183 protein-coding genes and 1 tRNA gene (2 of these 184 cut by a window edge) are annotated in these 230,686 nt (G+C 39.9%); 94 read left to right on the top strand and 90 right to left on the bottom strand.

Annotation, left to right across the window (positions count from 1 at the left end):
• Nucleotides 1-642, bottom strand: partial view of a glycoside hydrolase family 2 TIM barrel-domain containing protein gene (locus tag AC6CH7_RS01415; protein ID WP_498260972.1) — the start only. Its footprint begins 723 nt before the window's first position; the window shows 642 of its 1,365 coding nt (coding positions 1-642); the start codon lies at nt 640-642; the stop codon falls past the left edge of the window.
• Nucleotides 643-922: 280 nt separating this feature from the next.
• Between AC6CH7_RS01415 and AC6CH7_RS01410 the strand changes: the two genes are divergently transcribed.
• Nucleotides 923-1,288 carry a hypothetical protein gene (locus tag AC6CH7_RS01410; protein ID WP_498260971.1) on the top strand — a complete coding sequence of 122 codons (366 nt, stop codon included), beginning with the start codon at nt 923-925 and terminating at the stop codon, nt 1,286-1,288.
• 114 nt (nt 1,289-1,402) lie between these two features.
• Here the strand turns inward: AC6CH7_RS01410 and AC6CH7_RS01405 are convergent, their stop codons facing one another.
• Nucleotides 1,403-1,654 carry a hypothetical protein gene (locus AC6CH7_RS01405; protein ID WP_498261563.1) on the bottom strand — a complete coding sequence of 84 codons (252 nt, stop codon included), beginning with the start codon at nt 1,652-1,654 and terminating at the stop codon, nt 1,403-1,405.
• Between AC6CH7_RS01405 and AC6CH7_RS01400 the strand changes: the two genes are divergently transcribed.
• Both AC6CH7_RS01400 and AC6CH7_RS01395 read left to right on the top strand, forming a co-directional pair.
• Complete coding sequence (locus tag AC6CH7_RS01400) at nt 1,602-1,751, top strand: hypothetical protein (RefSeq protein ID WP_498260970.1); 150 nt, start codon at nt 1,602-1,604, stop codon at nt 1,749-1,751. The two genes, AC6CH7_RS01405 and AC6CH7_RS01400, sit on opposite strands and share 53 nt — an antisense overlap.
• 53 nt (nt 1,752-1,804) lie before the next feature.
• On the top strand, nt 1,805-2,098 hold the full coding sequence (locus AC6CH7_RS01395; RefSeq protein WP_498260969.1) for a hypothetical protein: 294 nt from the start codon (nt 1,805-1,807) through the stop codon (nt 2,096-2,098).
• A gap of 485 nt (nt 2,099-2,583) precedes the next feature.
• Here AC6CH7_RS01395 and AC6CH7_RS01390 read toward each other — a convergent pair whose 3' ends face one another.
• From AC6CH7_RS01390 to AC6CH7_RS01375, 4 genes are all read right to left on the bottom strand, one after another.
• The gene (locus tag AC6CH7_RS01390; protein ID WP_498260968.1) at nt 2,584-3,054 is read right to left on the bottom strand and encodes a hypothetical protein; all 471 of its coding nucleotides are present in this window, start codon (nt 3,052-3,054) and stop codon (nt 2,584-2,586) included.
• A gap of 127 nt (nt 3,055-3,181) precedes the next feature.
• Nucleotides 3,182-3,610, bottom strand: coding sequence for a hypothetical protein (locus tag AC6CH7_RS01385; protein WP_498260967.1), 429 nt, complete (start codon nt 3,608-3,610; stop codon nt 3,182-3,184).
• 337 nt (nt 3,611-3,947) lie between these two features.
• Nucleotides 3,948-4,430: a nucleotidyltransferase gene (locus tag AC6CH7_RS01380; RefSeq protein ID WP_498260966.1), complete on the bottom strand. Its 483-nt coding sequence runs from the start codon at nt 4,428-4,430 to the stop codon at nt 3,948-3,950.
• Nucleotides 4,427-4,621: a hypothetical protein gene (locus AC6CH7_RS01375; protein WP_498260965.1), complete on the bottom strand. Its 195-nt coding sequence runs from the start codon at nt 4,619-4,621 to the stop codon at nt 4,427-4,429. The genes AC6CH7_RS01380 and AC6CH7_RS01375 overlap by 4 nt, the downstream gene beginning before the upstream one ends.
• 956 nt (nt 4,622-5,577) lie before the next feature.
• Between AC6CH7_RS01375 and AC6CH7_RS01370 the strand changes: the two genes are divergently transcribed.
• The 6 genes from AC6CH7_RS01370 to AC6CH7_RS01345 all read left to right on the top strand — a co-directional run bounded on the left by AC6CH7_RS01370 (nt 5,578) and on the right by AC6CH7_RS01345 (nt 13,526).
• Nucleotides 5,578-6,186 (top strand): TetR/AcrR family transcriptional regulator, encoded by a 609-nt coding sequence (locus tag AC6CH7_RS01370; RefSeq protein ID WP_498260964.1) that lies wholly within the window; start codon nt 5,578-5,580, stop codon nt 6,184-6,186.
• Between the two features lie 44 nt (nt 6,187-6,230).
• Complete coding sequence (locus AC6CH7_RS01365) at nt 6,231-7,604, top strand: TolC family protein (protein ID WP_498260963.1); 1,374 nt, start codon at nt 6,231-6,233, stop codon at nt 7,602-7,604.
• Nucleotides 7,605-7,609: 5 nt separating this feature from the next.
• Nucleotides 7,610-8,656, top strand: a complete 1,047-nt coding sequence (locus tag AC6CH7_RS01360; RefSeq protein WP_498260962.1) for an efflux RND transporter periplasmic adaptor subunit — start codon at nt 7,610-7,612, stop codon at nt 8,654-8,656.
• Between the two features lie 10 nt (nt 8,657-8,666).
• Entirely contained in the window at nt 8,667-11,720 is a 3,054-nt protein-coding gene (locus tag AC6CH7_RS01355; RefSeq protein ID WP_498260961.1) for an efflux RND transporter permease subunit, read from the top strand.
• 79 nt (nt 11,721-11,799) lie between these two features.
• Entirely contained in the window at nt 11,800-12,696 is an 897-nt protein-coding gene (locus AC6CH7_RS01350; protein WP_498260960.1) for a 3-hydroxyacyl-CoA dehydrogenase, read from the top strand.
• Nucleotides 12,697-12,749: 53 nt separating this feature from the next.
• Nucleotides 12,750-13,526, top strand: a complete 777-nt coding sequence (locus tag AC6CH7_RS01345) for an SDR family NAD(P)-dependent oxidoreductase (protein WP_498260959.1) — start codon at nt 12,750-12,752, stop codon at nt 13,524-13,526.
• 485 nt (nt 13,527-14,011) lie between these two features.
• Here the strand turns inward: AC6CH7_RS01345 and AC6CH7_RS01340 are convergent, their stop codons facing one another.
• From AC6CH7_RS01340 to AC6CH7_RS01320, 5 genes are all read right to left on the bottom strand, one after another.
• Nucleotides 14,012-14,893 carry a helix-turn-helix domain-containing protein gene (locus AC6CH7_RS01340; protein ID WP_448103528.1) on the bottom strand — a complete coding sequence of 294 codons (882 nt, stop codon included), beginning with the start codon at nt 14,891-14,893 and terminating at the stop codon, nt 14,012-14,014.
• A 5-nt stretch (nt 14,894-14,898) separates the two neighbouring features.
• Nucleotides 14,899-15,366 carry a nucleoside deaminase gene (locus AC6CH7_RS01335; RefSeq protein WP_498260958.1) on the bottom strand — a complete coding sequence of 156 codons (468 nt, stop codon included), beginning with the start codon at nt 15,364-15,366 and terminating at the stop codon, nt 14,899-14,901.
• A 102-nt stretch (nt 15,367-15,468) separates the two neighbouring features.
• Nucleotides 15,469-15,834 (bottom strand): hypothetical protein, encoded by a 366-nt coding sequence (locus AC6CH7_RS01330; protein WP_498260957.1) that lies wholly within the window; start codon nt 15,832-15,834, stop codon nt 15,469-15,471.
• Between the two features lie 100 nt (nt 15,835-15,934).
• Entirely contained in the window at nt 15,935-17,023 is a 1,089-nt protein-coding gene (locus AC6CH7_RS01325) for an NADH:flavin oxidoreductase (RefSeq protein WP_498260956.1), read from the bottom strand.
• 146 nt (nt 17,024-17,169) lie between these two features.
• Nucleotides 17,170-18,051: an AraC family transcriptional regulator gene (locus tag AC6CH7_RS01320; protein ID WP_498260955.1), complete on the bottom strand. Its 882-nt coding sequence runs from the start codon at nt 18,049-18,051 to the stop codon at nt 17,170-17,172.
• A 239-nt stretch (nt 18,052-18,290) separates the two neighbouring features.
• Here AC6CH7_RS01320 and AC6CH7_RS01315 point away from each other — a divergent pair, with 239 nt between their 5' ends.
• The 11 genes from AC6CH7_RS01315 to AC6CH7_RS01265 all read left to right on the top strand — a co-directional run bounded on the left by AC6CH7_RS01315 (nt 18,291) and on the right by AC6CH7_RS01265 (nt 30,962).
• Nucleotides 18,291-18,962 carry a DsbA family protein gene (locus AC6CH7_RS01315; RefSeq protein ID WP_498260954.1) on the top strand — a complete coding sequence of 224 codons (672 nt, stop codon included), beginning with the start codon at nt 18,291-18,293 and terminating at the stop codon, nt 18,960-18,962.
• Nucleotides 18,963-19,044: 82 nt separating this feature from the next.
• The gene (locus tag AC6CH7_RS01310; protein ID WP_498260953.1) at nt 19,045-19,686 is read left to right on the top strand and encodes an NUDIX hydrolase; all 642 of its coding nucleotides are present in this window, start codon (nt 19,045-19,047) and stop codon (nt 19,684-19,686) included.
• A 117-nt stretch (nt 19,687-19,803) separates the two neighbouring features.
• Complete coding sequence (locus AC6CH7_RS01305; RefSeq protein WP_498260952.1) at nt 19,804-20,892, top strand: NADH:flavin oxidoreductase; 1,089 nt, start codon at nt 19,804-19,806, stop codon at nt 20,890-20,892.
• Between the two features lie 152 nt (nt 20,893-21,044).
• Nucleotides 21,045-21,650, top strand: a complete 606-nt coding sequence (locus AC6CH7_RS01300; protein WP_498260951.1) for a TetR/AcrR family transcriptional regulator — start codon at nt 21,045-21,047, stop codon at nt 21,648-21,650.
• Nucleotides 21,651-21,729: 79 nt separating this feature from the next.
• A complete protein-coding gene (locus AC6CH7_RS01295) occupies nt 21,730-22,929 on the top strand; it encodes an efflux RND transporter periplasmic adaptor subunit (protein ID WP_498260950.1) in 1,200 nt (399 codons plus the stop codon).
• Nucleotides 22,930-22,940: 11 nt separating this feature from the next.
• A complete protein-coding gene (locus tag AC6CH7_RS01290) occupies nt 22,941-26,147 on the top strand; it encodes an efflux RND transporter permease subunit (RefSeq protein WP_498260949.1) in 3,207 nt (1,068 codons plus the stop codon).
• Nucleotides 26,148-26,218: 71 nt separating this feature from the next.
• Entirely contained in the window at nt 26,219-27,625 is a 1,407-nt protein-coding gene (locus AC6CH7_RS01285) for an efflux transporter outer membrane subunit (RefSeq protein WP_498260948.1), read from the top strand.
• A gap of 72 nt (nt 27,626-27,697) precedes the next feature.
• Nucleotides 27,698-28,264 carry an NAD(P)H-dependent oxidoreductase gene (locus AC6CH7_RS01280; RefSeq protein ID WP_498260947.1) on the top strand — a complete coding sequence of 189 codons (567 nt, stop codon included), beginning with the start codon at nt 27,698-27,700 and terminating at the stop codon, nt 28,262-28,264.
• Nucleotides 28,265-28,323: 59 nt separating this feature from the next.
• The gene (locus AC6CH7_RS01275) at nt 28,324-28,884 is read left to right on the top strand and encodes an NAD(P)H-dependent oxidoreductase (protein WP_498260946.1); all 561 of its coding nucleotides are present in this window, start codon (nt 28,324-28,326) and stop codon (nt 28,882-28,884) included.
• Between the two features lie 934 nt (nt 28,885-29,818).
• Entirely contained in the window at nt 29,819-30,319 is a 501-nt protein-coding gene (locus AC6CH7_RS01270; protein ID WP_172660916.1) for a helix-turn-helix transcriptional regulator, read from the top strand.
• A 1-nt stretch (nt 30,320) separates the two neighbouring features.
• Nucleotides 30,321-30,962, top strand: coding sequence for a nucleotidyl transferase AbiEii/AbiGii toxin family protein (locus tag AC6CH7_RS01265; RefSeq protein WP_498260945.1), 642 nt, complete (start codon nt 30,321-30,323; stop codon nt 30,960-30,962).
• A 408-nt stretch (nt 30,963-31,370) separates the two neighbouring features.
• On the opposite strand, the gene AC6CH7_RS01260 is transcribed toward AC6CH7_RS01265, so the two are convergent.
• The 4 genes from AC6CH7_RS01260 to AC6CH7_RS01245 all read right to left on the bottom strand — a co-directional run bounded on the left by AC6CH7_RS01260 (nt 31,371) and on the right by AC6CH7_RS01245 (nt 34,996).
• Nucleotides 31,371-32,945 carry a hypothetical protein gene (locus AC6CH7_RS01260; RefSeq protein WP_498260944.1) on the bottom strand — a complete coding sequence of 525 codons (1,575 nt, stop codon included), beginning with the start codon at nt 32,943-32,945 and terminating at the stop codon, nt 31,371-31,373.
• Nucleotides 32,946-33,351: 406 nt separating this feature from the next.
• A tRNA-Arg gene (locus tag AC6CH7_RS01255) sits at nt 33,352-33,425 on the bottom strand.
• Nucleotides 33,426-33,537: 112 nt separating this feature from the next.
• Complete coding sequence (locus tag AC6CH7_RS01250) at nt 33,538-34,002, bottom strand: redoxin domain-containing protein (protein ID WP_498260943.1); 465 nt, start codon at nt 34,000-34,002, stop codon at nt 33,538-33,540.
• Nucleotides 34,003-34,093: 91 nt separating this feature from the next.
• Nucleotides 34,094-34,996, bottom strand: a complete 903-nt coding sequence (locus tag AC6CH7_RS01245; RefSeq protein ID WP_498260942.1) for an SDR family oxidoreductase — start codon at nt 34,994-34,996, stop codon at nt 34,094-34,096.
• A gap of 238 nt (nt 34,997-35,234) precedes the next feature.
• Here AC6CH7_RS01245 and atpD point away from each other — a divergent pair, with 238 nt between their 5' ends.
• The 20 genes from atpD to AC6CH7_RS01145 all read left to right on the top strand — a co-directional run bounded on the left by atpD (nt 35,235) and on the right by AC6CH7_RS01145 (nt 58,742).
• Complete coding sequence (gene atpD, locus AC6CH7_RS01240) at nt 35,235-36,740, top strand: F0F1 ATP synthase subunit beta (RefSeq protein WP_048903946.1); 1,506 nt, start codon at nt 35,235-35,237, stop codon at nt 36,738-36,740.
• Nucleotides 36,741-36,765: 25 nt separating this feature from the next.
• A complete protein-coding gene (atpC, locus tag AC6CH7_RS01235; RefSeq protein ID WP_498260941.1) occupies nt 36,766-37,008 on the top strand; it encodes an ATP synthase F1 subunit epsilon in 243 nt (80 codons plus the stop codon).
• Between the two features lie 585 nt (nt 37,009-37,593).
• On the top strand, nt 37,594-38,484 hold the full coding sequence (locus tag AC6CH7_RS01230) for a branched-chain amino acid transaminase (protein WP_498260940.1): 891 nt from the start codon (nt 37,594-37,596) through the stop codon (nt 38,482-38,484).
• A gap of 50 nt (nt 38,485-38,534) precedes the next feature.
• Complete coding sequence (ilvD, locus tag AC6CH7_RS01225; RefSeq protein WP_498260939.1) at nt 38,535-40,232, top strand: dihydroxy-acid dehydratase; 1,698 nt, start codon at nt 38,535-38,537, stop codon at nt 40,230-40,232.
• A 34-nt stretch (nt 40,233-40,266) separates the two neighbouring features.
• Nucleotides 40,267-42,006: a biosynthetic-type acetolactate synthase large subunit gene (ilvB, locus tag AC6CH7_RS01220; RefSeq protein WP_498260938.1), complete on the top strand. Its 1,740-nt coding sequence runs from the start codon at nt 40,267-40,269 to the stop codon at nt 42,004-42,006.
• Between the two features lie 9 nt (nt 42,007-42,015).
• On the top strand, nt 42,016-42,633 hold the full coding sequence (gene ilvN / locus AC6CH7_RS01215) for an acetolactate synthase small subunit (protein ID WP_172660946.1): 618 nt from the start codon (nt 42,016-42,018) through the stop codon (nt 42,631-42,633).
• A 38-nt stretch (nt 42,634-42,671) separates the two neighbouring features.
• The gene (locus AC6CH7_RS01210; RefSeq protein WP_498260937.1) at nt 42,672-43,139 is read left to right on the top strand and encodes a DinB family protein; all 468 of its coding nucleotides are present in this window, start codon (nt 42,672-42,674) and stop codon (nt 43,137-43,139) included.
• A 33-nt stretch (nt 43,140-43,172) separates the two neighbouring features.
• Nucleotides 43,173-44,654, top strand: coding sequence for a ketol-acid reductoisomerase (ilvC, locus tag AC6CH7_RS01205; protein ID WP_498260936.1), 1,482 nt, complete (start codon nt 43,173-43,175; stop codon nt 44,652-44,654).
• Between the two features lie 9 nt (nt 44,655-44,663).
• Nucleotides 44,664-46,133, top strand: coding sequence for an ATP-binding cassette domain-containing protein (locus AC6CH7_RS01200; protein WP_498260935.1), 1,470 nt, complete (start codon nt 44,664-44,666; stop codon nt 46,131-46,133).
• Nucleotides 46,130-47,221 carry a 3-isopropylmalate dehydrogenase gene (gene leuB, locus AC6CH7_RS01195; RefSeq protein WP_498260934.1) on the top strand — a complete coding sequence of 364 codons (1,092 nt, stop codon included), beginning with the start codon at nt 46,130-46,132 and terminating at the stop codon, nt 47,219-47,221. The genes AC6CH7_RS01200 and leuB (AC6CH7_RS01195) overlap by 4 nt, the downstream gene beginning before the upstream one ends.
• 12 nt (nt 47,222-47,233) lie before the next feature.
• Nucleotides 47,234-48,397: a 2-isopropylmalate synthase gene (locus tag AC6CH7_RS01190; RefSeq protein WP_498260933.1), complete on the top strand. Its 1,164-nt coding sequence runs from the start codon at nt 47,234-47,236 to the stop codon at nt 48,395-48,397.
• A 42-nt stretch (nt 48,398-48,439) separates the two neighbouring features.
• Entirely contained in the window at nt 48,440-49,846 is a 1,407-nt protein-coding gene (gene leuC / locus AC6CH7_RS01185) for a 3-isopropylmalate dehydratase large subunit (RefSeq protein WP_498260932.1), read from the top strand.
• Between the two features lie 19 nt (nt 49,847-49,865).
• Nucleotides 49,866-50,462, top strand: coding sequence for a 3-isopropylmalate dehydratase small subunit (leuD, locus tag AC6CH7_RS01180; RefSeq protein WP_498260931.1), 597 nt, complete (start codon nt 49,866-49,868; stop codon nt 50,460-50,462).
• A 251-nt stretch (nt 50,463-50,713) separates the two neighbouring features.
• Nucleotides 50,714-52,231 (top strand): hydroxymethylglutaryl-CoA lyase-like TIM-barrel protein, encoded by a 1,518-nt coding sequence (locus AC6CH7_RS01175; protein WP_498260930.1) that lies wholly within the window; start codon nt 50,714-50,716, stop codon nt 52,229-52,231.
• Nucleotides 52,232-52,301: 70 nt separating this feature from the next.
• A complete protein-coding gene (leuB, locus tag AC6CH7_RS01170; RefSeq protein ID WP_498260929.1) occupies nt 52,302-53,360 on the top strand; it encodes a 3-isopropylmalate dehydrogenase in 1,059 nt (352 codons plus the stop codon).
• Between the two features lie 90 nt (nt 53,361-53,450).
• A complete protein-coding gene (gene ilvA, locus AC6CH7_RS01165) occupies nt 53,451-54,698 on the top strand; it encodes a threonine ammonia-lyase IlvA (RefSeq protein WP_498260928.1) in 1,248 nt (415 codons plus the stop codon).
• Between the two features lie 116 nt (nt 54,699-54,814).
• Nucleotides 54,815-55,231 (top strand): hypothetical protein, encoded by a 417-nt coding sequence (locus AC6CH7_RS01160; RefSeq protein WP_498260927.1) that lies wholly within the window; start codon nt 54,815-54,817, stop codon nt 55,229-55,231.
• 433 nt (nt 55,232-55,664) lie between these two features.
• On the top strand, nt 55,665-57,008 hold the full coding sequence (locus AC6CH7_RS01155; RefSeq protein WP_498260926.1) for a glycosyltransferase family protein: 1,344 nt from the start codon (nt 55,665-55,667) through the stop codon (nt 57,006-57,008).
• 160 nt (nt 57,009-57,168) lie between these two features.
• Complete coding sequence (locus tag AC6CH7_RS01150; RefSeq protein WP_498260925.1) at nt 57,169-57,537, top strand: hypothetical protein; 369 nt, start codon at nt 57,169-57,171, stop codon at nt 57,535-57,537.
• A gap of 68 nt (nt 57,538-57,605) precedes the next feature.
• Nucleotides 57,606-58,742, top strand: a complete 1,137-nt coding sequence (locus AC6CH7_RS01145) for a DUF4934 domain-containing protein (RefSeq protein ID WP_498260924.1) — start codon at nt 57,606-57,608, stop codon at nt 58,740-58,742.
• A gap of 18 nt (nt 58,743-58,760) precedes the next feature.
• Here AC6CH7_RS01145 and AC6CH7_RS01140 read toward each other — a convergent pair whose 3' ends face one another.
• From AC6CH7_RS01140 to hemA, 13 genes are all read right to left on the bottom strand, one after another.
• Nucleotides 58,761-59,759: an ABC transporter ATP-binding protein gene (locus AC6CH7_RS01140; protein ID WP_498260923.1), complete on the bottom strand. Its 999-nt coding sequence runs from the start codon at nt 59,757-59,759 to the stop codon at nt 58,761-58,763.
• A 162-nt stretch (nt 59,760-59,921) separates the two neighbouring features.
• The gene (locus AC6CH7_RS01135) at nt 59,922-60,731 is read right to left on the bottom strand and encodes an outer membrane beta-barrel protein (protein ID WP_498260922.1); all 810 of its coding nucleotides are present in this window, start codon (nt 60,729-60,731) and stop codon (nt 59,922-59,924) included.
• 29 nt (nt 60,732-60,760) lie between these two features.
• Nucleotides 60,761-61,480, bottom strand: a complete 720-nt coding sequence (locus AC6CH7_RS01130) for a hypothetical protein (RefSeq protein WP_498260921.1) — start codon at nt 61,478-61,480, stop codon at nt 60,761-60,763.
• Nucleotides 61,470-62,036, bottom strand: coding sequence for an RNA polymerase sigma factor (locus AC6CH7_RS01125; protein WP_498260920.1), 567 nt, complete (start codon nt 62,034-62,036; stop codon nt 61,470-61,472). The genes AC6CH7_RS01130 and AC6CH7_RS01125 overlap by 11 nt, the downstream gene beginning before the upstream one ends.
• Before the next feature lie 75 nt (nt 62,037-62,111).
• Nucleotides 62,112-62,660 (bottom strand): protoporphyrinogen oxidase HemJ, encoded by a 549-nt coding sequence (gene hemJ / locus AC6CH7_RS01120; protein WP_498260919.1) that lies wholly within the window; start codon nt 62,658-62,660, stop codon nt 62,112-62,114.
• A gap of 7 nt (nt 62,661-62,667) precedes the next feature.
• Nucleotides 62,668-63,690 carry a uroporphyrinogen decarboxylase gene (hemE, locus tag AC6CH7_RS01115; protein WP_498260918.1) on the bottom strand — a complete coding sequence of 341 codons (1,023 nt, stop codon included), beginning with the start codon at nt 63,688-63,690 and terminating at the stop codon, nt 62,668-62,670.
• Nucleotides 63,691-63,705: 15 nt separating this feature from the next.
• Nucleotides 63,706-64,221: a hypothetical protein gene (locus AC6CH7_RS01110; protein WP_498260917.1), complete on the bottom strand. Its 516-nt coding sequence runs from the start codon at nt 64,219-64,221 to the stop codon at nt 63,706-63,708.
• Nucleotides 64,221-64,925 (bottom strand): response regulator transcription factor, encoded by a 705-nt coding sequence (locus AC6CH7_RS01105; protein ID WP_048903901.1) that lies wholly within the window; start codon nt 64,923-64,925, stop codon nt 64,221-64,223. The genes AC6CH7_RS01110 and AC6CH7_RS01105 overlap by 1 nt, the downstream gene beginning before the upstream one ends.
• 2 nt (nt 64,926-64,927) lie before the next feature.
• Complete coding sequence (locus AC6CH7_RS01100; RefSeq protein WP_498260916.1) at nt 64,928-65,794, bottom strand: sensor histidine kinase; 867 nt, start codon at nt 65,792-65,794, stop codon at nt 64,928-64,930.
• Between the two features lie 37 nt (nt 65,795-65,831).
• Nucleotides 65,832-67,205, bottom strand: a complete 1,374-nt coding sequence (hemL, locus tag AC6CH7_RS01095) for a glutamate-1-semialdehyde 2,1-aminomutase (protein ID WP_294870408.1) — start codon at nt 67,203-67,205, stop codon at nt 65,832-65,834.
• Between the two features lies 1 nt (nt 67,206).
• The gene (gene hemB, locus AC6CH7_RS01090; protein WP_498260915.1) at nt 67,207-68,175 is read right to left on the bottom strand and encodes a porphobilinogen synthase; all 969 of its coding nucleotides are present in this window, start codon (nt 68,173-68,175) and stop codon (nt 67,207-67,209) included.
• A gap of 19 nt (nt 68,176-68,194) precedes the next feature.
• Nucleotides 68,195-69,775, bottom strand: a complete 1,581-nt coding sequence (hemC, locus tag AC6CH7_RS01085) for a hydroxymethylbilane synthase (protein WP_498260914.1) — start codon at nt 69,773-69,775, stop codon at nt 68,195-68,197.
• A gap of 24 nt (nt 69,776-69,799) precedes the next feature.
• Nucleotides 69,800-71,026: a glutamyl-tRNA reductase gene (gene hemA, locus AC6CH7_RS01080; RefSeq protein ID WP_498260913.1), complete on the bottom strand. Its 1,227-nt coding sequence runs from the start codon at nt 71,024-71,026 to the stop codon at nt 69,800-69,802.
• A gap of 160 nt (nt 71,027-71,186) precedes the next feature.
• On the opposite strand from hemA, the gene AC6CH7_RS01075 reads away from it, so the two are divergent.
• Nucleotides 71,187-72,020, top strand: a complete 834-nt coding sequence (locus AC6CH7_RS01075) for an alpha/beta hydrolase family protein (protein ID WP_498260912.1) — start codon at nt 71,187-71,189, stop codon at nt 72,018-72,020.
• 58 nt (nt 72,021-72,078) lie between these two features.
• Here the strand turns inward: AC6CH7_RS01075 and AC6CH7_RS01070 are convergent, their stop codons facing one another.
• From AC6CH7_RS01070 to AC6CH7_RS01010, 13 genes are all read right to left on the bottom strand, one after another.
• Nucleotides 72,079-72,594 (bottom strand): DUF2911 domain-containing protein, encoded by a 516-nt coding sequence (locus AC6CH7_RS01070; RefSeq protein ID WP_498260911.1) that lies wholly within the window; start codon nt 72,592-72,594, stop codon nt 72,079-72,081.
• A 91-nt stretch (nt 72,595-72,685) separates the two neighbouring features.
• Entirely contained in the window at nt 72,686-74,098 is a 1,413-nt protein-coding gene (locus tag AC6CH7_RS01065) for a hypothetical protein (RefSeq protein ID WP_498260910.1), read from the bottom strand.
• A gap of 28 nt (nt 74,099-74,126) precedes the next feature.
• The gene (locus AC6CH7_RS01060) at nt 74,127-75,719 is read right to left on the bottom strand and encodes a RagB/SusD family nutrient uptake outer membrane protein (protein ID WP_498260909.1); all 1,593 of its coding nucleotides are present in this window, start codon (nt 75,717-75,719) and stop codon (nt 74,127-74,129) included.
• Between the two features lie 18 nt (nt 75,720-75,737).
• Nucleotides 75,738-78,839 (bottom strand): SusC/RagA family TonB-linked outer membrane protein, encoded by a 3,102-nt coding sequence (locus AC6CH7_RS01055; protein ID WP_498260908.1) that lies wholly within the window; start codon nt 78,837-78,839, stop codon nt 75,738-75,740.
• Between the two features lie 56 nt (nt 78,840-78,895).
• A complete protein-coding gene (locus tag AC6CH7_RS01050) occupies nt 78,896-81,745 on the bottom strand; it encodes a glycoside hydrolase family 31 protein (protein WP_498260907.1) in 2,850 nt (949 codons plus the stop codon).
• 124 nt (nt 81,746-81,869) lie between these two features.
• On the bottom strand, nt 81,870-86,003 hold the full coding sequence (locus AC6CH7_RS01045; RefSeq protein ID WP_498260906.1) for a hybrid sensor histidine kinase/response regulator transcription factor: 4,134 nt from the start codon (nt 86,001-86,003) through the stop codon (nt 81,870-81,872).
• On the bottom strand, nt 86,003-87,460 hold the full coding sequence (locus AC6CH7_RS01040; protein ID WP_498260905.1) for a gluconokinase: 1,458 nt from the start codon (nt 87,458-87,460) through the stop codon (nt 86,003-86,005). The genes AC6CH7_RS01045 and AC6CH7_RS01040 overlap by 1 nt, the downstream gene beginning before the upstream one ends.
• A 40-nt stretch (nt 87,461-87,500) precedes the next feature.
• On the bottom strand, nt 87,501-88,865 hold the full coding sequence (locus tag AC6CH7_RS01035; RefSeq protein ID WP_498260904.1) for a putative oxidoreductase C-terminal domain-containing protein: 1,365 nt from the start codon (nt 88,863-88,865) through the stop codon (nt 87,501-87,503).
• Nucleotides 88,866-88,868: 3 nt separating this feature from the next.
• Complete coding sequence (locus AC6CH7_RS01030; protein WP_498260903.1) at nt 88,869-90,305, bottom strand: Gfo/Idh/MocA family protein; 1,437 nt, start codon at nt 90,303-90,305, stop codon at nt 88,869-88,871.
• Nucleotides 90,306-90,335: 30 nt separating this feature from the next.
• Nucleotides 90,336-91,202, bottom strand: coding sequence for a ThuA domain-containing protein (locus AC6CH7_RS01025; RefSeq protein ID WP_498260902.1), 867 nt, complete (start codon nt 91,200-91,202; stop codon nt 90,336-90,338).
• On the bottom strand, nt 91,202-92,467 hold the full coding sequence (locus AC6CH7_RS01020) for a DUF6807 domain-containing protein (RefSeq protein WP_498260901.1): 1,266 nt from the start codon (nt 92,465-92,467) through the stop codon (nt 91,202-91,204). Before AC6CH7_RS01020 ends, AC6CH7_RS01025 begins: the two co-directional genes overlap by 1 nt.
• Nucleotides 92,468-92,529: 62 nt before the next feature.
• Nucleotides 92,530-94,344 carry a RagB/SusD family nutrient uptake outer membrane protein gene (locus tag AC6CH7_RS01015; RefSeq protein ID WP_498260900.1) on the bottom strand — a complete coding sequence of 605 codons (1,815 nt, stop codon included), beginning with the start codon at nt 94,342-94,344 and terminating at the stop codon, nt 92,530-92,532.
• Between the two features lie 20 nt (nt 94,345-94,364).
• The gene (locus AC6CH7_RS01010) at nt 94,365-97,583 is read right to left on the bottom strand and encodes a SusC/RagA family TonB-linked outer membrane protein (RefSeq protein ID WP_498260899.1); all 3,219 of its coding nucleotides are present in this window, start codon (nt 97,581-97,583) and stop codon (nt 94,365-94,367) included.
• A 415-nt stretch (nt 97,584-97,998) separates the two neighbouring features.
• On the opposite strand from AC6CH7_RS01010, the gene AC6CH7_RS01005 reads away from it, so the two are divergent.
• The 8 genes from AC6CH7_RS01005 (at nt 97,999) to arsB (ending at nt 104,118) form a co-directional block, all read left to right on the top strand.
• Nucleotides 97,999-99,027, top strand: coding sequence for a LacI family DNA-binding transcriptional regulator (locus AC6CH7_RS01005; RefSeq protein WP_498260898.1), 1,029 nt, complete (start codon nt 97,999-98,001; stop codon nt 99,025-99,027).
• Nucleotides 99,028-99,138: 111 nt separating this feature from the next.
• The gene (locus AC6CH7_RS01000; RefSeq protein WP_498260897.1) at nt 99,139-99,891 is read left to right on the top strand and encodes an SDR family NAD(P)-dependent oxidoreductase; all 753 of its coding nucleotides are present in this window, start codon (nt 99,139-99,141) and stop codon (nt 99,889-99,891) included.
• 28 nt (nt 99,892-99,919) lie between these two features.
• The gene (gene uxuA, locus AC6CH7_RS00995) at nt 99,920-101,083 is read left to right on the top strand and encodes a mannonate dehydratase (RefSeq protein ID WP_498260896.1); all 1,164 of its coding nucleotides are present in this window, start codon (nt 99,920-99,922) and stop codon (nt 101,081-101,083) included.
• Between the two features lie 63 nt (nt 101,084-101,146).
• Nucleotides 101,147-101,332, top strand: a complete 186-nt coding sequence (locus AC6CH7_RS00990) for a hypothetical protein (RefSeq protein ID WP_048904100.1) — start codon at nt 101,147-101,149, stop codon at nt 101,330-101,332.
• A gap of 449 nt (nt 101,333-101,781) precedes the next feature.
• On the top strand, nt 101,782-102,111 hold the full coding sequence (locus tag AC6CH7_RS00985) for an ArsR/SmtB family transcription factor (protein ID WP_498260895.1): 330 nt from the start codon (nt 101,782-101,784) through the stop codon (nt 102,109-102,111).
• Between the two features lie 55 nt (nt 102,112-102,166).
• A complete protein-coding gene (locus AC6CH7_RS00980) occupies nt 102,167-102,661 on the top strand; it encodes a DUF6428 family protein (protein WP_498260894.1) in 495 nt (164 codons plus the stop codon).
• A 9-nt stretch (nt 102,662-102,670) separates the two neighbouring features.
• The gene (locus AC6CH7_RS00975) at nt 102,671-103,084 is read left to right on the top strand and encodes an arsenate reductase ArsC (RefSeq protein ID WP_498260893.1); all 414 of its coding nucleotides are present in this window, start codon (nt 102,671-102,673) and stop codon (nt 103,082-103,084) included.
• Complete coding sequence (gene arsB, locus AC6CH7_RS00970) at nt 103,084-104,118, top strand: ACR3 family arsenite efflux transporter (RefSeq protein WP_498260892.1); 1,035 nt, start codon at nt 103,084-103,086, stop codon at nt 104,116-104,118. Before AC6CH7_RS00975 ends, arsB begins: the two co-directional genes overlap by 1 nt.
• A gap of 1 nt (nt 104,119) precedes the next feature.
• On the opposite strand, the gene AC6CH7_RS00965 is transcribed toward arsB, so the two are convergent.
• Nucleotides 104,120-104,875 (bottom strand): DeoR/GlpR family DNA-binding transcription regulator, encoded by a 756-nt coding sequence (locus AC6CH7_RS00965; protein WP_498260891.1) that lies wholly within the window; start codon nt 104,873-104,875, stop codon nt 104,120-104,122.
• A 51-nt stretch (nt 104,876-104,926) separates the two neighbouring features.
• Here AC6CH7_RS00965 and nudK point away from each other — a divergent pair, with 51 nt between their 5' ends.
• Nucleotides 104,927-105,502, top strand: coding sequence for a GDP-mannose pyrophosphatase NudK (gene nudK, locus AC6CH7_RS00960; protein WP_498260890.1), 576 nt, complete (start codon nt 104,927-104,929; stop codon nt 105,500-105,502).
• Nucleotides 105,503-105,521: 19 nt separating this feature from the next.
• Here nudK and AC6CH7_RS00955 read toward each other — a convergent pair whose 3' ends face one another.
• The gene (locus AC6CH7_RS00955) at nt 105,522-106,634 is read right to left on the bottom strand and encodes a Gfo/Idh/MocA family protein (protein WP_498260889.1); all 1,113 of its coding nucleotides are present in this window, start codon (nt 106,632-106,634) and stop codon (nt 105,522-105,524) included.
• Between the two features lie 144 nt (nt 106,635-106,778).
• Here AC6CH7_RS00955 and AC6CH7_RS00950 point away from each other — a divergent pair, with 144 nt between their 5' ends.
• Nucleotides 106,779-108,767: a sensor histidine kinase gene (locus AC6CH7_RS00950; RefSeq protein ID WP_498260888.1), complete on the top strand. Its 1,989-nt coding sequence runs from the start codon at nt 106,779-106,781 to the stop codon at nt 108,765-108,767.
• Here the strand turns inward: AC6CH7_RS00950 and ispG are convergent.
• Genes ispG through AC6CH7_RS00925 form a run of 5 tightly spaced genes read right to left on the bottom strand, consistent with a single transcriptional unit; the run spans nt 108,727 to nt 113,780 of the window.
• Entirely contained in the window at nt 108,727-110,718 is a 1,992-nt protein-coding gene (gene ispG / locus AC6CH7_RS00945; protein ID WP_498260887.1) for a (E)-4-hydroxy-3-methylbut-2-enyl-diphosphate synthase, read from the bottom strand. The genes AC6CH7_RS00950 and ispG overlap by 41 nt on opposite strands.
• A 48-nt stretch (nt 110,719-110,766) precedes the next feature.
• Nucleotides 110,767-111,387, bottom strand: a complete 621-nt coding sequence (locus AC6CH7_RS00940; protein WP_498260886.1) for an RDD family protein — start codon at nt 111,385-111,387, stop codon at nt 110,767-110,769.
• A gap of 41 nt (nt 111,388-111,428) precedes the next feature.
• Complete coding sequence (locus tag AC6CH7_RS00935; protein WP_498260885.1) at nt 111,429-112,361, bottom strand: toast rack family protein; 933 nt, start codon at nt 112,359-112,361, stop codon at nt 111,429-111,431.
• A 1-nt stretch (nt 112,362) separates the two neighbouring features.
• A complete protein-coding gene (locus AC6CH7_RS00930; protein ID WP_172661002.1) occupies nt 112,363-113,070 on the bottom strand; it encodes a PspC domain-containing protein in 708 nt (235 codons plus the stop codon).
• A gap of 20 nt (nt 113,071-113,090) precedes the next feature.
• Nucleotides 113,091-113,780, bottom strand: a complete 690-nt coding sequence (locus AC6CH7_RS00925; protein ID WP_498260884.1) for an SDR family oxidoreductase — start codon at nt 113,778-113,780, stop codon at nt 113,091-113,093.
• A 160-nt stretch (nt 113,781-113,940) separates the two neighbouring features.
• On the opposite strand from AC6CH7_RS00925, the gene AC6CH7_RS00920 reads away from it, so the two are divergent.
• From AC6CH7_RS00920 to AC6CH7_RS00910, 3 genes are read left to right on the top strand one after another with little or no spacing between them, the layout of a single operon-like run.
• Nucleotides 113,941-114,675, top strand: coding sequence for an MlaE family ABC transporter permease (locus AC6CH7_RS00920; protein ID WP_172661004.1), 735 nt, complete (start codon nt 113,941-113,943; stop codon nt 114,673-114,675).
• Nucleotides 114,672-115,424, top strand: coding sequence for an ABC transporter ATP-binding protein (locus tag AC6CH7_RS00915; protein WP_498260883.1), 753 nt, complete (start codon nt 114,672-114,674; stop codon nt 115,422-115,424). Before AC6CH7_RS00920 ends, AC6CH7_RS00915 begins: the two co-directional genes overlap by 4 nt.
• 9 nt (nt 115,425-115,433) lie before the next feature.
• Complete coding sequence (locus AC6CH7_RS00910) at nt 115,434-116,318, top strand: RsmD family RNA methyltransferase (protein WP_498260882.1); 885 nt, start codon at nt 115,434-115,436, stop codon at nt 116,316-116,318.
• Between the two features lie 94 nt (nt 116,319-116,412).
• On the opposite strand, the gene AC6CH7_RS00905 is transcribed toward AC6CH7_RS00910, so the two are convergent.
• The 6 genes from AC6CH7_RS00905 to AC6CH7_RS00880 form a co-directional block, all read right to left on the bottom strand.
• Entirely contained in the window at nt 116,413-117,441 is a 1,029-nt protein-coding gene (locus AC6CH7_RS00905) for a hemin-degrading factor (RefSeq protein ID WP_498260881.1), read from the bottom strand.
• A gap of 61 nt (nt 117,442-117,502) precedes the next feature.
• On the bottom strand, nt 117,503-118,285 hold the full coding sequence (locus AC6CH7_RS00900) for a heme ABC transporter ATP-binding protein (RefSeq protein ID WP_498260880.1): 783 nt from the start codon (nt 118,283-118,285) through the stop codon (nt 117,503-117,505).
• Entirely contained in the window at nt 118,286-119,332 is a 1,047-nt protein-coding gene (locus AC6CH7_RS00895) for a FecCD family ABC transporter permease (RefSeq protein ID WP_498260879.1), read from the bottom strand.
• A gap of 11 nt (nt 119,333-119,343) precedes the next feature.
• Nucleotides 119,344-120,213 (bottom strand): heme/hemin ABC transporter substrate-binding protein, encoded by an 870-nt coding sequence (locus AC6CH7_RS00890; RefSeq protein ID WP_498260878.1) that lies wholly within the window; start codon nt 120,211-120,213, stop codon nt 119,344-119,346.
• Nucleotides 120,214-120,284: 71 nt separating this feature from the next.
• Nucleotides 120,285-121,367 (bottom strand): HmuY family protein, encoded by a 1,083-nt coding sequence (locus AC6CH7_RS00885; RefSeq protein ID WP_498260877.1) that lies wholly within the window; start codon nt 121,365-121,367, stop codon nt 120,285-120,287.
• A 30-nt stretch (nt 121,368-121,397) separates the two neighbouring features.
• Nucleotides 121,398-123,491, bottom strand: a complete 2,094-nt coding sequence (locus tag AC6CH7_RS00880; protein WP_498260876.1) for a TonB-dependent receptor plug domain-containing protein — start codon at nt 123,489-123,491, stop codon at nt 121,398-121,400.
• 209 nt (nt 123,492-123,700) lie between these two features.
• Between AC6CH7_RS00880 and AC6CH7_RS00875 the strand changes: the two genes are divergently transcribed.
• The gene (locus tag AC6CH7_RS00875; RefSeq protein ID WP_498260875.1) at nt 123,701-124,744 is read left to right on the top strand and encodes a hypothetical protein; all 1,044 of its coding nucleotides are present in this window, start codon (nt 123,701-123,703) and stop codon (nt 124,742-124,744) included.
• A 237-nt stretch (nt 124,745-124,981) separates the two neighbouring features.
• Here the strand turns inward: AC6CH7_RS00875 and AC6CH7_RS00870 are convergent, their stop codons facing one another.
• Nucleotides 124,982-125,458, bottom strand: coding sequence for a DUF6702 family protein (locus AC6CH7_RS00870; RefSeq protein WP_498260874.1), 477 nt, complete (start codon nt 125,456-125,458; stop codon nt 124,982-124,984).
• Between the two features lie 70 nt (nt 125,459-125,528).
• On the opposite strand from AC6CH7_RS00870, the gene AC6CH7_RS00865 reads away from it, so the two are divergent.
• Both AC6CH7_RS00865 and AC6CH7_RS00860 read left to right on the top strand, forming a co-directional pair.
• Nucleotides 125,529-126,116 carry a HupE/UreJ family protein gene (locus AC6CH7_RS00865; protein WP_498260873.1) on the top strand — a complete coding sequence of 196 codons (588 nt, stop codon included), beginning with the start codon at nt 125,529-125,531 and terminating at the stop codon, nt 126,114-126,116.
• A gap of 4 nt (nt 126,117-126,120) precedes the next feature.
• Entirely contained in the window at nt 126,121-128,436 is a 2,316-nt protein-coding gene (locus tag AC6CH7_RS00860) for a M1 family metallopeptidase (RefSeq protein ID WP_498260872.1), read from the top strand.
• Between the two features lie 54 nt (nt 128,437-128,490).
• On the opposite strand, the gene AC6CH7_RS00855 is transcribed toward AC6CH7_RS00860, so the two are convergent.
• From AC6CH7_RS00855 to AC6CH7_RS00840, 4 genes are all read right to left on the bottom strand, one after another.
• Nucleotides 128,491-128,928 (bottom strand): tail fiber domain-containing protein, encoded by a 438-nt coding sequence (locus AC6CH7_RS00855; protein ID WP_498260871.1) that lies wholly within the window; start codon nt 128,926-128,928, stop codon nt 128,491-128,493.
• A 50-nt stretch (nt 128,929-128,978) separates the two neighbouring features.
• Complete coding sequence (locus AC6CH7_RS00850; protein ID WP_498260870.1) at nt 128,979-129,278, bottom strand: hypothetical protein; 300 nt, start codon at nt 129,276-129,278, stop codon at nt 128,979-128,981.
• A 137-nt stretch (nt 129,279-129,415) separates the two neighbouring features.
• Nucleotides 129,416-132,469, bottom strand: a complete 3,054-nt coding sequence (locus AC6CH7_RS00845; protein ID WP_498260869.1) for a DNA gyrase/topoisomerase IV subunit A — start codon at nt 132,467-132,469, stop codon at nt 129,416-129,418.
• 149 nt (nt 132,470-132,618) lie between these two features.
• Entirely contained in the window at nt 132,619-133,107 is a 489-nt protein-coding gene (locus AC6CH7_RS00840) for a cytidine deaminase (RefSeq protein WP_498260868.1), read from the bottom strand.
• A gap of 170 nt (nt 133,108-133,277) precedes the next feature.
• On the opposite strand from AC6CH7_RS00840, the gene AC6CH7_RS00835 reads away from it, so the two are divergent.
• Genes AC6CH7_RS00835 through AC6CH7_RS00825 form a run of 3 tightly spaced genes read left to right on the top strand, consistent with a single transcriptional unit; the run spans nt 133,278 to nt 141,719 of the window.
• Nucleotides 133,278-138,389 (top strand): translocation/assembly module TamB domain-containing protein, encoded by a 5,112-nt coding sequence (locus tag AC6CH7_RS00835; protein ID WP_498260867.1) that lies wholly within the window; start codon nt 133,278-133,280, stop codon nt 138,387-138,389.
• On the top strand, nt 138,373-140,673 hold the full coding sequence (gene tamL / locus AC6CH7_RS00830) for a translocation and assembly module lipoprotein TamL (RefSeq protein ID WP_498260866.1): 2,301 nt from the start codon (nt 138,373-138,375) through the stop codon (nt 140,671-140,673). The genes AC6CH7_RS00835 and tamL overlap by 17 nt, the downstream gene beginning before the upstream one ends.
• A gap of 8 nt (nt 140,674-140,681) precedes the next feature.
• Entirely contained in the window at nt 140,682-141,719 is a 1,038-nt protein-coding gene (locus tag AC6CH7_RS00825; protein ID WP_498260865.1) for a YihY/virulence factor BrkB family protein, read from the top strand.
• On the opposite strand, the gene AC6CH7_RS00820 is transcribed toward AC6CH7_RS00825, so the two are convergent.
• Both AC6CH7_RS00820 and AC6CH7_RS00815 read right to left on the bottom strand, forming a co-directional pair.
• Nucleotides 141,716-143,836: an ATP-binding protein gene (locus tag AC6CH7_RS00820; RefSeq protein ID WP_498260864.1), complete on the bottom strand. Its 2,121-nt coding sequence runs from the start codon at nt 143,834-143,836 to the stop codon at nt 141,716-141,718. The genes AC6CH7_RS00825 and AC6CH7_RS00820 overlap by 4 nt on opposite strands.
• Before the next feature lie 122 nt (nt 143,837-143,958).
• Nucleotides 143,959-145,860 carry a DNA topoisomerase IV subunit B gene (locus AC6CH7_RS00815; protein ID WP_498260863.1) on the bottom strand — a complete coding sequence of 634 codons (1,902 nt, stop codon included), beginning with the start codon at nt 145,858-145,860 and terminating at the stop codon, nt 143,959-143,961.
• 130 nt (nt 145,861-145,990) lie between these two features.
• Here AC6CH7_RS00815 and AC6CH7_RS00810 point away from each other — a divergent pair, with 130 nt between their 5' ends.
• The 3 genes from AC6CH7_RS00810 (at nt 145,991) to AC6CH7_RS00800 (ending at nt 150,153) form a co-directional block, all read left to right on the top strand.
• A complete protein-coding gene (locus AC6CH7_RS00810) occupies nt 145,991-147,334 on the top strand; it encodes an APC family permease (RefSeq protein WP_498260862.1) in 1,344 nt (447 codons plus the stop codon).
• A 52-nt stretch (nt 147,335-147,386) separates the two neighbouring features.
• Nucleotides 147,387-148,736: an MFS transporter gene (locus tag AC6CH7_RS00805; RefSeq protein ID WP_498260861.1), complete on the top strand. Its 1,350-nt coding sequence runs from the start codon at nt 147,387-147,389 to the stop codon at nt 148,734-148,736.
• A gap of 106 nt (nt 148,737-148,842) precedes the next feature.
• The gene (locus AC6CH7_RS00800; RefSeq protein WP_498260860.1) at nt 148,843-150,153 is read left to right on the top strand and encodes a DEAD/DEAH box helicase; all 1,311 of its coding nucleotides are present in this window, start codon (nt 148,843-148,845) and stop codon (nt 150,151-150,153) included.
• Nucleotides 150,154-150,463: 310 nt separating this feature from the next.
• On the opposite strand, the gene AC6CH7_RS00795 is transcribed toward AC6CH7_RS00800, so the two are convergent.
• The 3 genes from AC6CH7_RS00795 to AC6CH7_RS00785 form a co-directional block, all read right to left on the bottom strand.
• On the bottom strand, nt 150,464-151,195 hold the full coding sequence (locus AC6CH7_RS00795; protein WP_498260859.1) for an acyl-CoA desaturase: 732 nt from the start codon (nt 151,193-151,195) through the stop codon (nt 150,464-150,466).
• A gap of 66 nt (nt 151,196-151,261) precedes the next feature.
• On the bottom strand, nt 151,262-151,759 hold the full coding sequence (locus AC6CH7_RS00790) for a cupin domain-containing protein (protein WP_048903851.1): 498 nt from the start codon (nt 151,757-151,759) through the stop codon (nt 151,262-151,264).
• A gap of 94 nt (nt 151,760-151,853) precedes the next feature.
• Nucleotides 151,854-152,444: a hypothetical protein gene (locus AC6CH7_RS00785; protein WP_498260858.1), complete on the bottom strand. Its 591-nt coding sequence runs from the start codon at nt 152,442-152,444 to the stop codon at nt 151,854-151,856.
• A gap of 133 nt (nt 152,445-152,577) precedes the next feature.
• Here AC6CH7_RS00785 and AC6CH7_RS00780 point away from each other — a divergent pair, with 133 nt between their 5' ends.
• Entirely contained in the window at nt 152,578-152,886 is a 309-nt protein-coding gene (locus AC6CH7_RS00780; RefSeq protein ID WP_498260857.1) for a hypothetical protein, read from the top strand.
• A gap of 109 nt (nt 152,887-152,995) precedes the next feature.
• On the top strand, nt 152,996-153,496 hold the full coding sequence (locus AC6CH7_RS00775; RefSeq protein ID WP_498260856.1) for a DinB family protein: 501 nt from the start codon (nt 152,996-152,998) through the stop codon (nt 153,494-153,496).
• A 65-nt stretch (nt 153,497-153,561) separates the two neighbouring features.
• On the opposite strand, the gene AC6CH7_RS00770 is transcribed toward AC6CH7_RS00775, so the two are convergent.
• Together AC6CH7_RS00770 and AC6CH7_RS00765 are read right to left on the bottom strand one after the other, a co-directional pair.
• The gene (locus AC6CH7_RS00770) at nt 153,562-153,921 is read right to left on the bottom strand and encodes a response regulator transcription factor (protein ID WP_172661028.1); all 360 of its coding nucleotides are present in this window, start codon (nt 153,919-153,921) and stop codon (nt 153,562-153,564) included.
• 100 nt (nt 153,922-154,021) lie between these two features.
• A complete protein-coding gene (locus AC6CH7_RS00765) occupies nt 154,022-155,341 on the bottom strand; it encodes an alpha/beta fold hydrolase (RefSeq protein ID WP_498260855.1) in 1,320 nt (439 codons plus the stop codon).
• Nucleotides 155,342-155,498: 157 nt separating this feature from the next.
• Between AC6CH7_RS00765 and AC6CH7_RS00760 the strand changes: the two genes are divergently transcribed.
• From AC6CH7_RS00760 to AC6CH7_RS00740, 5 genes are all read left to right on the top strand, one after another.
• Entirely contained in the window at nt 155,499-156,179 is a 681-nt protein-coding gene (locus AC6CH7_RS00760; protein ID WP_498260854.1) for a response regulator transcription factor, read from the top strand.
• A gap of 17 nt (nt 156,180-156,196) precedes the next feature.
• A complete protein-coding gene (locus tag AC6CH7_RS00755; RefSeq protein ID WP_498260853.1) occupies nt 156,197-156,409 on the top strand; it encodes a hypothetical protein in 213 nt (70 codons plus the stop codon).
• Nucleotides 156,410-156,661, top strand: coding sequence for a sensor histidine kinase (locus tag AC6CH7_RS00750; RefSeq protein ID WP_498261551.1), 252 nt, complete (start codon nt 156,410-156,412; stop codon nt 156,659-156,661).
• A 178-nt stretch (nt 156,662-156,839) separates the two neighbouring features.
• Nucleotides 156,840-157,334: a hypothetical protein gene (locus tag AC6CH7_RS00745; RefSeq protein ID WP_498260852.1), complete on the top strand. Its 495-nt coding sequence runs from the start codon at nt 156,840-156,842 to the stop codon at nt 157,332-157,334.
• 35 nt (nt 157,335-157,369) lie between these two features.
• Nucleotides 157,370-158,299 (top strand): bestrophin family protein, encoded by a 930-nt coding sequence (locus AC6CH7_RS00740; RefSeq protein WP_498260851.1) that lies wholly within the window; start codon nt 157,370-157,372, stop codon nt 158,297-158,299.
• A 184-nt stretch (nt 158,300-158,483) separates the two neighbouring features.
• Here the strand turns inward: AC6CH7_RS00740 and AC6CH7_RS00735 are convergent, their stop codons facing one another.
• The 15 genes from AC6CH7_RS00735 to AC6CH7_RS00665 all read right to left on the bottom strand — a co-directional run bounded on the left by AC6CH7_RS00735 (nt 158,484) and on the right by AC6CH7_RS00665 (nt 192,252).
• On the bottom strand, nt 158,484-160,238 hold the full coding sequence (locus tag AC6CH7_RS00735) for an alpha-L-rhamnosidase-related protein (protein WP_498260850.1): 1,755 nt from the start codon (nt 160,236-160,238) through the stop codon (nt 158,484-158,486).
• Nucleotides 160,239-160,261: 23 nt separating this feature from the next.
• Nucleotides 160,262-163,081 carry a family 78 glycoside hydrolase catalytic domain gene (locus AC6CH7_RS00730; RefSeq protein ID WP_498260849.1) on the bottom strand — a complete coding sequence of 940 codons (2,820 nt, stop codon included), beginning with the start codon at nt 163,079-163,081 and terminating at the stop codon, nt 160,262-160,264.
• Between the two features lie 68 nt (nt 163,082-163,149).
• Nucleotides 163,150-165,189 carry a glycoside hydrolase family 71/99 protein gene (locus AC6CH7_RS00725; protein WP_498260848.1) on the bottom strand — a complete coding sequence of 680 codons (2,040 nt, stop codon included), beginning with the start codon at nt 165,187-165,189 and terminating at the stop codon, nt 163,150-163,152.
• 25 nt (nt 165,190-165,214) lie between these two features.
• Entirely contained in the window at nt 165,215-167,035 is a 1,821-nt protein-coding gene (locus tag AC6CH7_RS00720) for a hypothetical protein (protein WP_498260847.1), read from the bottom strand.
• Between the two features lie 28 nt (nt 167,036-167,063).
• Complete coding sequence (locus AC6CH7_RS00715) at nt 167,064-168,926, bottom strand: beta-L-arabinofuranosidase domain-containing protein (protein WP_498260846.1); 1,863 nt, start codon at nt 168,924-168,926, stop codon at nt 167,064-167,066.
• Nucleotides 168,926-170,644, bottom strand: coding sequence for a hypothetical protein (locus AC6CH7_RS00710; protein ID WP_498260845.1), 1,719 nt, complete (start codon nt 170,642-170,644; stop codon nt 168,926-168,928). Before AC6CH7_RS00710 ends, AC6CH7_RS00715 begins: the two co-directional genes overlap by 1 nt.
• 5 nt (nt 170,645-170,649) lie before the next feature.
• Nucleotides 170,650-171,843 (bottom strand): glycosyltransferase WbsX family protein, encoded by a 1,194-nt coding sequence (locus AC6CH7_RS00705; RefSeq protein ID WP_498260844.1) that lies wholly within the window; start codon nt 171,841-171,843, stop codon nt 170,650-170,652.
• Between the two features lie 14 nt (nt 171,844-171,857).
• On the bottom strand, nt 171,858-175,133 hold the full coding sequence (locus tag AC6CH7_RS00700; RefSeq protein WP_498260843.1) for a glycosyl hydrolase: 3,276 nt from the start codon (nt 175,131-175,133) through the stop codon (nt 171,858-171,860).
• 129 nt (nt 175,134-175,262) lie between these two features.
• Nucleotides 175,263-177,029, bottom strand: coding sequence for a RagB/SusD family nutrient uptake outer membrane protein (locus tag AC6CH7_RS00695; protein WP_498260842.1), 1,767 nt, complete (start codon nt 177,027-177,029; stop codon nt 175,263-175,265).
• 12 nt (nt 177,030-177,041) lie between these two features.
• Nucleotides 177,042-180,107, bottom strand: a complete 3,066-nt coding sequence (locus AC6CH7_RS00690) for a SusC/RagA family TonB-linked outer membrane protein (protein WP_498260841.1) — start codon at nt 180,105-180,107, stop codon at nt 177,042-177,044.
• Nucleotides 180,108-180,141: 34 nt separating this feature from the next.
• On the bottom strand, nt 180,142-182,037 hold the full coding sequence (locus AC6CH7_RS00685; RefSeq protein ID WP_498260840.1) for a RagB/SusD family nutrient uptake outer membrane protein: 1,896 nt from the start codon (nt 182,035-182,037) through the stop codon (nt 180,142-180,144).
• An 18-nt stretch (nt 182,038-182,055) separates the two neighbouring features.
• A complete protein-coding gene (locus tag AC6CH7_RS00680; RefSeq protein ID WP_498260839.1) occupies nt 182,056-185,223 on the bottom strand; it encodes a SusC/RagA family TonB-linked outer membrane protein in 3,168 nt (1,055 codons plus the stop codon).
• 67 nt (nt 185,224-185,290) lie between these two features.
• Complete coding sequence (locus tag AC6CH7_RS00675; protein WP_498260838.1) at nt 185,291-187,057, bottom strand: hypothetical protein; 1,767 nt, start codon at nt 187,055-187,057, stop codon at nt 185,291-185,293.
• 324 nt (nt 187,058-187,381) lie between these two features.
• Nucleotides 187,382-189,040 (bottom strand): RagB/SusD family nutrient uptake outer membrane protein, encoded by a 1,659-nt coding sequence (locus AC6CH7_RS00670; protein WP_498260837.1) that lies wholly within the window; start codon nt 189,038-189,040, stop codon nt 187,382-187,384.
• Nucleotides 189,041-189,060: 20 nt separating this feature from the next.
• The gene (locus AC6CH7_RS00665) at nt 189,061-192,252 is read right to left on the bottom strand and encodes a SusC/RagA family TonB-linked outer membrane protein (RefSeq protein ID WP_498260836.1); all 3,192 of its coding nucleotides are present in this window, start codon (nt 192,250-192,252) and stop codon (nt 189,061-189,063) included.
• 881 nt (nt 192,253-193,133) lie between these two features.
• On the opposite strand from AC6CH7_RS00665, the gene AC6CH7_RS00660 reads away from it, so the two are divergent.
• The 5 genes from AC6CH7_RS00660 to AC6CH7_RS00640 all read left to right on the top strand — a co-directional run bounded on the left by AC6CH7_RS00660 (nt 193,134) and on the right by AC6CH7_RS00640 (nt 200,377).
• Nucleotides 193,134-194,021: a FimB/Mfa2 family fimbrial subunit gene (locus AC6CH7_RS00660; protein ID WP_498260835.1), complete on the top strand. Its 888-nt coding sequence runs from the start codon at nt 193,134-193,136 to the stop codon at nt 194,019-194,021.
• Nucleotides 194,022-194,122: 101 nt separating this feature from the next.
• Nucleotides 194,123-194,527, top strand: coding sequence for a hypothetical protein (locus AC6CH7_RS00655; protein WP_498260834.1), 405 nt, complete (start codon nt 194,123-194,125; stop codon nt 194,525-194,527).
• A gap of 146 nt (nt 194,528-194,673) precedes the next feature.
• Nucleotides 194,674-195,756, top strand: coding sequence for an efflux RND transporter periplasmic adaptor subunit (locus AC6CH7_RS00650; protein WP_498260833.1), 1,083 nt, complete (start codon nt 194,674-194,676; stop codon nt 195,754-195,756).
• A gap of 27 nt (nt 195,757-195,783) precedes the next feature.
• Nucleotides 195,784-198,951 (top strand): efflux RND transporter permease subunit, encoded by a 3,168-nt coding sequence (locus AC6CH7_RS00645; protein WP_498260832.1) that lies wholly within the window; start codon nt 195,784-195,786, stop codon nt 198,949-198,951.
• The gene (locus AC6CH7_RS00640; RefSeq protein WP_498260831.1) at nt 198,944-200,377 is read left to right on the top strand and encodes a TolC family protein; all 1,434 of its coding nucleotides are present in this window, start codon (nt 198,944-198,946) and stop codon (nt 200,375-200,377) included. The genes AC6CH7_RS00645 and AC6CH7_RS00640 overlap by 8 nt, the downstream gene beginning before the upstream one ends.
• A gap of 68 nt (nt 200,378-200,445) precedes the next feature.
• Here AC6CH7_RS00640 and AC6CH7_RS00635 read toward each other — a convergent pair whose 3' ends face one another.
• From AC6CH7_RS00635 to AC6CH7_RS00625, 3 genes are all read right to left on the bottom strand, one after another.
• Entirely contained in the window at nt 200,446-201,996 is a 1,551-nt protein-coding gene (locus AC6CH7_RS00635; RefSeq protein WP_498260830.1) for a sulfatase family protein, read from the bottom strand.
• A 215-nt stretch (nt 201,997-202,211) separates the two neighbouring features.
• Entirely contained in the window at nt 202,212-205,340 is a 3,129-nt protein-coding gene (locus AC6CH7_RS00630; RefSeq protein ID WP_498260829.1) for a beta-L-arabinofuranosidase domain-containing protein, read from the bottom strand.
• A gap of 291 nt (nt 205,341-205,631) precedes the next feature.
• The gene (locus tag AC6CH7_RS00625) at nt 205,632-206,861 is read right to left on the bottom strand and encodes an exo-beta-N-acetylmuramidase NamZ family protein (RefSeq protein ID WP_498260828.1); all 1,230 of its coding nucleotides are present in this window, start codon (nt 206,859-206,861) and stop codon (nt 205,632-205,634) included.
• 134 nt (nt 206,862-206,995) lie between these two features.
• On the opposite strand from AC6CH7_RS00625, the gene AC6CH7_RS00620 reads away from it, so the two are divergent.
• The 9 genes from AC6CH7_RS00620 to AC6CH7_RS00580 all read left to right on the top strand — a co-directional run bounded on the left by AC6CH7_RS00620 (nt 206,996) and on the right by AC6CH7_RS00580 (nt 213,601).
• Nucleotides 206,996-207,643 (top strand): hypothetical protein, encoded by a 648-nt coding sequence (locus tag AC6CH7_RS00620; RefSeq protein WP_498260827.1) that lies wholly within the window; start codon nt 206,996-206,998, stop codon nt 207,641-207,643.
• Nucleotides 207,644-207,696: 53 nt separating this feature from the next.
• On the top strand, nt 207,697-208,020 hold the full coding sequence (locus AC6CH7_RS00615) for a hypothetical protein (RefSeq protein ID WP_498260826.1): 324 nt from the start codon (nt 207,697-207,699) through the stop codon (nt 208,018-208,020).
• Between the two features lie 4 nt (nt 208,021-208,024).
• Nucleotides 208,025-208,867, top strand: a complete 843-nt coding sequence (locus AC6CH7_RS00610) for a hypothetical protein (protein ID WP_498260825.1) — start codon at nt 208,025-208,027, stop codon at nt 208,865-208,867.
• A gap of 21 nt (nt 208,868-208,888) precedes the next feature.
• Nucleotides 208,889-209,569, top strand: coding sequence for a response regulator transcription factor (locus tag AC6CH7_RS00605; RefSeq protein WP_498260824.1), 681 nt, complete (start codon nt 208,889-208,891; stop codon nt 209,567-209,569).
• Nucleotides 209,566-210,879, top strand: coding sequence for a sensor histidine kinase (locus tag AC6CH7_RS00600; protein WP_498260823.1), 1,314 nt, complete (start codon nt 209,566-209,568; stop codon nt 210,877-210,879). Before AC6CH7_RS00605 ends, AC6CH7_RS00600 begins: the two co-directional genes overlap by 4 nt.
• 138 nt (nt 210,880-211,017) lie before the next feature.
• Complete coding sequence (locus AC6CH7_RS00595) at nt 211,018-212,271, top strand: gliding motility protein GldB-related protein (protein ID WP_498260822.1); 1,254 nt, start codon at nt 211,018-211,020, stop codon at nt 212,269-212,271.
• 184 nt (nt 212,272-212,455) lie between these two features.
• Nucleotides 212,456-212,917 (top strand): hypothetical protein, encoded by a 462-nt coding sequence (locus tag AC6CH7_RS00590; protein ID WP_498260821.1) that lies wholly within the window; start codon nt 212,456-212,458, stop codon nt 212,915-212,917.
• The gene (locus AC6CH7_RS00585; protein WP_498260820.1) at nt 212,902-213,462 is read left to right on the top strand and encodes a type IV toxin-antitoxin system AbiEi family antitoxin; all 561 of its coding nucleotides are present in this window, start codon (nt 212,902-212,904) and stop codon (nt 213,460-213,462) included. The genes AC6CH7_RS00590 and AC6CH7_RS00585 overlap by 16 nt, the downstream gene beginning before the upstream one ends.
• Nucleotides 213,437-213,601: a hypothetical protein gene (locus tag AC6CH7_RS00580; RefSeq protein WP_498260819.1), complete on the top strand. Its 165-nt coding sequence runs from the start codon at nt 213,437-213,439 to the stop codon at nt 213,599-213,601. The genes AC6CH7_RS00585 and AC6CH7_RS00580 overlap by 26 nt, the downstream gene beginning before the upstream one ends.
• Before the next feature lie 129 nt (nt 213,602-213,730).
• Here the strand turns inward: AC6CH7_RS00580 and AC6CH7_RS00575 are convergent, their stop codons facing one another.
• Nucleotides 213,731-214,858 carry a FecR family protein gene (locus AC6CH7_RS00575; RefSeq protein ID WP_498260818.1) on the bottom strand — a complete coding sequence of 376 codons (1,128 nt, stop codon included), beginning with the start codon at nt 214,856-214,858 and terminating at the stop codon, nt 213,731-213,733.
• Nucleotides 214,859-214,940: 82 nt separating this feature from the next.
• Nucleotides 214,941-215,528: an RNA polymerase sigma factor gene (locus AC6CH7_RS00570; protein ID WP_498260817.1), complete on the bottom strand. Its 588-nt coding sequence runs from the start codon at nt 215,526-215,528 to the stop codon at nt 214,941-214,943.
• A gap of 589 nt (nt 215,529-216,117) precedes the next feature.
• Here AC6CH7_RS00570 and AC6CH7_RS00565 point away from each other — a divergent pair.
• The 3 genes from AC6CH7_RS00565 (at nt 216,118) to AC6CH7_RS00555 (ending at nt 218,281) form a co-directional block, all read left to right on the top strand.
• Nucleotides 216,118-217,101, top strand: coding sequence for a type I glyceraldehyde-3-phosphate dehydrogenase (locus tag AC6CH7_RS00565; RefSeq protein ID WP_498260816.1), 984 nt, complete (start codon nt 216,118-216,120; stop codon nt 217,099-217,101).
• A 31-nt stretch (nt 217,102-217,132) separates the two neighbouring features.
• Nucleotides 217,133-217,741: a pyridoxamine 5'-phosphate oxidase family protein gene (locus tag AC6CH7_RS00560; protein ID WP_498260815.1), complete on the top strand. Its 609-nt coding sequence runs from the start codon at nt 217,133-217,135 to the stop codon at nt 217,739-217,741.
• A 105-nt stretch (nt 217,742-217,846) separates the two neighbouring features.
• Complete coding sequence (locus AC6CH7_RS00555) at nt 217,847-218,281, top strand: Rid family hydrolase (protein WP_498260814.1); 435 nt, start codon at nt 217,847-217,849, stop codon at nt 218,279-218,281.
• Between the two features lie 111 nt (nt 218,282-218,392).
• On the opposite strand, the gene AC6CH7_RS00550 is transcribed toward AC6CH7_RS00555, so the two are convergent.
• Nucleotides 218,393-219,172, bottom strand: a complete 780-nt coding sequence (locus AC6CH7_RS00550; protein WP_498260813.1) for an alpha/beta hydrolase — start codon at nt 219,170-219,172, stop codon at nt 218,393-218,395.
• Nucleotides 219,173-219,656: 484 nt separating this feature from the next.
• On the opposite strand from AC6CH7_RS00550, the gene AC6CH7_RS00545 reads away from it, so the two are divergent.
• The gene (locus AC6CH7_RS00545) at nt 219,657-220,583 is read left to right on the top strand and encodes a LysR family transcriptional regulator (RefSeq protein ID WP_498260812.1); all 927 of its coding nucleotides are present in this window, start codon (nt 219,657-219,659) and stop codon (nt 220,581-220,583) included.
• Nucleotides 220,584-220,850: 267 nt separating this feature from the next.
• Here AC6CH7_RS00545 and AC6CH7_RS00540 read toward each other — a convergent pair whose 3' ends face one another.
• From AC6CH7_RS00540 to AC6CH7_RS00530, 3 genes are all read right to left on the bottom strand, one after another.
• Complete coding sequence (locus tag AC6CH7_RS00540) at nt 220,851-222,800, bottom strand: sigma 54-interacting transcriptional regulator (protein ID WP_498260811.1); 1,950 nt, start codon at nt 222,798-222,800, stop codon at nt 220,851-220,853.
• A gap of 11 nt (nt 222,801-222,811) precedes the next feature.
• Nucleotides 222,812-223,930, bottom strand: a complete 1,119-nt coding sequence (locus AC6CH7_RS00535; RefSeq protein WP_498260810.1) for a sensor histidine kinase — start codon at nt 223,928-223,930, stop codon at nt 222,812-222,814.
• Between the two features lie 517 nt (nt 223,931-224,447).
• Complete coding sequence (locus AC6CH7_RS00530; protein ID WP_498260809.1) at nt 224,448-226,751, bottom strand: tetratricopeptide repeat-containing sensor histidine kinase; 2,304 nt, start codon at nt 226,749-226,751, stop codon at nt 224,448-224,450.
• Nucleotides 226,752-227,282: 531 nt separating this feature from the next.
• Between AC6CH7_RS00530 and AC6CH7_RS00525 the strand changes: the two genes are divergently transcribed.
• From AC6CH7_RS00525 to AC6CH7_RS00500, 6 genes are all read left to right on the top strand, one after another.
• Entirely contained in the window at nt 227,283-227,579 is a 297-nt protein-coding gene (locus AC6CH7_RS00525; RefSeq protein ID WP_498260808.1) for a hypothetical protein, read from the top strand.
• On the top strand, nt 227,569-227,865 hold the full coding sequence (locus AC6CH7_RS00520) for a putative quinol monooxygenase (RefSeq protein ID WP_498260807.1): 297 nt from the start codon (nt 227,569-227,571) through the stop codon (nt 227,863-227,865). The genes AC6CH7_RS00525 and AC6CH7_RS00520 overlap by 11 nt, the downstream gene beginning before the upstream one ends.
• 12 nt (nt 227,866-227,877) lie before the next feature.
• Nucleotides 227,878-228,612 carry a YoaK family protein gene (locus AC6CH7_RS00515; RefSeq protein WP_498260806.1) on the top strand — a complete coding sequence of 245 codons (735 nt, stop codon included), beginning with the start codon at nt 227,878-227,880 and terminating at the stop codon, nt 228,610-228,612.
• Complete coding sequence (locus tag AC6CH7_RS00510; protein ID WP_498260805.1) at nt 228,609-229,400, top strand: MBL fold metallo-hydrolase; 792 nt, start codon at nt 228,609-228,611, stop codon at nt 229,398-229,400. Before AC6CH7_RS00515 ends, AC6CH7_RS00510 begins: the two co-directional genes overlap by 4 nt.
• A 21-nt stretch (nt 229,401-229,421) precedes the next feature.
• Complete coding sequence (locus AC6CH7_RS00505; RefSeq protein ID WP_498260804.1) at nt 229,422-229,832, top strand: nuclear transport factor 2 family protein; 411 nt, start codon at nt 229,422-229,424, stop codon at nt 229,830-229,832.
• Nucleotides 229,833-229,898: 66 nt separating this feature from the next.
• Nucleotides 229,899-230,686: the 5' portion of an alpha/beta fold hydrolase gene (locus AC6CH7_RS00500; RefSeq protein WP_498260803.1), read on the top strand. It continues 178 nt past the right edge of the window; 788 of the gene's 966 nt are visible here — the first part of the coding sequence; it begins with the start codon at nt 229,899-229,901; the stop codon falls past the right edge of the window.

Here is a 230,686-nt window from a genome sequence, read left to right as displayed (position 1 = left end):
GATGTGGTCTATTTCTCTTTGATTGATGCCGGCAAGCATGGTAGTGGCAGGGTGGTTCGGATCTTCCTGATGGATCATTTTTGCAATGTCATTCACTGCATTCCAGACATTCGGATTTTTATAATCCAGGTTCAGTTCGTTTCCGATGCCCCAGGCGAGTAAAGCCGGGTGGTTCTTATACTTCTGCACTTCTTTACGCAGATGGTCCAGTTGTTTTTTTACCGCAGCTGCGTCGTTGTAGTCAAAACCATGACGTTCACGTGCTACATTCAGCCCCATCGTAACAGTTAAACCAAGTTTTTCTGCCTGTTCCAGATTTGCCGCTCCGGCTCCGGTATCCCAGGTACGGAAAGAATTTCCTCCTGCGATTTTTATGGCTTCGGTTTCTGAAGTCCCGCCTGCCCCTTTTACAAAATAAGGCTGTCCGTTTCTGATGAACGTATAACCCACCTCTGTTTTCTTAATTTCAACCTTTAGTGCTTTGCGGTTTTGCGGGCTTGCATAAGTCGTCAATCCAGAACGAATCAATTTTGCAGTATCTGTTTCAATTTTGTATGCAGGCTTGACATTTACTGGCGCTGAGGATGAAGCGCTGAAACCTGCAATTAGCAAACAACTTATGCCTAAAACAAGGAGATTCATACACATGATTTCTTTCTTTAAAATGCAATATAATGAATCCGTTTCTGATTTTGACCTTGATAAAATGGAACGGGAATATCTGATAACTGATCAAATGGAAAATGCTCCTTATGCATTAATTAAATTATATGTAAATTTGCGGGAACCAGAACATTTAGAACCAATATTGAGGTTGAACCCACCAAAAAACGTGATCATATTTTTCCATGAGCAAAAGGCAGTGTTTATACCAAATGTTTTAAATGTGGGGTCAAACTGTAATAACAAACTGTAATAAATTATGGAAAAAAATGTATTAAGAATTGGTAACTACATCATGAATCCTCAGGTAGTCGTTACAGTTACTGGAATAGATGAACAATATGTAAAACATACTGAAATTGATGGTAGTACAAAATGCTTGTTAAAACAGGCCGATTCAATTTTATTAACAGAAGAATGGTTATTAAAATTCGGATTCAAAAAGATTCCTATGGAAAACACTGGTCCTTATTCACAGGATAAGGATAAGTACTGTAAATCTTTCGTTGAAATTACACAAGGAAATACCGGAATGTGGAACTACCAAAATAACACTGATTTCTTTTGGGTCCACAATTTGCAAAACCTTTACTTTGCTTTAACAGGGGAAGAATTAACCATCTGATTATTCACCCACGTCTCACGTTGCCAATTGATTTTCTTCTTTGCAAATGCACAGCAGTTAATCGTTATTAACTTGAATTGATCTTCCAGATCAGCACATACTTTTTTTCCACAACTAACGATCAGCAAAATCGTTGATAAAACTAATATCCAAAATCACATTATAGGACCGGACAGTATTTTCATTTCGTAATCCAATCCAAGTAATTCTCCTGATCCAATATGGCAAATGAAGCATCAGGATAAGCTTTCCCAAAAGCAATTGGTTTCTTAGCATTGATCCGTAATACTGGTCGCTTGTCTTCCCTGCGGGCATGTACACCGTTGCTACTTTTAATTTTCCCAAAGCGCTTGAACTTCCTTTCATTCTTCCTATAGCTAATGTTTTTATTTATTTTTCAATTACTGCCTGGGTGATTGTTTTTATCGGAATGTTATGGCAGGTCTGTATATTTCGGAGATAGTGGTTCTTTCCCACTTTTTGGTGGTCAACAATTTTATGGTACAAAAACACTATATGAAAACAAACACTACTTTTGAAAAAATATTTTTTACACTATCCCTAACCGCTTCAATAACAAGTTGTGGATCGTCAGATGGAAATACCGGGGACACAGTTGCAACCACTGCAGCCACAACTGCGGATCAGCCCAGTGTAAGTACAGAGACTTTTAAAGATTTTGACTGGAACACGGCTCCGCAATCCGCCGCGGAAATCGGTGTTTTCCCCTACCTCACTGCTCCGGATGGCTTCTACGTACAGGACAAAGACAGTAATACCGAATCTAAGAACGGCTATTCGCATTGGTAATTGCTTAATTGTTTCTCCATCTTCACTGTTTTGATCCTATTAGCTGACAAGATATAACTTATCCCTGTATTGACTTAAAGACAACCGGTATAGCAGACGTTCGTATAGGTATCGGATCATCAGTTGTTGAAATTCTACTTTTTTGGGGAGAGAATTCCAAATGAACTCTATTAAGCAAATACCCTTTTGATCTAATGAAGCTGTGATTAAAACAACATCAATTTAATCTTCGCTAATCGCTAAAAAATGCAGATGTCTCAAAAAAACACTCGCCCCCTCAAAATCGAAATATTTTTCCTTTAGCAGTTTGCATTTCAACCGCGCAGGCAAATGATCTTATTTTAACCCCATACTAGCACTTTGTTAAACTCTGTGCCCGACGATATACTCCGAACACAACAATTTCTGGAGGGTTTGAAGGTAGTTTCAGGCATAAAGAAGAATACGTTACGAAATAAAACTAAATTCGAAATGATAAACAAAGGCTATTTTTCGAGAAATAAATCAAATCCAGATTTCGTTTTTCTCAATCTTAATCTATCGCAGTCTCTTTTATTTAATAAAACAACACTTTTAAGAAGCTTCAATTGAGAAAAATCTATAGGTGCCCTACTAATTATGCTATATGCAATAGCTCTCTTTTCTTTCAAAAACAACAATGAACATTTACTGTCATTTACATTCTCCAAATCATCAAAGATCTGATTATAGTCTATGATACCGGCGTCTTCAAGTTCTTTTTTCATTATATAAGGTGACAGTATCGCTACTTCATCCCAATCGCGACTTGGAGTTAAATCGCAAATAGAGAATCTAGATATTTCTATCGAATCCATTTTTGCATCATTTGCAATTTTTTGAAATTTTGAGTCTAACTCTATCCTCTCAATTTTTGGATTTGAGCATCCAAAAATTAAAAAAAACACACTCGATAACAAATATTTAACTTCTTTCATTATGGGTTAGCATTTTCTAGCTGACCATTACTGTTTATACGTTTCATTCCACCATTATTGATTCTTTCTTTGATCACCCTCAGCATCATAAAATCGGTGAACATAATATAAGGTTTATTTTACTTTGCTAAATCGTACTTTCCTCAACGTCGATAACTTTATGATTTCTATCTACGGTTACTTCAAAAAGATGCCCTGTTGTTCTAAAAACTATTTGGACATGCATTTGACCGTTAACAACATCAAACTTTAAAACCTCAACCAACGGCGTAGGCTTTAAAACATTTAACCTTGAAACAATCTGACTTACCTTAACATCCTTAGGCAGCAATAAAAATGTATGTTTTTGAATCTGTAGACTTGAATCAATAGCCACAACCGTGGAAGGAACGATCTGGAGCGAGCTGGACGAAAATTCATCGGGTAATTCCGTATGCTCTAAAATATAACTTAACGAATTACCCAATATATGTAATGAATCTTGATGACTTAAAACATTATTTTCCATTTCCTTGTTAACGCATGAATGCATCAATAAAGAAATGGAAACTCCCATTAACATTAATATTATATGCCTCACTTTTTAGTTATGAGTGGTAATTTGATGGCACTAAGATAAACTAATCTCTGTTTTAATTTCGTTAAATCATAATCACTCCGATAAAAAAATGAAAGCTTATAGTTACTTGTCCTCACAAAATAGATTTTCATATTAGTGAGAAAGCAAAAAAGGGTTGCAAATATTAATTGCAACCCTTTCAACAATTTTCTGTAAATATTTTAACACCATGTTAAACTCTGTATTCGATGATATATTCCGAACGAGCCAGTTTTTAGAAGATTTGAAGGTAGTTGCTGGCATAAAGAAGTACATTGATGATATGAGAAATATATTATCTCGATCTGCCTCCCTTTCCGCTATGGATTTTTTGTAATTCTTCCACATCCGCCTTATCCTTCAATCTACCAGTATTAAATTTAGACAACACTAAGTCATTAAGGTGAAGAAATGGAATTTTTATATCATCAATATCTGCGATAATTTTTCTCCTATCAGCATCCTCAAATTCTATCATGCTAATTCTGGTCAAAAAATCCACTTTTTCTGGTTCATCCCACATCGAGAAGACAATATATTTTGTAAAATCAAGCTCAGCTATATGCTGTATATCCTCTTCGTCAAAGTCCATTTGCTTTAGAACACCCAACAACTTCAACTTATTTACATTATCAGGTCTTAGCCATAAGTCCACATCTCCAGTGCTTCTTGCATAGCCATGAAATATTACAGAGTAACCACCAATTACAATAAAATCAACTTTGTTTAATAAAAGTTCCTTTAATAAGTCCTGGTGTTTTTCTATAAACAGATTCATCCAGTTGTAATTATTCTGATTTTGCGTGTAGCAGTTCTGTTTTTTAGGTCTTCTCTACTTACATGATACACACGTAAAATAAGTTCGACAGTCTGCCTCAAACGGTCAACAGGTGATTGTTTAATAATATCCTGTATCTCCTTTTCTTTCGCAGCTTCAAGTGAATTGAAAATATGTATCCTATTCTTCATTTTATTGGATGATCAGTTACTACAAATGTAAATATATCTTTCTAAACATGAAACACAGGTATCTTATTCGCCTAAAAGTGTTTGATCCTAGCAATTAAATACAAATTGCTCAGATGTGAAGGTATATATAAATAAGACCTTCTGTTCATGGAACACAATACTATTCCCAAAACCAAAGCTAGAAATTTAGCCCATGCTCTAAAAATTTATGCCTTGGCCCGAATGATACCTGAAAATAAAAAAGCCCTTAGGATATGACTAAAGGCTTCTATTAAAAGAATTTTTAAGAATCTTTCCCATATGGGAAACTTGTTTTGTGCCCTCAGATATACTCCGAACAAACCAATTTCTTGAAGATTTAAAGGTAGTTGCGGATATGAAGAAGTATATTGATAATATGAGAAATACGCGTTTAGCCTTCCCTAAAGCTGATTTCCGTTTAATCAATTGGAAGTAACTAACGTAAAAAATGGCATCTCATGTGGGAAATCGCTAAGGTCGCTCATTCCCATATGGGATAACCAAATATAGATATAAATAGATGCTGATCCATGCTTTGTAGCCCAACGTTAAGGTCTCATCCGCCTATATATTGTTATATTGCAACGCTGACTATTATATATACACAGAACTGGGGGACTAAGCCATGGAAAAAAGTCGCCGACAGATAAAATTTCCAGATGGTTAATAACTGAACATTAGAATTGTCTAAATTTTGTAAGTAAATCCGATACTTAAAAAAGATTCTTGTTTTATTGAACAGTGTTCAATAAATTTGCTTCCGAAATAAACTTACAATTTAATCAATGAAAAAAGTATCAATTACGGAAGCAGGTGGTTGCATTGGATTAGTGTTATAGATAAGCTCAGTCCCCGGGCTGGCATGCACAGTATAGAAAATGTCTAAACTACATTATTAGTATCCAATTTATATCTTTACATCAATTTTTAAAATCATGGGCATAACCGAACGTAAGCGAAGAGAGAAATTAAACATGCACCAGCGTATCCTGAACGGTGCACGCAAGGTATTCCTCCAAAAAGGCTACGAGCTAACCAGTATTCGAAATATCGCTACTGAAATAAATTATAGTCCTGGGGTTATCTATTTCCATTTCAAGGATAAGAGCGAAATCTTCTGTGAACTTCACAGAGAGGGCTTTTTGCTGCTAATGAAAGAAATCCGGATTTTGGACTCTGTCACAGATCCGTTCGAACGGCTAAAAGCTGTAGGACGCGTATTTATCCAGTTTGCACAGCAAAATAAAGACTATTATAATTTGATGTTCATCGTGGAGGAGTTATCCAAGAGCGCTGAAGATGGTGGTTTTACAATCGCTAAGGAAGCCATCAGCCACCTCCAGAACTTAGTAGAAGAATGCCAACAGCATGGCCGGTTTAAAGGGATGGATTCCGAATATTTCACCTTCATGCTATTGTCTGCACTTCACGGCATCTGCGCCCTGTTTTGTAAAGACCGAACCACAAGCTTTATCAATAAGACAAATGATGAGCTGATGGTCAATGGCTATGCATGTTTCGTTACCTTGCTGGAAAAAGGATAACCTTTTTTTTGGCTTATTATTGAACACTGTTTAAATTTATTACAATGATTAAAAAAAATCAAATTCCCAGAACTATTCACTGGCTAATTGTCCTGCAAGCACTGACAATTTCTTTTCCGATTGCCCTGAATGCCCAGGATCGTCTCGGCCAGTATATACAGCGGGGCCTGGAATCTAACCAAAGCATCAAGCAGCAAGCCTTCCTGTTACAACGAAACATAGCCGCACTTAAAGAGGCGAAAAGCATGTTTCTTCCTACCGTCAGTTTTTCTACCACCTATACCAAAGCGGACGGCGGTCGTACTATCGATTTTCCTACAGGAGATTTATTCAATGCCGCCTACGCGACACTCAACCAGCTAACGGGAAGTAATTCCTTCCCCCAGCTGCAAAATCAAAGCATATTACTCAACCCGGATAACTTTTATGATGCAAAATTCCGTACGAGTCTGCCTATTTTAAATGCCGAACTGATTTATAATAAAAGGATCAAATCACAACAGGTCGATTTACAGAAAGCAGAGGTGACGCTCTACAAACGTGAACTGGTCAAAGAAATTAAGACCGCCTATTACAACTACCTTAAATCCACCAATGCTATTCATATCTACCAGTCCTATCTCCAGCTCTTAGAAGAAGGAGAAAGGGTCAACAGAAAACTTTTTGAAAACAATAAGATCAACCGTACAGCGCTGATACGCAGTCAAAATGAAGTTTCAAAAATCAATGCTTTGCTGGTATCGGCTAAAAAAACAGAAGAATCAGCACGCTATTATTTCAATTTCCTGTTAAACAGGCCTCTGACGGACAGTATCCTTACCGAAGACACCCCACATGAGCCCGCACAGGATCTTTTACAGCTTAATGAAGTGAGCAGCCGTGAGGAGTTGACAAAATTGGAGATTTCCAAAGAGATCAACAAAAATCTAACTGGCCTTGCCAAGTCTTACCTGATACCCAAGATTGGTACCTCGCTTGATTTGGGTTCGCAGGCTTTTGACTGGAAGTTCAATAAAAACAGTCGCTATTATCTACTGGGTGTCTCCCTGGAATGGAACCTGTTCTCCTCTGGAAGAAATTCCTATAAAATAAAACAGTCCATTGCTTCCCAATATGCTACAGACGCTCAAAGTAGTTATGTACGTCAGCAACTCCTCACTGAACTTCAAGTACGAAAAGCAAACTTGGAAAGTGCCATCGCCCAATACAAGGCGGCGCAATCCCAACTTAAAACCAGCCAGACCTATTATAATGACATGGCCAAGCTCTATAAAGAGGGAATGGCCATTTATATAGAGCTGCTCGACGCCCAGAACCAATGGGTAGACGCCCAGCTCCAATCCAACATTGCCCTATTCGACACCTGGATATCTCTTACCGCTATCGAACGCGCCAACGCCAGTTTCAACATACAATAAATATCATGAACAAGACACAACTCACACTTATTGCGCTTACATCACTATTGTTCGCCTGCAAAGAAAAACCGAAAAATACAAACCCCCTTGGCCAGCCAGATATCATCTCGGTGAAGGTTGCTCCCGTTTCCTCATTTGGCGTTACCAGTATCATTCAAGCCACAGGGCTGGTAAGCACCGAAAATGAAGCCAATTATTCATTTAAGATTGGCGGGGTAATCAGTAAGATACTGGTAGAAGAGGGACAATTTTTTAAAAAGAGGCAATTGCTTGCCACCTTGAACACCACCGAGATTGCGGCCGGATTGGCCCAGGCAGACCTTGGTGTAGATAAGGCCACACGGGACTATACCAGGGCCGTAAACCTTTACAAAGACAGCGTATTTACGCTGGAACAGCTACAGAATACCAAGACGGCATTGGATGTTGCAAAAAAAACAAGTGAGGCAACCGCCTTTAACCAGCATTATGCCAAAATCTATGCTGCTTCAGATGGCTTTGTAACTAAAAAGGTGGCCAGCGAGGGGGAAGTGATTGGTGGCGGAATGCCAGTGGTGATGACCAACTCTACTCAAAAGAGCGACAGCTATCTGCTAAAGGTGGGGGTAACTGACCAGGAATGGGCCGAGATCAAGGCAGGGCAACAGGCCATTGTTAATCTTGCCGGATATCCTGACCAGCCATTCCAGGCAACGGTACTGCGTAAACTTCAGGCAGCTGATGCAGCTAATGGATCTTTCCAAGTAGAGCTGAAGCTTCAACTGGACAATCTAAGGCCTGCAATTGGCATGTTCGGAAAAGCAGCAATCCAGACCAATGCCTCGCAAAATGCTACCGTAATTCCTTTTAGCGCCCTGGTAGAGGCAGATGGAGAGACAGGTTACATCTTCACCCCTAAAGGTGCGAATCGCGTTAAAAAAGTACCGGTAACCATCCTGAAGTTTGACAACAAAAATGTTTATCTAAAAGACAAACTGGAAGGAATTGAGCGCATAGTTATTTCTAATAGCGCTTATCTCAACGAGCAGTCCACAGTAAAAATTATCAAGTAAAAACGACGATATGAAAATTACAAATTTTGCCGTAAAGAACTATCAGTTTACCCTGATCATATTTGTACTGGTGGCAGTGGTGGGCCTGCTTACCCTCTTTACCATGCCCCGCTCAGAAGATCCCACAACCCATCCCCCACAATACCTGGTTACGGTAATCTACCCCGGCACCAGTCCGAAGGACATGGAAGAACAGGTGGTAAAACCCATTGAAAATAAGATCTATGGTCTGGAGAACATTGATAAGATCCTAACCACGGTTGAAGATGGGGTAGCAGCTATACAGATCAAGTTCAAGTATGGTGTTGATGTGGACAACAAGTACCAGGAAATATCAACCGAGATCAATGCCCTTAAAAATGGCGAACTTCCAAAGGACATCTATCTGATCAAGACCGAAAAAATTGCATCATCAGATGTAAAGATCATCCAGGTTGCACTGATCTCAAACACCGCCTCGTCCAAAATATTAAGGGATAATGCAGACAAATTGAAGACCCAGCTGGAAAAAATCACCAACCTAAGAGAGGTGAAATACACAGGGATGCCAGAGCAGGAAATCCGAATTGATATGCAACTGGATAAGCTCGCCCAGTTCAAAATACCATTGAACTTGGTAATGGGTAGTCTGCAAAGTGAGGCGGCTGACATTCCGGGTGGAAGTATCAATATGGACAGCAAGGTTTTTAATGTAAAGACCAGTGGCAAGTTCAAGAATGTAGAAGATGTGGCCAATACGGTCATCTACAACGCCAATGGAAAAATTATATACCTAAAGGATGTGGCTCAGGTGGGCTATAAGGACGGAACCATTAACCACATTACCAGGATCAATGGACAACGCTGTATATTGGTTACTTCTTCGATGAAGAACAATGTGGATATCAGCCAGGTCAAAAAAGAGTACACTCCCGTATTGGAACAATTTTCAGAAACATTGCCGGAGAACATCAAAATGATCAAAAACTTTGACCAGGCAGATATGGTGTCCAAACGATTGGGACACTTAGGCTTTGATTTTGGATTGGCCATCCTACTTGTGGTGGTTACCCTGTTACCTTTGGGCTTCAGGCCATCGCTGATCGTAATGATCTCTATTCCACTTTCACTGGCCCTTGGCCTGATTGCCATGAACCTGTTGGGCTTCTCGCTCAACCAGCTCAGTATTGTTGGGCTTGTGGTAGCATTGGGATTGTTGGTGGATGACAGTATCGTTGTTGTAGAGAATATCGAAAGGTGGCTCAGGGAAGGGCATACCAGAAAGGATGCCATTTTAAAAGGAACTAAACAGATCGGAGCAGCAGTTGTAGGCTGTACCGCAACACTCGTGATCGCATTTTTACCATTGGCCTTTCTTCCTGATATGGCCGGAGAATTCATCCGAAGCCTACCTATGGCCATTATTACCAGCGTATTGGCTTCTATGATCGTAGCCCTAACGCTCGTGCCTTTTATCGGCAGCAAGATCCTGAAAACCCATACCCATGGAGAGGGAAATTATTTCTTAAAAAAACTACAGGGCTTTTTGACCTGGTCATATCGTGGCATTATGCCACTTGCCCTGAAGTGGCCAAAGGTAACCATTGGCATATCCATCGCATTGAGTGTTCTGGCCTTTTTACTCTTCCCACTGGCAGGGTTCAAACTTTTCCCGACTTCGGAAAAACCAATGTTTCTGATCAACATTAAAATGCCGTTACAGGCAAATATCCCTGAAAGCAACAGGGCTACAAAGCTGGTAGAAACGGAACTGAAAAAACATAGCGAAATCATTTATTATACCTCTAACGTAGGAAAAGGCAATCCACAGATCTATTACAACGTGCACCAACAGGATATAAAACCAGATTTCGCACAGATTTTCGTGCAATTGGAAGAAGAAACAAGTCCAAACGAAAAGACTGAACTGATCAAAACGCTCAGAGGCAAGTTTAGTGATTTCCCCTATGCAAAAATAGAGGTGAAGGATTTTGAACAAGGTACGCCAATCGAGGCCAATATCGTGGTGAGGGTGTTTGGGGAGAACCAAGATACCCTCAGGTCGCTTTCGTTCAAAGTGGAAGAGTTGTTACGCAAGCATCCAGCTACTTTTTTCATCAATAACGAACTCAATGCCTATAAATCCGACATAAAAATCAAGATCGATAAGGAAAAGTCCCGGACGTTGGGCGTACTGACCAGCGACATCGACAAGGTGATCAGGATGGCCGTAGCCGGACTGAATGTTGGAGATTACATTGACGACAGAGGCGATTCGAGAAACGTGGTGATCACCATCCCGCGTGATAAGTTTTCAAATCTGGACGCATTGAAGAACCTTTACGTGAACAATATCCAGGGTTCACCGATACAGATCGATCAGATTGCAACCATTGGACTGGAAACCTCGCCCACCACCATCAACCATTTCAATAAATCGCGGTTTGCAAAGGTGACCTCACTTACTAAGGACGATGTACTGGCGAACGATATCCTGAAAGACATTGTACCAGAACTCAACAAACTAAAAATGCCCAAAGGCTATTATTATAAATTGTCGGGTGAGGCCGAGTCGGAAGGTGATGCGCTGGGCGGTAATTTCCTTTCGGTTATCATTTTAAGCACGTTCCTGTTTATTGCAGTCCTGCTGCTACAGTTCAAGACATTTAAGGGAATCATTATCGTTTTGTCGATTATCCCCCTGGGCGTTTTGGGCGGAGTGATATTTCTACTTATAACCGGAAACCCGATGTCACTGGTATCCATCATCGGTTTCATAGGCCTATCAGGCATACAGGTAAAAAATTCGCTGCTATTAGTTGATTTCACCAATCAGTTGCGCGAAGAGGGAAAAAGTATAGACGAGGCGATAAACATTGCAGGAGAAACCAGATTCTTACCTGTTGTACTTACTTCCATAACGGCCATCTGTGGTTTGATCCCGATTGCCATGAATCCCAATCCGCAGATCGCGCCACTTGCCATCGTACTGATTGGTGGACTGATCAGCTCGACGATATTGTCAAGAATCGTGACACCGGTAATGTACAAACTCATACCTCCACAATTGCACGAAAAGATATGATCTGTCAAAATAGATGGGAAGACCTGTTGCTAGAATTGAGACCGTTCTTGATTAACCGCATACTTAAAAATCAAATATTATGAATATTAAAAACGTTACCGTATTTGGATCTGGCGTACTGGGTGCGCAGATTGCCTTTCAGACAGCCTACCACGGCTATAATGTGACTTTATTCGATATCAACGAAGAACTGTTGGAGCTTGCCAAGCTGAAATTTGAACAATTTAAACAATCGTATCAGCAGGATTTAAACGCCAAACTTGCGGATTTGGATATTGCCGTGTCTACAATAAGTTTTACAACTGATTTAGCGGAATCGGTAAAGGATGCCGATCTCACTATTGAAGCGATTCCGGAAAACATTCAGATAAAAAAGAACTTTTATACCAGATTGGGTAGTTTGGCCCCGGAGAAAACAATTTTTTGCACCAATTCATCTACCCTGTTGCCAAGCCTGTTCGCTGCTAAAACAAGTCGGCCTGAACGATTTTTAGCTTTGCACTTCGCCACTAATCTGCTAAAGAATAACTTGGCTGAAATTATGGGACATCCAGGTACAGATCCTGAAATTTTTGATCAGATCGTTCAGTTTGCCAAAACGATCGGTATGGTATCCATTCCGATTTACAAAGAACAGCCTGGTTACATCACTAACTCCCTTCTATTGCCCTTATTGATGGCCGGGTTCGACTTGTATCGAAATGGTGTTGCAGATATAGCCTCTATTGACAAAACCTGGATGAAAAGTTTAGGAGTTGACTGGGGACCAATGGCCATGGTAGATTTTGTAGGAATGAATACTGCGTACAATGTAATCAATTCCTATGCAGAATCGACCGGAGAAGAGCTATGGAAGGAAAGACTGGACTTTTTGAAAGAAAACTTTATTGATCAAAACAAGCTGGGTATATCTACAGGAGAAGGTTTTTACAAGTATCCAAACCCGGCCTACCAAGATGCTGATTTCCTGAAATAGGGAATCAACTCAAAAGAAGAATTTAAATATTGCTCACTTAATTTTTACTAAAAATGAAAGAATATATTTTAATCACCGGAGCATCATCCGGCATTGGATACGAAATGGCGAACCAGTTAGCAGAGAAAGCATTTAATCTGATACTGGTTGCTCGTACGGAAAGTAAATTGCAACAGATGCAAGCTGATTTAACAAAAATGTATGGCATTCTGGTCCAATATTTTGCTACAGACCTCTCTGATGTGAATGCCGCTAAAGACCTGTACAAAAAGATCAAAGAGGAAAACTTATTTGTGAGCCATCTGGCAAACAATGCAGGTGTGGGCAACTATGGCAATTTTACTGAAACGCCACTGGAAGAAGAACTGAATATGATTCAATTAAATATTTCCAGTTTAGTAGTGCTCACCAAGCTTTTTGTACAGGATATGGTCAGCCGTAAATCCGGTAGGATCATGAATGTAGGCTCAGTACTTTCGTTTCTGCCATTCCCCTATTTTGCTGTTTATTCTGCGACCAAGGCGTTTGTATTGGCATTTAGCGATACGCTTGCCGCCGAATTGAAAGGGAGCGGCGTTATCGTTAATTCTCTTTACCCAGGAACGACAGAAACTGGTTTTACCACCGACAAAATGCAATCTACCAATCTTCACAAGACTAAGCCGATGCATCCAAAAGAGGTGGCGACTCAAGCTGTAAAACATCTACTGGAAGGAAATGGAAAAAAAGTAGTGGGCTTCCAAAACTGGTTCAATGCTAAACTGTCAAGCTTTGTACCTGATAGTATTATGATGAAGATTAAAAAGAATTTAGCAAGTCAAAAAAAATAGTTTAAAACTATATATAACGAAAACTGCCTGGTTCAGCTATTGCTTGTCACCAATTGTCAATCTAGAAGTAGGATGAAGCCCGAAAATAAAAAAGCCTCTAGGTATACTCCAAAGGCTTCTAATAAGAGAATTTTTAAGAATCTTTCCCATATGAGAAAGATTTTGTGCCCCTCGATATATTGCGTACGAACCAATTTCTTGATGATTTGAAGGTCGTTGCAAAGATGAGAAAGTATATTGCTGACATGAGGAATACGTGTCTAAGATTCCTGCCCCGATGATTTCTGTTTATTTGGCATGTTGTAAACAGTATAAAAAACGGCGTACCACGTGGGAAAACAGAATCAACTCTATTTCCCATATGGGATTATCTTCATATTTAGCTTTCAAAGTAGAAAAATGCTCTCCATTAGGACCTCAAAGCTAATAATATTTCATTTAAAGAAACCGAACAATTAATTGTGTTATAATTTCTACAGAATTAGTTATGATTTACCCCTGTTAAAACCTATCGTATCTCTGTAAAACTGAGGCGAGATCTCTGTTTTGACCTTAAATACCCTGCTGAAATAGTACTCGTCTTCGTAACCAAGCTCATAGGCAATTTCCTTAACTGTTTTATCTGTTAGATATAATTCCCTTTTTGCTTCAACGATAATCCGCTCGGTAATCAGATCCGAAAGTGTTTTGTTAAAATGATTTTTAGTAACCCTCGCAAGGGCAATCGGCGTTACGTGCAGCATATCGGCATAATCACTGGCAGAATGCATAATCCGAAAGTTTTCCTCAATGGCATTTCGTAGATTTTGTACAATAGCCAGTTGTTTGCCCATAAGCGGATTTGTCTCCTGGATAGACTGCTGCTGGATTTTTATCCTGGTAGCGAGTACCAAGAATATTTTCAGATAGGAAACAAGGACTTCGTCTTTTCTTAAAGCATCTGTCCTCAGCTCAGCTACAATTTCTCTGACGATAGTGAGCAGCTTGGTCTTTGCATTTTCGTCTAGGGTGATGAACGGCTGCTCATAAATATTATTGAATAATATGCCATTAGCAGCTATCTCCTTATGGTGCCTATATATGCAAAAGAAGTCATGATGGAACTGAATGGAAATGCCTACCAAAGTTCCTTCTGAAATCAGCATAAACGGCTGATAAGGATAAAAAGCAAATAGTGTATTCTCCTCGAACGGATACTCACAAAGATCCACTTTGGCCAATCCTTCCCCCGAGGTAATGATGATCAGAGTGAAATAATTATTCCGCTGGATATGATCAAAATAACTGCTGTTGTCAAATTCAAAAACTTTAAACGACAAGTTCCCATTCTGTTGATTGACAAGTGTGTAAACGGATTGTGATAACATCGTGTTTAGGTATTATTTAGCGTTCTTAAAAATTGCTCATTGAGTCCAATGCACTCCTCAAGACAGATACCACTGATCACTTTTGGTTTGTTTCCCCATCTCGGCACCTCTTCAGTTGCAAGAACACTAAACTGCGAGGTGAATCCACCAACATGAGGCACCGAAAGGCCATAGACGATTTCGGGTATTCGGTGGTGGCGGATCAAATAAGAACACATGATACAAGGCTCATGTGTGGTATACATTTGCGCCACCGGTAACTGTTCAGCATATCCATTTTTGATCGCTGAGCGGATCGCAAGGATTTCTGCATGATTGGTTATGTCCCCAGTTGACTTACCAGCCTCCTGCCCTTTGCCAATCACCTTGCCTTCAAAAACGAGAATAGCACCCACCGGAGGATTACCCGCTGTCAAAGCCGCATTAGCGATTTCCAAACACTGATCCATATAATATTGATATTCGTCCTGCATAACTTCCTTTAATTGATCCTGCTAATTTACTCAAAAAATCCCCCATGGTCTTAAATCGAAAACTGTCCCTCGCTTTGGGCGTAGGACAGTTCAGTCGCCTGTTTAAAAAATCAAAAGATCGTAACCTTCGTTTCTCAGATTCAGGAAACTCGGCAAGCCAGGAGTACCCGGTACTTCATTATCGTTTAACAGGTCATAACCGGAAATTTCAGTTCCAAACACTGCAACGCAGCCTTTAGATAGCCCATGAACATGGTCTTTTACCTCTGAATAAAGTCCATGAACCGGATGCTCAGATTTTTCCAAATGTTCAGGCCATCTTACACCTGCGCCCTGAAAAATAATCTTCACATCTTCCCCTGTCTGCTTGAATTCATATGCCGATGCCAAAGCGTTGAATACGCGTCCAAGTGCTTCTTCTGAACCAGCCTTGGGATCAGAAAGAATAATTATTGCTGTTTTTTTCATATTAAATATTTGTTATAGTACAAAGTTGTGGTAATTAGGATGCTTAGAGAATGGATGATTTTTACTATATCATGGAGACTTTTTACACCGGTGCGCGCAGTTACCGGGAACCCGGACGAACGAAAGTCTGCCATCCCCGCATGGTCTCAATGAAGCGCTCGCTCAATCCACCCTGGCGCAGGTATTCGGCTGTTACAGGCATTTTTGGGCTCTCATACATGGGATTCGATTTTACCTGGAGCGGAAAGTCCCGTTGCAATATGCCAGCCCTGGCGATGAGCACAAAGTCGCAACCTTCCTCCAGCAGCTCAGCAGCACGCTGTCCGCTGTAGATCTTTCCGGCTGCGCCTAAACGAACGCCTTTGCGGGGGAGTTCTGTAAAAACACTCAGCAAGGTCTTTCCCTGAAAGATTCCTTCCCTAACCACCTGAGCCGAATCCCACAGTGCCAGGTCCAGGTAGTCAATCAGTTCACGGTCAAAGATCTCAGCAGTAATCTCGCGCAGCTCCTCCAGGCGCAAACCATAGCGCTCAATCGATAAGCGCCAGCCGATCTGAAAATCAGGACCACAGGCCCGGCGAATACCTTCGATAACTTCCAGCGTGAAACGTGCGCGGTTCTCCACGCTCCCTCCATATTTGTCCGTCCGGTCGTTTAAATTCGGAGAAAGGAATTCTGAAAGAATCCACCCGAAAGCACCATGCACCGATATCCCATCGAAACCTGCCAGCTGAGCTCTCTTGGCCGCTGCAATAAAGCTGTCGCGGATTCGTTCCACCTCTTCGGTGGTAATGGCCTTTACACCTGGAACTGTTTTGGCCGAAGCCGGAGCTGGAATACCGCCCACTGCAGGCACGGCACGATGACCAGCATGGTGTAACTGCACTGCTGAAAGCGCGCCTCCCTCGCGGATAGCTGTTGCCATTTTGGTCAGCCCCGATAAATGGTCATCGCTGTGAATACCCATCTGGCGTTCAAAGGCAATCCCCCCTACTTCCACGGTAGAAGCACCGGCTTGTATTAATGCATAACCGCTCCGGGCAAGTTGCTCGATCCAGAATTGGTCAAATTCAGAAGCGCTGCCGTCATCATTGCTCTGCTGACTGGTGAGCGGCGCCATCATGAAACGATTCCTCATTTCAGCACCATGCAGCAAGGTTAGTGGTTTGAATAAGTCAGAAACAGACATTTTATTAAATTTTAGGTATAAACTTTTGTCTGTCAAAGATGGCCGGATACGCGCCCGGTAAAAATGGAGAATTTTTACAATCTCATGGATGATTTTTTATCCGATCTGCTGGTTCAAGGGCTAAGTACTAGCTTAGGATGCGGCTATCAATTGACCAGCTTCTGCTGCATTTTTTTAGGCGTATTTCCGTATTTCTCCTTAAAAGATGCGACAAAGTGTGCCGGAGTTTCAAAGCCGACCTCGTAAGCAATCTGAGTAACGTTCATTTCTGATCGCAACAATTGATAAGCCTCTTCCAGCCTGCGCTGCATGATCCATTTTCCGGGGTTCATCCTAAAGGTCTGATTGAACCTGCGTTTAAAGGTAGATAGACTGCAATTGGCAAGGAAAGCGTATTGCTCCAGGGAAATATTCTCCTTATAGTGACTTTGCATCAGCAGTGTTAGGTCAGGATCTGCAAAGGTATCCAGGCTACGCAGCTGCGTCTCAAAATGATGGCCTCCGGGCCCCGATACTAATACTTGTAACAGTTCCCTGATTTTGACAGGTAAAAATGACTGCAAACGCTCAGGATCTGCTTCCGCTGTAAAACAGGACAGCAGCTGCGATGTCAATATCCCCATCAGATCATCCTTTGGAAGCAATGCCATATCACGACAAGCTTGTGTTCCTGATGTTGCTCCGTTTGAGCATGCCAAAATACTTTCAGCCTGTGAGCGCAACCATGTGTCTGAAAAAAAAATGATGATGGATTCATGCCCGTTATGCGGCTCATCAACTTTATCAGTAACCAGATAGGAACCTTTTTTCATAAAAAACCCTGAACCTGCAGGTACGATCATTTTACTACCTTGGTCAAGGATTTCTTTTGTTCCTTGCAGCACGATACTGATCAGGTTCATATGCACACACATATTCGCCATTTTGATTTCCTGCGGCTGCCTGTAATGCATGACATAAATGTCATCATTCCAGGATAAAACTTCAGGGTTCTCATTGATGATACTACTACAATTAAGATCGATCATTATCATATATAAGTCGCATTACAGACTTTTACCATCCTCAATTTTTCCGTTTTAAACAGGAGATAAATATGCAGATTTTGCTACAAATGGCCAATGGACAAATGCGATATTATCATGGATAATTTTTTCTTTCTGTTTGCACAAATGACACTGAACTTTATGCGATAGTTTTTGACCTTTTTAAGAAATCGCCGCTTTAAAAACGCGTCTACTTTTGTCCTGTTCAAAAGATAGAAATTATGAAAATGTTTTATTTTACAGATCCAATGTGCTCATGGTGCTACGGTTTTAGTCCTGCGGTAAAAAAACTAAAAGAGAACTATCCGGAAATCGACCTGCAAATTACCTCAGGCGGCTTTTCCCCTTATAGTCAGCAAATTGTTGACCAGGAGTATAAAGATTTCCTGGCATTTCACTGGAGGAATGTAAATCAACGAAGCGGACAGTTTTTCGACCATTCCATGAAGTTCATCTCTGAATCCTTCCGCTATGATACCGAACCGCCCAGCCGTGCGCTTACCGTCATACAGGAGTTATTGCCAAAACAGGATTTCGAGTTTTTGCATCTGATGCAAAAATCATTCTACGTTGAGGGAAAAGATATTACCAGTGGAGATGTACTTGCAGGGCTGGCCGAAGAGCTAGGAATTGAAAAGAATGTCTTTTTAGAAAGGTTCAGGTCCGAAGAAATCAAGCAAAAAACAAATCAGGGGTTTCAGTTTAGCAGACAGCTTGGCGTTCAGGGATTTCCAACCTTGCTCACTTTGGAAAATGGAAATGTTAAAGTGATCACTCGTGGATTTCAGGATTATGACAGCCTAAAATTAATCATCGACAATTGGTTGAGCAACTTAAATGTATCCCCAGCTAGTCCTGGCCAATCCTGCTTAGGCGACAATTGTGAATGCTGAGATTAACAAAAGCTAAACTTTTGTAGAAAGTTAGCCGCTACAAGATCAATGCGCATGGATAACACCATAAAACCCTTTGGAAATGGATGCACCGAAATTCTTCTCGCTATTCATAGAGAAACTAGTTGCTAATCTTAAAAAACCTCTTCCCGGCGAAACAGCTCACATGATGATGGAGGCTTTTACGGCAGGGTACCTCGGTGTGCGGCCGAACGAGCAAACCCGTAAGAGCGCTGTGCTGATGCTGCTGTATCCATTCAGCAACGAGATTTATTTCACCTTGATCTTAAGGAATTCGTATGACGGCTTTCATTCCGGTGAAGTCGGTTTTCCGGGAGGCAGATACGAACAGGCAGATGAAGACCTCATCCAAACTGCATTACGGGAGGCGCAGGAAGAGATTGGACTACGAGTAGATCAAGTAAAGGTTTTAGGAACGCTTACGGAGATTTATATTGCCCCAAGCGATTTCCTTGTCCTTCCAGTTGTCGGATATCTTCCCTACCGCCCTGACCTGATACCCGACCCACGGGAGGTTAAACAGATCTTTGAAGCGAAGCTGAATTATTTTACTGATCCAAAGATTCTAGGGTGTGCTGAAATCCGTATACCTGGCGATGTAGTCTTGACACCGTATTACGAGCTGAATGGTTATAAAACCTGGGGAGCTACAGCCAAGATGATCCGCGAATTGCTGACTGTTATACATCGAGACCTTCCGTAGCTGAACTTATTACGATAGTTTTTGAACGTTTCCAGAAACAGGCGCGATAAAAGGGAAGCTAATTTTACCCCATTCAAAACAACAAGCGTATAATAATTTCAATAAAATTTAAATCATATGTCCGTCTCTAATTTATTTAAGCCGCTCACGCTGCTGCATGGCCCAGAAATGAGAAATCGTTTCATGATGGCGCCACTTACCAACCAGCAAAGTGAATATGACGGCACAGCATCTCCGTTCGATCAGATTTGGATGGAGCAACTTGGTCAGGGGGGTTACGCATTGATCCAAACCTGTGCTACTACCGTGGAAGCAGGAGGTATTGCATTTGCGCGTCAGCTGGGTATACACAGTGACGACCATTTGCAAGGCCTGACCAAAATGGCATCCGCAATTCGTCAGGGAGGAGGACTGTCCGCGGTGCAGTTACACCATGCAGGACACCGTGCAAACCCGCTCCTGGGGGGAATACCCGCTCCTGCTTCAAATGATACTGTGCCGGGAATAAAGGCCATTACCACCGAAGAAGTAGAGCGAATCCGCGATAACTTTATCACTGCTGCAAAAAGGGCACAACTGGCCGGCTTCGATGGTGTAGCCGTACATGGCGCTTTCGGATGGATCCTCTCTGAATTCATGTCACCTTACCTGAACGACCGCAGGGATAAGTATGGAGGTAGCCTGGAGAACCGTGCACGGCTAACCACCGAGGTCATTGAAGGCATTCGCCAGGCCTGCGGCCCTGATTTTCAGATTGGCTGGCGCTTATCGATCGAGCGCTACGGACTGGTCCTAGAGGAATTGAGGGAAATTACGGCAGCATTCTTTGACCGGGAACTGATCGACTACCTGGACCTGGCATTATGGGATTCAGCCCAGGTTGTTCAGGAGGGAGCATTCCGTGGAAAGACTATGCTTAGTGTCTTTACCGAACTCCCGCGCAAAGGCGTGCGCCTGGGGGCAGCCGGAAAGATCTATAGCGGGCAACGTGCCGCAGAGCTGTTGGAAGAGGGTTGCGATTTTGTGTTGATCGCCAGGGCAGGAATCATTCAGCGGGACTTTCCGCTTCAGGTCAAGGCCAACCCCATGTACCATACCCCGAAACTCCCGGTAATGGCGGCATACCTACGCCAGGGAGGATTAAGCGAGCGTTTTATCAACCACTTAAGAGGTTGGCAGACCATTGTGCACCCAAACTCTCCTTAAAGGAAATGAACTTTATACGATAGTTTTTGAACTTCTCATGAAATAGGCCCCTGATAAACCAGGGTAATTTTGCCTTAACAATAACAACAAGAATATGAAAACAAAAATGGCCACAGCAACCCTCGCTGTCATGCCCATAACCAGTGCAAGCTATGGGAAGTAAGGAAAGGATACTTCGTCTGAAAGACGAAACCAGGACAAACATTCTGAATGCTGCATTGTACATTGCCCAGGTTGAGGGTTGGCAAGCACTGAGCATGCGGAAAATTGCAGATCAGATTGAGTATACCGCGCCGATTATTTACGAATATTTCACCAACAAAGAAGGCATTCTGCTGGAGTTAACCAGAAGTGGCTACCTGGTTTTGACCCGGGAAATACGGGAGGCCCGTGACAGATACGAAAAGGCAGAAGATAAAATGGAAGCCATGTGGATTGCCTATTGGAATTTTGCTTTTACCCACCAGGAATTTTACCGGCTGATGTACGGAGTAGACATGGTCAGCTGCAGCGATAACAGCCAGCTGCCTGAAATTGACAACCTCTATGCAATGTTGTCCGAAGTTATTGAATCCTTATTCCGAAAAAAGCCAGTTGCTGAAGACAGCATCTGCCTAAAATACCATACCTATTGGTCGGTCATTCACGGGCTGGTATCCATTAATCTGGTACACCTTAACGGCAGAACAACTGACCGGTTAAACCAGCAAATCTTAAAAGACGCCATCAAGGGCATCACCCTATCTATCAACAGTTGATTTTTTTTAACCAATGATTTAACGCTGTTAAAAATTATCACACATCACTCAATAATTAAAATTTAAAATATATAATCTCATGAATGCTATCCATTATCTTTTTGATTCAATTAACGCCGTAAAATGGCTTAATCAATTCAGGCACCTGATTGTTCTAACTATAATTGCGATCAGTTTACTTGGCTGTAAACCTTCTGGCGATCAATCGGCCGCTGCGTCCCCACCTGCCTTGCCGGTGAGTATGGTTAATGAAACCTCAGAAACCACTTTCGCTGAATACCCTGGTGCTATCCAGGGAACAGTTGACATCGATGTGCGTCCGCAGGTGAGCGGGTATATACAAAGTGTCCTGGTGAATGAAGGCGCATATGTTTCTGCAGGTCAAACCCTATTTCTAATCAATGCCCAACCCTACAAAGAGGCACTGAACAATGCAAAAGCTACCCTGCAGGCCGCTGAAGCTGCAATATTAAACGCACAATTGGAGGTTGATAAATTAACGCCACTGGTTGAAAACAAAGTGGTTTCAGAGTTTCAGCTGCGCACAGCGAAGACCGCTTACCAGATCGCGCAGGCAAATGCCCAGCAGGCCAAAGCAGGTGTTGCCTCAGCACAGATTAATTTGAGCTATACCAAAGTCAAGGCGACCGTGAGCGGCTACATCGGCCTGATCCCTAAAAAACAGGGAAGTTTGGTTTCACCTGCCGATCAAACCCCATTAACCCAGCTCTCGGATATCGACCAGGTACATGTTTACTTTGCCCTGGCGGAAAATGATTTCAACACGTTCAACAAAAACTATCCTGGAAAAACTCCCGGCGACAGGATTAGACAACTTCCCCCGGTTGAATTACTGTTGTCCGATAATTCTGTTTATCCCCTTAAAGGAAAAATTGATATGATCAGCGGCCAGTTTGATAAAGGTACTGCTGCAATCACTTTAAGGGCTACTTTTCCCAATGACAGCGGGAATTTGCGTTCAGGAAATACAGGTAAGCTTCGATTAGGTCTGACCCATGATAAGACCATTTTAGTTCCGCAGTCAGCAACAATGGAGATGCAGGACAAAGTCTTTGTATTTGCCCTGGGTAAAGGCAACAAAGTTACCAAAAGACCGATTTCAGTGATCGGAAAAACCGGAACAAATTACCTGGTTGGAGATGGTTTAAAACCGGGTGACCAGATCGTACTGAGCGGCCTCGACCGCTTGCAGGAAGGACAGGTAATCCAGCCTCAAAAAGCAACTGCAATGGCTGCTCAATTAATTCACAACAAATAAGATTTACGACCATGTTCAAAATATTTATACAAAGACCTGTACTGGCTACCGTTATTTCCATTATACTGGTGATATTGGGTGTAATCAGCCTGATTAAGCTGCCCATACAGCAGTTTCCTGATATCGCGCCGCCATCTGTTGTGGTCAGTGCACTGTATCCGGGTGCAAATGCTGAAACAGTTTTGCGTTCGGTAGCGCCATCACTGGAAGAATCAATCAACGGCGTTGAAGATATGACCTACATGAACTCAACGGCCAGCAATGACGGGACGATATCCATCGCTGTTTATTTTAAACTGGGTACAGACCCTGACCAGGCAGCCATTAACGTTCAGAACCGCGTGTCACAGGCATTGAGTCATTTGCCTGCCGAAGTAGTTCAGCAAGGGATCACCACATCTAAACAACATGTTACTTTTATGATGGGTATTGGTTTATATACCGAGGATGAATCCAGGTATGATCAGACCTTTGTTGGCAACTACGCCGAGATCAATATTCTCCCTGAACTAAAACGTATTCCGGGGGTTGGTTTGGCAAGTATATATGGGGGATCAAAAGATTATTCAATGCGGGTATGGTTAAACCCATCCCAGATGTCGGCCCACCAAGTAACTCCCAATGAAGTTACCCAAGCCATCCAGGATAAAAGTCTGGAAGCGGCGCCGGGAAAATTTGGCCAGCACAGTAAAGAAGTATTTGAATATGTGATCAAATACAAGGGCAAACTGACCAAGCCGGAAGAATATGGGAATATCGCAATCAGGTCCAACCCTGACGGTTCGGTACTTCGCTTAAAAGATGTGGCGAGGGTAGAATTGGGCACCTTTTCTTACAACAGCATAACCCGTTTAAGCGGTAAAAAAGGTGTGGTTCTGGGTATCCTTCAGTTATCAGGCGCAAATGCCAATGAAACACAGATAGCCGTACGAAAAGCAATGGAGAAGGCCTCCAAAAGTTTTCCGGCCGGAATAAAACACCAGATCTTTTTTAGCACCAAAATAGCACTGGATGAATCTATTGCACAGGTAAAGGACACGCTGATCGAAGCCTTTATTCTAGTATTTGTTGTCGTATTCCTATTCCTGCAGGATTTCCGCTCGACCTTGATCCCGGCTATTGCTGTTCCGGTGGCCATATTAGGCACCTTCTTTTTCATGCATATCTTTGGTTTCTCGATCAATCTGCTGACCCTGTTTGCCCTGATACTGGCCATCGGCATTGTGGTGGATGATGCGATCGTGGTCGTCGAGGCCGTTCATGCAAAGATGGAACATAAGGGCCTGGGGCCGAAAGCAGCTACCCATGAGGCCATGCATGAAATTTCCGGGGCGATCATCTCCATTACTTTAGTCATGGCAGCAGTGTTCGTGCCAGTGGGTTCAATGGAAGGTTCTACCGGTTTGTTCTATCGTCAGTTTGCCTTTACCATGGCCATAGCGATTGTCATCTCGGCTGTAAATGCCCTGACGCTAAGCCCTGCATTGGCAGCATTGTTCCTGAAAGATGTCCATGGCGCTCCTGCTCATGATGGAGAAATACCGGTTAAAAGAGGCTTTAAAGAAAAGTTCTTCATCGGTTTTAACAGCAGCTTTAACGCGATAACCAATCGTTATGTGGGCGGTTTGAAATTTCTGATCAACCATAAATGGCTAAGTATGGCTGGTTTGGCGCTGGTGACCATTGCTACTGTGGTCATGATAAAATTTACACCCTCAGCATTTATACCCACAGAAGATCAGGGATTTATCGCCATTGCTTTAAATACGCCATCGGGAACAACCCTTGACGGAACTCAAAAAGTAATGAAGCAGGCAGAAACCTCCTTAAAGAAATTGGACGCTGTACGCTTTGTAACTGCCATTTCTGGTTTTGATGTGCTCACCAACTCCATGAGTCCATCTAAGGGGATCATCTACATTTTATTAAAGCCCAGCAAAGAGCGGGGTGAGGTGAAAAATCTCGATGCCATTATGGACCAGGCAAGAGGTAAAATGAGCGAAATTACCGGGGCTGGGGCATTTGTTTTCAGCTTCCCGACGGTTCCAGGTTTCAGCAGCGTGGAAGCTTTGGACCTGGTCTTACAGGATAAAACAGGGGGTAAACTGGATAAGTTCAGTGGTATTTCCCAGCAGTTTATTACAGAGTTAATGAAACGCCCTGAAATTGGTGTAGCCTTTACCAGCTTTAAAGCTGATTATCCTCAATTGCAGATGGAAATTAATGACGATAAAGCAGGTCAGCTAGGCGTTAATGTAAAAGACATCCTGGAAACCATGCAGGCGTATTTCGGCAGTGCCCAAGCCTCAGATTTTAACCGCTTTGGTAAATATTACAGGGTAATGGTCCAGGCCGATATTACTGACCGGGCGGATCCCTCAGCTATAGACCGTGTTTTTGTTAAAAATAAGGCGGGTGATATGGTACCAATGAACTCGTTGGTAAAATTAAGCCGGGTCTATGGTTCGGAGACAGTTTCAAGATATAACATGTTCAATTCGATCTCGGTCAATGCGATACCGAAGCCCGGTTTTAGTTCCGGCGCGGCCATCAGAGCGGTTGAAGAGGTGGCTGCTCAGCAGCTGCCAGAGGGATACACCTATGAATTCTCCGGTCAAACCCGTGAAGAGATCGCTTCCGGAGGACAGTCCACCCTGGTATTCATCTTATGTCTGGTCTTTGTGTATTTCCTGTTGGCAGCGCAATATGAAAGCTATATCCTTCCACTGGCAGTAATCCTGTCTTTGCCGGCCGGAATATTCGGCGTCTTCGTAGCCATTGGGTTGACAGGTATCTCCAACAGCATCTACGTTCAGGTAGCGCTGATCATGCTGGTCGGTTTGCTTGCCAAGAATGCGATTCTAATCGTTGAATTCGCGGTACAGCGAAGAAAGGCCGGCCTGTCACTATTCGATGCGGCCATAGAGGCAGCCAAATTAAGGCTCCGTCCGATCATCATGACCTCACTGGCTTTTGTGGCCGGGTTGTTCCCGATGAGTATTGCCACTGGACCGTCTGCACAAGGTAACCATTCGATCAGCATCGGCGCAGCCGGAGGTATGGTATCCGGTGTATTGTTAGGACTGTTCATTATCCCGGTCCTGTTCGTCATCTTCCAGCACCTGCAGGAGAAAATCAGCGAAAAACATGTTGAAAAGGATCCGGACAAGGCTGGCCACGAGCATCCTGTCAAACAATTAGAACCGGAATTATCATAATATCCTGCCAAAACTCAATCCCCTCCGGATTCGGAGAGGATATGGGTAGGACAAACATCAAAAAGAAACAAATGAAAAAGATATTAAGCGCAGCAGTCTTATTAATGATCATAAGCGCCTGCAACGTTTCCAGAAACATGGAAACACCAACACCAGAATTGCCTGCTGCTTTCAGGAATGCGGTAGCCACTGCCGACACCAGCAGCATTGCTGACTTGCAGTGGAAAGACTTTTTTAGCGACGCGATCCTGCGACAGCTGCTTGATAGCGCGATCAAAAACAATTTTGATATGCAGATCGCACTAAAAAATATGGAATCTTCACGACTGTTATTCAAACAGATCAAGTTTAATTACACACCTCAGGCAAGTTTAAACGTTTCTGCAAATACCAACCGCCCATCAGACAATAGTTTGAATGGGCTGACCCTGAAGCAGTTTTTAGGCACTAACCACATAGAAGATTACAACGCTAACCTCTCTCTATCATGGGAGGTAGATATCTGGGGCAGGATCCGCAATCAGAGCAAAGCCGCGCTGGCTCAATACCTCCAAACCGCCGAAGCCAGGAAGGCGATCCAGACCAGTATTGTGTCTTCTGTATCGCAGGGCTATTATAACCTTTTGATGCTTGATGAACAGCTGGATATTGCCCAGCGAAATCTCAGGCTGAACGACAGTACACTGCAAATTATTAAATTGCAGTTACAGGCAGGACAGGTTAGTTCACTTGCTGTTCAGCAAGCAGAAGCACAACAATTGGCAGCGGCTCAGCTTGTGCCGCAATTTGAGCAGAACATCGCCATCCAGGAAAATGCCCTGCGCGTCCTTACCGGAGTGTTGCCTGATCGTATTGAGCACAGTACGCGTTTAAATCAGCTTAATCCTGCAGAAAATATACCTGCGGGTCTGCCATCTGAGGTGGTAAGCCGCAGACCTGATGTACGCAGTGCTGAGTTAGCACTTAGCGTGGCCAACGCAAATGTCGGCTTTAATAAAGCTAGCATGTATCCCGTACTGAGTATAACTGCAGCGGTTGGGGTAAACTCCTTGAAGGCCAGTAACTGGTTCAACATACCGGCATCATTGTTCGGCACGGCGGCCGGCAGTGTTTTACAACCCGTTTTCAATCGCAAAAAACTGAAAACCCAGTATGAAGTATCAAAAATTGAGCGGGAGAAGGTGGTACTGCAATTCCGGCAGTCAGTGCTCAATGCCGTTGGTGAGGTATCTGATGCACTGGTAACAATCGAAAAGCTGAAAGCGCGCCAGGGCATTGCTGCCAGTCGTGTGCAGACCTTACAGCAGGCTACAGACAATGCCAATTTGTTATTTAAAAATGGTATGGCCAACTACCTGGAGGTCATCACCGCTCAAAGTAATGTACTGCAAAGCGAACTGGAACTGGCCTCTATAAAGCGCCAGCAGCTAAGCGCCGTTGCAGAACTTTACCGCTCGCTTGGTGGTGGTTGGAAATAATTATAATACCTACAACGGGTTATATAGATCTACTTAACCCCTCTACCTTTTTTACCCAATTTTTACCATAACATGAAAACATTAATTATCGTTATCCATCCTGACATTAAAAATTCAGTAATCAATAAAAGATGGATCAAAGAATTAGAAAAATTCCCAGAACAGTTCCATGTGCATCAATTACATGAAGTTTATCCTACCCAGCAATTTGATATTGCAGCAGAACAGAAGCTGATCGAAGAACATGATCGGATTGTTCTGCAGTTCCCCTACTATTGGTTCAATTGTCCGGCATTATTGAAAAAATGGATGGATGAAGTTTTTACCCATGGCTGGGCGTATGGGAGTCAAAGCGGCCATAAATTAAGAGCGAAGAAGTTTGCTTTGGCTATATCATTAGGTCTAAAGGAAGAAGAAGTACAGCCCGGCGCAACTTATAAATATTCGCTCGAAGAAATGACCCGCCCGTTCGAATTAACATTTGAGTACCTAAAAGCCGATTACAGACCACTTTTTGCTTACTACGGAATGACCTATAATCCTTCGGAAGAATGGGTTGAAAAAAGCGTTCCATTGTACCTCAAATTTCTGGATCAATTTCAAAGGGAACAAAGCGACACATATATCGGAGTCGCTTAAATAAAGCTAATAGACAAATATTCCTGCCAACGCAAATTTGCTATATAATTTAATATACAATGAAAACATTGATCATCGTCATCCATCCTGACATTAAAAATTCACGAATAAACAAAAGATGGATTCAAGAATTAGAAAAATTCCCAGAAAAAAATCACGTACACCAATTACACGAGGTTTATCCTAGCCAGCAATTTGACATTGCAGCAGAACAAAAAATGATTGAAGAACACGATCGGATTATTTTTCAGTTTCCTTTCTACTGGTATCATGGCCCTGCATTATTAAAGAGATGGATGGACGAGGTTCTTACCCATGGCTGGGCATATGGCAACACAAGCGGCTATAAATTAAGGGGAAAGAAGATAGCATTGGCTATTTCATTAGGCCTTAAAGAAGAGGAAGTAAAGAAAGGGGGAGCTTACAAATATTCTCTCGAAGAAATGACCCGTCCCTTCGAACTGACATTTGGGTACGTGAAAGCCGATTACAGACCTCTTTTTGCTTATTATGGAATGGCCAACAACCCTTCAGAAGAATGGATAGAAAAAAGCGTTCCCTTGTACATCGATTTTTTGAATCAGCTAACTGCGACAAATGATAGTGCCAACACGGCCTGACTGCCAGAAACAGTTATGAACTCGGGCTTTTTATAATAAACTATAAAACAGCTTCATAAAGTTATTAGCCCCCCGTTTGAAAGAAATGGTCGGCTTAAGCTTTCAAAAAGGCCACTTTTTATCAAAGCGGCCTTTTTGTCGATTATCTCCTCTGTTGATGAAATATCCATGTAAGGACTTATTTCAGGAGATTGCCATTAATTCTAAAGCTGAAAAACAATCCTTCCCATTTGGGAATTTTCACAAATACCAATTCCTATATGGGATTTCATTAGAAAATCAGATATTAAGGAATTGATATAATAACGCCAATCGTAGCTTTTTTATCTACTATATTGGAAGAATACTAATGAATTCACGATTCATGAATTGTGAATTTACATCAACCAACCGTGGACTGGCACATCAGAAATAACTTTACTCTACAAGTGTTAGTATTGCCCCACGTATCATTCGTGTTATCATTCTTGCTCCACAAGTTTTGGGATTGATCCTGTTAACTAGGGTTTTATGGACACATCCATAAACAAAAAAGGCCTTTAGAAATCATCTAAAGGCCTTATAAAAATTTTCAAGAATCTTTCCCATATGGGAAACTTTGTTTGTGCTCCCAGATTTATTCCGATCACACCAATTCCTTAAGGATTTGAAGGTTGTTTCTGAAATGAAGAACTATATTCAAAACATGCGAAATACCCGCTTAAGGCTTCTAAAAGGCTGATTTTAGCTTGTTTACTCTACAAGTTAATCATGAAATCCGACCTTCCCATGTGGGAATTTGTAATTTGGCCCATTTCCCACATGGGATCAGCTTTTTTTGAACTATTTTGAATATCAGTCGTAATCACTATAATAGATAAATTAAATTTAGCAAACAAAAATTAAGAGATATTGTACGATCTATTATATAATCATTTTTGTTTATATTTGTATTATGGAAACGGCACTTGAAAATTATAGAGGTATTCATCCTGGTATGATTCTAGCGCGTGAGCTAAAAAAGCGGAATCTTAAAAAACGTCCATTTGCATTATCTCTGCAGATATATCCACAGACAATTAATGATATAACGAAAGGCAAGCGAAGCATACCAACTGCATTGTCCTTAAAAATTGATAAAGCATTGGGATTGGAAGAAGGAACCATGCATTTATTGCAGGCATATTTTGAAATTGAGAAAGAAAAGCATAAGCAACAGGATCATCCGGATCTTTCTGTTATACGCAAAATCCTCTTCTGGGATACAGATTTCGATCAGATCAATTGGAAAGATCAATATAAATCAATAATTGAGCGCGTATTTGAGCGTGGGAATAATGAGGAAAAACAGGAAATCCTCAATTTTTATGGAAAAGAAAAAGTAAAATTCATTACTGGCAGCGATAAAATTGCAGGCAATAGCCTTCCTGTAATGAGGAATATAAAAACCAAATAGGATGTATTGGAATACTGTGAACAAAACCCTGAAAGACGGCTTGCTGTTGCTAATGAAAAAGGAAGAATTCGCGAGTTTCCGTCTTGTTGGAGGTACAGCATTGAGTCTTCATCTGGGACATAGGATGTCGGTAGATATTGACCTATTTACCGGGGAACCTTACCGATCCATAGACTTCGATGCCATTGAAGCATGTCTAAAAAACAGTTTCGCTTATGTGCATGGAGATTTTGGCGGCAATCACGTTATGGGTAAATCTTATCTAGTTGGAACCGATCAAGATCATGTAGTCAAACTCGATGTATATTATTCCATGGATCCATTCTTCCAACCATACGTTGACTCAGATGGTGTTCGAATGGCTACGATAGAGGAGATTATTGCTATGAAAATAGATGTAATTCAGAGAGGTGGCCGTAAAAAAGATTTCTGGGACCTGCACGAGCTGCTGCCGCAATATCCAGTCAACACCATGATTGATTTACACCGTCAGCGTTTTGAGTGGACACATGATCCAAATCTGATCCGGAAAAATTTCTCGAATTTTGATAACGCCGATCCAGATCTCAATCCAATTTGCCTTCGCGGGAAGCAATGGGTCTTTATCAAAGAGGACCTGCTCGAAGCACTTGGTGCAGAATAAACTTCAAAAGAAGAAAAGGTATTGGGGGAGTTTCATATCCAAATTCACAATTCATGAATTGTGAATTCGCAAACACGTATCTTCAGAAACAAAAAAGAGTCTGTATCATAAATCATGATTACAGACTTTTTTTTGTTTAATAGATTTTTTATTTTGCTGATTTCGAGGGTTTTGCAGTAATATTTTTGGGACTAATATCGTTTAAACATCTGATTTTCGTGTATTTATAATAATAATCAGATAGTTAAACCAAATTTAAAACCATAAAAACTAACTTAAAACACTTAAAATCAATACTATAAAAAAACTTACTAAGTGAAAAAGAGCCTGATATCATGATTTATGATACAGGCTCCTCTCTATTCCATTTCTTAAATTAATTATCACTCAAAGCTAAGTCAAGCAACATTAAATACTTATTACATTGGCTTTAAATGTCTTAACTATGGTCTGTTTTGGGGACCCGTCTTTTGGAACTACATCAAAAGACACACGAACAGCGGCTTCAGCTGCGCTTGGTGGGCTACCAGGTAACACAGATAAATAAGATATTGTAACCGCTGTGGGATCAGAAGCAACTATTCCGTGCCCCAAAATATCTTCTTTATTTTGAGATGAAACACTAATGTCATTAAGAGTAGTATTATTGATAATAGATGTCATATCATATGCCAAAACTTCATATTTAATATTACTGATTGTAGCATCAGATAAGACTGCTGGATTAAAAACTAAATTAAAAGAATTTAGGTTAATAGTATATCTTCTTGTTGGAGCGTACCCTTTTGTTCTTCCATGCCAAGGGTCTGGCTCTCCAGGAGGCACTTGCGGAAGGATAACGCTTGGATTTGTAACTTCTTGGTACACTTGTGGTTTACCATCAACATAAAAAACCCCCATTGGTTGGTTATATGCCGGATAAAAAGGAACAGCCTGGTCATTATTTAATGTGCCTGGAATAGCGAAAACGTTGTCAAACAATTGACTGCTAACTGTAGAACTTCCATTAACAGTAATGTTAGTGTTGAGCGTTAATGAAACTTTTTCATTAATCGTAGTCCTTTTTGTAAAACCAAAAATGCCATTTAAAAACCCACTTATACTGCCTGCCAAACCATTTGTAATTGCTGTTGCTACCTTCGGTTTATCTGTACTGTCTAAAAAACTTATAGCTTGAGTCGCGTGTGATGATCCTACACCAAGAGCCGCATTGACAACAGTATTTGTTAAGGCTCCGAAAAAATTTGTTTTTGAAGAAGGGACAGCAATAGTTCCATTTAAGCTTCCTGTTTGCGTTCCGTTCAAAGTAATACTTGCAATACTATTGGGGTTTATTTGCCACTCCATTGTCGTTGTGGGATAAGCTGTACTAGCAGTATTTTCGTCATAAGCTAGTTCAAACTCGGAAGCATACCATGAACCGGTCGAGGAGACTTGAAAGGGTTGAAGCTGTGTAACAGCCGATTGGTTTACATCATAATTTACAATATCGCTTCCTGAAAAATTTAATACAGGTGAGCTGGCAGCAGCCGATCCATTGATTGATAGTTCGGAAACAATATTATTGGAAGGATAATTCTGCCCGGGAGCAAAATAAAAATAAGTTCTCAAAACACCTCTATATTTATTGTAAAGCATAAAATATGATGGATTGTAAACAACACCAGCATTAAAAGTATTGTAAACCAATTCCCACCCATCAGATTCGGCGTAATCTGAGATTATGTCTTGATTAATTTTTACCCCACCTAGCCCTGACTGCCAAGGTACAGGTATCGGTGTTACATTAGGAGGCACGGGCATAAACGAGATGTTTTCCCAATCTAACGGGAATGATGGTGTTCCTGTTAAGGTGCTAGCCGATACGCTCTTACTTTCTAAAGCTTTGTCATAGCTTAGGGATTGGTCTAAATTACTTTTCTTGCAGCTAAAATTTAGTAAAATTAGCATCATAGGTAGAGTGAGAGTTAGAGATTTTTTCATTTGATAATAGGGATTTTTGTGTATGATAGTCTAAAAATAATTCTTTTTTAAAAACAAAGGAGGACGTATCATTATGATACGTCCTCCTTCTTTACTTTGGCTAATTTCTATTGTAAAACAATGAAGAGAATACAAGGTTAGCCATTTTTTCCAACTTCGCTAATTTTTCCTCTATGTTCACGAAGTCGGAAAAATTGATTTTGGATCAAGGTACTATGTTCTTATACCATTTCGGTCCAGGTGAAGCTGTTTTATCCCCTTTTCCATAGAAATTGAATAAAATTATTGTTGCCAAAATGTTGACACAGAAAAATTAAACTTGAATTTGGGATTTTTGTAAAAAAACCCTTCTGGCTACCAAACCGAAGGGTTTTTATTTTTGTGTTTAACGGAAAAAATCCGTTTGTGCACTTGTAGGGATTCGAACCCCAAACCTTCTCATCCGTAGTGAGATGCTCTATCCAATTGAGCTACAAATGCGTTTTTCTATTATAACTCCGTTTCGTTAACGGACTGCAAAAGTAATGCTTGAAATTCAAAATAGCAATATTTTTTATAAAATTATTCTGAGCATTACTCTTGCAGAACTGTATTATGCTTCTACTGCTTTCTTAATCGCATCAAAATCAGGCATATTACCGGCATCTTCTAAAACTTCTGAATGGATAATTTTCCCTTCTTCGTCCAAAACAAACGCAGCTCTTTTAGAGACACCCTTTAAATTGAAGACAAAATCTTCGTAAAATGCACCGTAAGCCTGCGATATTTCTTTATTAAAATCCGAAAGTAACGGAAATTGGTAAGCTTGATCTTCTTTGAATTTAGCCAGGGTAAAAGGAGAATCAACAGAAATACCAATAACAGCAGCATTCATTCCTTCATAATAACCAAAGCTATCTCTCATTGTACATAACTGAGCAGTACAAACACCTGTAAATGCCATAGGGAAAAAATGTACAACAACTTTTTTTCCTTGATAATCTGAAAGAGCTACTTCTTTCAACTCAGAACTGAATAATTTAAAATCCGGGGCTTTATCGCCAACTTGTAATGCCATAGTATGATTAAGTTTATTGTTCAAATATAAATTTGTGATCCTCTTCTTTCAAATCAAATACTAAAGATGAGAAAACACTGACCCCTCTGCCCTACTTCTTTAATTGCTGATCCAGAATTACCAATCCTTCTTCAAAACTGTGTGGATTATAACCTAGGTCCCGAATAGTCTTGTCCAAAACAAAACCTGTTCTTACAGGTCTTTTTGCTGTTTGATTAAGCGTTTCTGCACTGATCTCACTGATCATGCTTTTATCAAGCTTCCAATAATCAGCTACTCTTGCTACCAGTTCAGAAATACTCATCATATCCTTTCCCGAAGCATTATATACCCCCTGCGCATTCTTCTCAACTGCAAGCAGGCAGCAATCAGCCAAATCCTCTGCTAGCGTAGGCATGCGCCATTGATCGTTAACTACGTTTATTGGCGAACCTTTTTCTAAAGCTCCTTTTGCCCATAGCACTATATTACTACGGCTCATATCACTTACTATACCATATACTAATATAGTACGCAAAATTGCCCATCTGCAATTAGAGGCTTTAATAACGTTCTCTGCCTCGACTTTCGTTTGTCCGTAATAGCTTAAAGGACTTGGATCTGCCTCTTCATCGTAAGGCCCTTTTGCACCATCAAAAATAAAATCGGTTGACAAATGCACCAACTGGATATCGTACGCCTCGCAAACTGAGATTAGTGTTTTTACCGATTCCACGTTCAACTGATAAGCCAATTCCTTTTGATCTTCGCAGGTATCCACGTTGGTCATGGCTGCAGTATGAATGATGGCATCAGGCTTGTAACGCCCAACAACTTCCTTCACATTCTGCGGATCCAGAATGTCCATTTCGGCATAAGTATATCCATCTTTAACAGGAAAACGATCAGCCCCTTTTGATGTTGCAATTAACTTAAATTGCTTCGTAGCAGATAACCGCTCTGTTATTTTCTGACCCAAAAGGCCATTACTTCCTGTAACTAGTATGGTTTTCATTAATGATTATTTACAATTTTCAACAGCTGCTAATGCAGCAAAATCACTATTTAATGCTTTAAAAGGCATAATTAAAGCTTCAATAATACCGGCTAAATTATTGATTAAAAAACTGTGGAAAAACTTTTTATTTATATATGTATTTCTTGTATAAAAATTTTAACTTTGCAAACCGAATTGTAGGCCCATAAAACAGCCTTTAACAAATTGATATTTATAATTTTACCCAAAACAATATATGCCTAACATTGGAAAAATAGCGCAGATTATAGGACCGGTAGTTGACGTGAGTTTTGCTGACGATGCTCATTTACCTCAAATTTTCTCTGCATTAGAGATTGAAAAAGAAAACGGACAGAAAGTCGTTTTAGAAGTTCAACAACATCTTGGTGAAGACCGCGTACGTGCAATTGCAATGGACTCAACCGATGGTTTGGTTCGTGGAATGAAAGCATTAGACACTGGTGCTCCTATTCAAATGCCCGTTGGCGATCAAATTAAAGGTCGCTTATTCAATGTTGTTGGTGAAGCTATCGATGGTATTAATACTGTTAGCAAAACCGGTGGCAGACCAATCCACAATGCTCCTCCTAGATTTGATGAGTTATCAACTGAAACTGAAGTACTTTTTACAGGTATTAAAGTAATCGATTTATTAGAGCCTTATGCAAAAGGTGGTAAAATCGGATTGTTCGGTGGTGCTGGGGTAGGTAAAACGGTATTGATCATGGAATTGGTAAACAACATCGCGAAAGCTTATGCTGGTTTATCTGTATTCGCTGGTGTTGGTGAGCGTACTCGTGAAGGTAACGACCTTTTACGTGAGTTTATCGAGTCTGGTGTAATCAACTATGGTGAAGACTTCCTTCATTCAATGGAAAAAGGCGGATGGGATTTGAGTAAAGTTGATACCGAAAAATTAAAAGAATCAAAAGCAACATTGGTATTCGGTCAAATGAATGAGCCTCCTGGTGCACGTGCTCGTGTAGCATTATCAGGATTAACAGTTGCTGAATATTTCCGTGATGGTGATGGCGAAGGCGCTGGAAAAGACATCCTTTTCTTCGTTGACAACATCTTCCGTTTCACTCAGGCTGGTTCTGAGGTATCTGCACTATTAGGTCGTATGCCTTCTGCTGTAGGTTACCAACCAACCCTTGCTACTGAGATGGGTTTAATGCAAGAGCGTATTACTTCAACTAAACGTGGTTCAATTACTTCGGTACAGGCTGTTTACGTACCTGCGGATGATTTAACTGACCCGGCTCCGGCTACAACTTTTGCCCACTTGGATGCTACAACAGTATTATCCCGTAAAATTGCTGAGTTAGGTATCTATCCTGCAGTGGATCCATTGGATTCTACTTCACGTATCTTATCTCCAGCTGTTTTAGGTGATGAGCACTATAATACAGCTCAACGTGTTAAAGAAACATTACAACGCTACAAAGAATTACAAGATATCATTGCAATTCTTGGTATGGACGAGTTATCTGAAGAAGATAAATTAGTTGTATCGCGCGCACGTCGTGTTCAGCGTTTCTTGTCTCAGCCATTCCACGTTGCTGAGCAATTTACAGGCTTAAAAGGTGTATTGGTTGACATTAAAGATACCATCAAAGGATTTAACATGATCATGGATGGTGAAGTTGATGAATATCCTGAAGCTGCATTTAACCTAGTTGGAAGCATTGAAGAGGCTATTGAAAAAGGTAAAAAACTATTAGCTGAAGCAAACGCTTAATTTTTAAAGCGTACATAATATATATATGACATTAGAAATATTAACCCCAGATAAGAAAGTTTTTGAAGGTGACGTAACTGCGGTTACTGTTCCTGGCACCATGGGATCTTTTCAGATACTACATGACCATGCACCTATTATTTCAACTTTAGAGGATGGACCTGTAATTATTAAATCCAAAACTGGCACTGAAACCTTTACTATAAAAGGTGGTGTAGTTGAAGTTTTAAAAAACAAAATTATTGTGTTAGCCGAAGGGGTTGCCTAATATTTAATCATACAATATTCTAAAAGCCCTTTGAAAATTTCAAAGGGCTTTTTTTATTTACACTCTTGTCATCGAGAGGAGAGTTGACGACAGGTTGGTGACGGAAAAAATCACCCCTGAAAAAATCAAAATTTCAATCAACTTTTTTAAGGTTTTCCACATTTTAAGAAGAAAATGCACAAATTTATAATGCTAGCATAACACCTATACCGAATACCGATTTCATATTTGGTATAGCGACCACCACGTTAAGATATTAAAATGACGTATATTTAAGAATATTATTCTTAAATATACTCAAAATAAAGAATTATATTTTTTTTCATTTATTTTCATTCACCTATTGATAGTTTAACCGCCAAGAGGTAAATTGGATTCTATAAAACAACAAGAAATTAAACAACGATATGAACCTTTCAGTCAACGTCTTATTTACTGTAATTGTTAACCTAATTCTCCTACTGATTATTCAGAAGGATAAGGCGCTATAAAGGAATATTGAATACTTAAAATATACTAGAGCGCCACCACAAGTGGCGCTTTTTTAATGAAACATCTAAAATACAAAAACATACCTGACAAAAAATGCAATACTTCAATTCAAATACCATACTTTATTTAAATGGGCGGTTCGAAAAAGCGGCCGATACAAACGCCGATTTGTATGGTCAGTCGTTACATTACGGCTATGCAGTTTTTGAAGGGATAAGGGCCTACTCCACCCACAATGGTACCCGTATTTTTAAAGTAAGAGAACATTTCGAAAGATTAAAACGCTCTGCAGAATTAGTTCATATTCCATTTACATGGGATATAAATAAATTAATCAAACAAACCTACCGGTTATTAGAAATCAACAATTTAAAGGATGCGTATATCCGTCCTTTAATATACTGTCCGCCTGCCATGTCATTGGTTGCAGCAAAAGAAGCTTCAATCATGATCTGTGTTTGGGACTGGGAAGCTTATCTTGGCCATAAACTGCTTAAAGTTTGCGTATCAAGTTTTGAGCGTCCAAATCCTAAATCTACACCCATTGAGGCTAAGGTTAGCGGCAACTATGTTAACTCAATACTAGCCACCACAGAGGCTAAACGTAAAGGATTTGATGAGGCTTTGTTGCTTGATATGTATGGCAACGTCGCTGAAGCCCCAGGCGCAAATATCTTTATCGAAAAAAATGGCAGGTTATACACCCCTCCTCTGGGAAACATTTTACCAGGTATTACCCGCGCTACAGTAATTGAACTATGCCATATTTTAGATATAGAAATTATTGAAAAACATTTATCAGTAAAGGACCTTAAACATGCAGATAGTGCATTTTTCTGTGGTACAGCTACTGAAATTGCAGGAATAGGATCGGTCGACGAATATACATTCCCCTTAAAATGGACCGAAAGTGTTGGTGCAACCATACAACGCACCTATAAATGCCTGGTATTGGAAAAACAGAACTACGAAGTAATCATATAACTACTACATAATATAATAAGTAAATAACAAAAAAGACCTAACCACATAATATGTCACAAACACCAGAAATCAATCGCTACAGTAAAACTTTTACACAAGACCCAACACAACCAGCTGCACAAGCAATGTTGTACGGAATTGGTTTAACTAAAGCAGATATGGAAAAAGCTCAGGTTGGTATTGCCAGCATGGGATATGATGGAAACACCTGCAACATGCATTTAAATGATTTAGCCAAAATCGTTAAAGATGGTGTATGGAAAAATGACATGGTCGGTTTAACATTCAGCACTATTGGTGTTAGTGATGGTATGTCTAACGGAACAGATGGAATGCGCTATTCTTTAGTTTCAAGAGATGTTATTGCAGATTCAATTGAAACCATTTGTGGTGGACAATACTACGATGGATTGATCACTATACCTGGTTGCGATAAAAATATGCCAGGATCTATCATGGCAATGGGCCGTTTAAATCGCCCATCTATCATGGTTTACGGTGGAAGTATCCACTCTGGAAACTACAAGGGTAAAGCATTAAACATTGTTTCTGCTTTTGAGGCATTAGGTCAAAAACTTGCAGGTAACTTAGAAGAAGAAGATTTCCAGGGTGTAATCAGAAATGCTTGTCCTGGTGCTGGTGCTTGCGGAGGGATGTATACTGCTAACACTATGGCTTCTGCTATCGAAGCGCTAGGTATGAGTTTGCCTTATAGCTCTTCATATCCTGCATTAAGTGAAGAAAAAAGAAACGAGTGTTTAGAAGCCGGTAAAGCAATCAGAATTCTATTGGAAAGAAATATCCTTCCTTCAGATATCATGACAGAAAGATCATTCCACAATGCTATCGTAACGGTTATGGTTTTAGGTGGATCTACCAATGCCGTGTTGCATTTAATTGCAATGGCTAAATCGGTAGGCCTAAATTTACAACTTAGTGATTTCCAAAAAATCAGCGACAGTACTCCAGTACTTGCCGACTTAAAACCAAGCGGAACTTATTTAATGGAAGATCTGCATGAAATTGGCGGTGTACCTGCTGTTTTAAAATACCTGATAAAAGTTGGTTTAGTTCATGGCGATTGTATCACTGTTACTGGTAAAACATTGGCAGAGAATGTAGCAGATGCTGTAGATCTTGACTTCGATAAACAAAAAATTATATTCCCGGTAACTGAACCAATTAAAGAAACCGGTCACTTACAAATGCTTTACGGTAACCTTGCAACTAAAGGTGCTGTAGCTAAAATCAGTGGTAAAGAAGGTGAAAAATTTGTAGGCCCTGCCCGCGTGTTCGACGGAGAGCAGAAACTGATTGCAGGAATTCAAAGCGGAAAAGTAAAAAGCGGAGACGTAGTCGTAATCAGACAGGTTGGTCCTAAAGGAGCTCCGGGTATGCCCGAAATGCTAAAACCAACTTCGGTTATTATAGGTGCAGGCTTAGGTAAAACTGTTGCTTTAATTACAGACGGTCGTTTTTCCGGTGGCACTCACGGTTTCGTAGTAGGGCACATCACTCCTGAAGCATGGGATGGCGGAAACATCGCACTAGTTCATGATGATGACATCATCACTATCGATGCGGTAAACAATTCAATTGATGTTCATTTAACTGAAGAGCAGCTGGCAACCCGCCGAGCGGTTTGGAAACAGTTACCACCGCCCGTCACAAAAGGAGTGCTCTACAAATACCTTAAACAAGTAAGCAATGCCAGCGAAGGCTGTGTTACTGATGCCTACAACGATTAACTAATTAGAAAACCTATACCCTAAACATACAACAATGGATACAGCACACGAGGAAACTGCAACCTTAACAGCACCTAAAAAAACAACAACTGTTTCAGGTTCTGTAGCTTTATTGGAAGGATTAATAGCTGAGGGTACCGATACCATTTTTGGTTACCCGGGCGGCGCCATCATGCCAATTTATGATGCGCTATATGATTACAAAGAAAAATTACAACATATTTTAGTACGTCATGAGCAAGGCGGCACACACGCCGGCCAGGGTTACGCACGTACTTCAGGCAAAGTCGGTGTTGTGTTTGCAACCAGCGGTCCTGGCGCAACAAACCTGGTAACAGGTTTGGCTGATGCTCAGATAGACAGCACTCCTATGGTTTGTATCACAGGGCAGGTTTTTGCACACCTTTTAGGAACAGATGCTTTCCAGGAAACTGATGTAATTAACATCACCACTCCAGTTACAAAATGGAACTATCAGGTAACTGATGCCACTGAAATCCCTAGTGTCCTTGCAAAAGCTTTTTACATAGCACGCAGTGGAAGACCAGGTCCGGTTTTAATTGACATCACCAAAAACGCGCAGTTACAAATGTTCGAATACGAAGGATATACGCCTTGCGAACACATCCGTAGCTACCGCCCTAAACCTTTGATCCGAAAAGAATATATCGAGGAGGCTGCAGCGTTAATTAACGGAGCAAAAAAACCTTTCATACTATTTGGACAAGGCGTTTTATTAGGTAACGCAGAGCAAGAATTTAAGGCTTTTGTAGAGAAAAGCGGTATTCCGGCAGCATGGACAATATTAGGTGCTGGGGCCATCCCTACAGATCACCCGTTAAATGTTGGTATGCTTGGTATGCATGGCAATTACGGCCCTAATGTACAAACCAACTCTTGCGATGTTTTAATTGCAATCGGAATGCGTTTCGACGACCGTGTTACAGGCCGCTTAGATAAGTATGCAAAACAGGCAAAGGTTATCCATTTGGATATTGACCCTGCCGAAATTGATAAAAACGTAAAAGCAGACGTTCCTGTTTGGGGCGATTGTAAAGAAACTTTACCATTCTTAACTGCTTTGGTTGATCAGAAATCGCATAAGGAATGGGTAGAAGAATTCAGGGCTTTTGATAAAACTGAGCAAGAAACCGTAATCCATCCAGAACTAAACCCGGGAAGCGGCGAGCTTACCATGGGCGAGGTTATCAATAAATTAAATGAGCTAACCAAAGGTGATGCTGTTATTGTTACCGATGTTGGCCAACATCAAATGGTTGCTTGTCGCTATGCCAAGTTTAACCAAACAAGAAGCAATATTACCAGCGGTGGCTTAGGTACTATGGGCTTTGGTTTACCGGCTGCAATTGGTGCTAAATTCGGTGCTCCGGAGCGTACAGTGGTTGCCATTATTGGTGATGGTGGTTTCCAGATGACTTGTCAGGAATTAGGAACTATTATGCAAAGTGGTATCGATGTTAAAATCATGATTTTGAACAACAGATTCTTAGGAATGGTTCGTCAGTGGCAGCAATTATTCCACGAAAAACGTTATTCGTTTGTAGACATTACCAGTCCTGACTTTGTAAAACTTGCTGATTCTTACTACATCGCAGGTAAAAAAGTTTCGGAGCGTGAAGACCTTGTTGCAGCATTAGAAGAAATGTTGAACCACAAAGGTTCTTACCTTTTAGAGGTAATGGTAGCCAAAGAACACAATGTGTTCCCTATGGTTCCACAAGGAAGTAGTGTAAGCGAAATCAGGCTTAAATAATTAAAGATCATGAGCAATTCCAACGATATAGAAATAACCGGAAAACAGGAATTTACGATTACTGCATATACCGAAAATAGAATCGGCATACTTAACCGTATAGCCATCATCTTCTCCAGAAGAAAAATTAACATCGAAAGTTTAAACACCTCTCCTTCAGAAATTGAACACATTCACCGTTTCAATATTCTGATCCATGAAACAGAAGAGGTTGTTCGTAAACTGGCCCGTCAGATAGAAAAGCAGGTAGAGGTTTTGAAAGTATATTACAATACTAACGAAGACATCATCTGGCAGGAAATGGCCTTATACAAAGTACCTACAGATACCATTGCAGAAAAAGTCTCGGTAGAGCGTTTGCTTCGCGAATATGGCGCAAGAGCAGTAGTGATCCGTAAAGATTACACTGTTTTTGAAACCACCGGTCATAGAGAGGAAACTGATAAACTGATTGAGGTGCTACAGCCTCACGGATTAATCGAGTTTGTAAGAAGTGCAAGGGTAGCCATTATTAAAGACAGCGAAGGTTTTAACCGCAAGCTTAGAGAATTTGAACGCAGAGAACCAGGCGAGGATGTGATTGAGAATGAATTCCTTGATAAAGAGAAGAATGTATTTAGCATGTAATTCGTAGCCAAGCGAATAGGCATCACAGAACTAATAAAATGGAAAACACTCTTTTTAAAACAATTATACAAACCAGGAAAAACTTTATTGAGTTGATAGAAACATCAACGATTGAAGAGGTAAACCAGGTGCCCGCAGGCTTTAACAACAATATAATTTGGAACTTTGGCCATCTTATATCTAGCCAGCAGATACTTTGTTATAAACTGGCCAATGTTGCCCCTATTGTGGAGGCTCAGTATATTCTGGATTATCAAAAAGGTACAAAACCAGAGAAGTTCATTGAAGCCGAAGAAATAAACATCTTAAAAGACCTGGCGCTTAGCACTATTGATAAGCTGGCAGAAGATCTGAACAACAATGTTTTTGTAAGTTACAATGTGCGTACTACAAGCTACGGAATAGAACTAAAAAGCACAATTGAAGCAGTACAGTTTTTTCCGATACATGATGCTTACCACTACGGCTGTGCATCATCAATTAAGAAAGCATTAAATAAAAAGTAAATAAGAACCTTATAACAAAAAACCGATAAAACGATGTCAAATTATTTTAACACATTACCTCTTAGAGAAAAATTAAACCAATTAGGTGTTTGCGATTTCATGGACAGTTCAGAATTTCTTGATGGCGTAAATGCACTAAAAGGAAAAAAACTGGTAATTGTAGGTTGTGGAGCACAAGGCCTTAACCAAGGTTTAAATTTAAGAGATAGTGGTTTAAATGTTGCCTATACTTTAAGAAAAGAAGCTATTGAAGGCAAAAGAGATTCATGGAAAAATGCTACAGAAAACAACTTTACTGTTGGCACTTACGAAGAATTAATTCCTACAGCTGATGTAGTGATTAACCTTACTCCTGACAAACAACATACTGCAGTTGTAACGGCAATTATGCCATTAATGAAACAAGGTGCTACTTTATTGTATTCGCACGGTTTTAACATTGTGGAAGAAGGAATGCAGATCCGTAAAGACATTACGGTTATCATGGTAGCACCAAAATGTCCAGGTAGTGAAGTAAGAGCTGAGTATGTAAGAGGTTTTGGTGTACCTACGCTAATCGCTGTACACCCGGAGAACGATCCGGAAGGAAAAGGTTTAGCACAAGCTAAAGCTTACTGCGTTGGAACTGGTGGTCATAGAGCTGGTGTTTTAAAATCATCTTTTGTTGCTGAAGTGAAATCAGATTTAATGGGCGAGCAAACTATCCTTTGTGGTTTGTTACAAACTGGTTCAATCCTTTCATTCGATAAAATGATTGAAAAAGGAATCGATGCCGGTTATGCTTCTAAACTTGTTCAGTATGGTGTTGAAGTAATTACTGAAGCATTAAAACATGGCGGTGTTTCTGGTATGATGGACAGATTAAGCAATGTAGCTAAAGTTAAAGCTTTTGAGATCTCAGAAGAATTGAAAGGCATTATGCGTCCGCTATTCCAAAAGCATCAGGATGATATCATGAGCGGTGAATTTAGCCGTACAATGATGGAAGACTGGGCTGCCGGTGATAAAAACTTGTTAGCATGGCGTGCTGCTACTGGAGAAACTGCCTTTGAAAAAACTCCTGCCGGTGATGTAAAAATCGGCGAACAAGAATATTTCGACAACTATACTTTAATGGTTGCTTTTGTTAGAGCTGGTGTTGAATTGGCTTTCGAAACAATGGTTCAGGCTGGTATTAAACCAGAATCTGCTTACTATGAGTCGTTACACGAAACTCCACTTATTGCCAATACCATTGCACGTAAAAAGTTATTCGAAATGAACCGTGTTATCTCTGATACTGCTGAATATGGTTGTTACTTATTTGATTACGCTTGTAAACCTTTACTAGCTGATTTCATGACTAAAGTAGATACTGATTTAGTAGGCAAAAACTTTAACGAAGGTAAAGACGGTTCGGTTGATAACAGAGCGTTAATCGCAATTAATGAGGCGCTTCGCTCTCATGAAGTTGAAATAGTTGGCGCTAGATTAAGAAAAGCAATGACTGCAATGAAATCTATAAAAACAGCATAATAATATTAAATGTCACAGCCTGTCGTCCATATCACAAAACTAAATTTAAAGTATCAGCACAAACCCGTGTTAAAGGATTTGAACTGGACTATCAATCGTGATGAGAATTGGTTGTTGTGCGGAACAAGCGGAAGTGGCAAAACATCATTAGCTAAAGCTATGGCCGGTATAGGCCATAGCTACAGTAATATTGAAATCAACTTTAATCCTCAAAGCAGTTTACCTGCTATGGCCTATTATGTGGCCAATTGGTTTCAATTTAAAGACTTGGAAGGCCAGTCTAATTTCTATTATCAGCAGCGTTACAATAAGCAATCAACAGAAACTACAGCCACAGTAAAAGCTGAATTGGAAAGTTTTGGCAAAAAACATTCACTTTTATTTGATGAAGTAGGAGGCGTTTTAGCCGCTTTAGGGTTTTCAGAATTGAAAAACGCCACACTTATCCAGTTATCCAGCGGAGAACATAAAAAATTACAATTGGTTAAGGCCCTATGGTTAAAGCCGCAGTTGTTAATACTTGATCTTCCTTACAATGGATTGGATGTACTTTCCCGTAAAAACTTAAACGCTTTACTTGAAGAAATTTCTGAAGCAGGAACACAGTTGATCTTAATCAGCAACGAAGCCGAGCTACCTGCCTGCATCAATCGCATCGCAACAATTGAGGAAGGCAAATTGGTCGAAATTTCGGCTGATGAACGTACCTGGAATGATACAGAAGCATTTGACAAACCTGTTCCTACATTTTTGAGTGAGTCAGTTGTAAATGCTTCATCTGCAGAGATCATTAGAATGATCAATGTAAATATCAGCTATGGCGAAAAACAAGTATTAAAAAACATCAACTGGGAAGTTAAAGCCGGAGAAAAATGGGTATTGCACGGCCATAATGGCTCTGGAAAATCAACTTTGTTAAGTTTAATCTGTGGCGATCATCCTCAGGCTTACGCTAATGATTTTCATTTATTTGGAAACAAAAGAGGCAGCGGAGAAAGTATCTGGGAGATTAAAGAACGAATTGGTTTAATATCACCAGAATTGCACTGGTATTTTGATTCATCTGCAACTGTTTGGCAAAGTATTGTTTCTGGCTTTTATGATAGTTCAGGCTTATTTTGTGATCCGGGATATTCAAAAAAAGCCCAGACTGATGAATTAATTCATTATTTCGGCCTGGATGAATATAAAAATACCCTGATGAACGAGCTTCCTCTTGGTAAACAAAGACTGGCATTATTGGCCCGTACCATTGTAAAGAATCCAGAGCTATTGATATTGGATGAACCTTGCCAGGGATTAGACCAGCAACAAACATTGCATTTTAACAAACTGGTAGATGAATTGTGCAAAAATGGTACAACGTTAATTTATGTTGGTCATTTTGAATCACAGATACCTGACTGTATAGAGAAAAGAATTTTATTAGAAAACGGTGAAGTAAAAACCGTCGAAACCTTATTAGAGAGCGTACTATGAAGAAGATTATCTTAGTAATACCTGGCGATGGCATCGGGCCTGAAGTAACCACATGGGGGAAAGCCATTTTAGAACAAATAGCCGAAGATTTTGGCCATGAGTTTACCTTTGACGAAGCTTTAATGGGTCATGCTGCTATCGAAGCAACAGGTAGCCCATTACCAGATGAAACCCTGGAAAAAGCCAAACAAAGTGATGCAATCCTCTTTGGAGCTGTAGGCCATGCCTTGTATGATAACGATCCTTCGCTTAAAGTACGTCCGGAGCAAGGTTTACTTAAGATCCGTAAAGAATTGGGCCTTTATGCCAACCTACGCCCTATTTTATTGTTTGATGAATTGTTAAATGCATCAAGCATTAAACCAAGTATACTAAAAGGTACAGATATTTTATTTTTCAGAGAGCTGACAGGCGACGTTTATTTCGGAGAGAAAACACTTTCTGAGGATAGAAATACTGCGTCAGATTTAATGATCTATCACCGATATGAAATAGAAAGAATAGCACACAAAGCTTTTCAGGCTGCAATGCAGCGTAACAAAAGGTTATGTTCGGTAGATAAAGCAAATGTGCTTGAAAGCTCCAGATTATGGAGGGCAACCGTACAGGCTATCGCTAAAGAATACCCTGAGGTTGAAACTGAACATATGTTTATAGACAATGCCGCAATGCAACTGATCAAAGATCCTAAGCGCTTTGATGTAGTACTAACTGCCAATTTATTTGGTGACATCCTTACAGATGAAGCTTCGCAAATTGCAGGCTCAATGGGGATGTTAGCCTCGGCTTCAATTGGTGATGGGACCGGTTTCTTTGAACCAATCCATGGCTCTGCCCATGACATCACCGGAAAAGACCTCGCCAACCCGCTGGCTTCTATCCTATCTGTAGCGCTAATGCTCGAAATAGGTTTTGGACTAAAAGAAGAAGCCAAAACAGTAGTTGCCGCAGTTGACAAAGTACTCAAAGAAGGCTTTAGAACTAATGACATTGCCGACGGCACCACAAATCCTTATAAAGTATTAGGTACTAAGGAAATGGGTAAACTCGTCTTAAAATATATTACACAAAAAACCTATACTAACTAAAAAACGAAAATTATGTTACACGATCCAAATAGAGTTTATGTGTTTGACACCACGTTGCGTGATGGTGAACAAGTGCCGGGTTGCCAATTAACAACCCCAGAGAAAATAGAAATTGCCAAAGAATTGGAAGCCCTTGGCGTGGATATTATTGAAGCAGGTTTTCCTATTTCAAGTCCAGGTGATTTCCAAAGCGTTGTAGAGCTTTCTAAAGCGGTATCTGAGCCAATCATTTGTGCACTTACACGTGCAAACAAAGGCGATATTGATTCTGCTGTTGCTGCATTGAAATTTGCAAAACGCCCGCGAATCCATACCGGTATCGGCTCGTCTGATATGCACATCAAACATAAATTTAACAGTACAAGAGAAGATATTTTAGCACGTGCAGTTGAAGCCGTTAAATATGCCAAGCAATTTGTAGAAGATATTGAATTCTATGCAGAAGATGCTGGTCGTGCCGATGTACGCTTTCTTGCCCAGATGGTAGAAGCAGTTATTGCAGCCGGTGCTACTGTTGTAAACATACCAGATACTAATGGTTATTGCTTGCCAGATCAATACGGAAGCAAAATCAAGTTTTTGAAAGAGAACGTAAAAAACATTGACAATGCCATTATATCTGTGCATTGCCATAATGATTTAGGTTTAGCTACCGCAAATTCAATTGCTGGCTTACAAAACGGTGCCCGTCAAATTGAAGGCACTATTAATGGTATTGGAGAACGCGCAGGTAATACCTCTATTGAAGAGGTCGTCATGATTTTAAAAACGCACCAGACATTAGGCTTGCATACCAATATCAATACTAAAAACTTTTATGAGTTGAGCCGTATGGTAAGTTCGCAAATGCGTATGCCGGTACAACCAAATAAAGCAATTGTTGGTAGCAATGCCTTTGCACATAGCTCAGGTATCCACCAGGATGGTTTCTTAAAAAACCGCGAAAATTACGAAATTATACGTCCTGAAGATGTTGGTTTCCCTGATGCAAGTATTGTACTTACCGCACGCAGTGGCCGACATGCTTTAAAGTTCCATTTGGAGCGCTTAGGCTTTACTTTAAGTAAAGAAGAATTGGGCGAAGCCTACCATCGCTTCCTTACAGTGGCAGATAGTAAATTAGATATTAATGATGATGATCTTTTGTTAATGATGGGCAAACAACAATTAGCTTAACCTTCATTTCACAAAAAGAATTCATAATAAAAAAGAAAAAAAATGAGCAAAACATTATTTGATAAGGTGTGGGACACTCACGTGGTACGTAAAATTGAAGGTGGCCCCGATGTGCTTTTTATTGATCGCCACCTTATCCACGAAGTTACAAGCCCTGTTGCCTTTTTAGGTTTAAAAAGCAGAGGAATAAAGGTTTTATACCCTGAGCGTACATTTGCTACGGCAGATCATAACACACCAACAATTAACCAGCATTTGCCGGTTGCAGATCCACTTTCGGCTAACCAATTAAAGGCATTAGAGTCTAACTCTAATGAATATGGTATCAGCCACTGGGGCCTGGGCCATCAAAAAAATGGCATTGTACACGTTGTAGGTCCTGAATACGGAATTACACAACCTGGTGCTACTATTGTTTGTGGCGATTCGCATACTTCTACGCATGGTGCTTTTGGTGCTATCGCTTTCGGTATTGGTACTTCTGAAGTAGAAATGGTACTTTCTACACAGTGCATTATGCAGCCAAAACCTAAAAAGATGCGCATCAATGTTAATGGTAAATTAGGTGTAGGTGTTACTCCTAAAGACGTTGCATTGTTCATCATTTCTCAGCTTACAACTTCTGGTGCAACCGGATATTTTGTTGAATATGCTGGTGATGTTTTTGAAAACATGACTATGGAAGGCCGTATGACGGTTTGTAACCTAAGTATTGAAATGGGTGCCCGCGGCGGTATGATCGCTCCTGATGAAACTACCATCAATTACGTAAAAGGTCGTGAGTTTAGCCCTAAAGGCGAAGCGTGGGATAGAGCATTAGCTTATTACAAAACGTTAAAAACTGATGCCGATGCTGTATTTGATAAAGAATTGACCTTCGATGGTTCTTCAATTGAACCAATGATCACATATGGTACAAACCCTGGAATGGGAATGGGAATTTCTCATGACATCCCTGATGCCGCACACGCAGAAGGTGGCGCTGCAACCTATGCTAAATCATTAGGTTATATGGGCTTCTCGGAAGGTGAATCTATGATAGGTAAGAAAATAGATTTCGTTTTTGTTGGTAGCTGTACCAATGGACGTATCGAAGATTTCAGAGCATTTACTTCTATTGTAAAAGGCAGACATAAAGCTGAAGACGTAACCGTTTGGTTGGTTCCGGGTTCTCATATTGTTGAGGCTCAAATCAAAGAAGAAGGCTTACTGGATATTTTAACCGAAGCTGGCTTTGAATTACGCCAGCCTGGTTGTTCTGCATGTTTAGCAATGAACGACGATAAGATACCTGCAGGAAAATATGCTGTAAGTACCTCGAACAGAAATTTTGAAGGAAGACAAGGCCCTGGTTCAAGAACCATGCTAGCCAGTCCGCTAGTTGCTGCAGCTGCAGCTGTTACCGGCGTGGTTACAGACCCAAGAACATTAATTGAAGAACTTGTCTAAACACACTTAAAAGATTAAAATGGCCTACGATAAATTTAATATACTAAAAAGCACCGCGGTTCCACTTCCAATAGAAAATGTGGATACCGATCAGTTAATTCCTGCCCGCTTTTTAAAAGCTACAGAGCGCGTTGGGTTTGGTGACAACCTTTTCCGCGACTGGAGATACAACTCAGATAATACACCAAAAAAAGACTTTGTTTTAAACAACCCTATTTATAGCGGTAAAATACTTGTTGGTGGTAAAAACTTTGGTTCAGGTTCATCAAGAGAGCATGCTGCCTGGGCGGTTTATGATTATGGATTCAGATGTGTAGTATCAAGCTTTTTTGCTGATATCTTTAGAAACAACTGCCTAAACATTGGTGTATTGCCAGTTCAGGTTAGTCCTGAGTTTTCTGAAAAGATCTTTGCTGCAATTTTTGCTGATCCTAATACAGAACTGGAAGTAAACTTACCAGAACAAAGCATTACACTTTTAGCAACAGGCGAAAAAGAAAAATTCGAAATCAGTCCGTATAAAAAAGACAATATGCTGAATGGTTTTGATGACATCGACTACCTGCAAAGCATAAAACCAGAAATCGAAGAGTTTGCATTGCAGCTACCTCTTTAAGAAATTACCCGTCATCCTGAACTATTGCTCGTCTTGAAACTGAAAGATTGCCTTTCTTGAGACTAAGCATTAAAAAGCAACGATGGCACATGCTATAAGCCCTTCGTCATCCTGAACTTATTTCAGGATCCCGGAATAGCAAAGCCGCTTTTAAAGTCCGGGATACCGGCCTTCGCCGGCATGACAACCGGTTTAGTATAACGCCTCAAGGTCAGGATGACGATTAGTATAAAAAAAGTAAGACCCGATACATGGAAAGAAGGAAAATAGAGATAATGGATACTACACTCCGCGATGGAGAACAAACATCGGGTGTGTCTTTTTCCATTTCGGAAAAGTTAACCATAGCCCAGTTATTATTGGAAGAACTCCATGTTGACCGGGCTGAAATTGCTTCTGCACGTGTATCTGACGGAGAATTTCAGGCAGTAAAAGCAGTTTTAACTTGGGCAGAAGCAAACGGATATGCAGATCGTATAGAAGTATTATCTTTTGTAGACAACGGTGTTTCTATTGACTGGATGTTAAAAGCAGGTGTTAAAGTTCAGAACCTGCTCACCAAAGGTTCATTAAACCATTTAACGCATCAGCTTAAAAAAACACCGGAACAACATTTTGCAGAAATTAAGCATGTTATTGATCTGGCAATTGCCAACAACATAGCGACCAATGTTTATTTAGAAGACTGGAGTAATGGCATGCGTAACTCTCCGGAGTATGTTCTTCAATTTTTAGATTTTCTGACTACACAGCCCATAAAAAGAATATTATTACCGGATACACTGGGCATTTTAACGCCTGGCGAAACCTTTAAATATATTACTGAGCTTAAGTTAAAATATCCGGATACCCATTTCGATTTCCATGCACATAACGATTATGACCTTGGTACAGCCAATGTTTTAGAATCTGTAAAAGCTGGAATAAGTGGTTTGCATTTAACAGTAAACGGAATGGGCGAAAGAGCAGGAAATGCAGCAATGGCCAGCGCTATAGCTGTAATTAATGACTTTGCGCCTGAGGTTGAAGTTCAACTTAGAGAATCTTCGATTTATAAAGTTAGTAAGCTGGTTGAAACATTTTCGGGTGTTAGGATCCCTTCAAACAAGCCGATTGTTGGCGATAATGTATTTACGCAAACAGCCGGAATTCACGCTGATGGAGACAACAAAAACAACCTGTACTTTAATGACCTCCTGCCTGAACGTTTCGGCAGAAAACGCAGTTATGCGTTAGGGAAAACTTCCGGTAAAGCCAATATTGAAAAAAACCTGCAAGAATTAGGCTTAAAACTAAACGATGCCGACCTAAAGAAAGTTACTCAAAGAGTTATTGAATTAGGCGACAAAAAAGAAACCGTAACCAAAGAAGATCTTCCCTACATCATTTCAGATGTATTAGACAGCAGCCTTTATGAAGAAAAGGTTATTGTAGAATCGTATGTATTGATGAATGCAATGGGCTTACGCCCATCTGCTACTATCTCCGTAGTAATTGAAGGAGAAAAGTTCGAAGAGAATGCGCAAGGCGATGGTCAGTTTGATGCATTTATGAATGCATTAACCAAGGTTTATGCAAAAAAAGAAAGATGCTTACCAAAGCTGATCGACTATGCTGTAAGGATAGCTCCAGGAAGTAATTCAGACGCTTTATGCGAAACAATTATTACCTGGGAAACCGATCAGAAAGTATTTATAACCAGAGGCCTTGATTCAGATCAGACAGTGTGTGCAATTAAAGCTACCCAGAAAATGTTGAACATTATTTAAAGGTAAATTAGCACCACAAATAAAAACTGGTTATAATTAAAGAAATATTAAAAAACACAACTAAAAATATATGAAACTTAATATCGCTCTTTTAGCGGGAGACGGAATTGGACCTGAGGTTATTGATCAGGCAGTTAAAGTATCAAATGCCGTAGCACAAAAATTTAATCACGAAATTGTATGGACTTCTGCCCTAACCGGCGCTGCCGCAATTGATGCCGTTGGCGAACCTTATCCAGATGCAACACACGATATCTGTATGGCAGCTGATGCTGTTTTATTTGGAGCTATCGGTCATCCACGTTATGACAATGATCCAAAAGCTACCATTCGTCCGGAGCAAGGACTTCTAAAAATGCGTAAAAAACTGGGCTTATTTGCAAACGTACGTCCAACATTTACTTTCCCATCTTTAATTGATAACTCTCCATTAAAAAGAGAGCGCATAGAGGGTACAGATCTTATTATCCTTCGTGAGTTAACAGGTGGTATTTATTTTGGCGAAAGAGGTAGAAAAGACGATGGCAACACTGCTTTCGATACTTGTACTTATACCAGAGTAGAGGTTCAGCGCCTTGCTAAATTAGGCTTTGAAATGGCAATGACCCGTGGCAAAAGACTTTGTTGTGTAGATAAAGCAAACGTACTGGAAACATCACGTTTGTGGAGAGAAACTGTACAGGACATGGAAAAAGATTTCCCTGAGGTTACGGTAAGCTACGAATTTGTTGATGCAGTGGCGATGCGTTTGGTACAATGGCCAAATTCATACGATGTGTTGATCACAGAAAATTTATTTGGCGATATTTTAACTGACGAAGCATCTGTAATTTCTGGCTCTATGGGCCTTATGCCATCTGCTTCAATTGGTGTTCATACTTCTTTATTTGAGCCAATTCATGGTTCTTACCCACAGGCTGCAGGTAAAGACATCGCCAATCCTTTGGCAACTGTATTGTCTGCCGCAATGATGTTTGAAGATGCTTTCGGATTAAAAGAAGAAGCAGAATTGATCAGATCAGTAGTAAACAAATCTCTTGCAGAAGGAATTGTAACTGAAGATCTATCTGGAAAAAATAAAGCGTACAAAACCAGTGAAGTTGGTGATTGGCTGGCTAAAAATATATAACAGCTAACCATTTTTTCGATTCCCATTTTATGGGTAAACAAATTTAAACCCTTATCTGTTATCAGATAAGGGTTACATCTTTTAAAAAACATGACAGAGAATCCTGTTAAATTAGACTCAAAGGCTGCCTCACAGCGGTTAGCAGATGTTGTAAAACATACTCCACTCATCTACAGTTCCAAGTTATCTGAAAAATACAATTGCGAAATATATCTGAAACGTGAGGACCTCCAAATCGTGCGATCGTACAAATTGCGTGGTGCTTACAATATGATCAGTCAGTTAAGCCCAGAAGAACTGAGTAGAGGGGTTGTTTGCGCAAGCGCTGGTAATCATGCTCAGGGAGTTGCTTTTTCTTGCGATAAGCTCGGTACAAAAGGCGTAATTTTTATGCCTGAAATTACTCCAAGACAAAAAGTAAAACAAACAGAAATGTTTGGCAACGGCAGCGTAGAGCTTGTTTTAGTTGGTGATACTTTTGACGACTGTCTTATGGAGGCCCTGGCCTATACTAAGGAGCACAACATGACTTTTATCCCACCATTTGATAATTATAGCATTATTGAAGGTCAGGGTACTGTTGGTGTAGAGATATTCGAAGATCTGCCAGGCGTTGAGGTGGTAATTATGCCAATTGGCGGTGGTGGTCTTGCTGCAGGTGTAGGAAGCTATTTAAAAAACGAAAATCCAAATATACAGCTAATAGGTGTGGAACCAGAAGGCGCCCCTTCTATGTTAAAAGCATTTGAGCATGGTGGTCCTATAACATTACCTGAAATAAACCGTTTTGTTGATGGTGCGTCGGTAAAGCGCGTAGGTAACTTAACGTACGACCTTTGCACAAAGGTACTAGACAGTATGTTACTGGTTGCAGAAGGAAAGATTTGCACCACCATATTAAAACTTTATAATGAGGATGCTATTGTTGTAGAACCGGCAGGGGCATTATCTGTTGCTGTTCTTGATGCTTGTAAGGATAAAATAAAAGGAAAAACGGTAGTTTGTGTGGTGAGCGGTGGTAATAACGACATCGAGCGCATGCAGGAGATTAAAGAGAAATCTTTACTTTATGAAGGACTTAAACATTACTTCATTGTTCGGTTTCCACAAAGACCAGGAGCACTTAAGCTTTTTGTAAATAATGTACTTGGTCCGCATGACGACATTACTCGCTTTGAATTCATTAAAAAAACCAATAAAGAAAATGGCCCTGCTTTGGTTGGTATTGAGTTAACTGATCGCACAGATTATGATGCTTTAGTACAAAGAATGAAGGAATTTAAGTTTGAAATTATAGAGCTTAACAACGACAAAACACTATTTGAATATTTGGTTTAACTTTGCAGTAAATAACAATATTCTGCATAACATTTTAATTACAGAATAAGCAAACAGAGCACTTTAATTTTTATGGCAATAAATTTGCTTGAATAATTTCAAAACACACAAATCACATGAAAAAGCTATTATTTTTAATCCTATGTACCACCACGCTAGGCTTGGTGTCGTGCAAAAAAGACACCATTATAAATGAAACGCCGAACAGGACTTTCATTTATACGATCCAGCCAAATTCCTGGACCTTAAGTTCTGATGAAAAAACATATACAACCATTTTAGATATTGATGAGATTGATGGTGTCACTATGGATGATGAAGGTATATTGATTTATATAACTGATCCAAATAACCCAAATGTTCAACGTCAATTGCCTTTTGTATATAATCTGGACACATATAGCTATGAATTTAAAACAGGAGAGATTAAAATTCATGTTCAAAGTCCTGATGCCCAAGACACTGAGCCTTTTGCCCCTAACAATACTATTACAGCAAAAGTGATTATCATTCCTTCAACTTTCCAGCCGTAAATCTGACCGGAATAGATTCAGAATAAAGATTAAAAATTAACTATATTTTAAAAGCCAGCACTTGATAAGCGCTGGTTTTTTTGTATCAAAAAAGTTACCATTCACATATACTAGAGCCTTAATTAAGTTCAAACTATATTATCTATATTAGAGATAACTACCAAATAATAAACGACTTCTAGAACTTTAGAAGATATTTAATGGCCTAAATCATCCCGTTATGCCTAAATATTACTTTAAAAGACTTGAGTACCTGAACGCGCTCAAACCAAGTGGAATCATTGATCCATTTAAGGAATCATTTGAAAATTCTAATGCCATTAGGCGGCACTCGCGTACATCCAAAGAGGTTTTAAGAACTCATCTCATGCCGTAACATTTCAACGACCTTCACCCTCGTACAATTCATTTAATTTAGACCTCCCCTATTAAAATGAACACAAAAGTTAGCGCTTCCTCCGCCCCAAGTAAGATTCCTATGCTAAAAGGTTTTATTGATAATAATAAAACCCTGATAACAATCATATTCTTAGTTTTCATAAGTCTATTAGTCTATTTCCCTGTGCTTTCGCATAAATTCCAGATGCGTTGGGATGACCAATGGGTAGTAGTTAATGCCTACACAGAAGATGGCCTAACACAAAGCAACTTATGGGCAATACTCACCGAGTTTTACAATGGGCAATATGCTCCCGCAAATCAACTGTCTTACACATTACTTTATTCTGCATTTGGATATAATCCCTTCTGGTTCCATCTCTTAGGAGTTATGATACATATAAGTAATGTAATTCTGGTTTATCTTTTTATCAAAAAACTTCTAAATCTTTCTAAAAGCTTTAAAGCAGAATCTGTAATCCGGATCGCATTTCTTACGGCCATAGTCATGGCAGTACATCCATTTCTTGTGGAATCTGTCGCCTGGTTATCCGCTTCTAAAATTCTAATCTATAGTTTCTTCTACTTAATCGCTATTCACATTTACCTAAGCTACCTCGTTTCAAAAAAAATAGGCCATTATTTATTGGTCGTTTTGTTTTTCATTTTGTCATTTACCGGAAAGGAGCAGGCAGTTACACTCCCGGTTTGTTTTCTATTAATAGATTATGCATTAAAAAGAAATTTCCGAAGCAAATGGCTATGGTTTGAGAAATTACCTTTATTTATTATTGCTTTCATTTTTGGATATATCACCTTGCTTTCTCAAAGTGCAGACAAGGCCGGTTTACTATCCGAGGCTCCTCGCTACCCATTTTATCAAAACATCATATTTGCCAGCTATTCTGTTACCGAATACCTTGTAAAATGTCTAATCCCTGTTAAATTAAGCTACTTATATGTATTTCCAAATGCTATAGGCAGAGAAGTTCCCATGCGGTTCTGGATGTACCCGGCAATGCTATTAATTATATGTGTTTCGTTTTGGGGTTTCTGGAAAAAGCATTGGGTCTTTTTTGGAATCAGTTTTTTCATTATCCATCTTGGGGTTTGTCTGCACGTCATCCCGATTTCCAGATTCGCAATTGTTGCTGACAGGTACGTATACATAGCCTCCATAGGGATCTTTTTCCTTATGGCCTACTTCGTGGATAAGGCCCTAAGTAATTTAAAACACAAAAACCTAACAATTATACTCAGTTTCTTATATATACTCTCCATAGGCATTTATGCACATCAACATAGTAAGATCTGGCATGACAGTGACAAGTTAAAACAAGAGCTGAAAGAGTTGCTTAAAAAAAGAAATGACTTCCAGAAACACAACGCAAACAAATGAAACTAACTTTTATTAACATAGATTTCATCATCCTTATTCCGCCTTTAATCAGGGTCGAATTATTTCTGTTGCAACATTGGTGACCCCGTTACGGGGTCTTATAAATACAATCGAATCATTAAAAAAATAACCTAATTATAATTTGTTAAAATTAAAAATCATGAAAAAAACACTTAAAATAGTAGGAGTTCTGGCTGTTGTGATCACATTGGTTTGTAATCTCCAATACGCATTCTTTGATTATGATGTAACAAACAACTCAGGAGCGGCTAATGCTGCATGGACCGATGCAAATGGTACTATGTATTGTGGAACCACAGGCAATACAAGTTACAGAACAGGTACATGGGTTTGGCAAAATGACAACTACTACAAAGTTGTTGAGGGCTGGTATGGTTACGACTACGGTTACTATGAATTTTTTCCAAACAATTCGGGAACTCAATGTGGTGTAGGATACAATCCTAACACACCTCATAACAACTATCATGACGTTACCAATATCGTACCTAGCTGGCCTGAATACTAAATTTAAAATCCGCCATCTGTTAAGGTGGCGGATTATTCAATATTTACTCAAAATAAAATATCTCATCAATGAAGTACTATCTACTTTTCGCTTTATTAATTCTACTTATTTCATGCTCACAGGAGAAAAAGAAAGAGAAATTCGATTTCCCTGTAACGAAGATTAAGATCAACCCGGCAGAGAACAAAAAAGCTTTCATTGAGGATATTGCTGATAGTGTTTATAATGTAACCCTAGAAGCCGAAAAGGATTTTTCTATTAAACATATTTCAAACTTTTTTGTAACAGATAGTCTTATCATTATCGCCGACCGATCGCAAAGTACTATTTTTCTTTTCGATCAAAATGGTAAGCCTAAAATCAAGATAAATCACCTGGGTGATAAACCTGACGAGTATGCGAATTTAACAGACATAATTTACGATGAGTACAACCATCGGATAGAATTATTAGATCTTAGCTTAAACAAAATTTTCAGATACGATCTTAATGGAAAACCTGCTGGTGTCCTGGAAATTGTAGGCTCTAGGTATTTCGGTTTAACATTTGCAAAAACTAAGGACATGTATGTAAGTGAGATCCTTAACAACAATAAGGATTTGAGAAGGCTTAGACTTTATAAAGAAGGGGATGGAATGCTTACCTATCATTCTCAAGAGCTTTTCTTCCCCCCCATGATTAAAGAGCTTGATCTGGGTTTTTCACATCAATTTGATAGTTACAAAGGTGCTGTTTATTACTATCCACTACTTGATGATAAAATATATACTGTGGACATTGATGATGTAAAACCAGCATTTCAAATTGAAGTACCTGAGGAAAATAAGATAGGATTCGATATTAATTCTGCTAAACCTGCAAAAGATCATTTCGACTACTGGAAAAAAATGGAAGCAGCTAAAATAATGTACGATAACAATTCGCTTTTTGTTACGGATAAGTGGGTCTCTTTCAGATATAATTTCGGTTCAAAAACTGATCCTAGAAATGCCTTTTTTTCGAAGAAGACAGGCAAAACACTTCAATTTGTCGAATTAAATAGTAAAAAGGATCCCAACTTCCGTTCAGGCAATAAAATTGCCGGCAAACTTGGTGACTACTTTATAACAATGGTGCCTTTTGAAAATGCTTCATCCTCAGAGAATAAACCAAGCGAAAATACAAATGTCTTTAAGCTAATGTATTTTAGATTGAAGGAGTTATGACCTGAAGTGCAGTTGGCTTTAGATACTATACTCTAAAAAATGACAGATGTTCGCCTGAACATGGTCGTTTTTTTTATGTTCTCCCCTATTCAATTGGATTGCCCTTATTTTTACCCCATTTCTTTCCAGCAGTAACTCTTCATAAAAGCCTTTGTAATAAACATCCTTAACTTCAAAACGCCTGCTATTCCATGAACTTTTTAATTCAACCCATTCCGGATAAAAAACTGTATGATCTTTAGTTGCATTAATACCTAGTTTCAAAGCCTCTTCTGCATTTAAAACCACTGCATTACCCAGTATCTGAGCAGTATAAATATGATCGGGGTGATGATATATATGTGCTGGTTTCCCTTTCTGTAAAAGCTGGCCATCTTTTAGAATCAATAATTCGTCTGACAAAAACAAACCATCGGCAGGATCATGAGAAACCATGATAACAGTAACACCTGTATCAGCAGCAATTCGTTTAATGTCAGCACGCAACTGGTTTTTCAGCAATGCATCTACCTGACTAAAAGGTTCATCCAATAGTAAAATCGAGGTATCGCTTACCAATGCTTTTGCAATTGCAACGCGTTGCTGTTCCCCCCCACTTAGCTCAGTAATCTTCTTTTCTTTAAGATGCATAATGTGCAAATGCTCCATCATGTCCATCGTTTTGTCGTGCTTGGATTGCACATTTGTGTTCGACAGCATGGAAGCAATATTATCGTACACCTTAGCATAGATATTAAGGGAGAAATCCTGAGTAACCATTTTCATTTGCTTATGGCCTGGTATCAGCTGCTCATCTGGTCCAAGAATCCTTTTCCCTTCAAAAAGCACCTCACCACTGTCTACCTTTAGTAAACCATAAATACATTTCAGCAATGTCGATTTCCCACTTCCGCTTTCTCCAATGATGGCGACAATATTTCCTTTTTTAATATCAAAGCTAATATTTTTAACTCCAGAAGCCTGTTCAGTCTGATATTGCTTGGTCAGGTTTTTTACGCTAATGATCTGTTCTTCCACAGTTCAAAGATAATATAAAAGTGTTGGTCAGTAAACAAAAAAAGCTATCCAAAAGGTACCATCGTTATTCTCAGAGCCTAGCATTACGCCATTGATCAGTAAACAAAAAAATCCCGCAGTATACTACCGCGGGATTGGTTTTATTTGTGTGTGTTCTGTGTTTTAATTTAAGCCAAGCGTAACGCCGAATGCCATATTTTTTAATCCCTTTTGAGCTGCGCTTGCAAACATATCACTAGCATAGTATTTAGCAAATATCCCAAAGGCGCCATAACCTAATCTAACTGTGCCGCCATAACGGAAGGATTGAAAGTTATAATCATCGCTAACTTTTACTTTTCCTCTTTCGTTACTGATCTGTTTCACTTTTCCATTTAAAAGGAAACCGACCTCTGGTCCAAATACAAAGTAAAAACGGTCGCCATGATCATTTTCTTTTGTACGCAATTCAAAATTTAGAGGGATGTGTACATAGCTGCTAGAGAATCGGTTCTTAGAGAAATGGATATCTTCCTGAACATAAGTAAGCTCACTTGCATTTTTCTGCATGGTTATATCTTTGTTCAATCTGATGTGTGTCCAGTCGAAACCACCTGCCAGATAGACCTTAAAGTTTGAATTGAAACGATAGCCAAACTGAATGATATCAAAAGAAAATGTGCTTGTTTTCCCTCCTCTGTAATCTAAAAAGTCGTTTTCAGGAGATAAAGTAAAACTGCCATTATCTATTAGCCTTGAAAACCCAAGGTCCACTCTGGTTATTGTTAGTCCGCCGATAAAGCGGCCCTTCGACATATTGGTTTTCCCAGTAGAGTCCTTTTTGCCAATGGTAATACCAACACCAAGGTCCATATCGAACTTTTTCATTTTACGTTCTTTGGTAACGGTAGTATCTTGTTGTGCACTGGCAGTTTGAGCTATAGCACCGGTAAGTCCGCTTACAATAAGTGCTGTTAATAATAGACGTTTCATTATATGTATAGTTTGTGGGTTTCTTAATCCTATTTATCTGACTTTTTATTAAACTTTATGAAACCTATGTTAATGGACACTAAAGATGAATTATCGTCATTGGTATCAAACTGTATAAATTTCTTTTCTCTCTTATCTACTTTGTTAACTACAAAATTCACCAGATCTCCTACATTCCTAATCCCCTTATTCTCCTGATGTTCAGGTTCAACAGCAACATCTGTATATTCTGTAGGGATGTCTGCTTTTGCGATCATCACTTCATCTTTAGATGCTTCTTCTTTTGGTTCAACTTTAGCTAACGTGCTAACAACGTCCGCTTGCTTATTAACAGGGCGATCGGTTGTTGCTTTTGGTTGCAAAGCAGCCAATTCTTTTTCTCTGCTGCTTAATTTTATGCGTGGCGCAATAATTAGTGGAGTACTTTCAACCTTTTGTGCAACTGCTGAGCTAACATTGCTTACTTGTACCGGAGTTTTAACAACAGTAACTGCAGGAACTGAACTAACCTCGCTGCTTGCCACTTCCGGTGCCTGCAACCTGATCTTTTCTGTTTTCTGCATCGGCATCAATAAACCTATTGTTACGGCAATTACAGCAACTGCTGCTGCCATCCAGTAAACCGGTAAACTACGTTTAGGTTTTGGCGACAGTTCTGCTGAAATACCATTCCACAGGTCTGGTGGAGGTTGTATTTCCGCCCCCTCAAATTTATCCCTAAACAACTGATCAAACGCTTTATCCTGCATGTGTTGCATAATTTATGCCCTCCATTTTTATGATTTCTTCTTTTAATATCGCCCTTGCTCTTGACAATTGCGATTTACTTGCTCCTTCAGAAATGCCCAATTTTTCGGCAATTTCTTTATGAGAATATCCTTCTATGATGTACATGTTAAACACCACTCTATAGCCATCGGCCAGCTTTTGAATCACTTTTAATAAATCCTGCATTCCTAATCTGCTAAAATCAAAGCTTGTTGATGGCTGATCGTACGCATCCTCAATTGGAACAACATTCATAGTCCTCAAATTTTTACGGTAACTTTCAATTGCTGTATTTACCATAACTTTTCTAATCCATCCTTCAAAAGCCCCATCTCCCCTATATTCATTTATTTTCTGAAAAATTTTAATATAACCCATTTGCAATACGTCTTCGGCCTCCATCTTATCTTTTGCATAACGCATACAAACTACAAGCATCTTGGGCGCAGTTTGCCTGTACAGGGCCTCCTGCATCTTCCGGTTGCCTGCTTTGCATCCTTCTAATAATTCATTTATACTATATTGCGTCAATTTCATTTGTGTGTTTGGTATATAGTAGATGACGCAACTATAGAAAAGGTTGCACGCAGTAATAGAAAAAATTAAAGGGGCTTAGCAATCGTGCTTTTTGCGGTAATGTTTGTACCATTTTACGGCAAGCATAATTACTACAGCAAATATGATGAGCCCGACAAGGCCATAAATCCAGTTCACAGCGCTTTTTAGCACTACTGTGAACACAATTGCTACAAGTAAGATTGTTGCTACCTCGTTCCATAGCCTAAGGTTAAACGAGCTTATTTTGCATTTACCGTGTTTCAGCTGCTTCATTATATTCTGGCAAATAAAATGATAAACAAGCAGTGCTGCTACAAAACCAAGTTTTACATGAAACCAGGGCGTTTGTAATAAACCAGGGTGTATACAAACCATTCCTGCACCTGCAAGTACAGTGAGTACCATTGCAGGTGTAGTAATGATATTCCAAAGTTTGGCCTCTATCCTTTCGTATTCCTTTTGCAGGATATTACGCTCAATTTCGGGCCTGTCTTCGGCTTCAGTATGATAAATAAACAGACGGACACTATAAAACAATCCTGCCATCCAGCTTACAACAAAGATGATGTGAACAGACAGAATGTAATAATAGTATTTCTCCATTTTTATATTAGTATTTAAAGTCTTTGATTACTTCAATCGCATATTTTACGTTGTCGAACGGAATATCCGGCATAATACCATGGCCAAGATTAAAGATAAATCCATCCTCTCCGCGCATACGCTCGAACAAGCGAAGAATCTCTCTCTTAATAACGGGTTTATCTGCATAAAGTATATGCGGATCCAAGTTACCCTGAACAGCAATACCTGCAGGTAAGCTTTTCTTGATATTTAACAGATCTGCGTTCCAGTCTACCGAAACTACATCCGGTTTGGCCTCAGCCATAATTGGCGCAAATACAGAGCTTCCTTTACAGAATGAAATTACCGGAATGTCTTTTCTGTTTAAGTTAGCAATGATCTCCTGAATATAGCGATGAGAGAATTCCTGATAATCGTTCCATGATAAAGCTTGGGCCCAGCTATCAAAAATCTGGATGGCATTAACACCTGCAGCAATTTGCAGGTTCAAATAATCGGCAGTAACTTTTGCTATTTTAGCCAATAGTTTGTGTGCAACCTCTGGTTGATTGTGAATCAACAGCTTGGTTGTTTTAAAATCTTTTGATGAACCACCTTCAACAAGGTAGCTCATAACAGTAAAAGGGGCACCGGCAAAACCAATTAAAGGAATGCTTCCGTTTAAACGCTGTTGTATAACTTTAATAGCATCTGCTACGTATTGCAAACGGTCTAAAACATCGACCTCAAGTGCGTCTACATCTTTTAATGTACGTACAGGATTGGCAAACTTAGGCCCAATACCCTGGGTAAAGCTTAAATCTCCACCCATTGCCTCGCCTGTTACTAAAATATCCGAGAATAAAATAGCGGCGTCGATACCCAGCAAATTAACCGGTAACATAGTTACATCAGCAGCAATTTCAGGTGTTTTGCACATTTCAAGGAAGGAGTATTTGTTTTTGATCTCCCAGTATTCAGGCATAAAACGACCAGCCTGACGCATCATCCAAACTGGTGGGCGTTCTGTTTGCTTTGAAAATGCTGCATCTAAAAATAACGTGTTCATGTAAATCTATTTTGTTTATAAGTTGTTCGCTTCTATCTCAATCTTGCTAATTATATCTTTTGCTTTTGGGGTACTGGCCAATTCTTTTGCTCTGGCAATATAGGCCCTGCTCCGCTCACCATCTTTCTTTCTAAGCGCAAGATTGGCAAGATGGATCAATACAAAAGCTTTATCATTTTTTCCACCCAGCGGGAAACGACTTGCGATCTGAAAATGATGTTCTGCAACATCATATTCTTCTTTCTTTAAGGCAATATTAGCATGCATAAACTCGTAATATCCCCTTCGGTTTCTTGCAAGTCTATCCGGATTTGGCACTTCTGCCAATATGCGTTCTGCTTTTTCATATTCGCCATTCTTAAAATACTTGGAGGCAAGAAGCACAGAACTGTGTTTAAAATGGCTCCAAAGTACAAAGGCAAAGAAAAGGCCTGCCAATGCGGCAAGCTGATACTGATCATAAAAAAGGCATGCTAAAGCGGCAATCATAAAAATTGCCATCAGTGCATACCTGCCTTTGGTATTGTACATTAATGAATATCAGTAAATTTATAACCTACCCCTCTGATAGAGTGAAAATAAACCGGGTTTTTCTGATCTGGCTCAAAATACTTACGGAAGGTTAATATAAAGTTATCGATCGTACGTGTTGATGGATAAACATCGTAATTCCAAACTGTTTCTAAAATCTGCTCACGCGATACTGCTTCGTTTTTACGCTCAATCAGTAATTTTAACAGCATGGTTTCCTTTTTTGTTAAAGGAACAATAAGGCCATCATCCTGTTTTAATTCAAAAGAATTAAAATAGATGGTCTTATCTCCGATTTTATAAGAGTTAAGTTCTTTCAGATCATCAGCTTTCATGCTGCGCTTAACCAAAATACCTACTCTTAAGATCAGCTCTTCCAAATTAAATGGTTTAACTAAATAATCGTCAGCGCCTTTTTTCAGACCCATTACGCGGTCTTCGCTTGTATTTTTGGCTGTTAGGAAAAGGATAGGAACTTCAGTGTTTTCTAAACGAATTGTTTCACAAACCTGGAAACCATCCATTTCCGGAAGCATCACGTCTAAAATGATCAGGTTAAAACGTTCTTCTTTAAAAACCTTTAAAGCAGTTTTACCGTCTTTTACCGCATGAACTTTATAACCTTCAAGTTCAAGGTTTAATTTTATTGCATCTAATAAGTGGTCTTCATCCTCAACCAGTAATATTCTTAATTTCTGTGGCATAATCAACTAAATGTTATTTCAAAAATTGCACCCTGTGGTGCGTTATCTTTAACGCTGATATCAGCGTCATGGCTTTGTAGAACTTCTTTAACAATAAACAGGCCTAAACCTGTTCCTTTTGATTTTCTGACATTTTCGTCACCTACACGATAGAATTTATCAAAAATAAGCATCTTTTCAGCGTCAGGGATACCTGGCCCTTTGTCAGTTACCCTTAAAAAAGGATGCCCATCTTTATTTGTCAATTCCACACCAACCTCTGCACAAGGTCCAGAATATTTAACTGCATTTTCAACTAGGTTAGTAACCACAGACGACAGCGCAAACTGATCGCCCACTACCTTAACCCCAGGCTGTATTTTTGGATTTATCAGCTGTTCACAACCACATGAATGGATCTGCAACCTATCCGTGATTCTTGAAACCATTTCCGAAAGGTCAAATTCTTCTTTAGGGAACGAATAAGACCTGTTTTCGATCTTGGTAGCCAACAACATGTTTTCAACCAAATCATCTAAACGCTCAATATCCTTTAATGAATTATTCAGTAAAGAAGTTTGTCTGGCTTTATCCAGATCACGTTTAACGATGGTTTGTAAAGATAACTTTATAGCCGCCAAAGGCGATTTTAACTCATGAGTTACCGAGAGTAAAAAGTTCTGCTGTTGCTCTCTTAGCTTGTCTTCTTTTTTAATAGATTGATGCAAAAAATAAGCCCCAATACACAATAAGAACAGAAATACAGATCCCTCGCCCATTACCATAGCCATCCTGGACGGTTGTAATTTAACTACAAGCGTGCCCCACGAAATTAATTGCACCAAAGAGTACAATAGCAGGAAATAAAATATAACGATTGATTTCTTCAAGACAGTTAGTAGTTTATACTATAAATATACCCAAAATTTACTTATTCCTGAAAACAACATCAAGACTATCAAATATAGCTCTCTTTGCTTTTTCAAGCTCTATTTTAGTATGCGCAGCAGAAACAAAACCTACCTCATAACCCGATGGGCCCAGGTAAATACCTCTGTTTAACAGCTCTCTGTGCATTACTTTAAATTTCTCCATGCTTGCCGGATCAATATCTTCGGCACATTGAATTTTATCTTTATCTGTAAAGGCCAGCCAGAAAATAGAACCCACATGGAATACCTTTAATTTGTAGTTCCTTGCAGTAGCAAAACGCTGTATACTTTCGGCAAACTCACTGGCTTTATTGTTCAAATCTTTATAAAAACCGGAACGTAATAGCTCGGTTAACTGGGCAATACCTGCAGCCATAGCTACCGGATTTCCAGATAATGTACCTGCCTGATAAACACCTCCATCAGGAGAAATATGAGACATAATTTCGGCCGATGCACCATACATTCCTACAGGTAAACCACCGCCGATAATTTTACCATAGGTAACTATGTCAGGCTTTATGCCATAATGTCCTGCAGCGCCTTCAAATCCCAATCTGAATCCGGTGATTACCTCGTCAAATATTAGAAGTGCTTTGTTCTCTTTACAGATATTCTGTAAAAACTGAATGTATTCTGCATCCTGCATCAGCAATCCGTTGTTAGCAGGAATCCCCTCAATAATAACAGCGGCTACTTCATCTTTAAATTGTTCGAATGCTTTTTTCAAAGCTTCGGTATCATTCAAAGGAATTACAATGGTTTCCTGCGCAAATGATTTTGGAACGCCGGCAGAAGAAGTTTCGCCAAAGGTAACCAGACCTGAACCAGCTTTTACCAGTAGTGAATCACTGTGCCCATGATAGCAACCTTCAAATTTGATGATCTTATCACGACCTGTATAGCCACGCGCCAATCTGATGGCCGACATTACTGCCTCGGTACCAGAACTGGTAAACCGTATCTTTTCTACAAGTTTATTGTTTTTAATAATTAGTTCTGCAAGTTCATTCTCTAATGCAGTAGGTGCGCCAAAGCTCATCCCGTTTTGCATCACCTCAGTAACCTTTTCACGAACTTTAGCATTGTTATGGCCAAGAATTAATGGACCCCAGCTTCCGCAAAAATCTATAAATTGATTTCCATCAGCATCCCAAACAAAGCATCCATCGCCTTTTTGAATAAACAACGGTGTTCCGTAAACCGATTTAAAAGCCCTAACTGGAGAATTTACTCCTCCCGGAAAATAGTTTTTAGCCTTCTCGTACAGCTCTGCCGATTTCTCTCTGGAAATATCCGGTTTACCTCCTGTATTTACAGGCATATCACCTTCATTTCCCGAAAACATTTTTTTTAAAGATTCTAACATATTACATCCAATTCTTTTCTACTATATCTCTTATGTGGTAAGTTGTTATAATGCTTGCTCCTGCGCGTGCAAATGCATGCATGGTCTCCATCACTACTTTTTGTTCATCTATCCAGCCTTTTTCTGCAGCTGCTTTTACCATAGAGTACTCTCCAGATACGTTATAGCATGCAATTGGCAAATCTGTGTGCTGTTTTAAGTTGTGCATTACATCAAGATAAGCCAAAGCGGGCTTAACCATTAATACATCTGCTCCCTCACTTTCATCAAGCAATGCTTCTCTTAAAGCTTCATTGCCATTTCTAAAATCCATTTGATAGGCTTTTCTATCTCCTTTACTTGGTGCACAATCAGCAGCTTCTCTAAAAGGGCCATAATATGCTGAAGCAAATTTTGTAGCATGCGACATGATTGCCGTATTTACAAAACCTGCACCATCAAGTACACTTCGCATTGCACCAACCCTGCCATCCATCATATCTGATGGAGCAAGCATATCAGCACCTGCCTGTGCATGGGTAAGTCCCATTTTAGCAATTACTTCAACGGTTGCATCATTTTGTACATAATCATTTTCTAATATACCGCAATGTCCATGTGTAGTATAAGAACAAACGCAAACATCAGTAACTATGTATAAGTCCTCGCCAAAGTTTTTCTTAAGTAAACGAACTGCCGAAGGTACTAAAGAATGATCATGATATGCTGAATGTGCATCCTCACTTTTTTCATCTCCTACACCAAACAGCATGATTTTGTTTACACCTAGTTTAAGTCCCTTTTCAACATCTTTAACCAATGTATCTTCAGAGTAATGGTTGATTCCCGGCATTGCATCTAAAGCATGAACAACATTTTTACCCGGCACAATAAAGTACGGATAAATGAACATATCTTTTGACAACCTTGTTTCGGCTACCATTTCCCTAACTACAGGGTTTTTCCTCAATCTACGTGGACGGTGTAACATATCAACCTCTTAACTTTCTTTATTTTATTTCTATTCCAAACACAGCCTCAGCCAATCCGATCTCATCTGGCGAATAAGGCAGGGTATATTTTATACCCATCTCATCAAATTTTTTCGCTGTTGAGTTACCAATCGCAACAATCTGTTGCCCGGGATCTAATAAGTTCTCTACAAAATAGGCGTCAACATTAGATGGACTGGTAAAAATCAGCACATCAGCATAAGTCTGGTCTATATCGTCTTCAAATACAGTCTCGTAAATAGGTAAATCAATTACTTTTGTATCTGCTGTTAAAGCTTTTTGAATGGTTAATAAAGAATCTTGTGCTCTTGGGAACAATACCGTTTTTCCGGTAACTTCTTTAGCAAAAAGTTCAGCCACTTCCTCAATATCACCACCTTCGCCTTCGTAATCAGCCAGATGACCAGCTCTTCTTAATGAATCTTCAGAGCCTCTGCCGGCAACACCAAATTTAACGTGCTTAGGCAATACAGGTTTTAGATTAAAGAAATAATCTACCGCATTTCTGCTGCTAAAAAAGATCCAGTCTACGTGTCTGAAATGATATTGATCCAATACGGTTACAATAGGAAAAGTACGGATCAGTGATCTCGCCTCAATTTCTATATGATGTTTTGCTAAAGCTTTTCTAAAATAGTTATGCTCCCCAACTTCTCTGGAAATAAACACTCTTGATGGGAATTTCCTATCTGGAGCAAATCTGCTTACAATCTTTTCAGCTAAACCATCAAGGCTTTCTACTCTATAGAACAACCGATCAGGGAAATCCTCATCGGTTTCTGCTTTAGAAGTCCAAACCTCATATAAGCCATCTTCTTTTTTGCAGTAACAGCCTAATGGCATGTGACAGCCACCTTCAAACAGGTTTAATACTTTTCGTTCAATTGCAATTTCCTCTGCGGTTTCCGGATCGTGTATTTTTTGAAGTAGTTCGAATAGTTCAGTGTCGTTTTCTCTAATCTGAATTGCCAAAGCGCCTTGGGCGGGAGCGGGAACCAGTTCAGTAGTATCTACTACTTCTACATGGAACTCAGAAAGATCAATCTTTAAACGGTTCACACCGGCTTTAGCCAGCAGAATTGCGTCGTAATCTTCATCTCTTAATTTTTGGATTCTGGTAGGCACGTTCCCTCTTAAATCTTCAATATTTAAATCAGGGCGTAATGCTAATATCTGAGCTTTACGTCTGTTAGACGATGTACCCACCATTGCGCCTGTTTTAAGCGATAATTTTTGAGTAAAATCTACACAGTCTTTTAAAATTAAAAGAAGCTCTGCCGGATCTTCGCGTTCTGTAACCGCTGCAATGGTTAACCCAGCCGGGTGTACCGTAGGTAAATCTTTATGAGAGTGTACCGCTATATCGATGGTTCCACCTAAAAGCTCTTCTTCAAGCTCTTTAGTAAAGAACCCTTTACCTTCCAGTTTATCTAACCTTAGGTTTAGAATCTTGTCGCCCTGCGTTTTGATGATTTTCAAATCTGCCTCAACGCCAATTCCCGCAAGTTTATCTTTAATGAAGTTGGCTTGCCATAAAGCCAGGTCGCTGCCTCTTGTACCGATAGTAAGTCTTTTCACGTTGATGCTAATTTTTTGGCAAATTTAGCTATTCTTTACCAATATCTCTTTTGCCATTACCATTGGTACGCTGATGTACTTTTTTTCCATATAATCCATCACACGTTCCAGCACCAATCTGGAGTTTTCGTCCAGGTTATTGATCTCTTCGGCAAAGATACCATTGATAGCAGTATGCTTAATTTCCTTGATTTTCTGAGGAACGCCACTCATGGCTATCTCAATTTCACGCTGGCGTAATACCAATTCAAAATCTTTGATGTTCTCTTCGATGATGTGCTCTGCGTTAACCAGCTCATCATAGCGTTCTTGTATATTTTTGCGGGCAACTTCTTTTAAAGATTCTACCTCTATGAAATGTATCGGGAAGTTTTTCACTACTTCAGAAGCAGTGTCGTTAGGGATGGCAAGATCTACAATTACTTTTTTACCGGTATCACCATTTAATAATTTTTTGTAGATGGCTTCAGTAATAATAGGTTCTGTAGCGCCGGTACAGGTAATAATTACATCAAATCCCTGATCGTAATTTTCTAGTTCCGAAAGTGGATATGCAGTGCCGTTTAAATCTTTGGCCAGCGCTTCTGCATGTTCTAAAGTTCTATTGAATACAGAAAAGTTAGAGTATTTATGTTTTTTAAGGTATTGAGCGATATTTTTGTTGGTTTCTCCAGCTCCGATGATGAGCAATTTTACATTGCCACACATTTTTAGATCACGAAGTTTGCGATAGGCGAGAGAAACAATGGAGACGGGGTTTTTGGAGATATTGGTATGTGTGTAAACCTCTTTGGCTGTTTTTACCACACGGTTCATGATCATCCGCATATAATCGCCCGTAAATCCTGCCACCCTGCAAGCTTCATATGCCTTCCGGATCTGGGCAAGAATTTCTTTCTCTCCTACAACCAGACTTTCTAAGGAACAGGATGTACGAAGTAAGTGATTAAACGCCTCTGCTTCTTCATAAACAGAAACATTTTCTATGAACTTATCCATGTATTGATCGGGCAGCCCCATATCTAACACAGTAAGAAAATGACTGATAAAATCTCTGTCGACTTTTTCTGAGGAGGTGAATACAAATTCAACACGATTGCACGTTCCTACGTAGAATATTTCTTTAACTCCTAACTCAGATTGAATGTTTCTCAATCTGTCGTCTAGCGTCTGCTCACATATCACCAATTTACCTAAAGATTTGAGGTCAATCTGTTTATGCGTAAAAGCAATGATCTTTAAATATTCCAAAATCTATTATCCTGTTTATTTTTAGCGAAACAAAAGTAATAAGACGCCCTTGTTCCACTGTCATTATGCTGTAATTAAGAGTTATTTAGAAAGATTTTAAATAAATAGATTCATTTAAACATCCCGATATAAAAATTGTTATATTGGCTAAACACCATAAATGCAGACATATATGATACAAAAGGAGCAATTTACAATAAAAGGAGCGGATGAAAAAAACATATTTGGCGACACTACATATGACGATAAAAACACAAACATTGACACCATAATATTTGTTCATGGCTTTAAAGGCTTCAAAGATTGGGGTGCTCATAACCTAATTGCAGAATGGTTTGCTAAAAATGGCTACCGTTATGTGAAGTTTAACCTTAGTCATGGCGGAGTAACAGACCAAAATTTTAATGATGTAACCGATATGGAAGCCTTTGCTGATAACACATTTAGCAAGGAACTTTTTGATATTGACCAAGTGGTTAACTATGTTTCCAGCACCTACCCATCTTCACCTATCTACCTGATCGGACATAGTCGGGGTGGCGGACTATCCATTATAAAAGCGGCTAACGATGAAAGGATTGACAAATTGATTACCTGGTCGTCTATTTCAGATTTCTCGAGCCTTTGGAAAAAAGAACAAGAAGAAGAATGGATTAAAACAGGCAAAATCTATGTAGAAAATGCACGAACTAAAGAAAAAATGCCATTAAACAGCACATTATTAGAAGACTTTAATAAGCACAAAGAAGAATTAAACATTTTGAGTGCCGCAAGAAATATAGACATCCCATGGTTAATTTTGCATGGCGATGATGATGTAAATGTGAAGTTTAGTGTTGCGCAAGAGCTGGCACAAAAACAGCTTAAAGCAAGAATACTGAAGATCGAGGGGGCTAATCATGTTTATGGAGCATCGCATCCATATATATCGGCAAGCTTACCTGAGCATTTACAGCAAGTGGTGGAAAAGACATTCCGGTTTATTAGTACATAAAAACAGCGGGTATCATCCATATGGATGATACCCGCTATAACTTAAATCATTTTACTTACTATTTAACAGTAAACGGCACAACAACATCACCCCATAAAAGGCTAACTTTTCCTGATTTTTCAATCTTAAAAGTCATTTTTTCAGTTGCAGAAGCAGCTTTACCAGGTTTTACAGCTACACGAAGTGCATCATCTGCCTCTTTGTAATCAGTACCCCATTGTTTCCAGGTTTTGTTAAAGATAATAGTCCATTCTTTTTCTCCGGGAATGGTATACAAACCATATTTACCTGCGGCAAGGGCTTTACCATCTACTTTTACATCTTTACTCGTTTCAAATACAGTAGCCTCATTTGCTCCCGTACGCCATACTTTTCCATAAGGTGCAATATCGGCTCCTATTTTACGACCTTTAACTGATGGCTGACTGTAATCAATGGTTACAGCAGCTCCAGATGCAAGAGTTTCTTTTGCTGTTGCTGGTGGGCTAACTCTTTTGGACTTGTCATCCTGGGCAGAGCTAGTCAGCGTGGTAAACAAACCAGCAATTAATGTTAATACAAATAACTTTTTCATAAAATTGATTTTTACCTCCAAGATAAGAAAAATAACGTTAATAAAATCCTCAGGCTTCACCTGAATCAAAATGAAGCCTGAGCGGATTTAATTAAAGGATATAATGGAATGAAAACCATTCATCCTTTTCAGCATTATAGTCTACACCAAACCAAATGCCTTTACTTTCAACCTTACCTGGAAAGGCTTTCACCACTTTGAAGGTATGTTTTGCCGGACTCATCCAATTCCCTGGGTTCTGGATCAGCAGATCCCCGTTAAGTGTTACCTCATTTGTTGCTTCATTAATCGTAAACGTGCCTGTAGTAACCGTTCCGCTTTGGTTTCTTGTATATTTCTGACCACCTACTTTGTTAAATAAGATCCAGGAATCAGCAGCTACCGCATCCCATGAATTATTCCATCCCCAATCTCTTGAGTCAGCGTGCGATTTAGTCCAGCCTTTTCCTTTTCCAATCCAATCTATCGGATTGCCTGCCGCATCCAATTTCCATAACCTGCCAGAAGCCGTTCCTGTAAGCATATTAAGCAACTCGCCGGCTTTAAAAGTTGGATCAAACCCTTCATCCGGACCAGTTACCGGAGGTACATATTCTGAAGCAAATTTCTTTGATATAAAGTTATAGGTAATCATTGCCTGCCCCTCTCCATCAACATCCTTGTCCCTAATCACACCCAGTTGAAGGGTATTTTCATCAAGCGATAAAATCTTATAGGTAGTCCAGTTACTGATTCCTGTAAGTCCATTCTTAGCCGGTTTGTACCCTCTAAGAATTGAAGCAGAATTGATGGTCAACGTTTTCGAACTCACGTTTAAATAGTACGTTCCATTCTGTGTAATTCCATTTTCCATAGGTTTAACGGCCTTAAAAGCAGCAGTTCCTTTTAATCCAAACGTCATTACTCCATAATCACCTTTGGTCATCATATTTGGATAAATGTCGGCAGGCCCCGGACCCCAGGTCCAGCAATCCCCCCCATAACATCCTGTAGCAAAGGCACCAGATGCCCATTCGCCACCCTCTTTAAGCCACCCATTATTGACGCCGTAAAATGACAAAGGACCTCCAAAATAAATACCTTCAGTATCCAGTATCCATTCTTTTTCGTTGCCTACACCACCAGAAAGTGCTGCCCAAAGCGGGTCGTTAACATAGTTCAAATTGTCTTGTGTTACTTTTACCACTACAGAATCCAGCTTCACTACTGCTCCTCCGCTACCTACAGAAAATTTAATCACATATTCTCCCGCAAAGGCAAACTTAACCGTGTCTGTCATCCTTGTAGAAGTTCCTGTTCCATAATCCCACATCGACAAAGTACCTGGTGTAAGGTTTTTCAGGATTACCGTATTTCCACCGGCATCGGCCTGCATGTCCTGGGTAACAGCGTATTGAATTTCTGATTTATCGAGCACCTTACCGATGCTGTGCTCATCTTTTTTGCATGCGCTGAACAGCAAAGGCAGCATCAGCATTGCAAGTATTTTTATATATAGTTTCATTTTTTTAATGATTAAAATAGATGATCTGTTACCAGCCTGCATTTTGCTTTAAAGTTCCATTGGAAAGATTGATCTGCGTATATGGAATTTGCTGCAATCCTTTTGTAGCGATGATATTCGCGGCAGATATTTTCTTCTCTGTACTTTTGCCGCCATTTAATACCGTTGTTGTTTCTGCAATTTCCTGAGCTGCTTTATCAATTCCCTGACGCAATAAATCATAATAGCGTATGCCCTCAAAAGCAAATTCAAGTCGGCGTTCCTTAATGATATTATCCGGACTTATCGCTAATGGTGTAAAGGCATCCTGATATGCACGTTGTCTCACCGCATTAAAATAAGTTTGGGCATTTCCGCTTCCAAGTTCTGCCGCCATCAATAATACATCAGCATAACGGATGGATACATAATCCTGGAACTGACCGATCTGGAAGCTGGTATTGCCATTTGCTTCAGGTAAAGGCTTACCATCTTCACCAATCATCGGACTATATTTTTTTGCATAGTATCCGGTATACTCTCTTTGTTTACTTTGATTGGTAAAGGCTAGTTTCTCGTCCACAATAGAAATGATAGATCCTACTCTTCTGGTATCAGAAGGAAGATAGGCGTTCCATAACTTTGGATTTACCGTTTCAGCCCCCCATCCATTTCCGTACGGAAAAAAGGATTGCTCACGTATACCTGTCATTACCATCCAATGGTTACCATCGGTGTTGCCATCATAATCACTTGTATAAGTATATTTTATGGCAAAAATGGTTTCTTTATTATCTTCTCCGGCGAATGATGCTTGCGACGCGGCTGGCCATAGGTTTGCAAAATCTTCAATCAAACCATAACCACCTTTGGTAATTACATCTTCTAAATAAGCCAACGCTTCAGCCTTTGATACCAGGCCAACCAGATCTCCTTTTGAATAATAACCTGTGTAGAACAAGAATACTCTACCTAACAATGCTTCGGCAGCATATTTGGTAACCCTGCCATGATTTGCAGCAGCCTGTGCCGGATAAGCAACTTCAGGCATATTTTCAGTAGCAAATTTTAGATCAGCAGCAATTACTTTGTAAACTTCATCGGGAGCACTCTGAGGGATGTTCTCTGCAGATGGTGCAGTTAACAAAGGGATATTACCCCAAAGTCTAACCATATCAAATAGCAAGTAGGCGCGCAGAAAGCGCGCTTCCGATTCGTATGTTTTTCTCAATTGTGCATCACTACCCCATTGGATCTGATCCATTTTACTGATCAACATATTGCAACGATACAAGGCCTTGTAATACAAAGTCCAGTTTCGTTCATATAAGTTTTGGTCTGACGGTGAACGTGCTTTATCAAATTCATCAATCATCTGATAACCAAAACCATCAGAATTTCCGGCACCACCAAAAGTATTATCAGACATTACCTCGGCCGCAACAGGCAAGGCAACACCTTCAGACCAAACAATCTGTAACCCATCGTAGCAACCCACTAATGCAGTAAATGCATCTTTTGGTGTTTTATAGAAATTCTCGTCTGTTACCGATGTAATTGGCTCAGTATCCAGAAAACTTTTTTTGCAAGCCCCTAAAGATAAAAGGCCAAGTGCAACAGCATATATTTTTATAGCTTTCATATTTTTATGATCTTGTAGTTAAAACTTAAGATTAGCCCCTATCATGAACGTTCTTGGTCTTGGATAGTAGCCCACGTCGATACCCGATGCAAATCCCTCTGAGCCATAGCCTATTTCAGGATCCATGCCATCATATTTGGTAAAGGTGTAAACGTTTAATGCCGCAGCATATAACCTTACTTGTTTCAGATAACTCTTTTTAAATACCTTTCCAAGATCATATCCAAGCGTGATGTTACTGATTCTTAAATAATCACCTTTTTGAATGTACAGATCAGAAAAGTTTGTCCAATTCCTGTTGTCTTCTGTAACCCGTGGGATCGTGTTGGATGATCCCTCTCCATGCCATCTGTCCAAAATTCTTGTTGTATAATTTCCGTACTGATTCGACTGATTTCTGTACGATTGAACAATATCGTTCCCCGCAACTCCGGAGGCTACAATAGAAAAGTCGAAGCCTTTATAATCACCAGAAAGTGTGATACCAAATGTATAATCCGGGTTGGGATTTCCAATCATACCCCTATCCAGATTATCTATTATACCGTCTCCGTTTACATCAACATATTTTACATCTCCAGGAGCAGCAGTAGGTTGTATTACCTTGCCGCCGGCGGATCTGTAACTTTGTACTTCGGCTTCATTCTGGAATATACCTGCAGTTTTTAATCCCCAGAAATAACCTATCGGGAATCCACTTTGTGCACGATAAAACTCGAGCGCATTGTCGAATAACTGGTTGCTTAAACCATGAACTATACCATCGGCGGTAGGTATATTACCTACTTTGTTTTTATTGTAAGCGCCATTTACGCCAACAGAGTAGTTAAAATCACCAACATTGTTTCTGAAAGTAAGGGCCAACTCAATACCTTTATTTTGTACGTTACCACCATTAATAAATGGCGCGTCGGCTCCTGCTGTAGCAAGGATTGGTGCCGATATAAGCCAGTCTTTAGTGGTTTTGTTGTACCAATCAAAATTCAAAGTAAACTTCCCTTTTAAGAAGTTAGCGTCGAACCCAATATTGGTCTGTTCTGAAGTTTCCCATTTAAGTTCCGGGTTACTAATTCTGCTTGGATAAGCACCTGGAGTAAGTACGCCCTCATCAGGCCCAAAAATATAATTGGTGTTAGATAATTGAATTGGTGCAAGGTATTGGAAAGCAGCTATACTCTGATTTCCAACTTGTCCCCAGCTGGCACGCAGTTTTAGAAAATCCAACCAGTCTTTTTGACTTTCCATAAAACTCTCGTTGGTTACTACCCAACCTGCAGAAACAGAAGGAAAATATCCCCAGCGATTTTGCGATGCAAATCTCGAAGAACCATCTGCCCTGAAAGTAGCGTTTAACAGGTATTTCTCTTTGTAGTTATAGTTTAACCTACCGAAATAAGACAACCTGCGATCGGCATCATCCGGCCTGCCGCCGATGGTAATGCCGGCAATGTTCTTACCAGTGGCATTGCTTAACCAGGCATGTTCCAGATCATCAAATATTAAATTGGTATTGGTTCCAAAAATACTGGAACCATCAGCACGGTATGCAGAACTACCCACCATAGCCTCGAAAGTATGATCATTATTTAAGGTGAATTTATAGCTCAATAAATTATCCCAAATCAGTGATTTACCTTTATTCATAGATTGGCTTGCCTTAGTATTAATACTATAGGCATATGCCGAAAGATTGTAGATTGGTGTAAATGAGCGACTTTCGCCTGCATTGTAATCCATCCCCAAGCTGGTTTTGAATTTCAGGTTCTTAATTGGCTCTATTACCATGTAAATATCCCCAAGTATACGCTGACTGTTCCTTCTGTTTTGGTTGTTATAAACCATCAGGGCGTAAGGGTTCGCTTCACCATTATTCCAGGTAGATTGGCTGTTGTCAAAGAAATTTCCATTCTCATCATATACCGGCACAAACGGACTGGTATTAAAAGCTCCACGTAGTGAGTTGTTATACTGATTGCCCACACCTATTCCATTATTTTTAATATCGGTATAGGTAAAATGCTGACCCAGTTTGATGATCTCTTTATAGAAATTATGTTCAGAATTGATTCGGAAACTATAGCGTTGATAATTGGATAAACTTTTACCACCAACAACACCTTCCTGACCTGTATAAGATAAACCCAATGAATAAACCGAAGCATCAGATGCTCCGGACGCTCCAAGCGCATAATTTTGGGTAAGCGCATTGTCTACAAACATCTGGTCCATCCAGTTTGTACCTTCACCAAAGGCTTTTATTTCATCGTTGGTAAACAGTGGTTGTTTGCCACCATTGATAGCAGCCTCGCTCATCATAGCTGCGTACTCTGAAGCATTAAGCAAATCCACCTTTTTTGCTACATTTTGCACTCCCGCATAAGCATCAAAAGTAATTTGTCCTGCCTGTCCGCGTTTACCTTGTCTTGTGGTAACCAGCACAACACCATTGGCTGCCTGTGAACCATAAATAGCCGCAGATGCCGCATCCTTTAAAACGTCAATTGATTCAATATCAGACGAGTTTAAATAGGTGATATCGCCCGTGAGCACACCATCTACAACATAAAGTGGTCCTGAATTACCAATGGTACCTAAGCCCCTTATGGTAACTTTAATACTTTCGCCCGGCTGACCGGAAGTAGAGGCAATTTGTACCCCCGGAGTTTGTCCTTGCAAGCCCTGCAAGGCATTAGTCGTACTTTGCCTTTGCAGGGTTTCTCCTTTAACCTGAACTGTGGCACCGGTTACCAGCTTCTTTTGCTGAACACCGTAACCCACCACCACTACTTCGCTCAGGGCCTGGTTATCTTCAGCTAAGCTGACATTCACAGTGTTACTTTGCCCTACGGTTACCTCCTTGGCCACAAAACCAATTGAGGTAATCTGTAGTATATCTCCGGTTTGCGCGTTAATGGTGTATGCACCTTCGTTATTCGTCCCTGTTCCGCCAGTTTTTCCTTTTACTTTTACTACTGCACCCGGTATAGGGAGCCCATCCGCTGCAGTTACTTTTCCACTGATCTGACGCTGCTGTGCAAATAAAGATTCGCTAAAAACAAGCAGTGAAAGAAACATCAGCAGAAAAATATGTTCTCTTTTAATCATAGAATACTTTTTCATGCCGTTCATAAAGATTTAGTAAATAATTGATTCATTTTATATTGGTTTAATTTTGGTTAGAGCTTTATTGTAGTAGCCTTACCATTGTAAGTAAGACTGTGACTCGCTTTTTGGTTAAAGTCTAATGTCCTGGCTGATTTGGGAGTAATGATCACGACCTTAAAGGTTCTATTTTCCAGCATTCCCTTAAAACTTCCTTTGCGACTACCTACTGTAAGCGTTTTAGTTTTTTCGTCGTAATTGAAATCTATGGTAGCAAAAGCACCTTTCTCATAGTTGTAATTGGTACCCTCATCCTCGTAAAGAGAGAATGAAGCATTTTTACCAGTGTACACAAACAGTGTTATCGGATCAGCAGGTTTTTCTGACGTATATTGTAATTCCGGGCCTGTAGGAACAATAGATCCTTCTTTTACATACACAGGCATCTTTTCATATGGCGCATCAGCTTTAATGGTTTGTCCGCCGTTAAAATACTTGCCCGTATATAAATCATACCATCCTTGTCCTGATGGCAGGTATACTTCTCTGTTCCTGTCCTTGTATTTATAAACAGGATTAATCAACAGTGAAGGACCGAAAAGGAAGGCATCTGACAAGTTAGAAGCTTTGAGGTCCTGAGGGAAGTCCATCATTAAACCACGCATCATGGTATAATCGTGATGATAGGTATTGCCGGCAATTGAATAGATATAAGGCATCAGTCTGTATCGCAATTTATTGTAGTACAGCATGCTTTTATAAGCAGGATGACCCTCTGGCGCGATGTTATAAATCTCTCTGAAAGGAAACTGCCCGTGTACCCTAAACAAAGGAACAAAAGCCCCAAACTGATACCATCTGGCATTTAGTTCCCTCCACTCTTCCAGGTCTTCTTTATTAGGTTTCTCATAACGCTTTTCAACAGAAAAACCACCAATATCCATGGTCCAATAAGGCATACCCGAAAGCGAAAAGTTTACCCCCGCACCGATCTGGGCTTTCATGTCTTCCCATCTTGAAGCGATATCTCCACTCCATGCCGCAGCAGCATATCTTTGCAAGCCTGCATATGCCGACCGTGTTAGAATAAACACCCTATTTTCGTTATTTACTTTACGTTGTCCTTCGTAAACACCTTTGGCATTGACCAATGGAAATGCATTGAAATAAGTTGTCGACGATCCTTCATATGTTGGATTCATCAGGTCTTTTCTAATCTCTACCGGTAAATTCGAATGCATATCAGGTTCTGTAGCATCCATCCACCAGGCATCTATACCTTTGCTATACAATCTTTTGTTCATCAGTTCCCAAAATGCAGTTCTTGCTTTTGGGTTAAAAGCATCGTAGAATGTGTTCGAATATCCCTTGCCTATCCAGTCTACACGGCCATCAGCTATATTTCTTTTATAAAGGAAATTTTCTTTGTTTAACTTATCATAGATATCGAAGCCCTTATTAAACTTAGGCCAAACAGAGATCATCAGGTTCACATTTTGTTTGTGAAGAGATTTGATCATCCCATCAGGATCAGCAAAACGGGCAGGGTCAAACTGCTGACTACCCCATTCCGGCTCCTTCCAGTACGACCAGTCCAATACAATATTATCAAGTGGGATTTTTCTGTCGCGGAATTCTTTTACGGTTGATAAAATTTCGTCCTGTGTTTTATAGCGTTCTCTGCTTTGCCAAAAACCCATTGCCCATTTTGGCATTAATACTGCTTTTCCGGTTACTGTGCGGTACCCGCTAATTACCTGATCGGCATCTGCACCTCCAATAAAATAATAGTTGATTGAGGCGCCAGATTCAGAACTAAGCGCAAAGGTATTTTTTAATGATTCTGGCAAAGGGGGCAAACAGGTTAAACCCAGGTATGACTCTCCTCCATCGGGTATCCATTCTATTTTGATTTTGGTTTTCTTATCTTTTTTTAATTCCAGATCCAATATTGCCGATCCTGAATTCCAGGCCTGACGCCAAAAATCGGCAACAAGCTTATCGTCAAACCAAACTTTAATATAGCCTGCATATTTTAACTGAAGCTGATACAACCCTTCCAGTTCGCTTCCCACGGCTCCCTCATAATGCACCACGGCATCCTGCATTTTTATGCCCGAAGGAAATTTATGCTGATCAGTTAACCAGTTTATAGATAGTTCAGATATAGGTTGTTTAAGCAATACCTTGTCGGGTTCGGTTTTTGAAGTGTAGGTAGCAGTCAGCCATCCCTCATCTCCTTCTTTAGAAAATAACTTCAACGCAGTTAAAGGCTGGTAATCTCTTATGTCGCCAGCACGGGTAATTGAGTAATTATCCCAAAGCAGGCCATAACCTTTATTAGAAACAAAAAAGGGAACGCCTATTTCTGTATTGTACTGCACAAGATCTACCCTGCGTCCGTTATAATTCACCAGCCCCTGCTGGTGCTGCCCCAAACCGTAATATGCTTCATTTTCCTGCGCATCAAATAGCTGAGAAATCTGATAAGAAGGTTCACCATTAAATACTTTAGGTATAAGTGAAAGCCCTTCGGTTTTGGTTTGGGCCAACAATACTTTACCATTGGCATCACGATAGGTAATTAAACCTGTTTTAGTAGACACTTCAACTTTTAACGATGAAGTACTTAAGGTCACCTGATCGGCTGAGTTGGTTGTTGTAAATTTAACAGCGGCATCTGAAAGCTTAACAGCCATTAAACTTTTGTCATCAGAAAACTTGTCTGTTGCAATTGCAGTTACATGAATGATCTGATCGGCTACTGGTTGAAGTCTTATTTTTTTAATTCCGGAGGCAGAATGCTGAATAGGAATTTCAATTCCTGAGGTTGTTTGCACATCATCTTTTACTTGCCCGTTTACATTTATATATAGGAACATACTACCTATAAATATTACGGTGCTCACCCTAATTTTTCGCATAGAAATAAATACTGTTTATACTTGGTTGATTTATTTCTAAAGGTATATGCAAGCAAAAAAAGGCAGGGCATTCAAATGATAACAATTAGGTATTCATATGTTAACAAATCGGCCAAAATGAGTATTAAACAGGCTCTTGGTCGGGTTTTGTTAAGGCGTACGCTGATGGCAGCATATTGAATTCCTGCTTAAAATATTTACTGAAATGCTTAGGGTTACTGAAGCCAACTTCATAGGCTACCTCGGCAATGGTCATTTGCGATTTCAGCAACAAGGGTTTAGATTTTAACAACCTGTAAGAACGTATATATTCCACAGGTGATTTACCTGTTAAGGGAAGCACTTTTTTGTACAAACCTACCCTACTCATGTTCATGTCTGCGCTTAGCTGATCAACAGTATAAGCGGAGTCTGACAAATGTTTTTCTATATGAAAAGACAACTGTCTGATGAACTTATCGTCAACAGATTCAATTTCTGTTTCCAGCGGTTTAAACTCTACCTGCTTTTGGTAGGTCTTTTTTGAAAGCGCCTGCTGCTGCAGTAAGTTCCTTATTTTAGACAAAAGAATCTCAAAGTTGAAGGGCTTGGTCATGTAATCACTTGCACCGGTTTCCAGACCTATCAACTGTTCGTCTTCGGTAGTCAGTGCGGTAAGTAATATCACAGGTAAATGGGCTGTGCGTTTATCTGCTTTAATTTTCCGGCAAAGATCAATGCCATTCATTTCAGGCATACTCACATCACTAACAATCAAGTCAGGATGTATAGAAAGTATTTTTTGCCAGCCCTCTTTACCATTGGCAGCCTCGGCTATCTGGTAGTATTCCTTTAAATTGTCCTTTAAATAAAACCTAAAATCCTCATTATCTTCTACCAGCATGAGCACGGGCTTTTTACTTTTCCCTACAAACTTAGGATCACTAACCGCACTTTCTTCTGCGCCGGCAGTAATGAGCAGATCAAGCTTAGGTTCTGGAACAGAAGTTTCTACATCTGTTTTAGGAAAAACAAGATAAACTGTAAACTCAGTGCCTTCATTCACAATGCTTTCAACCATGATTTTCCCACCATGCAGACGTACAAATTCCCGGGTAATCGACAAGCCGATACCACTACCCTGGTTAACAATGGAATCGGGAACATCATTTTGAAAAAATCTTTCAAATATCCTTGCCTTGTTGTCCTCAGGAATACCAATACCGGTATCAGAAACTTTAAGGATTAGCTGAATTTGTTTTTGCTCGCTAATGGTAGTGAGCAAACTTACTTTCACCTTACCACCCTGGGGCGTAAATTTAAAAGCATTTGAAAGCAGGTTAAATAATATCCTTTCAATTTTATCATGATCAAAAAAGGTAATCAGGCTCTTTCTATCGGTTTGAAAACTAAAACTGATGTTCTTTCTGTCAGCTATATCGCTAAAAGAAAATGACAGCTCCTGAATAAAAGAAATGATATCCCCCGTTTTAGGGTGCAGTTTTAATTCATGAACCTCCATTCTTCTAAAATCCAGCAATTGATTTACCAGATTCAGCAAGCGGCGTCCGTTCCGTTGAATCATCTGAAGTTGCGGTCTTTCCGAATCCTGAGCTTGTTTAATCAGTTTCTCTAATGGCGTAATGATCAGCGACAAGGGCGTTCTGAATTCATGACTTACATTGGTAAGAAATTTTATCTTAAGCAGATCCAGTTCATGCATCCGTTTGGCTTGTTGTCGCTCCTGTTCTATTAAAAACTCTTTCTTTATCCGTTGAATACCACGATGCCGGATGAAAAACAGCGTACCACCAATTAGCAAAACGTAGATAATATAGGCTAGCGTGGTTCTCCAAAATGGAGGCATAATGGTAATATTAAGACTGGTCTCATTCTTTACCCAATTTCCAGAAGCATCAGTAGAGATCACTTTAAAGGTATAATCGCCCGGATCAATATTGGTATAGGTTGCCAATCGGTTATCCCCCTGAAGTTCCTGCCAATGCTGGTCAAATCCTTCCAGCTTATACCGGTATTTTATTTTTTGAGGATTAAAAAAGTTCAGTGCTGCAAACTCAAGTGCAAATCCATTCTGGCTATGGTTCAGCTTTAAATCTTTTGTAAAAATGATAGACTTCTTTAACAAAACCCTTCCATTTACCTGATCATCAATGCCAATACTCCTGTTAGAAATCTGCAGATCGGTAAAAACGATAACAGGTTTGGCATTGTCATTTCTGATATCGCCCGGTTTAAAAAGATTAAAGCCATTTGCCCCTCCAAATAAAAGCTCTCCCGATCTGGTCTTATACCCGGCATTAGCATTAAACGCATTGCCCTGCAAACCGTCATGTTCATCATATTTACGAAAGGTGTAAGAGAATTTGCCTGTATTTATCTCCTTAACAATGATCTCGAACAAACCATTCGCCGTGCTTACCCAAAGATTTTTGTCATTATCCTCGACCACTTTTAATGTGGTCATTTCAGTGAGTCCATCTTTGCTATCGAAATTCTGGAACAGCCCGGATTCAGGATTTAACCTGCTTAAACCATCACGTGTAGATATCCATATAAAACCATAGCTGTCCTCCATCATACCATACACAACATTATTGGTCAATGATTTTTTATCGCCCGGTTTATTTTTGTAGTGAATGAATCTGCCATCCGATTTCATTTCATCAACTCCTTCTGAAGTCCCGATCCAAATACTGCCCTTACTATCCTCTATTAAACAGGAGAGCGAATTTGAAATGATACCATTCTTTTCGCCTACCTTCTTGTGAAGAAATATGCCTTTGTTTCTATCGAATTTATCCAGTCCGCCGCCTAAGGTAGCAATCCATAAATTTCCCTTCCGGTCTTCAAGAATATCCCATACGCGGTCATCAGTAAGGCTGTTTACATCCTGACTATTGTGTTTATAATGAATAAACTTTGTGCCGTCAAAGCAGCTTAATCCGCCAAAATAAGTACCTACCCATAGTTTTTTATCTCGATCTATAAACAGGCTTACAATGATGTCGTTACTCAAACTGTTTGGGTTCCCAGGCTCATGCACGTACCTTTTGAACTGACCTGTTTTTCTATTAAAATAAAATAGTCCACCTCCGTTGGTACCAATCCAGATGTTGCCCAATCCGTCTTCTACAAAACGGTTTACATCGTCATAGGTAAGCCCACGGGGATTTGCATTCTGATGTTTATAGAGCGGGAATTTGAGGATCTTTTCATGATAAAAGCTAACACCCCTTTTAAATGTGCCTACCCATATTATACCCGAATGATCCTTATACAAGGTTAAAATGGCATTCTGCCCAATACTTTTAACGTCGTCCTCTTTATTAACAAGATACCTGACACTAAAATTTCTTTTATCCAGCAGGTTAACACCGCCATGATCCGTTCCTATCCAAATCAATCCTTTATCGTCCTGAAGGATACTGCTGATCAGGTTGTTATTCAGACCATTTGGTGCCTTGTCTATAAATCTGGCTTTCCCTGTTTTGGTTTCATAAAAATCTACTCCCCTCTGGCTGTTAAGGGTATATACCCATAGATCTGATGCATGATCAACAAACAGTTTAAAGTTTTGAAAAGCCAAAGGATCATCATGTTTAAATACCGAGACACGCTTTTGGACTTTACCAGTAGAGCTATTGAGCAGTTCAATGGTCTTATCCGTATGAATAATCCAAATGTCTCCATTAGGCCCTTTCTGTAATGCCGAAACAGGAGAACCAGCTAGTGATGCCGCATTCCCGGTATTCAGTTTTAAATGAATGCTCTTTTTGCTGATGGTATCATATTTAAAGACACCTTCGTCGCCTGCGTTGAACCAAAAACCGCCCTTATTATCTTTTATTACTTCTATGATCTTTTTAGCAATAATGTTTAACTCCTTCAGGTAAGGTTTCACATCCCTCATAAAACTTTGGGTTTCCGCATCATAGATATTTGCGCCATTCTTGGTTTCCAGATAGAGCTTGTTATCGGGGAGTTCAAAAATATTGGCAATAAAATCGTCACTTATTGATTTACTATCTCTTGGATCGTGCTTAAAAACTTTAATCTGCTGACCATCAAAACGGTTTAATCCGGAAAGGGTACCAATCCATATAAAGCCCTTGCTGTCTTTAAGAATTGTATTTACCTGGTTATGAGAAAGCCCGTCAGAGAGATTTATACTCGAAAACTGAATCTGGTCCTGTTGGGCTAACCCAACAAATGAAATCAGGAAGAAGATTAATGCAATTATGGTTTTCCTTGCAAACATTAAAGATTCATTTTATAAAATTCATGCATGGTATTCTTTAAATCAGAATAAAGCGTTTTAAAGATCCTAAAATTCCTCAAATAAACCTCACCATTATTGGTGTTTGGTTTAACCATTTTTGGCGTTTTATTTAACAAATGGGAATAATCATGAATCAAACCAAGGGCTTTCATTGCCAACAGTGCAGCACCAACTGCCGAAGCATCTTCTGTTTGGGTAATTACAAGATCCTTTCCGGTAATATCTGCCATTATCTGCATCCAGATATCCGATTTCACAATGCCTCCGCTGATATTGATCTGTTTGATGGGTTCTGCATTTTCCTGCAAGGCATCAAGCACATTATACATTGCATAGCAGATTCCCTCCAGTACAGCTCTGGAAAAATGGGCTTTTCCGTGTTCAAGCTTTACGCCAAAGAATACGCCGCAGCTTTCGCTATCCCATATCGGTGCCCGATCTCCGGTGAGGTAAGGTAAAAACAGCAACCCATTACTTCCAGCCTTTATGCCGGCAATTTCTTCAAAAAGCTGTTCATAATCGGTCTCTCCCAATTCATGTTTAATGTTGTTTTTTATCCACCATTGTAAGGCAATACCACCATTATTTATGGGGCCACCACAAATAAACGTATCCTTATCCAGGATATAACTAAATGTCATCGCCTTTTCATTGGGCAGAGGCTTATCGCTGGCTATTCTTACCGCGCCGCTCGTACCTATGGTCATCACAGCAATGCCGGGTTTAATCCCTCCGCTCCCCAGATTGGCCATACAGCCATCACTTGCGCCTATTACAACAGCAATACCAGAATCAAGAAATTTAGTGTAATCAGTTTGTACAGGTTCAGAAAGCATTTTACGATCTATCCCCGTGATATTTAGGGAATCTGTATGCCAGGCTAGCTCATCTATGCTAAATAAGCCTGTACAAGAAGCAATAGAGTAATCTATCTTAAATTCTTTGAAAAGCTTGTACCAGATGTATTCTTTTATAGAAATGAACTTATGTGTTCGGCTAAACAGATCCGGGTTATTCTCCTTTAACCAAATGATTTTGCATAAAGGCGACATGGCGTGCAGGGGTGTGCCTGTTGCTTTATAGATGGACAAGCCCATCTCAGAGTGTCTTAATCCTTTAGCAATTTCAGAACTTCTGTTATCGGCCCAGGTTATCATTGGCGCCAGTGCGTTACCATTTTCATCAACCGGTATCAGGCTGTGCATGGCACTGCTTAGGGATATTGCTTTTGGCATATTGCCAATTTCAGCAATCAATCCATCCATGCTTTTCTTAAAAGCACTCCAGATTTCTTCCGGATTCTGTTCATGATAACCGGGTTGTGGCGAGGTAAAGGAATAATGCTGCTGAAAAGCACCAAATGATTTGCATTTGTTATCTACAGCAACTGCTTTTACACTCCCCGTACCGATATCTATTCCTAAAACATAATCCATAATTGCAATTTAACATTGCAAGATAGAAAATGAATTATAACTATTTCTTTCTGGCAAGATCCAATGCTGCAGTAATTGTGTAATATTTTGCAATCATATTCGGTACTTCCCATGCAGGCAGGTCCTTATTTTTAAGGTAACTCAAAAACTTTTCGGTTACCCGGGCAAAATGTGCCTCGTGCCCTTCTTTGTATTTATCGGGAACATTAACCCACCATCCGGTTTTGGTTTTTGTAAGCGAAATGCCTGGAAACTTGCCCTGTAAATTTTTAAGCTGCTCATTTAAAGTTACTTCAAAAGCGGCATCCTTTGGATTCACAGGTTCAATATATAGTTCCGGTTTAAATTTCTGCTCTGCTCCCTGTTTTATAATCAGATTGGCCTTTGTGCCACGCATAATGGAATAGTGCGTATCACCAGTACCTTCGGGTGCCTTATAATTCCATTTTACAGAAACTTTAGCATGCACACCACGGAGCTTATAATTGATTTCTCCGTTTGAAAACACTTTAAGTACACTATCATTAACCACATCTTTTTTTAGATAATCCGGAAACGCTGTTGACCTGGTGATGGCATTAAACTGGCTTAAAGTTAAATCTGTACTTGATCTTTTGGCTGATACCAATTGAACATCAGTTTTGTAATTGAGCGTCTGATCCGGAAAACATTCCCATTGTACCAGGTCAACCAAATGCGTAGTCACATCAACAATCCCCTCTCCTTCCTGTGCCACATCCATAAACCATGCAGGCCTTACCAGAACACTTCCGGAAACATACTTATAAAAATAATGAACACTTTCTTTGGTAACAGCAGGGTGATCAGGCGTTCCCTTTTCAAGCATACCGAAAACTTCGGGTATCATGGAAAACTCTCTTTGCAGCATGGTCGTGATCTCATAACGCTCCGTCATGATATCATACAACAACAGCTGCTTATCTGCCGCCGTTTTAAATGCACCTTTCAAAACTTCAAAACTAGCCCCATCAATGGCCATTGGCTTATCAGCCAGCACATTCAATCCGGCTTCAACCGATCTTTTTATGTAGTTTGTTTTCTTCTGGTTGTTACCCGCCAATACAACAACATTCCCTTTCTTTTCGGCAATCATTTTATCCAGATAATCATCACCCAGATAAACTTTTTCATCCCAAGTGGTTGGATTATCCGGACGCTTATTGTAGGCTTCAATTTTTGACAAATGCAATCCCACATCGGTTCCCTTAGGTGCATACACGTGCACAGTAGAATCTACGCCGCGATACATCGATTTTTGTACTAACGCAGCATGGAAATGTCCCGGATCAAGGGTGATCAGCTTTACTGCATTATCTTCCTGTTTCTTAGGCTGACTGCATCCTGCCAGTACAATTAAAGGGATCATTATTAGTTTATTTTTCATAATTTAACTCTTTTTATCGAGAATATAATTGGTACCATAAGGGTAACGCTGTGGCCTCGATAATAATTTATTGGCTTCTGCATTATCTTTAAAAACTTCTTTCTTAGGGTCCCAATATAGCTTTTTTGGAGATCTCATTGCAGCATGGGCCACCAAACATGCACTACAAGAGCGATGTGCTACTTCTGCAGGGCTAATGGTTGGTTTTCCGCTTTCAATACAATCCAGCCAATTGCCGTGTTGCTCAGGACTTTCGTAAAGGTGAATTTCATTGGCCTCTATTTTAGAAGTAAGGATAGCCGGATCGCTTGCATAAAATGCTTTATTCTCTTTACCACCCGATCCAGGATCTGTACTGGTAACACCTACGTTTCCTCTTGACACAAAAATCCAACCGTTACTGCCTTCAAACCTCACCCCATTAGGGTTTTTACTATTCATCACCATGTTTACTCCATTTGCATACTTGGCATGAACCTCATAATCGCCATGTACATTCCACAAACCATTTTTAGGAAATTCCGCACGCGCCTCAATTTCAATAGGACCTGTATGTTCTGTATTCATCCCCCAATGGGCAATATCAATATGATGTACGCCCCATCCGGTAATCATTCCGGCGCCAAACTGTTCTAATCTTAACCATCCACCCCGCGATTCCGGATCTGTTTGCGAATGCACACGATCCTGAGTATAGTAAATGTAAGGTGTTGAGCCGAGCCACATATCATAATTAAAATTCGCAGGAATTGGCATCTCTGTAGCAACCCCACCCGCAGGATCTGACGGTAAACCAACTTGGACACTTTGAAGTTTCCCTATCCTTCCATTTCTTACCAGTTCACATGCTCGCTTAAATTGAGGCCATGGGTTAACTGAACGCTGCTGACTACCTAACTGAAAGGTTACTCCAGATTTCCTGACCATATCACTCATCATCCTACCCTCTTCAATAGTTAACGACGTTGGTTTTTGAAGATAAATGTGTTTACCGGCAAGTGCCGCCTCAATTGCTGGCTGGGCATGCCAATGATCGGGAGTACTGATCATCACTGCATCAATATCTTTATTGGCCAGCAGGTCATGATAATCATCATAAGTTTTAATATCTATGTAATTGGCATTGCCTGTTTTTTTGGTGTACCAGCCTTCTACCAGCTGCTTTCCACTTTTCAGTCTGTTGCCATCCAAATCTGCAATGGCCACAATACGGGCTTTATCATATTTAAAAGTTTCGGCAAGGTCATGTGTACGGGCAATTCTACCGCAGCCAATCTGGCCTATATTAATTTTATTGCTGGGCGCGTTTTTACCAAACACAGAAGCAGGAACTATAGTAGGAAAGCCAGTCATGGCAACAGAAGTAACAACAGCACTCTTAACAGCCGTTTTCACGAAATCTCTTCTGCTATATGGAAGTTTTTCATTTTCGCTCATCATATCATCTAGGTTTATTAGGTTAATATTTGGTTAGTAGCGCAGCGGTGTATTTCGTGAATCTGCGTATGCTTTGCTGAAATCTATTTTTTTATACTGGCCGGCAACATAGTTGATGCCCTGAAGGATGTGTTTGATAAAAACCGGGTCTTCATAATTTTCTTTATCGTGACCAAGGGCGGTAATCCAAACATTTCCTCCGTCAAATTGCTGATACCATACTGCGGGATATAATTCCGAAAAAGGAGCAGAAAATGTTTTTATTTTCTCTGCATCTGCCGGATCGGATGAATTTAAAGAGGTAACATCATGTGCCATTATTACTTTAATACCAGGGTACAGCTCTTTGGCAAAATAACATTCATCTTTTCTTTCCCAAACTTTTGGCAAGCCTGCAACAGAGGGATGCGATGGATCGATTACTTTTACGGTAAACTTTTGATTTTTGGCATGCCAGGCAAAAGTGCCTCCCAGCATTTGCTTAAACCATTGCCAATTTCGTTCTGTACCGGTTACAGAGTGTAAGCCAACAAACCCGCCTCCGGCTTCTATATACCTTCTAAAGGCTAACCTTTGTCCATCGGTGTCAAACACATCATTATTGGTACTTGGAAAAATCAGCAGGGTATACTGCTTTAAATTTGCCTCTGTAAAAACCGATGGATCATCAGATACATCGGTGTCAAATCCGTTTTCCTGACCCAATTTCTGAATGCATTTTACTGCATTTGGGATATTGTCATGCACATAGCCCTTCCCGTTTTTGGTATACACCAGTACTTTTACTTTTTTCAGCAAGGTGGTCTTTTCAGCAGCCATTGCAAATGGGATGCACAATATCCATAAGGCAGAAAGCAGGATACCCGCTTTGAATTTAAATCTTAAAATTGATACGCTCATTAGTTTGAATTAAGTTGGTTTAATTTTATTTTAACTGTGGGAGGGTTGACAAAATCGCCCCATGCGGCTTCGGCACGCTCCTTAGAAGTATGGCCATTGTATACCAGAAATCTGTATTTTAGGGTATAGGTTTTCCCCTTTTCCAATAACCAGTCTTTATCTTTTGTCGGCGAGAAATTGGCATAAACATCTCCCCGTCCGTTCATGTTTTCGGGCCATATCCTTAAGGGCTCCGGGTAATTATAATTGGTAGGATAAGACATCATTACCGCACCGGCATAATCATCATCTATCTTTCCCTGTAAAATCACCCATCGTGCTTTTGTACCATCTGCATCTTTTCTAGTTTTTCCTTCGGATGTCAGGGTTTCACTGTTTTCTTTATTCCATTTTTCGGTAGCCCGCCAACCCAAGCCGCCATAACGGTATTCTTTAAGTAATACCGGTTCATCGGTAGCGCAATTGAGCTGAATGGTGATATCTGCGATATAATAATCCTGACCTTTTTGAGGTTGGAAAATTCTTACCGACTGAAGTTCATTAAGCGCTACCTTTTCGGTTCCGTCTTTTTTAAAAACCACATGATCGTGCAGTGTCTGATACGCTGCATATACCGGACCTGCGTTTACAGAAACAAAATCTACAAACCTTACTGTTCCTTTCCGGTCTTTAAGGTTCCAGAAGTCTACAGTGTCACCCTCAAACACCACATGGGTCCATGGATTCCACAATCCATAATGATGGTAATGATCGGGAGCCTGTATCCGTGTTAACTCTTGTCCGTGTGGAGACCATAACGGGTGTATAAAACCACTTCTTTTAAAGGCGGTATCTATTCCCTTTGGCGGATAAACCGTTTTGTAATTGTAGCGGAGTAAGTTTTTATTTCCGTTACTTATTGTCAACTCACCGTTTTCACGGATAGCCATTAGGTGATCTGCAGGCTTAAGCGGTTTTCCTTTTTCCAGGGCAAATACGCTTGTGGCTGAGGAAGGTTTTACCAGCCAGTGCAAAACCCGCTTTCCGTTGTTTTCTATCTGATAAGCTACAGGGGTTTGTTTGTTCCCTTTTACCTCTGTTAACCTGATAACACTATCAGGCCAAGAAGTAATTGCATCCAGATCTACCTGAACATGGATCTCTTTATCTGGAGTTCTTTTTCTCAGGTCTACCTCCAGGGTGGCAATTCTTTGGGCACACAAAGGTGTTGCTATTGCTGAAAAGGCAATAAAAGATATACAGGTTAGCCTCAGGGAATTTAACATCGTTATTTCTTTAATCGTATTTTAAAAATATGGTTTTTAGACAGTAAGTTCACTTTTAGCCCCTATTCTATTTTATCAATCGGCGGCACATTACCTTCTGAACCAGAATATCCTTTGTTTTGATTTATGTGACCGGAGACATTTGCCCTGATGGCACTTTGAGGTACCGGCCACAACACATGATACGGGCTCATGGTATACTGATCACCATGATTTGTTTTAACTCCGTTTTTATAGAAAACATTTTTTTCTTTAACCCTGTCATAAAAGAAATTGTTCTCCGAAAAATTGGTTAAAGAATATGCTTTACCACTATATGCGGTTTTACCGGTAAGCGCAAAAAGATAAGCAATTCTGGTCAGTTCACATTTTCTTGGCTCCTCGTAATAAAGTTCGCGGGCTCTTTCATCCAGTATAGTGCCGATGTTGATCGACGCAGGTGTGTAGGGTGCTGCGTTTGCACGTGCCCTAACCTTATTAATATCCGCAGCAGCGCTGGCCAGATCGTCTTTCCAATAATAAGCCTCAGCACGAAGTAAATAGGTTTCTGCTATCCTGAACACGTACCAATCTGTATGGCCACCTTGCATTGGTGCATTTTCAAAATCAGGTATAAATATTTTATACTGTGGCCATCCAAAATAACTCCTTATGGTATCGGTAACGATAAGGCCCCCGGCAGCATTTCGCAATTGTATCGGTTTATTGTAGTATGTAGGGTCGCTCTTTTTTAATGCAGGCTCATTATAAACAAGATCTTCCATGTTTATCCAGTTCCCTTTAATATGCCTTAAGTCATTAGGATCATCCCAGATCGCCTGTGTGCTGTAAGATGTTCCGCGACAGCGGCCAATTCCTCTTCCATAAAGATTTGACTGTGTGATCTCCAGATTAATTCCATCATTTGTCCCTTTTTTTCCATTTGGCGTATTGATGTTTGAACCCCAGTTTGGTACTGCCTGACGCATGATTTTCATCCCCCCATCATACCCCCCATCCATCTGTCTGTCAATCACCATAAATAAAGCTTCCCTGTTCTCACCCAAGGACTTGTTCTCCGGTCTGTGAAGGTCCCATATCAGGTTTCTTGTTTCATCTGCCCTTGTTGCGCCGAACCGATTAGTCATAAGCGCATATGGACTTCCATTTATTACCGCATTTGCAGAGGCTATGGCATCGTCAAATTTTCCGAGCGCCAGATTGATCTTAGTAAGTAAATGATTTATAGCTCCTTTAGTTACCTCACCCTTATTCACATTATCGGTTACCCATTGCGCTGCAAATTCCAGATCTGTTTTCATCTTCTGAAGAATTACCTCACGTTTGGTGGTGTAAAAATCAACCCTTGGTGTGGTTACTTCATTTAACAACAAGGGCACGTCTCCAAATTGATTTACCAGACGATAATAACGGAATGCCCTGTGAAAATAGGCAGAACCAAGTATCGCATTACGCTCCGCCTCATCTTTAAAATTGGCGGCGTCAATGCGGCTAATCACGGTATTTGCATATTTGATACCCTTGTATCCTTCGTCCCAATAATATCCAATTCTGTTAAAGTCAACCGAATTTAGATTCGCATCGGGAGTAATCAATAGGTTTAAATCCTGAGCAGGGCCAGATTTATCCGTTGTACCATCCACTGCTATCTCTGAGAATATTTGCTCCGTAATCCATGGTGCACCATCACCATAATATTCATTTCGCAAATTTCTTGCACAGGCAACTAATGTAGCCCTCAGCACCGCAGGGTCTTTATAATCCTCATCAGTGTAAAAGGAAAGCGGTTTGGGCTCTAGATAGCTTTTTTTACACCCAGTTCCGGCCAGTATAGTTATGGCTAAACAGACAGGTAATATTTTATATAGATTTTTCATGATCTTCAATTTGATTTATACTACAAGGTTACATTTAGACCTAATGTCACATACCGGGGCGTTGGGTTCTTATTCTGTGGATCCCAATAATCCCAGTCGGGTGCATAAATTGCGGCATTTTGAACAGTTGTAAAGATCCTTACACTATTCAGTTTTCCTTTTTCAACCAATTTCTTTGGCAAAGTGTAGGCTAAGGAGACATTATCTACCCTGATAAAGGACGTTTTACGGTACACATTATAGTTTGCACTGCCATTGCTTGAATACAATCTTGCATAATCGTTGATTGGATTTTCCGCAGTCCAATATGGCACTTTGTACGAATTCTGTCTATCCTGGAAACCCGAATTATTCTTAGCCTCGTTAAAATCTGTCATGGCTCCCCAGTTGGAGTACATAGAGAAAGAAAAATCAAACTGCTTAAAAAGCGTAAATTCATTTCTGATAGAGGCGGTAAATTTAGGATTTCTGGATCCCAGAAATTGTTTATCCGCATCTGTAAACTTATAATCTCCATTCACATCCTGCAGCTTAAAATCTCCCGGTTTTACACCATATTTAGCGGCCTCAGCGGCTTCATTTTGCTGCCACACGCCTAAAACTTTTAAGTCCCAGATGGCATTCACATCCTTGCCTATAAACCAACCGTTTCCAGGATCATTGTTTTCAACTTTACCAATTACCTTTCCTTCATTGTCCAACTGATTTACTTCGCCGAATAAATGAACGATCTTGTTCCGATTAAAAGAAAAGTTGACCGAGGTTTTCCAGCTGAAGTTCTCTCTTTTAAAATTGCTGCTGTTTAAAGCTATTTCTACACCACTATTGGTCACATTACCCAGGTTGGAGGCGATGTTAAAGAAACCTGTTACACTTGGCAGGGCTCTTAACAAGAGTAAATTACTTGTATTTTTCTTGTAAACCTCTACCGATCCGTCTATTATATTATTAAGGATTGAAAAGTCGAGACCCCCATTAAATGATGAGGTAGATTCCCATTTAAGATCCCTGTTTATCATTCTATCTACATACAATTGAGCAATAGGAAAAACTGTTCCTGATGGGGAAACATATAGGTATTTACCTGTATTAAGATTTGAAAGCGCTAAATAACCATCAATATCCCTGTTCCCTACTGATCCATAAGACAGACGAAGTTTTGCATAATTAAGCCAACTTACAGATTTCATAAAACCTTCGTCGCTAAACACCCAGCCCAGCGCCAATGAAGGGAAAGTTGCCCTCGGATTTCGCTGTCCGAAAGCCGAATACCCATCGCGACGAATGGTAGCTGTTATTAGATATTTACTATTAAGGGTATAGTTTAATCTGCCCATCAATGCATCACCGGTAGTCACCAAATCGTTACTGCTCACAATTGGTTTCACTCCCGAACCAATGTTATGATAGCTTAGTTTATCATTTGGATCGAAGCCCTCATTTTCTATTCTCGAAGACGTTTGTTTTAATTTTTCTGCGTTCATCAAGAACGTAACATCAAATTGATGAATTTTATTAAACGTTTTATTCCATTTCAAAACGTTATCAATTTGCCAGTTAAAGCGGGTGGTTTCTGTACGATTTGCATATCCTTTTCTGGCAACGTAGTCTGGATGCAATGCAGAAAAGTGATTAAATTCTCTGGTCTGATCATAACTAGGCGTAACGTTTACGGAGTATGAAAAACCAAATGGCAATTCACCTTTCACATACATGGTCGAAAAGATGGTGTTATATTTCAGCATCCTTTCGCGATACACATTATCTAGAAAAGGATTACGGTTATTACCTAAATCGTCATTTGGACTTGGTCGTAATGTAATTCCATCATCCTTGTATTTAGATCCCAAAGGTGAAGCATTTCTAATCTGGCCAAAGTCAATTGGAACAGCGCTCTCATCGCGACTGGCATATTGAAAATTAACACCTATAGTTGCGAATTTTGCCGCTTTACCTTCCAAATTAAGGCGTGCCCGGGCATTTTTATATTGATCACCTACCGTTAATCCTTCATTATTTGTATAACCTAAAGAAAGGTAGTAATTAATCTCCTCTTTTCTTCCGGAAATACCAAATGTATGATCCTGTCTAAATCCATTTCTGTAAATCAAATCTTCCCAGTTGGTACTTTTACCTGTCTTATAATTTTCTATTTCTATTGGAAACATTTTTAACCTGGTTAACCAGGTATCTATCGGATCAGCAGTTGTAGGGGTATTGTCATAAGCATACCATTGTGCTAGGGTTACGTTGGATGGAAGCGTACGCGGATCATTAAAACGAGATGGCTGTGTTCCAATTGTACCCGCGTTTGTGCTTTTTAATACGTCTGTACGCCAGTTAACGAAACCGTTAGCGTCATAAACATGTTCGGTTAGCTCACGTGAGGCCATCCCAATTGTGGTATTTAAAGTGATTACAGGCTTGTCTGACTTGCCTCGTTTTGTAGTGATAATAACCACACCACTTGCAGCCTTTGCGCCATAAACTGCCGCAGAGCTGGCATCTTTTAACACATCAATTGTTTCGATATCACTAGGATTAATATCACTTAACTGACCCGGATAAATTACACCATCAACTACAAGAAGGGGTGTGACACCAGCTATCAGGGAGGATTTTCCACGCACCTGAAGATCTGAATTGTTCCCACCTTTCGGAGAAGCTGAAAAAGCGACATTTAATCCTGGAACATTTCCCCGAAGCAGATCTTGTACACTATTTGGATGTTGGTTTTCAAGTTGAGTGGCCTTAACCTGTGATATGGCACCCGTTAAATCCTTTTTTGATCTTGTACCGTAGCCCACCACCACTAATTCATTTAAATCATTTGCGGCTTCTGCCAAAACTACGTTAACAATGGTGCCCGTTACCGGAACTTCTTTGGAAATAAAACCAAGTGAGCTAAAAACCAATATTCCGCCATTGTCTGGAATATCCTTAAGTACATAACGTCCCTCTGTATTAGTTACAGTACCATTTTTAGAGCCTTTTAAACGAACACTCACCCCTGCTACAGGGAGTTTCTTTTCATCAGTAACTGTACCGGAGACCGTTTTGGCCAAGACATTTTCATATTTGTTATTAAATCGATCGTCAAATTGCCGATCAGGAGGAATCCTTGTCCATTCGTTAATTGTTGCGTAAGACCATAGCGGACAACATATTGCTACTGCAAAAATTGAGCGTAAGAATCCTGTAACGCGCATTTTATTGCCGTTTTGTATATTTAGAAACATAATATGTATTATTTATTAGGAAATGAATAATTTTAATTACACTGCGTGTATTCTAAAATTCAGGAGGTATCCCGGTTAAGTTTAGGTTTCATATGGTTTAGTTTAAATTAGGTTAGTAAATTAAAGTTAGGAATAATATTTAAAAATGCAACCGATAGCATAAATGTTTTTAAATTTGTCTATTCATACCTAGAAGGGATCAAGGAATGATTAAACGCACAAAAAGCATTCAACGATGATAAAAATGGACTTTTATATGGAAAACACATCTTTCCAGGGCTGCAAAGCGAACAAAATTATCAGCAGCATAATTGCTTGGACCACATTTCTATCGCAGAAAAAAGGGATAAATATGCATTCGGTTTCAATTTTAAATACAAAATCAATACATCAGGCTCCATAAAAATCTAAAGAAATGCACTCAAAAAAAGACGTAACCATTTACGATATCGCCGAAAAACTCAACCTCTCGCCCACAACTGTTAGTCGCGGACTGAAGGATCATCCTGCTATAAGTAAAAAAACCAAGAAGAGAATTAACGACATTGCTGCAGAGCTGGGTTATCGCTTTAATACCTTTGCAAGCAACCTCAGAAGCAAACGCACCAATACTATAGGTGTAATCATTCCAAGAATGAACAGTAGTTTCATGTCGGCAGTGCTGGCTGGAATGGAAAAAGTTGCGAATGAGGCCAGCTATAATTTAATCATCAGCCAATCGCTTGAATCAGCAGAAAAAGAAGCTGTAAACGTAAAAACGATGTTTAACAATCGTGTAGACGGGCTAATGGTGTCCGTAGCCTACGATACAGTTGGCGTTTCGCAATTCGAAATGCTACTGGAAAAAGGCATTCCGCTGTTATTTTTCGATCGCACACTCGATCATCCACAATGCACCAGTATTGTTATCGACAATTATAAATCCGGATACCTGGCAACACAACATTTAATAGAACAGGGATGTAAAAATATCATCCACATCACCGGAAATCTGGCAAGGAACGTTTATGCCGATCGCCAAAGAGGATACGAATCTGCACTTAAAGATGCAGGGACCCAGGCAGACCCCGACAATACTTTTATTAACGTATTGGATGAGCAGGCAGGCATAGATTGCGCTCAAAAGATACTGAATATGGATCCATTACCTGATGGTGTTTTTGTAGACAACGACACTTGCGCGGTCAACTGTATGGCGATCCTTATGAATAATGGAATTAAAATACCTGAGGACATTGCTTTTATAGGCTTTAACAACGATCCTATATCAAGGGTGATCAGACCAACACTATCCTCCATTAATTATCCGGGATTTGAAATGGGAGAAATAGCAGCACACAAACTAATCACACATTTAAACGGACAGCAAAGCATAAATTCAACCAATTCAATTATTTTAAGATCAGAACTTATCGCAAGAGATTCATCTAAACGGATTAAATAACAAAAGACAATCAAGTCAAAAAATAATTATGCAACCGGTTGCATAATTATGAGTTTTTTAACTACATTAGTTCAATTTTATTACCTCGAAATCTCAAACCAATACCATCCCATGAAAGATGATCAAGAAAGAAAAATCGCACTGGTTACCGGCGGTGCATCAGGATTAGGCTTTGCCATAGCTGAAAAGTTTGTAGAGAACAATATTTTCACTATCCTGGTTGGAAGAAACAAACAAAGACTAGAAAAGGCACGTGAGCAACTTGGCGAACTTACAATTGCTATAACTTTTGATCTGAATAAACTAAGTGATATCCCCAAATTGGTTTCCGATATCGAACAAAAGTTCGGTAGAATTGACATTCTTGTTAATAATGCCGGAATAAATGCAAAAAAACCGCTTATAGAGGTTACCGATCAGGAATTTCATGAGGTTATCCTAACAAATTTATCTTCAGTATTTTCATTAACACGCGAGGTTTCAAAAGTGATGCTTAAACAGAAAAAAGGCTGCATCATAAACATCAGCTCCATGGCTGCTCAATATGGCATACCCAAAGTAATTGCATATACTGCTGCTAAATCAGGCATCGAAGGAATGACAAAAGCAATGGCCGTAGAACTCTCCCCCGATGGCATTCGCGTAAACTGCATTGCCCCTGGCTTTATAGCCACAGATATGTCGGCCAAAGCACTAAACAATGATCCTGACAGAAAAAACAGGGTACTTTCGCGCACGCCAATGGGAAAACTGGGTCTACCATCTGACATAGGAGATGCCGCCAACTTCCTTGCATCTGATGATGCAAAATTCATTACAGGTATAATTATACCTGTTGACGGTGGAAATTCAATAGGATTTTAAACAAAAATCTAAAGCTGATATGATTAAAATGGAACAAACCTTAAGATGGTTCGGCCCTAACGATCCAGTTAGTCTGCAATACATCAAACAAAGCGGCGCAACAGGCGTAGTTACCGCCTTGCATCACATTCCTGTTGGCGAAATATGGACTACCGATGAGATAGCGCAGAGGAAAACAGAAATTTCGGAAGCAGGATTAACATGGACTGTTATCGAAAGCCTGCCTGTTCATGAGGACATCAAAAAAAGAAGCGGAAATTATAAAGTCTACATAGAAAACTATAAAACCAGCATGCAAAATGTTGCTGCCTGCGGTTTAAAAGTTATCACCTATAATTTCATGCCCATATTGGACTGGATGCGCACCAACGTTTCATACGAACTAAGTGACGGTAGCAGAGCCCTATATTTTGAAAAATCCGCCTTTATAGCATTTGATCTTTTCCTGCTAAAACGACCAAATGCCCAAAACGACTATCAACCAGGTGAGATTAAAAAGGCTGAAAAACGGTTCATGGAAATGAGCAAACAGGAAAAAGAAACCCTATACAACAATGCATTACTTAGCCTGCCAGGATCAGACGAGCCCTTTACCCCGGAACAGATTTTAAGCGCGCTGGAAACTTACAAGAATATCGACAACAAGAAACTAAAGGAGAACCTTTATGAATTTCTTAAAGAAATTACTCCGGTTGCGGAACAAACAGGACTACAATTGGCCATTCATCCAGACGACCCTCCCTACGCTATTCTGGGTCTTCCAAGAATCATGAGTACTGAAGCTGATGTTCAAGACATGCTTACCGAAGTTCCATCGGCCAACAACGGTGTATGTTTCTGCACAGGTTCATTTGGTGCGCGCGCGGACAATGATCTACAGGGAATGATAAAAAGACTTGGCAACCATATTTTCTTTCTTCACCTCCGCAGCACCCAAAGAGATCTGGAAGGAAACTTTTACGAGGCCAATCACCTGGAAGGGGATGCCAACATGCCTGAAGTTGTTAGGGAGGTGGCCGCACTTCAACAAAGACTCAATAGATCTATCCCGATGCGGCCCGACCATGGTCACCAAATGTTGGATGATCTGGACAAAAAGCATTACCCGGGTTATTCTATTATTGGCAGGTTAAAGGGGCTTGCAGAATTAAGAGGACTCGAAACTGGAATATTAAGGAGTTTTAATTCTTAAATAGCATTTTCAAACCATTTACGATCCTATTTGTTAGTTGTAAGAACACTAATATTTTAAAAGATGGGATTATTTAAAACTGCCTTAATCGGCGCCGCAATATATGGCATAGTTAAATATGTAACTAAAAAAGACATTAATGGCCGCTCAATAGCTGACGACATCAAAGAAAAAGCGCCAGAATGGATGGAAAAAGCTAAAAACTTAAAAGACGATTTAAAAGTAGAACTGGAAAAACAACGGTATTAGGGTTGTTTTTAATCACTTATTTTTTCGAGGCACCCAAATAAAATAAACCGGGACCTTTTTAATATCCTTTGGTAATCCTGTAGATGATTTCCGCCAACGCTTTTGTAGTTCCGACGGAGATATGATTCGAAATTCCGGTGTTATTGATGTGCCTTTCATAAATCAGTAAAATTAGATGCATTAAAATTACTAATATTTTTAGTAAAATAGAACTGCATTTTTCATTTTTTTTGACTAACATCGTCGCTTCACAAAATTCACACATAATGCACATCTGGTTCACTGACTCACGAAAAGGTGAACTAGCTCCGAACCAACCACGAGCAAGCGAAAGCAAAATAGCAAACCGCACAACACCAAACCAATCTCAAAGACATCAGGACAATGCAATTTTTTTTTAAAAAAATTTGTCATTACAATTATATATCGTAATATTGCGATGTATAATTATGGGACTTACAAAAACAGAAATATTTACTGAGGAACAAAACCGCTTAGCGGTGATGCTCAAAGCAATGGCCCATCCTGCCCGCATTGCTATTTTACAGCAGATCATTAAAGCAAATACCTGCATCTGTGGGGATCTGGTTGAAGAACTTGGACTTGCACAAGCCACCATCTCTCAACATTTAAAAGAGCTAAAAACCGCGGGTATTATACAAGGCACAATTGAAGGTGTAAGTGTTTGTTACTGCATCAATCCAACGGTATGGAAGGAACTTCAGCAACAACTCTCCGTATTCTTTTCTACTTATGAACTAAAGACAAACTGCTGTTAAAAAAATTTCACCTAATACATCGCAATATTACAATTAAACAATTAAATAAATTACCATGAATACAACGGAATTAATCAACTGGCAAACATTTAAAGGTAAACTAGAGGACAATCCTGAACTTACTTTACAATTTCAGTATGCTGAGGATAAATGGGTAGATGCTTCGTATCACATCACGGAAATTAAACAGGCTCCCATTGTATCGGTAGACTGCGGTGGGGCCATGAACTCATGGACAGAAATTATAGTTCAGCTGTGGGAGCCATCTGCGAAGGACAATGAAAGAGCAATGCAAGTGAGCAAAGCACTATCAATTGTCAAACTTGTCGAAAAAAGCCTGCCACTAAATCCATTGGCTGTGGTAAAAATAGAATTTGGGAACTCTCAGTTTGATACCCGCCAGATGTATCCCGGCGAATTCATTATTGAGAATGGGAACTTTATTGTAAACCTAAGCCCCGATTTTACTCAATGCAAAGCCATCAGCAGAGGTGGAAATTGCGATACGACAGAAACAGTCACCTGCGCTCCAGGAAGTGGTTGCTGCTAATTTAAAAATATGAAAAAAATACTTGTATTATGTACCGGCAACAGTTGCCGCAGTCAGATTGCCGAAGGCTATTTAAGATTCTTTGCAAAGAATAACGCTGAAATTTATAGTGCCGGGATAGAAACGCATGGCGTAAATCCAAAAGCCATAGAAACGATGAAAGAAGATGGAATTGACATCTCGTCACATACTTCAAACAACATCAATGAGTACATGGATGTCAATTTTGATTATGTAATCACTGTGTGTGATAACGCTAAGGAAAGCTGCCCGTATTTCCCTACAAATGCACAAAAATTCCATTACAACTTTCCCGATCCAGCCAAAGCAACAGGAACTGACGAGGAAGTTAAAACGCAATTCAGAGCGGTAAGGGAGATGATTAAACAGTACTGCCAGGATTTTATAGAAAAGAATATTTAATGGAAAGGAAAAAATTAAGCTTCCTTGATCGCTACCTTACTTTATGGATATTTCTTGCTATGGCTGCCGGTATCGGAATCGGGTATCTGGTTCCATCTTCCTCTACCATTATCAATTCCTTTTCCAGCGGAACAACAAATATTCCGCTGGCTATAGGGTTGATTCTGATGATGTACCCTCCACTGGCCAAAGTTAAATATGAAAATATGGGCAGGGTATTTAAGGACATAAAGGTGCTCTCTCTGTCTTTAGTACTAAACTGGATTATAGGCCCGGTACTCATGTTTATATTGGCGATTGTTTTTTTACACGACTACCCTGAATACATGGTAGGCTTAATCTTGATTGGCCTAGCCAGATGCATTGCAATGGTAGTGGTCTGGAATGAGCTTGCTGAAGGTGATAGAGAATATGCAGCAGGTCTGATTGCCCTGAACAGTATTTTTCAGGTTTTACTATACAGTGTATTTGCCTATATTTTTATCACTGTTTTACCTCCGGTATTTGGATTAAAAGGATTAGAAGTAAATATCACGATAGGCCAGATTGCCGAGAGCGTGGCCATTTATCTTGGGATACCGTTTGCATTGGGTATCATCAGCCGTTATGCGTTATTAAAACTCAAAGGAGAAACCTGGTTCCAAACCAAATTTGTACCGTTAATTTCACCTGTAACATTGATAGCGTTATTATTCACAATTGTGATCATGTTCAGTTTAAAGGGTAATCTGATTATAAAAATTCCTATGGATGCAATACGAATAGCAATACCATTGGTTATCTATTTTGTGATCATGTTTATCTTCAGCTTCTTTATGGGCAAATATTTTGGCGCTGATTATTCTAAAAACACAGCAATTGCATTTACCGCTACAGGCAATAATTTTGAACTAGCAATAGCTGTTGCAATTGGCGTTTTCGGCATCAACTCAGGCCAAGCATTTGCCGGTGTTATTGGCCCACTGGTTGAAGTCCCAGCCCTTATTGCACTGGTAAATGTTGCTTTTTGGTTTAGAAAGAAGTATTACAGGTAAACTACTGCAGTACCTGCAATCCTGTGTCCTCAATTTTCTTTTTTAAAGAGGTCGGCAGCTGAGCATCGGTAATTAAAAAGTTTATCGCCTTTAAGGTCCCAAATTTAACATAAGCATCTTTCCCAATTTTGGAGGAGTCGGTAAGTAAATAAACCTGCTCCGCATTTTTTAGAAAAGCTTTTGTTATTTGGGCTTCCTTTTCGCTATGTGCTGTTAAACCATTTTGTAATGATATGCCGTCGACCCCTACAAAAGCCTTAGAGACATGATAGGTATCGATGTGCTGAACTGCCATGTCCCCGTGTACTGCCCTGCGTTCTTTATCCAGTTCGCCTCCTATCAGGTTAATCCCAATACCGGGTGTATCTATTAATTCAGCTACTATTGGCAAAGAATTGGTAATGATCTTTAGTTTGTTAAGTTTTTTTAAATAGGCACACATGGCAAACACCGTACTTCCGCAATCCATAAATATTGTATCTCCGTCTACCACCTGAGCAGCAGCTAATCTCCCTATCTCCTGCTTGCTTTCTGTGTTAGCAGTTTGCTTTTTACTGAACGCTACGAAGGGCAGATTATCAAGCTTCATGGCTCCTCCATGTGTCCGCTGCAGTAATCCCTCTTCAGCAAGATCTTGCAAATCTCTTCTGACTGTGGCAGGAGAGATTGATAATTTCTGAGAGATTTCCATTACAGATAAAGCCTCAAATTCATCAAGTATCCTTAAAATCTTTTTCTTTCTTTCCTGAAAACTCATATAAATAACCTACATTTGATCAAAAATAATCATTATTAATCATAATAAATCATGAATAGTACGATAAATATAATTAAAGAGGAAATCTTATCAGACGATTGGTATGTTTTAAAGAAAACAACATTCAACTTCTTATCCAAAAAAGGGATACAGGAAACGCTAAGCAGGGAAACTTATGATCGTGGAAACGGGGCTACAATCCTCCTGTACAACCGCACACTACAAACCGTTATTCTGATTAAACAGTTCCGGTTCCCCACATATGTTAATGGCAATATTACCGGAATGCTCATTGAAACATGCGCAGGTTTACTTGACGAAAACAGTCCGGAGGAGGCCATCCGAAGAGAAACAGAGGAAGAAACTGGATATGTATTGTCCTCTGTTCAAAAAGTATTTGAAGTTTATATGAGTCCTGGTTCCGTTACAGAAAAACTGTACTTCTTTATTGCAGAATACACCGCTGACATGAAAACAGAAATAGGCGGCGGCGTAGAAGATGAGGATATAGAAGTGCTGGAATTGCCATTTAATACCGCCATGCAAATGATTGCAACCGGCGAAATTAAAGATGGAAAAACGATCATGCTACTCCAGCATCTTGCACTTTCAAAAATCATGGGGTAAACTCATTTTTTAAAAGAGCTTACAGCTTTAGCGGTATCTTTTTACCTGTTTTAGCTGCAAGATAAATGGCTTCTATAATTTTTAAATCTTTTAGCGCTTCTTCTCCGTTAACCGGCACTATCGGCTCCTTACCATCTAAAATAATGCCTGCCATTTCTTCCATCTGCACGGTTTGGTGGGTAGCGTGGGGTTGTGTCAATTCACCTTTATGGGTACGGCCTTTTATTGGCCCGTAGCCGGTTGATGGCTGCATCTCGGCAAAACCTTTTTCACCGGTCAGGTAAAAACGATCAAGATAATTCATATTGTAGGTTGACAGATAAGAGGCCACTGCCCCACCCGGAAATCCCATCTGGAATTGAATGGTTTCATCAACCCCTTCCTTAAATATTTCAGGATTTGTTTTGGTTTCTTGTGCGGTTACCCATGTAGGTTCCTCGCCTACCATATATCTGGAACCATTGATGGCATAAATACCTATATCCATCATTGCGCCTCCACCAGCAAGTTGTTTATTCAATCGCCACTGTTTTGGGTCGCCTATTTTAAAGCCACATTGTCCTTGAAAAAACATGATCTTTCCAAATTCACCGGCGTTTCGCATACGAATAACTTCGAGGGTTTTGGGCTCAAAATGCATCCTATAACCGACCAATAACTTCACATTTGCTTTTTTACAGGCATCGATCATTTCTTGCCCTTCTTTAGGGCTTATCGCCATTGGCTTTTCGCAAATTGCATGCTTACCTGCCTTGGCAACACGAATAACCTGATCATGGTGAAGCGCATTAGGGGTAATTACATAGACTGCATCAATATCAGGATTGTTTTTTATTTGATCAAAGTTCTCATAGTTATAGCAGTTCTTTTCCGGAATACCATATTTAGCTTGCCAGTCCTTAATTTTAGAAGGTGTTCCGCTAATTACGCCTACCAGCTTCGCTTTAACACAAGCTTGCATAGCTTCCGCAACACGGCTGCCATAACCGCCAAGCCCCATAATAGCTACGCGTAACACTGGTCCTTCGTACAATTTATCAGTTTTTGTAGCTGCCCATCCCGAAAGTGGTATAAATGGTAAAACCAATGAAGAAAGTCCAAGTTTCTCTAAAAAGTCGCGACGTGTATCCATAATTTAAATCGTTTTGAACCCAATTTACATATTTTACATAGAAAAATAGAAGTTTTATAGACTTAACATACTATAAACAAAAATGTTGGCTTACATTTGGCTATAAAAACGACCAAAAACCAATTATTGTAAACGATCTCCTCTATGCGCCGTTTTCTTATTTTAATTGCCCTTATACTTTTTGCTAAAATTCAGGCCGTCGCCCAGGTGATTTATCTGAACGACAATACGCCCTACAGCAATATAGGTAAACAGGTAACTTATTTTGAAGATAAGGCTGCATCATTAGCGATGAATGAAGTTAAAACTTTTGAAAAGGCCGGAAAATTTAAATCCAGTGAATCAAGCGTACTTAATCTCGGAAATACAAAATCTGCATTTTGGATTAAAATTAACTACGTTAATCAAAGCACGGGCAAGGCTTATCTAGTTGTAGACATGCCAAATATTGAGCACATTGATTGCTACGCAGATAAGGCTGATGGAACCTGGGTTCACTTCAAGTCAGGCTTTTTAATACCTTCGAGCACCAAGGTGAAATCAGAGAATCGTTATACCTTCAGTCTACCTCAAAACAGCAACCAAACTGATGTACAGCACATTTTTATAAGAGTCAAAACAGATAACTATTTACCACTACCCTTAAAAATGGCTACCTCCGATACCTTAGTTTCAGGCCCTACTTTCAGAGACTACCTGGAGATTGTTTTTATGGGTGTTCTTCTTTCTTTATTTGTGTATAATATTTTCTTATACATGAACATGAGAGACAAATTATACCTGTATTACTGCCTGTATGTTCCTGGCCTGTTCATTTACGTTTCTTTGTATTTGAGGGGATATTCTTATATTCTTAATCCTGAAATAAGGAAGATCATCAACCTTTATCCGCATGCGTTTCTGGCAGTAACAGTTATTTTTGGGATTTTATTTTGCAGCCGCTTTCTCAATCTCCGCGTAACCGCACCAAAGTTTTTAAAGATTTACCTGATACTTATTTTCTTCTGTGTTATCCTGTTTTTTGTCAGCATTTTTGGATACAAGGGAATAGCGGCTAACTATACGCAAATAATGATGTCAGTTTCTCCAATCATTTTATGGATTTCAGGGTTTATTGCTTACAGAAGAGGTCATACCCCAGCTAAATATTACATTCTGGCCTGGAGCTTCATAGCCCTTGCCATTCTGATTGTTATTTTAACCCTGGCAAAAATTCTTCCTTTTACAGATTATACTTTTGATCTTTTGCCGATAGGTTCGGCAATTGAGCTACTACTATTATCATTTGCAATGGGATATCGTTATAATGTAGTAATTAAGCAGGAACAACATACACGAGATGAGAACCTAATGCTCGTAAACAATCAGAACCTGCGTTTGGAACACATTGTTAAGGAGCGTACATTGAAACTCAGCGACACGATATCGGAACTGGAGCTTTCCAATTCGGTAAAAAACAAGCTATTCTCTATCATTGCACATGACCTTAGAAGCCCTTTTAACAGTCTGACAGGCATCTTTGCGCTTAAAGACATGGACATGCTAACCCTCGAAGATTATAAAATGCTGTTAACGGAGAATCAAAAGCACATTGAAACGATCAACAGCTCTTTAAATAACCTTTTGTATTGGGCAAGACGACAAATGGAAGTGGTAAATAGTGTACCCACTACATTTGATCTGAAACCTTTTATAGAAAAATTGCTTTTGGTTTATCTGCCGCTGATCCATAAGAAAGGAATTTTGACAGACATCAATTTATCGGAATCTTTTTCAGCGTATGCAGATGAAGACCATGTACAGCTCATTCTACGGAATTTGATTGACAATGCGATAAAGTTTACTCCTTCTGGCAATGAAATTGGAATCACACTAAAAAACCATGGTAATATGGTAGAGATCTGCGTGTGGAATACCATCAATAATCCAGAGCAATTTGACGTCGAAGATATTCGAAATCCAAAAGCGGGAGGTGCAACCTACGGAACGGAAAATGAGAAAGGTATAGGTTTGGGCCTAACGCTGATCAGGGAATACATAAAAGCCAACGACAGTAAACTGAACATTGACCTGCTGGAAAATAAAGTGACTTTTAGTTTTGATTTACCTCTATCCAGTTCCCGTCTTCTCTGATCAGTTCAATCAGATCATCAAGGGCACGGGCGGCATTTACATTTTTCTTGACCACTTCTTTACCGCGATAGAGCGTTATTTTATCAGGGCCGGTTCCCACATATCCATAATCGGCATCAGCCATTTCACCAGGACCATTTACAATGCAACCCATGATACCAATTTTGATTCCTTTAAGGTGATCGGTACGTGAACGGATCAATTGGGTAGTTTCCTGAAGATCAAAAAGTGTTCGTCCACAGCTTGGGCAAGAGATGTATTCTGTTTTAGAAATGCGGGTACGTGTTGCCTGTAAAATACCAAAACTTGTGGCATTAATTAATGATAAGCCTGTGGTTTCATCAGCACTGATCCATATGCCGTCGCCAAGTCCATCAGTAAACAAAGCACCAAGATCAGTAGCCGCATATAGCATCAGATCATCCGCACCAATACCAGCATATGCTCTTTTTACAATAACCGGTATTTGCGAATTATGCTTCATTAAGGATACAAAAAACTCCCTTTGCATAGCCATGCCATGTGCAGCATTAGTTTCTAATACTACAACAACATTTGACTGCAATTTAGAAAGGTCTTTACCAGCACCCTCTTCTGCTTTTATACTAACAAGATTTAAATATTCGTCTTTAATATCGGCAGCAATGTATTCTTCAAAAGAAAGTAAGGGATGGCAATTGTTCTTATCCTTTAAATTTAACCAGGTTTGATAATTATAAATCTGCTTTAAGTTACCCGGAAAAGAGAATGAAGGCAATGCATCTCCAAGATACACCATATCAGTAGCCTGATCAGCGATGTTGTATTTATCCAGACCTGCACTATATTTATAGCCGACTGCTGTTAAAAAATAAGGGTCTTTTAAGTTTTCTTTAGATGCATCTATGACCACTACAGGGTGATGATGATCGCCAATATGTTGTACTGGTTGCGTATGCCTGCGATTGTATTCATAAGGATTATAAGGCAGATCTTTTACAGTAATGCGTTCTGGTTGTTGCCCCGCAATTTCATTATTTAACAGTGCCCTAATTTCATATCTTAAAGCCAATGCTTTTGCAACAGGAGCCTCAAATTCAGGATCCTCGGTTAAAGAAACCCTAATGGTATCTCCCAATCCGTCTTCAAGTAATGTTCCAATACCAACTGCCGATTTAATACGGCCATCTTCTCCATCGCCGGCCTCAGTTACCCCCAGGTGTAAAGGATAGTTCATACCTTCTTTTACCATGGTCTCTACCAGTAAACGATATGCCTGAACCATGATCTGTGTATTGCTGGCTTTCATAGAGATAACCAGATTGTAATAATTCTGATCCTCACACATGCGGATAAACTCCATTGCCGATTCAACCATACCCCTTGGGGTATCGCCGTAATGGCTCATGATACGATCCGACAGCGATCCATGGTTAGTACCAATTCGCATTGCTGTTCCGTATTCTTTACAGATCTTTACCAGCGGTGTAAATTTCTTATATATGCGCTCGAGCTCGGCCTGATAGGCTTGCTGCGTATATTCAATATTTTCGAAGCGCTTCTTATCTGCGTAATTACCCGGATTTACCCTCACTTTTTCTACAATGCGAGCCGCAGCTTCAGCAGCATTTGGCGTAAAGTGGATATCGGCAACCAATGGCACATCGTACCCTCTGAATCTTAATTCTTTTTTAATGTTAGCAAGGTTTTCTGCTTCCTTCATACTTGGAGCAGTAATACGAACATATTCGCAACCAGCGTTCACCATTCGAATGGTTTGCTCAACTGTACCCAGGGTATCCATGGTATCAGTGGTGGTCATAGATTGGATACGGATTGGATTTAATCCCCCCATAGGAATATCCCCGATGCTAACCTCTCTGGTTAGAAACCTTGAATATTGGGTTAGACTGTTACAATACCCGCCTTTTAACTCTTTCTGTAACGCGCTCTGATCAAATACTTTTTCCATGACTTGCTAATGTGCTACAAAGATAAAGATTATGTTTATAACTGTATGTCAGATCAACCTGTCTTTTATAACCAGTGTATCGGCAACCACATCATGAAAGCACTGTTGCTTTTTATTCAGAAAGCTATATAAGTAGCCCAAAAAGAAAGGAGCTACAGACAATATTTTAGCGGCATTTCGGCCATAGGCATTATTTAAACTGATTCTGTTTCCGCCCAGATCGGTAACTTTAATATTAATTAACCGCTTACCAATGGTAGCCTGTTTATCAGACGCTTCGGCAACGCTGCTATAAATAAATTTCGCAATAGAAATGAGGGGCAATCCTGCCAGCGAGACCATTATCCGCTGTGTCTTTTCTTCCACAAAGATGAAACTGATTAATACCAGCAGTACATACGCCAGTGTTAAGAAAAAATAGTCTATAACAGAGGCCAGCAAACGCTGATCAAAGGAAGCAAAGTATTGTGGAGCTGTTTTCTGAAAGGTAAAACCAAGAAGCTCACGCAGTTCTGATAACTCGTGAGCTTCTTTATAATCGTCCATCCCAGGCTTCCTGATAAAAGTTCCGGGAAGGATATTTAGTGACTTTAATTGTTCTAATTGATATGGGCCTTCAGGCTTTCCGTTTATGACAACGGTATATTCAATTTCATTCTTACTTTCCATTCTAAGAGTTAGCTTGTCGCAATTTAAGCGCGACAAATCGATTAATAACGATTTACCTCAAAGCTACTCAATCCTCCATCTAAATTGATAAATATCTTTTTAGCTGACGCTTTATAATTCGGTGTTTCGTAGGTGCCATCTTCTAATTTGGTAAAACCTGTAAAATCTTTTGATGAAAGTCCGGTTTTGGTTTTAATCCTGCACCCTGAATTTGATGGAATCTTAATTTTAACATCTGCTACGCCTGTTTTTACATTTACATCTGTAATAGGCAGCAAATCTCCGATCCTAATATCAAGTGCAGCGGCACCACCATCAAAGTTGAAAGCGCGCACTTTGTATTGTGAAAGATCAAAATTCACTTCCCCGGCCCCCATATTCATGTGGATTTCCCAGGTAGGCTTAACGTTTAATTTCATTTTAACGTCGTTCCCACCATCACCCATGTTCCATTTTGAATTGCCTTTCATTTTAAAATTCACTGTAGTGATACTATCAGTGTTTTCTGTTTGTAATGAAAAGGTTCCTCCTCTTTTTTGTACATCTGCAGTAATTAAACTATCTGTAGGTCCTTTCAGGTCGAAAGATGTTCCGCCGCCGGAAACATTCAAAACAGTTTTAGTAGAGACAGAATCGATAAAAGGATGAGAGAAACTTAGGTGTTCAGTGTCGTTGTTATCAAAATCTACACTGTCCTCAATGTTTATATCGGCCCATCTTTTACTCTCAGGGGCTTGCTGACCTTTGTAAAACAATACGCCTAAGGTTACAACAAGAATCGCGATAGATACTATTCCACCTATCTGTGATTTATTCCTGTTAAAAAGAATATTTACACCTGCGATGATTAAAAATATTGGCCAGAAACGCCAAACATTGCGCCAGTAAAAATCAATTATATGAAAATTTTCTAAAAGGAGTACCCCACCTATAAAAAGCAGTACTATACCCCACATTATTCTATCCAGTTTCATCTTATATATCTTTTTTGGTGAATCTATCGTCTATATTACTTTCGCCAGTATTTGAATTCCCCGGTATATCTGTTGGTGTAGGCGCAGGGTTTACAGGATCAGTTGTTTGTCCTTCCTGAGGATTTTGTTTCTTCCACTCTTCCCAGGCATCCTTTCTTTTAGATTTAAGAATAAAGCTTACTCCTATTGCAACAAATACCAGTGGCCATAACTTGCCTATACTAAACCAGAAAGGGATGATATTAAACTCGTTCATCAGAAAATACAGACCTATAACCAGCAAAAACAATCCCCCTACGGTTCGTCCCGTATCACTTTTCTGATAGGGCTTAAATTCAGGTTGTTTCGGCTCAGTTGTAAAACCTGCATCACTTACTGTAGATGAAGTCCATGCTTGCGATTGCGATGGATTTGATGTTTCCGGATTTTGATACGGCTGCGAAAATGCATTTGGTGAGTTAAAAGGGTTATTTTGTGGCCCTTTATAAAACTCATTAAATTTTGAAAATCTTTTTGTCGGGTCGTTATTTACAGGTACTACAATCCACATGATGATATACACCAAAATCCCTGTTCCAACTAAAAAGATGGTTGAGAGTACGAACAATAATCTGATTATCGTCACATCCACCTCCATGTACTCCGCAACTCCAGATGATACACCTGCAATTACTTTCTCATGCTCATTTCTAAATAATCTCTTGTCCATAATATATTTCCTCCTATATTTTAAAACTGTATCGGCTTTATAGTTATCTCATCAACATTTACGCCACTGCTTAAATTTAAAATGGTGTATATGGTATTCGCAATATCTTCTGGTTGTACAAAACGATCAGCCGGGATCTCTGTTCCCTCCCACGATGATGTTAGTGTTGAACCTGGCAATACAGCTGTTACCTTAACGTTGTATTTTGATAATTCCTCCCTAAATACACTATTAAGACTTAGCAATGCTGCTTTAGTTACACTATAGCTACCTGCATTTTCTGCATTTTGTTTACTAGCTACTGAACATATGTTAAAAATGTGGCCTGATTGCTGTGTGCGCATCATTTTACCAAAAAACTTTGACAGGTAGTAAGCTGCATTAAGGTTCAGATTTATTTGCTTTTCAAGCTGATCATCAGTCTCATCAAGTATAGATCCCTGTAAAAACATGCCCGCATTATTCACTAAAACATCAACCTTGGGCATTTCGTTTTTTACGGCATTACAAAATGCATATACATCTTCTTTAATGCTACAATCTGCCTGATAAGTAAATATCTTAACCCCTGTATGCTTTAACTCTTCTGCAAAACTATCCAGTTCAGTCTTATTTCTTGCACACACTGCTAAATCATATCCGCTCTCAGCAAGTTTTATTGCGATGGCCTTTCCAATGCCCTTAGTAGCGCCGGTAATAATTGCATTCATTATTTAAACATCTTTATTTAACACAATAATACAAAAAAGCACCGCACGGCAAAACATTAATAGCCAAAGATTGGTTAGAAAAAGGGATTACAACGATTTCAACTTTTTATTGTTTCTTTGTAATAATATTGCATAAATACTATAGCTAATTTTTCATTGAATGAATTTCACCAATTTTGGCAGGTACCTACTTTTATTGAAAGCGGTATTTAGAAAGCCCGAAAAGTTTAAAATATACTTGAAGGCCATCTTTAAACAAATGGATTTTGTAGGGGTAGGTTCTCTAGGGCTGATTGCCATTATTTCTACTTTCATAGGAGCAGTAATGACATTACAGATTGCTTTCCAGCTAGTTAGTGACTTTATTCCTAAAACCATTATTGGTTCTGTAAATAGAGATTCAAGTATTCTTGAGCTTAGTCCTACCATTACCGCTATTGTTTTAGCTGGTAAAATTGGATCTGCAATTTCCTCTGAAATTGGTACAATGCGTGTTAGCGAGCAGATTGATGCACTTGAGATTATGGGAATCAACTCTCCCGGTTATCTTATCCTGCCAAAAATCATTGCTGGAATTACCATGGTTCCTTTATTGGTAATTATGTCTATGTTCCTAAGCATTACCGGTGGATACATTGGCGGCACTTTATCTGGTGCTGTTTCTCCTGCCGAATACATTCAGGGCATCACTACTGATTTTAATCCTTATACCATTGTTGTTGCCCTTGTAAAGGCTTTCGTATTTGGTTTTATCATCACTTCGGTTCCTGCATACGAAGGTTTTTATGTAAAAGGCGGTGCACTTGAGGTAGCCCAGGCAAGTACAAGAGCTGTTGTTGTTAGCTGTATTACCATATTGGCATGTGATTACATTGTAACCCAGTTATTATTATGATCGAGATTAAGGACATACACAAATCATTTGGCAGCAACAAAGTACTACAGGGAATTTCCGGTAAGTTTGAAGCTGGTGTAACCAACCTGATCATTGGAGGCTCCGGTTCAGGTAAAACCACACTACTTAAATGTATGATTGGCCTGCACCATCCTGAAGAGGGAATTGTAGAATACGATGGTCGTGAGTTTACTTCCATGAACTTTGAAGAAAAGATAGAAATCAGAAAAGAGATAGGTATGCTGTTTCAAGGTTCAGCGCTATTTGATTCGATGACTGTTGAAGAGAACATCATGTTCCCCTTAAATATGTTTACCGATCAGGATCGTAAAGAAAAGCTGGAGCGTGTAAATTTCTGTTTGGAACGGGTAAACCTTGAAGGGAAAAACAAACTTTATCCTGCGGAGCTTTCCGGTGGTATGAAAAAACGTGTGGGTATTGCCCGCGCTATTGCCATGAACCCAAAGTATTTGTTTGTTGATGAGCCCAACTCTGGGCTTGATCCTAAAACTTCGATTGTAATTGATGAGCTGATTAAAGAACTTACTGAAGAATACAACACTACAACCATAGTTGTGACTCATGATATGAACTCTGTAATGGGTATTGGCGACTATATTCTTTTCTTGCACGAAGGCAAGAAATTCTGGGAAGGCTCTAATAAAGAAATTGCCCATACTGAAATTCAAGAACTAAATGATTTCGTTTTTGCAAGCCGGTTTATGAAGGCAGCAAAAGGAAAGTTTTAATATATAATTATGATAAGCCTGCTAACACCCACGCATTGGAAAGATTATGAGCTGATTGATTGTGGTGATTTTGAAAAATTAGAACGTTTTGGTAACCTGGTACTATCCAGACCTGAGCCCCAAGCGGTATGGAAAAAGACCCTGTCTGAACAGGACTGGAAGAAACAAACACATATCAAATTTAAAGGTCGCTCTGCTACTTCCGGAGAATGGGTTAAAAACTCTGCTCATTTACCAGATCGCTGGAATGTTGAGTACAAAAATGATGATGTAAGTATTAACCTCCGCTTAGGATTAACCTCATTTAAACATGTTGGCGTTTTCCCTGAACAGGCTGTAAACTGGGACTATATCTCTTCATCAATAAAGAAATTTAAAACGCCAAGTCCTAAAGTATTAAACTTATTTGCTTATACCGGTGCTGCATCGTTAATTGCGAAAGCTGCCGGAGCAGACACTACTCACGTTGATTCTATTAAACAAGTGGTAAACTGGGCTAATGAAAACCAGGAACTTTCCAAGCTTAAAGATGTGCGATGGGTAGTTGAAGACGCCTTAAAGTTTGTAAAAAGAGAGCTTAAACGCGGTAAAAAATATAACGGAATTATCTTAGACCCTCCTGCTTTTGGCCATGGCCCAAATGGCGAGAAATGGAAACTGGAAGACCATATTCAGGAGATGATGCAGGATGTTGTTCAGTTGCTTGATGAGCAAGAACACTTTTTGATTTTAAACACTTACTCTTTAGGTTTTTCTTCTGTTATTGTAGAGAATCTGATTAAAACTTCGTTCCCTCAGGTAAAAAACCTTGAAACAGGAGAATTGTATTTGCAGGCAACTTCGGGTATTAAATTACCATTAGGAGTTTTTGGTAAGTTCAATACTTTCAAATAAGTATTAAAAACAAACAAGGCGTCGGGACCTAAACCGACGCCTTTAAACACACTTAAACCCAGTAACACCTTACTGCTTAAGTTTCTTTTGCTGTTTATGCAATTACAGCTAATTCATTTGCGATCACTCTCCAATTCTCATTTTCAGGAATACCAGGTTTCCGTTTTCCAAAAAACTGAACAATGATGTTTCCTTCTTTATCAAACACTTCGATACTGGTTACAATACCATCATCTGTTGGCTTTTTAACTAACCATACGTTGGCAACTCCATCTTCACGAAGGTGCATGTTAAATTCAGGGTCAAGGACGTTAAACCACGGACCTGTTTGAACAAGTTTCTTTACAAGGCCAGTATGAATCTGGATACAGCCTGCATTTGAGGTAAAAACCATTATTTCCAGATCAGTTTCTGATGCTCTGGTTAAAATTGCTTTCAAAGAATCGGTTGTAATTTGTGTAGCAAGGCCTTCAGGTGCTAAACGCAAACCCTGTGTACGACTTAAGCCATGAGTTCTTAATAAACCATGAAAATCGTGTGTATCCTTAAGCGCCAGCCATTCCTTTTTAAATGTTTCAACATCAACTTCCTGATCTGGTTTTTCTACTACGGCAACTTTCTCGGTAATTATTTCCAGGGCAGCATGCTGATCTCCGGCAGTGTATTTTTCAACCAATACATCATAAGCGTCAACATTGCTCGTATCGGTTAAGTAGATTTTGTGTATCGCCCCTCCATCCTTGCCAAAAAACTGGAGACTTTTACGGTCATTCTCATTAACAGCAAATACCGATTTCCAAGCGCTCATAAACAACCTCAAATCGATATCAGGATTTACTGCCAACCCCATCATTCCTTTAAAAGATACTTTCTTATAGATTCCTTTACGTTCATGAACACAAAAGTCATTGCGTGTTAAAGCCATTACATAACCTAAGCTCTCAACTTCTTTTAATATTTCCTGGAACTGGTCCTGCAAACGGATAGCTGTTGAATTTACGGTTGTTGCAATTAATTCAGCTTCGCTGGTACCAAGTTGTCTTGCTGCATCTCTGATACGGACTTTTGGGTTTTCTGTTTTAAATGCTTCCCACTGGCTTTTTAAATCTAATATCTTTTCCATTTTATCCTGTTTTAATTAATTCGTTCTATTTAAATTGAGGTGTATTCATGATACACCTTTTTTAGCTTACACTAGTAGCTGGTATAACCAGCGGACAATTATAATCTTCGCACGCCATTAGCTTTACTTTAATACTAAAAGTCTCATGAATATTATCACAATTGATCACTTCAATAGGCATCCCTTCGGCTACTTTTTTACCATTTTTCAGCATCAATATTCTATCTGCAAAGCGAGAAGCATAGTTGATATCATGCAAAATACAGATCACGCAATACCCTCTGTCGGCCAGTTTACGTGCCAACACCATGATCTGCTGCTGAAACTGAATATCAAGACCGTTTGTAGGCTCATCCAATAACAAACAAGCATTCGGGCTGTCGTAAACCTGTGCAATAACCCTCGCCAATTGAACCCTTTGCTGTTCACCACCTGAAAGCGTATTGTAATCGCGGCCTGACAAATGACTTATTCCTGTGTCCTGCATCACTCTTCTTACCACCGAAAAATCGTTGGCAGCTGGTTTCTGATCAAAATGTGGATACCTTCCCATCATTACCAGTTCATCAACAACAAAAGAAACTGAAATCGTATTGTGCTGAGAAAGCACAGCTCTTGACTTTGCCAGGTCTTCGAGCCTGTAATTCATCAGCTCTTTTCCCTTAATAAAAACCTTACCTGCCGATGGCCTTATCTCTCTGCAAAGCAATTTCATTAAAGTACTTTTACCGGCACCATTAGCACCTAAAATAGCCAGCATTTCGCCGGAGTGAGCCTCAAAGCTCAACCCATCTACCAGTTTTCTGTTTCCTACTTTATAGGTAAGTTCTTCTACTCGGATCATCTATAGGTTGTTTTTATTTTTCTCAGAGATAATAATATATATAAACACGGGCACGCCAATCATTGCAGTTAATATGCCTATTGGAAGTTCCGCCGGAGCAACTATTGTTCTTGCAATAAGATCGGCCCCGGTTAATAAAGCCCCACCAAGCAATGCTGATCCCGGAATTACCAGTCTATGATCAGCAGTAAATGTCATCCTTATTATATGTGGAATAATTAAACCGATAAATCCAATAATTCCAGCCATAGCAACAGAAGCACCCACAGCCATGGTGGCCAGGATAATGATCATCCGTTTAACTACTTTAACATTTACACCCATATGCAAAGCCTGGGGCTCTCCAAGGGCCAATGCATTTAAAGATTTGGCAAAGAAAGGAAGCGTAATAATAGGTATTAAAACAAAGGGTAACAAAGCACTCACAGTTTGCCAGCTAGCACCGCCTAAACTCCCAAGGTTCCAAAAAGTAATGTTTCTTAATTGTGCATCGGTAGCCATGTACGTCATTAATCCAATAAACGAATTTGCCAATGCATTAATTGCCAATCCGGCCAGTAATAAAGTTGTGATAACCGTTTTACCATTCTTCATCGCTATGCGATAAACAATCATTGTAGTGATACCAGCACCGATAAATGCGGCAATGGATAAGGCGTAAAAGCTTAATGTGCCTGTAAGGTTTTTAAAGATATTAACCTCAAGCACGATCATAATTACCGCAAACAATGTGGCACCCGATGATATTCCTATTAAACCAGGTTCTGCAAGGGGATTGCGAAACAAACCCTGAATAGCAGCTCCTGAAACGCCCAATGCAGCGCCAATAAGACTACCCAGCAATACTCTTGGCAAACGAAGATTAAAAAACACAGATTCCTGTTGCGAAGTAAAATACTGATGATCGGATAATCTTGTATGGTAACTTATGATAGACAACAGTTCAGAAAAACTGATCTCCACGGCACCAATGCAAGAAGAAACCACCATGGTTACCACCAGAACTACCGCAAGCAGTACAATAATATATCCTGTTTTTTTAATCACCCCTATTTTCTCTATTTAACCGCGTCGTTGATTTTACCAGACAGTTCTGTTATTGCCTTGCCTAAACGCAAACCAAAACCGGTTAGCAAAGCCCCATCCATAGTGATGAACTTCTTGTTTTTACCTGCATTTGTTTGCGCTATACCCTGAACTGTTTCCAAACCTTGCGCACCGCCTACACTTTGCAAGCCATCATCAAACAACAAGATGACATCGGGGTTGGCTTTAACAAGTGCTTCGGAGGTTAAAGGCTTATACTCGGAAAATCCAGTTACCGCATTTTGTGCTCCGGCTAATTCAATCACTTTATCTACTTGTGTACCTAAGCCGCCAACCATCATTGTTCCGGTACCGCGGGCATAAATAAACAGTACTTTAGCTTTTTTTGTATTGGTTATTTGTTTCTGAGCAGAGGCTACTTCTGTATCAAATACCTTAATTAAGGAATCTGCCTTGGCCTGCTGCAATAAGCTATCGCCAACAGAGCGGATTAAGTTCTTAGCCCCATCTATTGAGAATTCTTGCTTAAACAATAATAATTTAATGCCCGCGGTTTTAAACTGAGCGGCAAGCTGGGGAGATACTTCTTTGTCAATGGCAACAACGATATTAGGTTGAAGCGACAAAACGCCCTCAACATTGATCTTACTACTGTGACCTACTTTAGGCTTGCTTTTTAAGCTTTCAGGGTAACTGCTTGTTATATCCGTTGCTACAATGTTTTTTTCCAAACCCAGTCCGGCAACTATTTCACTTACAGTTCCATTTAACGAAACAATTTTCACACTATCAGGCAATTGCCTGCCTGTGTTATTTTCCGCAGTGTTTCTGCATGCACTAAACATGGCAGCAGCTACGATCAGCAATACTATTTTTTTCATAATAAATGTTTAAAAAGAGGAGCTTTCGGGGGGCCGAAAGCATCCTCATCTAACCAAACTAAACCAAACTTTTATCCTTTTTTAACGAGTTTATATTCTACTACAGGCTTGCCGCGCACCCCACCGTCGCTTGCATGAAAACTGTTAAATTTCAATTTATATATGTTCCCGGCACCATCTTTTACAATGTAAAACGAATCAGTTTTTACGCCTACTGCGGTACCGGTTGTATTTCTCCATTTATCGCCAATTGCATCTCTGTTTGCACTGAAGGTTAAAGCATTAAGGTTTGACTCAGAAAAATCAGCGTAACTTACTACCGAGGTTTTAACTTGAGCGACCTGAACACCATTAAGACTATTGCTAAAAACGATATCAGAAAAGCTATATGGAAAAATACCATCCGCATTTGCACCATAATACATGGTCCAGGTCCATACCAGGTCCCAGTTGGCTTTTACAGGCTCTACATCTGCGGTTTTCCCATCAGTAAGAGAGAAAAAGCTATAATTAGAATTTGCATCCTTACCAATATCGACAGATTTAAAAGTAGTTTCCTTTAGCTTCGCATATTGCAAGGTATATCCGTTGGCCTTACGAAGAACCCTTACTTTGTAAACAGTCTCTGCGCTTATTACTGAGCTATGACTACCCCCAACCGGACTAACAATGTATACCTTATTTTCCGAGTCTGTTGCCGAGATGGTTTCAATTGCTGTTTTATTAAGGATGCTGGTTTCTCTAGGATCATCAAATTTCTTGAATTCAATTTCAGCCTTAGCTCCTGTCTCACCAAGCGCAATTGTTAAATCAGACAGGTTAAAATCTGCTTCAGTTACGGCATTTAAATCTGTCTTATCTAATTTCTTTGCAGATGCCCCGGAAGTTCCATTCAGAACAACTTTAAAATCATTACCAGAATAAAAACCTAAAGCCCAGCTGTTACGAAACACTGCTGTTTGTTGGGCCCCACTTAAATCTACATAAACGCTGTTTGCAGCGCTACTACCTGCTTCGGCACCAGCTATTCCATTTAGGGTTAATGTTGTCCCATCCGATACCGGAACCTCCACTATTGGATCATCATCTTTACTGCAAGAAGTAAAGACTGTAGCAAAACACAATAGGGCAACGAGTTTAGTAATTCTGTTCATGATTTTATACGTGTTATAATAGTTAATAATCTAATTCTTGTTCCAGTTAAAACTTAACCCTACTACATATGAGCGTCCATAATTCAATGGAACAGGGCCACCCGTTGAGTGTGCCGAACCAGTTGCAACCGACGTGCTGCTAATGGTAGTTACATCGAACAAATTTTTAACTCCTGCATTCAGATTAAGAGATTTAAATATTTTTTTATTGATCATCAGGTCGGCAGTGCTGTAAGAACCTGTTTTTTCAAGACTAACCTGATCAATTCCACTAACCGTACTTAGTTGATAAAAAGGTCTCCTTCCCGAAAACTTATACGCCAGATTTACAGTTGTGCCAATTGTGGAAAAGGTGTAAGTGATGTTGCTGTTCACCTCAGGAGTCCACGCAAATTCATCAGATTCACCAGGCTTCGGAGCATCGGCTACAAACCGGTTATTAATACCGATATAGGAAAGCCCCAGCGAAACCTGAAAATCATTACGCGTTAAGGTGTTTTCAAAAGTCCCTCCAATTGTTTTATAGCGAGAGACATTTATAAGGGTGGTAATTGTAGGGTCAGCAGCAGAAAGACCAAAATCTATTCTGTTTCTGAAAGTATTATAAAAGCCACTCACAACGGAGCGGAAATCAGTATTTTCATTATGTGACCTGGTAAAAGTCAGCGATCCGGTAAAACTATGTGACTTTTCTGCTTTAAGGTTTTCGTTTCCTAAAATAGAATGGCTGGCATCAAAGAAATCGTAGTACAGTTCGCGTAAGGCAGGCGAGCGGAAACCACTTGCATAACCCAGGCGCAAATCAAGATCTTTATTTAAGCTGAATTTTGTATTAAGCGATGGGATTACCGGAGGGGCGTCGTAAACTGAGTTTTTTATAAAGCGGGCACCTGGTCTTATGGTTATCCCATTTGTAACCTTCCACTCAGAAGATATAAAGAAAGCATAATCATTAATAGAAGGATCTCCCTTAATTCTTGCCCCACTTGAACCATCCAGATTAATCTCTATACCAGGTTGAAAAGACCACTGATCGGATAATCTATACTGAGTTGTTGCACGAACCGATGTGGATTGGAATTTAGAGACATCCTGCTCGCCGGCACCGGTAGACAATTCTTCCTTTCCTGTAGAATAGTCGTGCAACACACTTCTGGTAGCACGCTTTAAGTTGGCATAACCAAGTATTCCGCTAAGCTGTAATTTATCAGTTAGCTTATAGTCGCCCTGTATTTGCTGGGTGTACCTGTTGGTGATGTATTTTTGATTAACAGATTTAAAAATGTTTGGGTTATAGCCGCCCTTGCTTAAAATAGCCTCATCAGCATAATCTATTCGGTACCATACATTTAATTTATCGCTATTATAACCCAGACGGCCATTTCCCAACCATTGTTCTTTAGGTTTCCACCTATTAATATCAGCAGCGATCTGTGCTGCAGTTGCCAAAGCAGGTGCACTGTTAAAACCATTAAAATCGTTATGTGTTACACCGCCAAGAGCACTCCATCCCTTATTTTGCCAACTTGCACCTACGTGTTGCAAGTGCGAACCTTTTTTTCTGAGCGCGGAATATTCATCTCCTACTGTTTCTTCTTGCACCCTAGCATTGAGGCTTAATGTTTCTTTAACTGCTCTTTTTGTAATGATATTAATTACACCTGCCAGTGCGTCGGTACCATAAGAAACCGAAAGTGGTCCTTCTGCTATCTCTATGCGCTCAATGGAGTTGATGTCTATTTGATTTAAACTTTCTCTGGTGTCTCCCCTGTCTATCATAGGCACACCATCTAAAAGGATCTTAACGTTTCTGCCCGACATGCCCATTAACATCACATCGCTTGTACCTAGCGCCATGTCATTAGAAAACCTGAAGCCTAACTCTGTATTTAATACTTGCTGAATGTTTGTGGCAGCACGCAAGCGAATACGCTCTGAATTAATGATACGCGTTCTGTAAACTGAATTTTTTAATGATTGAGGTTGATATTCGCCCGTAACTACAACTTCCTTTAGAGAATTAGCTGCCGTGTCGCTTTCCAATTTCCTACCCGCACCTTTATCTTGTGCATGTGTTGTTGAAACGATAAAAAATACAGCCATTAATAGTAACCCAATTCTCATTAAACGATCTATTTAGAATAATTTTAAATAACGTCACAAGTATAAGAACTTATTTAGACTAATTACAAATAATAAATAGAAAAATTTCAATTAACCCTGATAACCAGCTTTTTTATTACTGTGTATAGTGGTATACTTGTAAAAAATTTTATTGTCGGCTAGGAACTGACATTTACATCTTATCTTACCATAAAAAACAAGTATAAAAAATGAAATTATCTCATCTAGCAGGGATGCTTTTAGTCGGAATGGCTTCAATCGGTGTATTTATAAGCTGCACCTCGGACGTTAAAAAGGCCAATGGCCAAACAAAAGATGCTCCTGGAGATTCGACAGCAACCGAAACAAAAGAAGATTTGCGGGGACCGATTGACACTGCAAAGTATGATGCAATTATGGCAAAGTTAGCCAATGGGGATACTACAGGTAAATGGCCGGTTAAAAAACAACCCTACCCACTTGCAGGTGCTATACTCCCATTTAAACGCATTGTTGTTTATTATGGAAATTTGCACTCTAAAAAAATGGGTGCCCTAGGAGAATATGCTCCAAAGGAGATGTGGAAAAGATTGGATGCTGAAGTTAAACATTGGGAAAAAGTTGATCCTAGTACCCCAGTGCAACAAGGTTTACATTACATTGCTGCTGTAGCAAGTGGTACTCCAGGCAGAGATGGGAAATACATTAACCGTATGGCCAACTCACAGATTGACTCGGTATTGAGTATTGCTAAAATGCGTCCTAATACTATCGTATTTTTAGATTTACAGGTAGCACTTAGCAACATTAAGGCTGAGTTGCCGCATATAGAAAAATACTTACAATTGCCATTTGTGCATTTAGGCATAGACCCTGAGTTTTCTATGAAAGATGGTTCGCTGCCAGGTAAGAGAATCGGAACTTATGACGCTGCTGATATCAACTATGTTTCTCAGTACCTAACTAATCTTGTAAAGAAATACAATTTGCCTCCAAAAGTATTCGTGGTTCACCGTTTTACAAAAAAGATGGTTACCAATTCTCAAAATATAAAACTTCGTCCGGAAGTTCAAATTGTAATGCATATGGATGGATGGGGTGAGCCAGAACTTAAAAAAGGGACTTACCGTCACTTTATTTTCTCTGAGCCTGTTCAGTTTACCGGTTTCAAATTGTTCTACAAAAATGATTTGAAAAAAGCCCCTAAGCGCTTAATGACTCCTGAGGAATTGATGAAACTGAAACCTGTTCCGGTTTACATTCAATACCAGTAAACGATATAAAGACTTAAAAAAGAGGGTACCGAAAAAGTCCTTTACAAAAATGGGGCAGTGCACAAATCGTGAACTGCCCCATTTTCTTTAAGTTGTAAGCTGCTTTCCTAACTAAAATTTTCTACAGCCAAATCTAAGGATGTCAAATTCAATTATTCCATACCTTTATTTATCTCACTTATTTTCGACCCACGCTTTCAGTACCCTCCATTTTAAATCCTCCTTTTTTATTCGGCATTAATAAGAAAAAGCTACTGACTTTTCCGGGTTATCAAGTTTCGTACTTTTTCGCTTTCCATTAACTGTAACATGAATCATATTGATCTGCGAATCATGCTGTTCAAACAGTATGTCGTTTTGAATATCTAGTTTTTGTATGCTTTCTATTTTTTCGCTTTCAAAATAGCACCATGTGGCATCCTCTTCAATTTGATATCCCTGGTATTTTAGGATAAGCGATTTATTATTAGCCTTAATCTGCAGGTGGCTTTTAATGTAATCGGAAATGAGCCTGTCCACCAGTTTACGATCTTTAGGCTTCAAAATGTTGATATTTGTTTTATAACGTTTATCCAAAGCACTTTCAAAATCATCAAAAAATACACGCACACTTACCTGCACAGTTTTTGTTTTTTGATTATGATCTATCTCGGTGACGCTAACGTAAAACGGATGAAAAATATTTAACCAAAAAAATAAAATAAGTTGTAACATTTTGTATAGGTAGATATAAAACAGAATATTTCTTGCTATTCTGTATTCAAAATTACAACTTTAAACTATAATGCAAGATTTCAATCTCTATTTTGATCTTGGCTGGCACCATATTTTAGACTGGAAAGGCTACGATCATATACTTTTCTTACTTGCTCTTTGTGGTATATATACCGTCTCCGATTGGAAAAGAGTACTAATTTTGGTTACCGCATTTACCGTTGGCCACAGCATAACTTTAGCCCTAAGTGTGTTAAATGTTTTGCATGTAAACACCGCACTTATAGAATTTTTAATTCCGGTTACAATTATGATAACTGCATTAGCCAACATCTTCAATAAAAAACCCAAGCCTAAGGCTATAAGACTAAAATATACATTAGCGCTCATCTTTGGATTAATACATGGCATGGGCTTCTCTAATTACTTAAAAAGTCTGCTTGGCAAAACGACCAACATCGTTGTTGAGTTATTTGCCTTTAACCTTGGATTGGAATTTGGGCAGATACTAATTGTTTTCGGTGTGCTCATACTTTCATTTATCCTTATCATGATGGTAAAAATTAAGCGATGGGACTGGAATTTCTTCCTTTCATCCGCTATATTTGGTATATCATTTATAATGGCCGCCGAGCGGTTACCTGCAATCCTTAACTAACCTAATGAAGAAACTGTCACTTCTAACTGCTGTATTGTTTTTTAATGTCTGCATATACGCACAATCATTAAATAATCCGGGTTCAAACCACGGTAATAAGTTTGAACAACTGGGCACAATGCTTTCCGATCCGAACTATTACCGCTCTGCATCTGGCGCACCCGGGCCCGCATATTGGCAGCAAAGGGCAGATTATGAGATTAATGCTGAACTGGATGAAAAGAACCTTCGTTTAAATGGATCTGAAATGATCACTTATTATAATAATTCGCCAGATCCTTTAAGTTATTTATGGGTCCAGCTTGATGAGAATCAAAATAAAGCTACAAGCGATAATAAGCTTACACAAACCAGCAAAATAAAAGAGAAGATGACATTAGATGACTTCTCTGATATTATTGGCCGCAATGATGATCTTGGTGTTAAGATCATTAAAATTACCGATGAGAAGGGCACTCCTCTTCCCTACGTGATTAACAATACGATGTTACGGATTGATTTGCCTATGGTACTTAAACCTAAGGAAAAGTATAAGTTAAAAATAACATGGAATTACAACATCTCTGATCGTAAGACTGTCCATGGAAGAGGTGGCTATGAGTATTTCCCTCAGGACAACAATTATTTATTTACCATTACACAATGGTTTCCGCGTATGGCTGTCTATTCTGATTTCCAGGGATGGCAAAACAAGCAATTTGAAGGTAGAGGAGAGTTTGCGCTGGTTTTTGGGAACTATAAGGTAAACATGACTGTTCCGGCTGACCACATTGTTGGTGCAACGGGCGAATGCCAGAACTATCCGCAGGTTTTAAGCGCAAGCAGCTTAAAGAGATGGAATGAAGCACAAACAGCCAAAGCCCCTCTGGAAATTATAAGCCTTAGTGAAGCAAAATCCGCTATTACAAAAAAGGCCACCAGGAAAAAGACATGGACTTATGTGGCTGAAAATGTAAGGGATTTTGCATGGGTATCTTCAAGAAGGTTGGTTTGGGATGCTATGGCAACTTATATCGACGGAAAAAAAACAATGGCCATGTCGTATTATGGCCCCGAAGCTTACCCAATATACAGCCGGTATTCGACCAAGGCGGTAGCGCATACTTTAAAATCGTATTCTAAACACACCATTCCTTATCCATATCCTGTTGCAATATCTGTTGAAGCCTCTAATGCAATGGAATATCCTATGATTTGCTTTAATCATGGCCGTGCAGAAAAAGATGGGTCATACACAGAGTCACTTAAATATGGTGTAATCAGCGTAATTATCCACGAAGTAGGCCATAATTTTTTTCCTATGATTGTAAACTCCGACGAAAGGCAATGGACCTGGATGGATGAGGGTTTAAATACTTTTTGCCAGTTTATGGCAGAGCAGGAATGGGACAATAATTATCCGTCTCAACGAGGACCAGCGCATAAGATTGTAGACTACATGAAAATGCCGAAAGATCAGTTGGAGCCGATTATGACTAATTCCGAGAACATCGTAAACTTTGGTCCTAATGCTTACGCTAAACCGGCTACAGCGCTAAATATTTTAAGAGAAACCATAATGGGCAGAGAGCTTTTTGATTATTCTTTTAAAGAGTATGCCAAGCGATGGGCATTTAAACACCCTACTCCTGCCGATTTGTTCAGAACAATGGAAGATGCTTCGGCAGTAGATCTTGACTGGTTTTGGAGAGGCTGGTTCTTTAGCACGGACCCTGTAGATATTTCATTGAATGAGCTCCGTTATTATCGCATGAACAGCATGAAACAGGCTGTTGAAAATGCAGAAAGCAAAAAAGCATACGACAAAGACAACAAATACCTGAGCAGAGAACGCAATAAGGCTGAGGGCGTAAAGTTTGCAATTGAGCAAGACACGAGCTTGCTTGATTTTTACAATAAGTTTGATCGCTTTGAAGTCAGTAAAACTGCCGATGAGCAATTTCAAAACTATTATAACTCGTTAGGTACAGAAGAGAAAAAAATCTATGAGAGCAAAAAGAACTTTTACGAACTCGAATTCTCGAACCTGGGTGGTTTAGTGATGCCATTGATCATTGAATGGACATTTAAGGATGGCAGTAAGGAAACTGATAGAATTCCTGCCTATGTATGGAGAAAGAATGAGAACAAGATAACCAAAGTTTTTGCTAAGGATAAGGAAGTTGTTTCAGTGCAATTAGACCCAAATAGAGAAACTGCCGATATTGATGAGAGCAATAACTCGTGGCCAAGAAAAAATCAGTCTACCAGGTTTGAATTGTTTAAGGAGCAGCAGATGCCCGCAACAAACCCAATGCAGCAATCTAAAAAACAGAACTAATTAAAAAGCCATCATTTCGATGGCTTTTTCAAAGATACTAAAACAAAAAACTATCTATTTAGACTTCTCTTTCAAGAGGTTTAATTCTTTTTTAAGCAGATCAATTTCTGCCTGCTGCTCTTTAATAGCCGCCACAAGTACAGGGATCAGATTTTCTGATTGTACTTCACTATATCTTGCTACTTTTGAATTGTTCTTGCCCTGGTTATATATTTTAGTAGCCTCATAAACCATAGCAGGGTATTCTGACTGTACATTACTGGCAAGGAAACCGTATTGCTCGCCGGCCGGTAATTTAAGATGTTTGTACTTTTGTACATCGTATTTAAAAGTTACGGGTTGCAGGTTTTTTAAGTGTTCAGTAGAATTAGAAATCTTATCTACGTTTACTTTTAACTCTTGCTCTTCAATTTTTTGTGCATTTACTGACAATGCAGTTGCACTTAATAAAATGCCTAATACGGCACCTTTTGATACTAAGGGATATCTCATAAAATAAAGTTATTGTCTAATATTGAATCTTAATTGTAGTGTATTTACAATCAGATTTCAGGAGGGGGGTATGGTAGTGAAATAACTGAGGTGACCGTACGCGATACAAAGCAATAATTAACCTTTTTTGAGGTTAAAGTATGCGCCAGTTCTACAATAGGCTGATGAATAAAAACATCGTCGGTAAGTTCCAGATTTTTTAATTCTTTTTCTTCTTCCGAATTCTCGGTGTCTTGATCGTTATGATGGATGGATACGGTTTGTGTATGGTCGGTTACAGTAAATATCGAGACATGCTTTACCAGCAAAAAAGAAAGTAAAATAAGAATGCCCGTCAATTTTTTCAACATAAAGCTAAGTAGTATCTATCTTTTAATTGTGATGTGTAATCTGACAAATATATTTATCTAAATCAAAATCCGGCAATGATTAGCCAGAAAATGACAAAAATTTAATGATCAAAATAACGAAGATCAGGACATTAGGACTAAAACAAGCCTAACTGCCCCTTGTCGTCAATTTCTATATCGTCGGGATTAGTGATCTCAAACTTAATTTCTTTTGCCGGAATGTCCTTCTCATCCTTCTTTGTCTCTGGGTTTTCTTTAGCCTCAGGTTTTTCTTTAGCCTCAGGTTTTGGCTTAGCTTTAGGCTCTTCCTTAACTTCAGGCTTCGCCTTTGATTCTTTTTCTGGTGCTTTAGGTGCTCCCCATGCTTTTTTTGGTTTTCCTTCGGTCACTTCCTCAGTTGGCTTTTCTTCAACCTTTTCTACAGGTTCTTCTTTTGCTACAGGTTTTGGTTCCTTAGCAATAACAAAAGGTTTTTTCTCAACAGGCGATGCTTCCTCCTGTTCAACTTCAGGTTCTTCTGACACAGCTTGCGGCTCTTCCGGGTCGACATGACTTGCCTCTACGTCCTGGATATTTTCCTCTTGCTCAACTGTAGTTACCTCGTCTGTCGTGTCAGTAGTTTCTCCTTCAGCTTGCTCTTCATTAGAGGAAGTATCCGGAATACTAACCTTACTTTCCAGAACTAATTCTGGTTCTTCATGATTAGAAATACTCACATTTTTTACGTCATGTTGAGTGATCCTGTTTCCGTTAGCCTTTATACCCTTTACATCAATAAACTCTGCTAACACAATTTCTAATGTCTCAGGAATTTGTGTTTTACCTTTAAGCACATCAATGGTTAACACCGCTTCTGGGTTGCTGGTCAGGTAAAGGAATCTCGAACCATTCTCTTCACTAATCAGATTGCCTTTTTTACCTACTGCAATTGATTCAAATACAAATCTCTTAATGAAATAGTTTTTAGCTTTCCCCTCGTATTGCACAACAGTAAATGGTTTTTCGGGATCAAATTTCTGGATCAGTATCAGATCGGCATCAAAGTGATTGCTCAATTCGAATGTACTCAGCTCATACCATCCCTCTTTATGAACCTGCAATATTTTATCGTCACCATCGAATTCACCAAGGTATTTACCTCGCCCATCAACATTAAGTCTTCTAAGCAAGTCATCATACCATATCTTAAGACCAGAAAGTGTTGATACCCCTTTTGTTTTTAACAAGATCTTTTTGATCGGATATTTAGATACAATATTACCTTGAGAGGCACGTCCTTTGATCGCTATTTCAGCATAATCAAGGTCAAATTGAAGCTTTTTAAGTTTAGTGTGCGGTTTTAACTGAACCGTAATCACTTCAGCTTCTCCATTTGGATTGGCTGTAAAATACAATACTTTAGAACCTTTACTTCCTTTGGTAAGGTCGTATTCCTTATCACGGGTTACCCCAACTACGGCGAAACGTTTAATGTACGAAACGCCACTGGATCCATCTTTATAGACCATGTTATAGATGGTCCGTTCATCGCCTTTTTTAAACACCTGCGCATGCAGAATTCCTTTACCAACAAAGGTTTTATCTGCTACTTTGGTGATGATACATTTACCATCTTCTCTAAAAACGATGATTTCATCAATATCAGAACAATCTGCAACAAATTCATCTTTACGCAAACCAGTACCAACAAAACCATCTTCACGGTTCAGGTATAGTTTTACATTGGCTAAAGCAACCTTGGATGCCTCTACCCTATCGAATAAACGGATCTCCGTTTTACGTTCCTTACCCTTACCATACTTATCTTTAAGTTTCTGGAACCAGGCAATGGTATAATCTGTTAGGTGACGAAGGTGATTTTTTACAACTTTGATCTCATCGGCTAAAGCTTTCATCTGATCATCCGCCTTTTTAACGTCAAAACGGGTAATGCTACTCATTGGTTTATCAATAAGTTTTTTGAAATCTTCGGGCTGAATTTCTCTGTACAAATCGGGCTTAAATGGCTCGAATAAAAGATTCAATACCTCAACAACTGTTTCAAAATTACCAGAATTCTCATAGTCGGCATTTTTGTACATACCTTCCTGAATAAAGATCTTTAGTAATGAGCTAAAGAATATTCTTTCCTGCAATTCATGCAACTTAATTTCCAGCTCCTGTTTTAACAGGTTCTTGGTATTATGGGTATTCTCTATGAGGATATCATTAACACTCAAAAACTGAGGTTTATCATCCTTAATAACACAAGTATTTGGAGAAATAGAAACCTCGCATGAAGTGAAAGCATACAAGGCATCAATGGTTACATCGGGTGAGATACCAGGAGCAAGATGGATGACAATCTCCACATGTTGTGCCGTATTGTCTTCAATTTTCTTGATCTTGATTTTACCCTTGTCGTTAGCAGATAACACACTATCGATTACAGAACCTGTTGTTGTGCTGTATGGTATTTCAGTTATTACGAGTGTTTTCTTATCTTTTTCTGTAATTTTTGCCCTAACCCTAATTTTACCTCCGCGCATACCTTCGTTATACGCTGAGAAATCGGCCATGCCACCGGTAAAGAAATCAGGAAGGATATTTGGCCTGGTTCCTTTTAACGATTCAATAGATGCATCAATAAGTTCCAGAAAATTATGAGGCATAACCTTGGTGGCCAAACCTACCGCAATACCTTCTGCTCCCTGGGCTAGTAGCAAAGGAAATTTAACAGGCAAAGTAATAGGTTCGTTGTTACGACCATCATAACTCAATTGCCAAACGGTAGTATCTGGATTAAACACTACTTCGTTTGCAAATTTAGACAAACGCGCTTCGATATAACGGGCCGCAGCGGCACTGTCGCCAGTTACCGGATCACCCCAGTTACCCTGGCAATCTATCAACAGTTCCTTTTGGCCAATTTGCACCATCGCATCGCCAATAGAAGCATCCCCATGCGGGTGATATTTCATGGTATTTCCGATAACGTTGGCCGCCTTATTAAAACGCCCATCATCCATCTCTCTTAAAGAGTGCATAATGCGTCGCTGAACCGGTTTTAAACCATCGTTGATGTGTGGAACCGCGCGATCAAGAATTACGTAAGAGGCATAATCGAGGAACCAGTTCTCATAAAGCCCGTTGATAGGGATTACAGTATGTGTACTTTCTTCGTTTATGTTGTTTTCTGTTTCGTCGCTCATCAAAAAAGGATTGGATTTTGTAAATATAAGGGTTGGAATGAAATATTAAGAACAGAAGTTTTTAACAGTTCTTGGTTAATAACCTATCTTTTTCGGGTTAATGGACTAGATTTTCATCATTTTTGGGCATTATTTTATGAATTGATGTTTTATCTTTCCAATCGCTCTTCAACAAACACAAAAGGCAATAGGTTCTTAATCCCTTTTACTTTTATTATTTCTCCACCGACACAGTAAAAAAGCACTTCAATTTCCTGCTTTTGTTTCTGTTCAAATTCGGCCATTACCTGCAAGCATGCACCGCATGATGTTACCGGTTTCTGAATAACAAAGTTATTGCTTTTTGCAGTAATTGCCATAGCCTGGACAGCCGCTTCGGGGTAAGCAGCCCCAACTGTAAATAGTGCAACGCGCTCTGCACAAAGTCCCGAGGGATAGGCCACATTTTCCTGGTTACTACCAAGAACCACCTGCTCATTGCTTAATTTTAAAGCTGCCCCAACCTTAAAGTTTGAATAAGGTGAGTATGATGATTTCAATGCCTCTTCGGCCTTTAAACATAATTCCTGATCTGATGCGCTTAGCTCATTTAAGGACTTAAAAGTTTGATAGCTAACAACAAAATTTTTCTGATCCATATTTAAACATACATAATTTTCTAACAATAGATTAACAACAATTTTATCCCTTGATTTAAACAATTTAATTATTTAGATTGTAGATACAAGTAAGAAGTCTAATTTTGACGCCGGTGGCATGGTTTTAGTACCGGAATCATAGATTTAAAACCCTATTAAACGCATTTCAGTTGAATATATATATTCGTAAAAGTCTTAAAATCATACTTTGGGTAATTGCAAGCATCATTATGCTGGTTGTCCTTATTGCACTTTCCTTAAACATTCCGGCAGTACAAAATTTTGTAAAGAACAAAGCAATAAATTATTTAAAGGATAAAACCAAAACTGAGGTAAGTCTTGAGAGTATAAAAATTGCACTACCAAAGGACGTGGTGCTGAATAAATTCTATATTGAAGATAGAAAAGGCGATACCCTACTATATGCACAAAAACTTTCTGTAGACATTAGCCTGTTCAAACTTTTGAGTAATAAGGTGGAGATCAATAATATTTCACTGCAAAAAATAAGAGCCAATGTTACCCGCATAAACCCCGATACCGCATTCAACTTTTCTTTCCTGGTAGATGCGTTTATGTCTGAACAGGAAAAGCCCGAAGAGGAAGTTGCAAAAGACACCACATCTACCCTCAAATTTTCTATTGAAAAGGTGACTTTTGAAGACATCGGCATCGTTTATCGTGATGATGTTGCAGGAAATGATGTAAAATTAAACCTGGGTGAGTTTACTGCCAACATTAAAGATTTCGACCTGGATAATCAACACTATGTGATCAAATCCTTAGCCTTAAAAAACACTTCCTTAAAATATCTGCAACAAAAACCCCTTACACAGTTACAGGCTCATTTACAAAACAGCATAGATACAGCAAAAACGGAATCGGGTAAATTACCACTTGTAGAGATTCATGATTTTGCTTTTAACAATATAAAAATAGGATTCGACGATCGGATCTCGGGTATGAATGCAGATGTTGATCTGAACAAGCTAGCCCTAACTCAGCTGTTTATTGACCTTACCAATAGCAACTATAAAATTGACGATGTTAAACTAAATGACACCAAGATAAACTTCAGCTCGGCAACCAACAAAGCGGATGTAAATGTTAATGACTTATCGTTAACCAAGCTTTTAGCAGACGTTAAAAATGGCAAGTACAAGGTAAATGATGCAAGGCTAAACAAATCAAATATCCTGTTTGCATTAAAACCGGTTAAGGCCGGCAAAGAGACAAAAGCGGATACTGCAGAGAAATCTTTACCCCTGTCATTACTGGTTGATAATATAAGTTTAACAGAGAACAATGTTCAGTTCGATAATCTTGGAGCTAAACCCACTAAAGGAATGGACTTTAACCATTTAAAGCTTACCGGCCTTACCTTAATTGCGGATGCGCTAGCCTATAGTGATACGGGCATAAAAATAAATGTAAAAGAAGGTGTGTTTAAGGAAAAGAGTGGTTTTCAGCTATCTAAACTAAGAGGAGATGTTGTATATTCCGACAAGGCAATTAAGGTGAATAACTTCCTACTTAAAACACCCAACACATCAATAGAAAACGTTACAGAATTAAATTACTCTTCTCTTGATGATTTAACAAAACATCCGGAAAAGGTAAAACTCTCAATAGTAGTTAAAAACACAACTATTGGCTTAAAAGACGCTGCTTACTTTAGTGATGCGGTTCCCGAAAACTATAGAAATGAGAAGATAAAAGTAAATGCCAATGTTAGTGGCTATATGAATAACCTTGTTATCCCCCGACTACAGATTTCGGGGTTAAAAAGTACGAACATTGATGTGAGTGGCAGGATAAAAGGACTCCCTGATATGGACAAAGCTTATTTTGATATGAACATCAAAAGGTTTGCCATGACTAAAAAAGATCTTTTAGTGGTTATCCCTAAAAAGACTTTGCCAACCAATATAGAGCTTCCTAATGTAATTGTTGCAAACGGAAAGTTTGCCGGCTCAATGACCAATTTCAATACTGGCTTTAACATTAATACCGACATGGGATCGGCCAAGCTACTGGCAAGCATGAAAGGCCCTAAAGGCAAGGAGCGTTATGTTGCCAATGTAAACCTCAATAATTTTAATGTAGGCAGATTACTTAAACAGCAAGCTCAGTTAGGGAAAATTACTGCTAACGCCAGTGTTAAAGGAACGGGACTCGACCCTAAAACTGCCTCGGCACAGTTTAAAGCACAATTAATAAGTGCGTACTACAACAAATACACTTACAAGGATCTCTTTTTAAGTGGCGATTTTAAGCAGCAGAAATTGAATTTAAAAGGCAATATGGCCGACACCAATTTGAATTTTAATTTAACCACAGCCGTAAATATTGCGGGCAAATATCCGGCAGTAAAAGCAGATATAGATTTAAAACAGGTTGATCTTCAGAAACTCAACTTCAGTCCGGGCGAATTTAAGTTAGCGGGGGTAATTAATGCAGATGTAAAAACTGCTGATCCGGATTACCTTAACGGTGATATTTTTGTAAATGGCTTACAAGTAGTTAAAGATGGCCAACGCTTTAATGTAGACACAATTGTAATGCATTCTGAAGCGAGTGAAACACACAACATGCTTACCCTTCGTTCTGAGTTCATGCGAGCCAAAATAGATGGTAAATATCAACTTACCAATGTCGGCAGCGCTGTGATTAATCAGATCAATAAATACTATCAATTTGGTGAGGTTACTAAAATCCCTGATCAGCGTTTTAGGTTCTACGTAAATTTCTACAATCCCAAAATCCTTCAGAACTTTGTGCCCGAACTAACCACCTTTGCACCGTCCAGAATGAATGGCTTAATTGATACTCAGAAGGATAGTTTGCTTATGAATGCTTCTTTCCCTCAGATAGTTTATGGCGGTTACAGGATTGACAGTACTAAACTTAATGTGAACAACACTGAGCAGAAGCTTAATTATAAACTACAGATAAAAAGTTTTCAGAGTTCAGCAGCCAATTTGTTTAACAGCGAAATTAGCGGTGAGGCTGTAAATAACGACCTTGGCTTAAATATTTATTTAAGAGATAGTAAGCGGAAAGACAAGTATATTTTAGGTGGCAATTTTAAATCGATCAACAAAGACTACCAGTTCAGTTTAGACCCTAAAAAGCTTTTGCTTAATTACGAAAAATGGGCCATCGCACCTGAAAATTATATCCAGTTTGGCCAGTCGGGCATTATAGCTAATCAATTTAACCTCAGCAAGGGCAATCAGCTTTTAGGGATTAACAGTACCGATACTGTTGCCAACTCTCCTCTAAAAGTGGAGTTTAAGGACTTCAAAATAGAAACCCTTACCAAGTTTGCTGAGCAGGACAGTTCTTTGGTTGGCGGTACGATTAATGGTACTGTTGATGCAAAGGAGCTTATGGACACACCTAAGTTTGAGGCAAACCTAACAATAGATAGGCTAAGGTATCTGAAAGATGAGTTTGGAACTTTGCGTGTTGCTGTAAACAACAATACCGAGAATGCATATGAAACTAACATTGCCTTGTCTGGTGTACACGAGTTAAGGGTTAATGGATTTTACTATACTTCACCACAGAGTGGGCTTGACCTTACCTTAAATATTGATAAAATTGACCTGAAAGCAATAGAGAGTGTGTCAATGGGACAGATAAAGAATGGCTCGGGTACAATATCCGGGGAATTATCTATCAAAGGTCCCCTTGATGCCCCCAAAATTTTAGGCGACGTTAAATTTAATCAGGCTGCATTTACAGCAACATATGTGAATTCTTATTTCAGAATGCCAAATGAGTCTATAAGTTTTACTGATAAGGGGATAAACTTCAATAGATTTACCATTATAGATTCTTTAAATCAGAAGGCGATAATCACCGGCGGCGTCCTCACAACTGACTATAAGGATTTTCGGTTCAACATGGATATGAGGACGAACAACTTTAGGCTTATGAACTCTACCGCTGCTGATAATGATATGATCTATGGTACTGTTTATGTTACCAGCACCATTAAGGTCCGCGGTGATCTTAATCAACCTGATGTAGATATGAACGTTAAAGTAGAAGATAAAACTAAGTTCTTCTTTGCCATGCCACCTGATGATCCATCGGTAATTGATCAGGAAGGTATTGTACAGTTTACAGATTTCAACGCACCTCCATTTAATGGCAAAAAGGCATTAAACGTTAGTGACTCTGTTAGCAAATCCCCAATCAAAGGGCTTAATTTAAGTGCCACTATCAACATTGATCCGGATGCAGAATTAACTGTGGTGGTAGATCCATCTAACGGTGATGCACTAAAAGTTAAAGGGCAGGCCTCTTTAACAGCAACAATGGATCCTAGTGGCAAGACGAGTTTGACGGGAAGATATCAGGTGTCTGACGGTAGTTACAATCTTACTGTTGGCCCTGTTAAAAAGGACTTTAAGCTACAACAAGGCAGCAGCATTGTATGGACTGGTGATCCTATGGAGGCCAATGTAAACTTAACGGCATTGTATGAAGTAAATACAGCACCAATCGATTTGTTGGGTGACCCAACAATATACGAAGCAAAAACCAAGCTTCCTTTCCAGGTGTATCTGATGATGACAGGCGAGCTGTTAAAACCGAAAATCAAATTCAAATTGGATTTACCAGAAAATGAACGTGGTGCAATCAATGGAACAGTATATGCCAAATTACAGAGCGTAAACACCAATGAAAGCGAGCTGAACAAACAGGTATTTGCGCTATTGGCACTCAACAGATTTATTGCAGATAATCCGTTCCAAAGTCTGGCTGGCGGAACTAGTGTTTCCTCCATTGCTCGCTCAAGCGTGAGTAAACTGTTAACGGAACAACTAAATAATCTTGCATCTGATTTGATAAAGGGTGTAGATATAAACTTTGGTTTAAATTCATCCGAAGATTATTCTGCATCGGGCAGCAAGTCCCAAAAGACAGATCTGGAAATCGGACTATCCAAAAAGCTTCTGAACGACCGCTTAATTGTTACTGTTGGTAGTTCTTTTGGATTAGAAGGCCCGCAGCAGCAAGGTCAGAGTTCTACCAATATTGCAGGAAATGTTAATGTGGAATACCTGCTATCGAGCGATGGCAGATACAGGTTAAGGGCCTATAGACGCAATCAGAACGAAGGCGTAATTGAAGGACAAATCATTGAAACAGGACTGGGATTTGCATTGGTGGTTGATTACAATAGATTCAGAGAAGTTTTCCAAAATTTCTCCAAAAAGAAAAGATTTAGAAATGAAGAGAGGCGTAAAAATGAGACAACAAATTAAATCCGGCTTATTTATACTTGCATGCTTAATTTTTGGCGCCTGTAGCAGTACCAAAAACCTTAAACCTGGAGAGGTATTATACACCGGTGCCGATATTGACATCAACCCTGATTCAACGGAAAAAATTGACGATCAGAAGGAGGTTAAAGGTGTTTTGCTTGATAAAACACGGCCGAACCCCAATAAGTCGATTTTGGGAATTAAGTTCAAACTTGGCATGTATAACCTCGCGGGAGAACCGAAAAAGCCAAAGGGGTTAAAACACTGGTTGCGCACAAAGGTTGGCGAACCTCCTGTGTTATTAAGTGAAGTCAAAATCCCTTATAATAATGCTGTGCTTAAAAGCTATTTGATTAGTCAGGGCTACCTTCAGTCTGAAGTAAGCGGAGATACTGTAGTTAATGGCAAAAAAGGTAAAGCACTTTACACAGTGGTAACTGGTGCAAGATATAAGATTAACAGTGTCGAATTCCCGAAAGATAGCACCGGTGTAGCTAGCATAATTAATCAGAATAAAGACAAGACACTATTAAAAGTCGGCGACAACTATGATCTGGAGACTTATAAGAATGAGCGAATCAGGATAGACAACGATTTAAAAGAACAGGGGTATTTTTATTTTAGTCCGGACTATCTGTTAGTACAGGTCGATAGTACTTTAGGTAAACACCTGGTAGATATCAGAATAAAAGTAAAAGATATTGCACCAGATGCTGGCCTTAAACCATACACCATTGATAAAATTAATATCTACCCTAATTATTCTTTAAGGAGAGACAGCGCAATCAGAAATTCAATTCCTGAGGTATACAAGGATTTTAATATTTATGATACGCGACATACCTACAAGTCGGGTTTATTTGACCGGTTGGTTTTCTTCAAAAAAGATGAACTGTATAACAGACGTGATCATAACCAATCCTTAAACAGAATGGTTAACATAGGTATTTTTCAGAATGTTAAAGCAGAGTTTTTACCTGTCGACAGTTTTAGAAACAATAAGCTAAACCTTAACATTTTCCTCACCCCTTTAAAGAAAAACTCCCTTTCATTTTCAGTTACCGGCACCAGCAAATCCAATAACTTTGTTGGATCAGAAGCTAAGCTAACTCAAACTACCCGCAACCTTTTTAGAGGTGGTGAGCAGTTGGATGTAAGTGTAAGTGGTGGTTTCGAAACTCAGGTAAGCGGGCAAGCTAAAGGACTAAACTCATATTCCTTTACAACTGAAGCAAAACTTACTTTCCCAAGATTTATACTCCCTTTCTTTAGTTTTAACAGTACCAACGCGTTTATCCCTAAAACCATTGCTTCTTTGTCATACCAATCGTTAAACAGAGGATCCTTATACGGTCTGAATTCCTTTAAAGGAGAGTTTGGATATAACTGGAAAGAAAATTTATACAAAGAACATAGCTTTAACCCTATCTCTATAAATTACGTGACATCTAATGTGACCAGTGATACGACCATAAGTGATAGTCTTTTCGCAGCAAACCCCGGTTTGGAAAAGAATCTGGAACGTCAATTTATTATAGGAAGCAATTATAGTTTCACATTTACCAATCAGATGGAGGATTTCAGAAGAAACAATATCTATTTCAATGGGACTCTGGAAACCGGTGGAAACGTATGGGGATTATTTGCAGGGAAAAACGATGAAGGCAAAAAGACTGTACTAGGCATTCCTATCAATCAATTTATACGGGTTGAAGCCGATTTTAGAGATTATTATAAAATCACCAAGAACCTGATCTGGGCAAGTCGTTTAAATTTTGGTTATGGTTATGGCTATGGAAACAATACATCTATTCCTTTTGTGCGTCAGTTCTTTGCCGGAGGTAGTAACGATATCCGGGCTTTTGCGGCCAGATCATTGGGACCTGGTTCTTACAAACTGCCAAACCAAATCAATAGCTATACCGACCAAAGCGGAGATATAAAAGCAATGGTTAACACAGAATTACGTTTTAAATTATTTAGTGTTTTATATGGGGCTCTATTTGCAGATGCCGGGAACGTGTGGTTAAGAAAAGAAGATCCGTTAAGACCAGGGTCGGGTTTTAATTTTAAAGATGCACTTGATGAAATTGCGGTAGGTACGGGTGCCGGTCTCCGGGTAGATGCATCGATCTTCGTTATCCGTTTGGATGTAGCCTTCCCTATCAGAAAACCTTATCTTGAACCTGGAAATCGTTGGGTAATAGATCAGGTAGACTTTGGAAGCAGCACCTGGCGTAAAGAAAATTTAATCTATAACATAGGTATTGGGTATCCTTTTTAATATTGATTATGACATTCTTAAAAAAAGCTATTCATTTTGTTAAAGCAACAGCACATTTATTTATAGCCGCTGGAAAAGGGTTTATGGAAGACAGGGTGATGAAGCTAAGTGCTGCACTTGCCTATTACACCATATTCTCCCTTACCCCACTTATCATTATTATCATTGCTGCAGCAAGTTTGTTTTTAGGTGGGGATATTAAGCATACAATAGAAACATCTGCTGATGGAACAATTCAAGAATATAAAATGGATCCGCGAGAGGAACTCTTCTCTGAAATACAAGATTTGGTGGGTCCGGATGCGACCGCTCAACTCAAATCCTTCGTAAAACAATCAAATGTTTCAGGAAAAAGTACTTTGGGGCTAATTATAGGTATCACCACACTTATTATTGGTGCTACGGCAATGTTCATAGAAATTCAAGACAGTATTAATCTAATCTGGAAAGTAAAGGCTGTACCAAAAAAGGGGTGGAAAAAGTTAATCACCAACAGACTTCTCTCCTTTTCGCTAATTGCTTCGCTTGGATTTTTGTTACTCGTCTCCCTTGTTATAAATAGTATTGTAGTGGGTATAGGCGACAAGCTTGTAGGGCTTGCTTCCAAAATTGGCGTTGAAAAAGTATCAGAACTTTTTATGCTGATCCTTACCAATGCCTTAACACTGGCAGTTGTAACCTGCATTTTTGCCATCATTTTTAAGGTACTACCTGATGTTGATTTAAAATGGAAACCAGCAATTGTGGGAGCCCTGTTTACTGCACTACTTTTTAGTTTGGGTAAGTACATAATTGGAATCTATATTGAAAAGGGCAACCCTGCTTCTGCATTTGGTGCCGCCAGTTCTATAATCGTAATCTTGCTATGGATCTATTACACTTCTATCATATTATATTTTGGAGCCGAATTTACGCAGGCCTATGCAGAAAGATATGATAAGGGTATAGCACCAAGTAAATATGCTGTGCATACCAAAATTGTTATTGTAGAAAAAAAGGTGGATGTATTACCTCCACAGCATCCGGAAGATACGAAGATTCCTTAAATATACTTAAGCATCTGATCCATCAGTTCCTGTTCTAAAAATGGTTTTAATACCAGATCATTCATTCCTGCCTTTAAATAGGCCTCTCTGTTTTCCTGCATTACGTGGGCAGTTATCCCTAAAATAGGAATTCCTGATTTTGCAAAATCCCCGTTATATCTGATTTCATGAGTAAGCTCTACCCCACCCATCACTGGCATTTGAATATCTGTTAAAACAATATCGTAGTCGTTCTTCTTGTATAATTCGAGTGCCTGTTTACCATCATAAGCAGAATCATATTCCATACCCCACCTCTTCAATATGGTTTGAACCAATAAAATATTCATTTTATTATCATCAACCAGCAGCACCTTCTTTCCTTTCAGTTTCTCAACAGTTGACGTTCCTTTATCATCATGTTGTTCCTCTGCAAATTCTGAAATAAGGTAGGGGATTTCGAAACTAAATACAGAGCCCTTACCAAGTACGCTGCTCACATTTATTTTACCACCCTGCAGTTCCACTATCTTTTTACAAATTGCCAATCCCAGGCCAGTTCCCTGAAGTTGTGTCGTGGCCGACGAATAGATTTGCGAGAATTCAAGAAATATCAGATCAAGATCTTCCCTGGCCATACCTATACCGGTATCTTCTACCTGCACTTTTAATACTGCCTGTTTTTTCCCATCTACTACCAGCTGAACCCGAAGCGTTATTTTCCCTCTTTTTGTAAACTTAATAGCATTGGTTAACAGATTCATAATAACCTGTTTCAACCGCAAACGGTCGCCAATTAAATAAATATTTTTATCGATAGCTATTTTACTCTCTAATTTTAGATCCTTATTTTCCGCAAGAACATTCATGCTATGAAAAACTTCAGCAATCTCTGACTCTGGAGAGAAAGGTTCAGATTCGATATTTATTACACCTACTTCATACTTTGAAAAATCAAGAATTTCATTAACCAGTTCGAGCAACATCTCTGATGAACTGCGGATAGCGTCTACTTGCTCTCTCTGTTCGTCATTTAGATTACTCTTGCCAAGCTGCTCAGAAAACCCAACTACCGAATTTAATGGTGTGCGTATTTCATGGCTCATATTAGCAAGGAAACGACTTTTCGAGTGTGAATCCTGTGCCGCTAAACCATTCAAGCTGATCAATAGACTTTCATTTTTATAAAGCTTATACAAATTATAGAGAATAATACCGACTAAACAAACCAATAAGAGTGCATCTATCAGTTCCATTCCGCTTAATTTTTTAAGCTCTACTTCAAGCTCCCCACCCAAAGTAACTCTTCGTTTAGCTAAATACTCGATATCATTTTGCTTAAACTCCTTTAATGCCGTAATAATATCGTGGATCAGTTTATTGTTCAACAACAAAATTGCCTTTTCATTACTCTTGATTTGGTTATTATTGGCATAAAGCTTCCGGTAATAGGCTTCTACATCTTCTAATAATTTGTTGTTAAAAGTTGTAACCTCGTCCACAACCCCCTCGTTCTTTTTGGTTTTAACAATTGTAACTGCACTGTCTTTATTATCTTTATTAGAAATTGCATCCGCTATTCTGCCAAAGAATTTTTTACGCGGTTTAACTGATTGTTTAATCGTATCTACAGTTGTTACTGTTTTAAACTTTTTCTTTATTGAACCCAGATTAATCTTTGCTTGGGTACGCCTTTCTTCCAAACCAAGTTTTGAGAAACCGGCAAACAGGCTATCTGTTAACTGCCTAAGTTTCAAATAGCTCTCTGTCTTTAGTTTTTTCTGATTTACAAGTTCTTTTAAATCCTGATTCTCGGGGTTGTTATCTCCAAGGCCATTTAAATCGCTTAAAAGAAGAGAAATTTTGTGGATACCATCTGAGAATTGATTAAGGTAATATTTATCTGCAGTTACTGCATACATGCGCGAGTTGTTCTCTGCCTGATAAAGAATATAAATACAGGTATCTACTTCTGAATAACTTTTCTGAAGCATGGTTAGCTTTGTAATGTCGTTCTTTAACCCATTAATTTTGCTATTCCTTAGGTATAACAGAAAAGCATAAATAAACAGTGCAAGTATCAAAAAGGCTACTACAAAGTAACGGAACGGATCTCTTCTCTTAGCGTTAAACGACATATTATCTTTTTATGCTGCAGTTTTAATAACCACAGAACTTATCAAACAAGTATATCAAGAGGGATCTGATTGAAATACAATATTAAACGAAAATTTTCACATAACCGATACTTTAATAAATCTTAAGCAACATCTAATGTTGTTTCCTCTGGATCTTCTGCGATAACAACTTCTTCAGGCAATAATTCCTCTATGGTATCTTTTTCTACCCTAAGGTTTCTAATGATATGTTGTTGCCTGTCTGGAGTATTTTTACCCATATAATATTCCAAAAGATTTTTAATGGTCTGATCCTTTAAGATTACTGGATCTAACCTGATGTCCTTACCTATAAAAAGTCCGAATTCATCTGGTGAGATTTCACCTAAACCTTTAAATCGTGTAATTTCAGGCTTGTTACCAAGCTTCTCAATTGCACGCTTTCTTTCATCGTCGCTGTAGCAATAAATCGTTTCTTTTTTATTACGAACCCTAAACAATGGCGTTTGCAAAATGTAAACATGACCTGCACGTACAAGATCAGGAAAAAACTGAAGAAAAAAGGTCATCATTAACAACCTGATGTGCATACCGTCAACATCCGCATCAGTAGCAATTACAATATTATTGTAATGCAAACCTTCCAGCCCGTCTTCAATATTCAATGCATGTTGCAGCAAGTTGAACTCTTCATTTTCATACACCACTTTTTTAGTAAGCTCATAACAATTCAGAGGCTTACCCTTAAGACTAAAAACTGCCTGGCAGTCTACATCTCTGGATTTAGTGATAGAACCCGAAGCAGAATCTCCCTCGGTAATAAACAACGTGGTTTCATATCTTTTATCGTGATTACTGTTAAAGTGAACTTTACAGTCTCTTAGTTTCTTGTTGTGTAAAGATGCTTTTTTTGCCCTATCGTTAGCTAGCTTCTTGATGCCTGCAATATCTTTACGCTCTCTTTCAGACTGCAGGATTCTTTTCAACAATGCATCAGATACATCCGAATGTTTGTGCAGATAATCATCAAGCTCTTTTTTAACAAAGTCGTTAATAAATGTTCTTACCGAAGGTCCGTCGGGGCCCATATTCTGAGATCCAAGTTTGGTTTTAGTCTGCGACTCAAAAACAGGTTCCTGTACCCTAACAGAAATTGCAGCAATAATAGATGCCCTGATGTCAGAAGCGTCATATTCTTTTTTATAGAACTCTCTTATCGTTTTTACCACGGCCTCACGGAATGCAGCCTGATGCGTACCGCCCTGCGTAGTATGCTGACCGTTAACAAAAGAATGATAATCCTCGCCATACTGTTGTCCGTGAGTCATTGCAATTTCAATATCATTACCAATTAAGTGAATGATGGGATAACGCAATTCCTCGGCTTTATTAAATTTAGAAAGCAGGTCGTACAGCCCTCTTTCTGAGAAGTATTTTTGGTTGTTAAAATTAACGGTAAGACCTGTGTTCAGGAACACATAATTCCAGATCATACTCTCTACAAAATCAGAGATGTAGTGATAGTTTCTAAAAATAGTCTCATCCGGATAAAAGGTAATTGCAGTACCATTACGCTGAGTAGTTTCAATAATATCATTCTCTAAAACAATTTCACCTTTGGAGAATTCTACTTTTTTCGTTTTTCCCTCACGATAAGATTGAACCACAAAATTTGTAGAAAGTGCATTTACAGCCTTAGTACCCACACCATTTAACCCTACAGATTTTTGGAAGGCATTACTATCATACTTACCACCGGTATTTATTTTAGATACGCAGTCTATTACTTTACCTAAAGGAATACCCCTACCGTAATCCCTCACATTAACTTTGTGTTCGGATACCGTAATTTCAATTGTTCTGCCAGAGCCCATCACAAACTCATCAATTGAGTTATCCACAATTTCTTTAAGCAAAACATAAATCCCGTCGTCCTGTGCAGATCCATCGCCCAGTTTACCAATGTACATACCGGGACGTAATCTGATGTGCTCTTTCCAATCGAGGGAGCGTATACTATCTTCGTTATAATTCGGTTCAGCCATGATGTAAGTAAGTATAATACAAAAATACTATAATGCAGTAAATTTACTCGAATAAGCTGGGGAATCAATTACAAAGTTTCAACAAATGCACATTTTCATGTATATTCAAACAAATTAAATCATGCTCAATATGCGACCTGAAAAACAGCTCTCCATGCTTGACTTATCAATGATCGTTGTAAGTCTGGTAATAGGGATGGGCATCTTCCGCACACCCGTTAATGTAGCTGCAGGAGCGCAAATACCAGAATTGTTTTTTTTAGCATGGATCGTTGGAGGACTAATTGCCCTGTGTGGGGCTTTAACTTATGCCGAAATAGGATCTCGTTTTCCGGTTACCGGCGGATACTATAAGATATTCTCGGCATTTTACCATCCTTCCATTGCTTTTGCCATCAACTGTATCATAGTAGTTTCAAATGCCGCTTCAGTTGCAGGTGTTTCAATTATCGGCGCGGAATATTTAAGTAAGATCATTTTACCCGTTGAAATGCAAACTGAGTTTTCAAGAATAGCAATTGCCGCTATTTCTATTGGCCTGTTTTACTTCATCAATTTATTGGGGCTAAAAGTTAGCTCTAAAACACAAAATGTACTTTCATTAATAAAAATAGGTATGGTACTAATATTAATTGGCGCTGTATTTATGGGGCCTGCAGCAGTAAGCTCCCCTTCTACTTTCAGCACATCAAACGGGGCTATCCCAACCTTGTTTGATTATGGTAAGGCGCTGGGCATCTGTTTAATCGGCATCTCTTTTACCTTTGGTGGATATCAGCAAACCATCAACTTTGGGGGCGAAACAAAATCTCCGGGCAAAATTATCCCCCGCTCAATCTTTACCGGCTTAGCTATCATTTTTATACTTTACATGGCAATTAATTATGTGTATGTAAGGGTGATAGGATTTGAGCAACTAAAAACAGCCGAAAGCATTGCGGCAATTCTTGCAGGAAAAATCTTTGGCCCTATAGGTTTTACTGTATTATCCTGCTTAATTTACCTTTCTGTTCTGGGCTATGTAAATGTCAATTTACTAAGCAATCCACGAGCTATGTTTGCTATGGGCGAAGAGAAGGCATTACCTGCAATATTTACTAAAAAGAGCAAAAAATCGGATGTCATGTTTGTGAGCTTAACTGTATTCACCATCATCTCTATCATTACATTGTTTTACGCTCAAACGTTCGACAAAATCCTGAATTACACCATATTTTTAGATTGCATTGGTATGGCTACTTCGGCGGCTACCATATTCTTTTTAAGAAAGCGAACCGCCCATCTTGATAAAAACACCATTTACAGCATGCGCATGTATCCCTTAATGCCATTGATATTTATTGCTGCCTATTTATTTGTAGCTATCAGCATTTATGCTGACGATCCGCAAGCCGCAATAAATGGTTTATTGATATTTGCATGCTTTATTATTATCTATTTCATAAACCGATTTTACCAAAGAAACCGAACATAACAAACAGTATAACAACCACAATTAACAAGCTCAATCCATCACCCTATATAAGATGCCGATAAAAGAACTACCCTTTAAAAAAGAAATTGCCTACGCAGCGGGAATGATGGGCTGGAGCATCATGACCAACATTATTATAGTTATGCTGCCCTATTTTTATCTTCCCCCAAACAACTCAGGGCTCACTCCGCTGGTTCCTCAATTATTGGTGTTTGGTGCTTTTAATATTTTATCACTCATTGCTGCATCCGGCAGACTATTTGATGCCATATATGACCCGTTCATTGCCTCTTTGAGCGACGCCAGCGACAATCCAAAAGGCAGGCGCATTCCTATTATGAAATACGCAATAATGCCGGCAGTAGTATGTTGCGCTCTTGTTTTCTATCCTATGGTTAAGGGAGAAAGCATTACCAATGCCTGGTGGCTTACCATAGTACTTGCCGGTTTTTTTATCTCGGTTACCACCTATATTATCCCTTACAATGCACTACTTGCCGAATTAACACATAGTGCTGATCAGAAAGTTAAACTCTCTACCTTCCAGCAGGTAGGCTTTGTTTTAGGGATGATAATTGGAGCCATGTGCAATAATTATGCTGACCTGATACAGGATGTTTTTAAAATCACAGACAGATCCGAAGCCCTGCAATACACCATCTTTTGCCTCAGCATATTCTCTGGGCTGGTTATGATCTTACCGGTTATGTTTATAGATGAAAAAGAATATACAGATGCTAAACCGACCCATATCGAGCTTATACCTGCACTTAAAAATACTTTCAGAAATACCAATTTTAAATATTATCTGATCTCCGATTTCACTTATTATATTGCCCTTAGTATCATTTCAAGTGGTCTGCTTTTCTTTGTTACTGTATTGTTAGGTCTGCCAGATTCTGATGGTGGTAAATTTATGGGTACCATGGTAATTCTATCGCTCTGCTTTTATCCTTTTATTAATTATGGAGCCAAAAGATTTGGTAAAAAGCCCCTGGTACTGGTTGCATTTGCTATACTCAGCTTAATATTTGTCACCATTTATTTCTTAGGCCACCTGCCCTTTTCTCCTGCCATCCAAATGTATATTCTGGTAATATTTGCGTCTTTCCCTTTGGCATCTTTAGGCATTTTGCCTAATGCTATTTTAGCTGATATTGCTCAAAATGACACAAAAGAAACAGGAGAAAACCACGAGGGGATGTTTTTTGCCGTTAAATACCTCTTTGTTAAATTGGGGCAAACTATGGGAATAGCTATATTTGCTATGCTAACCGTATATGGCAAAGACCCAGGAAATGATTACGGGTTGCGTTTAAACGGCGTTGTAGGCTTTGTGCTTTGCATACTGGCCCTCCTGTTTTTTAGCCGTTTCAAAGAAAACAAAGCCCCTGATTTATAGCCACATAGCTATAAATCAGGGATATGAATAAAAGCCGGAAGTTTATACGTACCTTTGCAGCGAGGTGATATTCTTTTACCTCTATTATACATTAAATACAAATACATTGTTATTCGAAGAATTAAACCTGATTGAGCCAATTTTAAAAGCGCTGCAAACAGAAGGTTATACACAACCTACCCCAATACAAGAACAATCCATACCATCCATACTTCAAAACAGAGATCTGTTAGGGTGTGCACAAACCGGTACAGGTAAGACTGCCGCATTTGCCATCCCAATGTTACAGTTGCTTAGTAAGCCTCACGCCAATACGAAAATACATAAGGCTATAAAAGCATTGGTATTAACACCAACACGTGAGCTGGCCATACAAATTGAAGAGAGCTTTAAAGCTTACGGAAAAAACCTGCCTTTAAAACAACTGGTAATATTTGGTGGTGTTGGACAAAAAGCACAAACAGATGCGCTTCACAGAGGTGTCGACATTCTTGTTGCTACTCCAGGAAGATTACTAGACCTGATGAATCAGGGCTTTATCAACCTGCGTGATATTGAGATCTTTGTGCTTGATGAAGCCGACAGAATGCTGGACATGGGTTTCATCCATGATGTAAAGAAAGTTATTGCTAAATTACCTGTTAAAAGACAGACTTTATTTTTCTCGGCTACCATGCCAAAGGAAATCCAGACTTTAGCCAATACGATCCTTACAAATCCGATTAAAGTTGAGGTTACCCCTATTTCCTCTACAGCAGAAAAGATTCAACAAGAGATCTTTTATGTAGAAAAAAACGACAAGAAAGATTTATTGCACCATATTTTAAAAGACAAAACCATTCAAACTGCATTGGTATTTTCTCGTACAAAACATGGTGCCGACCGCATTGTAAAAGACCTGATCAAAGTTGGTGTTAAAGCCGAAGCCATTCATGGCAATAAATCACAAAATGCCAGACAACGTGCACTAACCAATTTCAAAGCCAAAACTACACGTATATTGGTTGCTACTGATATTGCAGCACGTGGTATTGATGTTGATGAATTAACTCATGTAATCAACTACGAATTACCAAATATACCTGAAACTTATGTACACAGGATTGGTCGTACTGGTCGTGCTGGCTTAAGTGGTACTGCGCTTTCGTTTTGTGATTCAGAAGAGAAAGAATTTTTAGACGATATCGAGAAATTGATCGGCTTAAAAATACCTGTTACCGAAGACCACCCTTTTGCTATGAGCTGGCAAAGCCTGATGTCAGGTGCTGCCGCAGCAAAATCAAAAGGAAAAGCTAAACCATCAAGAGGACAACGCCCGGAAAGAACGGACCGTCAGCCTAACTTAAGCGGCGCTAAAAGAACACCAAGCAGTGGAAGCAGACGCTGGAGTGGCAACAACAAAAAGAAGTCAAATTAAGTGATCTGTTTTCGGGCTGCATTCATTTGCACTGAAGAAGCGCAAAAGAACGCTAGGCCCTCTTCCAGACATTAAATTTCTAGGAAAAATAAAAAAGGGCAGGATCTTGCAAATTTGAAGATCCTGCCCTTTTTTATAAGCTATTTTTTGAATTGCTAGTTAAGCCAAATTCAATCCACTATGTAATTTGACTTACTGTATCTAACTGACAACTTCCACTACACTCAATCGTTCACAAGTGTTTGTAAACCACCACTGCCTTTCATGCCTTTTTTCCAGCCCGAAAACAGGTCACTTAGTTTTCCCCCTCTTAATTTGACTTTCTTAACTTAATAATCCTCATCCAGTGCATCACTTTCATGATTGGATAAGTTGGATCAAACTCAAACCATTTTGAGGCAAAATTAGGACTATTAGGTTTTTTGTGGTGATTGTTCTGGAACAACTCTCCTAGCATCAGAAAATCAAGAGGCAAAGAATTCTTGCTATGATCATCATTATCATGATTAGAATAACCGTATTTATGGCCACACCAATTTACAATTGCACCATGAAGAGGTCCCATCAAAAAGTGTATTGGTAACAATAAAAACATCCACCATGCGGTAGCAAACGTTGCATAAAACCAAATATAAAAGCTAATGAATACAAGACGTGTAATCCATGAATCGCCTATTTTATCAATAAGTGGCCATGCAGGATAATTATCACGAAACTGCTCTTCAGGCTCATGGTTATACTTTGAATAATTCAGATAAATGTTTTTTGTCTGAATCATCATGCCCCAAACATCTTTTACAAAATGTGGAGAATGCGGGTCTTTTTCTGTATCACTAAAAGCATGGTGCATACGATGTAAAATCGCATACGCTCTTGGATTTAAAAAGGACGACCCCTGAGACAAAAAGGTAATTGCATAAAAAAATTTCTCCCAAAAACCATTCATTTTAAACATCTTATGCGATGCATAACGGTGCAAAAAGAAAGTTTGAGAAAAAAGAGACAAAAACCAATGTGCCAGAAAAAATAATAAAATTATCATATAAGATATTAACGAGTATTATAGGTATTTAGATACAATGATGCCATTAAATGACACGAAGATGCATTATCTTCCGAAGTCGTCCTGAACCCTTACAATATCGCTCTCATCAGATGGATTAGCCGGATCTGTGTGTTGCCAGATTTCTGAAACAATACCCCAGTCTTCTAAACCAATTAAACGGTGTCTTTCACCTTGCTTTAATTTTATGCTTTGTCCAGGAGTTAATTGTTTTACTTCCCCCTGCTCGTCGGTATCGCTTGTAATCACACCAACAGTACCGTTAACTACTCTCCATATTTCAGCACGACGGTGGTGGTATTGCCACGACAAACGTGTATTTGGAGCAACGATTAATATTTTAGGACTTAATTTACCTGAAATTTTAAGATCATCAACATTTAAACCTTCAAAATAAACGTTTGCAAATTGTTGCGCTTGTTCTTCATCAATTACAAAAAAACCTCCCCACGGACGGGTCTCATCACGGTTAACTACATTAAATCCTTCAATCTTTAAGCGCTGTGCTACGCCTTCGAATATTTCTTTTTTCTGATCTGACATTTTATAAGTGGTATATTTTAAATCCCAAACTTACTTAAAACTGCTTAAGCTTTCATTAACAGAGACAAAAAAAATCAAAAAAACAATAAAAGAGTTAATCTGTGAGCTTATCAATATCACCCAGATCAGCATTTAAGTCTATAATAAGATCATATAATAGCGAAATATTTTTATCATCAGGATTTATCTTCCCTCTTAACAGATCCGAATATTTATCCAGAAACTCATCATACATTTCCTCCGGTATTTCAACTTCGTCAAGTTTAATTTGGCAAGTGGTATGATACAGCAGTTGCGAAATAGAAAAATAAACTGCGTTTAAATTATAGAGCAAGTCCTTATAGCTTTTACTTTCCCAATCAATAATATAAGTATAGTAGTTATCGGAAGCCAACAGATTATACCCTTCATTTTCCATCACCTCCATTTCATCAAGATTGTTTATCAGAAAATAAGTTTTAGAGCATTTTATCACCTTATCAACAGACCCCAGCAAAACCCGCACAACGTCATCATCAACAGCCTCCAGCAGTTCAAAATCATCAGGCGAAATAGAATCCGGCTCAATCAGGCCCTTTAAATCCGACAGGTCTTTTTCATAAGCGATCATAAAGCCATTCTTGCAAAGCTCATTTATAATAAAACTCAATACATGTGGTACAAGCCCTTTAATGCTATCTTCCAAAATGCTAACTTTAAATGTTATTCGTTGAAGTTAATTACATCTCGGCATATTACAAAATAAAAGATCATGTCCTATTTCAATTTTGTCAGTCGTCTATATATTAAAACAACTTTTAACTTAAAAAAAGATCATCATGAAAATTGTCAAAGTAACTTACACTGTAAAGGCAGAATTTGCCCAAACGAATCGGGAAAATGTAAATACATTTATAACTGATTTAAGGAACATTAAAGATTCAGGCATTCGTTATTCGTCATATCTTGCCGAAGATGGCAAAACATTTACGCATATTTCCATACATAAAAACGAGGCGGCCCAACAAAATCTGTTTAACCTTGAATCTTTTAAATCGTTTCAAAAGCAAAGAGATAAAAATTTGGAAATTGAGCCTCATATTGAATTTTTGCAGCTTGTATCGTCATCTTTTGATATATTTAACTAGCGTCACATCGCCTTAATCATTCGGTCGCAATTCACCCCTTATATTGCCGTATCTGCACCTGCTATTAACGGCTAAATGGGTGTAACTTTAAGTTATAAAATCAAAGCCCATGAAAACAGAAACCTTAAATAAAGTAACAGAAACTACAGACGAATTATTAAAGGTCGTTTCCTCTTTATCAGAAGCGCAAATAAATAAAATTCCTTTTGAAGGTAGCTGGACTGCTGGGCAGGTTACAGATCACATCTCACAATCGTTTGACGGGGTGATAAAAATAGTTAATGACAAAGCAGTACCAACGGAGAGAGCACCTGATAAAAAGATTGAGCTCATTAAAAGTATATTTTTAGACTTAACAACTAAAATGAGTTCTCCGGAGTTTGTACTTCCCGCTCAGCCACCTCACAAAAAGGAAACATTGGTTGATGAGCTAAAGTCCTTAAAAGAACAGATGACTGATGCAATTAACAAACAGGACTTATCTTTTATTTACGCAGATTTTGAGATTCCAGGATTTGGAAAATTCACAAGATTAGAATGGATTAACTTTCTTATCTATCATATGCAAAGGCATACGCATCAACTTAAAAACATACAACAGCTGGTGTAAAAAAAGAAGAGGGTAATCAAAAATTTTGATCACCCTCTTCTTCTATGCCCTGACTTGCATTATTATTACGCCAATTGTGAATTAATTCGTTTTACAATGTAATCAATATCAAATGGCTTACTGATGTAATCATTAGCTCCTGCATCTAAACTTTTTTGTTTATTCTGATCATTTGCAGACATCACTATAATTGGAATGTGTTTAGTAAAGGGATCACTTTTCAAATCACCACAAATATCAGTACCATCACCATCGGGTATCATTACGTCTAAAATGAAAAGATCAGGAACACTATCTTTTAATTTACTTTTTAACTCAGTAAATGTAGAAGAAAGCTGTAATTCATACCCTTCATCCTTAAGTAGAACTCCAATTATGTACCTTATATCTTCATCATCTTCAAGTATGTGTATTCTTTTTATCATAACGGATCTTATATTAATATGGGTTTCGGCTAATGCTAGCAACAATATTGCCATATATAACAAACCTGTATATAAATGTTACTTATCAGTGAGAAATAACCTACGGCCTGGCTTTTATCCAGGTAGCTATATCTGTTATCAGTACATCAGAAACACTTACAGGAGTTCTATATTGCTCCATTGAGCCTTTTTCCGTTTGAGGACTCAAAAGGTGATTAAGTTCAGGATACAATTTTACCATAGCGCCTTTTTTCTTACCTACTGCTGTGTTCCATAAATTGTAATCAGTAGTTGAAACCTGAAAATCGTTTCCACCCTGACCAACAAAAATACGCTGTTTTGCTAATTTCTTTGCCGCAGCAACCTGATCGTTTACATTTATATCAACCCAGTAAGAAGCTGGCAAACCCAACAAAACAGAATCAGCCTTCATTGTTCCAAGCTTAGTTATTCTGGTTACCTCTAACTCCTTAATTACTGTATCAAGTGTTTTCTTACCCGCCTCCGAGGTGTCTTTTGAAAGGCCAAACATATATTTGTTTTGTTCAACCAAAAGATCTGTAAATTTCCTTGCCGGAGCAGCAAGCATTATAACCCCATTTAAGTCTGGCGCCAAAGCAGCTATTCTTGGAGCAATCATCCCTCCAAGGCTGTGTCCAAGCAAATAAATCTGTTTCTTGTTTACCTCAGGCAAAGTCCTTGCAAGTGCAATTGCGGCAAGCGCATCGTCCATCACTTCTTCTTTAACGGTAAAAGCCTTTCCAAACTCCCCGGCATAAATCATCGTCCTTTTTACATAACGAATAGAAGCTATTCCTTTTGATGCTAAACCAACAGCAATATCCTTTAACGGCTTATTAGGGCCAACGGTTTCATCCATATCGGCTGGTCCAGATCCGTGAACCAGAACCACAACCGGGTAACTGGAAAGCTTTTTCGGCACAGTTAACATTCCAACCAAGGTGTGTCCGGGTGTTTTAACATTTATTTCGGTTTCCTTGAATAAGGTCGTATCTGCATAGGCAGGAAGGACGTAAGTAGCTGCTGTAGACTTTGGCTGAAGAAAAAAACCAACTATCTTTTCAGCTTTGTTAAATGCCAAAAGAAAATTTTGATCATCATTAGTAAATTTTCCTTCCATCGTAACCACAAAAAACTCTCCCTGGGTTTTGCTGCTGATTACATCTAACGTTTCAATTTTACCAAGTTTCTCTGAAATTTGAGTCCATAGTTTCTTTAGATCCTCCTCAGGAACTTTCGCCTGAAAAGTACTGTCAAGATACCCATAAGCGTCTGTATACTTTTGATCTTCCAGGAGCTTAAAGAAATCCTGTGAGCGACCTAATAAATTCAACACACCCTGTGAGAACGCAGTTGTTGTAACAAACAACGCAAAGATTAATAGAATTACTTTCTTCATTTAAATAATAATAATTGATTTTCAGGTCTTTCGTTTGGAGACTTCAAACCAAAGCTAGCATTATTTAGTAAAAAATACTTTTAATGTAACTTTTTGCCCCTAAAATCTATTTATTGATCGGAATATTATATTTTCCCCATTTGACAAAACAAAGTACATGAAGATACTATTGATTGAAGATGAACCCGGTCTAATTTCCGTAATGGTTAGAGGATTAACGGAAGCCAATATGCAGGTAAGTGTTGCGGCCGACGGAACTACAGGATTAGAGATGGCAGTAAAGCACCAATTTGATCTGATTATTCTCGACATCATGCTCCCCGGTATTAATGGAATACAAATTTGCAGGGAGGTACGTAAAGTCAACAAAAACGTGAGCATCCTGATGCTCACAGCATTGGACAGTACCGAAAATATAGTAACCGGATTAGACAGCGGGGCTGATGACTACCTTGTTAAGCCGTTCAAATTTGCTGAGCTTGAGGCCCGTATTCGTTCTTTGGTCAGAAGAAGAAGCATACAAGGTGAGGCAGGAAACAGTATTCATATAGCCGATCTTGAACTGGATTTCAGTTCCAAAACTGCAAAAAGAGGCGACAGGCCAATTAATCTCACTGCAACCGAGTATCGCCTGCTCGAATATTTTATAAAGAATGCCAATAAAATACTCTCACGCATACAGATACTTGAAAACGTATGGGACATCGACTTTAATATGGGCACCAATGTGGTTGATGTTTATGTAAACTACCTGAGAAAAAAGATAGATAATGGCACAGGTCAAAAGCTAATCCATACCGTTTTCGGAATGGGTTATATATTGAAGGAAGAGGCTTAATAAATAGTAATACTTTAATGTTAAAACTAGGGGGGGTAGCTACTTCCCCCCAGCCACGCGCAGGCGATGAGTGGGTTTCTGCCGCTTTTTTTATGAAAATACAAAGCAAGATAACGTTATCATTCTTTTCTATTTCGGGCATAGGCCTGCTCATCCTCAATGCAGTAATTCTATATTTTGTTTCCGCCTTTAGTTTCGATGATTTTTTGAGCGGCTGGAAGCACGCGTAAATCTGCCTGCAAAAATCAACCTCTATCCCGAAAAATCTTCGGCATGAACAACAACATATATTTGAACCTTTTTTCGGAGCATCAAACGTAAACACTTTCGAAGGTTATGGTATTGGCTTACCGCTAACCTTAAATGTTATCCGACTACACAAAGATTCTATCGGCATCCGATCTCAGGAAAAAGTAGGTACAGAAATAAAAATTCTACTGCCAGTTTGCGGTGCCAAAGAAAATTTACACCCAAATTTCTAATCAAATTCTAATAAGTATAAAAACCCACGCCTAACAACACCCAAAAACCTCTCTAAAACAACAACTTACACCTGTAACAAAATATGATTTTCTAATCAAATTCTAATTTACCTCTTATCCCATTTTAATGATTGGAGGCTAGCATTGTAGTATAACATTAACCATTAATTATTTAGTTATGCAAACAATACTTATCCCCACCGATTTCAACGCTACATCGGTAAACTGCATCCCATCATTATGCAAACAATTGCCTGAACAGGAGTTGAACTTCATTTTTATCCATATGTTCAAACTTTCTGATAGAATGGGCGATCTTTTGATGCTTTCCCGAAGGAACAGGGAATACAAATATGTAAGCCAAGAATTTTATGATCAGTGCGAACTCATGAAACAGACTTATTCGCTAATTAAAACAATTAAAATAGAGTTTTTTTATGGAAGTACGGTAGGCATGTTTCGTGATTACCTTGAAAACGCGGGAGTTAATCAAATTCTTGCCCCCTCTTTTTGCTCCACTGGCAAACTGAACAATAACAGCATTGACCCCGCTTTGTTAGTTCAGCGTTCGGGCACTCCTGTAATCCATATTAACACCAACACACCTGTTGCCGAGCTTCCAAAAAGAAAGATCATACTGGAAACCGAAACATTGGAAACATTGTTAGCCTAAACTTAGCGGCTATTACTTCACCTAAAATTAATCCTATGCTATTAAAAGAAAATATCCCTATTAGCTATATAGCCGGTAAGATTCGTAAAGAGATCATTTTTGTAAGTGCCTACGCTATCTTAATAGCAATTGTATATAACAACTTTCATTTTACAAGAATTTCCATACCTATTGCCGTTCCCACCATACTGGGAACGGTAATCTCTTTGTTGCTTGCCTTTAAATCGAACCAGGCTTACGACCGTTGGTGGGAAGCAAGAACCATTTGGGGGGCAATTGTAAATGATACCAGAAGCCTGACCCGGCAGCTGCTCACCTTTGTAGATACTCCTTACAACTCGGCTGACGGAAAAGCATTTTGCGAAAATATGGCAAAAAGACAAGTAGCATGGTGCTATGCACTTGGCAGACATTTAAGGCGTCAGGATATCATGCCAGGACTCGAAAAATTACTTTCCGAAGAAGATTATAATCATATTAAAAGCTGTAATAATATTCCATTGGCGTTGCTGGAACTGCAGGGGTTTGATCTCAGGAATGCCCATAAGCTGGAATGGATCAATACCTACCAACAGGTGGAAATGGATAAAACATTAACACGTTTTTCCAATCACATGGGAGGCTGTGAGAGAATTAAAAACACCATTTTCCCGGCAACTTACAGTGTATATATTCATTTTGCGTTAGTCCTTTTTATCATGTTGCTTCCATTTGGCCTGATAGAATTCTTTGGCATTATAGAAGTACCGTTAGTGATTGCGATCTCCTGCTCTTTTTTTCTCATCGAAAAAATGGCTATTCATCTTCAGGATCCTTTCGAAAACAAGCCTACCGATACGCCAACTACTACAATTTCTAACAACATTGAACGTGATGTAAAACAAATGCTTAAAGAAAATTACCGACAGGATGAAAAACACAATAGCGATTTATTGATAAAATCACAATTGTTTTATATTCTGTAAAATCTGAAGAAGTTTATTTCTCTTTTTCTCCAGTCAAGAATTGAAAATAGCAATGCGCTCAATCTTCTGAAGCCAATAGGTTGATCATCGCTGTTTTCAATTCTTCTCTTTCCAATTGCATAAATTTTGCTGTTTTTTTGTCTCAGCAAAAGGGACGCAAAACAATAGCAAGAATAGTGTAATGCTATTGAATTATCTTTACTCCTTTAGGGGCATTTATATCCGTTTTAATTTTACCGTTTGCCAGTTTAGTGTGTTTAATTTTTAAAACACCATAAGGTGTAGGGTAGGTACCCTCTACAAACTTTAAATCGCCTAAATGTGGCTCTATTTTAATTGCTTTACAACCTGCCTCTATTACTTTTACGCCTAAAACATGTTCAGTTAACCATGCTGTTGGACCCGAGGCCCATCCATGACATAAGCTATGTCTGAAACCTATGTAACAGTATGCTCCGTAATCGCCATGTACGTCTTTTTTACCTTCTGGCACTAACTCATCAATGCGGGAAGCATTAGCTATCCAGTCCATATTAAAATCTTCCCAGAAAGTTGTGGCTCCTAAGTCGAGCATTGCACCCCAGTACTGACGGATTACATCAATAGCCCCTTGATGATCCCCTGCTTTAGCTTTGGCCTCGAGCATGTAATAGCCGTAAAAAGTAGAGAAATTTGCTGCACCACCAACAGAAAGTACATCTTTATTGGCTTTCTCTGCAGGCATTAAACCAGTGATGGCAAGCAAAGCTGCTGCTTGTTTTGAACCATTAGGATCGGGTACATATTTACGCATCCTGGCCACCGTTTTGTTGCATAAATCAGCGGTTTCTTTATCGCCGACAAGTGTGCTTATTTTAGATGCCGTAGCCAATGACCAAACCGTCATGGCCTGCAAACCCGCATGAATTCCTTTAGGATTTTCGCTCGATGGCCAGTCCAGAAAACGTGTCCCATCCAGTTTTTCCTGATTATCATCACCAACTTTTGCTACTATTTGCTTTACCAATCCGCTTAAATATTGCTTCTGTTGTTTCAGGTAATTTAAATCCCCGTTCTGCATATACCAATCGTAATGAAGAATGATCCACCACATAGAATAAGTGCTTATCCCATTCATCCAGCCCGGTAAAGGAGTCGTTTCCTTTGATAAATCTAAACTTTTAGGAACCACCTCATTGTATCCAAAAACAGAATTAACGGTAGATATTTCAGGATGAAGATCGCCAACCCATACCAATCTATCACGTTTAATTCCATCCCAAAGGTATTCCTGCATGTTCAAATGTACTGTATAAGCGCCCGTTTCCCAGATTTTGTTTAGTCGTTCATCACTGCTTTTAAATGAACCGATATAAGGAATATCACGATAGGTAAAAATGGCACGTACTTCTTTCAATTGCAGCTCCGCATTTTCCTCTTCAAGGTCAATGCGTACAAAACGAAATCCGCTTTCGGCCAATTGGATTCGGCCCAGCCAGGGAGCCAATGTGGTAAAATCTCTGATTGCGTGATCATTGGTTGCGCCCTTTGGGCCACCAACCTCAGACATAGCTTCACTTGCCGATTCACCATAACGTACACGTATTTTAAGCGGAACATTTTTTGGCCCCCACATCCCGGTTACAATCTCCAATCCACCCTGCAGTTCTTTACCAAAATCCAGTAATATAGATGCTTTTTTACCAGAACCATCATTTTTCAAGATCGCCATGTTACGATTGGCCAGATCGGCCTGACTAATTCCCGGTTTCAACAACTGCTCAATGTTGTTAACCTGGCCTTCTTTCCATAAAATCTTTACAGGAGAAATATATTGTCTGGTTAAAGGACTAATATTATCAGCTTTAGCAGAACTACTAAGTTTCTTGCCTGACTGTGCATATGTGCTTGTGGCTATTAAACAAATGGCAAGAAGAGGATATAAGAATTTTTGTAACATGTTTCTAATTTATAATGATCTGTTTAGATTTTCTCTGTTTTAATAATATGGTTACCTGAGGTAAGCTCAAAAGACCTGAAACCATCCTTTAAACCTAAATCCTTGATTTGGTTTGATTTATCAGTTATATTTTTTGCCTCATTTTCCTGTAGCTGAAGTATAGCCGTACAATTAGGAGGCACATTTATGTTCACGGTAAGTTGATTATCTGTCCGTTTCCATGCAGTTTTAATTAAACCGGCAGGTGATTGCATATCGGCTTTGGCCCATTTCATTTGCGTGGCTGTTAACAGTGGGGGGCGAACGATGAAGCGTTGAAATCCGGGTGCTTGGGGATCGCGTTTTATACCAGCAACTCCATCAATATACCAGGCGCCGGGATACAGGTACGAGCTATGTAACAGAGAATGTCCAGGCAGGTCTTTTTCCCACATTTCCCAAATGGTGGTTGCACCGTTGGCTTTCATATAACCCCAGCCCGGATAATCAGTCTGCGAGGTCATGGCATAAATAAGATCATCGCGTCCGGCGTCTCTTAGTACTTTAAAGAGCATTGCTCCACCTGTAATTCCTACGTTGATGTGTCCTTTATGAACCACCAGAATCTCATTCTCCAGCCGTTTCATGATTAATGGTTTCAAGTCATCAGGCATTACCTCACCCAATAAGGCCGCAGCAAGATTAGACATTGATTTATCAGAATAACTATGATCGTCTGCATTGTAAAATTTAGCGTGAATTGCTGCGCTTGACACATCTGCTTGTTTTTCCCACTGTTGTGCTTCTTTATCTTTATGAAGTACACGGGCAATTTTAGCAGCGGTACGCAGGTTAAATATTCTATAGCAATTGTTTAAGAAAACGGTTTGGGGCTTATTGTTATTCATTCCTTCGGCTGTGGCCCCAGGCCATAGCCAATCACCCAAAAAATCCCATGATCCGCCAAAGCGAACCAACATATCATCTTTAGTATTAAGATCCAAAAATGAAAGCCAGCCTTTGATCATTTCAAAATTCTTATCAAGCACTCTTTTGTCGCCTTCATGCTGATAAATAAACCAGGGCAGAGAAACTACTATGCCGCCCCATGCTGGCCCACCGCCACCCATGTAAGTAGGTGCTGTATGTGGCAAAACGCCGTTATTCATGATACGACCACTCATTATACTTTTGCGGGCAAAGTTTTCGTCGTACATGTTTCCTACCAGAGATTCGGTGCCTTGTACATCCCTCCAGTCTTCCATCCATTTGGTATAGAATGCGGCCATATGATAATTGAACATTCCTGTTTCGCAAGTTGCATGTGCATCGCCTCCATAGCCAAGTCTTTCGCGTTGAGGGCAGTCTACAATATAACCACCTATTGAAAGATTTTGAAAGGTCCATTTTATCGTATTATATGTCCAGTTTTGCAAAGGATCTGAACATTCAAAAGTGGCAGCTTCTTTGTAATTGGTACGTACCATCCAACCACGGATATCATCAAGTGACGGCTTATTTTTTAAACCCGTAATAGTAACCCAGCGACCTGAGCTATAATTAAAGCGATTATGAAAAGTCCCCTCTCCTGTTTTCCCAATAATAAAAGCGCTGTGGTTACTGAAAGTGATATCTGATTGTTCTCTTTCTGAAAATAGAAATTTCACCGTATCCCCTTGCTTACCTTTTACTTTAATTTCTGTCCACCCTGCAAAATTTACACCCATATCTACACGATATGTTCCATCATTTCTTTCTACAATTCCAATTGGTTTTATTTCATCGAAAACACGGTTGGGTTCTATTTTTTGAGCGGAGAGGATTAGTTTAGGCTGATAGGTTATTGCCTTATCCCATGTTGTTTCATCGCAGGCAGTGGTGTTCCAGTTTGCAACTTCTTTATTTGCATCCCAAATCTCTCCTCCCATTCTATTAGAGTCCCATACACCTAATAATTTATTAGGGCTTTTATGCGTTTTCCAGGTTTCATCAGTACGTATGACCAGTTCAGGTTTTGATAGTGGGGTGGCGTTTTTATTGCTATAAATTGAAGCCTGAGCAATTACAATCGGGGTATTTGGCCTGTCTTTTACGATATAGGGCCCAAAAATAGACCATGAGGTGCCCAACCAGATCGTGATTACGTTTTTACCCGCTTTAAGTTCTCCTGCAATATCGTAGGCTACATAACGCGCCCTTTTCATATGGTCGGTTACGCTTGGCGCCATAACATCATTACCTATTTTTTTACCATTTACATATACCTCATGGAAACCTACAGAGGCCACAAATATGTTTGCCTTTCCTGGTTTTGTTTTCAGTGTAAAGGTTTTGCGAAGCCATGGATCGGAGATGTTGCAATCCTGCTGACCAGGATCAAAAATCTGGTCTGTGCCAATCCATTTTGCCTTCCAGTCTGTTGGTTTAAGCAAGCCTGTTGTCCAGTGAGCGATCTTACTCCAGGGTGAAATTTTGCCTTTTTCATCTTTAACGGAGACTTTCCAGAAGTAGATTTTATCTGACACAAAAGACTTTCCTTTGTAGGCTATCTGCTGCATTTGCGATGAATTTACCCAACCAGAATCCCATACATCACCCTTATTAAGTTTAAGTCCGCTTTCTGTTGATGCGACTAAAATCCTGTAAGCTGTTTGTTTTTGCCCAAATGCAGCACTGTCGGCAGCGGTAAGTGTCCAGCTTAAGCGGGGTTGTAATTCATCCAGCCCCTTCGGGTTGACCAGGTATTCACATCTGGTATCCCCCGGAACAACAGAACTGCTTATACCGGTTATTTGGGAAGCGAAAACCGTACCCGATAAACACAGAAATAGCAATACAATAAATATATCTTTAGTTGGTCTCATTGATTAACATTTGGTTTCTTAAAATACCACAATTATAGCATAATGGCAACCTGTACTGTCCAGTACGCTTAGTTGTTGGTCCATATGCAGCGGTAATTGAATCGTCTGTTTGGAGCAGTATCGCCATCAGTACACAATGATATCGGATCTTTAAGATCGGCTGCGTTGTCACTCCATTTGAAATCAAATATGAATTTATTGCGGCTAAGGCCCAGGAGTTTTCTAGGAACAGCAACTGCCAGTGTGTTATCATTGCAGTTGAATTTCAAGTCTGCGACCTCAATCCATGGACTTTTAGTATGTGAAGCATCAAAACGCATGAGGGTAGTAGTCTTGTCGTCCTTAACTTTTTTGTTGATCAGATAATCGTATCCATACCAGCCGGTCTCAGGATTATTGTCCGCGTCAATCAGCAGTAACATCCAATTGTTGTCTGTATGCGAAGTAATCTTGTCTGTGGTTTCCACGTAGAAATTAATGTTGAGGCGATCAACAGCTATTTTACTGGTAACGATGTCATTCCTGCCGGAGGTATTTTTATAGTGCAGTGTTCCATACCCATTATAATCCCGGTGTGTAACATCGTTCTTTGTATCGCGGTATTCCACATGAATGTTTCTCCAGTCGGCAAAATCTCCATCTATCTTTACTTTGGATATTCCTTTTAGGTCAGGCACCGGGCGCACTCCTTTATAGCGGCGGATATTTTGTGCCATCTGCATATAATAGTTATCGGTATACCCACCCTTCATTGGCTGAATTGCGCGATTAAATTCAGCATTGTATTGATCAACAAAAAAATAAGGACTTTTCCTGCGCATGAAATCGGTTGTTTTGCCTCCATCAGGTTGATATTTACCTGCAGTCCATTCGTTCCAGTCATTTATGTACAGGAATTGGGGGTCAGATTCAAGTGCTTCTTCCCATCTGTCCTGAAAATAAATACCATAACCCTCTGGATTAGAAACGGTTTTCTTTAACCAGGGTACATAGGTTGGCCCGGGAAGATCATATTCATTTAAAGGTGGCTGTCCTGTTTTTCTGGACCAGGATTTCCCAACCAGGCTGGAAGGGTGCTGCGCCGGTGTAACGGCCGCTTCTTCTTTTTTCCCATTGTGTGTTGATACAAGATCATCCGGATTCATGGCCTGCACGTTTTTGTTTCCAAGGTCATAACCAAAGCTCCAGTTGTCTTCGGTTCCAACAAACCTTTTGCCTGCCCATTGGTAATAACCCCACCACATTGTGCGCAGCGTAAAGAAGTTTTTCACCTCTTTGGTATAATCTTTATAAAATTCTTCTGTGTAGTCAGGATCTCCATAATGCGGATTTTTTGTATTGTTTTTCGCATCCTTATCGTAATGTGGATTTGGCTGTTTTGCATCCTGTCCGTTGGCATCATATTTTGGTGTCCCATTATACAATAGCAATGGTTTGTCCCCCCAATAGAACCACAGGTCCTTAAAACGGTTGCTTTTATAAATTTTGTCATATAAATCCTGTACAACGGTGATTACAGGACCATTAAATGCCCAAAAACAGAATTCAGGCACTTTGTTGCCCTCAGCCTTCAATTTCTGCATGGTGCTGAAAAGCACCTCCCACTCGTCCCAATACCGGACTGCGTTGGTAACATCCATGATCAGGACATCTACTCCTGCGTCAGCAAGCATTGACATGTCTTTCCTGATCACATATTCATCCTTGCTTAAAAAATAACCTGTTTCTGGTTCAGCCCAATGATAGGATCCGTCTGCCCAAAGTGGGTGTTGGGCATCCAGCCTGGCACTGGGATCTTTTGCCAGTACCTTGGTGACATCTGCAGTATAAGTGCCTGACTTTCTGATATTACTATCGCTGTGCCAGGTGATGTAAAAAACCCCTACGACTCTTTTTTGGTCCTTTTTCACCTGCCCGACCTCAGAAAAGCCCGGCATTTTCCGCCCCAAAGCATCTGTGGCCACCCATGTATCAGGATAGACATCCCGGTAGTAATTGTCGTTATCTGCTTTTTTTTGAGCCTGGCTTTCTTTTACCAGCGACATGCTCATTCCAATAAATAGCAGAGAAATGAAAAAAAAATTAGGTGAGGTTTGATTACTGCCCATAATATAAAACATTTCGTTGATTATTCTATTTTGCCGTATACACGAAATTGAACCTTCCGCCTGGCGCCGTGTCACCGTTAACGTAAAAATCCATGATATTTCCGTTGTCCTGCATGTTGTCATTCCATTTAAACTCAATATCGATTTCCTTTCCCTTTGACTTAAATGCACTTCGTGCTATTCCAAGTTCAAGTTTGTTATTGCTGACGGCGAATTCTGCTTCAGTTACCGGTTCCCATTCCCATCTTCCACCTACATTTTTTTCAACTATCGCTTTGTTCCCTTTCGGGCTTACCCTATTTACGATCAGATCGTATCCCTTCCAACCCGTTGACTTATCGCGGTCTGTATCAATCAGGAGCATCATCCAGTTTCTTTCGGTCGGCGCTGTAAGTTTATCTGCAGTTTCCACATAGAAATAGATCTTATTTGCATCCCGAGCTACCTTTGATCCTATGATGTCATTTCTTCCGGTATTGTTGGTATAGTATTGATCGTAGCGACCTCTATGATCACGATGCATCGTATTGCCTTTGTAATGCCGGAAATAAGGACTAACATCCGACCAATCGCTTGCCTTACCTATCTTAATGGTTTTAGGAACTGATGAAGCTTGTTCACGGCTCATGCCTTTAAATTTCCTTACATTATCTATCAATTGCATATAATAAACATCTCCTTTATCTCCCCAACCTTTGTTGGGTTCAATGTCACGGCTGTGATCCCAGTCAAACTGATCTACAAAAGAAAAGGGCTCCCCCGTCCAGTTGTCTTTTGGCAGCCATTGTCCGGCCGTGAACTCGTTCCAGCCGGTGACGAATACCAGTTCAGGATCAACTTCGAAAGCGCGGTCCCATTGCTCCTGGAAATTCCAGCCATATAAATATCCATCGATCCTTGGATCAAAGCCTTTTCTTTTGGTAAAGCTGCGTCCGTAAGATCCCGGAAGATTAAAAGCACTGCAATGACCGTTAGTAGAGGGACTCGCATTTTGTGCCACTCCGACTGTTAACTGTTCAAATTTTCCGTTCTTATCTTTTACATATCCATGCTGGGGATAATTTTCCAGCCAACCCCATTGATCGCTCCTTTTCGGGCCGTCAACATAGTCAGGCTGCCCTGGTCTGAAAGTAAAATATCCGGCAATTTTTTTGTCTTCCACGGAATTGGTCAGGTTGTCTGGATATGCCATAATACAGGGCTTCCCTTTCCATATAAACCAAAGATTTTTATACAGATTCGCCTGATAAACATCTTTATAAAGCTGACGAAGTGAAATCAATGAATTTGGTGCGGCACCAAAAGGGAGCATAAAGGCAATTTTAGGCACTTTTACGCCATCTTTCTGAGCCTGATCCCAGGTTTTCATTAACGCCTCATAAGATTTTTTCCAGGTTAAACTGCCATTGGTACAATCAAAAAACACCACATCCACCCCGGCATCGGCAAGCATTTCGGCATGCTTACGCAATACCCATGGATCTGTTGTTTTGTAGTACCCCAGGAGCGGCTGCTCCCAGAAAAAGAATCCGGGTTGTTTGTTTCCCCATGCAGGATGATGATAATCCTTCATGGCCTCTGGATTCTTCCTGAGGATATCTGTAATGTTTTTTACCTGATAGGTGGTATCGTCATCTCCCTGGTGCCATGTCCAATAGAACATGGCAATAAACTTGTCTTTTTTCTTTTCGCCGGCCTCGCTGTAACTACGAACCTTTCGGCCCAAAGCATCAGTTGCAGCCCAACCATCACTATTAACGTTTTCCTTTTGGGAATAGCTGATTAATGGCAACAGCAACATCACCATTACGGGCAAAATTCTGGTATCAAAGATTAATCTCTTCATCTCATTGAGTCAATTTAAAATTCATTTTTTATTTTCCAGCAGATGTTTTAGGAAGCCAGGTAACTACACGCTTTCCATTCCAGCTGTTTACCGAGGAGTAGTCAACCATTTTAATAAAGCCATTTTGCGTTGGAATACGGAACAGCAGCCTTAAATTTTCAGGTGCAGTTTCCGCGGCAACATCGACATATCCATTTTTAGTCAGAATTTGTACGGGTTTATCAAAATCAGGATCAATATTTTCGTCTCTGGCAAGCACAATGGGTCCTCTTATAAGCGCCTGAAAATTGTCGCCTTCGCGGTTACTGCCATGTGGTGCATCTATGATTCGGCAACGCATGTCGAATTCCAATTCTATTTGGTCACCTTTTTTCCATAGCCGGCTAATGGTTTTGTATGTTCCAGGGTTTGCCATTTCCTGTTTACCATTTACCTTAAGACGGGTAACTTTACTCCAACTTGGAATGCGCAACTTGATGGAGAATTTTTCTGTTTTTTCCGGTTCAACCCGGATAAGGATCGCGCCTGTTTTGGGAAAATCAGTGATGATGCTGAGTTTTACTTTCCCTTTAGCAGGTGTAGTGATGACAGCCTTACCTGCATTGTACAGATTGATTACAGGGCCAGATTTTGAATTCATTACGGCAACAAAGGGTATATAGGCCAATCCCATAGGGCCATTCAGATTGCAGCAGGTTACCTCTACATTGTTCACTTTCCCTCCCCAGCCATGCGTATTCGTTTTAACTCCATTCAGCAAATTAACATAGCTAAAACCATCGCCTTCGGGTTTCATAGCTCCGATTAGGCCATTGTAAACATACTTTTCTATTTCATCTGCCGCCGATGGATCACCAGTTAACCTTAATATCTGGCTGCATAATTTTATCCAGGTTACCCCCACACATGTTTCCATCATTCTGCTCACATTCGGATTTGTTTGTTCAAGCGCAGTGTTATCCCAGGCTTCGCCATATACTGCCGGATGATAAGGTAGATCTCCTCCCCCATTCCCTATAATGGTTATTTCGTTTTTTCTGATATTCTGATAAAGATTTAAAATGGCAGTCTTCCAGCGCGGATTACCCGTTACCCTGTAGTACTCAACCAATCCTTCAAAAAGAGACATCATTTCGTAAGCCTTTGGATATGGCCCTCCCATTTTATGAGGGGCTACACTATTGTAGGCCTGCTCAATGATATTGTATCCTTTGGCTCCTCCTTCTTTCTCTACAATATATTTGGCAAAGTTTAAGTACCTGGTATATCCAGTGAGTTTATATAGCCTCATAATTGGCTCAAGTATGGTGCTTGATTCAATATGATTGGGACTCCAGCCCTGATCTACAATTCTGACTTTAGGCAAAGGCCCAATTTGCGCGACTAAAACATCCGCCTGACTGATCATGGCCTTAAGCACTTCCGGATCTTTTTTTACCTGCATATAATAGCCATCCATCCCAAGCAAAACATACTTTCTTTCCCATAAATCGCCTCCCGGTCCATCGGGCTGTTTACTCACTTCTGAGGCACTAAAACTTCCATTTGAGCGCTTAGTGCTTAGCATATCTGCTACTGTTGCCTGTAATATCTTTTTTAGTTCCGGATCCTGAGTATACCGATACAGCATACATCCGGATCTAACTGCCTTACCCCACATTTCACCTTCGGCAAAGTACCTACGGCCGTTGCGTTGCGTTTTTACAAAACCGGCGTAGGGAACTACTCCTTTATTCCAATGGGCTATAGAATTTTGAATATCATTCTCAAGATAGCCATGCAGGTGAATTGCATTATCCGGTAGTGGAGTAAATGCATCTTTAACCTGTTGCGCCTTAGTCTGGCAGAAAATGGCGCAAAGTAATCCCAGTAAATAAATCTTAGATTTCATCAGTTGACAGCGCTATAAATGAAATTAAAACGACCACCCGGGGCTGCATCCCCATTTACATACCAGTCCATCGGATCGTTATCGTTTTGCATATTATCAGACCATTTAAATTCAAAATTGAGGGGTTTTGCTACGTTTTTAAGATAGGGTCTTGGAATCGTAACCATCATTTGATTACCCTTAACGACGTATTTTAAAGTCTGTATATCTTTCCATGCCCCATCTATGTATTGTTGTAAATTGCTTCCCCCTGCAACTCTAACATCATAGCCTTTCCAGCCTGTTTTAGCGCTTCGATCTGTATCCAGATATAACCTCATCCAGTTACTGCCTGAATTGGACGTGATATCGGCTACGGTTTTAACAAAGAAGTAAATGTTTGCTTTATCGTGCGCAACCCTCATCTGCTCAAAATCGTTTCTACCTGTTGCATTGGTATAAACAATAGCCGGCTCTATCGGGGTACCTGGATGGTTACGTTCCTGAGTGTCGCCGGTATAATCCTTATAAACGGGTTGTACTGATGTCCATTCGCCGAGCCCTTTAATTGTTTTGGGTAGGTCAGCCGAAGGATTTTCGGCTACGCCTTTGTACCTTCTTATATTGCCAACCAATTGCATATAATAGTTATCCTTTAAGCCCGCGGTAAGCGAAGGTTCAATATCCCTGCTATATTCTGGGCTTGCCTGATCGCAAAACCAGGAATGTTCCGGATTATCATCTTTGCTGGTAAATTTTCCGGCTATCCACTCATTCCAGCCTGTGACATACACAAAGGGGGTATTTTGCTTGATGGCATAGTCCCATTGCTCCTGAAAATTATAGCCATAAATTACATCTGTTGCAGGGTTCCCGGGAGACCCATTATGATAGCTTCTACCCCAATTGTCTTTGTTCCCGTAAAATGCCGAACCACCCATCCCTGCTGTTGGATTAGGGTGCTGTGCTACTGAGACATTGATGATTTCTATTTCTCCTTTGGCGTTCTTGTATGTTTTTTGAGGTCTTACAAATTCAATCCATGGCCAGCTGTTTGTTTTTTGAGGTTCGTTTGGCCACTGTGACTCCCTGTATGTGAAAGTATTTTCATAATTTTTTCCCTTAGCTTCTGCAGATATTCCAATGATAAGGGGTTTACCATCCATTAAATACCAGCATTCGGGGTAACGATAAGGGGCGTCTGGTTTATAAAAATTATTGTAGGCTTCCTGCATGGTCTCGCCTGATGAGGTATTGGTATAAAACACTATTTTAGGCGGGGTTTTACCCTGCGCCCGAACCGCATTCATGGCCTTCATTAACACGCCTGCTTGTTTTGGATAAGTTAAGCGGTTTGTTGCATCAATTACAAGAAGATCCACACCTGCATCAGTTAGCAACTGAATACTTCTTAAATGCACCCAATAATCATTTGCACTATAGTATCCATAAATAGGTTGCCCCCAGTAATACATCCCCCCGCTTCCCCAATACGGGTTATCAAAATCATTGAGTACTTCGGGGTGTGCTTTTACGATTTCATGAAGGTCCCAATATTTGCGTGGTGCTGTTTCATGCCATAAAAAGTAGAACATGGCAACAGTTTTTTTTCTAGGATTTCCTACCTCCTTATTTTGAGGAAGAACTCTGCCCAGGTCATCAGTTCCGGCAAATGGCTGGGCGCTTGATAAACCAATACCCAATAATGCAAAAAGTATGATAAAGTAAACAGACCTCATAGGATTTATTTTTTTACAAATGCCCTTTTTAATACGTTCAGATAACCCATTTTATGTAAGGTATCGGGTTCGAGATAACTTCCTTCCGACCACTCATTCCAGGCATTGATGGTAATTAATTTGCGTTGTTTTGGATATGCATCTGCAAATGTTTTTGCCTTTTCGACATACTTTGCAAATTTTTCAGGAGCGGGATTATTTATATAACCGGTTTTATAAGGGAACCTTGGATTAGCATCCCAACTAATTGTGAGATTAGGGAAATAAGGAATGGTAAAATCGTTACTAAATCCTTGCCACATATTGGTAGACAGATCTGCCCATTTCTCATAATCGCCATCGGGGTTTTGTAAATGAGCCCAGCAATAATTTGTTAAACTGTTAAACCCAAAATACTCCATAACTTTATTCTGTGTTCCAATTTTTTCGCCCGGCACCCCCGCAATACTTGAGGGTAAAGCCTGCCAAAGAATTCCCTGTAAGTGCAGTCCGGGAAACCCTGCAGCAATCGTTTTTTCTCTGAAGTAATCCAAAGCTTCTTTGGTTTGCGTTGCACCGCCTAATCCCGCTATCAGTGTATGAAGTTCATAGATGCAGAATACCGGGGCACCATCAATCTTGTAATAACCAGGATCTTTGAAGTACTTCTCTATCACTCGGTCAACCACTATATTAAATTGTTTACGGTCTACACTACCTTTCCAGATCACCGAATCTTTTTTCGGGTTCTTGCGCTCCCAATAAGTTGTAGCATCATGATTTGCCCACATCAGGTAAAACTTCATCCTGCCTTTGTTGGCTTTTAAAAAACCTTCATTGATACAATCTTCCAGGAATGGTTTTCCCTCATACCAGTACCAATCGAAGATAAATGTGTTCACTCCGTGATCAACGGCGGCAGTGATCTTTTTATCCATATCTTTTGGGTTTGCCTCGTCCAGATATCCCCAGAGCGGAACTTTTGGCTGGGTATGTCCTTTTTCTTTAGGTTGTGCTTTATAAATGATCTCCCACTCTCCTTTTTTCTCAGGAAATAGAAATTCTGCTCTAGGCTCATAGTGGTAGGCGGGCCAATAGAATGCAGCTACGTCATAATCCTGGGTAATTTTCTTTTTGATGCCGCACGATTGAAATATAGTGGCAATAGCTATTGCTATTGCCAAACAGAAGAGCGATTTATTATAAGATAATGACTTCATAATAAATGTTGTGTTTAATACGGATTTATTTCAATAGATACCGGCCCTGTTAACCCTGAAGGATGCAGCGGGCTGTCTGCTTTGTACGGATTAATATAAGACCAGGTTTTACGTTGATCTTCTGACAATTTTAAATCACCTATCAATCGGTTTACCCAGGTGTTAACCACTTTTACTTCCAGCTTATTTTCGCCTGCCAATACTGCGTCGGTAATATCTACTTTGTAAGGCGGGGTCCATACACCACCAACATCTTTACCATTAACCTTTACTTTTGCCAATGCAGTAACCGCACCCAGGTTTAGATAAATACGTTGCCCCGCAGCTGGTTTCTTAATCTCAAACGAAGTATTATATAAGGCACTCCCAGAATAATGAGCTATTCGTGTATCTGAGTGTTTTGACCAATCTATTAATGTTTTGAATATCACAGGTTCCTCTGGGCCTCTACCCTCTTTATCAAAATTAACGGTCCATGGGTCCGTTAATTTAATTACATCAATTGGCGCAGGGAAATTGACCTTTTTCTCGGCCGAGGCATTACCTGCCTGGTCTTTTCTGAAGATTATAAAAGCACTTTCAAATGCATCGAGTTTTAAAGGAACAGATGTTGTATTTGGTGTGGAGCTATACTCCGGAAGATCACGCATTTTCCCGGTTATAGCATTCCACAATTCCGGTGTTTTTCCACTAACCCTAAATGCAGGATTAATGCTTATAGGTTTATCACTCTGATTAGACACGAAGTAGATCTCACCATCATTAGTCTTTCTGTGGATATACAAGGCCAGATCATTACCAACGGTTTTAAAATCTGGAATCACGCCTATTTTATCTAATGCCTGTTGTAAATCAAGGCCATCCATTACCAGGCCTTTACCATATTCATTTGTTTTAACACCCTGTCCATCAATTTTTCCCCAAACTTCGTTGGCAAGTTTTTTCACATTGCCATCTGCAGTGCTGTAGTTTTCTAAACTAGGTGAGCGTTTTGGTTTTGGACCCAATATTACTCCGCCTTCTTTTACCAAACTTGCTATTTTCTCCAGTAATTCTGGCCTCATGGTTTCGAGTGCAGGTAGTACCAACACCCGATAAGACATGCCGTCAGGAAGTACAAATTTGCCATCCTTAACAGTTAATCGGTTAATGATCACCTCTGCATTGATGTAATCAAAGGAATAACCTGCCGGGAGCTTAGGGTCCTGTATTCCAGTCATTTTTGGTGCATCCTCTCCAATGAAATAGGCTACATCTGCAACATATTTACCTTGCTGCAGCATAAAATTACTACGCTTAAGATAATGGATAAACATATCCATATCGTAAAACCAGGTATTGAAACGGTTAAACTCATTACCAAACCATGCATTAACACCCGGTTTCCTATCCTCATATGGTTGTTGAATATAAACGTGAAGCAGCGTATTGTTGATCCCTTCGGTAAAGAAGCGATCACCACGTTGTTTCATCATTGCCGGATAACGGCCAAAGGTATTTCCTGCAGCAGTAAATGATTCTGCAGACACTTTAGTTTTACCATAAATATGCGCCGCTGACGATGCTGCTCTGTTCTCTATGTTACCAAGTTCACCTTCACTCCAAAACTCCCCACCTACTTCATCAGATTGTCCGCCGTATTGAAGAAATTCTCCAGGGAAACCCCAGTGTCCATAATTTTCAAGCCAAATGGTTAACCCATGTTTGTGACTTACATCTCGCAATCCGCCAACATATTCGTAGGCAACATTATCTGCTACAAATCTTCTAAGGTCCCACAGAAAGCGATCTGATTTATCCTGACTTCCTACCACGTGCCCATACATAACCGGTATAAGGGGCATGGGATCATATCCGTAACGCTTTTTAAACTTAGCTATAAAGTCATCTGTCCAGTTTTGGCCACCCATTTCATAGCTATCCTGAACTGCAACTTTCCATGTTTTACGGTCTTCGGCGGGAATTCTTCGCTGAATTTCGCCCATGAATGCATCAAAGTGTTTTATCACATGCTCATGATTCATTTTGTCTACCTCTAGTCCGGTTCCTTCTGGGGATGCCGGGCTATTTTGAACACCTGTGGGTGCCATTCCTGTTCGCATTACAATCCATTCGCCTTCGGGAACATCCCATGTAAGTGTACCATCGGCCGACAAATTTGAACTGATATCTTTTATTGAGCCTTCATCGACAAGCAATGCTTTATCTGCTACTTCTTTTTGTTGAGCCCATTGGTACTCATGCCAATAAGGAAGTGGGGTTGGGTGCATTTTCGCTAGTGTTTTTTCGATGAACCTTTCCACCTTTGGCACCGAAGAAATTTCCAGTTCAGCAATGCTGGCATCCTGGGATATATTGGTAAACGTTAGACGAAAGGTCTTTGACGTTACTGCATCAAATGAAATGATAACCGGTGCAAACTGAGCAAAACCTACATTTAATGCATTGTTGCTACGATCTACCTTAAACTGTTTTATTTCGCGATAATTGCCATTATCCAATGCCTCTATTTTCACATCCATGCTCATGTTCTTTTTTGATGGATAGATGGTTAAACTTCTTGCAGTATAATTTTCTTTGGCAGCTATGGTAATAACAGCAGGTTTACCACCGGGCAACAATGCTTCTGTCTTCTGATTTTTATCAAGGGCATTTGCAAGGTTTTTTATAGCCGGATCTGAGGTAATAACAGGCTTTAAATCGGCTATACTGCTTCCGTATCCTTTTGGTGCTTTAAAAGCAAGTAGTTTAACATCCTTAAAATTTCCTTGAGGTTTATTAAGCTTTTGCGAAATCTTTGCAGGCCCTTTGAACACAGTTTCTGATGATGCCAGGTAACGCATTGCCTGTTCAGGTTTAACCCAGGGTCCGCCCGACTGGCTCCAGCCAGGACTATTAAACATTCCTATTTCTATCCCTAACTCCGAAGCCGTTTTTAAAGCAGTATGGGTAATATCCCACCATTCATCAGAAAACAACTTGACCTTTCCATAGGGAACTTCTCCGGTTAACCCTATATTGCCAATAAAAGCACGGTTTATACCTACTGCTTTCATTGCCTTTAAATCGTTTATAACCCCTTGTTTAGAGATATTGTCTGAAATCCAGTACCAATAGACACTGGTCTGTATTGAATCTGGAGGTACTATAAACCCACTCTCAACTTTAGTGAAAGCAATGTTTTTGTTAGTACTCGAACAAGCGGAAATTATTAAAATTAATACCGGTATCACAAAGTGGGCAAGGTGCCCCCATACAGTACCCTTAAAAGATCTGATGCTAGAATTCATAAATGGTTTCATTTGGTTGTGTTAATAGTTTCGGTAAAAAAACTATTAGTTAATGTACCAATACTATTAATTATTTTAATAATCAGCAACCTGTACTATACTGCTCTTATTGTAACTTTTAGGATGCTGTTAATCAAGCCATCCTGGGTTCTGCCAATTCTGTCCGGTTAGGTTAATCATCTTATCCACCTCAGCCTGATCTATTGGGTACAATAAATATTTATCGGACCAGGCATTTCGGTTGGTAAATTTGAAACGACTAAAAGTAAGGTTTGAGCCTTCTTTAGTAATCCTCATTCCGGTAACAAATTTATCTGTCTGATCAAGGATTTTCCATCTTCTGACATCAAAAAAACGATGGCCTTCAAAAGCAAACTCCACCCGTCTTTCATTACGATATTTCTTTTCGAATGCTTCTTTTGACATCCCGGCAGGAAAAGCAGGCATGCCCGCTCTGGCGCGTACAGCACTAACTGCCTCACGGGCACTCAGGGTAAGTCCTCCAGAGGATACTCCAGCATCAGGTCCCGCTGACTGATATGCAGATTCTGCAAAGTTCAGATAGAGTTCGGCCAGACGGAAGATCCTAATAGATCCGTCTGCATCATTGCTAATTCCGGATTTATAGTTGTTGAACTTACGAAGATAATATCCGGTTCGGGTACGTGTTCTTTCCGTTCCTGAAATTCCTTCAAGACCGCCAACAAAGGTTTCCACTTTTTTACCGTTAGGATCATTCAGATTCCTTACGGCACCGTTATAGTATATAGATGCATAGAACCTGGGATCCCGACCAATGTACGGATTGTTTGGATCGTAACCGGATGTTGGGTTTACTGTCGGAATAAGATTATCTGTTCCTGAATATCCGCTTATAGGCGCTTCTCCATTTGCCATTTCATAACTATCTACCAGATCTTGAGTTGGGCTAGGACCAGTCTTTTCCATTCCTGCATTTGTTGGCATACCGGCCAGCTTCCATATTTGCAGTTTACCACCCCCATGAAAAATTGTTTCTTTATCTGTAGACCTTTGATCATTAGAACCAATCAGGTTGTAATACGCATATGCATTTTGAGCGACATCTGCAGCCGGAATCTGGACAAATAGCTTATAGTCGTTTGCCAGGCATTGAGCAAGCGCCTCTATGTTTATAGTTGTAGCATCAGCCCATGAGTAAGTTCCATCAGCCCATAAAGGACTTGCGGCATACGTAACAGACTCTGATTTGATGGCATATGCGATTGCCCTGGTCATGATACCATACTGGTTATCGTAAATATCCCATGAAAAACCATCACGTCCAGCTGGATAGGATAAAGCTTTATCGCAATCGGAAAGAATGAGTTTCACAACCTCCGAAAAAGTGGCTTTCTTATCCTTAGAGTAGTCATAGTCTACTCCTAAAGGTTTATCTATAAGAGGCACTCCTCCATATCTTTTTATCAATTGCAAATAATAAAGTGCACGTAAAGTGTATGCTTGAGCTGTCCAGGCACCTTTCTCTGCATCTGTTGCAAATACCGTTGCCGTTTTTATATTTTCTATGAACACATTGCATTTACGGATTCCCTCGTAAAGCGTACCCCATGGACTACCATCTGCAGAATACTGAGCATATGAACTGGAAGTTATGGATCCGCCATACCAGGCGGCATACTTGGAACTCACCACATTGTCATCTGCATCCTGAGATTCATCTCCAAAAGATGCTCTATCGGTATTAGGGGCCGGACAATATCCATAACATGAATTTAGATACCCTCTTGTCCTGTTATAGTCGCTGAATACCTGCTCCATAGTTATCCTGCCATCGGAAGGCAAATCCAATTGTTTATTACACGAAAACAGAATACAAGCTGTAATTATAATTATAAATTTTTTATACTTTCTCATCGCAATAATTTGTTAAAAAACAACATTTACACCTATGTTAAATACCCTGTAGACCGGAAAAGAAGTATAACCCCCACCTTCCGGACCAAAATCTTTCGACTCCATTTTATCCCAGGTAATCAGATTCTGTCCGCTAAATAAGAACTTGATTTTTTCTGCTGAGATGGCTTTAGACAGACGGCCAGGCAGCGTGTAAGAAAGCTCTACATTTTTAAGGCGTAAATATGATCTGTTATATTTATAATAATCGTTTATTTCCTGACTTGAGGACTTAACTGTTGACAATGCAGGAGCTGTTATTGTTTCACCGTTTTGGTAGCGTTCCGGTGTCCACGCATTTTTATGCAAAGAACCATATATTCCATCAAAATCTGCTTCCCAAACACCCTGCCCAACAATTACTGAAGAATACTGGCCAATTCCCTGTAATAAGAAGCTCAAATCAAAGGATTTATAGGTAACACCTCCTGATATCCCGTAGATAAACCTAGGAAGTGCTCCGGTACCTATTGGGGCCTTATCAGCCTCATTTATAATACCATCATTATTTAGGTCCTGATATTTAAGATCCCCCAAACGTGGATTACCAACTTTATACTCAATTCTGTTACCATCAAGTTCTTGCTGAGTATTAAAGAATCCATTGCCATTACTATAATCAACCAGGTATCCAAATGTTTGGCCATAAGAATAGCCCTCCTCCTGTTTTCTATAAATGTAATCTTCGTTTCTCAGTGGCTCATTTATATTAATTACTTTATTTTTCGAATAACCAATTAAACCTCCCAATGATATTTTCACATCCTTATTTAAAGCCTTAGTATAATTGGCGGTTAGCTCATAACCCTTGTTTTCAAAAATACCTGTGTTTGTTTTAGGGTAATTATTCAAAGGTATACCCTGATACAAAGGAATAGCAGATAGCGCGCTAACCACCATGTTATTCATGCGCTCTTTAAACACATCTACAGTAAAAGATAAGGAATTAAATAGTCCCAGATCTAGCCCATAATTTTGTTTTGTAGATATTTCAGCCTGTATATGAGGGTTTCCAACAGTTCTTTCGTCTATAATATACTGAAGGGAACCAATTGGCCCTCCTCCTCTAACGGTTACTTCATCAAGATACGCGAACCGGTTTAAGCCACTTTGGTCGTTTGCCGTTTTACCATAAGAAGCTCTTAATTTAAGGTTGCTTAGCCAGGATGCATCCTTCATAAAATCTTCGCTTGACACTTCCCAGGCTGCAGAAATTGCTGGAGTAAACGTGTAACGATCGCTGCGGGCATATTGTTCAGAACCTGAATAGCCAACATCAAATTTAACATGATATCTGTTATCGTAGCTGTAGGTTGCTTCTGCACCCGAGCTTACACGGTTATAAGGCAATAACCCCGGGGAACCTGTATCTGCCTTTGTCAGATTTTGGAAGAACATATAGGCCATACCTCCTACATGGTGCTTACCGAAATCCCGGCTGTAATTAAGTGCTCCATTATAGGTTAGATGATAATAGTATGAACTTCCCTTGCCATATGCCAAAGGTGTATTGTTCTGGTCGCCTTTTCTATTAAAGATTGGTTCTTCTGGTTTGGTATTATCTCTTGTCCAACGTTCATAATCCTGAGTAGTACTTAAACTACCAACGGCATTAGTCTGATAAGCAACTACTCCAGTTAAATTTAGGCCTTTTGTAAGGAACCCCATGTCCAGATCTAGTCCAAACTGTGAGGTGATATTGGTAACCGTATGTCTTACGTATCCGGATCGGTTTAACATCCCATAGGTTGGCGCACCCACATTACTCGTTGTAATCACCTGACCATCCGGAGTTAACGGACCATATACTGTTGGTGGTATCTGAAAAAGGCTGCCATATATTGTTGAATTTCCGGAACCGGGGGTACGTTCTCTTTTAATATTACCGCTCAAACGGATAAATGCCTTAAGATACCGGTTCAGATTCATATCAACATTACTGCGATAATTAACCCAAACGTTGTTTGCATTAGAATTGTATTTATCCTGATCAGTAATAAACTGACCGCCCTGATGCATGAAGTTCACATTGGAATAGAATTGTACTTTTTCGTTTCCGCCGGTAACGTTGACACTTGCGCGCTGCATCGCTGCGTAATCGTAAAAATACCTATCGTACCAATTGTTATTGGGATAAAGGTCATTCCCGCCTAAGCGAAAGTTTTCAATCTGCTGATCGCTAAATAACTTTTCCTTCTTATCATTAACCAATGCCTGATTTCTCATCGATGCGTAATCAGCAGCACTGTAAAACGTTGGTGTGGTTGTTACCTGCTGTATGGATTGATCGAAAGTTGTTTTTATTTGGACATTACCTTTTACCCCGCGTTTGGTAGTAATAACGATTAATCCATTTGCGCCCTGAATGCCATAAAGGGCTTGGGTAGATGCGTCTTTTAGCACAGTAACAGATTCGATTTCATTTGCACTGATGTACTCAAGTGTTTGATTGCTGTTATAAGCACATATAATTCCATCAATAATTACCAGTGGTCCGTTGCCTCTTGCGGCAGATAGCCCTCTGACATAAATATTGGTAGTTGCTCTTGAAAGCTCTGAGTATGTTTCTTGTGTGACTAAGCCTGCAAAACGACCGGCAAAACTTTGGGTAAGATTTGCTACAGGAGATTTTTCCAGCTCTTCGCCAATAACTGTTGCTACCGATCCGGAAATTTCATGTCGAAGCTGTGAGGTATATCCCAGTTGAACTACATCATCTTTTTTATGTATATCTGGCTTTAACTCAACATCAATCTGAGCTTTCCCATTAACAGCTATTTTTTGTGTAGAATAACCAGCATAGGAAAATATCAATGGGCTATTCACATCCAGAATTATGGTGTACTCGCCATTTGCATTTGTTGACGTTCCTGTTTCTCCATCCCGGGAGTTTACTGTTACACCAGCAAGCGGTCTTCCAAATTCATCCTTCACTATGCCTTTCACAGGGACCGATACCTCTTGTGCGCTGACACTTGTTCCTATGGAAAGCAAGAGTGCCAGCAGCAATGTTATTTTGATCATTAATTTATGTATCATCTGATTTATCATTGAGGTCTATTAAAAACTATTACTACCAACCGTTACTTTGCCACTTAACTCCTGTAATTGACTGCAGGCGGTTTGCCTCATCAAGCGGTATAGGTACCCAAAGGAATTTATTGGTGAAATTCTTGCGTTCATTGGTGCGGACTGGTCTGCGGATATAGGTAAAGGTTCCATCCGGATTTCTGGTAATCTCCATCCCTGTTACCCACCGATCGGTTTTAGAAAGGTCACCGGTTGGCAGCGTCCATCTTCGAACGTCGAAATACCTGTTTTCTTCCATAGCCAGCTCTACCCTACGCTCATTCCTGACCCTAAGTATCAACTGCTCTTTAGATAGATTCGAAGGTATTTCCGGCATACCTGCCCTAGCCCGTATTTCATTAACAGCTGTAGTTGCTTCAGGTAATTTACCTGCTTCAGCAGCTGCCTCCGCAAAATTTAAGATTACCTCTCCAAGACGGAACATTTTCCAATTGGCACCGCCTACTGGATTATCATTCCCTGAGTTTGGATGCAGGAATTTTCTTTCGAAGTATCCTGTTCTGGTTGCTTTTCTGGTAGAAGCATGAATGCCAGTTTGAGGCTCGCCAACATAAGTTGCAATAATCCGGGTTCTGTTACCCATTGGGGCGGGATAATTTTCGAAGGATTCAGGCGCTTCTGCAAAGTTCCAGAATGCTTTTCTTTTGGATCCATTGTAATAAATTGAAGCATAAAAACGAGGATCTCTGTTGGCATAAGGATTTTTAGGATCATAGGTTTTATTTTCGGGATTGTAGTTTGGTTGCTGGTGCTTATCGTCAAGATATGGATTTGCAAGATTTAGAATCGGCTTCCCATCAATGGTTTCATAAGCATCTACAAGTTCCTGCGTTGGACAGGTTCCTGATTTGTATCCATCCTGTGCACCAATGCCATCAATATTCCAGATATTACCTTGTCCATCGCGACTTTGATATATTGTTTCATGATCCACACTGGATGCATAACCCATTGTTTGAGTAAAATACTCGTTATAGATGGCGGTTTTTTCATTCTTATTTGGCCCAAGGTAAGCGACATCTGAAAGATAAGTTTGCGGATAGTTTACTTTATTATAAAGTTCAAAGCCGTTTGTTCTTAAATTTTCTAATGATGTTTTGTTGACTTCGTACGCCTCTTCCCAATAATTTTTGCCATCATTATATAATGGGCTTGCAGCAAAAAGGATCATTTTTGATTTTATAGCCTCGGCCATTGCTTTGTTCAAACGGCCAGCTTCCTGATCTGAATTAATTCTCCACTGTAGTTCATTTGTGCCCAGTGCTACATCACAATCCTCCATGATGAACTTAACTACGTCATAGTAGGTTTCTCTTTTCACGTTAGAAAAATCACCTGAAAAATCATATGGTTCACGTTCTATAGGTAACGAAGGGCCAAACCATTTTAGTAGTTCCGAGTAGTAGTAAGCCCTTAGAAGATGTGCTTCAGCTTTCCAGCGTTTTCTATCTGATTCATTGGTTACCGTTGCATTATCTATGCGGCTTATAAATATGGTACAGTTACGGATAGCGCTCCAATAACTGGCCCAATAATTTCCATTTCCACTATCTCCACTTACATTGGTTATTGGATGATTACTGGCAGACGCGTTACCATTGTACATTCGGCCGCTCATAAGTCCTGACTCTGCCTCCGCATCTGTATCCCAGGATTCATCGCTCCAGTTAACTGGTCCTCTTTGCCAAAAAAAGTATCTGGTCCCTTTTACGGGCATATTTGCATAGCAGGTATTTAAAAAAGCTTTCACCTTTTCGTTATCGGCAAAGACTTCGTCCATAGTGATCTTGCCATCGGGTGCTGTATCCAGAGCTTTCTTACACGCACCAAGGAAAAACATGGAGAGTGCGATTAATAAAACTATATATTTCGTTTTCATAACTTCTTGTATTGGGGATTAGAAAGTAACATTTAAGCCAAAGTTTGCCATTTTGGTTACAGGGTATCCGAGAGGATCATTGTTCTCAGGATCCAGATGGCCCATTTTTAAATGATCCCAGGTATAAAGATTTTGTCCACTTACATAGACTCTTAATCTTTGAACTCCAATTTTATTAAGGATTCCTTGAGGAAGTGTGTAGGCTAATTCAACGTTTCTAAGACGAATAAATGAACGATCCATAATGAAGAAATCATTGGCCGTGTGATTCGTATTGTTCAACGTGCTTAATGCTGGATAAGTGATCTTCTCACCGTTGGCATATCGCTCCGGAGTCCATGCATTTTTATGATAATCGAAATAAGTGCCCAGCTTTATAGTTTCATAAACTCCCTGATCAGAATAATTATTGGAGTATTTGCTTACACCTTGCAGGAAAGCTGTAAATTCAAATCCTTTATAATTAAGGCCTAATGTAAAACCGTAAGTAACCCTGGGTATGGTGCTATAGCCAATGGCCACCTGATCCCTATCGTTAACCACACCATCGCCATTGGCATCTACATACTTAAAATCGCCGACTCTTGGTGTACCGAAGCCATAAGTGGTATTCGCCAGATAATTGTCAAGTTCTTCTTTTGAATTGAAATACCCATTTCCGTTGCTGTAATCTATTTTGTATCCAAGGGTTTGACCAAGTGAGTAACCTGTAGATCTATATCTTGTTGCATAAGATTCATCACGGATCTGTTCATCTATAAATTTAACCACGTTATGGTTATATCCATAATTTCCCTTAACCATTAAAGAAAGATCCTTTGTGAGTGATTTATTATAGGTTAGCTCAATTTCATATCCCTTATTATCAACCAGTCCCATATTCACTCTTGGAATATTCCCCAACGGAAGCCCCTGAAATTCAGGCACAGTATTACGTGAGATCAGGATGTTGCTTCTTTTTTCGATGAAGTAATCGAAATTAGCCGTTAGGTCCCTGAATAACTGAAGGTCTACTCCGTAGTTTTGTTTCGCTGCTACCTCCCAGGTAAGATTTGGATTACCCATTAGCCCCTGATTGATTCCACCGCCAAGGCTACCCAGTGGACCACCGCCCATGGTAATGTCACTTTGGTAAAGAAAACGTGAGGAGCCCATTTGATCGTTACCGACTTTACCATAGGATGCACGCAATTTTAAACTGGTAACTATCTTATTATTTTTCAGAAATTGCTCATTACTTAGAATCCACCCTACAGAAGCTGCAGGAAAAAACCCAAAGCGCTTGTTTGGTGCAAACTGTTCGGAACCATTATAGCCCATGTTAAATTCTGCCAGATAGCGATTGTCATAGGCATATGTGACCCTGGCTGCTATACCTAATACGTTAAAAGGAATATCACCACCCGGGGTTTCCCAATAATCGCGCTGACCAAGGATCATTGCCCCTACATCATGTTTTTCATCAAATGTGCGGGTATAATTAACCGAGGCTTGCATGTTGATATTGTAACGGGAATCTGCTCCTTTAGTTAATGAGAGCAATTCTTCATCGGGACGTTTAACAGCATAACTTAACTGATTAGTTTCCGGGTTAACTTCTGCAAGATAAAGACGCTCGCTTTTCTTGCCCTGAGTAGCGGTAGTTGATTTAGAATCATAAGAGATCATCCCTTTAACACTTAGCCCTTTGGTAACGAAACTGCTTAAATCCCAATCGAGCCCAAAAGTAGAGTTCAGGTTAGATCTAACTTCATTACGGTATCCAAACCTGTTCATAATTTCAAAGGCCGAACGATCTAAGTATCCCGGATCCACTATTTGACCTGGTGCTACTCCAAATCCACCTATTGTTGTTGGTCCGGGCGTAATTGGCAAAATGGTTTGAGCCTGATACAATAAATCTCTCATCATCCAGTTTGTATCGCCTCCGCCATATAGCCATGCAGAAGGCATATTAACCTGTTCTATATAACTACCTATATTTAAGAATGACTTTAGTGAGTTTGTAACTTTATAATCCAGATTGGCCCTAAAATTAAACCTATCCATTTTTGCGGAAGGATCATAACCCAATACTGATTTAGGCTCAGTCTTAAGGTTACCACCTTGATTAAGATATGCGGCGTTTACAAAGTAGGAAACTCTTTCTGTTCCCCCGCTTGCACTGGTATTAATTCTCGTTTGCGGTGAATAACGGGATATAAACTCACGATAATAATCGTGATCAGGATACATATATTTTCTAACTGCAGCCTTTTGTGCATAGTCGGGATCATTTGGATCTAGACCTGCCAAAGGATTGAGGTATTTATCCATCGTTTCCTGACTAAAAGGAAGTGGCGATATGTTGTCATTTTTAGAAGCTTCATTTCTTAGCTTCATGTAGTCTATAGAGTGTAGTCTCTCTGGCTCCCGTGTAAATGATGAATAACTCTGATCTAAATTGACAGATAATTCGGGCTTACCTTCCGTACCTCGTTTGGTGGTAATCAATATCACCCCATTTGCTCCTCTAACACCAAATACAGCGGTTGCTGATGCATCTTTCAAAACAGAAATAGTTGCTACCTCGCTAGCGTCAATGGTTCTGATGTTATCACGCGGAACTCCATCAATTAAAATAAGTGGGCTTTTAGTATTAGTTGTTGCAGCGCCACGCAGATACATAGTTGCATCGTCACGTCCTGGCTGGCCACCTCCAGACTGAATAGATGTTAAGCCCGACAGTTTACCTGCCAATGCATTAGCAAGACTTGCAGAAGAATTTTGTTTAAGTTCCCTGGAGGAGACCGAAGAAACTGCCCCTGTTACCGAAATTTTCTTCTGTTGACCATATCCTACAACTACCACCTCATCCAATTTCTGATCGGAATTTACCAGGGTTACATTAATTGCCGATTTTCCATTTACAGCTATTTTCTTTTGAATATATCCTATATATGCAAAAACCAAAACAGCGTTTGATGGAGCTTTAATCGTGTAAGTCCCATTTTCAGTTGTCTGGGTCCCCACCTTAGATCCCTGGACCGTAACAGTGACCCCGGGCAGGGGACCAAGATCCAGTGAATCCAATACCTTTCCGGAGACAGTGATCTGTTCCTGTGAGAAAGCATTAAGTGAACTACATATTGCCAGCAGTAGCAAAGGAGTCCAATAGAGCTTTGAGAGTAGTCGTTTTTTCCTCATAATGACCATTTTTGAAATGTTTGATTTGGATTTATTTAGGTTAGGTTTCAGCTGTGCTTTGTTGGTGTTAATTTTCTTTATATGGGTAATTGAATCTTCCTGATGGGGCAACATCTCCATTGATCAGAAAGTCAATAATATCACCATCGGTCTGCATGTTATCAGACCATTTAAATTCAAAGTTTAATGTGTTTTTTAAGGCCAGGAATGTTCTTGGAATACGGATTTCAAGCTGATTGCCGATGTAGTTAAAATCGACCTGGGCTACCTGTTTCCAATTCCATCCCTTTGCGGATTTTTCCAAAAAAGCCATTTGATCAGGGGATTTTCTATTCACAACAAAATCATATCCCTCCCATCCTGTTTTTTTATCCCTATCGACATCTATAAACAGGCGCATACATGCTGGATCTTTGTGACTGGTGAGCTTATCTGCAGTTTCAACATAGAAATAGACATACTTGTTATCTCTTGCTACTTTGGCTTTTACAATGTCATTTCGCCCGGTCGTATTTGTATAATGTGTACCTGCAAAACCATCAGCATCACGATGTATGGTATTTCCTTTATGAGCTATAAATTCTGGTTTAACATTAAGCCACTCATCAAATTTCCCATCCATGCTGATCGTTTTAGCTGCAGAGGCTTTTTCCGGAGCAGGCATCCCTTTAAAGCGGCGGATGTTAGCGATTAACTGGTAGTAATAATTATCCTGATGACCACCTTTCATGGGCTCTATATCTCTACTATATTCAGTATCAAATTGATCGGGAAAGGCATTTGGCTGATCCTGCCATGTTTCATATCTGCCGGCTATCCATTCGTTCCAACCAGTAACAAAAACCAGTTCAACGTTTTGTTTTAAAGCATAGTCCCATTGCTCCTGAAAATTCAGACCATACTGATGAGCATCTTTATTTGTGTTTTGTCCATTTTTGTTGGTGTAACTTCTTCCAAATGCCCCTTTCGCGTTCATTGGGTTTAAGCCATTTTCCTTAGTCCAGTTTTGAGATGTACCAACGGTCATTTGTTCAAAACTGCCATCATCATTTTTTACGAAGCCATGCTGAGGATATATCTCCAACCATCCCCAATGATCTTTGCGTTCGGGTCCTTTATTGTAAACCGGTTGTCCCGGACGGAAGGTAAAAAAGTTCTTAATCTCAGGATCAATATTATCCGGATATGCCATAATTAAGGGTTTGCCTTTCCATTGAAACCACAAGTCTTTATAAAGACCCGGTTTATACAGGTCGTTATAAACCTGGCTGATAGCGCTTTTGGTATCTTTTGATGCCCCAAAGCCCATCATAAAAGCAATCTGAGGCGTCCTGATACCATTTTTCCTTGCTTCTGAAAACACTTCGCACAATGCCATATACGCAGGCTTCCACACCAAATCTCCATTGGTACAATCAAACATAATCATATCAACACCTGCATCAGCCAGCATTTGGGCATGCTTCCAAAGCACCCATTTATCCGTATTTACGTAATAACCAAACAGGGGTTCATTCCAGAAATTCATGATGTTTTGTGGCCATGCCGGATGCTTGAAATCGTAAAGAGCATCGGGATGTTTCTGTAAAAAAGCAGTGGTATTATTAGGTTTTAGTTTAGCTTGTGCATAATGCCATGTCCAATAGAATAGGCCAACGAATTTGTCGCTTTTCTCTTTACCTACTTCATTAAATGTTGGTAGTTTTCTGTCCAATGCATCTGTTGCTGGCAGTGTTGCAGCATAATTGGTTAGCGGCTTCTGTGAAAAAACATTTGTTACAGCGGCACACAGCACCAATAAAAGACCAGCAAAGGATCTGATATTAAAGCTCATAATAATCTATATTTGGTTAGGCGCAATCGTTTTCGAGGGAAAACAATTGGTTGCTATCTCAATAATATTAATAGTTTCATCGAGCAGCAACCTGTACTATACTGATTGGCATCCTGCACCTACAGGTTCTTTATTATTAAATAATGAGTATAAATACATGCTAAATCCTATTAGGAAGAGCATAATTATTTAAAAAAGAATCTCTTTTTTTAAATAATTATGCGCATCAATGCCGGTTATAACTACGGCATTGATGCCCATAAAAAAACGAGTGCCCATATGGTAAGGACACTCGTTTTAATCGTTTAAAGAAAATGCTGGTAATTAATTATATCCTGCATTTTGAGATAATACTCCTTTTGAAAGATCTACTTCCTTTTGCGGAACAGGCATCAGATAAAATCTATCATTCCATGTTCTTTCCTGGGCCTGAGTATTTTTAATATTATTTATGGTTTTCATTACCTGAGGGGCAATTTTCCAACGGCGAATATCCATATAACGCTGCCCTTCTAAGGCAAGCTCTATCCTGCGTTCATTACGAATTACTTCTCTAAGGGCATCTTTACCTGCATATTTTACTCTGTCAACAACCGGCATTCCTGAACGCGTTCTAACTGCATCTAAGGCATCATAAACAGTAGCATCAGGTCCGCTTAATTCATTTTTAGCCTCTGCATAGGTCAACAAAACCTCAGCATAACGGATTAGAATTATATTAGCATGGTTATCTACCTGTTGACGATAGATCGCAGGGTCAACCAATTTACGGAAATTATATCCTGTTAAAGACATATTGGAAGCGCCCTGAACCCAGTTAAATTTATAATCATCCTCAACTGCATTCCACGGTGAATTTTCAAACAGGATAGTCGCATAAAAACGTGGATCACGGTTTTTATACTCGTTGGCGAATGCAGGGTCTTTAGCAACATACCACGAGGCACGCTGTGCCGGATCTGTTGGTGTAACTGCCTCGCCAGTTTTATAACTGCCATAACTATTTACCAATTCCTGAGTTGGAGTTACTGAGCTCCAGCCACCAATAGTGCCTGGCAATAAGTAAGTGTTAAGGTAATTGGCATCTTTTTGATCAATCTGCTGACGGTCTAAAATTACCTCACCATTACCTTCGTTTACTTTATGAAAAAGTGCCTCGTAACTACGAAGACCCAAACGGAATCTTTTCTCGTCATTAGCATTGGCAAAGGTTACCCATTTACTATAATCGTCTTTAGCATCTATGGCTTCTTCGGCATCAACCTTAAATAAACTATAACCCAGAGTCATTACCTGACTTGAAGCATCTACAGCCAGCTGCCACTGACTTTCATTTAAATGTACTCTGGCCTTTAATGCAAGAGCAGCGCCTTTGGTAATTCTTCCCTTCTCATTTGGCTTACCTCCGGCATAACTTTGAGGCAAAATTTTAGAAACGGCATCAAGCTCATCAGTAATAAATTTTACTACTTCAGCTTTTGGAGTTCTTGGTACATTTTCTTCTTCCAAAGCTAAAACCGTTGTAATTAAAGGCACATCTCCGAATTTATTTGTTAATCTGTAATAAAACAGTGCCCTTAAAAACCTTACTTCAGCTTTATATCTTTCCAATAAAGCAACATCTATTGTAGTTACTTTATCTGCATTAGCAAGGAAATAATTTGCACGACGGATGTCGATGAAACTCCAACCTGCATCAGTTGTAGAGGTAAGCGTTCCTGCTGAAACATCTGTAGCGGAACTTTCCCATGGATACTGGGCATGAGCGTTATCTGTTGCACCATCGTCATAAATTATTCCATCGCCAGGCAGCTGATTATAAACAGCCATAACTGCCTGATAGACATCGTTAGGATTTTTCCAAAACGTCGCTTCCGACAATTGATCTAATGGTGGTCTTTCTAAAAAGTCTTTTTTGCAAGAGGTAACAGCGCCTAGTGTTAAAAGCCCTGTAAGTATATATATTGATGTTATTTTTTTCATGATATTCGAATTATTTTTGATTAGAAACCAGCACTTAAACCAACGGACCAGGTTTTAATACCTGGGTAACCTCCACGTCCAGAATCAGACTCAGGGTCATAATCTGCCAATCGCTTATCTGCCATAAAAGTGAAAGGGTTATTCGCTGTTCCATAAATTCTTAGTTTGGCCAATCCAATCTTTTTAGTTACATCTTGTGGAATGGTATAACCTAAGGTTATGCCTCTTACTCTGAAATAGGCCCCACTGAATAACCAGAATGATGAAGTAGGATTATAATTATGTGCGCCTGCAGCTGTTGTTAAAATGCGCGGGAAATCGGCATTCGGATCAGGATTAGCAGTTGTCCATCTATTTAACCATTGTTCTTTTACATTGGCACCGTTAAAGAATGGATAAGCAGCCTCTTCAGACAAATAGGTTTTAACCTTTGCTACGCCGTAAGTAAGTACACTTAGATCGAAACCTTTATAGGCAGCATTTAAATTAAAACCATAATTTAACCACGGAACATTGTTGCCAATTATCTTGCGATCGGAGGCATCGATCAAGTTGTCGCCGTTTAAGTCTTTATATTTAATATCTCCTGCTTTAGTGGTAGTCGTTTGGAAGGCATGATTTGTTACATCAGCAGCATCAACAAAAAGACCTTCTGATTCATATCCGTAAAAAGAACCTATTGATTCACCGATTTTCTGTATAAATCTTCCGTCAAATGTTTCACTACCATCCCCTAGCTTAGTAATAGTACTCTTAATGATTGATAAATTAGCCCCGATGCTGAAAGTGAAATCGCTGCCAATTTTGTTGTTATGGGTAACCGCAAGCTCAAATCCTTTGTTTTGAGTAGCGGCACCGTTTGATAATGGAAGCCCACTATTTATGGCATCGGTAGTGCTTGTATTTACTCCACTGGTTGCAAGTGCAGGAACCCTCATTAAAAGATCCTTAGTATTTTTAATATAGTAATCTGTAGTAATGTCTAATTTACCGTTGAACATACTTAGGTCGATACCCAAATCTGTCATATATACTTTTTCCCAGGTTGCCAATGGGTTAGCAATTTTTGCTGACCACACTCCTCCTTGTGGAGCCTCCTCAAAACTATATTGATAACCAGTATTTAACAGGTCGAAATAGTTTCCAATTGATACAACATCCTGGTTACCCAAAGAACCCCATGAACCACGTAATTTCAAATTACTGATCCAATCCACATTTTTCATAAAGTCTTCTTTACTTACATTCCAACCTGCAGAAAAGGATGGAAATACTGCCCTGCGGATATCTTTACGGAAACGGGATGAGTAATCTATACGAGTATTAACTTCTACAAGATATTTGTCGTTAAAAGCATAATTGAAACGCCCAAATACAGAGCGCATAGCCCAATCTTGCTGGTTACTTCGGTTTGCCTGACCATCGTTATCAGAGTTGATATCTTCAGGATTTGATGAGCCGGATACAACAGTGGTCATGTCATTATTCGGGAAATTTTTACGACCCACAAATGCGGTTCTGTAGGTATTGCTCTCTTGCGATGCACCTACTGTTAATTTACCATAATGTTTGCCAAAAGTACGTTCATAATCAGTTGTCACCTGTGTTAAAAGCTCCCTTCTTTTGCGCCAGTATTCAAGCATATCATTCTGCACTTTTTGGGTAGAGGTGATCGGCTTTCCGGTTAAAAAGTCATTAATAGGATCAAGGGTATTGTTAAAAGACCATGAGTTGCCATTTGTATATTTTAGGGAAACCAATCCATTTATTGACAGCCCTTTTAATGGTGTTAAAGTAGCATTAGCAGAGGTCTGAAAATAATTATCGCGATCCCAGGCTTTACCGCCTTCTTCAATTATACGCGCCTGATTACGACCTGCTGTTTGCGCATTGGCTTTGCCATTATCGATTGATCCCCAATCGCCATTGCTCTGACGAAATACAGAAGTCGGCAAAGACCTGTTAAGCTCCGTCCAGCTCATGTTACCTTTACGGTCGAAATTTTGGTTTATGAACGAAAAGTTAGTTCCAACCTTTAAAATTTCAGGTACAATAGTGGTTTCAGTATTTAACTTAGCCACAAAACGGTTCTGATCTTTATTTGGAATAATAGATTCCTGACTAAGATAAGATACGCCCAAATAACTATTGGTAATTTTGCCTGGCGCATTTATATTTAAATTGATGTCGCTTAAAGGTGCAGTTTTGCGAAGAACCTGATCATACCAATCGGTATTTGGGTAAAGATCTGGTTTTGAACCATCTTTATACCACTGAATCTGTTCTGCAGTAAAAAGTGGAGCACCACCAGCGTTTGTTAATGCCTCATTATAAAGTGTAGTATAATCGCCTGAGCCTACATATTTTGCCATTTTGGTAGGCGATTGCCATCCGTAATTTGCATTAAGTTCTACAGTAGTTTTCTCTCCGTTACCACGCTTGGTCGTTACCATGATAACACCATTAGCTGCTCTTGACCCATATAGTGCAGCAGAAGAAGCATCTTTTAAAACAGACATACTAGAAATGTCGTTAGGATTTAAGGTAGCAAATTCCTGTGCTGAGGCAGGTATTCCATCAATAACATACATTGGATTGTTTCCACCAGACACTAAGCTACTTCTACCTCTAATGCTTACAGTTGTAGAAGCAGATGCATCTCGGCTTAAATCGCCTGGACGTTGTAAGATAGTAAGACCAGGAGAAACACCTTGCAGCGCATTCTGGATAGAAGTTACCGGCCTGTCCTTCAGTTGCTTAGGAGTTACAGTAGCAATAGCACCTGTTAAGCTCGTTCTTTTTTGTGTACCATAAGCAACAACAACAACTTCATCCAGGTTGCTAGATTCATCCTCAAGAGTTATGTCTATTGTACCAGCTTTTGCTGCTGTAACTTCTTTGGTTTTAAAACCTATGGCTCTGAAAACCAAAACGCTATTTTCTGGTACAGTGAGTACATAGGCTCCTTCTGCATTGGTTGAAGTTCCGCGGCTTGTTAAATTTTTCACTTGTACAGAAACACCAGGTATAGGGTTACCCTGACTGTCTTTAACTGTTCCTTTAACATTAATGTCAGCTCGTGTGTAGTTTACAGGCAGACCTCCTGCATAAGCATTTATAGATGCAGTCACCAATATTAAAAAACAAAGTTTTATCAATACCAGTGTTTTAACGAACGGCCTTAACTGCCGTTTTAAATAATAGTCAATCATAATTGTTATTTAGTTTAGTTGTTAGTTAGTTATTGGAATTGCAGCAATTACTCTGTTAGGTTATCATACTATTTAATCTCATGAATTGAGAGGAGGGACTTAGATGGTTAAAACTTTTCGGCTCTAATGTATAGAGTCGGGAGGTCACTTATTATGTGTAACTTAACGCAATCGATTGATTTCGCACTGAAGCCAGTATAAATTACATCCTGAAAACTTTAATAAATTGCTTTGGGGTATATCGAGTTTCAATAGAACTTTGTTCAGCAAAGCTTGGCTTTATGAATGATGACTTTTTATATTTCTGAAGGAATAAAAATTAACTAGAGGTTTAATTACCTACTAAGAAGTTAGTTTAGAGCATTCTAAAGGCATTTTTTTTCGCTAAAAAAACCTCCGTTATACAAACCGAAACAAACGTTTGCGCAACAAAAATGATACAAATGCTTTTTAAGCCCTTTGGAATGGGCTAGACTTGAGCATTCTGCATTGTTTAATAGCTATATCCCATTTAGCATTGCGTTGAGAAAATCTCTCTTTTTGACATAGGCATTTGCAGTTTCAGAGCTTCTGTAAACAGGGAGTTTATTATTTTTAACAATACTCTTAAATTTCTTCAGAGAAATTCTTAAAACACTACAAGCCTCGGTTTGAGTGTAATATAAATCGGTGTTAATCATAATCGCGTTATTTATGACACCAATTTAATTTGAAAACATACAGATTATACAACAAACTTAGTGAATGGTAACTCTCGATCTTTAAACTGCTGTAAATGACGGGCTACACATGTTGTGTGATGTTTATACACTTTGCTACACAATCATAAAAGATCCATTTTTTTTCATTAAATGTTAGGTATTTTCATGTTAAAAAAAATCATGAAAAAATTAACGTTTATCTCCTCGATTACTTTAATCCTGCTCTTATCGGCATGCAGCAAAAAAGGCGGGCAAGAAGTTCCCGAACCAAATAAAATAACATACAAAGTGGGTCTTTCTGTTGAAAATGAAAAAACAGGTTTAGATGGTGGCACCGAACCAACATTAGTTACGCCCATTGAAAATTTAGTTAATCAATTAACCTTTATCATATTTAATGCGAAAACCGGAAATGAATATTATAGATCAACCCAAACCAGCAATTTGCCGGGCATGGGGCAGATATATTTTGATTTACCCTTAGGTGAGTACATATTCATAGCAGTTGGGTCTAAATCACTTTTTGGGATCAATAAGTATTATCGGGACAATGAAGTCCCTATCCTGTTGCCACTAGCAGAAGCAAACATGCAGTACTGGCAACCCAACCCGACAATGGCTGATAAACATTATAAAACGGATGACACTTTTTATGCAAGGTCAAGAGTAACTATTGATGGAAATCAAACAATAAGCCTTACCATGCAGCGGGTTGTTGGTAAACTGGAAGTACTTGTTGAAGATGCACCTGATTTCATCGTGGATGTTAATTTTGAAACAACGGGCTTTACACTAAATGATCAAAAAACATTCGGCCGTATTGACGATAATGCAGGGTATGAGGTAAGCAATGCAAATGGCCCGATAAGTATTTATATTCTAAGTACTGAAAGGCCTATTCTAATTGAGATATCTGGAGCTGGTGTAAGAAAAACATTAAGTGTCCCGATTTACAGAAACAAACGTACAATTGTGAAAGGCAAACTATTGGCACCTTCTACAGCAACCAGTTTTAAAGTCACCATTAATGATAAGTGGCTGGCTGACACTACTGTTGTTCATTTTTAAGTATTGCATAGGTAGCAAGAAAATTATTGACACAATTCTGACAGTTAAAAAGAATTAGGTTGCGTTAACTTTCATGGCTAATACTATTTTTGTGGCCGAATATGAAAACTGCTGTTGTATTCTTCCTGTCTCTGTGTTTCTTCCTTTTAGGGGGATCAAATCACGTTTATGCAGGGGCTCATTATAGCACAAGCAATTATTCAACTGTTCAAAAGATTGAAAAATTGCAACAAGCAAAACTTGTTATTGTCAATCAGGGCCTTCCTGAAGTTAAGAAGAGTACCATAGGTGATAAAAAAGAAGACTTCATCAGTGTTGAAGACGAAGACGATGATCTTGTATCTGTCAGGAAATCTATATTGCCTGCCAAGTACTTTGCAACGCTTACCTATGCCTCTATTTTAATTTATTCCAACGCTTATTTCAAAAACCGTTTGCCGTTTTGCAAGCACCTATCTTACACTTCTTCTTACAAATACATTCTACAAAGAGTTCTAAAAATATGATCAACAATACGCTTCAGTTATCGAAGTCGTGATCATATCTGCCCGTGGGGGTAATTCTGGTTTCATACCCGGTAACTGATGCTATTTCTCATTTTAGGGAATCTCTGATTCCTGATCATCAAATCAATTAATAATTAATTCGTACTATGAAGAGAATTGCAATGCTCATGGGCTTAGGTAGTATATTATGCCATACAAGCTGCACATCTGAGAAAAAAGAAAAGGAAGAAATCAGCAAGTATGCGGTTACTACTCCTTTAAAAATTGACACCTCCTTTACCAAGGAATATGTTTCACAAATAAAATCTGTAAGGAACATTGAGATCAGAGCACAAGAAAAAGGATACATGCAGAACATTTACGTTGACGAAGGTCAATCTGTAAAAGCGGGCCAGCTGTTGTTCAGGATCATGCCAAAAATGTACGAAGCAGAGTTAATGAAAGCACAGGCTGAAGCCAAATCTGTAGAGATAGAGTTACAGAATACCAAAACTCTGGCTGATAAAAATGTGGTCTCAAAAAATGAGCTGACAATGGCTCAAGCTAAACTTGATCAGGCTAAAGCCGAAGTGGCGCTAGCAAAGCTACACTTGTCATTCACTGAAATCAAAGCACCATTTGATGGCATCATTGATCGCATCCCGCTGAAACTGGGAAGTCTTGTTGATGAAGGTGAATTATTGACTAATCTTTCTGATAACAGCCAGATGTTCGCCTACTTTAATGTATCTGAGCCCGAGTATCTGGACTATCAGACCAACATTAAAGGTCGCGGCGACAACAAGGTAAGTCTGCTTTTGGCCAATAGCCAGCCCTTGAAATATAAAGGTGAGGTAGAAACCGTTGAAAGTGAATTTGATAATGAAACAGGAAACATTGCTTTCAGAGCAAGGTTCCCAAACCCCGACAAGCTTTTAAAAAATGGCGAGACAGGTAAAGTTCAAATGACGGTTCCGCTTAAAGGTGCATTAATAATCCCTCAAAAAGCGACCTACGAAATTCAAGACAAGGTATATGTTTTCGTAGTTGACAAAAATGGAGTAGTCAGATCGCGGAATATTAGTATCACTAGCAGAATGCCTGACTTGTACGTGGTAGGAAATACCCTTTCTGAAAATGACAAAATCCTACTTGAAGGTGTCCAAAAGGTTAAAGATGATGATAAGATCAAATATGAATTTATAGCACCCAAGGAAGTTATTTCTCGTCTGCAATTGAAAACGGAATAGTAATTCCATCCTTAAAAAAGTAATTCTATGTTTAATAAATTCATACACAGGCCAGTCCTGTCTATAGTAATATCGCTCATCATTACATTCCTGGGTGTGTTGGCTACCACCCAATTACCGGTAACACAATTCCCTTCCATTTCACCGCCAAAGGTGAACATCACTGCGGAATATCCGGGAGCAAATGGCGAACTAATGATTAAATCAGTAATCATTCCGTTGGAACGGGCTATTAACGGGGTTCCAGGAATGAAATACATGGCATCGGATGCAGGTAATGATGGTGAAGCCACCATACAGGCGGTATTCAATCTGGGTACCGACCCCAACCAGGCATCGATAAATATTCAAAATCGTGTAGCTTCTGTTATAAATAAACTACCTCCTTTGGTGGTACGTGAAGGTGTAAAGATTACCAGGGAAGAGTCTAATATGCTCATGTACATCAACCTGTACAGTAAAGACCCTCATATGGATCAGAAATTTCTTTTCAACTTCGCCGACATCAACGTATTGTCAGAGTTAAAAAGAGTTGATGGTGTTGGAGTTGCCGATATCCTTGGTAACCGCGAATATGCCATGAGGGTCTGGTTAAAACCAGACCGTATGTTGGCCTATAAGATATCGGCCGATGAAGTTTTGAAAGCACTTGATGAGCAAAGTTTGGAAGCTTCGCCAGGTAAAACCGGAGAAAGTTCTGGTAAAAGATCTCAGGCATTTGAATATGTATTAAAATATCCTGGGAGATTTAGTACCAAAGAGGGATATGAGAACATCATACTAAGATCATCCACAAAGGGAGAGATACTTCATCTGAAGGATGTTGCTGATGTGGAGTTTGGGAGTTCGTATTATGACCTTTATTCCAATCTTAATGGCCGACCTTCGGCCGCTATAGTTGTAAAGCAATCTTATGGAAGTAATGCGAGCCAGGTAATCAAGGACATAAAAGCTAAACTGAAGGAGATCAAATCGAGCTCGTTTCCTAAAGGTGTAGATTATGAGATCAGTTATGATGTATCCAAATTCCTGGATGCTTCTATTGAAAAAGTAATACACACCCTTGTGGAAGCATTTATTCTTGTTGGATTGGTCGTATTCCTTTTCCTTGGCGACTGGCGCTCAACATTAATCCCAGCCATTGCAGTACCGGTATCCCTTATAGGGACTTTTGTATTTATGCAATTCTTTGGGATTACACTGAACCTGATCACCTTGTTCGCTCTGGTGCTGGCAATAGGTATTGTGGTAGATAATGCCATTGTAGTAATTGAAGCAGTTCATGCCAAAATGGAAGAAAAGAATCTTTCGCCGCTTAAAGCTACTGAAGAAGCAATGCATGAGATTAGTGGGGCCATTATTGCGATCACTTTCGTAATGGCAGCGGTATTTATTCCGGTTGCATTTATGTCTGGCCCTGTAGGAATATTCTACAGACAGTTTTCCATTACTATGGCTACATCAATTATTCTGTCAGGAGTGGTTGCACTTACCCTTACCCCTGCCCTATGTGCAATTATGCTGAAGAATAATCACGGAAAAGCTCAAAAGAAAACATGGCTCAATAAAGTGCTGGATGGTTTTAACAATTGGTTCAACAGGGTTTCTGGCAAATACCAGAAGTTATTAAGCATAATCGTAAACAGGCGGGCAATTACCTTTATCATGCTGGTCGCCTTTTGCGCGGGAATATGGTTACTAAACAACAGCCTTCCTTCTGGTTTTATACCAAATGAAGATCAGGGAATGTTTTATGCGGTAATACAAACCCCTCCTGGTTCATCATTGGAAAGAACGAATCAAGTTGCCGAGAAGCTGCAGAAAATTGCTGAAGGCATGGAAGATGTACAATCCGTTTCTTCTTTGGCGGGTTATGAAATCCTTACAGAAGGTACCGGAGCCAATTCAGGAACTTGTCTGATCAACTTGAAAAGCTGGGAGGAACGTAAACATTCCGTACAGGAGGTAATCAATGAATTGGAAAAGAAATCTAAAGATGTAACGGGGGCCACCATTGAATTCTTCCAGCCACCTGCTGTTCCTGGTTACGGAGCTGCTGGTGGTTTTGAGTTGCGCTTGCTGGATAAGGCCGGAACAGGTGATTACAAAAAGATGGAAACGGTGAGTAGGGATTTTGTAAAGGACCTGAGTAAACGCCCTGAATTATCGTCGGTATTTACCTTCTACAGCGCCAGTTTCCCGCAATACATGCTCAAAATTGATAACGACATTGCTCAGCAAAAAGGAGTAACTATTGAGAATGCGATGAATACGCTTTCTACATTAGTGGGAAGTAACTATGAAACCAGCTTTATCAAATACGATAGGCAATACAAAGTGATGGTGCAGGCGTTGCCACAGTACAGGGCCTTACCTGAAGATGTTCTGAAACTATATGTAAAGAATAACCGTGACGAAATGGTGCCGTTCTCGGCCTTCATGAAAATTGAGAAGGTTTATGGATTATCAGAGATCACCAGACACAACATGTATAATGCATCTGAGATTAGCGGTTCCTCTGCACCAGGCTATAGTAGTGGTTCAGCAATTAATGCGGTATCAGAAGTGGCTAAAACCAGTTTGCCAAGAGGATTCTCGATTGACTGGGCAGGTATTTCCAAAGATGAGGTTGCCCGTGGAAATGAAGCGATCTATATCTTCATCATCTGCCTTGTTTTCGTATATATGCTCCTTGCTGCGCAGTATGAGAGCTTTATACTGCCATTCCCTGTAATTCTTTCACTTCCAGCTGGAATTTTCGGAGCATTCCTCTTGTTGAAAATATTCGGGCTGGAAAATAACATATATGCTCAGGTAGCTATGGTGATGCTTATTGGCCTGTTGGGTAAGAATGCGGTGTTGATCATAGAGTTTGCCGTTCAGAAACACAGAGCAGGAAGTTCAGTACTTCAGGCAGCAATTGAGGGTTCAGCCGTCAGGTTCCGCCCTATTCTGATGACTTCCTTTGCATTTATTGCCGGATTGATCCCATTGGTTTTTGCTTCCGGACCGGGTGCGACAGGAAACAGAACAATCGGCTCGGCTGCTGCCGGAGGTATGCTTTTCGGAACTGTTTTCGGTGTTCTTATTATACCGGGATTATACTACATTTTCGGTAAAATCTCAGAAAAACATGCTCTTGTTAAAAATGAAGAAGAAAATCCTTTAACCGAAGAAATTGATCACAATGTATAAACACAAGATATATAAATGTATTGGCCTGGCAGGTATTTGCATAGCCATTGCAAGCTGTAAGATCCCTGCGTTCATACAGTCAACCGAAAACAAATCAGTTCCTGAATCTTATAATAACAACAGGGATACCACCAATATGGCTGCGCTTGAATGGAAGCGCTTTTTTACCGATCCAAATCTGGTGAATCTAATTGACACAGCCCTTAAACATAACCAGGAGTTGAGTATAACACTTCAGGAAGTTGAAATGGCAAAGAACGACATCAAATTTAAACAAGGAGCGCTTTTACCAACCGTAGGTGCAAAACTTGGCCTCGGTGTTGAAAAAGTAGGAAGGTACACCAGTCAGGGTGCTGGTGATGCTTCAACAGAAATTGCTCCAGGAAAAGAAACCCCAGACCCGCTGATGGATTATACTGCTGCAGTGTATGCAAACTGGGAAGTAGATATTTGGAAAAAACTCCGTAACGCTAAGAAAGCCGCAATTACCAGATACTTATCTACTGTAGAAGGCAAAAATTTTGTATTGACCAATTTGATTGCTGAGGTTGCCAACTCCTATTATGAATTGCTTGCGTTGGATAATCAGTTAGAGATTGTTAAACAGAATATCCAGCTTCAAAAGGATGCCCTTGAGATTGTAAAAATTCAAAAACAAGCAACCAGGGTAACCGAATTGGCTGTTCAGAAATTTAAAGCGGAGGTATTAAACTCCCAAAGCATGGAGTTTGACATCCTTCAAAAGATCAAGGGAAGTGAGAACAAGATCAATTTTTTACTTGGTCGATTCCCTCAGGAAATTCCAAGAGATCATGGCAACTTTTTGAACCTCTTACCTCCAGCGGTTCGCGCAGGTATTCCATCGCAGTTGCTGGCCAACAGACCAGACATTAAACAAGCTGAACTAGAGCTGGCTGCTGCAAAATTAGATGTAAAAGCAGCAAAAGCGGAATTCTATCCTTCCCTGGATATTTCCGCAGCGTTCGGGTTTCAGGCATTTAACCCATCTTATCTGGTGAAATCGCCCGAATCAATGCTGTATTCGCTTGCAGGAGATCTTGCTGGCCCGCTAATTAATAGAAACGGAATTAAGGCTGAGTTTAAAAATGCAAACTTGCGTCAGCTTCAGGCCATGTATAACTATGAACGAACAATTTTAAATGGATACTTAGAAGTTTCTACTCAAATGTCGAATATAGATAACCTGGAAAAGAGTTTTCGTTTGAAGTCTGACCAGGTAGGTGCACTCAATAAATCTATTGATATCTCCAATGATTTATTTAAATCGGCAAGGGCTGATTATCTGGAAGTATTGATGACTCAGCGGGATGCGCTAGAGTCAAAACTGGAACTTATAGAAACAAAAAAGAATCAGCTCAGTGCTGTAACCAATATCTACCAGGAACTTGGTGGTGGTTGGAAATAACAACAATTTCTTATTAAAAGAGCCGGCAAAACCGGCTCTTTTACTTCATTTTAATCAACAACATGATCTTATCTTTCCTTCAAGATTTGCAGCGCATCCTTATCTTCAAATTTATTAATTTGCCTGGTTAGCTCTTTATACAAATCGGCAGTGATGGTTTCATATCCTTTTTTCCCATATTTATTATCCATTTCATGTGGATCTTTTTGCAGATCGTACAACTCCCATCCTACTACACGCTTATAGAACCGAATCAATTTGTACCTCTTAGTGCGAATCCCGAAATGAGGGGAAACTGAATGCTCTCCATTTTCATAATAATGATAGTATAAAACCTGTCTGCCTTTATCAGCATGATTTTTTAGGGCAGGCAACATAGATATGCCCTGTATATCTTTTGGGATAGGCAAACCTGCTGCATCAAGTACGGTTGGGGCAATGTCCAGGTTCATCACAAAACGATTGGAAACAGTACCTGCTTTTACCAGGCCGGGGTATCGCATGACCATAGGGGTACGGAATGACTCCTCATAAATCCAACGTTTGTCAAACCAGCCGTGCTCGCCCATATAGAATCCCTGATCGGACAGATAAATTACAATAGTATTCTTGCTCAGACCATGTTGATCCAGGTAGTCCAATGTGCGACCAATGTTTCGGTCCAAAGAGGTGGCAGTACTTAAGTAATCGCGCATATAACGTTGAAACTTCCATTCGGTAAGTGCTTTTCCTTGTAATTTCAATGCATTAAATTGCGCTTCTATAGGCTTATAATAAGTATCAACTTTAGCACGTTGGGCTGCGTTCATCCTACTAAAGTTACCATCTTTATTCTCCTTATCATCAGAACCGAACATCTTTAGGTCATACCCCATTAGCATGGTTTTTTCGATAGACATGTCCTGTATCTCCGCGGCTTTTCTGTTTTGATAAGTATCGTAAAAATTGGCCGGAAGCGGAAAGTTAACCTTATCAAAGCGGCCCAGGTCAGCGGTGTCTGGCAGCCAAACCCGATGCGTGGCCTTATGCCCGATCACCAGGCAAAATGGCTTGGATTCGTCTCGTTTATCCATCCAGTTTTCAGCTTCATCCGTAATTACATTGGTTACGTAGCCCTCAATTCTTTTTTTGTTGCCGTCCATCATGTCAAAGTCTGGATTGAAATATTGTCCCTGATTAGGCAATACCTGCCAGAAATCAAAACCCTGGGGTTTGCTTTCTAAATGCCACTTGCCAATCCACGCGGTTTGATAGCCACCTTTCTGCAATTGTTTTGCAAAGGAGTCTTGATCGCCATTAAAAACTGAACTTTCATTATCTTTAAATCCATTTTTATGGCTGTATTTTCCAGTCAGGATTACCGCCCTGCTGGGACCACAAATGGAGTTGGTTACATATGCCTTATCAAAACGAACCCCTTCATTTGCAATCCGGTCTATATTGGGGGTTTGCATCAATTTGCTACCATAGGCACTTATGGTCTGATAGGCATGATCATCTGAAATGATAATCACAATATTTGGTCGTTTTGGAGCTGTTCCTGTTTGCTGCTTTTGTGCAAAAAGTTGCATACAACTGTTAACCAACGCAAGCAGTAGTAAGGTTTTATTTAATTTCATTTGATTTCCATGTTGTTATATAAAAGGGGGGCTAAGGTAAACACATTCCTTCCGGCTCCACCTAGCCTTTTGGAATGGAAATATAACGCATTGTTAAACCTTCTCCAATCTTTTGTTGTTTTTGGTAACCAAAAGTACTTCAGACAAAGTTAGCATTCTATTAGTTAAGCGATATCTGATATAGATTTCGATGAAAAATATACATGCATAGCACATTATTTTAAATCAACGTCCAGGTAAACCGAATGTCTGCCATACGTATCATAAAATGGTTTAAAAACAACATCATCAATCCTGAATTCTAAACGGTGAGGATCACCTTTAATTGACTTGCTAATATCAGCAGCGTTCAAGGTAATTTTACGCCAGTCCTTTCTTGCTTCTGGCTCCTGAGCGGCTAGCAAAATAGGTCCATAAAACAGACTGGCTATGTTCTGCTGATCCATTACTGGATCGAGATGAAACTGAAAAGGCATTCGCAGCTCAATGGTATCCCCATCCTTCCAGCTCCGGCTCAGCCTGAGGTAAGTTCCGGGATGCGCGTCTAACTTTTGCGTCTGCCCATTAATCAAGACGAAGAATCCTTTGGTAGCCCAGCCAGGGACACGGACATTGATATCAAATTTTCCACTTCCTTTAACCGTCAGTTGGGTATGATCCGATTTAGGAAAATTTGTAGATTGTATAATGCTTACCCTACGTTCGGTCCATTTCAATATTGAAGGAATATAAAGATTCACATATAAGGACTGGTCATCGGTGCTTCTAAAATAAATCGAATTCTGTAACTTGGTGCTGCTCTCTATTGCGGTGCCATTGCAGCAGGTAAAGCCGGTCATCTTAGCATTCCCAAATTGCTTTACGGACCCAGGTTTGAGCGGTACATGATAAGTATTAGCAGGAGAGTGTTCATCAACCGATGCCAGAATATGGTTATACAATCCCCGCTCATAATAATCCATAAACGCTGTACGTTGATCGAAAAGAAAAAGTTCACTGCTTAGTTTTAGCATATTGTAAGTTGCACACGTTTCATTCTGCCCGCCTTCAGAGAAGCCATTCTCATAGAGCGTTCCGGGTTGCGCAACGAAACATTCTGCATTAGCGGGATTACGTGCGCCAGCAACCCCACCTATGCTATAGGTGTAACCACTAACCACGTTGTACCAAAAGTTGTCAGCAATTCTATAATAGTCCGGATTATTAGACACCCTGTACATTTCGATACTTCCAACAACCTGAGGGATATGTTGATTGGCGTGCAATCCACGAAACAAATCCACATTATTTACCAATCCGCTAGTGTGATTTTTATCACCGTAAAATACCCGAATATTATCAAACTTTATCGCTGTTTGAAGATAATCTTGATTACCTGTTATTCGGTACAGTCTTGCCATGGCCTCATTCATACCTCCAAACTCACCGGCGATATAGGTGTTCCACATCTTGATAAGGGTATCAGTAGGTAACACATTCAACCGCTTATGAACCCAGTTACCCATTCCTTTGGCCAAATCTAAGGCCTTTTTATTACCACTAACCTCGTAAACATCCATCAAACCTGCTAAAATCTTATGTAAAGTATAATATGGTGCCCAAACCTGATTTTTCTGGCCACCGTATTTAGCTCCTTTCTCCAGCATGATAAACTGATCTGGCGGATAGGCGCTGATAAATCCCTTACCCCAGTTCCAATAGTCCTTGCGAATTCCCAGATCACTAAGATCAGAATCAAAACTTGTTTTACCAGGACCAAAGGGTATTGCAGCAGGATCTGATACAAATGACTCACCAGCTGCCCTGGGTCTGCCAGAAAGTTGTGATAATTCATACAGGGTATTCACTATGTACTTCATTTTACCGGAAAAGTTTTCCTGAAGTGTCTTATCGTAGCTCGTGCTGGCATAAGCCTGAGCTATTGCTGTAAGATAATGTCCTGTGGCATGTCCTCTGAGTTTGGTGTCCTGGGTATCCCATACTCCAAGTGGTATGGCCCCTATTGGCTGTTTCTGGCCAAAGGCATGCCGGAACATGTAGAGAAAGGAATTCGGATCAGTTTTGGCCAAGGTAGAGATGAACTTGTCTCTGTTTTCGGTAAATTTAGTTCGGTGACCCAAAAGATCATTTCCCAACGACACCCGATCGAGACCGAAAGTCTTCAATTTTAAAACCGGAGCTGTTATTTTTTTTTCTGCACCAACCGTAACAATCGCTTTGGGGCGGATTTGAGTACCAGGAATTTGCCCGTAAACAACATACTGTCCGGGTCGAAGAACCGAACTGTTGTCATCAGGAAGAGGCCATAAAACCCGCACAATTGGTCCATTTTTGATCTGCCGGTAAGTACCCTGAATATAATTGGGTAAGCGAGGCAAAACCCCGATCTCAGTAGCTACCTCAACATCTTCTACCTTGTTCAGATAGGCATTATATAGCTGTGGTTTTGTTTCGGGGAACTGCTGGATATCGTCCTTCAAATTGGTTACATTTACCCCATTGCCGTTAGTGGTTCCTTTAGCATTCACAGAATTCTTGTAAATATTCAACACCTGTGTTTTACTTAAGGCAACCCGATAAATACGAAAATCATGAAGCATTGCATTCATGTTGGATTTTGCTGGCTTTAAAGATTTTCCGATAAAAAGCAAATTACCCTCATCTGTAAGCTGATTAAAAACATCCTTCAACTCAGAGGGAATATCTTTGCCCTCACCCACAGGTTTACCATTAATATAGGCAATGATTGATTTAGATGAAACATCAATCACTATCGCAACATGAACCCACTTATTGAGATCAGGAAATGAAGTAACTACGCCATTTTCCCCATTCTTAGCTGAAGTTATCATGATCTGAAAACCTTTTTTGACCTCTAAGCCAAACGGCGCGGCGAAAAAATGGCTTGTTTCACTCCTTCCAAAATCAAACAAATATTGCCCAGATTGATTGGAACGCAATTTAATCCAGGAGGATAAACTAAGTGACTCAATATCCGCTAGCGACGCGGCAGGCAGCCTGATAAAGTCATCACTGTCACCGGATAATGATAAAACCTTTCCAAATTGTATATCATTTACAAAATGAGAATGTACACTTTCGGCTTTCGCATGAAGATTATTTCGAGACCAGTCTTTGAGATCGCCGTTAAAAATATAACGGGCTATTATACCGGTTTCGCCTATACCATCCAGTATCTGATCACCACTTTGTGCTTTAGCCTGGTAGATGGACTGGCTAAAAAAAGTGACATACAACACAACGTAAAAAAGTATAGAACGGGCTTTTATTCTCAAACTATATTTTTCAACAATACACTTATCAATATAACGGTAACATTTCATGACATAAAACTATCAAGAATTAATCTTCGAGAGTTAGTGAATTTTAACTTATGAAACCATAATCTTAACACATACCATCTATTAAGGTGCAATCATCTCTCTGTGGCTCGCATTACATATACCTAATCCGCCATTTTCACGAAATGTGAAGACCAACCTAAGTAGCTCTTTATCCCATTAAGATAGTCCAACAAGCAGTAGATCCAAAAATGAGGATCTTTAACATCTGTCATTATAAAATGCTGTTGTCCTTTTAGCTCTGTCTTGTGTAGAAAATGACAAATTAACTAATCACGGATATAGGAGATATTTTGCCCGTATAGCCTTAAACTTCTTCAATCCAGGTTCCCAGCTTTTTCTGATGTCCGCTTCCGATACTCCCGCAATGATCTGCTTTCTTAATTGATCTGTACCTATGCGCAGATCAAAAGCCGATACATCCTGATTCGCTCTACCGGGGGTAAAGAAATTAGCTTTATCCGGATAGGCATTGTACAATTCAATTAACCAGGATAAATTAATCTGGCGGCTCTTGCGAAGTTTGTTAATATCATCATTGCGAAGGTCAATCCCATAACAAACAGCATCTTTGTGATTTGGTCGCTCACTCATGCCGCGAATGCTTACCGGCTTATATGAAAATGAATATTTACCTTTCAATGCGGGTGCTCCCAATATGGTAAATGGCATATAAGTTCCACGGCCTTCATTGATAGCTGTTCCTTCAAACATACATAAGCTCGGGAAAAGCATCACGGCTTGCTGCGTATTCAAATTCGGTGAGGGATTTATCGGTAATACATAAGGCATGTCATGATCATAGTTGGCAACTTTTATGATGTTTATTTTGCATTGTTCTTTCAGGTATCCTTCACCATTAAGGTATTGTGCAAATTCACCGATAGTCATGCCATGCGTCATGGGTGTGTAATGGATACCTATGCCAGATTTAAATTTATCATCAGTCATTACCGGCCCGTCTACAACATATGCGTTAGGATTAGGTCTGTCAAGAATTAGCAGCTCTTTGTTGTTTTCTGCACAGGCTTCCATCACATACTCAAGTGTGTTGATATTTGTATAGTAGCGGCAGCCCACATCCTGAATATCAAAGACTATAAGGTCGATATCCGCCAACTGTTGTTTTGTTGGTTTCTCATTTTTGCCATATAAAGAGATGATTGGAATGCCAGTTTTATTATCTACCTCATTGCCCACCACAGCTCCATTACTGGCATTGCCTCTAAAACCATGCTCAGGACCAAATACCTTTACAATTTTAATTCCAAGGCTCACTAAACTATCTACGCTGCTTTTCTTGCCAATAATGGAACTCTGATTTGCCACCAGGCCAATTCGTTTTCCTCTTAGATAAGGCAAATATTTTTCAGTCTGGTCGGCACCTGTGATAATTCCCGGCTTAGTGGATGTACTTCGGTTTGACGAAGCAATTTGTGCGGCACTGTTAATGTTGCTGATCGCCAGAAGCGTTAAAAAAAGTAAAGAAGTAAATCTCATCATCTTTAGAAGGTTTATAATTTCTTTATTACCATTAGTGCTATGCAAGATGTCTCCAAGCCACAAGGACTAAATTAGCAAATTTGACTAAAGTATCATATATATACTGTGGGCCGTATACTAATAAACAAAAGTTGTTGGATAAATCATTTAAAGGAGTTTCATTTTATTTTCATATTCCAGAATTAGCTTTGAGCTATAAAACATTGAACATGAAAAAAATACTAACGATGGCACTCTCGGTAATGGTATTTACCGGAGTTATGGCCCAACAGAAAACTAAAGAAGTTTCTTTGAAAGCAAATAGCAAGGAAGAGGTGAAATTGAACAAAAAAAACATAGAAAGTTCACAATCCGCTAATGCTGAAGCAAGTTTAAATACGGAGCGTTTAAAAGCCAAAACAGAAGGGAAAAAAAATGCGACCAAAGAAAAAGTGAAAGCAGGAAAAGAGGCCGTAGATAAAAAGGCTTCAAATGCGGAAATTTCAGCAAACAGTGAAGTGGGCGTTGGTGGGACTGCTAGCGATAACAACACACATGGAGTAGAAGTAAGTAATTTGGCACAATCAGATGCAACTACCGCAGTAAAAGGTAGTGTTGTCAGTAGTGCCGCTTCGGTGAAAAGTCAAGGGAATACAGCTGTAAAAACTATCGGCAATACGACCGGTAAAGTTAATTCCGGTGTTAAAACAGTTTCTGCTAATGCAAAAGTGAAAACTGATGTCAACATCAAGCCAAAAGCAATCAATGCCAAAGTAAAAACGACTACAGGAATTAAACTTTAATCACCTTAAATTATGAATTTGGGGATCTGAAATGATTCCCAAATTTGTTGATTATGAGCTATTATCTATATACTCTTTTCATTTTCCTGATCATTGGTTGTACCAACGGGGCGTACGCTGCCAGTGAAATAAATCCTTCGATATCTACATATCTACAACAAGATACATTAGGCAACGCGAAACAACTGGCAAAGCGCAGGGTGGAAAGACACAAAGCGGCAACCTTACCTCAAACTGAAAGTATCTTAAGGAATGTGCCTAAAGCTAAGAACAAAGCCATTCCAAGAACTATTGTTCCAACCTCAATAAATATAAAATCTCCCCGTATTAGACCAGTTAAAGTGAAGGTCAATACCCAGGTAAAGATTAAACTATAAACCTATGCGAAACTTACTTACTATCCTGGTATTCCTCCTGATAACTGTCCCCTTATTTGTATCTGGACAGTCCGACACGCTGTCCAGTGAAAAGAGAACCACGCTTACCTTGTCTGCTGTTGCCAGTTCAAACGCAAATTATTATGGACAGACTGCGGCTGAAACCCTTCCTTTTGCATATATAGACCTAAAGCTAAGGACGTCCTGGGGATGGTATATTTCCGGAGGTGGATATCACCTGCTTAAGGAGAACAATTTTCCTTCAGAACTGCACCTGAGTTCAGGGTTTGAATTTGATCTCGGTTCCAATGCAGATTTTGAAGTAGGCTATACCCGCTCATTTTATTCAAAAGCATCGCCTCTGCTTCAAGCGTCAAATCCCAATAGCCTGAGTTCAACCATTGGTATTGACCATCTGTTCCGGACGGAACTGACCGGAGATTATAACTTTGGGCAATCACAGGATGTATTTATATCGCTTGATAATTCTAAGAATATCCTCCTGGGACAATTGGGAGAAAAAAACACATTTTACTTAAAACCCGGGATCAGTATTGTAGCTGGTACACAACGCTTTTACAACACCTACATTGAGGAGCAAAAACAATGGATGGGACTAGATAAAATACTCCCGCTTCCTGCGAACAATCAACCTCAAACTACTGAACGGACAACGGTGTCTACTGATTTTAGTCTGCTTTCCTATAACTTTAATGTACCCTTTATTTATTACCGGGGAAAAGGAGCCGTGATGCTATCTTATCAGCTGTCAGTCTTGAGCAATAAAAGCGCTCAGGGCAACCGGTCAAATTCTTTTTTTTCTTTAGGCTATTTTTATCAGCTGTAGCTAACCTGATTCTATAGAAATATGAAAGTATTATTAGTTGAAGATGAACATACCTTATCGGATGAAATCGTGAGCTTCCTGACCAATCTTCAGTATGACTGTGACACCACTGACACGGTAAAAGCTGCAACTTCCATTTTAACTGAGCGGTACTTTGATGTTATTTTATTGGATTTAGGCTTGCCTGACGGAGACGGCCTGGATATCCTCAAAGCCATAAAAATGGATCAGGCTGATTCAATAGTTGTGATACTATCTGCCAAAGGGGATATCAAAAACCGCATTGAAGGATTGGAACTGGGAGCTGACGATTATCTTCCCAAGCCATTCTCACTTGCTGAGCTTCATGCGCGCATTCAGGCCATCATTAGAAGAAAATTTGCAACCAGCGGAAATGTATTCCAAATTGGAGATTTCGATGTGGACCTGGCTATGCGTATGGTATACTATAAAGGACAGCCGATTTCGCTCTACAGAAAGGAATTCGATATTCTGAGCTATCTTATTCTTAACCGCAACCGACCTTTGAGCAGAAGTCAGCTATATGAGTATGTATGGGGAGACCTCAGCATCTCCATTGGAGATTCCAATTACATTGATGTTCATATCAAGAATATCCGCCGAAGACTTTCTGTCTATGCTCCTGTAGACTGGATAGAATCTGTTAGAGGAATAGGTTATAAAGTAAACTTATCCAAGTGAAACTGAACCATAAACTAAACGTATACTTTGCTTTATCCAAGCTGATTATCATTGGTCTTTTTATACTGCTTCTCCCGGTAATATTCAACTGGTATTCTGTCTATACCATTGACAAATTCTTGAAGCTGCAACGCAATGAAGCCTTTCAGAACATCAGGGCGAAAGGCCTGGATTTTTACCTCGAAGGATCAGCTGCATACGGTAGCTATACCATGCTCAAAGATGACTATATTGCCATTCAACAAGTAGCCGCTGACTCCTTGATAGGACTAAAGGAAATCGATGACCAGATAAGAATTATTGATAGAGATACGGCAGAATACCGGATACTGAAAAATGTTTTTACACACAATAAAAAATATTATATCCTTGAGATAGGTCGTTCCCGTGAGACCATTGAACTCTATAGTAGTTTATTGCAGCATGTCGGCCTGGTACTGCTCCTCATCCTGTTCTTTATCACAATTATTTTAGATTTTTACTATTCAAGAAGGGCGTTAAAACCTTTCTGGTCTATCATCGACAAGCGGCTGGTGAAACAGGAATTTCCCTTTGACCTGAATTTTTCACCAATTAAAACAAGCACTAATGATTTTATCTTTCTTGATGCTTCCCTGAAAGCGTTGATGAAAAGTACTACAAAAGCTTTTACCAGGGAGCGGGAGTTTACTGCAAATGCTTCTCACGAACTACTGACCCCCATTAGTATTCTGCGCAGTAAAATCGAAAATATGATGATCGACAAGGATTTGAATGAAAAGCAGGCAGTCAAATTATCTGAAATGGACAACACCTTGGATCGACTGGGACGAATCGTCAAATCTTTGCTTTTTCTGGCAAGAATAGACAGCGGGCAATACAAAAAAACAGACAAGGTCAAGCTACATAAAGTGTTATCTGATATTGTTTTTGAGTTGAATCCAATGCTGGAAAATAAAAAGGTCTTCGTTAACATGGACATTCAAGAAGATTTGCAACTGGATGGCATGAATCAGGAGCTCATCTTTCACTTGTTCTACAATCTGATCAACAATGCCATACGCTACAATAAACCTGGAGGAAGCATCCAGATAAGGGACGAAAATGTAAAGAATACCTATCGAATTTTGATCAGCGATACAGGGCAGGGCATTCCCAGGGAGAATCTTAACAAAATATTTGATCGTTTTTCACATCATGGAAGTAGTGGCCGACATGGATTGGGGATGTCAATCGTGAAAAGTATCGCTGATTATTTTGACATCAAAATAGAGATAAAATCAAAATTACACCAGGGGACAACAGTAAGTCTGTCCCTAAAACATATTTAGATCTTAACCTATAAAAATGCGCCGATATTATATAAATTATTAATTAGCTTTGATAAGAACTGCCAATTACTAATCTTTTTAACAGATTATATAACTTATTATTTATATCATAAACATTGATCAAAAACATCATTTTATATGTTTAAATTCAAACAACTTTTAATTCTTTTTCTACTAAGTGGCACTACAACCATTGCCCAGGTGAGACCTGAGAAAATAGCCGACAGTCTTTACAAAGCGAAGAACTTCAAAGAAGCAGGAAAGTATTACTTAAAAGCGACCGGCCAAGCCGACTTTAAGGTCATTAAATCGGATAGTTATTATAATGCAGCCTGTTGTTATGCCTTAAGTGGTCAAAAAGATAGTGCGCTGGTTCTACTGAGAAATGCTGTAAATAGCGGTTATAAAAATACCGATCAAATAAAAAAAGACACAGACCTTGAGTCCTTGCATTCCTTACAAGGCTGGTCTGAAGTTTTAAATAGTATAAAAACAGTTAAGAACAGCACGACAGATCCTCACAAGGCTAAACTGATCACCAGTGATGTAAAGAACTTTTGGAAGGCATACGACCTGGCAAAAAAAGATTCGGCTAAGGCCCTTGGTCTTTATCAGAAATACTATGTAGACCATGCCTCAAATGGACTTGAGGATTATCTGGCATATAAAATCAGAAACCTAAAGAATTTTGTAAAATCTGTGCACACCAAGCCTCAATTTTACGCTGCTGTACGTAAAAATACTTATGCCGTTGATCAGCAAAAACCTCAAATGATTCAAAGCTTTGTCAAGTTCAAACAAATTTACAGCAAAGCTCAGTTTCCGGATATTTACTTTGTCATAGGCGCATTCAGCTCAGGTGGGACCAGTACCAATGCAGGCTTGTTAATAGGCTTAGACCAATCTGCACGGACTAAAGAAGTTCCTGTTAAAGAACTCAACTTATGGCAGCAAAACAACTTTACAAATCTTGAGGCCCTGCCTCACCTGATTGCCCACGAGCTCATTCATTTTAATCAGGGCGGGCTTGCGGGCGACACCACGCTCCTTGCCGGGGCCCTCACCGAAGGTATGGCCGATTTCATTGGCGAACTGATATCGGGTAACACGGCTAATGAGCGTCTGTTTGTTTGGGCTAAAGGCAAAGAAAAGCAGATCTGGGCTGATTTCCAGAAAGAAATGTACCTGAACAGGTCCCGCAACTGGATCGCAAATTCAGATCAGGAAACAGCAGATAAACCTGCCGATCTGGGCTATTGGGTGGGTTATCAAATCTGCAAAGCTTATTACGACAAAAGTCCCGATAAAAATAAAGCCGTAAGCGATATACTTAACATCAGCAACTATAAAGAATTTTACATTAAAAGTGGCATTGAGCAACTGTTTAAGTGATTTTTTTTACGAACAGTTTTTGAATAATTTTCTTTTTCTATTTGTAACTGCACAGATAATATTGACCGCGAACTATTGCTAAATTCATTTTTGTTTACTATGTTTTATTGTTTACTGTCAGTAAACAATAAAACATAGTAAACAAATAACTGTACATCAACTGTGGGAACAAGGGATCAATGCTTTGCCCAAAGGCCTTAAAGAGGAATTTGGTAAGCCAAGAATGGTATTAAATGCCGACAAGAACACCGGTATCATTATTCTGCGATTCAGGAATAAGGCCGTTGAATACAGTGTAATAAAAGTGCCAAAATTAGATCACGGCATGTTGCCATTTCTAAAAACAATGCAAATTGCCATGCGATCCAACAATCAAAGGAATATATTTGTACTTGCCCCTATCGTTTATCCAAAAATAGCCGACGAGTTAATAGCCCAAGACATCAATTTCCTGGATACAGTGGGAAATGTATACCTAAATCAAGGTGAAGTTTATATCCTTCGATCAGGAATCAAGCCCACGATAAAAATACCGGGAAAAAACAAAAGCAGATTATTTTCCGAAGCAGGGCTGAAAATGTCATTTGGCGTTTTACACAACCCGGAATTCATTAACCTGACCTACCGGAAATGGCCACAGCAGTAAGTATTTCCGCAGCTTCCGTCTCCATTATCATCAGCGAAATGCTACAGAGCAACTACCTGTATGAAGGGCAAAACAAACGCAGAATAATCAACTCAAAAAAAGAACTGCTAAGCCGATGGGTGCAGGCTTACAAGGAGCAGCTCAAGCCTAAACTACTCGTAGGAAACTATACTTCTAAATCACTTGACCTGCTGCGTAATTTTAAAAAAATTGACGTCAAAGAAATCAATGCCCAGTGGGGTGGAGAAGCCGCAGCCAATCTGTATACCAATTACCTAGGCCCAGGAAAGCTTTCCCTTTTCGTTACCGGCGAAAATAAGAAGTGGATGTCAGCACTCAAGCTGATCCCGTCAGACGCACAAGGAGAAATAGAGGCACTTAAATACTTCTGGAATAAGAATCATCCAATATTTGCCTCGCCCATAAAGTCACCAGACGCCGTACCACCAGTCCTGGCATATGCAGAACTGATTACTTCAAACGATAGCAGAAATATAGATACCGCCCAAAGAATATTTGATGAATACATTCAATTTACCAACTGACAAAATACCGGATCACCTCAGACAGGTCATTATCGCGATCCAGGAAATACTTGGTGAAAAGGCTTACGACTTCATACTGATCGGCGCAACAGCCAGAGATTTGATCCTGAACGCGCAGTATAATCGCAGTATAATCTAGGCGCTGGCAGGGTATCCTATATTAGAAAAAGTTTAAATCTGTAAACTTATAAGCGGATGAGACCGTGCATTCATTTTCGGATGCAAATTACATAATTTTGATGAATCTCCTGTCGGGAAACTAAATTTTCTATAACACGGTGATTGTTTTTCCTTCTACCCTGAATTTTACATCACCAGTTAACTCCAGGATGTGAAGTATCTGTGAGATTTTTTCATATTTGGATATGGTACCGCCAAAAATCTGTTTGCCGGCTTCTTTATTTTGATAAACAACATCCACGTTGTACCATCTTGATATTTTCTTCATGATATTTTGAAGAGGTTCGTTTCTAAAAGAAAATTCTCCTTCTTTCCAGGCAACAACATCATTGGGGTCTACAACATCCACTTTGATCGCCGTTCCTGAATTCACAGCCTGTTGCCCGGGTTTAAGTGTAACCTGGTTAACCAGAACACTACCTTCAAGCAATGTTGTATTTGTAAACTGGTCATCAGAATAGGCGCTGATATTAAACCGTGTTCCAAGTACTTTTACAGTTTGTGTTTTACTTTGTACTAAAAATGGATGTAATTTATCTTTAGCAACTTCAAAGTAGGCTTCGCCGTTCAGCTCAATTCTACGCTCTTTAAGCCAATCAAAAGAAATCGGATATGTTAGAGATGAAGCGGCGTTTAGCCATACTTTCGTGCCGTCCGGCAACGAGAGCTTATATTGTCCGCCACGTGGCGTTCGAATGGTATTTGAAATTCCAGAGTATGAGCTTTTGCCCCCGTTCTGTAACGGGGGCAGCTCATGTCGAGAGGTATAGATAATTTCTCCTTCTTCGGTTTTTGTAATTTGAGTGGTAGATTGTAGGGCCAGTAAACCATTTTTAGCATTTAACAAATTGATCGTTTTACCATCGCTCAAAATGAGTACGGCGGTATTCTTTCCCGGATCAATGTCATTTGCATATGTTTTATTCGAAGAGTCTTTAGTGAAGAAATAAATAAAAATACCCAGGATGATGATCGATGCTGCTGAAACTGCAACCCGTAATGGCCACCTTATCATTCTGTCAGTTTCTGGCTGAGTAGCTTTAAGAATAGGTTGCCACATCTGATCATCAATAGTTTCCAGATCAATCTGTGACAAACCGGACTGCTCATCCTCACGGAATTTGTGCAGCCAGTAACGCACTTTTTCAAGTTCCCGATCGGAGCATGCCCCGGCCTGAAATCTCTTCAATAAGTCCTTTACTTGTTCATCGTTCATAATCTACCCTATGCGTTTTTTAAGATAATCAAAACAAAGACACCTCAGAATTAGGAATCGGGTACACGAAGAAAAAAAATATTTATTTCAACATCCCTGTTAAAAAAGCATATATAAAAAGGAACAGTCCAAATTTTCCCCGAAGTGTTTTCAATGCTCTTTTGATTTGAGTAGCGACTGTATGTTCGGAGATATTTAAGCGATCTGCTATTTCTTTATTACTTAAATATTCCTGGCGTCTCAATTGAAATATTTCGCGCATTTTTTCTGGCAGGTTGTTGATCTCTTTTTCAATTAATGATTTGAGATCTTTTTCCCTAATGCGATAGTCCGTTTGAGCAGGTGCAGTGTCTGTAACTTCTTTGAATGATGAGATATATTCCTGTGTGATGGCTACATGCCGAAAAACATTCAGTACACGGTTTAAAACAGCCTTGTAAAGGTAGCCAGAAAGTGTAGTCTGAATATTTAAATTACTCCTGGAATTCCATAAATGGACATATATCTCCTGGATAATATCTTTGGCACTTTCGTTGTCCTGAAGCTTTTTATAGGCATAGATGTAAAGCAAGCTATTGTACCGTTTATAAATCTCAGTAAATGAATGATGGTCCCCTGTCTTCAGGAGGTCTACAAGCTCAGCGTCTGAAAGTCTTCTACAATCATTCATTTATACGGTTTTCTTTCAATAATGATCTTTTAGAGCTCCTTTAATGAAAAAAGAAAGCGGCGCTGCCTAAATTAATGGACAGTCGCCGCCTCCTAAATTAACGCTCTCACCTCAAGATTATAAAAAATATTCTAAACTATCAAGGGTAAAATCGCAATAACCTTAGGGTCAGTATTTTTTAATATTACTTTTGGATTATTTCAACCTTTCCAATAGATTGCCCCTGAATAATAAATTAAATAATCTTATTATTAACAGCATAAGAAAGTGCTTCCACCATATTATTTACTCCTAAACGATCAAAAAGTCGCTTGTTTACCTGTGGGGATTATTCCGTATGTGGCCACCTCTTTCGCGGAACGTGGCCTCATATAGAATAATCCCCATTCATGGAGATGATAAATAATCATCTAAATAAAGTACTAAACAAACACTGGGTGGCACCGGGTCAAACCACTCCCATATCATCATACTGATAGCATTTATAAATTGCGTGATGGTAAAAAGCCAAAGGATTGCGGCTGATCAACCTATCTTTGACTCATAAAAAATACCCCAATAATGCATCCAATTAAATAAAACTAAATTGATGAAAAGAATAGCAATTAATGGATTTGGCAGGATCGGCAGGGCCGCTCTGAAAGTCATTTTAGAGACGAAAGATTTGGAACTTACCGGGGTAAACGACCTGATGAGTATAGAAAACGCGGTATACCTGCTGAAGTATGACAGTATATATGGGAGATATGAGAAAGAAGTCACCTTCAAGGAAGATTTGATTTTCGTTGATGGAAAGTCCTTCCGCTACACATCAATCAAAGACATTGCCGAGTTGCCATGGACAGCACTCCAAGCAGAAGTGGTCATTGAAAGTACCGGGGTCTTTACCAGTAATGCAGACGCCGAAAAACATCTGTCAGCCGGCGCCAGTTTTGTGATCATATCAGGCCCCACTAAAGATACCCCTACAGTGGTTCACGGCGTAAACACGGAGGCTGGCAAGGTAAGTATCTTCTCCTGTGCCAGTTGCACAACCAACAACATCAGCCCAATCATCGAAATTCTTGGCAGGAGACTCGGCATAAAAAAGGCCATCCTGAATACCACTCATGCATATACCGCCTCACAGACCTTGATGGATGCGCCTTCTAAACGAGAGCCCAGAATGGGTAGAACCGCGGGAATCAACCTGGCACCGGCTGCAACTGGCGCAGCTATCGCCACCACCAAAGCACTGCCCGAATTTGCAGGCAGGTTCGACGGGGTTGCCGTCCGTGTGCCTGTTCCGGTGGGTTCGATTTCAGATATCACCTTCATCGCTGAACGCGTTACTTCTGCACAGGAGATCAATGAGATTCTTCAGCAAGAGGCCGGATCCGAGCGCTACCGCCAGGTGGTCAGCGTTACCGATGAGCCGCTGGTTTCCACAGACATCATCAAAAGTCCTTTCGCGGCCATTGTAGATCTGGCCATGACCAGGGTAGTCGACGGAGATTTGGTAAAGGTGATGGCCTGGTATGACAACGAATGGGGCTTCACCAATCAGATGATCAGGCAGATTCAGACCCTTTAATGTTTACATTTATAGTTAAAAAAAACTAAACATGAATTATTCGGAACTAGCATTTACTGATGCAGTTAAAAAACTGCAGGAACGTCTGGGAAGCCGGCTCAGCTATGAGCGGATGGAGAAAAGAAGTTATGTTGATGGGCTAACCGCTCAAGAAGAAGAGTTTATTGCCCAGATTGACAGCTTTTACATGGCCTCGTTCGGAGAGAATGGCTTTCCATATATCCAGCACCGGGGTGGTCCAAAAGGATTCATCCGGGTCATTGATCAGCAAACCATAGGCATAGTGGATTTTATCGGGAACCGTCAGTACATCTCAACGGGAAATATCTCAAAGAATCCCAAAGTATCCCTGATTCTAATGTCCTATCCGCTCCGGGCGAGGTTGAAAATTTATGCCGAAGCAGAAATAGTAGAATTGCAGGAGGACTCCAGCCTTTATGATTTCTTAAGTCCGAAAGATTATCAGTTTAAGCCCGAAAAAATGATGATTTTCAAGATTAAGGCTTACGACTGGAATTGTCCGCAGCATATCAACCCGAAATACACCCTTGAGGAAGTCCGCGAGCTTTTGGAGCCGCAGAGGCAGTACATCAACAAACTGGAAGAAGAAATTAAAGCACTCCAGGCCAGACTGAGCTAACACGCGCGCGGGGTGCCTTTTTAAACCCATCAAATACCAGGCGGCCTCTACAAGCCTTGTACTTTATTGCGCCGGAAACATTCAAAAAATAAACAAATTGATATTATGGAAACTAAAGAAAGCAGGGGCTTAGCTATGCCCTGGGAAGAAGAGTATGGTTATGCTCAAGCACTAAAAATTGGGAGATCTGTATGGATCTCCGGCCAGCTGGGAACCGATGAATCCGGGAATCTCGCCGAAGGTATGGAAGCGCAGATGCGCCTGAGCTATCAAAACATCGAAAGGCTGTTGAAAACCTTTGATATAACTATGGACACAGTGGTAGACGAGACGATTTACGTCACGGATATGGAATCTGGCTTTCAGGCCAGAAAAAAACTTGGGAGAATCGTCTACCCGGATGTCATGTCGGTACCCAGTACCATCGTTGAGATTGAAGGTCTGGCCCTAGCCGGCCAGCTGGTTGAAATCAAAGTCGAGGCGCGCAGCAAAAAGAAGAAAAAAGCGCCAAAAGACAAAACTAAAGCCGGACTCGAATAATAGGGATTGGCAGGCACAGCGACAAGAAAACAGCCACGCTAATTAAAAACCCGCTGCAATTTCTCATCACTCGATTTGAAATTACGGCGGGTTTAACTTTACGTTCAATGGCTACTTTTGTTGCTGAGCTGCCTGCTCAATAACCTTTGCCACTTTTTCAGGCTGCGAAACAAATATCAGGTGGCTTCCTTTTATCTCGGTTACCTTAGTATTGGAACGTTTATACATGTTACGCTGAATTTCTGGATTCAGGCTCTTATCTTCCGTAGCTAAGGCTGCATAACTGGGTTTGGAAGACCAGGCTGCACTAGTCAGAGGAGTAACAAACGCTTTTACATGGAATGCCCCCTGAGAAGCAAACATGAAATCTGATTGTTCTTTTGGAAGATCTGCACAAAATCCGGCATGGAACTTACCTTGATCATAATATACGATACCCTTGTCATCAGGTGGCAGGATGCCACTTTCCGGCGCAGCCGGCGCAGACTGTACCCACTGGAGCACTGTTTCCCCTTTATCAGGCTGGAAAGCCGCTACATACACAAGTGCTGCAACCTTGGGATGGTTTCCGGCTTCGGTTATTACCGCACCGCCATAGGAATGGCCTACCAAGATAGCAGGCCCATCTTGTTTATCCAGGGCAAGTTTGGTGGTTGCGACATCCTCCTCTAAGGAAGTGAGCGGGTTTTGCACCACCGTTACCTTATACCCTTTTTTGCTCAGAAGCGCATAGATCGAACGCCAGCCTGAACCATCTGCAAAAGCGCCGTGAACCAGCACTACATTTTTAACTTTTGGAGTCTGGGCGGAACCTGACCCTGGAATGGCCAGTAAGATTACCGGCATAACGGCCGTAATGGCCATCTTTTTTAATGAAATTTTCTTCGTCATTTTCTTTTTTTTTACTACCCGGAAGGGTAAAGTTTACAGAAACAAAAGTTGCATGTTTAAACCTGTACGCAAAATCACTCTAGTATTAACTGTCATCAGAATAGTGATCAATGGTCAAATATGCATGGAAGCTCCACAATCACGCGCTGCATTGCCCCCGGGCTAAAGCGGCCAGGGCCGTGGCATCATCCGATTTTTTCAGAGTTTATAGCCCTTCAACTCCGAAAATATCGGAGGCAATCTGCAGGTTTTCAATTTTCTTATCTTCTATACATTTTCAATGCACTGACAATCAATTAATTATACAATATGCAATCCAAAAACTATCGGTTTAGGCATTATGGCACGTATTTGACTAATGGGTAACTGTAGAAGACAAGCATCAGGAAATCATCATCAAGGATATCCTGATCTGGTGAAGCCAAAGCGTATAAATACTTTTACAACCACAAATTAAAAACTTAAACGCCTTAACAAACAAACAATGATCAATTTAGAATGGTTCAGAACCTTTAAAGTTATATATGAAGCAGGAACACTATCTGCGGCAGCCAAAGACCTGTTTATTTCCCAGCCAGGGGTCAGTCTTCACTTAAGTTCGCTGGAATCTTTTGCCGGTCACCGGCTTTTCGACCGCGATACACGCAAAATGGTAGCGACCGAGCGCGGTACTATGCTCTATAACTTTATTATTGACCATATGAACAAACTCGAAGAGGCCGAGCATATTTTTCACCGGAAATCAAAGGCAGAAAAACCCACAGTCAGTATTGGAATGTCTATGGAAATCTTTCAGCACATGCTTGAAGCGCATATTTCAGAATTGCCTTTTAACCTGGTGACCAAATTTGGCGATAATCCCCAAATGCTCCAGGAGCTAAACAATGGTAGTCTGGATTTGATCCTGACATCCCAGAAAGGAACACAGCATAACCTGGAATACAAACCCTTCACCAAAGAGCGCATCGTGCTGATCTGCGGTAACCAGACTGACACGGCAGAATTCGAAGCGCTATTGCTGAAAGAAGACCGCGCGGCAGTCAGAGAGTGGCTCAACGCTCAGATCTGGTATACCACCGCCGCGGACATGGAACACCTCACCCGTTTCTGGTCGGCAAGTTTTGATGCCCTCCCAAGTTTCAGGCCCAAATATGTGGTGCCTTCATTCGGTTCAATCCTGCGCTGCATGTCTAACGGTAAGGGTTTTGCGGTCGTGCCTGATTTCCTGTGCAGTGAGCAGATCGCCGCCAATTCGGTAAAGTTCGCCTGGGAAGGCAGCCCGCAGGTTGAAAACACCTTGTATTTCGGTAAGCGCAAGAATACCGCTTATCCCCAGGAGATCAAACATCTGGAAGAAATTCTGGCACAGAACTGGCCACTGCATCGTGAACGGCTATCAGCAACAAGCTGAGCATATCAACCGTTAAATAGGAATAACCCTGCCAATATAGCTGATTTCGGAGTTTCGCAACAGCGGTTGGCGGGGTAAGCAACCTTTTCCCGGCAAATGGAAAAGTCCAGGGGCAAATTCCGACAGGTGAATTGCCGCCGGTCAATCAGGCCCATCGAGTCAAGGACAATACACGTATTTTTCTACAGCGGACATATCGGATTATCATTGATTTGACTACTGGAGACCGAGGTACAATTCACCTTTACAATCATTCCACCCCGTTCGCTAAAAATCTTCCTTTTTGACACCTAATTTACTCATTCTTGATTCCAGTGTCGTGGGCTTCAGATTTAACAATTCCGCTGCGCCACCACTCCCACGGATCCGACCTTCGGTTCTTCTGAGCACTGAAAGAATATATGCCTTTTCGGTTTCCCGTTGAATGTATTTCACATCGTCCAATGTTTCTATATTCCCCTTATCGGGGTGGTCTGAAGTGGCAGCGGTTAGGTGCTGCTTTAATTCCAATTCGGAGTTTTCACTATTGAGAATAACCGACCGCTCCATCACATTCTCGAGTTCACGAATATTGCCCGGCCAATGGTAGGCAAGCATGGTATCTATCATAGATGCTGAGATACCATGGTATTCTTTATTTAGATTGTTACAAAACTTATGGGCAAAGAAAGTAACCAAATCCACGATATCACTCTTTCTCTCCCTTAAGGGAGGTAAGGTTATCGGAAATACGTTCAGCCGATAATACAGATCAAGCCTGAAATTGCCTTCAGCGACTTCTTTTTCCAGGTTGCGGTTGGTAGCGGCCACGATACGGACATCTACTTTTTTGGGGGTATTGCTGCCAACATAATTGATTTCCCTTTCCTGTAAAACCCGTAACAGTTTGACCTGCATGTCCAACGGTAGTTCTCCGATCTCGTCCAGGAAAATGGTGCCTCCATCGGCCTGTTCAAACCTCCCTTTTCTTTTTTCTGTGGCTCCGGTAAACGACCCCTTTTCATGACCAAACAACTCTGATTCTATCAGGGTCACTGGTATAGCTCCGCAATTAACTTGTATGAAGGGACCGCTTTTTCTAGCTGACAGCGCGTGTATGGCATGTGCAACTTTTTCTTTTCCAGTGCCGCTTTCACCCAGTATCAAAACAGAAGTATTGTAGGGTGCAACCTGGGTGGTAAGTTCTAACGCGGCGAGTAAAAGGGAATGCTTTCCGATAATGCCCTGGAATTCCTGGCGAGCGGCTGGCTCTGCCGGTCCAACACCAATAGTGAGAGATTTTCCAGCAGGCGACACTGGCCCTGACTGCATCATTTTTTCGGTAACATTAGTCAGATAACTCTTAAAAAGCTTTAATATGGTTACATGTTTTTGCGAATAAACATTTCGCTCACGGCTATAAAAGCAATACAACACCCTTGATCCGTTGCTGGTCACTACAGAAATCATTAGGGTTGAGTTCATTTTAAAACTAGTAAGCCATAGCTCTTGCAAGGGGGTGAAAACGCTGGTATCGTCTAATAAGACTTCATAACCAACGCTACCGGCCATGTTATGACCATCTTTAAGTATCCCTGCAAGGACGTTGCTTTTCAGGCCCGTAATGGTCAGAAATTCCTTTTCACCAATATACTGGTATTCATCAAACCCGATACGCAAATAGGCGGAATCAGTAAACTGACTGACATTTTCCGGACGACTGCCTGAAACGATAAGATCAAAGGGTATAAACACACGAATTGCCTGAGCAACTTTCAAAAGTTTCTGCCTGGCATCTGAATTTTCATTACTAATTTCCGCTAAGTGCTTTTGCAAAAGCACCTCCTGCTGCTGTCTGGATTCCAAGGCATTCTTTTGCCGATACCAGGCGATATCAAGGGTGACAAGAAGATCTTTTTCCCTGAATGGTTTGACCAAAAACCCGTAAGGATCAGTCTCTTTTGCTTCTTCAAGCGTCTTTTGGCTGGAATTTGCAGACAAATAAATAAAAGCAATATTCTCCTCATTGAGCGCTTTAGCCAGGTCAATGCCGGACCGTTTTCCTTCCAGTTGAATATCAAGGAGCACGAAATCCGGCTTCTCATTCTGCAGCTGCTCATCGGCCTCCTGCGCTGTAGCAGCGATGCCCGTTACCAGGTAACCTGCCTGCTCCAAAGTTAAACGCAGCGCATTGGCTACCACAAATTCATCTTCAACGATCAGTATCTTTTTATTCATATCCAATTATGCTAACTATTAATATTCTCCGTCGGTTGTAACTGTACAGCGAAACGGATGGTGATATGTACCCCGTTATTATTTTCAATCCGGAAACTGCCATTTAGTTGCTTGGCCAGCCCTTTAATTAAATCCAAGCCCAGGGAATGATGTTCCGTGGTATTTACTCCTGCCGGTAAGCCAACCCCATTATCCACAATTCTAATCAGCAAATGTCCCGGTCCATCATGTCCCAGATAAAGACTCACGATCCCCTGCTGGCCCTTTAAGAACGCATACTTAATGGCATTTACGATGCTCTCTGTAAAAATCAGCCCTAATGGAAGCACTTGTGAGACATCCAGCTGCACCGGCACTATGTTTTGTTCAAAAACGATGTGGGTATCTGCATCGAAACTTTCATCAAGATAATTCACCAGGTCACTGATATATTCGGGCATCGAAATGGTCATTGTGTTGTTGTCCCGATAAAGTTTTTGATGGATTATCGACATGGCCTGCATGCGGCGCAAGCTGTCTTTAATCGCCATTAGGGCAGCACCATCTTCTAAATAAACCGATTGCGAATAAAGTAAACTGGTGACCATCTGCAGGTTATTTTTTACCCGGTGTTGCACCTCTTTGATTAACCATTCCTTTTCTTTAAGCAAGTTTTCCTGATTTCCCTTTAGCATCTCAATGCGTGTTTTCCTTTGGTCAAGTTCCCGCTGTTGAGCCTCCAGCAGGCGATTATTGTCGAGCTTAGTCCTATAAAGCAGCAATAAAAGAACGATAATGATCAGCAACAACGCCCCCGCAGCAAGTAAAAAAAATTTATTTTTATTCGCCTCCCACGCGCTAAGACGCTGTGATTTGCCCTGGTGGGTAAGTAATTTTAAATCGCCGGCATCAGCTATTTTTACACCCTTTGAATGCTTCCTTTCACTGTATACATCATCGTTAGCGAGCAGTGTACTGAATTCCCTAGGATGACCAGCAATAAACCTCCCCGATCCTTGCCAAGCTTTGTTGCTGTACCCTCTATTTTCAGCCTGTGCATTTGTTTTAATCATACTTAAAAGCAAAAAAAATAAAACCCAACCAACATGCATAATTTTTATTTGGCCAATGAGTTGAGCTCTAATTTCCATAGGGGGATTTATTAACGAATATACTGAATATCTGCATTATAATGTAGAAACTACTGTTATCTGCTACTGACTCAATCGATGGAGATGGCTTCTTGGTGTGTTCCGGATCATGAACGTAAACACTGGGTATAATCTTAGTTCTATCATATGCGCAGGCATATCTATCCGTACTTTTCACCATTTTTTTGTGTCCCATATTATCGGGGGAATAATTTGGATAAAGCTACAAATAGCGACCTGTTCAGCCTCACCTTGTCCCATCATAATACTTATAACAGCTATTATATAAATCATTAATTTGTTATAATAATCAGACCGGGCAACGATCATATGTAAAATCCAGTGATCATGGATACATCGTCACATTCCCTCCCACCCGGTACACCGATATCCTAAGCGAATTAAAATTCCTTCCACATAGTATCAAGCCTTAGGAAATCTGTTATAACAATATCAGGGAATTAACTGCTGGGTATACCTTCATATTTTAATTCCTACTTATTAAGGAGTTCCTCTTCTATAAACTGTCAATCACTTGTGCTTCAACCGCGGGAATCTCAACAGGGAATTTTATAGTGATTGTTAAACCGTTACTATTGTTAACTGAAAACGTTCCTTTTAGCTGTCCTGTCAGGCCTTTTAACAGGGTTAATCCCAGGGTACTGGTACTTGAAATGTTAAAATCCGCAGGCAAGCCGATTCCATTATCACTGATCTGCATTTCAATCCATGTTCCTATTCGTTTTACAAGGATCGTAATTTTTCCAGCTTGACTATCCGGAAATGCGTATTTCAGGGCATTGGTTACCGTTTCGTTTAATATAATACCTAAAGGTATTGCCTGTGAAACGTCAATATCTATATCATCAATATCCCACTCGATGTCGATATGATTAATCCTTTGATTTAATGAGCCATTCAACGAATGAATCAGTTCCTTGATATAGGCGGAAAGATTGATTTCGGAAATATGCTCAGTCTTATATAACTGGTCATGGATAAGCGCTATCGACTGCACCCGGTTCTGGCTTTCCAAAATGGCTTGCTGTGCGCCTTCATTCGACATATACACAGACTGCGACTGCAGCAGGTTCATCACGATCTGCAGATTGTTTTTTACTCTGTGGTTAACCTCTTTTAAAAGCAAATCCTTTTCTATCAGCAGTCTATCCTTATCTTCTAAAAGCCCGCTTTTGTCGATTACCAGCTGTTGAAGGTCGGTATTTTTCTGATCAATCTCCGCCTTTTGTCGGGTAAGTAATGCATTGTTGCGCTGCTTCAGTCTATATCGACTGTAAATCAAGCCGGTAATAATCAAAAGCATGGCAAATCCGCCAAAAGTGACCTGCTGAATGAGTTGATTGCGTTTGAGTTTGCTGTCGTTTATCTGTGCATTGCGGGTGAGGGAGTCAATGTGCCTGTTTTTTTCCAGCGTTTCATTTTCGACATGCAGTAAGGAGATCTGGTAAGCTTTTGCGATGTTATCAATGGAATCCTTAATCTTCTGTTCTTTGAGAAAATGGTCCAAAGCGGATTTCATATCCCCTTTCAAAGAAACCAGCTTATAATATCGGTATTCGGCAGTTCTGATTCCCGCGATGTAATTTAGCTTATGGGCCATGGTGGCATATAATTCCGTGTAATGGTAAGCCTGTTTCACCTGTCCTTTCTCTGAATAGTAAGAGGCAAGCGAGTTGTAAGCATCCATAAGTTCTTTCAGGTGATCAGGAGAAATTCCTTGAAGCATTTTTTTGATTTCCCGTGCATATTCACCAGCCGATTCAAGCTGTTTCGCATAAATCAGTGTATTAAGAAACTCCACATTTACCGCGAGTATTTCCAGTTCACCAGAGGCCAGGTTTTTCATTTCACGGAGCATACTCAAAGCTTTGGCAATGTTATTCGTGTGGGCGTATGCCAATGCGAGTGACGAGTATGCTGAATTGACAAAACCTCTGTCATTGTAAAGTTTTCCCATTCTCAATACTTCCTTGGAGTAGGGAATGGCCCGGGCATAATCTTGCTTTTTAATATAAGTTGAAGCAACAAGATGGTTGATAACGCAAACCTGCAGCGTCGTATCGTTTACCTCGTGGGCCGTTTTAAGGGCTAATAAATTATATTTCAAGGCATTGTCGTAATCACCTAATTTAAACGATGTCCTGCCAATATTCCAGTAGATTCCCTCAACCGTTCGGCGGCTTACGCCCTTTCCCAGGTTTAAAGCCTCGAATAGTAATCTAAGGCCCTCGGTAGTTCTTTCCGCTTGAAAAAGCAGGTTCGCGTTTGCTGTCAGCAGAAAAGAGAGCCACAGAATATTCCCGTTCTTTCTAAATATGGCGATAGCCTTGTTAATGTAAGTTATCCTGGTGGCAAGTTGAACGGGATCAGAAGTGGAATAGTATTGGGCGATTAGATGATAACTTCTGGCTTCTCCGTCACTATTTTTGTGCATTTGAGAAAAATTGAGCGCTTTTTTCGCAATTTCCAAAGCCATTTTCCCCTCATTTTGGTGATTAAAGGCTTCGGCCCTCAGCAGCATGGCATTAATAATCCCAAAATGATAATTTAGCCCGCGGCTAAGCACTGCGGCCTGAGTTGCAAAATTAATTGCCGAATCAGTATCCTTTTCTCCTCTTGTGGGTTTATGAAACATTAAATGTCCCAATGCAAGTTGCAACTGGACTTTAGTAGTATCCTCCTTACTTAATGCCAGTCGTTGTCGCAATACCGGCATGGGCAGCTCGTCCAGATTACTGGTCTGCGCCAGGATTGGAGTAGCTATTTGAAAGAAGAAAGCACACAACAATGCATATTTCATAAAACTGTTTCAATTCTGGTTTTTCCCAATGCTATTAATTCGCAAATATAATACAATAGCCATTTAGAATTCTACTTAACCTATAAACAGGGACCTGAACAGTTGTTTCCTTAACGGAGTTTTCGACCCTAAAAAGCTTACTGGATAAAACAAACCAGTTTCGTGGACCTAAAGTAATGAAAAGTCGTTATAATAATAATCATAACAGTTATCATTATTTTGATATAACGAAATAGACGTATGGCACGTCCCCGATGATCGTTCATGATTAACGGTTGCCATTTCTCCGGCAGCATAGCGATGACTGGAAAAAGCATCAATTATTTGATGCGAGTTATCATTTAATTGATATAAATAGCTGAACATTCCTGGCGAGATTCGTAAAATAAAAAATGGGAAAGTGCTTGAACTACGCCCAACCATCAGCGGGCAAATTACCGGCAGGCCCAGTAAAATTGACACTCAGCTGCCGATGGTGTATCGTACCAAGTAAATACTGAGATATTAAAGCTATGTACAACCATTAAAAAAATGATGATGAATACCAAGGTTAAAAAATTCGCCTGTTATGCCGTATTGGTGCTGATCTACACAGGCCTCTCCCAACTCGGGGATAGCCGTTTGCCACCCCCTATGGTTACCCAGTGCGCAATGGGTGATCAGCTCCAATTAGAAGTCAAGAAATCAACCCTAAGCCGGCCCGCTGACCGGAATGCACTCGGTAGCTATAGCACCAGTACACACATAAAGGGAAACACCGGCCCCAGGTTTGCAGTCAGGTCCCGTGAATTGAAATCACAATTAAACGACCCAAGAAATGAAGATTAAATCTATTTACGTTTTTGCAAAATGGCAGGTTAAAAACGGTCAGTTTGATCATATACTCGAGCTGTTGAACAAAGTGGCGGCCAAGAGTACAATGGGAGAAGGAAATCCATTTTTTAAAGCCAGCAGTTGTAATCAGGATCACAATACCATCATTGTGTTCGAAGGGTACAGGGATGCAGAAGCACAAAACAGGCATCAATCCACTGATCATGCTCGAAAATCGGTCGTGGGCCAGATTGTACCGCTTCTGGAGGAACGGGAAATGATCTTAACCACTCAACTGTAAACTACAGGACGCATGAAATTATCAGTAGAGGTGGTATATGCTTCAGTCTGTCTTTCTTTTGCCGGCGGCTTTAGTGATGCGGTAACATTTGTGGTTGTATTTGATATTTTTTCTGCTCATGTGACTGGCAATTTCATTGAATTCTCCAAGGACCTGATATTTGGGGCGCATCTGCACAGCTGGTTAAAGCTCCTGGTGTTTCCGGTATTTGTTCTGGCCGTGATGACGGGCGGAATCATGCGCTCCCGCTGCGATAAAACATCCACTGTTTTATATGCCGAGGGACTGATATTAATCACCTGCGGCCTGCTGGGGATGCTGAATGTGCTCCATTTCGATAATAATCCATCCTTTAACTATCTGCTGGCGCTGGGGATCGTTTTTGCCATGGGACTGCAAAATGCCTTTGGCAAGTTCTACAGTAAGTATTTGCAGAGTTCCACTACGGTGATGACAGGTAATGTTACCCAGTTTTCTCTGGACCTGGCCGGCTACCTGTTTACCGAAGCTTCCGGCAGGAGAGATTTAGAAAGCCTCAAGTGCAATTCCTGGGTGATCCTGGGCTTCTTAGCCGGTGCATTAGCCGGCTCAACCGGCGCTAAACTAATAGGAATAACAGCAATCATTTTGCCATCAATTGCAGTGCTGCACCTCTCCTTTAAAGGAGTTTTCTGGGAGCGCTTAACACAAAATCATTCAGAAAATCTGTCTGCAACTTTTGAACATAACATAAGTAAAACCCGATGAAAACACACACACCATTACAATGCCACGTTACCTATGTTGGGGGGCCTACCATACTATTAGAAATAGGAGGCCTGAGATTCATTACTGACCCAACACTTGATCCTGCGGGTACGGCCTTTGTTCTGAACGAAAAAATGACAGAATCAAAATTGTCCGGACCAGCATTTCATCCCCCGGACCCAATTGATGTGGTGTTGTTGAGTCACGACCAGCATTTTGACAATCTGGATCATGGTGGCCGCGATTTATTAAAAACTGCGGGAGTGACCATCACCACAAAACCCGGTGCTGAGCGTTTACAGGTAAACTGTATTGGACTCTCAGAAGGGGAGCACCACACTTTGGATACGCCTTCAGGCCATAAAATTCAAATAACAGCTACTCCTGCCCGGCACGGCCCTGCAGGTATTGAAAGAATCACGGGCGAGGTTATCGGTTTCCATTTGATGATTACCGGCATCGAACACGGTGAAATTTATATCACTGGTGATACCGTTTTTTACCATAAATTAAGAGAACTCTCCAATCATATACGTCCAAAGTACGTCTTTATATTTGCGGGGGCTGCACGGCCACGCGGGCCATTCAACTTAACCATGAGCACCAATGACGCGCTCGATACTGCCAATGCATTTGGGGAAGCGATGATCATTCCCGTTCATTCTGAAGGCTGGTCGCATTATACAGAAAACAACGATAACCTAATAGAAGCTTTCCGGATTCTAGGTATCGAGCATCGTTTGCAACTCTTGGAACCCGGGCTGTCCACCCTTTTATTTGAACAATAGCTACACTAACAAAATATAGATATGGAACAAAAACATCCTTTACCACCATTCAACCTTGAATCTGCGACACTCAAGGTACAGCTCGCCCAAGACGCATGGAATTCCCAGGATCCCATCAGGGTGTCCCAGGCCTATTCCATAGACAGCGAGTGGCGTAACCGTAGCACATTCCTAAACGGGCGTGAAGAGATCATCGAATTTCTGACTACTAAATGGGAACGGGAATTAGATTACCGGCTAAAAAAAGAGCTCTGGGCATTCAGTGAAAATCGGATTGCTGTGCGCTTTGAGTATGAATTCCATGATGCCAGCGGCCAGTGGTTCAGAGCTTATGGAAATGAGAACTGGGAGTTCGATGAAAATGGACTCATGGTGCGGCGGTTTGCCAGCATCAATGACCTGCCCATCCTGGAATCAGCACGCCGGATATAATCCACAGCATATCCTGGGATACCTTCAAGAATCAGCCCTACCCTGTTACAGACGAAAATCATAAAAATGAAAAAGCTACATATTATTTTAACCATACTCCTTTTTAATTCTGTGAGTGGCATTCAAGCACAGTCGCCAAAAAAAACCAATCCATCCCATAATTCTCTGCATACCCAGTACCGCAAGGTAAAGGTTGAGGATGTAGAAATATTTTACAGGGAAGCTGGGGATCCTAAAAAACCAACTGTCCTGTTGCTTCACGGGTTTCCCTCATCATCCCACATGTACCGGAATCTAATGGAGTTGCTGGCTTCCCACTACCATTTAATCGCACCTGATTACCCGGGGTTTGGCCTAAGCAGTAAGCCGTCCCCTAGAATATTCACTTATTCTTTCGATCATATCGCCATAATCATGGAGAAATTTATTGATCAGCTCGGCCTAAAATCCCTGAACTTTTACCTGCAGGATTATGGAGGTCCGATTGGTTTCAGAATCATCAAAAAAAGGCCCGAACTGGTCAGCTCGATCATCATTCAAAACGCCAACATGTATATGGAGGGGTTGGGACCTGCTGTACAGGAAATTGGAGCATTGACCCAAGCAAATGACACAAAAGGTCTGGAAGCGGCTACCGCCTATATGATGTCTTTGGAAGGCATCAAAGAGCAGTATGTATACGGGACTACCCACCCCGAGCGGATAAGTCCTGACAGCTACTACATGGATCACTTTATTTTCAAGGAGCCCGGTGTAAAAGAAATTCAAAAGGTAATTTTCAAAGACTATGGCAATAACTTTCCAAAATACCCGGAATGGCAGGAATATCTCCGCAAATACAAACCCCATGTATT

Source organism: Pedobacter sp. GQ55 (genome assembly GCF_059758925.1).
Note: the sequence above shows the minus strand (reverse complement) of the source record. Positions and strands in the feature narration are given on the sequence as shown.

Coding starts and splice junctions, on each gene's coding strand:
- AC6CH7_RS01315 (WP_498260954.1), top strand. CDS start 18,291: ATGAAAATGTTTTATTTTACAGATCCAATGTGCTCATGGTGCTACGGT.
- AC6CH7_RS01360 (WP_498260962.1), top strand. CDS start 7,610: ATGAACAAGACACAACTCACACTTATTGCGCTTACATCACTATTGTTC.
- AC6CH7_RS01025 (WP_498260902.1), bottom strand. CDS start 91,202: ATGAGCGTATCAATTTTAAGATTTAAATTCAAAGCGGGTATCCTGCTT.
- AC6CH7_RS00885 (WP_498260877.1), bottom strand. CDS start 121,367: ATGAACAGAATTACTAAACTCGTTGCCCTATTGTGTTTTGCTACAGTC.
- AC6CH7_RS01190 (WP_498260933.1), top strand. CDS start 47,234: ATGTTACACGATCCAAATAGAGTTTATGTGTTTGACACCACGTTGCGT.
- AC6CH7_RS00880 (WP_498260876.1), bottom strand. CDS start 123,491: ATGAGAATTGGGTTACTATTAATGGCTGTATTTTTTATCGTTTCAACA.
- AC6CH7_RS01050 (WP_498260907.1), bottom strand. CDS start 81,745: ATGCGAAAAATTAGGGTGAGCACCGTAATATTTATAGGTAGTATGTTC.
- AC6CH7_RS01270 (WP_172660916.1), top strand. CDS start 29,819: ATGGAAACGGCACTTGAAAATTATAGAGGTATTCATCCTGGTATGATT.
- AC6CH7_RS01345 (WP_498260959.1), top strand. CDS start 12,750: ATGAAAGAATATATTTTAATCACCGGAGCATCATCCGGCATTGGATAC.
- AC6CH7_RS01365 (WP_498260963.1), top strand. CDS start 6,231: ATGATTAAAAAAAATCAAATTCCCAGAACTATTCACTGGCTAATTGTC.
- AC6CH7_RS00925 (WP_498260884.1), bottom strand. CDS start 113,780: ATGAATGCAATTATTACCGGCGCTACTAAGGGCATTGGAAAGGCCATC.
- AC6CH7_RS01020 (WP_498260901.1), bottom strand. CDS start 92,467: ATGTTAAATTCCCTGAGGCTAACCTGTATATCTTTTATTGCCTTTTCA.
- AC6CH7_RS01285 (WP_498260948.1), top strand. CDS start 26,219: ATGAAAAAGATATTAAGCGCAGCAGTCTTATTAATGATCATAAGCGCC.
- hemE (WP_498260918.1), bottom strand. CDS start 63,690: ATGAACACGTTATTTTTAGATGCAGCATTTTCAAAGCAAACAGAACGC.
- AC6CH7_RS01175 (WP_498260930.1), top strand. CDS start 50,714: ATGGAAAGAAGGAAAATAGAGATAATGGATACTACACTCCGCGATGGA.
- AC6CH7_RS00580 (WP_498260819.1), top strand. CDS start 213,437: ATGAATACATTCAATTTACCAACTGACAAAATACCGGATCACCTCAGA.
- AC6CH7_RS00805 (WP_498260861.1), top strand. CDS start 147,387: ATGCCGATAAAAGAACTACCCTTTAAAAAAGAAATTGCCTACGCAGCG.
- AC6CH7_RS00770 (WP_172661028.1), bottom strand. CDS start 153,921: ATGATAAAAAGAATACACATACTTGAAGATGATGAAGATATAAGGTAC.
- AC6CH7_RS00700 (WP_498260843.1), bottom strand. CDS start 175,133: ATGAATTCTAGCATCAGATCTTTTAAGGGTACTGTATGGGGGCACCTT.
- AC6CH7_RS00690 (WP_498260841.1), bottom strand. CDS start 180,107: ATGATACATAAATTAATGATCAAAATAACATTGCTGCTGGCACTCTTG.
- AC6CH7_RS00870 (WP_498260874.1), bottom strand. CDS start 125,458: ATGTTACAACTTATTTTATTTTTTTGGTTAAATATTTTTCATCCGTTT.
- AC6CH7_RS01295 (WP_498260950.1), top strand. CDS start 21,730: ATGAATGCTATCCATTATCTTTTTGATTCAATTAACGCCGTAAAATGG.
- AC6CH7_RS00815 (WP_498260863.1), bottom strand. CDS start 145,860: ATGGCTGAACCGAATTATAACGAAGATAGTATACGCTCCCTCGATTGG.
- nudK (WP_498260890.1), top strand. CDS start 104,927: ATGAATAGTACGATAAATATAATTAAAGAGGAAATCTTATCAGACGAT.
- AC6CH7_RS00990 (WP_048904100.1), top strand. CDS start 101,147: ATGGGATTATTTAAAACTGCCTTAATCGGCGCCGCAATATATGGCATA.
- AC6CH7_RS00665 (WP_498260836.1), bottom strand. CDS start 192,252: ATGATTGACTATTATTTAAAACGGCAGTTAAGGCCGTTCGTTAAAACA.
- AC6CH7_RS00910 (WP_498260882.1), top strand. CDS start 115,434: ATGATAAGCCTGCTAACACCCACGCATTGGAAAGATTATGAGCTGATT.
- AC6CH7_RS00585 (WP_498260820.1), top strand. CDS start 212,902: ATGGCCACAGCAGTAAGTATTTCCGCAGCTTCCGTCTCCATTATCATC.
- AC6CH7_RS00505 (WP_498260804.1), top strand. CDS start 229,422: ATGGAACAAAAACATCCTTTACCACCATTCAACCTTGAATCTGCGACA.
- AC6CH7_RS00520 (WP_498260807.1), top strand. CDS start 227,569: ATGAAGATTAAATCTATTTACGTTTTTGCAAAATGGCAGGTTAAAAAC.
- AC6CH7_RS00905 (WP_498260881.1), bottom strand. CDS start 117,441: ATGGAAAAGATATTAGATTTAAAAAGCCAGTGGGAAGCATTTAAAACA.
- AC6CH7_RS01305 (WP_498260952.1), top strand. CDS start 19,804: ATGTCCGTCTCTAATTTATTTAAGCCGCTCACGCTGCTGCATGGCCCA.
- AC6CH7_RS01320 (WP_498260955.1), bottom strand. CDS start 18,051: ATGATCGATCTTAATTGTAGTAGTATCATCAATGAGAACCCTGAAGTT.
- AC6CH7_RS01265 (WP_498260945.1), top strand. CDS start 30,321: ATGTATTGGAATACTGTGAACAAAACCCTGAAAGACGGCTTGCTGTTG.
- AC6CH7_RS01260 (WP_498260944.1), bottom strand. CDS start 32,945: ATGAAAAAATCTCTAACTCTCACTCTACCTATGATGCTAATTTTACTA.
- AC6CH7_RS01130 (WP_498260921.1), bottom strand. CDS start 61,480: ATGCAGGATAAAGCGTTTGATCAGTTGTTTAGGGATAAATTTGAGGGG.
- AC6CH7_RS00705 (WP_498260844.1), bottom strand. CDS start 171,843: ATGAAGTCATTATCTTATAATAAATCGCTCTTCTGTTTGGCAATAGCA.
- AC6CH7_RS00660 (WP_498260835.1), top strand. CDS start 193,134: ATGAAAAAATTAACGTTTATCTCCTCGATTACTTTAATCCTGCTCTTA.
- leuC (WP_498260932.1), top strand. CDS start 48,440: ATGAGCAAAACATTATTTGATAAGGTGTGGGACACTCACGTGGTACGT.
- AC6CH7_RS00575 (WP_498260818.1), bottom strand. CDS start 214,858: ATGAACGATGAACAAGTAAAGGACTTATTGAAGAGATTTCAGGCCGGG.
- AC6CH7_RS01230 (WP_498260940.1), top strand. CDS start 37,594: ATGCAATACTTCAATTCAAATACCATACTTTATTTAAATGGGCGGTTC.
- ilvC (WP_498260936.1), top strand. CDS start 43,173: ATGTCAAATTATTTTAACACATTACCTCTTAGAGAAAAATTAAACCAA.
- AC6CH7_RS00685 (WP_498260840.1), bottom strand. CDS start 182,037: ATGAAAACGAAATATATAGTTTTATTAATCGCACTCTCCATGTTTTTC.
- AC6CH7_RS00640 (WP_498260831.1), top strand. CDS start 198,944: ATGTATAAACACAAGATATATAAATGTATTGGCCTGGCAGGTATTTGC.
- AC6CH7_RS01370 (WP_498260964.1), top strand. CDS start 5,578: ATGGGCATAACCGAACGTAAGCGAAGAGAGAAATTAAACATGCACCAG.
- hemB (WP_498260915.1), bottom strand. CDS start 68,175: ATGTTACACCGTCCACGTAGATTGAGGAAAAACCCTGTAGTTAGGGAA.
- AC6CH7_RS01350 (WP_498260960.1), top strand. CDS start 11,800: ATGAATATTAAAAACGTTACCGTATTTGGATCTGGCGTACTGGGTGCG.
- leuB (WP_498260929.1), top strand. CDS start 52,302: ATGAAACTTAATATCGCTCTTTTAGCGGGAGACGGAATTGGACCTGAG.
- AC6CH7_RS00915 (WP_498260883.1), top strand. CDS start 114,672: ATGATCGAGATTAAGGACATACACAAATCATTTGGCAGCAACAAAGTA.
- AC6CH7_RS00625 (WP_498260828.1), bottom strand. CDS start 206,861: ATGATGAGATTTACTTCTTTACTTTTTTTAACGCTTCTGGCGATCAGC.
- AC6CH7_RS00950 (WP_498260888.1), top strand. CDS start 106,779: ATGCGCCGTTTTCTTATTTTAATTGCCCTTATACTTTTTGCTAAAATT.
- AC6CH7_RS01010 (WP_498260899.1), bottom strand. CDS start 97,583: ATGTTTCTAAATATACAAAACGGCAATAAAATGCGCGTTACAGGATTC.
- AC6CH7_RS00535 (WP_498260810.1), bottom strand. CDS start 223,930: ATGGAAATTAGAGCTCAACTCATTGGCCAAATAAAAATTATGCATGTT.
- AC6CH7_RS00645 (WP_498260832.1), top strand. CDS start 195,784: ATGTTTAATAAATTCATACACAGGCCAGTCCTGTCTATAGTAATATCG.
- AC6CH7_RS01055 (WP_498260908.1), bottom strand. CDS start 78,839: ATGAAAAAGTATTCTATGATTAAAAGAGAACATATTTTTCTGCTGATG.
- AC6CH7_RS00675 (WP_498260838.1), bottom strand. CDS start 187,057: ATGAGCTTTAATATCAGATCCTTTGCTGGTCTTTTATTGGTGCTGTGT.
- AC6CH7_RS01075 (WP_498260912.1), top strand. CDS start 71,187: ATGCAGACATATATGATACAAAAGGAGCAATTTACAATAAAAGGAGCG.
- AC6CH7_RS01355 (WP_498260961.1), top strand. CDS start 8,667: ATGAAAATTACAAATTTTGCCGTAAAGAACTATCAGTTTACCCTGATC.
- AC6CH7_RS00595 (WP_498260822.1), top strand. CDS start 211,018: ATGTTTAAATTCAAACAACTTTTAATTCTTTTTCTACTAAGTGGCACT.
- AC6CH7_RS01065 (WP_498260910.1), bottom strand. CDS start 74,098: ATGAAACTATATATAAAAATACTTGCAATGCTGATGCTGCCTTTGCTG.
- AC6CH7_RS00980 (WP_498260894.1), top strand. CDS start 102,167: ATGAATACAACGGAATTAATCAACTGGCAAACATTTAAAGGTAAACTA.
- AC6CH7_RS00560 (WP_498260815.1), top strand. CDS start 217,133: ATGAATTATTCGGAACTAGCATTTACTGATGCAGTTAAAAAACTGCAG.
- AC6CH7_RS00930 (WP_172661002.1), bottom strand. CDS start 113,070: ATGGACAAGAGATTATTTAGAAATGAGCATGAGAAAGTAATTGCAGGT.
- AC6CH7_RS00875 (WP_498260875.1), top strand. CDS start 123,701: ATGAAATTATCTCATCTAGCAGGGATGCTTTTAGTCGGAATGGCTTCA.
- AC6CH7_RS01060 (WP_498260909.1), bottom strand. CDS start 75,719: ATGAAAGCTATAAAAATATATGCTGTTGCACTTGGCCTTTTATCTTTA.
- AC6CH7_RS00710 (WP_498260845.1), bottom strand. CDS start 170,644: ATGAGGTCTGTTTACTTTATCATACTTTTTGCATTATTGGGTATTGGT.
- tamL (WP_498260866.1), top strand. CDS start 138,373: ATGAGACAACAAATTAAATCCGGCTTATTTATACTTGCATGCTTAATT.
- AC6CH7_RS00845 (WP_498260869.1), bottom strand. CDS start 132,469: ATGAGCGACGAAACAGAAAACAACATAAACGAAGAAAGTACACATACT.
- AC6CH7_RS01340 (WP_448103528.1), bottom strand. CDS start 14,893: ATGTTATCACAATCCGTTTACACACTTGTCAATCAACAGAATGGGAAC.
- AC6CH7_RS01030 (WP_498260903.1), bottom strand. CDS start 90,305: ATGATGAGCGAAAATGAAAAACTTCCATATAGCAGAAGAGATTTCGTG.
- ilvA (WP_498260928.1), top strand. CDS start 53,451: ATGACAGAGAATCCTGTTAAATTAGACTCAAAGGCTGCCTCACAGCGG.
- AC6CH7_RS00545 (WP_498260812.1), top strand. CDS start 219,657: ATGATCAATTTAGAATGGTTCAGAACCTTTAAAGTTATATATGAAGCA.
- arsB (WP_498260892.1), top strand. CDS start 103,084: ATGGAAAGGAAAAAATTAAGCTTCCTTGATCGCTACCTTACTTTATGG.
- AC6CH7_RS01135 (WP_498260922.1), bottom strand. CDS start 60,731: ATGAAACGTCTATTATTAACAGCACTTATTGTAAGCGGACTTACCGGT.
- AC6CH7_RS01155 (WP_498260926.1), top strand. CDS start 55,665: ATGAACACAAAAGTTAGCGCTTCCTCCGCCCCAAGTAAGATTCCTATG.
- AC6CH7_RS01070 (WP_498260911.1), bottom strand. CDS start 72,594: ATGAAAAAGTTATTTGTATTAACATTAATTGCTGGTTTGTTTACCACG.
- AC6CH7_RS00795 (WP_498260859.1), bottom strand. CDS start 151,195: ATGATAATTTTATTATTTTTTCTGGCACATTGGTTTTTGTCTCTTTTT.
- AC6CH7_RS00735 (WP_498260850.1), bottom strand. CDS start 160,238: ATGTTACAAAAATTCTTATATCCTCTTCTTGCCATTTGTTTAATAGCC.
- AC6CH7_RS01250 (WP_498260943.1), bottom strand. CDS start 34,002: ATGGCATTACAAGTTGGCGATAAAGCCCCGGATTTTAAATTATTCAGT.
- AC6CH7_RS01375 (WP_498260965.1), bottom strand. CDS start 4,621: ATGAAGAATAGGATACATATTTTCAATTCACTTGAAGCTGCGAAAGAA.
- AC6CH7_RS00525 (WP_498260808.1), top strand. CDS start 227,283: ATGATGATGAATACCAAGGTTAAAAAATTCGCCTGTTATGCCGTATTG.
- AC6CH7_RS00860 (WP_498260872.1), top strand. CDS start 126,121: ATGAAGAAACTGTCACTTCTAACTGCTGTATTGTTTTTTAATGTCTGC.
- ilvB (WP_498260938.1), top strand. CDS start 40,267: ATGGATACAGCACACGAGGAAACTGCAACCTTAACAGCACCTAAAAAA.
- AC6CH7_RS00920 (WP_172661004.1), top strand. CDS start 113,941: ATGAATTTCACCAATTTTGGCAGGTACCTACTTTTATTGAAAGCGGTA.
- AC6CH7_RS01110 (WP_498260917.1), bottom strand. CDS start 64,221: ATGTACAATACCAAAGGCAGGTATGCACTGATGGCAATTTTTATGATT.
- AC6CH7_RS00775 (WP_498260856.1), top strand. CDS start 152,996: ATGAAAACAGAAACCTTAAATAAAGTAACAGAAACTACAGACGAATTA.
- AC6CH7_RS01200 (WP_498260935.1), top strand. CDS start 44,664: ATGTCACAGCCTGTCGTCCATATCACAAAACTAAATTTAAAGTATCAG.
- AC6CH7_RS01385 (WP_498260967.1), bottom strand. CDS start 3,610: ATGGGAGTTTCCATTTCTTTATTGATGCATTCATGCGTTAACAAGGAA.
- AC6CH7_RS00530 (WP_498260809.1), bottom strand. CDS start 226,751: ATGAAATATGCATTGTTGTGTGCTTTCTTCTTTCAAATAGCTACTCCA.
- AC6CH7_RS01380 (WP_498260966.1), bottom strand. CDS start 4,430: ATGAATCTGTTTATAGAAAAACACCAGGACTTATTAAAGGAACTTTTA.
- AC6CH7_RS00550 (WP_498260813.1), bottom strand. CDS start 219,172: ATGACGAAGAAAATTTCATTAAAAAAGATGGCCATTACGGCCGTTATG.
- AC6CH7_RS01290 (WP_498260949.1), top strand. CDS start 22,941: ATGTTCAAAATATTTATACAAAGACCTGTACTGGCTACCGTTATTTCC.
- AC6CH7_RS00515 (WP_498260806.1), top strand. CDS start 227,878: ATGAAATTATCAGTAGAGGTGGTATATGCTTCAGTCTGTCTTTCTTTT.
- AC6CH7_RS00865 (WP_498260873.1), top strand. CDS start 125,529: ATGCAAGATTTCAATCTCTATTTTGATCTTGGCTGGCACCATATTTTA.
- AC6CH7_RS01015 (WP_498260900.1), bottom strand. CDS start 94,344: ATGAAAAATCTATATAAAATATTACCTGTCTGTTTAGCCATAACTATA.
- ilvN (WP_172660946.1), top strand. CDS start 42,016: ATGAGCAATTCCAACGATATAGAAATAACCGGAAAACAGGAATTTACG.
- AC6CH7_RS00820 (WP_498260864.1), bottom strand. CDS start 143,836: ATGTCGTTTAACGCTAAGAGAAGAGATCCGTTCCGTTACTTTGTAGTA.
- AC6CH7_RS00555 (WP_498260814.1), top strand. CDS start 217,847: ATGGAAACTAAAGAAAGCAGGGGCTTAGCTATGCCCTGGGAAGAAGAG.
- AC6CH7_RS00615 (WP_498260826.1), top strand. CDS start 207,697: ATGAGCTATTATCTATATACTCTTTTCATTTTCCTGATCATTGGTTGT.
- AC6CH7_RS00985 (WP_498260895.1), top strand. CDS start 101,782: ATGGGACTTACAAAAACAGAAATATTTACTGAGGAACAAAACCGCTTA.
- AC6CH7_RS00855 (WP_498260871.1), bottom strand. CDS start 128,928: ATGAGATATCCCTTAGTATCAAAAGGTGCCGTATTAGGCATTTTATTA.
- AC6CH7_RS01300 (WP_498260951.1), top strand. CDS start 21,045: ATGGGAAGTAAGGAAAGGATACTTCGTCTGAAAGACGAAACCAGGACA.
- AC6CH7_RS00680 (WP_498260839.1), bottom strand. CDS start 185,223: ATGAGGAAAAAACGACTACTCTCAAAGCTCTATTGGACTCCTTTGCTA.
- AC6CH7_RS00825 (WP_498260865.1), top strand. CDS start 140,682: ATGACATTCTTAAAAAAAGCTATTCATTTTGTTAAAGCAACAGCACAT.
- AC6CH7_RS00740 (WP_498260851.1), top strand. CDS start 157,370: ATGCTATTAAAAGAAAATATCCCTATTAGCTATATAGCCGGTAAGATT.
- AC6CH7_RS00605 (WP_498260824.1), top strand. CDS start 208,889: ATGAAAGTATTATTAGTTGAAGATGAACATACCTTATCGGATGAAATC.
- AC6CH7_RS00715 (WP_498260846.1), bottom strand. CDS start 168,926: ATGAAATCTAAGATTTATTTACTGGGATTACTTTGCGCCATTTTCTGC.
- AC6CH7_RS01275 (WP_498260946.1), top strand. CDS start 28,324: ATGAAAACATTGATCATCGTCATCCATCCTGACATTAAAAATTCACGA.
- AC6CH7_RS00765 (WP_498260855.1), bottom strand. CDS start 155,341: ATGAAGAAAGTAATTCTATTAATCTTTGCGTTGTTTGTTACAACAACT.
- AC6CH7_RS00900 (WP_498260880.1), bottom strand. CDS start 118,285: ATGATCCGAGTAGAAGAACTTACCTATAAAGTAGGAAACAGAAAACTG.
- AC6CH7_RS01035 (WP_498260904.1), bottom strand. CDS start 88,865: ATGAAAAATAAACTAATAATGATCCCTTTAATTGTACTGGCAGGATGC.
- AC6CH7_RS00725 (WP_498260848.1), bottom strand. CDS start 165,189: ATGGGCAGTAATCAAACCTCACCTAATTTTTTTTTCATTTCTCTGCTA.
- AC6CH7_RS00780 (WP_498260857.1), top strand. CDS start 152,578: ATGAAAATTGTCAAAGTAACTTACACTGTAAAGGCAGAATTTGCCCAA.
- atpC (WP_498260941.1), top strand. CDS start 36,766: ATGACATTAGAAATATTAACCCCAGATAAGAAAGTTTTTGAAGGTGAC.
- AC6CH7_RS00850 (WP_498260870.1), bottom strand. CDS start 129,278: ATGTTGAAAAAATTGACGGGCATTCTTATTTTACTTTCTTTTTTGCTG.
- AC6CH7_RS01405 (WP_498261563.1), bottom strand. CDS start 1,654: ATGAAAGGAAGTTCAAGCGCTTTGGGAAAATTAAAAGTAGCAACGGTG.
- AC6CH7_RS01325 (WP_498260956.1), bottom strand. CDS start 17,023: ATGTCTGTTTCTGACTTATTCAAACCACTAACCTTGCTGCATGGTGCT.
- AC6CH7_RS01330 (WP_498260957.1), bottom strand. CDS start 15,834: ATGAAAAAAACAGCAATAATTATTCTTTCTGATCCCAAGGCTGGTTCA.
- AC6CH7_RS00890 (WP_498260878.1), bottom strand. CDS start 120,213: ATGAAAAAAATAGTATTGCTGATCGTAGCTGCTGCCATGTTTAGTGCA.
- AC6CH7_RS00635 (WP_498260830.1), bottom strand. CDS start 201,996: ATGAAATTAAATAAAACCTTACTACTGCTTGCGTTGGTTAACAGTTGT.
- AC6CH7_RS01125 (WP_498260920.1), bottom strand. CDS start 62,036: ATGAAATTGACGCAATATAGTATAAATGAATTATTAGAAGGATGCAAA.
- AC6CH7_RS01160 (WP_498260927.1), top strand. CDS start 54,815: ATGAAAAAGCTATTATTTTTAATCCTATGTACCACCACGCTAGGCTTG.
- atpD (WP_048903946.1), top strand. CDS start 35,235: ATGCCTAACATTGGAAAAATAGCGCAGATTATAGGACCGGTAGTTGAC.
- AC6CH7_RS00670 (WP_498260837.1), bottom strand. CDS start 189,040: ATGAAAAAAATAACATCAATATATATACTTACAGGGCTTTTAACACTA.
- AC6CH7_RS01410 (WP_498260971.1), top strand. CDS start 923: ATGGAAAAAAATGTATTAAGAATTGGTAACTACATCATGAATCCTCAG.
- AC6CH7_RS01400 (WP_498260970.1), top strand. CDS start 1,602: ATGTACACCGTTGCTACTTTTAATTTTCCCAAAGCGCTTGAACTTCCT.
- AC6CH7_RS00975 (WP_498260893.1), top strand. CDS start 102,671: ATGAAAAAAATACTTGTATTATGTACCGGCAACAGTTGCCGCAGTCAG.
- AC6CH7_RS00940 (WP_498260886.1), bottom strand. CDS start 111,387: ATGGAAAGTAAGAATGAAATTGAATATACCGTTGTCATAAACGGAAAG.
- AC6CH7_RS00720 (WP_498260847.1), bottom strand. CDS start 167,035: ATGAAGAGATTAATCTTTGATACCAGAATTTTGCCCGTAATGGTGATG.
- leuD (WP_498260931.1), top strand. CDS start 49,866: ATGGCCTACGATAAATTTAATATACTAAAAAGCACCGCGGTTCCACTT.
- ispG (WP_498260887.1), bottom strand. CDS start 110,718: ATGGAAAAAGTATTTGATCAGAGCGCGTTACAGAAAGAGTTAAAAGGC.
- AC6CH7_RS00650 (WP_498260833.1), top strand. CDS start 194,674: ATGAAGAGAATTGCAATGCTCATGGGCTTAGGTAGTATATTATGCCAT.
- AC6CH7_RS00570 (WP_498260817.1), bottom strand. CDS start 215,528: ATGAATGATTGTAGAAGACTTTCAGACGCTGAGCTTGTAGACCTCCTG.
- AC6CH7_RS00610 (WP_498260825.1), top strand. CDS start 208,025: ATGCGAAACTTACTTACTATCCTGGTATTCCTCCTGATAACTGTCCCC.
- AC6CH7_RS01395 (WP_498260969.1), top strand. CDS start 1,805: ATGAAAACAAACACTACTTTTGAAAAAATATTTTTTACACTATCCCTA.
- hemL (WP_294870408.1), bottom strand. CDS start 67,205: ATGTTAGAATCTTTAAAAAAAATGTTTTCGGGAAATGAAGGTGATATG.
- AC6CH7_RS00510 (WP_498260805.1), top strand. CDS start 228,609: ATGAAAACACACACACCATTACAATGCCACGTTACCTATGTTGGGGGG.
- AC6CH7_RS01145 (WP_498260924.1), top strand. CDS start 57,606: ATGAAGTACTATCTACTTTTCGCTTTATTAATTCTACTTATTTCATGC.
- AC6CH7_RS00760 (WP_498260854.1), top strand. CDS start 155,499: ATGAAGATACTATTGATTGAAGATGAACCCGGTCTAATTTCCGTAATG.
- AC6CH7_RS01335 (WP_498260958.1), bottom strand. CDS start 15,366: ATGCAGGACGAATATCAATATTATATGGATCAGTGTTTGGAAATCGCT.
- uxuA (WP_498260896.1), top strand. CDS start 99,920: ATGGAACAAACCTTAAGATGGTTCGGCCCTAACGATCCAGTTAGTCTG.
- AC6CH7_RS00840 (WP_498260868.1), bottom strand. CDS start 133,107: ATGGATCAGAAAAATTTTGTTGTTAGCTATCAAACTTTTAAGTCCTTA.
- AC6CH7_RS01390 (WP_498260968.1), bottom strand. CDS start 3,054: ATGAAAGAAGTTAAATATTTGTTATCGAGTGTGTTTTTTTTAATTTTT.
- AC6CH7_RS00565 (WP_498260816.1), top strand. CDS start 216,118: ATGAAAAGAATAGCAATTAATGGATTTGGCAGGATCGGCAGGGCCGCT.
- AC6CH7_RS00810 (WP_498260862.1), top strand. CDS start 145,991: ATGCGACCTGAAAAACAGCTCTCCATGCTTGACTTATCAATGATCGTT.
- AC6CH7_RS01280 (WP_498260947.1), top strand. CDS start 27,698: ATGAAAACATTAATTATCGTTATCCATCCTGACATTAAAAATTCAGTA.
- AC6CH7_RS00730 (WP_498260849.1), bottom strand. CDS start 163,081: ATGAGACCAACTAAAGATATATTTATTGTATTGCTATTTCTGTGTTTA.
- AC6CH7_RS00935 (WP_498260885.1), bottom strand. CDS start 112,361: ATGAAACTGGATAGAATAATGTGGGGTATAGTACTGCTTTTTATAGGT.
- AC6CH7_RS00755 (WP_498260853.1), top strand. CDS start 156,197: ATGTTAAAACTAGGGGGGGTAGCTACTTCCCCCCAGCCACGCGCAGGC.
- AC6CH7_RS00955 (WP_498260889.1), bottom strand. CDS start 106,634: ATGGATACACGTCGCGACTTTTTAGAGAAACTTGGACTTTCTTCATTG.
- AC6CH7_RS00965 (WP_498260891.1), bottom strand. CDS start 104,875: ATGAGTTTTCAGGAAAGAAAGAAAAAGATTTTAAGGATACTTGATGAA.
- AC6CH7_RS00655 (WP_498260834.1), top strand. CDS start 194,123: ATGAAAACTGCTGTTGTATTCTTCCTGTCTCTGTGTTTCTTCCTTTTA.
- AC6CH7_RS01105 (WP_048903901.1), bottom strand. CDS start 64,925: ATGCCACAGAAATTAAGAATATTACTGGTTGAGGATGAAGACCACTTA.
- AC6CH7_RS01045 (WP_498260906.1), bottom strand. CDS start 86,003: ATGTTTGCAAGGAAAACCATAATTGCATTAATCTTCTTCCTGATTTCA.
- AC6CH7_RS01150 (WP_498260925.1), top strand. CDS start 57,169: ATGAAAAAAACACTTAAAATAGTAGGAGTTCTGGCTGTTGTGATCACA.
- AC6CH7_RS01005 (WP_498260898.1), top strand. CDS start 97,999: ATGCACTCAAAAAAAGACGTAACCATTTACGATATCGCCGAAAAACTC.
- leuB (WP_498260934.1), top strand. CDS start 46,130: ATGAAGAAGATTATCTTAGTAATACCTGGCGATGGCATCGGGCCTGAA.
- AC6CH7_RS01245 (WP_498260942.1), bottom strand. CDS start 34,996: ATGAAAACCATACTAGTTACAGGAAGTAATGGCCTTTTGGGTCAGAAA.
- AC6CH7_RS01040 (WP_498260905.1), bottom strand. CDS start 87,460: ATGGATTATGTTTTAGGAATAGATATCGGTACGGGGAGTGTAAAAGCA.
- AC6CH7_RS00540 (WP_498260811.1), bottom strand. CDS start 222,800: ATGAATAAAAAGATACTGATCGTTGAAGATGAATTTGTGGTAGCCAAT.
- AC6CH7_RS00695 (WP_498260842.1), bottom strand. CDS start 177,029: ATGAGAAAGTATAAAAAATTTATAATTATAATTACAGCTTGTATTCTG.
- AC6CH7_RS00630 (WP_498260829.1), bottom strand. CDS start 205,340: ATGAAATGTTACCGTTATATTGATAAGTGTATTGTTGAAAAATATAGT.
- AC6CH7_RS01210 (WP_498260937.1), top strand. CDS start 42,672: ATGGAAAACACTCTTTTTAAAACAATTATACAAACCAGGAAAAACTTT.
- AC6CH7_RS00790 (WP_048903851.1), bottom strand. CDS start 151,759: ATGTCAGATCAGAAAAAAGAAATATTCGAAGGCGTAGCACAGCGCTTA.
- AC6CH7_RS01310 (WP_498260953.1), top strand. CDS start 19,045: ATGGATGCACCGAAATTCTTCTCGCTATTCATAGAGAAACTAGTTGCT.
- AC6CH7_RS00745 (WP_498260852.1), top strand. CDS start 156,840: ATGCAAACAATACTTATCCCCACCGATTTCAACGCTACATCGGTAAAC.
- AC6CH7_RS01000 (WP_498260897.1), top strand. CDS start 99,139: ATGAAAGATGATCAAGAAAGAAAAATCGCACTGGTTACCGGCGGTGCA.
- ilvD (WP_498260939.1), top strand. CDS start 38,535: ATGTCACAAACACCAGAAATCAATCGCTACAGTAAAACTTTTACACAA.
- hemJ (WP_498260919.1), bottom strand. CDS start 62,660: ATGGAGAAATACTATTATTACATTCTGTCTGTTCACATCATCTTTGTT.